The 218104-nt window shown below is 71.7% G+C and carries 216 protein-coding genes and 1 tRNA gene (2 of these 217 cut by a window edge); 108 read left to right on the forward strand and 109 right to left on the reverse strand.

Features of this window, described 5'->3' with window-relative positions; genetic code table 11:
• The 3 genes in view from ACFQS7_RS14165 to ACFQS7_RS14175 are tightly spaced (at most 23 nt apart) and all read right to left on the reverse strand, a layout consistent with a single transcriptional unit that may run on beyond the window.
• Positions 1-107 carry the 5' end (the start) of an ABC transporter permease subunit gene (locus tag ACFQS7_RS14165; protein WP_380067730.1) on the reverse strand. It extends 1696 nt beyond the left edge of the window, so 107 of the gene's 1803 nt are visible here — the first part of the coding sequence; the start codon lies at positions 105-107; the stop codon falls past the left edge of the window.
• A complete protein-coding gene (locus ACFQS7_RS14170) occupies positions 107-964 on the reverse strand; it encodes a branched-chain amino acid ABC transporter permease (RefSeq protein ID WP_380067731.1) in 858 nt (285 codons plus the stop codon). The genes ACFQS7_RS14165 and ACFQS7_RS14170 overlap by 1 nt, the downstream gene beginning before the upstream one ends.
• A 23-nt stretch (positions 965-987) precedes the next feature.
• Positions 988-2187 carry an ABC transporter substrate-binding protein gene (locus tag ACFQS7_RS14175; protein ID WP_380067732.1) on the reverse strand — a complete coding sequence of 400 codons (1200 nt, stop codon included), beginning with the start codon at positions 2185-2187 and terminating at the stop codon, positions 988-990.
• 243 nt (positions 2188-2430) lie between these two features.
• On the opposite strand from ACFQS7_RS14175, the gene ACFQS7_RS14180 reads away from it, so the two are divergent.
• The gene (locus ACFQS7_RS14180) at positions 2431-3681 is read left to right on the forward strand and encodes a PLP-dependent aminotransferase family protein (RefSeq protein ID WP_380067733.1); all 1251 of its coding nucleotides are present in this window, start codon (positions 2431-2433) and stop codon (positions 3679-3681) included.
• 1 nt (position 3682) lies between these two features.
• On the opposite strand, the gene ACFQS7_RS14185 is transcribed toward ACFQS7_RS14180, so the two are convergent.
• On the reverse strand, positions 3683-4120 hold the full coding sequence (locus ACFQS7_RS14185) for a group III truncated hemoglobin (protein WP_380067734.1): 438 nt from the start codon (positions 4118-4120) through the stop codon (positions 3683-3685).
• A gap of 139 nt (positions 4121-4259) precedes the next feature.
• Here ACFQS7_RS14185 and ACFQS7_RS14190 point away from each other — a divergent pair, with 139 nt between their 5' ends.
• Together ACFQS7_RS14190 and ACFQS7_RS14195 are read left to right on the forward strand one after the other, a co-directional pair.
• Positions 4260-5699: an FAD/NAD(P)-binding protein gene (locus ACFQS7_RS14190; RefSeq protein WP_380067735.1), complete on the forward strand. Its 1440-nt coding sequence runs from the start codon at positions 4260-4262 to the stop codon at positions 5697-5699.
• A gap of 111 nt (positions 5700-5810) precedes the next feature.
• A complete protein-coding gene (locus ACFQS7_RS14195) occupies positions 5811-6992 on the forward strand; it encodes a phytanoyl-CoA dioxygenase family protein (RefSeq protein WP_380067736.1) in 1182 nt (393 codons plus the stop codon).
• Between the two features lie 28 nt (positions 6993-7020).
• On the opposite strand, the gene arsJ is transcribed toward ACFQS7_RS14195, so the two are convergent.
• The 6 genes from arsJ to ACFQS7_RS14225 are packed head-to-tail and all read right to left on the reverse strand — an operon-like array spanning position 7021 to position 12814.
• The gene (arsJ, locus tag ACFQS7_RS14200) at positions 7021-8349 is read right to left on the reverse strand and encodes an organoarsenical effux MFS transporter ArsJ (protein ID WP_380067737.1); all 1329 of its coding nucleotides are present in this window, start codon (positions 8347-8349) and stop codon (positions 7021-7023) included.
• A 1-nt stretch (position 8350) separates the two neighbouring features.
• A complete protein-coding gene (locus ACFQS7_RS14205; protein ID WP_380067738.1) occupies positions 8351-9394 on the reverse strand; it encodes an ArsJ-associated glyceraldehyde-3-phosphate dehydrogenase in 1044 nt (347 codons plus the stop codon).
• 2 nt (positions 9395-9396) lie between these two features.
• Positions 9397-10254, reverse strand: a complete 858-nt coding sequence (locus ACFQS7_RS14210) for a metalloregulator ArsR/SmtB family transcription factor (RefSeq protein WP_380067739.1) — start codon at positions 10252-10254, stop codon at positions 9397-9399.
• A 58-nt stretch (positions 10255-10312) separates the two neighbouring features.
• A complete protein-coding gene (locus ACFQS7_RS14215; protein ID WP_380067740.1) occupies positions 10313-11377 on the reverse strand; it encodes an ArsO family NAD(P)H-dependent flavin-containing monooxygenase in 1065 nt (354 codons plus the stop codon).
• The gene (arsB, locus tag ACFQS7_RS14220) at positions 11370-12452 is read right to left on the reverse strand and encodes an ACR3 family arsenite efflux transporter (protein ID WP_380067741.1); all 1083 of its coding nucleotides are present in this window, start codon (positions 12450-12452) and stop codon (positions 11370-11372) included. The genes ACFQS7_RS14215 and arsB overlap by 8 nt, the downstream gene beginning before the upstream one ends.
• Positions 12449-12814, reverse strand: a complete 366-nt coding sequence (locus tag ACFQS7_RS14225; protein ID WP_380067742.1) for an ArsR/SmtB family transcription factor — start codon at positions 12812-12814, stop codon at positions 12449-12451. The genes arsB and ACFQS7_RS14225 overlap by 4 nt, the downstream gene beginning before the upstream one ends.
• Before the next feature lie 54 nt (positions 12815-12868).
• Between ACFQS7_RS14225 and ACFQS7_RS14230 the strand changes: the two genes are divergently transcribed.
• On the forward strand, positions 12869-14071 hold the full coding sequence (locus ACFQS7_RS14230; RefSeq protein WP_380067743.1) for an MFS transporter: 1203 nt from the start codon (positions 12869-12871) through the stop codon (positions 14069-14071).
• A gap of 3 nt (positions 14072-14074) precedes the next feature.
• Here the strand turns inward: ACFQS7_RS14230 and ACFQS7_RS14235 are convergent, their stop codons facing one another.
• The 4 genes from ACFQS7_RS14235 to ACFQS7_RS14250 form a co-directional block, all read right to left on the reverse strand.
• Positions 14075-15481 carry an FAD-dependent oxidoreductase gene (locus tag ACFQS7_RS14235; RefSeq protein WP_380067744.1) on the reverse strand — a complete coding sequence of 469 codons (1407 nt, stop codon included), beginning with the start codon at positions 15479-15481 and terminating at the stop codon, positions 14075-14077.
• Positions 15482-15524: 43 nt separating this feature from the next.
• Positions 15525-15944, reverse strand: a complete 420-nt coding sequence (locus ACFQS7_RS14240; RefSeq protein ID WP_380067745.1) for a PadR family transcriptional regulator — start codon at positions 15942-15944, stop codon at positions 15525-15527.
• A 150-nt stretch (positions 15945-16094) separates the two neighbouring features.
• Positions 16095-16952 (reverse strand): outer membrane protein, encoded by an 858-nt coding sequence (locus tag ACFQS7_RS14245; protein ID WP_380067746.1) that lies wholly within the window; start codon positions 16950-16952, stop codon positions 16095-16097.
• A 394-nt stretch (positions 16953-17346) separates the two neighbouring features.
• The gene (locus tag ACFQS7_RS14250; RefSeq protein ID WP_380067747.1) at positions 17347-18222 is read right to left on the reverse strand and encodes a diacylglycerol/lipid kinase family protein; all 876 of its coding nucleotides are present in this window, start codon (positions 18220-18222) and stop codon (positions 17347-17349) included.
• A gap of 268 nt (positions 18223-18490) precedes the next feature.
• Here ACFQS7_RS14250 and ACFQS7_RS14255 point away from each other — a divergent pair, with 268 nt between their 5' ends.
• The 12 genes from ACFQS7_RS14255 (at position 18491) to ACFQS7_RS14310 (ending at position 29686) form a co-directional block, all read left to right on the forward strand.
• Positions 18491-19300 (forward strand): UDP-2,3-diacylglucosamine diphosphatase, encoded by an 810-nt coding sequence (locus ACFQS7_RS14255; protein ID WP_380067748.1) that lies wholly within the window; start codon positions 18491-18493, stop codon positions 19298-19300.
• 205 nt (positions 19301-19505) lie between these two features.
• Positions 19506-20507 carry a glycosyltransferase family 4 protein gene (locus tag ACFQS7_RS14260; protein WP_380068022.1) on the forward strand — a complete coding sequence of 334 codons (1002 nt, stop codon included), beginning with the start codon at positions 19506-19508 and terminating at the stop codon, positions 20505-20507.
• Between the two features lie 63 nt (positions 20508-20570).
• Positions 20571-21293 carry a lysophospholipid acyltransferase family protein gene (locus tag ACFQS7_RS14265; RefSeq protein ID WP_380067749.1) on the forward strand — a complete coding sequence of 241 codons (723 nt, stop codon included), beginning with the start codon at positions 20571-20573 and terminating at the stop codon, positions 21291-21293.
• Positions 21290-22624 carry a 3-deoxy-D-manno-octulosonic acid transferase gene (locus ACFQS7_RS14270; protein WP_380067750.1) on the forward strand — a complete coding sequence of 445 codons (1335 nt, stop codon included), beginning with the start codon at positions 21290-21292 and terminating at the stop codon, positions 22622-22624. Before ACFQS7_RS14265 ends, ACFQS7_RS14270 begins: the two co-directional genes overlap by 4 nt.
• A 138-nt stretch (positions 22625-22762) precedes the next feature.
• Entirely contained in the window at positions 22763-23752 is a 990-nt protein-coding gene (gene lpxK, locus ACFQS7_RS14275) for a tetraacyldisaccharide 4'-kinase (protein WP_380067751.1), read from the forward strand.
• 10 nt (positions 23753-23762) lie between these two features.
• Entirely contained in the window at positions 23763-24632 is an 870-nt protein-coding gene (locus ACFQS7_RS14280; protein ID WP_380067752.1) for a lysophospholipid acyltransferase family protein, read from the forward strand.
• Positions 24633-24750: 118 nt separating this feature from the next.
• A complete protein-coding gene (locus ACFQS7_RS14285; protein ID WP_380067753.1) occupies positions 24751-25320 on the forward strand; it encodes a TetR/AcrR family transcriptional regulator in 570 nt (189 codons plus the stop codon).
• Entirely contained in the window at positions 25317-25541 is a 225-nt protein-coding gene (locus tag ACFQS7_RS14290; RefSeq protein WP_380067754.1) for a hypothetical protein, read from the forward strand. The genes ACFQS7_RS14285 and ACFQS7_RS14290 overlap by 4 nt, the downstream gene beginning before the upstream one ends.
• Positions 25538-26575, forward strand: a complete 1038-nt coding sequence (locus ACFQS7_RS14295) for an HlyD family efflux transporter periplasmic adaptor subunit (protein ID WP_380067755.1) — start codon at positions 25538-25540, stop codon at positions 26573-26575. Before ACFQS7_RS14290 ends, ACFQS7_RS14295 begins: the two co-directional genes overlap by 4 nt.
• Positions 26572-27855: an ABC transporter permease DevC gene (gene devC / locus ACFQS7_RS14300; protein WP_380067756.1), complete on the forward strand. Its 1284-nt coding sequence runs from the start codon at positions 26572-26574 to the stop codon at positions 27853-27855. The genes ACFQS7_RS14295 and devC overlap by 4 nt, the downstream gene beginning before the upstream one ends.
• The gene (locus ACFQS7_RS14305; RefSeq protein WP_380067757.1) at positions 27855-28583 is read left to right on the forward strand and encodes an ATP-binding cassette domain-containing protein; all 729 of its coding nucleotides are present in this window, start codon (positions 27855-27857) and stop codon (positions 28581-28583) included. Before devC ends, ACFQS7_RS14305 begins: the two co-directional genes overlap by 1 nt.
• An 80-nt stretch (positions 28584-28663) precedes the next feature.
• Positions 28664-29686 carry an amino acid ABC transporter substrate-binding protein gene (locus ACFQS7_RS14310; protein WP_380067758.1) on the forward strand — a complete coding sequence of 341 codons (1023 nt, stop codon included), beginning with the start codon at positions 28664-28666 and terminating at the stop codon, positions 29684-29686.
• Between the two features lie 123 nt (positions 29687-29809).
• On the opposite strand, the gene nikR is transcribed toward ACFQS7_RS14310, so the two are convergent.
• Positions 29810-30268 (reverse strand): nickel-responsive transcriptional regulator NikR, encoded by a 459-nt coding sequence (nikR, locus tag ACFQS7_RS14315; protein WP_380067759.1) that lies wholly within the window; start codon positions 30266-30268, stop codon positions 29810-29812.
• Positions 30269-30377: 109 nt separating this feature from the next.
• On the opposite strand from nikR, the gene ACFQS7_RS14320 reads away from it, so the two are divergent.
• Entirely contained in the window at positions 30378-32387 is a 2010-nt protein-coding gene (locus ACFQS7_RS14320; protein ID WP_380067760.1) for a TonB-dependent receptor, read from the forward strand.
• Positions 32388-32408: 21 nt separating this feature from the next.
• Here the strand turns inward: ACFQS7_RS14320 and ACFQS7_RS14325 are convergent, their stop codons facing one another.
• The 3 genes from ACFQS7_RS14325 to xseA all read right to left on the reverse strand — a co-directional run bounded on the left by ACFQS7_RS14325 (position 32409) and on the right by xseA (position 35606).
• Entirely contained in the window at positions 32409-33173 is a 765-nt protein-coding gene (locus ACFQS7_RS14325) for an SDR family NAD(P)-dependent oxidoreductase (protein ID WP_380067761.1), read from the reverse strand.
• Positions 33174-33225: 52 nt separating this feature from the next.
• Entirely contained in the window at positions 33226-33981 is a 756-nt protein-coding gene (locus ACFQS7_RS14330; RefSeq protein ID WP_380067762.1) for a M23 family metallopeptidase, read from the reverse strand.
• 158 nt (positions 33982-34139) lie between these two features.
• The gene (xseA, locus tag ACFQS7_RS14335) at positions 34140-35606 is read right to left on the reverse strand and encodes an exodeoxyribonuclease VII large subunit (RefSeq protein ID WP_380067763.1); all 1467 of its coding nucleotides are present in this window, start codon (positions 35604-35606) and stop codon (positions 34140-34142) included.
• A 133-nt stretch (positions 35607-35739) separates the two neighbouring features.
• Here xseA and purD point away from each other — a divergent pair, with 133 nt between their 5' ends.
• On the forward strand, positions 35740-37008 hold the full coding sequence (gene purD / locus ACFQS7_RS14340) for a phosphoribosylamine--glycine ligase (RefSeq protein ID WP_380067764.1): 1269 nt from the start codon (positions 35740-35742) through the stop codon (positions 37006-37008).
• Between the two features lie 72 nt (positions 37009-37080).
• Here purD and ACFQS7_RS14345 read toward each other — a convergent pair whose 3' ends face one another.
• Both ACFQS7_RS14345 and ACFQS7_RS14350 read right to left on the reverse strand, forming a co-directional pair.
• Positions 37081-37812, reverse strand: coding sequence for an ABC transporter ATP-binding protein (locus ACFQS7_RS14345; RefSeq protein ID WP_380067765.1), 732 nt, complete (start codon positions 37810-37812; stop codon positions 37081-37083).
• Between the two features lie 4 nt (positions 37813-37816).
• A complete protein-coding gene (locus ACFQS7_RS14350) occupies positions 37817-38692 on the reverse strand; it encodes an ABC transporter permease (protein ID WP_380067766.1) in 876 nt (291 codons plus the stop codon).
• Between the two features lie 323 nt (positions 38693-39015).
• Here ACFQS7_RS14350 and ACFQS7_RS14355 point away from each other — a divergent pair, with 323 nt between their 5' ends.
• The 13 genes from ACFQS7_RS14355 to ACFQS7_RS14415 all read left to right on the forward strand — a co-directional run bounded on the left by ACFQS7_RS14355 (position 39016) and on the right by ACFQS7_RS14415 (position 51470).
• The gene (locus ACFQS7_RS14355; RefSeq protein ID WP_380067767.1) at positions 39016-40437 is read left to right on the forward strand and encodes a transglycosylase SLT domain-containing protein; all 1422 of its coding nucleotides are present in this window, start codon (positions 39016-39018) and stop codon (positions 40435-40437) included.
• A gap of 189 nt (positions 40438-40626) precedes the next feature.
• Positions 40627-40890: a hypothetical protein gene (locus tag ACFQS7_RS14360; protein ID WP_380067768.1), complete on the forward strand. Its 264-nt coding sequence runs from the start codon at positions 40627-40629 to the stop codon at positions 40888-40890.
• Between the two features lie 114 nt (positions 40891-41004).
• Positions 41005-43134, forward strand: coding sequence for an acetate--CoA ligase family protein (locus ACFQS7_RS14365; protein WP_380067769.1), 2130 nt, complete (start codon positions 41005-41007; stop codon positions 43132-43134).
• A 2-nt stretch (positions 43135-43136) separates the two neighbouring features.
• Complete coding sequence (locus ACFQS7_RS14370; protein ID WP_380067770.1) at positions 43137-43994, forward strand: MaoC/PaaZ C-terminal domain-containing protein; 858 nt, start codon at positions 43137-43139, stop codon at positions 43992-43994.
• Positions 43995-44159: 165 nt separating this feature from the next.
• Positions 44160-44732, forward strand: a complete 573-nt coding sequence (locus ACFQS7_RS14375; protein WP_380067771.1) for an exonuclease domain-containing protein — start codon at positions 44160-44162, stop codon at positions 44730-44732.
• A 71-nt stretch (positions 44733-44803) separates the two neighbouring features.
• Positions 44804-45619 carry an isocitrate lyase/phosphoenolpyruvate mutase family protein gene (locus tag ACFQS7_RS14380; protein ID WP_380067772.1) on the forward strand — a complete coding sequence of 272 codons (816 nt, stop codon included), beginning with the start codon at positions 44804-44806 and terminating at the stop codon, positions 45617-45619.
• Positions 45620-45680: 61 nt separating this feature from the next.
• Positions 45681-46376, forward strand: coding sequence for a 3-oxoacid CoA-transferase subunit A (locus ACFQS7_RS14385; RefSeq protein WP_380067773.1), 696 nt, complete (start codon positions 45681-45683; stop codon positions 46374-46376).
• A gap of 15 nt (positions 46377-46391) precedes the next feature.
• A complete protein-coding gene (locus ACFQS7_RS14390) occupies positions 46392-47030 on the forward strand; it encodes a 3-oxoacid CoA-transferase subunit B (RefSeq protein WP_380067774.1) in 639 nt (212 codons plus the stop codon).
• Between the two features lie 82 nt (positions 47031-47112).
• The gene (locus tag ACFQS7_RS14395) at positions 47113-48186 is read left to right on the forward strand and encodes an acyl-CoA dehydrogenase family protein (protein ID WP_380067775.1); all 1074 of its coding nucleotides are present in this window, start codon (positions 47113-47115) and stop codon (positions 48184-48186) included.
• Positions 48183-48959, forward strand: a complete 777-nt coding sequence (locus tag ACFQS7_RS14400; protein ID WP_380067776.1) for an enoyl-CoA hydratase/isomerase family protein — start codon at positions 48183-48185, stop codon at positions 48957-48959. The genes ACFQS7_RS14395 and ACFQS7_RS14400 overlap by 4 nt, the downstream gene beginning before the upstream one ends.
• 1 nt (position 48960) lies before the next feature.
• Entirely contained in the window at positions 48961-50130 is a 1170-nt protein-coding gene (locus ACFQS7_RS14405) for an acyl-CoA dehydrogenase family protein (protein ID WP_380067777.1), read from the forward strand.
• 191 nt (positions 50131-50321) lie between these two features.
• Positions 50322-51128 (forward strand): SDR family NAD(P)-dependent oxidoreductase, encoded by an 807-nt coding sequence (locus tag ACFQS7_RS14410; protein ID WP_380067778.1) that lies wholly within the window; start codon positions 50322-50324, stop codon positions 51126-51128.
• 60 nt (positions 51129-51188) lie between these two features.
• Entirely contained in the window at positions 51189-51470 is a 282-nt protein-coding gene (locus ACFQS7_RS14415; protein ID WP_380067779.1) for a hypothetical protein, read from the forward strand.
• A 44-nt stretch (positions 51471-51514) separates the two neighbouring features.
• On the opposite strand, the gene ACFQS7_RS14420 is transcribed toward ACFQS7_RS14415, so the two are convergent.
• The 3 genes from ACFQS7_RS14420 to ptsP are packed head-to-tail and all read right to left on the reverse strand — an operon-like array spanning position 51515 to position 56693.
• Positions 51515-53215 (reverse strand): PTS fructose transporter subunit IIC, encoded by a 1701-nt coding sequence (locus ACFQS7_RS14420; RefSeq protein ID WP_380067780.1) that lies wholly within the window; start codon positions 53213-53215, stop codon positions 51515-51517.
• 23 nt (positions 53216-53238) lie between these two features.
• A complete protein-coding gene (pfkB, locus tag ACFQS7_RS14425; RefSeq protein ID WP_380067781.1) occupies positions 53239-54180 on the reverse strand; it encodes a 1-phosphofructokinase in 942 nt (313 codons plus the stop codon).
• Positions 54177-56693 carry a phosphoenolpyruvate--protein phosphotransferase gene (gene ptsP, locus ACFQS7_RS14430; protein ID WP_380067782.1) on the reverse strand — a complete coding sequence of 839 codons (2517 nt, stop codon included), beginning with the start codon at positions 56691-56693 and terminating at the stop codon, positions 54177-54179. Before ptsP ends, pfkB begins: the two co-directional genes overlap by 4 nt.
• A 174-nt stretch (positions 56694-56867) precedes the next feature.
• Here ptsP and ACFQS7_RS14435 point away from each other — a divergent pair, with 174 nt between their 5' ends.
• From ACFQS7_RS14435 to ACFQS7_RS14445, 3 genes are read left to right on the forward strand one after another with little or no spacing between them, the layout of a single operon-like run.
• Positions 56868-57866: a LacI family DNA-binding transcriptional regulator gene (locus ACFQS7_RS14435; RefSeq protein ID WP_380067783.1), complete on the forward strand. Its 999-nt coding sequence runs from the start codon at positions 56868-56870 to the stop codon at positions 57864-57866.
• A gap of 60 nt (positions 57867-57926) precedes the next feature.
• Positions 57927-59324: an amidase family protein gene (locus tag ACFQS7_RS14440; protein ID WP_380067784.1), complete on the forward strand. Its 1398-nt coding sequence runs from the start codon at positions 57927-57929 to the stop codon at positions 59322-59324.
• A gap of 20 nt (positions 59325-59344) precedes the next feature.
• On the forward strand, positions 59345-59647 hold the full coding sequence (locus tag ACFQS7_RS14445; protein ID WP_380067785.1) for a hypothetical protein: 303 nt from the start codon (positions 59345-59347) through the stop codon (positions 59645-59647).
• A gap of 146 nt (positions 59648-59793) precedes the next feature.
• Here the strand turns inward: ACFQS7_RS14445 and hemA are convergent, their stop codons facing one another.
• Positions 59794-61023 (reverse strand): 5-aminolevulinate synthase, encoded by a 1230-nt coding sequence (hemA, locus tag ACFQS7_RS14450; RefSeq protein WP_380067786.1) that lies wholly within the window; start codon positions 61021-61023, stop codon positions 59794-59796.
• Between the two features lie 213 nt (positions 61024-61236).
• Here hemA and ACFQS7_RS14455 point away from each other — a divergent pair, with 213 nt between their 5' ends.
• From ACFQS7_RS14455 to ACFQS7_RS14480, 6 genes are all read left to right on the forward strand, one after another.
• The gene (locus tag ACFQS7_RS14455) at positions 61237-61710 is read left to right on the forward strand and encodes an L-2-amino-thiazoline-4-carboxylic acid hydrolase (protein ID WP_380067787.1); all 474 of its coding nucleotides are present in this window, start codon (positions 61237-61239) and stop codon (positions 61708-61710) included.
• Entirely contained in the window at positions 61703-62770 is a 1068-nt protein-coding gene (locus ACFQS7_RS14460) for a DUF6817 domain-containing protein (protein ID WP_380067788.1), read from the forward strand. Before ACFQS7_RS14455 ends, ACFQS7_RS14460 begins: the two co-directional genes overlap by 8 nt.
• A 65-nt stretch (positions 62771-62835) precedes the next feature.
• Complete coding sequence (locus ACFQS7_RS14465; protein WP_380067789.1) at positions 62836-63816, forward strand: Bug family tripartite tricarboxylate transporter substrate binding protein; 981 nt, start codon at positions 62836-62838, stop codon at positions 63814-63816.
• Positions 63816-64799, forward strand: a complete 984-nt coding sequence (locus tag ACFQS7_RS14470; protein WP_380067790.1) for a Bug family tripartite tricarboxylate transporter substrate binding protein — start codon at positions 63816-63818, stop codon at positions 64797-64799. The genes ACFQS7_RS14465 and ACFQS7_RS14470 overlap by 1 nt, the downstream gene beginning before the upstream one ends.
• A 51-nt stretch (positions 64800-64850) precedes the next feature.
• Positions 64851-65765, forward strand: a complete 915-nt coding sequence (locus tag ACFQS7_RS14475; protein WP_380067791.1) for an EamA family transporter — start codon at positions 64851-64853, stop codon at positions 65763-65765.
• A gap of 129 nt (positions 65766-65894) precedes the next feature.
• A complete protein-coding gene (locus ACFQS7_RS14480) occupies positions 65895-69503 on the forward strand; it encodes a choice-of-anchor I family protein (protein ID WP_380067792.1) in 3609 nt (1202 codons plus the stop codon).
• 39 nt (positions 69504-69542) lie between these two features.
• Here the strand turns inward: ACFQS7_RS14480 and ACFQS7_RS14485 are convergent, their stop codons facing one another.
• The 4 genes from ACFQS7_RS14485 to ACFQS7_RS14500 all read right to left on the reverse strand — a co-directional run bounded on the left by ACFQS7_RS14485 (position 69543) and on the right by ACFQS7_RS14500 (position 72274).
• On the reverse strand, positions 69543-70562 hold the full coding sequence (locus ACFQS7_RS14485; protein WP_380067793.1) for an enoyl-CoA hydratase/isomerase family protein: 1020 nt from the start codon (positions 70560-70562) through the stop codon (positions 69543-69545).
• A gap of 84 nt (positions 70563-70646) precedes the next feature.
• A complete protein-coding gene (locus ACFQS7_RS14490) occupies positions 70647-71132 on the reverse strand; it encodes a hypothetical protein (RefSeq protein WP_380067794.1) in 486 nt (161 codons plus the stop codon).
• 342 nt (positions 71133-71474) lie between these two features.
• Positions 71475-71909 (reverse strand): phage holin family protein, encoded by a 435-nt coding sequence (locus tag ACFQS7_RS14495; RefSeq protein ID WP_380067795.1) that lies wholly within the window; start codon positions 71907-71909, stop codon positions 71475-71477.
• 17 nt (positions 71910-71926) lie between these two features.
• Positions 71927-72274, reverse strand: coding sequence for a hypothetical protein (locus ACFQS7_RS14500; protein WP_380067796.1), 348 nt, complete (start codon positions 72272-72274; stop codon positions 71927-71929).
• A gap of 135 nt (positions 72275-72409) precedes the next feature.
• Here ACFQS7_RS14500 and ACFQS7_RS14505 point away from each other — a divergent pair, with 135 nt between their 5' ends.
• The 3 genes from ACFQS7_RS14505 (at position 72410) to ACFQS7_RS14515 (ending at position 75440) form a co-directional block, all read left to right on the forward strand.
• Entirely contained in the window at positions 72410-73480 is a 1071-nt protein-coding gene (locus ACFQS7_RS14505) for an ABC transporter ATP-binding protein (protein WP_380067797.1), read from the forward strand.
• A gap of 65 nt (positions 73481-73545) precedes the next feature.
• Positions 73546-74280, forward strand: a complete 735-nt coding sequence (locus ACFQS7_RS14510; protein WP_380067798.1) for a superoxide dismutase — start codon at positions 73546-73548, stop codon at positions 74278-74280.
• A 65-nt stretch (positions 74281-74345) separates the two neighbouring features.
• Positions 74346-75440 carry an SDR family oxidoreductase gene (locus tag ACFQS7_RS14515; protein ID WP_380067799.1) on the forward strand — a complete coding sequence of 365 codons (1095 nt, stop codon included), beginning with the start codon at positions 74346-74348 and terminating at the stop codon, positions 75438-75440.
• A gap of 37 nt (positions 75441-75477) precedes the next feature.
• Here the strand turns inward: ACFQS7_RS14515 and ACFQS7_RS14520 are convergent, their stop codons facing one another.
• From ACFQS7_RS14520 to corA, 3 genes are read right to left on the reverse strand one after another with little or no spacing between them, the layout of a single operon-like run.
• The gene (locus ACFQS7_RS14520) at positions 75478-76485 is read right to left on the reverse strand and encodes an acetamidase/formamidase family protein (RefSeq protein WP_380067800.1); all 1008 of its coding nucleotides are present in this window, start codon (positions 76483-76485) and stop codon (positions 75478-75480) included.
• A 40-nt stretch (positions 76486-76525) separates the two neighbouring features.
• The gene (locus ACFQS7_RS14525; protein ID WP_380067801.1) at positions 76526-77116 is read right to left on the reverse strand and encodes a hypothetical protein; all 591 of its coding nucleotides are present in this window, start codon (positions 77114-77116) and stop codon (positions 76526-76528) included.
• Between the two features lie 59 nt (positions 77117-77175).
• On the reverse strand, positions 77176-78162 hold the full coding sequence (corA, locus tag ACFQS7_RS14530) for a magnesium/cobalt transporter CorA (RefSeq protein ID WP_380067802.1): 987 nt from the start codon (positions 78160-78162) through the stop codon (positions 77176-77178).
• A gap of 121 nt (positions 78163-78283) precedes the next feature.
• Here corA and ACFQS7_RS14535 point away from each other — a divergent pair, with 121 nt between their 5' ends.
• The 3 genes from ACFQS7_RS14535 to ACFQS7_RS14545 are packed head-to-tail and all read left to right on the forward strand — an operon-like array spanning position 78284 to position 80639.
• The gene (locus tag ACFQS7_RS14535) at positions 78284-79255 is read left to right on the forward strand and encodes a Bug family tripartite tricarboxylate transporter substrate binding protein (protein WP_380067803.1); all 972 of its coding nucleotides are present in this window, start codon (positions 78284-78286) and stop codon (positions 79253-79255) included.
• Entirely contained in the window at positions 79248-79736 is a 489-nt protein-coding gene (locus tag ACFQS7_RS14540; protein ID WP_380067804.1) for a nucleoside deaminase, read from the forward strand. The genes ACFQS7_RS14535 and ACFQS7_RS14540 overlap by 8 nt, the downstream gene beginning before the upstream one ends.
• Positions 79737-79784: 48 nt before the next feature.
• Entirely contained in the window at positions 79785-80639 is an 855-nt protein-coding gene (locus tag ACFQS7_RS14545) for an alpha/beta fold hydrolase (protein WP_380067805.1), read from the forward strand.
• Positions 80640-80776: 137 nt separating this feature from the next.
• Here ACFQS7_RS14545 and uraD read toward each other — a convergent pair whose 3' ends face one another.
• The 5 genes from uraD to ACFQS7_RS14570 all read right to left on the reverse strand — a co-directional run bounded on the left by uraD (position 80777) and on the right by ACFQS7_RS14570 (position 83481).
• Entirely contained in the window at positions 80777-81274 is a 498-nt protein-coding gene (gene uraD / locus ACFQS7_RS14550; protein WP_380067806.1) for a 2-oxo-4-hydroxy-4-carboxy-5-ureidoimidazoline decarboxylase, read from the reverse strand.
• On the reverse strand, positions 81271-81948 hold the full coding sequence (mtnC, locus tag ACFQS7_RS14555) for an acireductone synthase (RefSeq protein ID WP_380067807.1): 678 nt from the start codon (positions 81946-81948) through the stop codon (positions 81271-81273). Before mtnC ends, uraD begins: the two co-directional genes overlap by 4 nt.
• Positions 81945-82481, reverse strand: a complete 537-nt coding sequence (locus tag ACFQS7_RS14560) for an acireductone dioxygenase (protein WP_380067808.1) — start codon at positions 82479-82481, stop codon at positions 81945-81947. Before ACFQS7_RS14560 ends, mtnC begins: the two co-directional genes overlap by 4 nt.
• Before the next feature lies 1 nt (position 82482).
• A complete protein-coding gene (locus tag ACFQS7_RS14565; protein ID WP_380067809.1) occupies positions 82483-83100 on the reverse strand; it encodes a methylthioribulose 1-phosphate dehydratase in 618 nt (205 codons plus the stop codon).
• Positions 83101-83220: 120 nt separating this feature from the next.
• Positions 83221-83481: a twin-arginine translocase TatA/TatE family subunit gene (locus ACFQS7_RS14570; RefSeq protein WP_380067810.1), complete on the reverse strand. Its 261-nt coding sequence runs from the start codon at positions 83479-83481 to the stop codon at positions 83221-83223.
• Between the two features lie 393 nt (positions 83482-83874).
• Between ACFQS7_RS14570 and ACFQS7_RS14575 the strand changes: the two genes are divergently transcribed.
• A complete protein-coding gene (locus ACFQS7_RS14575) occupies positions 83875-84849 on the forward strand; it encodes a TerC family protein (protein WP_380067811.1) in 975 nt (324 codons plus the stop codon).
• A 10-nt stretch (positions 84850-84859) separates the two neighbouring features.
• On the opposite strand, the gene ACFQS7_RS14580 is transcribed toward ACFQS7_RS14575, so the two are convergent.
• From ACFQS7_RS14580 to ACFQS7_RS14605, 6 genes are all read right to left on the reverse strand, one after another.
• Positions 84860-85669 carry a dienelactone hydrolase family protein gene (locus tag ACFQS7_RS14580; RefSeq protein ID WP_380067812.1) on the reverse strand — a complete coding sequence of 270 codons (810 nt, stop codon included), beginning with the start codon at positions 85667-85669 and terminating at the stop codon, positions 84860-84862.
• Positions 85670-85802: 133 nt separating this feature from the next.
• A complete protein-coding gene (locus ACFQS7_RS14585; RefSeq protein ID WP_380067813.1) occupies positions 85803-86774 on the reverse strand; it encodes a Bug family tripartite tricarboxylate transporter substrate binding protein in 972 nt (323 codons plus the stop codon).
• An 89-nt stretch (positions 86775-86863) separates the two neighbouring features.
• The gene (locus ACFQS7_RS14590) at positions 86864-87361 is read right to left on the reverse strand and encodes an OmpA family protein (protein ID WP_380067814.1); all 498 of its coding nucleotides are present in this window, start codon (positions 87359-87361) and stop codon (positions 86864-86866) included.
• A complete protein-coding gene (locus ACFQS7_RS14595) occupies positions 87361-88578 on the reverse strand; it encodes a cupin domain-containing protein (protein ID WP_380067815.1) in 1218 nt (405 codons plus the stop codon). The genes ACFQS7_RS14590 and ACFQS7_RS14595 overlap by 1 nt, the downstream gene beginning before the upstream one ends.
• 178 nt (positions 88579-88756) lie before the next feature.
• Complete coding sequence (locus ACFQS7_RS14600) at positions 88757-89236, reverse strand: fasciclin domain-containing protein (RefSeq protein ID WP_380067816.1); 480 nt, start codon at positions 89234-89236, stop codon at positions 88757-88759.
• Between the two features lie 127 nt (positions 89237-89363).
• Positions 89364-89726, reverse strand: coding sequence for a hypothetical protein (locus tag ACFQS7_RS14605; RefSeq protein ID WP_380067817.1), 363 nt, complete (start codon positions 89724-89726; stop codon positions 89364-89366).
• 516 nt (positions 89727-90242) lie between these two features.
• Between ACFQS7_RS14605 and ACFQS7_RS14610 the strand changes: the two genes are divergently transcribed.
• The 4 genes from ACFQS7_RS14610 (at position 90243) to ACFQS7_RS14625 (ending at position 97125) form a co-directional block, all read left to right on the forward strand.
• On the forward strand, positions 90243-90473 hold the full coding sequence (locus ACFQS7_RS14610) for a hypothetical protein (RefSeq protein WP_380067818.1): 231 nt from the start codon (positions 90243-90245) through the stop codon (positions 90471-90473).
• A 29-nt stretch (positions 90474-90502) separates the two neighbouring features.
• A complete protein-coding gene (locus ACFQS7_RS14615; protein ID WP_380067819.1) occupies positions 90503-95191 on the forward strand; it encodes an NAD-glutamate dehydrogenase in 4689 nt (1562 codons plus the stop codon).
• 183 nt (positions 95192-95374) lie between these two features.
• The gene (locus tag ACFQS7_RS14620; RefSeq protein WP_380067820.1) at positions 95375-95878 is read left to right on the forward strand and encodes a mismatch-specific DNA-glycosylase; all 504 of its coding nucleotides are present in this window, start codon (positions 95375-95377) and stop codon (positions 95876-95878) included.
• Positions 95875-97125, forward strand: coding sequence for an MFS transporter (locus ACFQS7_RS14625; protein WP_380067821.1), 1251 nt, complete (start codon positions 95875-95877; stop codon positions 97123-97125). The genes ACFQS7_RS14620 and ACFQS7_RS14625 overlap by 4 nt, the downstream gene beginning before the upstream one ends.
• Before the next feature lie 147 nt (positions 97126-97272).
• On the opposite strand, the gene ACFQS7_RS14630 is transcribed toward ACFQS7_RS14625, so the two are convergent.
• Positions 97273-97464: a hypothetical protein gene (locus ACFQS7_RS14630; protein ID WP_380067822.1), complete on the reverse strand. Its 192-nt coding sequence runs from the start codon at positions 97462-97464 to the stop codon at positions 97273-97275.
• A 108-nt stretch (positions 97465-97572) separates the two neighbouring features.
• Positions 97573-98271, reverse strand: coding sequence for a CBS domain-containing protein (locus ACFQS7_RS14635; protein WP_380067823.1), 699 nt, complete (start codon positions 98269-98271; stop codon positions 97573-97575).
• 192 nt (positions 98272-98463) lie between these two features.
• On the opposite strand from ACFQS7_RS14635, the gene ACFQS7_RS14640 reads away from it, so the two are divergent.
• From ACFQS7_RS14640 to ACFQS7_RS14650, 3 genes are all read left to right on the forward strand, one after another.
• The gene (locus ACFQS7_RS14640; protein WP_380067824.1) at positions 98464-99447 is read left to right on the forward strand and encodes a TAXI family TRAP transporter solute-binding subunit; all 984 of its coding nucleotides are present in this window, start codon (positions 98464-98466) and stop codon (positions 99445-99447) included.
• Between the two features lie 106 nt (positions 99448-99553).
• The gene (locus tag ACFQS7_RS14645; RefSeq protein WP_380067825.1) at positions 99554-101584 is read left to right on the forward strand and encodes a TRAP transporter permease; all 2031 of its coding nucleotides are present in this window, start codon (positions 99554-99556) and stop codon (positions 101582-101584) included.
• Between the two features lie 208 nt (positions 101585-101792).
• Entirely contained in the window at positions 101793-102395 is a 603-nt protein-coding gene (locus tag ACFQS7_RS14650; RefSeq protein WP_380067826.1) for a YjbF family lipoprotein, read from the forward strand.
• Here ACFQS7_RS14650 and ACFQS7_RS14655 read toward each other — a convergent pair.
• The 3 genes from ACFQS7_RS14655 to ACFQS7_RS14665 form a co-directional block, all read right to left on the reverse strand.
• The gene (locus ACFQS7_RS14655; protein ID WP_380067827.1) at positions 102379-103434 is read right to left on the reverse strand and encodes a glycosyltransferase family 4 protein; all 1056 of its coding nucleotides are present in this window, start codon (positions 103432-103434) and stop codon (positions 102379-102381) included. The two genes, ACFQS7_RS14650 and ACFQS7_RS14655, sit on opposite strands and share 17 nt — an antisense overlap.
• A 39-nt stretch (positions 103435-103473) precedes the next feature.
• Positions 103474-105522, reverse strand: a complete 2049-nt coding sequence (locus ACFQS7_RS14660) for a YjbH domain-containing protein (protein ID WP_380067828.1) — start codon at positions 105520-105522, stop codon at positions 103474-103476.
• A gap of 80 nt (positions 105523-105602) precedes the next feature.
• Positions 105603-106514 (reverse strand): SLBB domain-containing protein, encoded by a 912-nt coding sequence (locus ACFQS7_RS14665; protein WP_380067829.1) that lies wholly within the window; start codon positions 106512-106514, stop codon positions 105603-105605.
• A 101-nt stretch (positions 106515-106615) separates the two neighbouring features.
• Here ACFQS7_RS14665 and ACFQS7_RS14670 point away from each other — a divergent pair, with 101 nt between their 5' ends.
• Entirely contained in the window at positions 106616-107053 is a 438-nt protein-coding gene (locus tag ACFQS7_RS14670) for a hypothetical protein (protein WP_380067830.1), read from the forward strand.
• A gap of 11 nt (positions 107054-107064) precedes the next feature.
• Here the strand turns inward: ACFQS7_RS14670 and ACFQS7_RS14675 are convergent, their stop codons facing one another.
• The 3 genes from ACFQS7_RS14675 to ACFQS7_RS14685 form a co-directional block, all read right to left on the reverse strand.
• Positions 107065-107499, reverse strand: a complete 435-nt coding sequence (locus ACFQS7_RS14675; protein WP_380067831.1) for a hypothetical protein — start codon at positions 107497-107499, stop codon at positions 107065-107067.
• A 123-nt stretch (positions 107500-107622) separates the two neighbouring features.
• Positions 107623-108774: a hypothetical protein gene (locus ACFQS7_RS14680; RefSeq protein WP_380067832.1), complete on the reverse strand. Its 1152-nt coding sequence runs from the start codon at positions 108772-108774 to the stop codon at positions 107623-107625.
• 219 nt (positions 108775-108993) lie between these two features.
• The gene (locus ACFQS7_RS14685; RefSeq protein ID WP_380068023.1) at positions 108994-109950 is read right to left on the reverse strand and encodes an IS1595 family transposase; all 957 of its coding nucleotides are present in this window, start codon (positions 109948-109950) and stop codon (positions 108994-108996) included.
• Positions 109951-110062: 112 nt separating this feature from the next.
• On the opposite strand from ACFQS7_RS14685, the gene ACFQS7_RS14690 reads away from it, so the two are divergent.
• Positions 110063-110323 (forward strand): helix-turn-helix domain-containing protein, encoded by a 261-nt coding sequence (locus ACFQS7_RS14690; RefSeq protein ID WP_380067833.1) that lies wholly within the window; start codon positions 110063-110065, stop codon positions 110321-110323.
• Here the strand turns inward: ACFQS7_RS14690 and ACFQS7_RS14695 are convergent.
• From ACFQS7_RS14695 to ACFQS7_RS14705, 3 genes are all read right to left on the reverse strand, one after another.
• Complete coding sequence (locus ACFQS7_RS14695) at positions 110320-110796, reverse strand: hypothetical protein (RefSeq protein WP_380067834.1); 477 nt, start codon at positions 110794-110796, stop codon at positions 110320-110322. The two genes, ACFQS7_RS14690 and ACFQS7_RS14695, sit on opposite strands and share 4 nt — an antisense overlap.
• Before the next feature lie 12 nt (positions 110797-110808).
• Positions 110809-111405, reverse strand: coding sequence for a hypothetical protein (locus ACFQS7_RS14700; RefSeq protein ID WP_380067835.1), 597 nt, complete (start codon positions 111403-111405; stop codon positions 110809-110811).
• Between the two features lie 260 nt (positions 111406-111665).
• Entirely contained in the window at positions 111666-113516 is a 1851-nt protein-coding gene (locus ACFQS7_RS14705; RefSeq protein WP_380067836.1) for a polysaccharide biosynthesis/export family protein, read from the reverse strand.
• Positions 113517-113723: 207 nt separating this feature from the next.
• Between ACFQS7_RS14705 and ACFQS7_RS14710 the strand changes: the two genes are divergently transcribed.
• The 5 genes from ACFQS7_RS14710 (at position 113724) to ACFQS7_RS14730 (ending at position 118834) form a co-directional block, all read left to right on the forward strand.
• Positions 113724-115370, forward strand: a complete 1647-nt coding sequence (locus tag ACFQS7_RS14710; RefSeq protein WP_380067837.1) for a heparinase II/III family protein — start codon at positions 113724-113726, stop codon at positions 115368-115370.
• A gap of 51 nt (positions 115371-115421) precedes the next feature.
• The gene (locus tag ACFQS7_RS14715; RefSeq protein ID WP_380067838.1) at positions 115422-116315 is read left to right on the forward strand and encodes a hypothetical protein; all 894 of its coding nucleotides are present in this window, start codon (positions 115422-115424) and stop codon (positions 116313-116315) included.
• The gene (locus ACFQS7_RS14720) at positions 116312-117598 is read left to right on the forward strand and encodes an O-antigen ligase family protein (protein ID WP_380067839.1); all 1287 of its coding nucleotides are present in this window, start codon (positions 116312-116314) and stop codon (positions 117596-117598) included. The genes ACFQS7_RS14715 and ACFQS7_RS14720 overlap by 4 nt, the downstream gene beginning before the upstream one ends.
• Positions 117591-118205 carry a sugar transferase gene (locus ACFQS7_RS14725; protein ID WP_380067840.1) on the forward strand — a complete coding sequence of 205 codons (615 nt, stop codon included), beginning with the start codon at positions 117591-117593 and terminating at the stop codon, positions 118203-118205. The genes ACFQS7_RS14720 and ACFQS7_RS14725 overlap by 8 nt, the downstream gene beginning before the upstream one ends.
• Positions 118206-118468: 263 nt before the next feature.
• Positions 118469-118834 (forward strand): hypothetical protein, encoded by a 366-nt coding sequence (locus ACFQS7_RS14730; RefSeq protein WP_380067841.1) that lies wholly within the window; start codon positions 118469-118471, stop codon positions 118832-118834.
• Between the two features lie 54 nt (positions 118835-118888).
• Here the strand turns inward: ACFQS7_RS14730 and ACFQS7_RS14735 are convergent, their stop codons facing one another.
• The 5 genes from ACFQS7_RS14735 to ACFQS7_RS14755 all read right to left on the reverse strand — a co-directional run bounded on the left by ACFQS7_RS14735 (position 118889) and on the right by ACFQS7_RS14755 (position 124251).
• Positions 118889-119527, reverse strand: a complete 639-nt coding sequence (locus ACFQS7_RS14735) for a LysE family translocator (protein ID WP_380067842.1) — start codon at positions 119525-119527, stop codon at positions 118889-118891.
• Positions 119528-119630: 103 nt separating this feature from the next.
• Positions 119631-121076, reverse strand: coding sequence for an AMP-binding protein (locus ACFQS7_RS14740; RefSeq protein WP_380067843.1), 1446 nt, complete (start codon positions 121074-121076; stop codon positions 119631-119633).
• Between the two features lie 159 nt (positions 121077-121235).
• Positions 121236-122480: an acyl-CoA dehydrogenase family protein gene (locus tag ACFQS7_RS14745; RefSeq protein WP_380067844.1), complete on the reverse strand. Its 1245-nt coding sequence runs from the start codon at positions 122478-122480 to the stop codon at positions 121236-121238.
• A 2-nt stretch (positions 122481-122482) separates the two neighbouring features.
• Positions 122483-123217: an alpha/beta fold hydrolase gene (locus ACFQS7_RS14750; RefSeq protein WP_380067845.1), complete on the reverse strand. Its 735-nt coding sequence runs from the start codon at positions 123215-123217 to the stop codon at positions 122483-122485.
• Complete coding sequence (locus ACFQS7_RS14755; protein WP_380067846.1) at positions 123214-124251, reverse strand: 2,5-dihydroxypyridine 5,6-dioxygenase; 1038 nt, start codon at positions 124249-124251, stop codon at positions 123214-123216. The genes ACFQS7_RS14750 and ACFQS7_RS14755 overlap by 4 nt, the downstream gene beginning before the upstream one ends.
• A 143-nt stretch (positions 124252-124394) precedes the next feature.
• Between ACFQS7_RS14755 and ACFQS7_RS14760 the strand changes: the two genes are divergently transcribed.
• The 3 genes from ACFQS7_RS14760 (at position 124395) to ACFQS7_RS14770 (ending at position 126446) form a co-directional block, all read left to right on the forward strand.
• The gene (locus ACFQS7_RS14760; protein WP_380067847.1) at positions 124395-124862 is read left to right on the forward strand and encodes a MarR family winged helix-turn-helix transcriptional regulator; all 468 of its coding nucleotides are present in this window, start codon (positions 124395-124397) and stop codon (positions 124860-124862) included.
• Between the two features lie 173 nt (positions 124863-125035).
• Complete coding sequence (locus tag ACFQS7_RS14765; protein WP_380067848.1) at positions 125036-125797, forward strand: SapC family protein; 762 nt, start codon at positions 125036-125038, stop codon at positions 125795-125797.
• A 286-nt stretch (positions 125798-126083) separates the two neighbouring features.
• Complete coding sequence (locus tag ACFQS7_RS14770) at positions 126084-126446, forward strand: CcdB family protein (protein ID WP_380067849.1); 363 nt, start codon at positions 126084-126086, stop codon at positions 126444-126446.
• Between the two features lie 62 nt (positions 126447-126508).
• Here the strand turns inward: ACFQS7_RS14770 and ACFQS7_RS14775 are convergent, their stop codons facing one another.
• Entirely contained in the window at positions 126509-127672 is a 1164-nt protein-coding gene (locus ACFQS7_RS14775) for a mandelate racemase/muconate lactonizing enzyme family protein (RefSeq protein WP_380067850.1), read from the reverse strand.
• 152 nt (positions 127673-127824) lie between these two features.
• Between ACFQS7_RS14775 and ACFQS7_RS14780 the strand changes: the two genes are divergently transcribed.
• Positions 127825-128739, forward strand: a complete 915-nt coding sequence (locus ACFQS7_RS14780) for a LysR family transcriptional regulator (protein ID WP_380067851.1) — start codon at positions 127825-127827, stop codon at positions 128737-128739.
• A gap of 71 nt (positions 128740-128810) precedes the next feature.
• Here ACFQS7_RS14780 and ACFQS7_RS14785 read toward each other — a convergent pair whose 3' ends face one another.
• Both ACFQS7_RS14785 and ACFQS7_RS14790 read right to left on the reverse strand, forming a co-directional pair.
• The gene (locus ACFQS7_RS14785; protein ID WP_380067852.1) at positions 128811-129587 is read right to left on the reverse strand and encodes a DUF533 domain-containing protein; all 777 of its coding nucleotides are present in this window, start codon (positions 129585-129587) and stop codon (positions 128811-128813) included.
• A 105-nt stretch (positions 129588-129692) separates the two neighbouring features.
• Positions 129693-131051: an LLM class flavin-dependent oxidoreductase gene (locus ACFQS7_RS14790; protein ID WP_380067853.1), complete on the reverse strand. Its 1359-nt coding sequence runs from the start codon at positions 131049-131051 to the stop codon at positions 129693-129695.
• Positions 131052-131184: 133 nt separating this feature from the next.
• Here ACFQS7_RS14790 and ACFQS7_RS14795 point away from each other — a divergent pair, with 133 nt between their 5' ends.
• From ACFQS7_RS14795 to ACFQS7_RS14805, 3 genes are all read left to right on the forward strand, one after another.
• Entirely contained in the window at positions 131185-132156 is a 972-nt protein-coding gene (locus ACFQS7_RS14795; RefSeq protein ID WP_380067854.1) for a Bug family tripartite tricarboxylate transporter substrate binding protein, read from the forward strand.
• Complete coding sequence (locus ACFQS7_RS14800) at positions 132149-133111, forward strand: Bug family tripartite tricarboxylate transporter substrate binding protein (RefSeq protein ID WP_380067855.1); 963 nt, start codon at positions 132149-132151, stop codon at positions 133109-133111. The genes ACFQS7_RS14795 and ACFQS7_RS14800 overlap by 8 nt, the downstream gene beginning before the upstream one ends.
• Positions 133112-133222: 111 nt before the next feature.
• The gene (locus ACFQS7_RS14805) at positions 133223-134395 is read left to right on the forward strand and encodes an MFS transporter (RefSeq protein ID WP_380067856.1); all 1173 of its coding nucleotides are present in this window, start codon (positions 133223-133225) and stop codon (positions 134393-134395) included.
• 41 nt (positions 134396-134436) lie between these two features.
• Here ACFQS7_RS14805 and ACFQS7_RS14810 read toward each other — a convergent pair whose 3' ends face one another.
• Positions 134437-136071 (reverse strand): GMC family oxidoreductase, encoded by a 1635-nt coding sequence (locus ACFQS7_RS14810; RefSeq protein WP_380067857.1) that lies wholly within the window; start codon positions 136069-136071, stop codon positions 134437-134439.
• Between the two features lie 109 nt (positions 136072-136180).
• On the opposite strand from ACFQS7_RS14810, the gene ACFQS7_RS14815 reads away from it, so the two are divergent.
• Complete coding sequence (locus tag ACFQS7_RS14815) at positions 136181-137146, forward strand: Bug family tripartite tricarboxylate transporter substrate binding protein (RefSeq protein ID WP_380067858.1); 966 nt, start codon at positions 136181-136183, stop codon at positions 137144-137146.
• 140 nt (positions 137147-137286) lie between these two features.
• Here the strand turns inward: ACFQS7_RS14815 and ACFQS7_RS14820 are convergent, their stop codons facing one another.
• Entirely contained in the window at positions 137287-138273 is a 987-nt protein-coding gene (locus ACFQS7_RS14820; protein ID WP_380067859.1) for a tripartite tricarboxylate transporter substrate binding protein, read from the reverse strand.
• Positions 138274-138368: 95 nt separating this feature from the next.
• Here ACFQS7_RS14820 and mdoH point away from each other — a divergent pair, with 95 nt between their 5' ends.
• Together mdoH and ACFQS7_RS14830 are read left to right on the forward strand one after the other, a co-directional pair.
• Positions 138369-140045, forward strand: a complete 1677-nt coding sequence (mdoH, locus tag ACFQS7_RS14825; protein WP_380067860.1) for a glucans biosynthesis glucosyltransferase MdoH — start codon at positions 138369-138371, stop codon at positions 140043-140045.
• 126 nt (positions 140046-140171) lie between these two features.
• Positions 140172-141473: a phosphatidylserine/phosphatidylglycerophosphate/cardiolipin synthase family protein gene (locus ACFQS7_RS14830; RefSeq protein WP_380067861.1), complete on the forward strand. Its 1302-nt coding sequence runs from the start codon at positions 140172-140174 to the stop codon at positions 141471-141473.
• On the opposite strand, the gene ACFQS7_RS14835 is transcribed toward ACFQS7_RS14830, so the two are convergent.
• The 4 genes from ACFQS7_RS14835 to ACFQS7_RS14850 all read right to left on the reverse strand — a co-directional run bounded on the left by ACFQS7_RS14835 (position 141457) and on the right by ACFQS7_RS14850 (position 145516).
• A complete protein-coding gene (locus tag ACFQS7_RS14835; RefSeq protein ID WP_380067862.1) occupies positions 141457-142890 on the reverse strand; it encodes a mandelate racemase in 1434 nt (477 codons plus the stop codon). The two genes, ACFQS7_RS14830 and ACFQS7_RS14835, sit on opposite strands and share 17 nt — an antisense overlap.
• Positions 142887-143708, reverse strand: coding sequence for a sugar phosphate isomerase/epimerase family protein (locus ACFQS7_RS14840; protein WP_380067863.1), 822 nt, complete (start codon positions 143706-143708; stop codon positions 142887-142889). Before ACFQS7_RS14840 ends, ACFQS7_RS14835 begins: the two co-directional genes overlap by 4 nt.
• A 223-nt stretch (positions 143709-143931) precedes the next feature.
• Positions 143932-144663 carry an ABC transporter ATP-binding protein gene (locus tag ACFQS7_RS14845; RefSeq protein WP_380067864.1) on the reverse strand — a complete coding sequence of 244 codons (732 nt, stop codon included), beginning with the start codon at positions 144661-144663 and terminating at the stop codon, positions 143932-143934.
• 4 nt (positions 144664-144667) lie between these two features.
• On the reverse strand, positions 144668-145516 hold the full coding sequence (locus ACFQS7_RS14850; RefSeq protein WP_380067865.1) for an ABC transporter permease: 849 nt from the start codon (positions 145514-145516) through the stop codon (positions 144668-144670).
• A gap of 302 nt (positions 145517-145818) precedes the next feature.
• Here ACFQS7_RS14850 and ACFQS7_RS14855 point away from each other — a divergent pair, with 302 nt between their 5' ends.
• Complete coding sequence (locus tag ACFQS7_RS14855; RefSeq protein ID WP_380067866.1) at positions 145819-148869, forward strand: methyltransferase domain-containing protein; 3051 nt, start codon at positions 145819-145821, stop codon at positions 148867-148869.
• Between the two features lie 127 nt (positions 148870-148996).
• Here ACFQS7_RS14855 and hrcA read toward each other — a convergent pair whose 3' ends face one another.
• Positions 148997-150097, reverse strand: a complete 1101-nt coding sequence (hrcA, locus tag ACFQS7_RS14860; protein WP_380067867.1) for a heat-inducible transcriptional repressor HrcA — start codon at positions 150095-150097, stop codon at positions 148997-148999.
• Between the two features lie 87 nt (positions 150098-150184).
• On the opposite strand from hrcA, the gene ACFQS7_RS14865 reads away from it, so the two are divergent.
• Together ACFQS7_RS14865 and ACFQS7_RS14870 are read left to right on the forward strand one after the other, a co-directional pair.
• Positions 150185-150259, forward strand: a tRNA-Gly gene (locus ACFQS7_RS14865).
• Positions 150260-150609: 350 nt separating this feature from the next.
• Positions 150610-151707 (forward strand): hypothetical protein, encoded by a 1098-nt coding sequence (locus tag ACFQS7_RS14870; RefSeq protein ID WP_380067868.1) that lies wholly within the window; start codon positions 150610-150612, stop codon positions 151705-151707.
• A gap of 165 nt (positions 151708-151872) precedes the next feature.
• On the opposite strand, the gene ACFQS7_RS14875 is transcribed toward ACFQS7_RS14870, so the two are convergent.
• Positions 151873-152238, reverse strand: coding sequence for a hypothetical protein (locus ACFQS7_RS14875; RefSeq protein WP_380067869.1), 366 nt, complete (start codon positions 152236-152238; stop codon positions 151873-151875).
• Positions 152239-152975: 737 nt separating this feature from the next.
• On the opposite strand from ACFQS7_RS14875, the gene ACFQS7_RS14880 reads away from it, so the two are divergent.
• Positions 152976-153386: a hypothetical protein gene (locus ACFQS7_RS14880; protein WP_380067870.1), complete on the forward strand. Its 411-nt coding sequence runs from the start codon at positions 152976-152978 to the stop codon at positions 153384-153386.
• A 127-nt stretch (positions 153387-153513) separates the two neighbouring features.
• Positions 153514-153717 (forward strand): cold-shock protein, encoded by a 204-nt coding sequence (locus ACFQS7_RS14885; protein ID WP_380067871.1) that lies wholly within the window; start codon positions 153514-153516, stop codon positions 153715-153717.
• 1259 nt (positions 153718-154976) lie between these two features.
• Here the strand turns inward: ACFQS7_RS14885 and ACFQS7_RS14890 are convergent.
• Entirely contained in the window at positions 154977-155159 is a 183-nt protein-coding gene (locus ACFQS7_RS14890) for a DUF3606 domain-containing protein (RefSeq protein ID WP_380067872.1), read from the reverse strand.
• Positions 155160-155310: 151 nt separating this feature from the next.
• Positions 155311-155538, reverse strand: a complete 228-nt coding sequence (locus ACFQS7_RS14895; protein WP_380067873.1) for a hypothetical protein — start codon at positions 155536-155538, stop codon at positions 155311-155313.
• A 260-nt stretch (positions 155539-155798) separates the two neighbouring features.
• Here ACFQS7_RS14895 and panE point away from each other — a divergent pair, with 260 nt between their 5' ends.
• Positions 155799-156812, forward strand: a complete 1014-nt coding sequence (gene panE, locus ACFQS7_RS14900) for a 2-dehydropantoate 2-reductase (RefSeq protein ID WP_380067874.1) — start codon at positions 155799-155801, stop codon at positions 156810-156812.
• 256 nt (positions 156813-157068) lie between these two features.
• Here panE and ACFQS7_RS14905 read toward each other — a convergent pair whose 3' ends face one another.
• On the reverse strand, positions 157069-157257 hold the full coding sequence (locus tag ACFQS7_RS14905) for a hypothetical protein (RefSeq protein WP_380067875.1): 189 nt from the start codon (positions 157255-157257) through the stop codon (positions 157069-157071).
• Between the two features lie 705 nt (positions 157258-157962).
• On the opposite strand from ACFQS7_RS14905, the gene ACFQS7_RS14910 reads away from it, so the two are divergent.
• Together ACFQS7_RS14910 and ACFQS7_RS14915 are read left to right on the forward strand one after the other, a co-directional pair.
• On the forward strand, positions 157963-158352 hold the full coding sequence (locus ACFQS7_RS14910; protein ID WP_380067876.1) for a hypothetical protein: 390 nt from the start codon (positions 157963-157965) through the stop codon (positions 158350-158352).
• Positions 158353-158567: 215 nt separating this feature from the next.
• Positions 158568-158810, forward strand: a complete 243-nt coding sequence (locus tag ACFQS7_RS14915) for a hypothetical protein (RefSeq protein WP_380067877.1) — start codon at positions 158568-158570, stop codon at positions 158808-158810.
• 749 nt (positions 158811-159559) lie between these two features.
• On the opposite strand, the gene ACFQS7_RS14920 is transcribed toward ACFQS7_RS14915, so the two are convergent.
• The 12 genes from ACFQS7_RS14920 to ACFQS7_RS14975 form a co-directional block, all read right to left on the reverse strand.
• Complete coding sequence (locus ACFQS7_RS14920) at positions 159560-160378, reverse strand: SDR family oxidoreductase (protein ID WP_380067878.1); 819 nt, start codon at positions 160376-160378, stop codon at positions 159560-159562.
• Positions 160379-160768: 390 nt separating this feature from the next.
• Complete coding sequence (locus tag ACFQS7_RS14925) at positions 160769-161077, reverse strand: integrase arm-type DNA-binding domain-containing protein (protein WP_380067879.1); 309 nt, start codon at positions 161075-161077, stop codon at positions 160769-160771.
• 330 nt (positions 161078-161407) lie between these two features.
• Complete coding sequence (locus ACFQS7_RS14930) at positions 161408-161794, reverse strand: winged helix-turn-helix domain-containing protein (RefSeq protein WP_380067880.1); 387 nt, start codon at positions 161792-161794, stop codon at positions 161408-161410.
• Between the two features lie 35 nt (positions 161795-161829).
• Positions 161830-162927 carry a molybdenum ABC transporter ATP-binding protein gene (gene modC / locus ACFQS7_RS14935; protein ID WP_380067881.1) on the reverse strand — a complete coding sequence of 366 codons (1098 nt, stop codon included), beginning with the start codon at positions 162925-162927 and terminating at the stop codon, positions 161830-161832.
• Complete coding sequence (gene modB / locus ACFQS7_RS14940) at positions 162927-163625, reverse strand: molybdate ABC transporter permease subunit (protein WP_380067882.1); 699 nt, start codon at positions 163623-163625, stop codon at positions 162927-162929. Before modB ends, modC begins: the two co-directional genes overlap by 1 nt.
• 152 nt (positions 163626-163777) lie before the next feature.
• Positions 163778-164584, reverse strand: a complete 807-nt coding sequence (gene ccmI / locus ACFQS7_RS14945; protein ID WP_380067883.1) for a c-type cytochrome biogenesis protein CcmI — start codon at positions 164582-164584, stop codon at positions 163778-163780.
• Positions 164581-165096 (reverse strand): cytochrome c-type biogenesis protein, encoded by a 516-nt coding sequence (locus ACFQS7_RS14950; RefSeq protein WP_380067884.1) that lies wholly within the window; start codon positions 165094-165096, stop codon positions 164581-164583. The genes ccmI and ACFQS7_RS14950 overlap by 4 nt, the downstream gene beginning before the upstream one ends.
• Entirely contained in the window at positions 165093-165677 is a 585-nt protein-coding gene (locus ACFQS7_RS14955) for a DsbE family thiol:disulfide interchange protein (protein ID WP_380067885.1), read from the reverse strand. The genes ACFQS7_RS14950 and ACFQS7_RS14955 overlap by 4 nt, the downstream gene beginning before the upstream one ends.
• Positions 165674-167638 carry a heme lyase CcmF/NrfE family subunit gene (locus tag ACFQS7_RS14960; RefSeq protein ID WP_380067886.1) on the reverse strand — a complete coding sequence of 655 codons (1965 nt, stop codon included), beginning with the start codon at positions 167636-167638 and terminating at the stop codon, positions 165674-165676. Before ACFQS7_RS14960 ends, ACFQS7_RS14955 begins: the two co-directional genes overlap by 4 nt.
• On the reverse strand, positions 167635-168156 hold the full coding sequence (ccmE, locus tag ACFQS7_RS14965; protein WP_380067887.1) for a cytochrome c maturation protein CcmE: 522 nt from the start codon (positions 168154-168156) through the stop codon (positions 167635-167637). The genes ACFQS7_RS14960 and ccmE overlap by 4 nt, the downstream gene beginning before the upstream one ends.
• Positions 168153-168308, reverse strand: a complete 156-nt coding sequence (locus ACFQS7_RS14970) for a hypothetical protein (RefSeq protein WP_380067888.1) — start codon at positions 168306-168308, stop codon at positions 168153-168155. Before ACFQS7_RS14970 ends, ccmE begins: the two co-directional genes overlap by 4 nt.
• 25 nt (positions 168309-168333) lie before the next feature.
• Positions 168334-169146, reverse strand: coding sequence for a heme ABC transporter permease (locus ACFQS7_RS14975; protein WP_380067889.1), 813 nt, complete (start codon positions 169144-169146; stop codon positions 168334-168336).
• 108 nt (positions 169147-169254) lie between these two features.
• On the opposite strand from ACFQS7_RS14975, the gene ACFQS7_RS14980 reads away from it, so the two are divergent.
• Genes ACFQS7_RS14980 through ACFQS7_RS14990 form a run of 3 tightly spaced genes read left to right on the forward strand, consistent with a single transcriptional unit; the run spans position 169255 to position 170538 of the window.
• Positions 169255-169671: an EVE domain-containing protein gene (locus ACFQS7_RS14980; RefSeq protein ID WP_380067890.1), complete on the forward strand. Its 417-nt coding sequence runs from the start codon at positions 169255-169257 to the stop codon at positions 169669-169671.
• Positions 169672-169681: 10 nt separating this feature from the next.
• Positions 169682-170176: a GFA family protein gene (locus ACFQS7_RS14985; RefSeq protein ID WP_380067891.1), complete on the forward strand. Its 495-nt coding sequence runs from the start codon at positions 169682-169684 to the stop codon at positions 170174-170176.
• Positions 170176-170538: a Rieske (2Fe-2S) protein gene (locus ACFQS7_RS14990; protein WP_380067892.1), complete on the forward strand. Its 363-nt coding sequence runs from the start codon at positions 170176-170178 to the stop codon at positions 170536-170538. The genes ACFQS7_RS14985 and ACFQS7_RS14990 overlap by 1 nt, the downstream gene beginning before the upstream one ends.
• Before the next feature lies 1 nt (position 170539).
• On the opposite strand, the gene ACFQS7_RS14995 is transcribed toward ACFQS7_RS14990, so the two are convergent.
• Positions 170540-171643 (reverse strand): linear amide C-N hydrolase, encoded by a 1104-nt coding sequence (locus tag ACFQS7_RS14995; protein ID WP_380067893.1) that lies wholly within the window; start codon positions 171641-171643, stop codon positions 170540-170542.
• Positions 171644-171853: 210 nt separating this feature from the next.
• Here ACFQS7_RS14995 and ACFQS7_RS15000 point away from each other — a divergent pair, with 210 nt between their 5' ends.
• The 3 genes from ACFQS7_RS15000 (at position 171854) to ACFQS7_RS15010 (ending at position 175339) form a co-directional block, all read left to right on the forward strand.
• Positions 171854-172207, forward strand: coding sequence for a hypothetical protein (locus ACFQS7_RS15000; protein ID WP_380067894.1), 354 nt, complete (start codon positions 171854-171856; stop codon positions 172205-172207).
• A 200-nt stretch (positions 172208-172407) separates the two neighbouring features.
• Positions 172408-174339 (forward strand): acetate--CoA ligase, encoded by a 1932-nt coding sequence (gene acs, locus ACFQS7_RS15005; RefSeq protein WP_380067895.1) that lies wholly within the window; start codon positions 172408-172410, stop codon positions 174337-174339.
• A 244-nt stretch (positions 174340-174583) separates the two neighbouring features.
• Positions 174584-175339, forward strand: a complete 756-nt coding sequence (locus ACFQS7_RS15010; protein WP_380067896.1) for a Crp/Fnr family transcriptional regulator — start codon at positions 174584-174586, stop codon at positions 175337-175339.
• Positions 175340-175583: 244 nt separating this feature from the next.
• On the opposite strand, the gene ACFQS7_RS15015 is transcribed toward ACFQS7_RS15010, so the two are convergent.
• On the reverse strand, positions 175584-175910 hold the full coding sequence (locus ACFQS7_RS15015; RefSeq protein ID WP_380067897.1) for a DUF1674 domain-containing protein: 327 nt from the start codon (positions 175908-175910) through the stop codon (positions 175584-175586).
• A gap of 100 nt (positions 175911-176010) precedes the next feature.
• Here ACFQS7_RS15015 and htpX point away from each other — a divergent pair, with 100 nt between their 5' ends.
• Together htpX and ACFQS7_RS15025 are read left to right on the forward strand one after the other, a co-directional pair.
• Positions 176011-176934, forward strand: a complete 924-nt coding sequence (gene htpX / locus ACFQS7_RS15020) for a zinc metalloprotease HtpX (RefSeq protein ID WP_380067898.1) — start codon at positions 176011-176013, stop codon at positions 176932-176934.
• Positions 176935-176990: 56 nt separating this feature from the next.
• A complete protein-coding gene (locus ACFQS7_RS15025) occupies positions 176991-177368 on the forward strand; it encodes a c-type cytochrome (RefSeq protein WP_380067899.1) in 378 nt (125 codons plus the stop codon).
• Positions 177369-177519: 151 nt separating this feature from the next.
• Here ACFQS7_RS15025 and ACFQS7_RS15030 read toward each other — a convergent pair whose 3' ends face one another.
• The 4 genes from ACFQS7_RS15030 to ACFQS7_RS15045 form a co-directional block, all read right to left on the reverse strand.
• The gene (locus tag ACFQS7_RS15030) at positions 177520-178398 is read right to left on the reverse strand and encodes a 3-hydroxybutyryl-CoA dehydrogenase (protein ID WP_380067900.1); all 879 of its coding nucleotides are present in this window, start codon (positions 178396-178398) and stop codon (positions 177520-177522) included.
• 76 nt (positions 178399-178474) lie between these two features.
• Positions 178475-179404 carry an electron transfer flavoprotein subunit alpha/FixB family protein gene (locus tag ACFQS7_RS15035; RefSeq protein ID WP_380067901.1) on the reverse strand — a complete coding sequence of 310 codons (930 nt, stop codon included), beginning with the start codon at positions 179402-179404 and terminating at the stop codon, positions 178475-178477.
• Between the two features lie 2 nt (positions 179405-179406).
• Positions 179407-180156: an electron transfer flavoprotein subunit beta/FixA family protein gene (locus ACFQS7_RS15040; protein WP_380067902.1), complete on the reverse strand. Its 750-nt coding sequence runs from the start codon at positions 180154-180156 to the stop codon at positions 179407-179409.
• A gap of 159 nt (positions 180157-180315) precedes the next feature.
• Positions 180316-180510, reverse strand: a complete 195-nt coding sequence (locus ACFQS7_RS15045; protein ID WP_380067903.1) for a twin transmembrane helix small protein — start codon at positions 180508-180510, stop codon at positions 180316-180318.
• 211 nt (positions 180511-180721) lie between these two features.
• On the opposite strand from ACFQS7_RS15045, the gene ACFQS7_RS15050 reads away from it, so the two are divergent.
• Positions 180722-183109: a mechanosensitive ion channel family protein gene (locus tag ACFQS7_RS15050; protein WP_380067904.1), complete on the forward strand. Its 2388-nt coding sequence runs from the start codon at positions 180722-180724 to the stop codon at positions 183107-183109.
• Here the strand turns inward: ACFQS7_RS15050 and ACFQS7_RS15055 are convergent.
• The 4 genes from ACFQS7_RS15055 to ACFQS7_RS15070 all read right to left on the reverse strand — a co-directional run bounded on the left by ACFQS7_RS15055 (position 183027) and on the right by ACFQS7_RS15070 (position 185993).
• Complete coding sequence (locus ACFQS7_RS15055) at positions 183027-183533, reverse strand: BLUF domain-containing protein (RefSeq protein WP_380067905.1); 507 nt, start codon at positions 183531-183533, stop codon at positions 183027-183029. The two genes, ACFQS7_RS15050 and ACFQS7_RS15055, sit on opposite strands and share 83 nt — an antisense overlap.
• Entirely contained in the window at positions 183530-184858 is a 1329-nt protein-coding gene (locus ACFQS7_RS15060; RefSeq protein WP_380067906.1) for a putative bifunctional diguanylate cyclase/phosphodiesterase, read from the reverse strand. The genes ACFQS7_RS15055 and ACFQS7_RS15060 overlap by 4 nt, the downstream gene beginning before the upstream one ends.
• Before the next feature lie 125 nt (positions 184859-184983).
• A complete protein-coding gene (locus ACFQS7_RS15065; protein ID WP_380067907.1) occupies positions 184984-185292 on the reverse strand; it encodes an AzlD family protein in 309 nt (102 codons plus the stop codon).
• Positions 185289-185993, reverse strand: a complete 705-nt coding sequence (locus tag ACFQS7_RS15070; RefSeq protein WP_380067908.1) for an AzlC family ABC transporter permease — start codon at positions 185991-185993, stop codon at positions 185289-185291. The genes ACFQS7_RS15065 and ACFQS7_RS15070 overlap by 4 nt, the downstream gene beginning before the upstream one ends.
• A gap of 102 nt (positions 185994-186095) precedes the next feature.
• Between ACFQS7_RS15070 and ACFQS7_RS15075 the strand changes: the two genes are divergently transcribed.
• On the forward strand, positions 186096-186908 hold the full coding sequence (locus tag ACFQS7_RS15075) for an SDR family NAD(P)-dependent oxidoreductase (protein WP_380067909.1): 813 nt from the start codon (positions 186096-186098) through the stop codon (positions 186906-186908).
• A gap of 75 nt (positions 186909-186983) precedes the next feature.
• On the opposite strand, the gene pheT is transcribed toward ACFQS7_RS15075, so the two are convergent.
• From pheT to rpmI, 4 genes are all read right to left on the reverse strand, one after another.
• A complete protein-coding gene (gene pheT / locus ACFQS7_RS15080) occupies positions 186984-189455 on the reverse strand; it encodes a phenylalanine--tRNA ligase subunit beta (protein WP_380067910.1) in 2472 nt (823 codons plus the stop codon).
• Position 189456: 1 nt separating this feature from the next.
• Positions 189457-190551: a phenylalanine--tRNA ligase subunit alpha gene (gene pheS, locus ACFQS7_RS15085; protein ID WP_380067911.1), complete on the reverse strand. Its 1095-nt coding sequence runs from the start codon at positions 190549-190551 to the stop codon at positions 189457-189459.
• A 112-nt stretch (positions 190552-190663) separates the two neighbouring features.
• Complete coding sequence (gene rplT / locus ACFQS7_RS15090; RefSeq protein WP_380067912.1) at positions 190664-191050, reverse strand: 50S ribosomal protein L20; 387 nt, start codon at positions 191048-191050, stop codon at positions 190664-190666.
• 13 nt (positions 191051-191063) lie between these two features.
• Positions 191064-191270: a 50S ribosomal protein L35 gene (gene rpmI, locus ACFQS7_RS15095; protein WP_380067913.1), complete on the reverse strand. Its 207-nt coding sequence runs from the start codon at positions 191268-191270 to the stop codon at positions 191064-191066.
• Between the two features lie 178 nt (positions 191271-191448).
• Here rpmI and ACFQS7_RS15100 point away from each other — a divergent pair, with 178 nt between their 5' ends.
• The 6 genes from ACFQS7_RS15100 (at position 191449) to ACFQS7_RS15125 (ending at position 198068) form a co-directional block, all read left to right on the forward strand.
• Complete coding sequence (locus ACFQS7_RS15100) at positions 191449-193065, forward strand: helicase HerA-like domain-containing protein (protein ID WP_380067914.1); 1617 nt, start codon at positions 191449-191451, stop codon at positions 193063-193065.
• 110 nt (positions 193066-193175) lie between these two features.
• Positions 193176-194003: a diaminopimelate epimerase gene (gene dapF / locus ACFQS7_RS15105; protein ID WP_380067915.1), complete on the forward strand. Its 828-nt coding sequence runs from the start codon at positions 193176-193178 to the stop codon at positions 194001-194003.
• A 137-nt stretch (positions 194004-194140) separates the two neighbouring features.
• Positions 194141-195400 carry a tRNA (N(6)-L-threonylcarbamoyladenosine(37)-C(2))-methylthiotransferase MtaB gene (gene mtaB, locus ACFQS7_RS15110; RefSeq protein ID WP_380068024.1) on the forward strand — a complete coding sequence of 420 codons (1260 nt, stop codon included), beginning with the start codon at positions 194141-194143 and terminating at the stop codon, positions 195398-195400.
• Positions 195400-196659 carry a signal recognition particle-docking protein FtsY gene (ftsY, locus tag ACFQS7_RS15115; protein WP_380067916.1) on the forward strand — a complete coding sequence of 420 codons (1260 nt, stop codon included), beginning with the start codon at positions 195400-195402 and terminating at the stop codon, positions 196657-196659. Before mtaB ends, ftsY begins: the two co-directional genes overlap by 1 nt.
• 42 nt (positions 196660-196701) lie before the next feature.
• The gene (locus ACFQS7_RS15120; protein WP_380067917.1) at positions 196702-197274 is read left to right on the forward strand and encodes a peroxidase-related enzyme; all 573 of its coding nucleotides are present in this window, start codon (positions 196702-196704) and stop codon (positions 197272-197274) included.
• A complete protein-coding gene (locus tag ACFQS7_RS15125; protein WP_380067918.1) occupies positions 197274-198068 on the forward strand; it encodes a creatininase family protein in 795 nt (264 codons plus the stop codon). The genes ACFQS7_RS15120 and ACFQS7_RS15125 overlap by 1 nt, the downstream gene beginning before the upstream one ends.
• Positions 198069-198162: 94 nt before the next feature.
• Here the strand turns inward: ACFQS7_RS15125 and ACFQS7_RS15130 are convergent, their stop codons facing one another.
• The 6 genes from ACFQS7_RS15130 to tkt all read right to left on the reverse strand — a co-directional run bounded on the left by ACFQS7_RS15130 (position 198163) and on the right by tkt (position 204022).
• Positions 198163-198534 carry a hypothetical protein gene (locus ACFQS7_RS15130; RefSeq protein WP_380067919.1) on the reverse strand — a complete coding sequence of 124 codons (372 nt, stop codon included), beginning with the start codon at positions 198532-198534 and terminating at the stop codon, positions 198163-198165.
• On the reverse strand, positions 198534-199070 hold the full coding sequence (locus tag ACFQS7_RS15135) for an NUDIX domain-containing protein (RefSeq protein WP_380067920.1): 537 nt from the start codon (positions 199068-199070) through the stop codon (positions 198534-198536). Before ACFQS7_RS15135 ends, ACFQS7_RS15130 begins: the two co-directional genes overlap by 1 nt.
• 161 nt (positions 199071-199231) lie before the next feature.
• Positions 199232-199432: a hypothetical protein gene (locus ACFQS7_RS15140; protein WP_380067921.1), complete on the reverse strand. Its 201-nt coding sequence runs from the start codon at positions 199430-199432 to the stop codon at positions 199232-199234.
• A 165-nt stretch (positions 199433-199597) separates the two neighbouring features.
• Entirely contained in the window at positions 199598-200791 is a 1194-nt protein-coding gene (locus tag ACFQS7_RS15145) for a phosphoglycerate kinase (protein ID WP_380067922.1), read from the reverse strand.
• Between the two features lie 143 nt (positions 200792-200934).
• The gene (gene gap / locus ACFQS7_RS15150; RefSeq protein ID WP_380067923.1) at positions 200935-201951 is read right to left on the reverse strand and encodes a type I glyceraldehyde-3-phosphate dehydrogenase; all 1017 of its coding nucleotides are present in this window, start codon (positions 201949-201951) and stop codon (positions 200935-200937) included.
• 40 nt (positions 201952-201991) lie between these two features.
• A complete protein-coding gene (gene tkt / locus ACFQS7_RS15155; RefSeq protein ID WP_380068025.1) occupies positions 201992-204022 on the reverse strand; it encodes a transketolase in 2031 nt (676 codons plus the stop codon).
• Between the two features lie 134 nt (positions 204023-204156).
• Between tkt and ACFQS7_RS15160 the strand changes: the two genes are divergently transcribed.
• Positions 204157-204915 carry a VIT1/CCC1 transporter family protein gene (locus ACFQS7_RS15160; protein WP_380067924.1) on the forward strand — a complete coding sequence of 253 codons (759 nt, stop codon included), beginning with the start codon at positions 204157-204159 and terminating at the stop codon, positions 204913-204915.
• 257 nt (positions 204916-205172) lie between these two features.
• Here the strand turns inward: ACFQS7_RS15160 and fabG are convergent, their stop codons facing one another.
• Together fabG and fabD are read right to left on the reverse strand one after the other, a co-directional pair.
• The gene (gene fabG, locus ACFQS7_RS15165; protein WP_380067925.1) at positions 205173-205922 is read right to left on the reverse strand and encodes a 3-oxoacyl-[acyl-carrier-protein] reductase; all 750 of its coding nucleotides are present in this window, start codon (positions 205920-205922) and stop codon (positions 205173-205175) included.
• Positions 205923-205936: 14 nt separating this feature from the next.
• Positions 205937-206896 carry an ACP S-malonyltransferase gene (gene fabD / locus ACFQS7_RS15170; protein WP_380067926.1) on the reverse strand — a complete coding sequence of 320 codons (960 nt, stop codon included), beginning with the start codon at positions 206894-206896 and terminating at the stop codon, positions 205937-205939.
• A 147-nt stretch (positions 206897-207043) separates the two neighbouring features.
• Between fabD and ACFQS7_RS15175 the strand changes: the two genes are divergently transcribed.
• The 3 genes from ACFQS7_RS15175 (at position 207044) to ACFQS7_RS15185 (ending at position 210291) form a co-directional block, all read left to right on the forward strand.
• The gene (locus ACFQS7_RS15175; protein WP_380067927.1) at positions 207044-207829 is read left to right on the forward strand and encodes a hypothetical protein; all 786 of its coding nucleotides are present in this window, start codon (positions 207044-207046) and stop codon (positions 207827-207829) included.
• Positions 207830-208032: 203 nt separating this feature from the next.
• The gene (locus ACFQS7_RS15180; RefSeq protein ID WP_380067928.1) at positions 208033-209703 is read left to right on the forward strand and encodes an FkbM family methyltransferase; all 1671 of its coding nucleotides are present in this window, start codon (positions 208033-208035) and stop codon (positions 209701-209703) included.
• 177 nt (positions 209704-209880) lie between these two features.
• Positions 209881-210291, forward strand: coding sequence for a response regulator (locus ACFQS7_RS15185; protein WP_380067929.1), 411 nt, complete (start codon positions 209881-209883; stop codon positions 210289-210291).
• Positions 210292-210315: 24 nt separating this feature from the next.
• On the opposite strand, the gene ACFQS7_RS15190 is transcribed toward ACFQS7_RS15185, so the two are convergent.
• Positions 210316-211011, reverse strand: coding sequence for a hypothetical protein (locus ACFQS7_RS15190; protein WP_380067930.1), 696 nt, complete (start codon positions 211009-211011; stop codon positions 210316-210318).
• A 234-nt stretch (positions 211012-211245) separates the two neighbouring features.
• On the opposite strand from ACFQS7_RS15190, the gene rpsF reads away from it, so the two are divergent.
• The 9 genes from rpsF (at position 211246) to ACFQS7_RS15235 (ending at position 216248) form a co-directional block, all read left to right on the forward strand.
• Positions 211246-211716 (forward strand): 30S ribosomal protein S6, encoded by a 471-nt coding sequence (gene rpsF / locus ACFQS7_RS15195; protein WP_380067931.1) that lies wholly within the window; start codon positions 211246-211248, stop codon positions 211714-211716.
• Positions 211717-211722: 6 nt separating this feature from the next.
• A complete protein-coding gene (gene rpsR, locus ACFQS7_RS15200; RefSeq protein ID WP_380067932.1) occupies positions 211723-212007 on the forward strand; it encodes a 30S ribosomal protein S18 in 285 nt (94 codons plus the stop codon).
• A gap of 38 nt (positions 212008-212045) precedes the next feature.
• Complete coding sequence (locus ACFQS7_RS15205) at positions 212046-212984, forward strand: hypothetical protein (RefSeq protein WP_380067933.1); 939 nt, start codon at positions 212046-212048, stop codon at positions 212982-212984.
• 17 nt (positions 212985-213001) lie between these two features.
• On the forward strand, positions 213002-213556 hold the full coding sequence (gene rplI, locus ACFQS7_RS15210) for a 50S ribosomal protein L9 (RefSeq protein ID WP_380067934.1): 555 nt from the start codon (positions 213002-213004) through the stop codon (positions 213554-213556).
• Positions 213557-213656: 100 nt separating this feature from the next.
• Positions 213657-214229, forward strand: a complete 573-nt coding sequence (locus tag ACFQS7_RS15215) for a demethoxyubiquinone hydroxylase family protein (RefSeq protein WP_380067935.1) — start codon at positions 213657-213659, stop codon at positions 214227-214229.
• Positions 214230-214234: 5 nt separating this feature from the next.
• A complete protein-coding gene (locus tag ACFQS7_RS15220) occupies positions 214235-214579 on the forward strand; it encodes a thiol-disulfide oxidoreductase DCC family protein (RefSeq protein ID WP_380067936.1) in 345 nt (114 codons plus the stop codon).
• Positions 214576-215265: an SDR family NAD(P)-dependent oxidoreductase gene (locus ACFQS7_RS15225; protein ID WP_380067937.1), complete on the forward strand. Its 690-nt coding sequence runs from the start codon at positions 214576-214578 to the stop codon at positions 215263-215265. The genes ACFQS7_RS15220 and ACFQS7_RS15225 overlap by 4 nt, the downstream gene beginning before the upstream one ends.
• A gap of 27 nt (positions 215266-215292) precedes the next feature.
• Positions 215293-215682: an RNA polymerase sigma factor region1.1 domain-containing protein gene (locus ACFQS7_RS15230; protein WP_380067938.1), complete on the forward strand. Its 390-nt coding sequence runs from the start codon at positions 215293-215295 to the stop codon at positions 215680-215682.
• 173 nt (positions 215683-215855) lie between these two features.
• Positions 215856-216248 (forward strand): RNA polymerase sigma factor region1.1 domain-containing protein, encoded by a 393-nt coding sequence (locus tag ACFQS7_RS15235; RefSeq protein WP_380067939.1) that lies wholly within the window; start codon positions 215856-215858, stop codon positions 216246-216248.
• A gap of 97 nt (positions 216249-216345) precedes the next feature.
• On the opposite strand, the gene ACFQS7_RS15240 is transcribed toward ACFQS7_RS15235, so the two are convergent.
• Together ACFQS7_RS15240 and acnA are read right to left on the reverse strand one after the other, a co-directional pair.
• Complete coding sequence (locus tag ACFQS7_RS15240; protein WP_380067940.1) at positions 216346-217329, reverse strand: sensor histidine kinase; 984 nt, start codon at positions 217327-217329, stop codon at positions 216346-216348.
• 428 nt (positions 217330-217757) lie between these two features.
• Positions 217758-218104 carry the 3' end of an aconitate hydratase AcnA gene (acnA, locus tag ACFQS7_RS15245; protein WP_380067941.1) on the reverse strand. 2350 nt of this gene lie beyond the right edge of the window, so 347 of the gene's 2697 nt are visible here — the last part of the coding sequence; its start codon lies beyond the right edge, outside the window — the gene reads right to left on this strand; its stop codon occupies positions 217758-217760.

Here is a 218104-nt window from a genome sequence, read left to right on the forward strand (position 1 = left end):
AGCACGGCCAGGCCGAGCAGCGCGGCGAAGGGCCAGAGCGCGGTGAATGGGCTGGCCTTGGGCAGCGCGGCGGCCTGCGGCACCGCCATGTCCTTTGCGAAAGCCATCAGACCCTCCGTGCCGCCGGCGCGCCGAACATGCCCTGCGGCGCGGCGAGCAGCACGATGATGAACAGCGCGAAGACGGCGACCGAGGAGAAGATGCCGCCGACCATGAAGTTGGCCGCCTGCTGGAACAGGCCGAGCAGGATGCCGCCGATCACCGCGCCCCGGTTGTTGCCGAGTCCGCCCAGCGCCACCGGAACAAACCCGTAGAAGTTCAGCAGCGCGCCATTGGCGAAGAAGGCCAGCAGCAGCTGCCCGCCGGCGAAGCCGGCCAGCGCGCCGATGGCGCCGGCCATGGCGTAGCTGGCGATGCGCAGGTTGCGCTCCGGCAGGCCGAGCGCCCGGGCGGCGAAGTTATCCTCGGCGACGGCCAGGAAGGCGCGGCCGACGAGCGTCCGGCGATAGAGAAACTCGAGGCCGATGATGGTCGCGGCGCAGGCCAGGATCGGCAGCCAGTATTTCTCGTCCCAGACTCCCTCGCCGAGCCCGACCAGCCGCGGGAAGGGCTGCGGCTCGGTGCTCCAGAGGATCGCCGCGGTGTGCTGGATCATCAGCGCCAGGGCGAGGGTGGAGAGGACATACAGGTGCTGGTCGAGGCTCTTCAGCACCGGCCGCACCGCGACATATTCGGTGACCACGCCCAGCAGGGCGCAGGCCGCGAGTGTCAGCACCAGGGCCGGCAGCAACGGCAGGCCGAAGCGCAGCATGAACATCGACCCGAAGACGCCGCCGAGCATGCCAAGCTGCCCGGCGGTGAAGCTCATGACGCGGGAGGTCGCGAACATCGTGTTGTAGGTGATGCCGATCAGCGCATAGATCGCGCCGACGGCCAGGCCCGAGGCCAGGATGGAAGCCAGCATCCGCGAATCCCGCGTCCCCTGCCTCAGCCGTAGCCCGGGGCGAGGGCGAAGGTGCCGTTCTTGCCCGAGCTGGCATCGGACATGATCACGTCCTCCACCGGATAGCCGTTGTGCTCCTCCGGCGTGAAGCTGAAATTGCCGTAGTAGCCGGGCCGCGCCTTCAGCTTGTTCCAATAGCCGATGATCGCCTCGTTCGACGTGCTGCCGGTGGCGGCGACCGCCTCGGCGATCATCTCCACCGCATCGACGCCGCAGGCGACCCACCACATCAAGGTGTCGTGCAGCGCCACCTTGCCGGCCATCTTCTGCACCAGCGACTCGGTACGCTCGGGCAGCTTGCCGCTGGCGTCGTAGCTGCAACTGCGGTAGCCGATGCAGTAGACCTTCTTCCAGTTGTCCGGCTTGTCGAGCAGCGAGGCGATCTCGCCCGAGGACAGCGCGGGGTGGCCGATGAAGGGCACGTCCCAGCCCATCTTGGCGCGGGTGTTCAGCAGCCGGGCGATCATGCCGGTGGAGACCGACCAGATCACGATGGCTTCCGCCCCGGCATTGCGGGCGCGCAGCATGTCGGGCGTCATGTCCGGCTGGGTGGCGTCGATATTGGCCTTGTAGACCACCTCGGCGCCGGCCTTCTGGATATTGGCGGCGGAGGCATTGGCGGCGGTCACGCCATAGCCGGTGGTGTCGCCGACCACCGCGACCTTCTTCGCCTTGGCGATGTTCAGCGTATAGCCGCGCACCGCGTCGTCCCACTGGGTGTTGCTGGGCGCGATGCGGAAGGCGTTCGGGTATTTCTTGGTGTCGATCAGGCTGTCCACCACGCAGGGGTGGATGTTCGGCATCTTGCCGCGCGCCATGATGGCGGTGGTCGCCAGGCTCTCGCCGCTGTTGGTCGGGCCCCAGATGGCATGGACCTTGATCTGGCTGATCATCTCCTGCGTCGCGTTCACCGCCTTGGTCGGGTCGCCCTGGGTGTCGCGGGTGATGATCTCCACCTTGCGACCCTTGACGCCGCCGGCGGCATTGATGGCCTCCGCGGCGAAGACCACGCCGCGGTTGAAGCCGATGGCGGGGGCGCTGCTCGGCCCGGTCATGGCGGCGAGCCAGCCGATGCGGATCGGGTCGGTCTGGGCGAGGGCGGGCGTGGCGAGGCCGAGGCCGGAGGCGGCGACGAGGCCGGTGCCGCCGAGCGCAAGGCCCCGGCGGGTGATGAGCATGGACATTGTTGTTCCTCCAGGGGCGGCCCGGTTGCGCCAGGTCCGGCGGATTCTTCGATGGGCGGTCGCTTGGGTCGGTCCAGCCGGGCCGCGGGCGCGGCGGCGGCGTGTTGCGCCCATCCTGCGGCGACAGCGGGGGATGTCAACGTGGCAGGCGCCCTGCATTGCCGCGGCGTCATCGCGGCGGCAGGATAAGGCCCCTCGGGGCGGCCGACGCCCCCAAGCAACGTCCAATGACCAGGAACCGCCATGTCCACCACGATCGGACCCGCCTACGAGCACCTGTTCCGCAAGGGGGTACCCGCGGCGGCGCCGCGCTTCACCGGCTTTCCGAAATACAACTTCATCGGCGGCCACAACGACCCGACCATGCTGCCGGTCGAGGCGTTGGCCGATTGCGCCGCGGCGGCGCTGCGGCGGGAAGGCGCGAGCCTCTCGCTCTACAACCTCGGCCACGGCCCGCTCGGCCATCGCGGCATGCGCGACCTGGTGGTGGACAAGCTGCGGCGCCACCGTGGCATCGAGACGACACGGGAGGAGGTACTGCTGACCTCCGGCTCGCTGCAGGGCCTCGACCTGGTGAACAGCCTGCTGCTGGAGCGCGGCGACACCGTGCTGTTCGAGGAGCTGTCCTATGGCGGCGCCATCTCCCGCGTCCGCACGCTGGGGGTCGAAGCGGTGCCCATGCCGCTGGATGCCGAGGGCATCCGAATGGACGCGCTGTCCGACACGCTGGACGCGCTGAAGGCGCGCGGCGTCATGCCAAAGTATATTTACACCATCCCGACCATCCAGAACCCGACCGGGTCGATCCTGCCGCTGGAACGCCGGGAGCAGCTGCTGAAGCTGGCCCGCGCGCATGGCGTGCCGGTCTTCGAGGACGAATGCTATGCCGACCTGATCTGGGGCGGCCAGGGGATCGGCCATGACGTGCCGCCCGCCCTTTACGCCATGGACCCAGGCCAGGTGATCCATATCGGCAGCTTCTCGAAGACCCTCGCCCCGGCCTTGCGGTCCGCCTACGCCGTCGCGCCCTGGCCGGTACTGGCGCGGCTGGTCGCGCTGAAGACCGATGCCGGCAGCGCCTCGGTCGAGCAGATGCTGGTGGCCGAGTACTTCTCGAAGCATTTCGATAGCCATGTCGCGGCGCTGTCCGGCGTGCTGAAGGACAAGCTGGACGTGATGGTCGAGGCGGTGGAGCGTGAGTTCGGCAGCGCCGCCGAATGCTTCATCCCCAAGGGCGGCATCTTCCTTTGGATCAGGCTCCCGCCCGAGGTCGACGTGCGCAAGCTGGTCAAGCCGGCGGCCGAGCGCGGCATCGCCTTCAACCCCGGGCCGGAATGGGCGGTGGTGCCCGATTCCGCCAGCTCCCTGCTGCGGCTCTGCTTCGCCCTGCCGAGCAAGGACGAGATCCGCGAGGGCGTCGCCGCCTTCGCCAAGGTGTGCTTCGAGCAGACCGGCATCCCGGCGCGGAGCGGCAATATCCGCAACGCGGGCTGAATCAGGCCGGCGCCCGCCGCGCCGGCAAGGGCATCGGGATCAGCCCCAGCTCCAGGCTGCGGGCGATGCGCCGGGCGCGTTCCAGCATGTAGTCGGCGCCTTCGGCCGTCAGCCGGGCCCGCGCCGTTGCCTCGAACAGCGCCAGCCAGCGAGCGAAATGCGCGGGGGTCAGCGCCAGCGGCCGGTGCGCCTGCATCGGCTGGCCATGATACGTGCCGGCCAGCAGCGCGACCGAGCCCCAGAAGCGGGTGAGGGTGGCGATATGCCCCTCCCAGTCCTCGACGCCGGCGAAGGCCGGGCCCAGCAGCGGGTCCTGCCGCGCCGCGCCGTAGAAGGCACGCAGAAATTCCTCGATCCCGGCGGCATCGAGGCCGGTCCGGGCGGTGATCTCCTGGCCGAGCGCCGCCCGGCGTTCGGCGGTTTCCGGGATGGGCTGCAAGCGCGTCGCTCCGATCCCCGGCGGCATGGCGCGGATGCCGGGCGGCGGCAAGGAAGGTTGTGCGACCGGCATGGTCCGGACGGCACTTCGCCGCGGCGGCCGGATGCTGCTAAGCGGCACCCGACGCAGGAGCGTAACCATGCTGGACCAGATCGGAGGCCTCGCGGTGCATGAGGCTCGGGTTGCTCGTGATCTGGAGATGCTGCTGCTGCCGCCGGCCAATTGGACCGCGCCGGTCAGCGGCCCGGGCGGCGAGCCGGTGCTGGACGTGCTGGTGGTCGGCGCCGGGATGTATGGCATCGCCGCCACCGCGGCCCTCACCTTCAAGGGCCTCCGCAACATCCTGATGCTGGACCGCGCCCCGCCCGGCCAGGAAGGCCCCTGGGTGACCACCGCCAGGATGGAGACGCTGCGCTCGCCGAAGCACCTGCCGGGGGTGGCGCTGGGCATCCCCTCGCTGACCTTCCGTGCCTGGTTCGAGGCCCGTTCCGGCGCGGCGGCCTGGGACGCGCTGTACAAGATCGCCAATGCCGACTGGCAGGACTATCTCGGCTGGGTCCGCCGCGTGCTGCGCCTCCCCGCGGCGAACGGGGTGGAACTGCTGCGGGTGGAACCGCGCGGCGGCCTGCTGGCGGCGTTGCTGCGGCAGGACGGCGTGGAGCGCGTGCAACTCACCCGCCGCCTGGTGCTGGCCACCGGCCGCGGCGGCACCGGCGGCTTCAGCCTGCCGCCGGGGATCGATCCCGGCCTGCTGCCCGACCTGGCAGCGCATGGCGGCGAGCCGATAGATTTCGCCGCGCTGGGCGGCCGTACCGTCGCCATCATCGGCGGGGGCCCGACCGCCTGGGACAATGCGGCGACGGCGCTGGAGCAGGGCGCCGCGCGGGTCGAGATGTATGTCCGCCGCGCCGTGCTGCCGCAGGTGAACAAGGGCCGCGGCTCGGCCCATCCGGGCTTCTTCGAGGGCTGGGCGACCCTGCCACCGGCCGAGAAGTGGCGGATCCTCTCCTACATGCACGACCTGCAATCGCCGCCGCCGCACGAATCGATCCACCGTGCGCTGCGGCAGCCGGGCTTCCACATCCGGCTCGGCACGCCGGTGCTGGGCGCCAGGCGGGACGGGGCGCAGGTGCGGCTGGACCTCGGCGGCGGCCAGAGCGCCACGGCCGATCGCCTCATCCTCGGCACCGGCTACGGGATCGACATCGGGCGCATCGCCGAACTCGCGTCCCTGGCGCCGCGCGTCGCCCGCTGGGCCGACCGCTTCACCCCGCCGCCGGGCCAGGAATCCGCGGAGCTAGGCCGCTTCCCCTGGCTGGGCGAGGGGTTCGAGCTGACCGGCCGAGACCCGGCGGACGACCCGGTGCTGTCCCGCATCCACCTGTTCAGCCATGCCGCCTTCGCCAGCCTGGGCGCCATCGCTTCGGACGTGCCCGGCATTTCGGCGGGGGCGGAGCGGCTGGCGCACCGCATGGCCGCCGGCTTCTTCGCCGAGGATATCGATGCCATCCGCGGCCGCCTGGAAGCCTTCGCCGAGCCGGAATTGCAGGGCACGCCCTTCTTCGCCTCGCCCGGCTGATCCGGGCGGCGCCCCCTGTCGCCCCGGTAGCGGAAGTCTGCTTGCGCGCCGCCGGGCTTGTCGGCGACCATGCCGGCAACCCCGGGAGGACCCGGGGAGGGAGTGAGCGCCATGAACGAACTGGCCGCAACGGTGGCAGCCTCGCCAGGCCTGTCCCGCGCCGAGCATGCCGCCGGCATGCAGGCCTACCAAGCCGCGGGCGAAAGCCTGGCGGCCGAGATCGGCAACCGCGGGCCGCTGCGCCTCACCGCCGAGGGCGCGCTGCATCCTGAGATCGAGGCCGCCTATTGGCGGCACGGCTACTACATCTTCGAGGGCGTGATCGATGCCGCCGAGGTCGAGGCGCTGCGGCGGGATGCGCAGGAGATGCTGGCGCGTGCCCCGGTCGGGCCGGATGCCACGGTGGATGCGCAGGGCCGCCCCGCGCTCGGCGTCGATTATGCGCGGCCCGCCTATCGCTTCATCCGCCCGCTCACCGATCCCTATGGCGGCACGCAGATGCTGGGTGGCCGGCACCCGGTGCAGATGGCCCAGCCGAAGCCCGAGGCGGAGGCGCCGGAGTTCGTGGTGCTGATGATGTACGGCATGTGCCAGGCGATGCCCGCCGGGCTGCGGCTCTATGGCCACCCGAAGCTGCTGGCCGCGGCGCAGACCATCAACGGGGCGGATTTCGTCCCCTACAACGATGCCATCTTCGTCAAGCAGCCAGGCCTCGGCGGGTCGGTCGCCTGGCACCAGGATGGCGTGACGCACTGGAACAGCCCGGCCTGGGACGAGGGCATCCACGGCTTCAACTACCAGGTCCAGCTCTACCCGACGACGCCGGGCAACGGCCTTTGGGTGATCCCCGGCTCGCACAAGCTGGGCAAGGCCGACATCAAGGCGATGGTGGCCGCCAATGGCGGCAGCGAACAATTGCCGGGCGCGGTGCCGCTTGTCTGTGCCGCCGGCGACGTGACCATGGTGAACCGCCAGGCGGTGCATGGCTCCTTCGCCAATAGCTCGCCCGACATCCGCATTTCGCTGACCATGGGTTTCCATCGGCGGAACGCGGTGCTGGGGCAGAAGGCCGCGCTGGCGATCGCCGAGACCCATGCGGTCTATGACGAACAGCGGATCTTCGAACGCTCGGCGGTGATCCAGGTGGCGATCGACGCGCGGCACCAGGCGTACCCGCAGGAGCCGGTCTTTCGCTACCAGCCCTTCGCCGGGCGGGAGGACGAATTCCGCTGCACGCCGGAGACGCTCGACCGGGTGATCCGCGACTACAACACCAAGGATCTGGCGATCTGACCGAAGCGGGCCGGGCGCCGAACGGCGCTCAGCCGGCTGCGGCGACCGGCGCGCCGGCATCGGCCCGCAGCGGCAAGGACAGGGTGAAGACCCAGCAGGCCGCCAGCATGGCGGCCGAGCCGAGCAGGCATGCCGGCAGGCCGCCCCAACCATAGAGTAGGCCCGAGAGCAGGATGCCGGCGAACCGCCCCGCCGCATTGGCGGCGTAGTAGAAGCCGACATCCTCCGCCGCCTTCGCCGACCCGGCATAGGCCAGCACCAAGTAGGAATGAACCGAGGAATCGACCGCGAAGGCGAAGCCGAAGACCGCCAGCCCCGCCACCACGACCAGGTCCGGCCGTGCTACCTCCGCCAGCAGGGCGGCGGCCAGCGCCGCCGGCACCAGGGCCAGCAGCAGGGACCAGAGCCGCGCCGCCTGGACCTCGGTGCTCAGCCCATCCGCGCTGCGCCGGACCAGGGCGGGTGCCGCGGCCTGCACCACGCCGTAGCCGATGGTCCAGAGCGCCAGGAAGCCGCCGACCATCGGGAAGCTCCAGCCCGAGGCATAGAGGAAGACCGGCAGGCCGACGACGAACCAGACGTCGCGCGCGCCGAACAGCACCACCCGTGCGGCGGCCAGCAGGTTGATGCCGCGGCTGCGGGCGAAGAACTCCTTCACCGAGCGGGACGCCCTGGCCTTGCCCATCAGCGGCGGCAGCGACAGCACCACGCCGGCCAGGATGCAGCCCAGGACCGCCGCCATGGCCCAGAGCGCGCCGCGGAAGCCAAGGGCTTCCAGCAGCACCCCGCCGAGGAAGAAGCCGAGGCCCTTCATCGCATTCTTGCTGCCGGTGAAGAAGGCGACCCAGCGGAACAGCCGGCCGGAGGCCTCGGCCGGCGTCCGGTCGCCGGTAGGCGAAGCCCGCAGGCGTGCCTCGGCCGCCACGCCGTAGGCGCCGTCGTGGATCAGCTTGATCGCCGACTTGCTGGCGGTCTTGGTCAGGTCCTTGGCGACGCCGCAGGCGCCCTGCGCCGCGACCACCCAAGCGACCGACAGCGCCGCGCCCCAGCCGGGCGACAGCGCCGAGAGCATCAGGAAGCCGCAGATCTGCGCCGTCAGCCCCACCGCCAGCATGCGGGCGATGCCGAAGCGCGTCGCCAGCCAGCCGCCGATCAGGTTGGCGCCGATCCCGGCGGCCTCGTACAACAGGAAGAGGAAGGCCAGGGCGAAGGGCGAATAGCCCAGCCGGAAGAAATGCAGCAGCACCAGCATCCGCAGCGCGCCATCGGTCAGCGTGAAGCCCCAATAGGCCGCGGTGACGATGGCGTAGTCGCGGGTGCCGGACGCGGTGCCGGCGGGGATGGCGCTTCTGCTCATGTCAGATGCCGACCTCCGCCATGTGGCAGGCCAGGTCCACCATGCGGCAGGCATAGCCCATCTCGTTGTCGTACCAGGCATAGACCTTCAGCAGGGTGCCGTCGGTGACCATGGTGGACAGGGCATCGACGATGGCGCTGCGGGTGTCGCGGGCATAATCGGCCGAGACCAGCGGGCGCTCCTCGTAGCCCAGGATGCCGGCCAAAGGTCCTTCGGCCGCGGTACGGAACAGCGCGTTCACTTCCGCCGCCGTGGTTTCCCGCGCCAGTTCGAAGACGCAATCGGTCAGCGAGGCGTTCAGCACCGGCGCGCGCACCGCATGGCCGTTCAGCTTGCCCTTCAGCTCCGGGTAGATCAGCGCGATCGCCGTGGCGCTGCCGGTGGTGGTCGGCTGCAGCGACAGCATGGCGCTGCGTGCCCGGCGCAGGTCCCGGTGCGGCGCGTCGGTGACGACATTGGTGTTGGTCGGGTCGTGGATGGTGGTGATCATGCCATGGCGGATGCCGATGGCCTCCTGCACCACCTTCACCACCGGGGCCAGGCAGTTGGTGGTACACGACGCTGCGGTGACGATCGGATGCCGCGCCGGGTCGTACAGATGGTGGTTCACGCCCACCACGACATTCAGCGCGCCTGGGTCCTTCACCGGCGCCGCGACGACCACCCGCTTCGCGCCGCGCCGCAGATGCCCCTCCAACGCCGCCGGCGTGAGGAACTTGCCGCTGCAGTCCAGCACCACGTCGACGCCGTGATCGCCCCAGGGGATGTCGCCGGGCTGCGCATGTTCCGAGAAGGACAGTCGTCTATCGCCGATCGCCAGGCCGGCACCCTCGACGGCGATGCGGGGGCCACGCCAGCGGCCCTGCACGCTGTCGAATTCCAGCAGGTGGGCGCAGGCCGCGGCGCCGCCCTTGATCTCATTCAAGTGGACGACCTCCAGCCGGTTGCCGCGGCGCGGGTCCTCGGGCTGACGCTCGGCCGCGCCCATCGCGGCGCGCAGCGCCAGCCGACCGATGCGGCCCATGCCGCTGATACCGACCCGCATGCTCAGCGCACCACCGCATGCGGGTCGGCCAGCTCGTCCAGTCGCGCCTTCAGCGCCAGGCGGTCGAGGGAGGCGATGGGCAGGCTGGTGAAGGCTTCCAGCCGCCGGCGCAGCCCGGCATAGACCTCGTTCAGCAGCGTCGCGCGTTCGGCGGGGCTGCCGCCGAACTTGCTCGGGTCCGGCAGCGGCCAAGCGCCGGTGATGGTCGTCGCGCCGAAGTCGGGGCAGACCTGGCCATGCAGCGTGTCGCAAAGGGTGATGACGAAGTCCATGGACGGCGCCTCGGGCCCGGTGAACTCGGCCCACGACTTGGACCGCAGGCCCGAGACGTCGTGGCCCAGCGTCTTCAGCAGCGCCAGCACCTCGGGCAGCGGCCCGGTCGGCGACGGGTCCGAACCCGCCGACCAGGCGGCGAAGCGGCCGGGCGCCAGCTTCTTCAGCAGCGCTTCGGCCATGACCGACCGGGCGGCGTTGTGGGTGCAGAGGAACAGCACGTTGAAGATGGGCGGCTGCATGGTGTCGTTCTCCCGCGTCAGGGTATCCAGCATGCGGCCAAGGTCGCCGCAGCGGGCGGGCTCGCCGCCGCAGCAGGCCTCGGCCAGGAAGCCGAGCAGCGCGCGCAACCGCGCGAACCGCACCGCATAGATCATGCTGCGGCCCTGCCGCGTGGCGGCGACCAGCCCCGCCTGGTCGAGGGCGCGCAAATGGAAGGACAGCGTCGAGGCCGGCACGTCCAGCCGCGCGGCGATCTCGCCCGCCGCCAGGCCGCTCGGCCCGGCATCCAGCAGGGCGCGCAGCAGGTCGAGCCGGGTGGCCTGCCCGAGGGCGGCGAAGGCGAAGGCGGCATCATCCGATTCCATGTTTCCAATTTAGTCGAAACATGCCGGCGTTGGATGACACTTGCATGACCCTTTCAGGTCAGCCGAGCGCCTGGACCACCTGCTGCACCGCATTCCGCGCCGCCCGGGTGATACCCGCCAGGGTCGCCGAGGCCGCGCCGGTCCAGTCGCCATAGCCCAGCAGCCAGAGCCGCGGCTCGGCCAGGGCGCGTCCGGCCGGCCCGACCGCCACCCGGCCATCCGGCTGCACCAGGCCGAGCGGCGTCAGATGCCCGAGCGCCGGGCGGAAGCCGGTGCACCAGAGGATCGCATCCGCGGCGATGCGGGTGCCATCGGCCCAGACCGCGGCATCGGCCTCCAGCCGGGCGAAGGGGCGCAGGCTGCCGAGAGCGCCGCGGGCCCGGGCCTCCCGCACCGGCGCCACCGCGACGACGTCGCCGAGGCCGCCCTCAACCGGCGGCGGCGGGCGGCCCTCGCGTTCGGCCTGCCAGCGGGCCGTGGCGCGTTCGAACAGGACGCGGCCATCGACCTCGTCCGGCAGGAAGACCGGCGCGCGTTCCGTCACCCAGGTGGCGCGGGCAGCGGCACGGGAAACCTCGGCCAGGATCTGCGCTCCGGAATTGCCGCCGCCCACCACCAGGACCCGCAGCCCGGCGAAATCCTCCGGCCGGCGATAGGCGGCCGAATGAACCTGTATTCCGGCGAAGGCGTCGCGGCCGGGGACGTCGGGGACGAAGGGATGCGCCCAGGTGCCGGTGGCGCTGATCACCGCGCGGGCGGTCCAGGCGCTGCCACCGGCGGCCTCGACCCGCAGGGCAGCGCCGGCGCCGCCAATCGCGGCGACCCGCACCGGCCGGCGCACCGGCAAGGCGTAGCGCGCCTCGTAGGCCGTCAGGTAGGCGATGACGGCATCGCGCGGCGGATAGCCGCCATCGGGCGGGACAGGCATCGGCCAGCCGGGCAGGGAGCTCCACTGCGCCGGGGAGAACAGCGTCAGCGAGTCCCAGGCATGCCGCCAGGCGCCGCCCGGCGCCTCCCCGGCATCGAGGATGGCGAAGGAGAGCCCGCTGCGGCGCAGGAAGTAGCCGGCGGCGAGGCCGGCCTGCCCGCCGCCCACCACGACGGCGTCGAGCGGTTCAGCCACGCGCCGGCACCGTCTCTGCCAAGGCCGTGTCGCCGGGGAACCAGGCGCGGCCCAGCCGCAGCGCCACGCCGACCAGCAGGATCAGCACCGGAACCTCCACAAGCGGTCCGATCACCGTGGCGAAGGCGACGGGGGACGCCAGGCCGAAGGCGGCGATGGCCACCGCGATCGCCAGCTCGAAATTGTTGGACGCGGCGGTGAAGGCGATCGCGGTGGTGCGCGGGTAGTCGGCGCGGATCCAGCGGCCCATGGCGAAGGAGACCAGGAACATCACCAGGAAGTAGATCGCCAGCGGCAGGGCGATACGCAGCGCGTCCATCGGCAGCCGCAGCACCTCGCCGCCCTTCAGGGTGAACATCGCCACGATGGTCAGCAGCAGCGCGACCAGGGTGACCGGCGCGATGCGCGGCAGGAAGCGTTCGGTGTACCAGGCCTCCCCGTGGCGGGCGGTCAGCATCCGCCGGCTGAGGAAGCCGGCGGCGAAGGGCAGGCCGAGATAGAGCAGCACGGCGCCGGCGATGGTGCCGAAGGGCACCTGCACCACGCGCCCCTCCAGCCCCACCAGCGGCGGCAGCACCGACAGGAAGAACCAGGCATAGGCGCCGAAGAAGACCAGCTGGAAGATGCTGTTGAAGGCGACCAAGCCGGCGACGTATTGCGCATCCCCACGCGCCAGGTGGTTCCAGACCAGCACCATGGCGATGCAGCGGGCCAGGCCGATCAGGATCAGCCCGGTCATGTAGTCCGGCCGGTCGGACAGGAAGGCCACCGCCAGGCCGAACATCAGCACCGGTCCGATCACCCAGTTCTGCACCAGCGACAGCAGCAGCACGCGGCGGTCCTTGAACACCGCCGGCAGCGCCTCGTAGCGGACCCGCGCCAGCGGTGGATACATCATCAGGATCAGCCCGACGGCGATCGGCAGGTTGGTGCCGTTGACGGACATGGCGTCGAGCGCCGCCGGCAATCCCGGCACCAGGCTGCCGAGCGCGATGCCCAACCCCATCGCGGCGAAGATCCAGAGCGTCAGCCCGCGATCGAGCAGGGACAGTCGGCGGGGTTCGGCTTCGGTCATGCATCATCTCCGGTGGTGGTGGGGCCGCAGCAGGCGAGCGGCAGGGCGGCGTCGAGCAGCGGGGCGCAGGCACCGGGGCGGCTGCCGCAGCAATCCTCCACCAGGAAGGCGACCAGGGCGCGGATGCCGCCCAGTTCGACGCCGTAGAAGACTTGGCGGCTTTCCCGTCGGGACTGGACCAGCCCGGCCCGGGTCAGAATCGCCAGATGGGTGGACATGGTATTGGGCGGCGTCCCCAGCCGGCGGGCGATCTCGCCGGCTGGCAGCCCCGCGGACCCCTGCTGCAGCAGCAGGCGGAAGGCGCGCAGGCGGGTGTCCTGGGCCAGGGCGGCGAAGGCTTCGACGGCAGTGATCTCGTCCATGATTCGAGACTACTCGAATCGCCGATTCCGGCAAGCCGCGGTTAGCCTCGTGTCATGTCCGGGACGACCCGTTTCGCCGCCGCCATCGTCGCCGCGCAGGTGCTGGCGCAGATCGGCGCCTTCACCCTGCCGGCGCTGCTGCCCGGCTATATCGACCGCTGGTCGCTGACCGCGACCGAGGCCGGCTGGCTGATCGGCGCCTTCTTCGCCGCCTATGTCGTCGCGGTGCCGGTGCTGGTCGCGCTGACCGACCGCCTCCCGGCGCGGCGGGTCTACGTGTTCGGCACCGGGCTGACTGCGATGTCGCATCTCGGCTTCGCGCTGCTGGCGGATGGGTTCTGGGGTGCGCTGGCGCTGCGCGCCATGGCCGGCATCGGCTGGGCCGGCTGCTACATGCCCGGGCTGAAGGCGATCGCCGACCAGCTGGAAGGACATGCCCAGTCCCGCGCGGTGACCTGGCATGCCGCCGGGGTCGGCATCGCCGGCGCGGCCTCCTTCGCCGTGGCGGGCGGGCTCGATGCGCTTGCCGGCCCCGGCGCGGCCTTCCTGTTCGGCGGCCTGGCCGCCCTGGCCGCCGCCGCGATCGGCGCCGCGGTCATGCCGGCAGAGCCGCCGCCGCGGCCCGCCGACGCCCCGCCCCCGGGGGCGCTGCTCGATTTCCGCCCGGTCCTCCGCAACCGCGCCGCCATGGCCTGGATCGTTGGCTATACCGTCCATACCTGGGAGCTGGCGGCACTGCGGGCCTGGGCGGTCACCTTCCTCGCCGCCACCATCGCCCGGCACGGCGCGCCGTCCTGGCTGCCCGGGCCGACTGCCATCTTCACCGCCGCCGGGCTGGCCGGGATCGTGGTGTCGATCACCGGCAACGAGACGGCGCAGCGCTTCGGCCGGGCGCGGGTGGTGGCGGCGGCGATGGGCCTGGCGGCGGGGATGTCGCTGCTCGCCGGCTGGTCGGGGTTGGTCTCGGCGCCGCTCGCCGCGCTCTGCGTCATCGCCTGGAATGCCGCGATCTACCTCGACAGTTCGGCGCTGACCGCGGGCACCGTGCAGGCGGCGGCACCGGGTCGGCGCGGCGCCACGATGGGGCTGCACAGCATGTGCGGCTATGCCGGCGGCTTCCTCGGGCCGCTCGGCGTCGGCATCGCGCTCGACCTGGCCGGGCCGGAGGGGCTCGGCTGGGCGCTCGGCTTCGGCCACCTGGCCGGGGTCACGCTGCTGGGCCTGGCGGTGCTGCGGCGGCTGGGCCGGCCGCACTGAGCCTCAGCCGCAGCAGCCCTTCGGCGCGGCGACGGGCGCGGCGGCGGCAGGGCCGCAGCAGGATGCGGCCGCCGCCAGCGCCGGCTGCGGTGCGCCGCAACCGGCGGCCACGGGTGGCGCCGCCGGCGCGCAGCAGGCGCCGGCGGGGGCTGCCGCATCGGTGACGCAGACGCCGGTCTCCGGCAGGTCGAGATGCACCTCCCGCGCCGCCGCCCAGTCGCCGGCCAGCGCCGCGGCGATGCTGCGCACCTGCTCATAGCCGGTCGCCAGCAGGAAGGTGGGCGCACGGCCGTAGCTCTTCATCCCGGCGATGTAGAAACCCGCTTCCGGGTGGCGCAGCTCGGCCTCGCCATGTGGGCGGACGGTGCCGCAGCTATGCAGGTTGGGGTCGATCAGCGGTGCCAGGGCCGGCGTCGTCTCCACCGCCGCATCGAGCCCGAGGCGGATCTCCCGCAGGTAGGACAGGTCGGGGCGGAAGCCGGCGGCGACGACGATGCGGTCGGCCTGCACCGTGGTCATGCGCTCGCCCTGCCGGCCGGTGACCGCCAGCGCGCCGCCCGCATCGGCAATGCGGTCGATCAGGAAGGGCGCCAGGGCGGTGACGGCGCCGCTTTCGACCAGCGACTGCGCCCGGGCGCCGAGCGAGCCGCGCTCGGCCAGCGCGTCGCGTGCGCCGCCGCCGAAATTCACCGCCCCCAGCGGCCGGCGGAAGGCCCAGAGGATGCGGGTGCCGGGCGCATCCTTGGCCAGCGCGACCAGGTCGAGCACGGCGTTCATGGCGGAATGCCCGGCGCCGACCACCAGCGTGGTCGCCCCGGCATAGGTCCCGCGCGCCGTGCCGAGCACGTCCGGGATGCCATAGGCGATGCGGTCGGCCTGCGCCGCCTCGCCCGGGGCCGGCATGCCATGTGCACCGGCCGGGTTCGGCGCCTGCCAGGTGCCGGCGCAGTCGATGACGGCGGCGGCCGCGATCGCCTCGATGCCGCCATCGGCGGTCGTCACGTGCAGCACGAAGGGCGCGGCGTCGCGCCCCCGGCTCTCTTGCAACCGGCCATGGTCGCGGCGGGCGATGCCGATGACCCGCCCGCCGGTGCGGATGCGGCCGCGCAGCGCCGCGGTGGCGGCCAAGGGCGCCAGGTAGCGCGTCACCAGCTCGGCGCCGGTCGGGTAGGCCTCGGCCTCGGGTGCCGCCCAGCCCTCGGCTTCCAGCAGGCTGCGGGCGGCGGCGTCGATGTCGTAGCGCCAGGGCGAGAACATCCGGACATGGCCCCATTCGCGCACCGCGGCGGCGACTTCGGGCCCGGCTTCCAGCACCAGAGGCTGCAGCCCGCGGGTCAACAGATGGGCGGCGGCGGCGAGGCCGACCGGGCCGGCGCCGATGATGGCGACGGGCAGGTTGGATGCGGTCATGGCGTGGCTTCCTGGCGCGGGGAGGGGGTGAAGGCGGGGCGCATCAGCAGCAGTCCCCGTGGGGGCTTGCCGCGTCGGCCGCGGCAAAGGCGCGGCCGGTGTCCTGCAGCGCCGCAGTGGCCTCCATCCAGGCATCGAGCGCGACGCGGAAGGCCGCCCGCCCGGCCTCGGTCAGCGCATAGACCCGGCGCTGGCGGCCCTGGACCACCTCCTCGGCCACGGTGACGAAGCCGCCGGCCTCGAATTCCCGCAGCACGGGGTAGATGGTGCCTTCGGTGGGGGAACAGCAGCCGCGCGTGGTGTGGTCCACCGCCCGGGCGACCTCGTAGCCATGCATCGGCCCGTCGTGCAGGACGCGCAGGATGAAGAACTTGGACAGCCCCATCTTGATGGTGCCGGCCCAGTAGTCACGGGCGGCATAGTCCACGCGGGGCGGGATGCGGGCGAGAGCCGGGATCGACATGAGAGCCGAAGCTATACCTTGATGGTCGATGCATCAAGGCCCATCCCGTGCCCGGCCACGCTGCGAGGATCATGGTGACCGGGAGGCGCCACGCCGCCGTCGCACCCCTGGCGCCCACGCCCTGGGACGCCAGCGTGCCGGTCCGGTTGCCTAATCGACCCCGACGGCGCCCGGCCCCGGACCGCGGAAGGCATAGCGCAGCCCCACCAGCAGGGCGTGGTTGCGGTTGGTGGTGTCGACCCGCGCGTCGCGGAAACCGGCACGGCCGAATCTGGCGCCGTGTTCCACCTGCTGGTCCAGCACCGCGAAGTAGCGATACTCGGACGTCAGCGACAGGCCGCGGGCGATGCCGGACAGGTCCCATGCCAGCCCGAGGATCGCCTGATAGGCGAAGCGCCCGTCGACGCCATAGGTCATCGACCCGTCATTGCCGCTGCGCGCCGTGATCCGGTCGTAGGACGACCAGGCATAGCCGCCGCCCAGCCCGGCATAGGGCGTCACCGGCACCCCGACCCGCCAGCCCAGCCGGTGGAAGTCGTAGAAGGCATTCGCCATGACGGCATGGGTGCTGGCCTCGCCCGACAGCGTCGGATGTGCCGGGTAGCCTGCGACCGAAACCGCATCGACGTCGCTGCTGCGGTAGCCGAATTCGACCTCGGCGCGCAGCCCGTTGCCGAAACCCCAGCCGAGGCTGCCGACCGCCACTGGGCCGGCCCCGGCGAAGCCCAGCTTGCCGGTCGTGCCGAGCCCCATGGCGCGGGCGGTGTCGGCGCCGGCGCCCTGCAAGGTCAGGTCCGCATCCTGCCGCCAGTTCGCCCCGGCGGCGGCGGCGATATAGAAGCCGCTGGTCGGGGCGGTGCCGAGCCGGACGCCATCGGTCCGCGCCGCACCGGTTCCGGCTGCGATGATCGTAGCGTCGTCGGTCTGGCCGTTGGCCGCACCGGTTGCCGCCATCAGGCTCAGGCTGCCCAGAAACCCGACATGCAGCACGGTCTTCGTGAAGGTCATTCGTTCGTCCGCGTGATGGTCGCGCGGAGAGAACGGCTCGCTCCGCTGCGGACGACCCTATAAAAGCGATCCAGCTGCCGCCCTTCACGTGTATCTGTAACGATCGATACTCAGCCGATCGTTATTTATGTAGGATATTTACGTCACAATAAATGCTGGAATAAACAATAGGTACTATTTATACTTTTGTTATTCTATTTAAGGTTGATGGCCATCTTCAACGCCGTGCTGTTGCGGGGCGTAGCCCGGTCGATGGGGCGCACGCCCTCGCCATGCGGGGCGGCCACGGCACTGCCATGCGTCCGGTGGCGTGCGCCAGCGCCGCCGCACCCACGGCCCCGAACGCCGTGCCCCGAACCTGGCCTGATTCCGGCACATTCTACGTCCCGGCGTCTCAGGCGGCCGGCAGCATGACCGCCAAGGGCCCGGGCGCGTCCTCTACTACCACCGGCAGCAGCCCCGCGGGGTCGCCATCCGCCTGGATCGGCACGGCCGCACCGCGCAGTTCCACCCGCCGCGCCCAGCGCAGCTCCACCCCCGGCAGCCGCGGCAGCAGGTCGAGCGGCAGCGCCGCCCCGTACAGCGCCGCCCGCAGCGGCCCCGCGCTGCGAAACAGCGCCACCTGGAAGCCCGCCTCGCCCGGCCGCGCCGCCGGCGCCAGCAAGTGCCGCCCGGCATAGAGCCGGCCTTTGGAGACGATGGCGCTCGTCACCTCCAGCGTCTCCTCATCCAGCACCGCGGCGAAGCGCGGGAAGCGGTAGCGCCCAAGCTCCCGCAGCCCCTGCAGCACATAGGCGCCGCGGCCGAGCCGCCGCTTGAGCCGGAGGTCGAGCCGCGCCACCACCTGCGCGTCGAAGCCGGCGCCGAGCATCTGCACGAAAAGCCGCGCGGTGCCGTCGCCGAAGCGGGCCAGGCCGGGCCGCAGCAGCACCGTGCGGCCCTGCGCCAGCACCGCGGCCGCGGCTTCCGGCTGCGGCGGCAGGCCGAGTTCCCAGGCCAGCACGTTGGCGGTGCCGAAGGGCAGGATGCCGAGCCGCGCCGCCGACCCGGCGAGGCCTGCCGCCACCTCGGCGATCGTCCCGTCGCCGCCGGCGGCGACCACGAGCGGCACGCCATCCCCCGCGGCCTGTCGTGCCAGCAGCGTCGCATGGCCGGGGTGCAGGGTCTCCGCCACGCGGGCGACGACGCCGGCCTCGGCCAGCGTGCCGAGCGCGCGGGCCAGCCGGCGGCGGCGACGCGCCCCGGCGGCGGGGTTGAAGACGATGAGCATGCGCTTCCTGGCCATTCGGGGAACAGGCCCGGCGACGAGTCGCCCACCGGGACAGAACGTGACCTAACTGGGTAACGACCGAGACAGGGGCAGGACATTTGCGTGGCAGCCGCATGACAATTGCTGCCGGAACGGCGGAGCCGAGGCGGCGTCACGCAAGATTCACGACGCAGCCCGTCACCCTGCGTTACTGGCACCGCATGCGCCGGCCAGCGAATCGCCATGGTTTTCCGGCCGCGGCGAGGCCGGAGTCCGAAGGTCAGCGACGATGCAGAGCACGGATCAGAAGCGCCGTTACCGCACGATCTTCCTGTCGGACGTGCATCTCGGCACCCGCGGCTGCCGGGCGGATTTCCTGCTCGACTTCCTCCGCCGGACGGACTGCGAGCAGCTTTTCCTGGTCGGCGACATCATCGACGGCTGGCGGTTGCGCAAGTCCTGGTACTGGAGCCGCGAATTCGACGAGGTGCTGCGCGAGATCCTCGCCATGGCGCGGCGCGGCGTCGGGGTCACCTACATCCCCGGCAACCACGACGAGATGTTCCGCGACTGGCTGGGCCTGGGCTTCGAGGTCGCCGGGGTGCGGATGGCGCGCGACGCGGTGCACGAGGGCGCCGATGGCCGCCGCTACCTGGTGATCCACGGCGACGAGTTCGACGGCGTCATCCGCTATGCCAAGGTGCTCGCCCATCTCGGCGACTGGGCCTATGACTGGGCGCTGACGGTGAACCGCGTCTTCAACAGCGCCCGGCGCCGGCTCGGCTACCCGTACTGGTCGCTATCGCAATGGCTGAAGCGCCAGGTGAAGGGCGCGGTGAAGGCCATCGACCGCTTCGAGGTCGCGCTGGCCGGCGAGGCCCGCCGCCGCGGCCTGGACGGCGTGATCTGCGGCCATATCCACCATGCCGAGATGCGCATGGTGCAGGGCGTGCTCTACATGAACGACGGCGACTGGGTGGAAAGCTGCACCGCGCTGGTGGAGCACGCCGATGGCCGGTTCGAACTGGTCGACTGGGCGGCGGAGAACCGGCTGTCCTTCTGGACCCGGCTGGAACGGCCTGCCGTGGCGGCGGCCTGAATTCGTGCGGCGGGGCGCCCGCCGGTGCCGGCGGGTTGGGCCGCGTCCCGGTGCGTCCGCCGCCTATCCTTCAGGCGGATCCGATGTCCTCAACTTGTTCTGAGCGGGCTGCGGCCCGGGAGATTCGATGGTCCTCGACCTGGATGCCGTGCCGGCTGACCCGATCCTCGACGGCGCGGTCACGGTGCTGCCGGATACCGACATGCTGCGGCTGCTGATCGTCACCGATGCCTGGGTTCCGCAGGTGAACGGCGTGGTGCGCACCCTGGCCACCGTCGCCGGGCGGCTGCGGGCGTTGGGCGACACGATCGAGGTGATCGGCCCCGATCGCTTCCGCACCCTGCCGATGCCCGGCTACCCGGAAATCCGCCTGGCGTTGCGGCCGGCCCGCGCGCTGCGGGCGATGGTCGATGCCTACCGGCCGAGCGCGGTGCATATCGCCACCGAAGGCCCCCTGGGGCTGGCGATGCGGGCGCTCTGCCTGAAGCGGTGCTGGCCCTTCACCACCAGCTTCCACACCAAATTCCCGGAATACCTGCAGGCCCGCACCGGCCTGCCGCCGCGCTTCGCCTGGGCCTGGCTGCGCCGCTTCCATGAGGCCGGCCGCGGCACCTTCGCGGCCACCCCCTCGCTGCGGGCCGAATTGGCCGCGCGGGGCTTCACCAGGATCCGCCCCTGGACCCGCGGCGTCGACCTCGATCAGTTCCGCCTCGAACCGCGCGAAGACTGGGCCGGCCTGCCGCGCCCGGTCTTCCTCTATGCCGGCCGCGTCGCGGTCGAGAAGAACATCGAGGCCTTCCTGGCGCTCGACCTGCCGGGATCGAAGGTGGTGGTGGGCGACGGGCCGCAGCGGGCGGCCCTCGCCCGGCGCTTCCCCGCGGCGCATTTCGCCGGCTGGAAGCAGGGCGCCGACCTGGCGCGCTGCTATGCCGGCGCCGATGTCTCGGTCTTCCCGTCGCGGACCGACACCTTCGGCCTGGTGATCCTGGAGGCGATGGCCTGCGGCACCCCGGTCGCGGCCTTCCCGGTCACCGGGCCGCTGGACGTCATCCCTGGCTCCGGTGCCGGGGTGGTGGATGCCGACCTGCGCCGTGCGGCGCTGGCGGCCCTGGCCTGCGACCGGGCGGCGGCGCGGCGGCATGCCGAGCGCTATTCCTGGGAGGCCTGCGCCGCCAGCTTCCGCCGCCAGCTCGTGCCGATCGGCTAGCCGCCGCCTGTTCCCGCGCGCCCGGGCATGCTACCCGGCGCTCCTCGATATGCGCGCGCATCCATGTTCCGGCGGCTGATCCGCTCCGCCGCCGCCCAGGCGGCCTTCGCCTGGGCGCTTGGCCTGTACCTGGCCTGCGTCTACCGCACCACGCGCTGGACTCTGCTGGGCGAGGCGCCGCTGCGCGCCGCCTTCCAGGGTCCGGACGGTGTCCCGCGCAGCGTCATCGCCGCCTTCTGGCACGAGCGCCTGCCGATGATGCCGATGCTGTGGCGGCAGGCCCGCGCCCGGCTGCCGGAGATGGCCGGGATGCGGGCGCATGTCCTGGTCTCCCGCCACCGCGACGGCCGCTTCATCGGCGAGGTGGTGCGCCGCTTCGACCTCGACATGGTGCATGCCTCGACCAGCCGGGGCGGCGCTACGGGGATGCGGGTGCTGCTGCGCATGCTGGCGCAGGGCGACATGGTGGCGATCACCCCGGACGGGCCGCGCGGGCCGCGCCGGGTCGCCGCCCCCGGCGTGGCGCAGCTTGCCGCCGTCTCCGGCCTGCCGGTGCTGCCCTGCGCCGCCCGCACCACGCACGCGCGCGTCCTGCCGAGCTGGGACCGCATGGTGCTGCCGCTGCCCTTCGGCCGCGGGGTGATGGTGGTGCGGCCGGCGGTGCCGGTCGACCGCGCCGATCCGCTGGCCGCCATCCCCGCCATCGAGGCCGGGCTGACCGCCGCCTGCGAGGCCGCCGATGCCTGGGTCGCGGCACCCGCTGCCGCCCGCGCCGGGATGTCATGAGCGCCGGCCTCGCCCTCTGGCGGCTGGCCGCCGGCGCCGCGGCGCCGCTGCTGCCGCTGCATCTCCGCCGGCGGGCGCGTTTCGGCAAGGAGATCGCCGCCCGGCTGGGAGAACGCCGCGGCGAGGGGGCCGCCCGGCCGCCCGGGCGGGTGCTCTGGCTGCATGCCGCCAGCGTCGGCGAGACGCTCTCGGTCATCCCGCTGCTGGAGGCATTGGCGACCCGCGCCCCCGACCTGACCCTGCTGGTCACCACCGGCACCGTCACCGCCGCCGGGGTGCTGGCGCAGCGGCTGCCGGGCGGGCTCGGCGGCCGGCTGCTGCACCGTTTCGTGCCGCTGGACGTGCCGCGCTGGGTGACGCGCTTCCTCGATGGCTGGCGGCCGGATTGCGCGGTGCTGGTGGAATCCGAGCTCTGGCCGAACCTGATCGCCGCCGTGACGGCGCGCGGTGTGCCGCTGGCGCTGGTGAATGCCCGCTTCAGCGCCCGCTCCGCCCGGCGCTGGCGGCTGCTGGCGCCGGGGCTTGGCCGGCGGCTGCTGGGCGCCTTCCGGCTGGTCACGGCACAATCCGCGGCGGATGCCGAACGGCTGCGCGCCCTGGGGGCGGCCGAGGTGCTGACGCCGGGCAACCTGAAGGACGCCGCGCCGCCCTTGCCCGCCGATGTCGCCGCGCTGACGGCGCTGCGCGGGGCGATCGGCGACCGGCCGGTCCTCCTCGCCGCCAGTACCCAGCCGGGGGAGGAGGCGATCATCGCCGCCGCCCATCGGCTGTTGGCCATCGGGCATCCCGGACTGCTGACCATCATCGTGCCGCGCCATCCGGAACGCGGCGCCGCAATTGCCGTCGACATGGCGCCGCTGCCGGTGGCCCGCCGTGCGGCAGGCGCCCTGCCGGGGCCGGAGACCGCGATTTATCTGGCGGACACGCTGGGCGAGCTCGGCCTGTTCTATCGGCTGGCCAGGGTCTGCCTGGTCGGCGGCTCGCTGGTGCCGCATGGCGGGCAGAACCCGCGCGAGCCGGCCCGGCTCGGCTGCCCCATCCTGCTCGGCCCGCATACCCACAATTTCGAGGAGCCGGTCGCCCGGCTGCTGGCCGCCGGCGGCGCCACCCGGACCGCCGCCGATCCGGTGGCGCTGGCGGCTGCGGCCGGGGGCGTGCTATCGAATCCTAACCGCGGACGAGCCATGGCGAATGCCGCCGCCGCGGCCCTTGCGGCGGAGGCCGGGTTGCCGGACCGCCTCGCAGGTTTGCTGATCGGGCTTCTCCCCGGCGCCGGGCCAGGGGACGGACCCATGGATGGAGCCACGCCGCCCGCGACGGGGCCGGCCTGAGGCCGGGCCGGCCAACCCTGCCGGGTCGGGTGCGTTGAGCAGCGGATCCAGGCTGGGGATCGACGCGGCCCGTGCCGGTGGGGCAGCGAACACCTTCGGGGTGGATGACGGGATGAACCAAGGATTGGTCGAAGCCTGATGCGTGCTCCCGAATTCTGGACCGGCGACGGCGGAGGGCTGTTCCCGTTTCTCCTGGCCCCGGCCGCCGCGATCTATGCCGCCGTCACCGCGCGGCGCATGCGGCGGCAGGGCTGGACCGCGCCGGTCCCGGTGATCTGCTGCGGCAATGCCACCGCCGGCGGCTCGGGCAAGACCACGGTCGCGCTCGACCTCGGCCAGCGGCTGGCCAACCGCGGCGTCGGCATCCATTTCCTGTTGCGTGGCTATGGCGGGACCCTGAAGGGTCCGGCGCGGGTCGACCCGCAGGTGCATGACAGCGAGGCGGTGGGCGACGAGGCGCTGCTGCTGGCGGCCGAGCGCCCGGCCTGGATTTCCGGCGACCGCGCCGCCGGCGCCCGCGCCATGGTCGCCGGCGGGGCGCAATGCATCGTCATGGATGACGGGCTGCAGAACCCGACGCTGGAGAAGGACCTTTCGCTGCTGATCATCGACGGCAGCTACGGCTTCGGCAACGGCCGGATCATCCCCGCCGGGCCGCTGCGGGAGATGCCGGAGGCCGCCGCCGCCCGCTGCCGCGCCGCGGTCCTGATCGGGGAGGACGAGTGCGGCGCCCTTGCCCGGCTGCCGTCCCGCCTGCCGGTCCTGCGGGCCAGGCTGGCGCCGGGGCCGGAGGCGGAATTGCTGGCGGGTCAGCCGGTCTATGCCTTCTGCGGCATCGGCAACCCACGCAAATTCTTCGCCACCTTGCAGGAGGCCGGGGCGGTGCTGGCCGGGCGGATGCCCTTCGCCGACCATTATCCCTTCGACGAGGGCGACATGCGTGACCTGCTGGCCGAGGCCGAGCGGCTGCGCGCCATCCCGGTCACCACGCGCAAGGACTTCGTCCGCATCCCGGCCGCCTTCCGCAGCCGCGTCACCGTGGTGACGGTGAAGCTGGTCTGGGACGACCCGGCGGGGATCGAGGGGCTGCTCGACCCCTTGGCGCAGCGGGTGCCCATCCCGGCGTGAAAGCCTGGGCGTGAGACGCCTGCAATTCGCCGTCGAGACGCTGGTGGTCCGCGCGGTGCTGGCCCTGGCGCGCTGGCTGGGGCCGGTCCGGGCTTCGGATGCGGGCGGCGCGCTGGGCCGCTGGCTGGGGCCGCTGCTGCCGGTCTCCCGCATCGCCCGGGCCAACCTGGCGCTGGCCCTGCCGGAACGGGACGCCGCGGCGCGCGCCCTTATCCTGCGCGGCATGTGGGACAATCTCGGCCGCACGGTGGGCGAGCTGCCGCATCTGCCGGCCATGCGGTGGGAGATCGTCGGTGTCGAGCATTTGGCGCCGCTCGCTGCCGACGGCGGGCCGGCCATCCTGGTCTCCGGCCATCTCGGCAACTGGGAGGTTCTGCCGCCGGCGCTGGAGCGCCTCGGCATCCGCATGGGCAGCGTCTACCGCGCCGCGGACAACCCGGCGGTGGACGCGCTGGTGAACGGGTTGCGCGCCCGGGCGGTGGCGGGCAAGGCGCTGCCCTTGTTCCCGAAAGGCGCGCAGGGCGCGCGGGCGGCACTGAAATTTCTGTCCCAGGGTGGCGTGCTCGGCCTCCTCGCCGACCAGAAGCTGAACGACGGAATCGCCGTGCCGCTGCTCGGCGCACCCGCGATGACCGCGCCGGCCCCGGCGCAGCTGGCGCTGCGCTTCCGCTGCCCGGTCATCCCCGGCCGGGTGCAAAGGCTCGGCCCCTGCCGCTTCCGGCTGATGGTGGACCCGCCGCTGGCGCTGCCCGTGGGCGAGGACCGCCAGGCGGCGATCCGCGCCCTGACCCTGGCGATCAACGACCGGATTTCGGCCTGGATCCGCGAGCGGCCGGAGGAATGGCTCTGGCTGCACCGGCGCTGGCCGAAGGACGTCTGACGCGGCGGGACCGGCCGGCAGCGGCGCGGGCCGCCCCCGTGGCAGGATGCCGGGGATGTCACTTGAGGTATACCGGCTGGACGGTTGACCTACCGTCCAGCCGGTATAGTAGATGCTCATGTCCGATGTCGCCGTGACCCTCGACGCCCGCACCCGCATCCTCGATTCCGCCGAGGTGATCGTCCGCACCCGCGGCGTCGGCGGCCTGACGCTCGATGCCGCGGCGAAGCAGGCCGGCGTCTCGAAGGGCGGGCTGCTCTATCACTTCGCCTCGAAGGAAGCGCTGATCACCGGGCTGCTCGGCCGCATGGCCGAATGGATGCGACTGGATTTCGAGGCCTGCGTCGCCAGCCAGCCGGCGGGCCCCGGCCAGGTCGCCCGCGCCATGCTGGCCTGGGCCTTCGAGCTGACGCCGGAAGCGACCAACGAGCGCTGCGACCGCGCCGCCGCGGTCTTCCTTGCCGCCTTCCACCATGACCCGGCGCTGCTCGGCCCGATCCGCGCGGTGATCGCCCGGATGCGGGAGGCGGTGGCAGCGGACGGCCTGCCCGAGGGCCACGGCCACGCCATCATGGCGGCCGGCGACGGCATGTTCATGGCCCGGATCTTCGGCCTCTACACGCCCACGGAGCCGGAGCGCCACGCCATGCATGCTGCCCTCTCGCGTCTGTTGGAGCCTGTGACATGAGGCTGTTCTCCGCCTTGGCCGGTGCTGCCCTGGTGCTGCTGCTCGCCGGCGCCGCCGCGGCCACGACGCAGGTGTCGCCGGAAGCGCCCGGGCTGCTCGGCGCCATCGCCCAGTTCTTCGCCTGCGGCGATCCGGAGGAAGCGGCCCTGCTGGCGCGCGACCTGCTGGACGAGGCGGAATTCGCCAGCCTGCTCGGCGCCCAGGCCGAGGCCGGTCCATGAGCCGGAAAGGGCTGCTGCTGGCGGTCCTGGTCCTGGCCGGCCTCGGCGCCGGTGGCTGGGTCTGGCTGCGCGACGGCAACGGCGACCACGTCCCGGTGCCGGTCGCCGCCGCGGCCGCGCCGATCGGCGTCGGCGCGCTGGGCCGGGTCGAGCCGGCGTCCCGCATCCGCAAGCTGAACCAGCCCGGCGGCTTCAACGTCGCTCGGCTCGATCGGCTGCTGGTCGCCGAGGGCGACGTGGTGGAGGCTGGCCATGTCCTGGCGGTGCTGGCCGATGCCGCGCAGAAGGATGCCGCCGCCGCCCAGGCCGAGGCCGCCGCGCGGCAATCCCGCGCCGTCCTGGCCCGGATTCGTGCCGCCGGCCGGCCGGAGGAGATCGACGCCCAGCGCGCCCGGATCCAGGCATTGCAGGCCGGCGAGGCCAGCGCGCGGCGCGAGGCCGAGCGGGCCGAGGCGCTGCTGCCCTCCGGCGCCGGCAACATCGCCACCGCCGAGCGCAACCGCTTCGCCGCCAGCCGCACCGCGGCCGAACGCGCCGAGGCCGAGGCCGACTTGGTCCGGCTGCTTCGCCCGCGCCCCGAGGACATCGCCGTGGCCGAGGCCGAGTTGGCCGGCGCCGAGGCCGCTGCTGCCCGCGCCCGCGCCGATGCCGGGCTGTCGCGCATCACCGCCCCCATCGCCGGGACCGTGCTGAAGATCTACGCCAGGCCGGGCGACCAGGTGGGGTCGGACGGCGTGCTCGACCTGGCCGACCTGACCCGGCTCGACATCGTCGCCGATGTCTTCGAGACCGACGTGTCGCGGCTGCGCGAGGGCGCACCAGCCGAGGTGGTGGTCCCCGGCGAGCCGCAGCGCTACGCCGCGACCCTGCGGGAGATCGGCTGGATGGTCCGCCGCACCACCCAGGCCGGCACCGACCCGGTCGCCGCCGTCGATGCCCGCACCGTCGAGGTCCGCTTGGCACTCGGCGATGAAGGCCGCGCGGCGCTGCAGCGGCGCACCAACATGCAGGTCCAGGTGGCGATCCGGCCATGAACGTCCAGGCGCGCGAGGCGCCGGCCCCGGACTACCTGCCCTGGGCGCCGGAGCTGACCGGCGATGCAGGACCGCCGCCGCCCGAGGCCCGATCCCGCGCGCCGCGCAGCACGCCAGGGGCGGCGCTGTACCTGCCGCTGCGCCTCGCCTGGCGGCAGCTCCGGGCGGAGAAGGCCAAGCTGGCGTCCGCCATCGCCGGCGTCATGTTCGCCTGCGTGCTGGTCTTCATGCAGCTTGGGTTCCGATCGGCGCTGTTCGACAGCGCGACGGCGCTGCTGGCCAGCTTCCGCGCCGACATCTTCCTGATGCACCCGATGACGCTGGTCAGCTTCAAGCCGGAGATGCTGTCGCGGGTACGCGCCAGCCAGGCGCTGGCATTGCCCGAGGTGCAGGCGGCGGTCCCCGTCTACCTGGCGCAGGCGACCTGGCGGAACCCCGAGAACGGCACGCGCCGCGCGGTGCAGCTGGTCGGCTTCGACGTCGAGGCGGGGGTGATGGACTTCCCCGGCCTCGCCCCGCTGATCGAGACGCTGAAGCGGCCGGACACCATGGCCTTCGACCTGCGCTCGCGGCCCGAATTCGGCGCCGTGCCGAAGCTGCTGGCGGAGCGCGGGCCCTTCGAGGTGCAGGTCGGCAACCGGCAGATGGAGGTGGTCGGGCTGATCCAGATCGGGCCGTCCTTCGGCGCCGACGGCAACGTGGTGATGTCGGAGACCAATTTCCGCCGCCTGGTCAAGGAAAGGCTGGTCAGCCAGGTCGACCTCGTGGCGATCCGGTTGGTCCCCGGCGCCGACCGCGAGGCGGCGGTCGTCCGGCTGCGCCAGCTGCTGCCGCCCGACGTCGCCGTGCTGCGCGGCCCCGACCTGGTGAAGCACGAGCGCGACTATTGGGAGGAAGCGACGCCGATCGGCTTCATCTTCATGTTCGGCAGCATCATGGGGCTGATCGTCGGCATGGTGATCGTCTACCAGATCCTGTTCAGCGACATCGCCAGCCACCTGAAGGAATACGCCACGCTGAAGGCGATGGGCTATTCCAACTTCTATCTCGGCCGCGCGGTGCTCTCGGCCGCCTTCATCCTGGCGCTGCTGGGCTTCCTGCCGGGCTTCGCGCTGGCCACCTTCCTGTACGACGTGGTGGGGAAGAGCACCTTCCTGCCGCTGGCGATGGACGCATCGCGGGCGCTGGCGGTGTTCGGGATGATCTTCACCATGTGCGGCATCGCCGGGCTGCTGGCGATGCGCAAGCTGCGCGACGCCAACCCGGCGGACATGTTCTGATGGACATGCAGGCGACCCTTGGGCGGCCTGCCCCGGTCGAGATCCGCGGCCTGACCTATGCCTATGGCGAGGGCGAGCTGCGCCGCCCGGTGCTGCGCGACGTCGACCTCTCGGTCCGGCCCGGCGAGATCGTGCTGCTCACGGGCCCGTCCGGCAGCGGCAAGACCACGCTGCTGACCCTGGTCGGCGCGCTGCGGGCGATGCAGGAGGGCTCCTGCCGCGTGCTGGGGCAGGAGCTGATGGGGGCGAGCGAAGGCCAGCGGGTGGCGCTGCGGCAGCGGATCGGCTTCATCTTCCAGCAGCACAACCTGCTCGGCTTCCTCACCGCGCAGCAGAACGTCGCCATGGCGCTCGAGCTCGACCCGCGGACGACGGAGGCGGTGCGGCTGGAACGCGCCACGGCGATGCTGGCGGCCGTCGGCCTCGGCGATCGCGGCGCCAGCCGGCCGGACCAGCTCTCCGGCGGGCAGCGGCAGCGCGTGGCGGTGGCCCGGGCGCTTGCCGGCGAGCCCGGGTTGATCCTGGCGGACGAGCCGACCGCGGCGCTCGACCGGCAATCCGGCGGCGAGGTGGTGCGGCTGCTGCGCGACCTGGCGCGGCGGCGCGGGGTGCCGATCCTGCTGGTGACGCACGATCCGCGCATCCTCGACCTCGCCGACCGCATCGTCTCGATGGAGGATGGGCGGATCGTGCCCACGAAACAGGCAATGGATGCACCGGCGCCCTGATCCATTGCCGCCCGGTCGTTGACAGCCCGATCCGGCGCCAGCCACCATCCGGCGAGGTAAGACAGGGCAGGACCATATCCATGCTGGGACGAGGCTTCATCGCCGCGGCGACGCTCGCTTGCGCGCTGATCACCACCACCACCGCCTCGGCGCAGCAGACGCTGGAGGCGATCAAGGCGCGCGGCCAGCTGGTCTGCGGCATCGGCACCGGCGTCGCCGGCTTCGGCCTGCCGGACAGCAAGGGCGTCTGGCAGGGGATGGACGTGGACCTGTGCCGCGGCCTCGCCACCGCCATCTTCAACGACCCGAACAAGGTGCGCTTCGCGCCGCTGTCCTCCTCCACCCGCTTCACCGCGCTCGGCGCCGGCGAGGTGGACGTGCTGTTCCGCACCTCCACGCAGACCATGCTGCGCGACGTGACGCTGGGGCTGCGGCATGTGACCACGTACTTCTACGACGGCCACGGCTTCATCGTGAAGAAGGACAGCGTCGCCAAGGTGTCGGAGATGCGCGACGCCACCATCTGCCTGGTGCAGGGCACGACGAACGAGCAGGTGACGGCGGACCACTTCCGCAGCATCAACACCCCCTTCAAGCCGGTGCTGTACGAGCGCACCGACCAGGCGACCGCGGCGCTGCAGGCCGGCCGCTGCGACAGCTTCGGCACCGATGCCTCGCAGCTTGCCGGGGTGAAGTCGACCATGGCCAACCCGAAGGACTGGGTGATCCTGCCCGAGCGCTTCAGCAAGGAGCCCTACGGCGCCTATATCCGCCGCGACGACCAGCAATGGTTCGACGTGATCCGCTGGTACACCACCGCGCTGATCGAGGCGGAGGAGCAGGGCATTACCCGCGCCAATGCCGAGGAGATGCGCAAGACCAGCGTGAACCCCAATACCCGCCGCCTGCTGGGCGTGACGCCGGAGTTGGGCGAATCGCTCAAGCTCGACCGCAACTGGGCCTACAATGCGGTGAAGGCGATGGGGAATTACGGCGAGATCTATGACCGCTCCTTCGGGCCGGACACGCAGATCGACCTGGCGCGCGGGCCGAACAAGCTGTGGACCCAGGGCGGGCTGATCTACGCGCTGCCGATGCGGTAGCCTGAATTTCCTGGCGGGTCCGGCACCCGCCGCGCGGCGGGCGCCAACCCAGGAAAATGGATGAGGGGTTGGACGCATGCGTCCAACGGGAAAGAATATCGTCTCCCCCAACCTGCCATCTTTTCAGGCATGGGTATGCGGGTGCACATGCGGCCCCGCCCCATGGTCGTGCCGGCTTTCCTCGAAGCGCGCCGGTACCATATGCAGCGCATGATGGCGCACCCCGGTCTCGCTGGTGACCGCCTCGGCGAAGCGCCGCACCGCGCCGGAGTCTCCGCGCAATACCGACACCTCCAGGCAGGTCGCATGGTCCAGGTGCACGTGCAGGCTGGCGATGCCGAGGTCGTGGTGCGCGTGGTGCGCCCCGGTCAGCCGCCGCGCCAGGTCGCGCGCCGCATGGTCGTAGACATAGCTCAGGGTCGCCACGCAGGGTGCCGCCTCGGCGAGCGAGGCGGCCCGGTTGGTCTCCGCCCGCAGCAGGTCGCGGATCGCCTCTGACCGGCTGGCATAGCCCCGGGTGGCGACCAGGGTGTCGACGATGCCGAGCAGGTCCTCATCGATGCTGATGGTAATGCGCTCCATGCTCCCGCTCCCCGGCTGGCCGCAGTCTGCCCGGCGGATTGCCTGGCCGTCCATGTCCGTGTGAAGATTTGCCTCAATGGTATGAGGGGCTATCCAGGTGCGGCTTCGGATGGGATTGGCCGCCGCATTGCTGGGCGGCGGCGCGGTGGCGCAGGTAGCGGAATTGCCGCCGATGCTGGTGACCGCCGAGGGCGAGCGCCCCGCCGCGGCCAGCGAGATCGCGGTGCCGCGCGCCGAGCTGCTCGCCCGGCCGATCGCCCGCACCGCCGAGGCGCTCGAGGCGGCGCCGGGCCTGATCGTCACCCAGCACAGCGGCGAGGGGAAGGCGAACCAGTACTTCCTGCGCGGCTTCAACCTCGACCACGGCACCGACCTGGCGATCACGGTCGATGGCATGCCGGTCAACATGCGCACCCATGCGCATGGCCAGGGCTATGCCGACCTGAATTTCCTGATCCCCGAACTGCTCGGCGGGATGCGGGTGCGGAAGGGTCCCTACTACGCCGATGACGGCGACTTCGCCACCGCCGGCGCGCTGCGGCTGGACCTGGTCGATGCGCTGGATCCCTTCGTGCAGGGCACGGTCGGCAGCTTCGGCTATTGGCGCGGCCTCGCCGCCGGGTCGAAGGCGCTGGGGCAGGGCACGCTGCTGGCGGCCGGCGAGGTGGCGACCTACCAGGGCCCCTGGCGCAGCGGCGACGACCTGCTCCGGCTGAACGGCGTGCTGCGCTACCGCCAGGGCACCGCGCTGGACGGCTTCACCCTGACCGCCATGGGCTATGCCGGGCGCTGGGATGCGACCGACCAGGTGCCGGCGCGCGGCGTCTCCGCCGGGATCGTCGACCGCTTCGGCGCGATCGATCCGACCGATGGCGGCCGGGCGCGGCGGGCCAGCCTGTCCGGCCGCTACGCCACCACCGGCGACTGGGGCACCACGCGGGTCTCGGCCTATGCCATCCGCTCGACGCTCGACCTCTACAACAACTTCACCTACTTCCTCGACGACCCCGCCCGCGGCGACCAGTTCCGCCAGACGGACCGCCGCTGGGTGCTGGGCGGGGAGGCGGTGCAGAGCCTCCCCTGGGAAGCGCTCGGCCGTCCGGCGGAGACGCGCTTCGGCATCCAGACCCGGCACGACGACATCCGCGTCGGCCTGTCCCGCACCCAGGCGCGTACGCCGCTGTCCACGGTGCGGGAGGATGCGGTGCGGCAGGACAGCGTCGGCGTCTTCACCGACACCACCCTCCGCCCGAAGGACCGGCTGCGGCTGACCGGCGGGGTGCGGGCCGACTGGATGGGCGGCCGGGTGCGCAGCGACACGCCAGCGAATTCCGGCTACGCCGGGGAATGGATCGCCAGCCCGAAGGCCGGCGTGGCGCTCGGGCCGTGGTGGGCGACGGAATTCTTCCTCAACGCCGGCAGCGGCTTCCACAGCAACGACCTGCGCGGCGCCACCATCCGGGTGGAACCCGCGGACCGGCTGACGCCCACCGCCCGCGTGCCGCTGCTGGTGCGGGCCAGGGGGGCGGAGATCGGCGTCGCCACGCGGGCGGTGCCGGGGCTGGACAGCCGGGTGGCCGCCTTCGTGCTCGACCTGGGCTCGGAGATCCTGTTCCTCGGCGATGCCGGGACGACCGAGCCGAGCCGGGCCAGCCGGCGCACCGGCATCGAATGGACCAACCGCTGGCAGGCGACGCCGGCCCTGGCGCTCGACCTCGACGTGGCGGCGACGCGGGCTCGCTTCACCGAATCCGACCCGGCCGGCAGCCACATACCCGGCGCGCCCAACCTGGTGCTGGCCGCGGGGGCAAGCTGGGACGAGGGGCCGGGCTGGTTTGGCGCGGCGCGGCTGCGGGTCTTCGGGCCGCGGCCGCTGACCGAGGACGGGCAGGAGCGGTCGCGCACCACGGCATTGGTGAATGCCCGGGCCGGCTACCGGCTGGAGAACGGCGTCACGTTGCGGCTGGACGCCTTCAACCTGTTCAACACGAAGGCCAGCCAGATCGATTATTGGTACGCCTCCCGCCTGCCGGGCGAGCCAGCGGCGGGGGTGGAGGACCGGCATTTCCACCCGGTAGAGCCGCTGGCGGTGCGCTTCACCGTGGCGGCGGCGCTGTAGCGGACGGCCGGCGACCCGCCGTCAGATCGACCCGCCATCCACCACGAAGGTCTGTGCCGTCACCATCCGGCTGTCGTCGGCGGCCAGCCACAGCACCATCCGCGCGATGTCGGGCGGGTACAGCTTTTCCTTCAGGCATTGCCGCTCCAGGGCCGACGCCACCGCCTCCGGCGTTGCCCAGAGCGTCTCCTGGCGTTCGGTGAAGATCCAGCCGGGGACGACGACGTTGCAGCGGATGCCGGACGGCCCGAGGTCTCGCGCCAGGCCGCGCGCCAGCCCATGCACCGCCGCCTTGGCCGTGGTGTAGGCCGGCATGCCACCCTGCGCCTTCATCCAGGACACGCTGCCGAAGCAGATGATGGAGCCCTGGCCCGCATCCCTCATCATCGGCGCGACCGCCTGGGCGCAGAAGAACTGGTGGCGCAGGTTGGTGTGCATGCGCTCGTCCCAGTATTCCGGTTCCACCGTTTCCCTGCCATGCCGGTCGTCGCGCGCGGCGTTGTTGATCAGCACGGTGACGGGGCCGAGTTGCGCGGCGACATTGGCCACATCGGCACGCAGGGCCGCGACGTCGCGCAGGTCGCAATGCCGGAACAACGCGCCGGTCCGCGCCGCCACCTGCTGGCCGCCGAAATCGTCGAAGTCGAGGAAGGCGACGCGGGATCCCTGCGCCGCAAATTGCGCCACCAACTCGGCGCCGATGCCGCTTGCACCCCCGGTCACCAGCACCACGCGATCCTTGAGACTCGGGTAGCGGGCGAACCGCCCGGCATCGGTGGTGGACATGGGATTCCTCCGCAAAGGGCGCCCGAGGTTAAGCTGCGCAGGTGCCGGAAGTTCAGCCTTGCGTCGCGGGCAGGGCGCCGGCCGGGTCCACCGCGGTGGCGAACCAGTTCATGGCGAAATGCAGGTGCGGCCCGGTGACTCGGCCGGTGGCTCCCGACAGGCCGATGCGCTGGCCAGCCGCCAACTGGTCGCCTTCCGCCACCTCCAGCCGCGACATGTGCGCATAAAGCGTCTGCACGCCGAAGCCGTGGTCGAGCACCACGGTGCCGCCGGTGAAGTAGAGGTCCATCGCCAGCAGCACCCGCCCGGCGGCGGCGGCACGCAGCGGCGTGCCAACCGGCACCGCGACGTCGAGCCCGAGATGCGGCGCCCGGGCCTCCCCGTTCAGGATGCGCTGGCTGCCATAGACGCCGCTGATCCGCCCGGTGGCCGGCCAGACGAAGCCGGCGGCGAAGTGCGGCTCGGCGCTATCGGTCTTGCGGAGGGCGGCCAGGCGGTCGCGCTCGCGGATGATGCGCGCCATGGTTTCGGGCGGCGGAGTGACCATGGCGCCGGGCAGGCCCTGCAGCCGCTGCACCTGCCATTCGCGCCTGGCCACGGCCAGCCGCTGCCGCTGCGGCTGGCCGCCGGGCGGGGTGACGGTCAGCACCGCCTCCGGCCCATGGTCGCGGCCGAAGCCGAGGGCATATTCGCCGCCCGGCCCGACCCGCAGCGCGCGGCCGTCGAGGGCGAGGCGGGTGCCGGGGGCAACGCGGCCGACCACGAGCGAGCCCTGGGCATGGTCTGCGGCGCGGGCCGAAGCAGGCAACAGCAGCAGGCCGAGCAGCGAGCGCCGCGGAAGGCCGGGGGGAAGTATTCCCCCGGACCGCCATCCATTTCTCTGAGTCTTGCTGCCATTGGCAGCCGACACGGAAGAATAGATGGGGGCATCCGGGGATGCTTCCCCCCATTCTTTCTTGTCTCCGTTCACAGCAGCGCCCCCTGCTTGGGCTCCGCCTTCCGCTTCGGCTTCGCCCCGTCCGCCACGGCGCCCACGGGACCATCGGCGAAGGTCAGCGTCAGCCTGCCGCCCGCCGGCACCGCCGCCGCCGTCGTCAGCGGCGCGCCTTCGGCATCCGCCACCAGGGAGAAGCCGCGCGCCAGCACGGCCTGGTAGGAGACGCCTTCCAGCCGCGCCACCAGCCCTTCCAGCCGCGCCCGCTTCTCCCGTACCAGCGCTGCCACCGGCGTGGCCGAGAAGCGCGCGAGCGCCGGCGCCGCCTCGGCCCGGGCCACCGCCCGGTGCAGCGCCGCGGTCCGCCGCGTATCCAGCAGGCCGAGTGCCGCGCGGCGCGCAGCCATGCCCTCGCGCGGATGCGGCAGGCGAGGGGCGATGCGGGACAGCAGGCCGCGCTTGCGATCGACCAGCCCGGGCAGGGCGACGGCCAAGCGCTCGCCGCGGTCCTCCAACCGCTGCCGCAGGGCGCCGAGGATGCCGGGCAGGTCGGGCAGGCCGCGCTCCGCCATCAGCAACCGGCGCCGGGCGCGGTCGAGCAACGACTGCCCGGCCTGCAGCAGCCGCGCCGCGGTCTGCGAAAGGTCGGCCAGCAGGTCGGCCCGGGCCGGGATCGCCATCTCGGCTGCGGCGGTGGGCGTGGGCGCGCGGCGGTCGGAGGCGAAGTCGATCAGCGTCGTGTCGGTCTCATGGCCCACCGCGCTGATCAGCGGGACGGGCGACTCGGCGGCGGCGCGGACCACGATCTCCTCGTTGAAGGCCATCAGATCCTCGAGGCTGCCGCCGCCGCGGGCCACGATGATGACGTCGGGGCGCGGGACGGGACCGCCCAACGGCAGTGCGCCGAGGCCGCGAATCGCCGCGGCGATCTGCTCCGCCGCGCCGGCGCCCTGGACCGCGACGGGCCAGAGGATCAGCCGGCGCGGGAAGCGGCGCAGGATGGTGGTGCGGATGTCCTGGATGACCGCGCCGCGCTCGCTGGTCACCACGCCGATCACCCGCGGCAGCATCGGCAGCGGGCGCTTGCGCTCGGGCGCGAAGAGCCCTTCCTCCAGCAGCCGCTTCCGCAGCGTCTCGATCCGCGCCAGCAAGGCGCCCTCGCCGGCGTATTCCAGCCGGTCGATGACTAACTGGTACTCGGACCGGTCCCCATAGGTGGTGACCTTGCCGGTGGCGAGGACCTCGACGCCTTCCTCGGGCTTCAGGCCGAGCCGGGGCACGGTCGCCTTCCAGATCACCGCCTTCAGTTTGGCGTTCTCGTCCTTCAGGGCGAGATAGATATGGCCGGAGGGGTAGCGCCGGAGCTCGGTGATCTCGCCGCGCACCCGGACCCGGCCGAAGGCGCCTTCCAGCGTGCGCTTGATGGCGCCGGAAAGCTCCGAGACGGCGAATTCCGGGATGTTCGGGGCGGCCTTGGCGACCGGCGGCGTGGTGTCCATGGCGGCAGGATATGCTACGGGGCCGCGGCCGGGGAGGCCGTTCCCGGCATGTTTCAGCAAGCGGTCCGATGACCGGAGGGCGCAGATGTGCCCGGAGGTCCGAATCGGCCCGCCCGGAGGAAGGCGCGATCCCATGAAGGTCCTCGTGGTCGGTGGTGGCGGGCGGGAGCACGCGCTGTGCTGGGCGCTGTCCGGCTCCTCGATGCTGACCAGGCTTTGGTGCGCCCCGGGCAATGCCGGCATCGCCGAAGTGGCCGACTGCGTCGCGATCGGCGCCGAGGACATCCCCGGTCTGGTCGCCTTCGCCACGGAAAAGGCCGTGGACCTGGTGGTGGTGGGGCCGGAAGCGCCGCTGACCCTGGGCCTCGCCGATGCCTGCGTCGCGGCCGGGCTGCGCTGCTTCGGGCCGTCCGCCGCCGCGGCGCGGCTGGAAGGCAGCAAGACCTTCACCAAGCAGGTCGCCGACGCCGCCGGCGTGCCGACCGCCGCCTGGGCCCGCTTCACCGACCCCGTTGCGGCCCGCGCCCATATCCGCACCCAGGGCGCCCCGATCGTGGTCAAGGCGGATGGCTTGGCCGCCGGCAAGGGCGTGGTGGTGGCGGCAACGCTGGAGCAGGCCGAGGCCGCCATCGCCGACATCATGGAGGACCGCGTGCATGGCGCCGCAGGCGCCGCCGTGGTGATCGAGGAATGCCTGGTCGGCCAGGAGGTCTCCTTCTTCGCCCTCTGCGACGGCGACGCGGCCCTGGCGCTGGGCGCGGCGCAGGACCACAAGCGGGTCGGCGACGGCGATACCGGGCCGAACACCGGGGGCATGGGCGCCTATTCCCCGCCTCCCGTCTTCACCCCGGCGCTGCACGACCAGGTCATGACCGAGGTCATCCGCCCGACGCTGGCCGAGATGGCCCGCCGCGGCACGCCCTTCCGCGGCGTGCTCTTCGCCGGATTGATGATCACCGCGACCGGGCCGAAGCTGATCGAGTTCAACGTTCGATTCGGCGACCCGGAGTGTCAGGCGCTGATGCTGCGGCTGCGATCCGACCTGCTGGCGGCGCTGCTGGCCGCCTGCGACGGGGAACTGGCCGATTTCGACCTGCGCTGGGACCCGCGGCCGAGCCTCGTGGTGGTGATGGCGGCGAATGGCTATCCGGGCGCCTATGCCAAGGGGACGGAGATCCGCGGCCTCGACCGCGCCGCGGCGGTGCCCGGCGTGCAGGTCTTCCATGCCGGCACGGTGCGGCGGGCGGATGGCGGGGTGCTGGCCAATGGCGGCCGGGTGCTGGGCATCGCCGCGACCGCGGCGACGGTGCAGGCGGCGCGCGACGCAGCCTATGCCGCAGTGGATGCGATCGACTGGCCGGAAGGCTTCTGCCGGCGCGATATCGCGCATCTGGCGCTGTAGGACGGATCGCCGGAGGGCAGGCTTGGCTCAGGGCCAGGATCTGCCCCGAAAACAATACGCTGGAGCGGGATGTCAGGCCGGCTCCAGCACCTCCTCCACCGGCCCGTCGGCGACGATCCGCCCGGCTTCCAGACGGATCGCCCGGGTGCACCACTCGCGCACGATGGCCATGTCGTGCGTCGCCAGCACCAGGATCTCGGCATCGCTGACCAGCTTGGCCAGCTTCTCCCGTGCCTTGGCCATGAAGGCGGCGTCGCCGGCCAGGAACCACTCGTCCATCAGCAGCACCTCGGGCTCCATGACGGTGGCCATGGCGAAGGACAGCCGCACCTGCATCCCGGCCGAGTAGGTCCGCACCGGGACATCGAGGAATTCGTTGAGGCCGGAGAAGGCGCCGACCGCGTCCGCCATGGCTTCGCTCGCGGCCTCCGACAGGCCGCGGAACAGGCCGCGCAGGACGATGTTCTCCCGCCCGGTCGATTCCTGGTCCATCCCGGCGGAGGGGTCGATCAGCGCGCCTACGAGGCCGGCGACCTCGAGCCGTCCGCCGACCGGTTCGTAGACCCCGGCCAGCGTCCGCAGCAGCGTGGTCTTGCCGGCGCCGTTGCTGCCGACCAGCGCCACGCGCTCGCCGCGGCCGATCCGGAAGGACAGGTCGCGCAGCGCCGCGACGACGACGCGGTGCGAGGCGTCTTCCCGCATGCGCAGCGGCGACTTGGCGAGGATACGCTTCTTCAGCGATCTCGCGCCCATGTGATAGAGCGGGAACTCGATGGTCAGGCCCTGGGCCAGGATGTGGGGCATGGCGCTAGACCCAGAAGGCGATGCGGCCGCGGAAGCGGATGAAGAAGGCCAGCGCCACCCCTGCCACCAGCAGCGTGTAGAGGCTGGCGGAGAGCCAGACCAGGGCCGGCACGCCGCCCTCGACCAGCGGGCCGCGCACCGTCTCCATCAGCACGTAGAAGGGGTTCAGCGGCAGCCAGACCGCCTTGTCGCCCAGCAGTTCGGGCTTCCACAGCACCGGCGACATGAAGAAGGCGAGCTGCATCAGGCTGGCGACGATCGGCCCGATGTCGCGGAACCGGGCACAGAGCATGCCGAGGAAGAGCGCGATGAAGAAGGCGTTCACCGCGACCAGCGCCAGGCCGGGGAGAACGAGCAGGACCTCGAGGCCCGGCAGGGTGCCGCAGGCGGCGAAGACCAGGAAGACCAGCGGCAGGCTGTGCGCGGTGATCAGCGCGTTGCGGAAGACGCAGCGCAGGACATGGACGGAGAACGGCAGCGGCACCTGGCGGATGATGCCCTCGGCGCTGGTCAGGCTGATGCAGGCGTCGGTGACGGTCTGCGAGATCATGTTCCAGACGATCAGGCTGACCGCGATGAAGGGCAGGTAGCCGGCCAGTTCCATCTTGAAGAGCGAGGAGTAGAGCAGGCCGAGGCCGACCACCATGACGGCGGTCGACAGGGTGAGCCAGAAGGGGCCGAGGACGGAGCCGCGGTAGCGGTTGCGGATGTCGAGCCGGGCCAGGGCGGCGGGCAGCCGCCAGCGGCGCAGCCCGGTCGCCAGGTCCTCCAGCGCCGCGGCGCGGCGGCGCGGCTGCGCCGCGTCGCTGACGTACAGCGGCGCCGCCCCAAGGGGCGCGGCTCGGGACGCAGCCTGGCGGGGCAGGGTCGAATCCAGCATGCGGCTGGCTATAGAGGGGCCCCCGGGCATGCCGAAAACAAATAGCGGACAGCAGTCGATCCGGTTGCAGGGATGATCGCCGGCATGGTTGCAGCGTCGCCGTGCGCCGAGGACACAGGCAAGACTTTGCCGCAGCAAAGTATTGCGATGCAGACTCGGTCTTGCCGAGCCCGGTCGGAAGCGTGTAGGGCTGGCACTTCATGGACGTAGGACGTCCGCCTGGTCTTCGGGGCAGCCTGGAGGCACGCATCGTGGGGACGGTGCGGGTCTCGGGGGGGCAGGCTTCGGAACCCGGTCTTCATAGACCCGACGGAGCCAAGGGGATGTCCCAGGGGAAGCGGACCACTTGCGAGACCGGCCGGACGGCGCGGGGCATCGTTGCCCGCGTCGGGCGGCCTGCCCTCGCGCTGTCGGTTCTCGCGTTGCTGGCGGCCTGCGGGCAGTCCAGCCAGACGCCCGCCACCAAGCAGGCCGCGGCGGTGCACGGCCATTACAACCGCCCGAGCAGCTACGACCCGCCGGGACCCGCACGCGATCCCTGGGGGCCCTATATCCGCGATGCGTCGCGCCGCTTCGACGTGCCGGAGCGCTGGCTCCGCGAGGTCATGCGCCAGGAATCGGGCGGCCGGGTCGGCGCCACCAGCCCGGTCGGCGCGATGGGCCTGATGCAGGTCATGCCCGGCACCTACCGCGAACTGCGCAGCCGCTACGGCTTCGGCAGCGATCCCTACCACCCCTATGACAGCATCATGGCTGGCGCCGCCTATATCCGGGAGATGTACGACCTCTACGGGTCGCCGGCATTCCTGGCCGCGTACAATGCCGGGCCGCGACGGCTGGAGGATTACCTCTGGAACAGCCGGGGGCTGCCGGCCGAGACGCGCAACTACGTCGCCCGGATCGGCCCCAACATCGTCGCCCACCACCCGTCGAAGCGCGCGGCGCCGGAGATCTATGCCGCTGCGGAAATCCCGCTGAGCATCCCGGCCGGGCCGCGGCGGATGGACAGCGCCACCATGCTGGCGCTGAAGGAACAGCGCGACATGCAGCAGCCCGGCATCACGCCGACGGTGCTGGCCGGCCCGGTGGTGCGGATGGACCCGATCCCCGATGGCAGCACGGACCAGCCGGTCCAGGTCGCCTCGTTGGGTCCGGTCGTGCGGATGGATCCGATCCCGGACGGCAGCACGTCCGTGGCCCCGCGTGGCGAGGTGATCCGGATGGATCCGATCCCGAACCCGCCGATGCCGGAGCCAGCGGCGCGCCCGCGCGGCGCGGACCCGGAGCCTGCCGCCCTGCCGCGGCCGCGCCCCACCACGCCGGCCGCGACACGCGTAGCACCCGCGCCGCGTACCCAACTCGCCGCGGCGCCGGCGCCGATGCGGCCGACGGCCGTGCTGCAATCCGGCCCGGCCCGTGGCTTCGGTCTGCTCGGTACGGCCCAGGCCTCCACCCTGCCGACCTCGGCCATGCGGCCGGCCGTTGCCCGCGGCCCGGCAATCCCGGCCGGCGGCTGGGCGGTGCAGGTCGGTGCCTTCGCCAACCAGTCGCAGGCGCGGGATGCGGCCGCGGCGGCGCAGGACGCCGCCGGGGGCCGCACCGCAGTACAGCCGGTCGCCGCCGGCCGCGCCACGCTGTACCGCGCCCGGGTCACCGGACTGTCCCAGCCGGCGGCCCAGGCCGCCTGCGATCGGCTGAAGCGCAAGGGCGCCTGCATCGTGCTGTCGCCCGACTCCCAGGGCTGACGCGCAGCGCCGTCGGAAGTGGCCCCGGGCGCGATCCCGGGGCGTCGCGGCGCTTGCGGCTTCCCCACAAAAGATGCCACGCAGTCGTGCTTCCTGCCGGATCCGGCAGGGGCTGGACCGCGTGTATCCAGGTCGGGACCAGCCCGGGCGGGACACGCCTGAAGCTGCAGGTCGATCGGAGGAGCACGCATGTCAGACGCCATACCGGAGTCCGGCCCCGCCGGCTTGAGGAACCCCCCCGCCCGCCGCCCTATCGCGCTGGCGTCGACCCGGCTCGTGGTCAGCGGTACGGGCGAGAATGACGACGAGACCGAGGAAGAGGACGACTTCGAGGACGAGGAGGACGAGGATCTGCTCGACGAGGACGAGGACCTCGACGAGGATGATGACGACGAGGACCTCGACGAGGATGATGACGACGAGGACCTCGACGAGGAGGAGGAGGAGGACTGAGCCCGCCGCGCCGCTGCGGTTGATCGCGCCGGATCGAAGGCCGGCTCCCCCCTTGCTGTCGCGCTGCGCCTCGCTCAGGCTGCGGCGCGAAAGACCAAGCCTGGGGAGAAGTCCATGACTGCCGATGCCGCGCCGGCCAATGCCGGATTCGCGTCGCTCGATGCGCTGGTGCGGCCACGCTCCGTGGCCGTCATCGGTGCCTCCGACGAGCCTGCGCGGATCGGCGGACGGCCGATCGCCTACATGAAGGAACGGGGTTTCCAGGGCGAGATCTGGCCGGTCAACCCGAAGCGGGCGACGGTGCAGGGGCTGACCGCCTACGCCTCGGTCGAGGCGCTGCCGGCCGCCCCCGACGTCGCCATCATCGCCGTCCCGGCCGAGCACGCCATCCCGACGCTCGATTCGCTGGGCAAGAAGGGCTGCCGCGCGGTCATCGTCTTCTCCGCCGGCTTCGCCGAGATGGACGCCGCCGGCGCTGAGGCGCAGGACCGGCTGACCGCAGTGGCCAGGCGCCACGGCATCAGGCTGCTGGGGCCGAACTGCCTCGGCGTCTTCAACGACAGCATCCGCTTCTACGGCACCTTCACCGCCAGCTTCGAGAAGGGCTGGCCGGTGCCGGGGCGGATCGGCGTGGCCTCGCAGTCCGGCGCCTATGGCACGCATCTGTTCGCCGCGGCCCTCGATCGCGGATTGGGCATGCAGGTCTGCATCACCACGGGCAACGAGGCCGAGGTGGCACTCGGCGACGTGCTGGGCTGGATGGCGCAGGCGCCGGAGGTCGACGTGATCTGCGCCTATGCCGAGGGCATCCGCGAGAGCACCCAGTTCATCGCCGCGCTCGACCTGGCGCGGCGCAACCGCAAGCCGGTGGTGATGATGAAGGTCGGCCGCAGCATGCTGGGCGGCGCTGCGGCGAAGTCGCACACCGCTTCCATCGCCGGCGATGATGCGGTGACCCAGGCGGTGCTGGACGAATTCGGCGTGGTGCGGGCGCGGACGACCGAGGAGATGCTCGACATCGCCTATGCCGCCTCGCGCCGCATCTATCCGGCGCGCAATACCCTGGGTGTGCTCACCGTGTCGGGCGGCGCCGGTGTGCTGATCTCGGACGCCGCCGAGGCCGCGGGCCTGGCCATGCCGCCGATGCCGGAGGCAGCGCAGGAGAAGCTGCGCGGCCTGGTGCCCTTCTGCGCCCCGCGCAACCCCATCGACTGCACCGCGCAGGTCACCAACAACCTGCCGCTGATCACCGAATTCGCCGAGAGCGTGGCGACCGACGGCGGCTATACTTCGATCCTGTCCTTCTGGTCGCAGACCGCGGCGGGGCGCAGCGTCGGCCCCAGCCTGCACCAGCAGATGCGGGCGATCCGCGCGGCGCATCCGGACCGGCTGTGGGTGATGTCCATGCTGGCGCCGAACAAGACCGCGGAATACGAGGCCGACGGCTGGGTCTGCTTCGAGGACCCGTCCCGCGCGGTGACCGCCATCGCCGCCATGGGGCAGTACGGCGCGTCCTTCGCCAAGGCCGGGGAGCCGCGCGCCGCGGTGCCGCTGCCGCAGGTGACGCTGCCGGCGACGACGCCCTCCGAGGCGGTGGCCAAGGCGCTGCTGGCCGAGGCCGGCGTGCCGGCTGTGCCGGAACATGCGTGTTCCGACAGCGAGGCGGCGGTCGCTGCTGCCGAGCAGATCGGCTACCCGGTCGTGCTCAAGATCCTGTCGCCCGACATCCTGCACAAAAGTGAGATCGGCGGCGTGCTGCTGGATGTCGCCAATGCCGACCAGGTACGGCACGGCGTCGCCACGCTGCTGGACCGTGCCAGGCACCACGCGCCCAATGCGCGGCTCGAGGGCGTGCTGGTGGCCAAGCAGATCAAGGGCGCGGTCGAGATGGCGCTCGGCGTCTTCCGCGACCCGGTCTTCGGGCCGGTGGCGATGGTCGGCCTGGGCGGCATCTTCGTCGAGGTGCTGAAGGATGTCTCCTTTCGCCGCTGCCCGTTCGATACGACGGAGGCCGAGCGGATGATCCGTTCGCTGAGGGGCTTCCCACTGCTGGATGGCGCGCGGGGCCGGCCGAAAGCCGATGTGCCGGCGCTGGCCAAGACGCTCTCGGCGCTGTCCGCCTTCGCCATCGCGGCCGGGCCGCGGCTGGCGGGCGTCGATGTCAATCCGCTGCTGGTGCTGCCGGAAGGGCAGGGGTGCTTTGCCGCGGATGCGGTGATCGAACTGGAAGGGGAGAGCCACTGACGATGGCCATCAATTACGACCACCTGATGAACTACCCGATCCCCGAGGTGCGGCAGACGCTGCGCTGGCAGGATGTTGCGCTGTACAATTTCTCGGTCGGGCTCGGCCAGGACCCGATGGACGAGCAGCAGCTCGACTTCCTGTACGAGCCGCGGCTGAAGGTCGTGCCCTCGATGCCGGTGGTGCTCGGCTCGCCCGGCTTCTGGTCGCGCAACCCGGATACCGGCATCGTCTGGCAGCAGATCCTGCACGGCGAGCAGGGCCTGGTGCTGCATGCGCCGCTGCCGACCGAGGGCGAAGTCGTCGGTCGGTCCCGCACCACCGGCCTCGTCGATCGCGGCGAGGGCAAGGGCGCGCTGATGTACTCGGAACGCGAGATCCGCGACGCGAAGACCGGCACGCTGCTGGCGACCGCCACCTCGACCAGCTTCCTGCGCGGCAACGGCGGCTTCGGCGGCCCGACCGGCCCGGTGAAGCAGCCGCATCCGGAACCCGACCGCGCGCCCGACGTAACGCTGGACCTGGCGACGCGGCCGGAACAGGCGCTGGTCTACCGGCTCAACAGCGACCTCAACCCGCTGCATATCGATCCTGCGGTGGCGAAGCAGGCCGGCTTCCCGCGCCCGATCCTGCACGGGCTCTGCACCTTCGGCACCATCTGCCACGCGCTGCTGCGGGAGATGTGCGGCTACGACACCGCCCGCTTCGGCCGGATGGACCTGCGCTTCTCCTCACCGGTCTACCCGGGCGAGACGATCCGCACCGAGATCTGGAAGGAAAGCGGCGGCGCCGCCTTCCGGGCGCGGGTGGTGGAGCGCGACAAGGTGGTGGTGAGCAACGGGCTGTTCCGCTACGCGTAAGGCAAGGCCGGGGAGAAGGTATTCTCCCCGGACCCCTCATCTGTTTTTCTGAGTTGGCGCCTGCCGCGCGGCGGGTGCCAGACTCGCAAGAAGGAAGGGTAGGGTTTGGGGAGGGAATACCTTTCCCTCCCCAAGCTTCCTGCCTGACGGAAACCGAAGCGCAGCATGTGGACAGCCGGACCCATCACCGTCTTCGATACCGAGACCACCGGCGCCGCCACGGGTGACCGGGTCGTCTCGCTCGGCGCGGTGCGGCTGGATGCGGCGCTCGAGCCGGAGGCGACGCTGCACCTCGCCTTCGCCCCCGGCATCCGCTGCCATTGGGGCGCCATCCGGGTGCATGGCATGACCGATGCCTTCCTCGCTTTGCATCCGCCCTTCGCCGCGCATGCCGCCGAGGTCGCCGATTTCTTCGGCGGCCATGCCGCCGCCGCGCACAACATGCCCTTCGACCGCCGCATGCTGGGCGGCGAATTCGAACGCCTCGGCCTGCCCGCCCCCTGGGGCGCGGCGCATTGCACCCTGCAGCTCTGGCGCCGGGCGCATCCCGGCGAGCGGGCCGGCCTGGCGCACGCCGCCGCCGCCTGCGGCCTGGGGCGGGAGACGGCGCTGCACGGCGCGCTGGAGGATGCCTGGCTGGCGGCCAACCTGCTGCGGGTGCTGCACGACCTGCCGCCGGTGCCGATGCGGCTGCACGGCATCAGCAACACGCCGCAGGGGGTGGAGGTCGCCGCCTGACCCACCGCTTCGCCCACGGGCGAAGACTCCAGGCGGCCGGTACGGCAGGATGGCTGGCCGAGGAGGACGCCATGACCGCCAACCAACGCGCCGAAGCATTCGCCGCCCTGCACCGGGCCGGCTGCTTCCTGCTGCCGAATGCCTGGGATGCCGGCAGCGCCCGGCTGCTGGCCTCGCTGGGCCCGGTCGCGCTCGCCACCACCTCGGCCGGTGCCGCCTGGACCTTCGGCCGGCGCGACAGCGCGTTGAGCAAGGCCGAGGCGCTGGCGAATGCGCGTGCGATTTTGGCCGAGACCACGCTGCCGGTCTCGGCCGATCTCGAGGACGGCTACGGCCCATCGCCCGAGGATTGCGCCGCCACGGTGCGCGCCGCGGGTGCGGCGGGCCTGGCCGGCTGCACCATCGAGGACACCACGCGCGATCCCGCCGCGCCGATCCACGACTTCGAGGCGGCGGTCGGCCGCATCCGCGCCGCGGTGGCGGCGGCACGCGCGCTTGGCCGGCCCTTCGTGCTGACCGCGCGGGCGGAGAATTTCCTGCACGGCCGGCCCGACCTCGACGACACCATCAGGCGCCTCACGGCCTTCGCCGAGGCCGGGGCGGATTGCCTCTACGCACCTGCGCTGCCCGACCTCGACGCCATCCGCGCCGTGGTCGCGGCCGTCGCGCCGAAGCCGGTGAACGTGCTGATCGGCCCGCGCGCCGGGCTGGTGCCGCTGGCGGTGCTGGCCGAGGCCGGGGTGCGCCGGGTCAGCCTCGGCGGGGCGCTGGCCCGGGCCGCCTATGGTCCCATGCTGGACCTGGGCCGGGCGCTGCTGGATGGCGACCTGCCGCGCCTGGCCGCGGTGCCGGCGCATGGCCTGGTGAACGGGCTGATGCGGTCCTGATCGGGGGCTGGACCCGCGGGGCGGCCCGGTTTACCTCAAGGGCCGGTCCGGGAGGGTACGGATGATCAACAAGATCGTGCAGTCGGTGGCGGATGCCCTGGCTGGGGTGAAGGACGGCTCCACCGTGCTGATCGGCGGCTTCGGCTCGGTCGGCCAGCCCGACGTGCTGATCGAGGGGCTGATCGAGCAGGGCGCCACCGGCCTGACCGCGGTGCTGAACAATGCCGGCGTCGGCCGCGTCGGCGTGGCGCGACTGATGGAGCTCGGCCGGGTCCGCAAGATCGTCTGCTCCTTCCCGCGCTCCTCGGATCCGGTGGTGTTCGAGACGCTGTACCGCGAGGGCCGGATCGAGCTGGAGATCGTGCCGCAGGGCACCCTGGCCGAGCGCATCCGTGCCGCCGGCGCCGGCATCCCCGCCTTCTACACCGCGACCGCTGCCGGCACGAAGCTCGAGCAGGGCAAGGAGAACCGCGAGTTCGAGGGCAGGCGCTACGTCATGGAGCGCGCCCTGCCCGGCGACGTCGCGCTGATCGAGGCCTGGGAGGCGGATCGCTGGGGCAACCTCGTCTACCGGGGGTCCGGCGCCAACTTCAACCCGGTGATGGCGATGGCGGCCGAGCTGACCATCGCCCAGGTGCAGCATGTCCGTGAGCTCGGCGAGCTGCACCCGCACATGATCATGACGCCGGGCGTCTACGTGAACCGCGTGGTCCAGGTGGATCGCGGCGGCGACTGGCTGACCCCCGAGGCGAGCTGAGAGGAGCGCGCGCACATGCCCTTCACCCGCGACCAGATGGCCGCCCGCCTCGCCGACGACGTGCCGGAGGGCTGGTGCGTCAACCTCGGCATCGGCATCCCCACCATGGTGGCGAACCACGTGCCCCCGACGCGGGAGGTGATCTTCCAGTCGGAGAACGGCGTCATCGGCATGGGCCCGGCCCCGGCCAAGGGGCATGAGGACCCCTGGCTGATCAATGCCGGCAAGCAGCTGATCACCCTGGCCAAGGGTGCGTCCTTCGTGGGGCACGCCGACAGCTTCGCAATGATCCGCGGCGGGCATATCGACCTCTGCGTGCTCGGCGCCTTCGAGGTCGCGGAGAACGGCGACCTGGCGAATTGGGCGACGTCGGAGAACGACACCGCACCCGCGGTCGGCGGCGCGATGGACCTGGCAGCCGGGGCCAAGCGGCTCTGGGTGATCATGGAGCACACCACCAAGGACGGCCGTTCGAAGCTGGTGGAACGCTGCGGCTACCCGTTGACCGGCCTGGCCTGCGTGCGCCGTGTCTACACCAACCTGGCGGTGCTCGACGTGGTGCCGGAGAAGGGCTTCGTCGTGGTCGACCTGGCACCGGGTGTAACGCTGGACGAGTTGAAGGCGAAGACCGCCGCCCCCCTCCACACCAACTGAAACCCCTGGTTTCCAAGGGCCTTTCGGCCTTTGGTGGGGAGTGCAGAGGGGCGAAGCCCCTTTGCCTAGGGAGCAACGCCGCATGAGCGCCGCCGAACAGGACGAACGCGCCGAATCGATCCGCATGATCCGCGACAGCGCCGCCGCCGTCGCGCCGCCGGGTGGCGACTTGAAGCGCATCCGCGACCTGCGTTTCCAAGATCCCGGCTTCGATCCCGGGCTGTTCCGCCAGCTCGGCGAGATGGGCTGGATCGGGTTGCGGGTGCCCGAGGCGCTGGGCGGCGCCGGGCTTGGCCTGGGCGAGATGTGCGCGCTGGCCGAGGAGCTGGGCCGCGCGCTGGTACCGGAGCCGCTGATCCCCGCGTCGTTGTCCGCGCAGGTGCTGGCCGCGGCCGACGGCCATGGCGCGCTGCCGAAGCTGCTGGCCGGCGAGGCGCTTGTGCTGACCGCCTGGCAGGAACGGCCGGACACGCTGGAACTTCCCGGCACGCCGGACGCGCCGCGGCGCTTCCTGCCGATGGCGGCGGGCGCCGCTGGCTTCCTCGTGCCAGTGCGGGAGGGCGGCCGGCTGTCGCTGTACGAGATCCCCGCCGCACGCTGCGCACCGGAGATCGAGCGCACCCAGGATGGCGGCAATGTCGGCACGATCGTGCCCAACCTCGCCGACGGCACGAAGCTGGCCGAGGACATCGGCCCGGCGCTGGCGGAGGCGCTGGACGAGGCGGCGTTGGTCACCGCCGCCTACCTGCTTGGCGGGATGGAGCGGGCCTTCGGCATGACGCTCGACTACCTGCGCACCCGGCAGCAATTCGGGAAGATCATCGGCACCTTCCAGGCGCTGCAGCACCGCGCGGCGAACCTGAAGATGCAGGTGGCGCTGACCCGGGCCAGCATCGAGGCCGCGGCGGCGACGCTGGATGACGGCGCCACCGGCGATGCGCGCCGCGCCGCCGTGTCGCGCGCCAAGGCCCGCGCGGCGGAGGCCAGCCTGCTGGTGCAGCGCGAATGCATCCAACTGCATGGCGGCATCGGCTATACCGACCAGTACGATGTCGGCCTGTTCCTGCGGAAGGCCATGGTGATGGCCAACCAGTATGGCAGCGCCACCCTGCATCGCCGCCGCTTCATGGCCACCAGTCCGGAGGTCGAGGAATGAGCGACGTCTCGAGCATGCGGCTGATCGAGGAGCGCGACGGCGCGGTCCTCATCCTCACCATCGACCAGCCGGCGCGGCGCAACGCGCTGGCCATGCCGATCCGTACCGCGATGATCGCGGCGCTGGAAAAGGCGCAGGCGGACAAGGGCGTGCGTGCGGTGGTCGTCACCGGCGCGGGCGGCCATTTCTGCTCGGGCGGCGACATCTCCGGCATGGATGTCGACAGTGCCTTGGCGGGCCGTGAGCGGATGCGGCTGTCGCATCAGCTCATCCGCCTCATGGTGATGGGAAGCCTGCCGGTGGTCGCCGCGGTCGAGGGCTTCTGCGTCGGTGCCGGCCTGTCGCTTGCCTGCGCCAGCGACACCGTGGTGGCATCCGAGGACGCGCGCTTCGCCGCCGGCTTCGGCAAGATCGGGCTGATGGCCGATCTCGGCCTGCCGCACACGCTGCCGATGCGCGTCGGCCAGGGCAGGGCGCGGCAGATCCTGTTCTATCATGGGCAGATGAGCGCGCCGGAGGCCGAGCGTATCGGCATCGTCGATCAGGTGGTGCCGAAGGGCCATGCGCTGGCCACCGCGCTCGAGAAGGCGCGCTTCATCGCCGAGCAGGCACCCGCGCCGATGGCCCTGACCAAGCAGATGCTGGGGGAGGGGCTGGACCGGGCGCTGGAGCAGGAGCGCCACTTCCAGTCGACGCTGTTCCTGACGGAAGACTTCAAGGAAGGCCGGGCCGCCTTCCTTGCGAAGCGTACGCCTGCCTTCAAGGGGAATTGAGATGGACGCCATCCGCATCCCGCCGCCGGCCGAGCTCGACGGCCTCGATGACGAACAGTTCCGCCATGTCGTGCGCGCCTTCCTGCATGCGAACTACCCGGAGGCGTTGCGCAACCCGCCGAAGCGTCTGCATTGGTCCGAGAACAAGCCCTGGTACATGACCCTGGCCGAGCGCGGCTGGCTCTGCCCCGGCTGGCCCAAGGAATACGGCGGGCTTGGCCTCTCGCCGGGCAAGCAGATCATCCTGACCGAGGAATACGAGCGCCATGGCGTGGCGCGGACCAACGACCACGGTATCGTCATGCTTGGCCCGCTGGTGATCAAGTACGGGACGGACGCCCAGAAGCAGCGGTTCCTGCCGAAGATCCTGACCGGCGAGCATATCTGGTGCCAGGGCTATTCCGAACCCAATGCCGGCTCCGACCTCGCCGCGCTGCGGACGGAAGCCGTGCTGGACGGCGACCACTATGTCGTCAACGGCCAGAAGATCTGGACCACGCTGGCAATGGACGCCAACTGGATTTTTCTTCTGGTCCGCACCGACAAGAATGCGAAGAAGCAGGAGGGCATCTCCTTCCTCCTGGTCGACATGAACACACCCGGCATCACCGTGCGGCCGATCATCAACCTCGAGATGCATGACGAGTTCTGCGAGACCTTCTTCGACAATGTCCGCGTGCCGAAGGAGAACTTGGTCGGCCAGCTCAACAAGGGCTGGGACATGGCCAAGGCGCTGCTCGGCTTCGAACGCATCTTCCTCGGCTCCCCGCGGCAATCCGGCTACGCGCTGTCGCGGCTGAAGATCCTGGCGGAGCGCATGGGCGCTTCGGAGGATGCGCAGTTCCAGGACAGCTACGCCAGGCTGCGGCTCGAGTTCGAGGACCTGAAGGCGCTGTACGGCACCTATGTCGAGAAGCTGAAGCGCGGCCAGTCGCTCGGCCCCGATGTCTCGATGCTGAAGATCCTGCAGACCGAGCTGTTCCAGAAGATCACCGACACGATGCTGGAGATCGCCGGCGAGAATGCCGGGCTGCTGGAGCCGATGGAGGGCAACCGCGACCTCAATATCGGCGGGCTCTACATCCAGGCCCGGCCGGCGACGATCTATGGCGGCAGCAACGAGATCCAGCGCAACATCCTGAGCAAGAACGTGCTGGACCTGCCGGGCTGAGGCGTGGCCGGTGCGTCTTGCCGCGCCCGCCCCGCCGGTCGGCCCTGCCGATGGTGCGGGACCGGTTCGCGGCGCCGTCGAGGGAGCCGCGCGACAGGGGCCGGAATCGCTGGTGCCTTTGATGCGGCGGGAGTCGGCGCGCTGGACGCAGGCGATCCAGCGCCAGGACTGAGCGGACGGGAGCGACGGGCATGAGCAAGGGCAGGGGACGCTTCGCAGGCCAAGTGGCGGTGGTGGCGGGAGGCGCCTCGGGCATCGGCCTGGCCATCCTGAGCGCGCTGCACCATGAAGGTGCCAGCATCGTCTGCGGCGACATCAGCCAGGACCGGCTGGACCGCGTCGCCGCGGAATTCGGTGCGCGCGTCGCCACCACGCGCTGCGACGTGACGCAGGAGGCCGAGGTCACGGCGATGATGGCCCTGGCCGTCGGCCGGTTCGGTGCGCTCGACTGCGCCTTCAACGTAGCGGGGGCCTCGCGGCCCGGCCATATCGTCGACCTGGCCGAAGCCGACTGGGATTTCACCGTCGATCTCTGCCTGAAGGGCGTCTTCCTCGGGATGAAGCACGCGGCGCGGCACATGCTGGGGCGCGGCGGCGCCATCGTGAACATCGCCTCGCTCAATGCCCATGTGCCGATGCATGGCGGCGCCGCCTATGCCTCGGCCAAGGCGGGGGTCGAGATGCTGACGAAGAATGGCGCGCTGGAGATGACGCCGGACGGCGTCCGGGTGAACGCCATCCTGCCCGGCCTGGTCGAGACGCCGCTGACCAAGCGCCATTTCGACAACCCCGCCGCCCACGCCGCCTTCCTCGAGCGTATCCCGATGGGCCGCGCGGCGCAGCCCGAGGACATCGCCGGCCCGGCGCTGTTCCTGGCGAGCGAGGAGGCCCGCTACGTCTCCGGTGCCAGCCTGCTGGTCGACGGTGCCTGGGCCGTCACCGGCTATCCCGACATGCGCCCCTTCCGCCCTGCCCCGGGGTGGCCCCGCAAGGGCTGAGGGAACGCAGCCGGGCCCGGCCGCGTCTAGTCTTCCTGTCCCAGGGAAGAAAAGAACGCCATGCCGAAACAGATCAGCGGTGAGTTCGACGTGCGGCGCGAGGCCGAGCTTGCGGTCGAGCGGCTCGTGCAGGAGTACAAGATCGACCGCGCGGCCATCCAGGTGGTGGCGGCGGGCGACGACAACAGCGCCGGCACCGTACCGTCCGGCGCCGACCGCGACCGGGAGACGGGTGATCCCGAAGAAAGCGCGACGAATGGCCGGATCCGCGTCTCGGTGACCGTGGACGACGCGATGGCGGACAAGGCGCAGGAAGCCCTGCGCCAGGCGCACGGCACCTAGACCCAGCCCTTCCGCGGTGGGGAAATCCTCCCCACCGCCCCGCGCTAGGCGAGTGCCGCCGGCCGCTTGACCACCCGCAGCGCCGCCGCCGTCACCGCTGTCCCCGCCAGCAGCGCCACGACGTAGCCCGCAAGATGCGACACCGCATTCGGAATAGGCAGCACGAAGACGCCGCCATGCGGCACGTGCAGCTCGGCGCCGACTCCCATGGAGATGGCGCCCGCCACCGCCGAGCCCAGCACCAGCGCCGGGATCACCCGCAGCGGGTCCTTGGCGGCGAAGGGGATGGCGCCTTCCGAGATGAAGGCGAGGCCGAGCACGCCGGCCGCCGGTGCCGCTTCCCGTTCCTCCGCGGTGAAGCGGTCGCGGAACAGGAAGGCGGCCAGGGCCAGGCCCAGCGGCGGAGTCATGCCGGCGACCATTGCGGCGGCCATCGGGCTGTAGACCTGGCTGGCGAGCAGGCCGGTGGAGAAGGCATAGGCCGCCTTGTTTACCGGCCCGCCCATGTCGAAGGCCATCATCCCGCCGATGATCAGGCCGAGCGCGATGGCGCTGCTGCCCTGCATGCCGCGGAGGAATTCGGTCATCGCGGTCAGCGCCGCCGCCACCGGCCCGCCGGCGACGTAGATCAGCGCCAGCCCGGTGATCAGCGCACCGAGCACCGGCAGGATCAGCACCGGCTTCAGCCCCTCCAGCGTGCGCGGCAGGCGGAGTGCGCGGTTGAGCCAAGCGACGCTGTAGCCGGCGATGAAGCCGGCGACGATGCCGCCGAGGAAGCCGGCATTCAGCTGCGCGGCGATCATGCCGCCGATCATCCCGGGCGCGATGCCCGGCCGGTCGGCGATGGAATAGGCGATGTAACCCGCCAGCGCCGGCACCATCAGAGCCAGCGCGGCCTTGCCGCCGATCTGGAACAGCGCCCCGGCCAGGGTGTCGCGATGCGCGTCGTCATAGGCGTAGATGCCGCCGAGCGCGAAGGAGAGGGCGATCAGCAGCCCGCCCGCCACGGTGAAGGGCAGCATGTAGGAGACGCCGGTCATCAGGTGCTTGTAGGGGCCGCTGAGCTGTTTTTTCCCCGTGGCAGGTGCTGCGGCCTGCGCCGCGCCGCCCTGCACTTGCGCCTCGGCGAAGGCGCGGGCGACCAGCGCCTGGCCGCCGTTGATCGCCGGCTTGGTGCCGGAGAGGAAGACCCGCTTCGCCCCGAAACGCGACAGGTCGACCTGCGTATCGGCGGCGATCAGCACCAGGTCGGCGGCGGCGATTTCCTCCGGCGTCAGCGCATTCTGCGCGCCGACCGAGCCCTGGGTCTCGACGCGGATCGCATGGCCCAGCGCCTTGGCCGCCTGTTCCAGCCCCTCCGCCGCCATGAAGGTATGGGCGATGCCGGTGGGGCAGGAGGTGATGGCGACGATGCGCTTCGCGTCGCTCGCGGCCGGCGCCTCGGCCAATGCCTCGGGTATCGCGCGGGCGAGGACGCCGGCGGCATCGGCCAGCACCTCCTCGATCCTGGCGCGCACGGCATGCAGCGCGTCGTGCCCCGCCGGCGGCTGCGCCGCCTCGCCCACCAGCAGCAGGGCATCGGCATCCGGGAGGGCTGGCAGCGGCGACAGCACGCCGCGCGCCGTCCGCACCTCCACCGCCAGCGCCCGGCTGGCGCGCCGCGCCGCCTGGCGCAGCGCCTCCGCCGCAAGCATGGCCCGCACCGGGCTGTCGCCCGCCTCGACCACCGCGATCACGCCCGACATCTGGTTTCTCCTCCGGTCCTGGTTCAGGCGAGCGGTTCGACGTGGATCGTGGCGGCGATCGCCTCCACCGCGGCGCGGCCAGGCAGCCGGGCGCCGGCCTCCTGCAGCTTGGCCGCCGAGAAGGCAGCGGCGCGGCGCGCCAGCGCCTCTAGCGGCACTCCCTCGCCAAGTCCGGCGGCGATGCCCGCCACCATGGCATCGCCGGCCCCGACGCTGCTGCCCACCGCGATGCTCGGCGGGTGCACCCGCACCGCGGCATCGGCGGCGACGAAGAGCGCGCCCTCGGCACCGAGCGAGACGGCGACCAGGGCGATGCCGCGCGCCACCAGCGCCCGCGCCGCGGCCAGCAGCGCGGCCTGGTCGGGCAGCGGCCGGCCGATCCAGCCTTCCAGCTCGAAGCGGTTCGGCTTGATCGCGTGCGGCAGCACGGGCGCGGCCAGCACCGCGGACAGCGCCGCGCCGCTGGCATCCACCACGACGCGGGCGCCCTGCTCGGAGAGCAGCGCCACCAGTTCGGCATAGGTCTCGGCCGGCAGGCCGGGCGGCAGGCTGCCGGCCAGCACCGCGATGCTGCCCGGCCGGATCGCCGCGTGCAGCGCCGCCAACGCCGCATCCAGGGCTTCGGCGCCGGGGGCGGTGCCGGGCAGGTTGATGTCGGTGGTGTCGCCGCGGCCGAGGTCGAGCAGCTTGATGTTGGTCCGCGTCTCGCCGGGGATGCGGATGCAGCGGTCGTCGATGCCGCGCGCAAAGAACAGTGCGTTGAAGGGCGCGTCGTTGGCCTCGCCGAGCAGGCCGGTGACGATGGGCGCGGCGCCCCAGTCGGCCAGGCAGGCGGCGACGTTGATGCCCTTGCCGCCGGCATGCCGCAGCGCGCCGCGCGCCAGGTTCACCGCGCCGGGGCGGAGCTCGTCCAGCTCGACCGTCTGGTCGATCGCCGGGTTGAGCGAGAGGGTGACGAACATCATGCGGCCACCTGCGCGTCGGGTCGTGTCACCAGCTCCGCCTCCAGCGCGCGGACCGCTTCGGCGGTGCCGCAGGCCAGGGCGCGGGCCGCCAGGTTGCGCAGCGCGGAGTGCGTCGCGCCGCGCAGCACCGCCTTCACGGCCGGGATGTCGCGCGGGGTCATGGACAGTTCCGCCACGCCGAGCCCCGCCAGCAGCGCCGCGCCGAAGCCCTCGCCCGCCAGCCCGCCGCAGACGCCGACCCAACGGCCGTGCCGCGTGGCAGCCTCCGCCGTCTGGGCGATCAGGCGCAGCACGGCCGGGTGCAGGCTGTCCGCCTCGGCGGCGAAGTCGGGGTTCTGCCGGTCGATCGCCAGCACGTATTGCGTCAGGTCGTTGGTGCCGATCGAGAAGAAATCGACGTGCTTCGCCAGCGCATCGGCCTGCACCGCGGCCGCCGGCACCTCGACCATGATGCCGACGGGGACGGCGGGGGCGCCGAGCTCGGCGCGGATCCGTTCGCAGGCGGCGCGCAGCGCGATCACCTCGGGCACCGAGGTCACCATCGGGAACATGATCGACAGCGGCCCGCCGGCCGCGGCGGCGCGGTAGAGCGCGCGGAGCTGCGGGTCCAGCAGGTCCGGCCGGCGCAGCAGCAGCCGGGCGCCGCGGACGCCGAGGAAGGGGTTGGCCTCGACCGGCAGCCGCAGATGCGGCACCTGCTTGTCGCCGCCGATATCGAGCGCGCGGACGATCAGCGGCCGGCCGCCGAGTGCCTCGATCATGCCGCGGTAGACGGCGTATTGCGCCTCCTCGTCCGGCGTCTCGCCGCGCTCGAGGAACAGGAATTCCGTGCGCATCAGCCCGACCCCCTCGGCACCCTGGGCGAGGGCGAAGGCGGCCTGGTCCGGCAGGTTGATGTTGGCGGATATCTCGATGCGGTGGCCGTCGCGGGTGGTGGCGGGCTCGGCCCGCAGCGCCGCCTCGCGCGCCCGCTGCTCCTGCTGCGCGGCGATCCAGGCGCGGGCGGATGCGAGGTCCGACTCGGCGGGGGCCAGGTGCAGCCGCCCGGCGCCGCCATCGAGCACCGCTTCCGTCCCCGGCGCCAGGTCCAGCAGCCCGCGTCCGCCGGCGACCAGCGCCGGGATGCCGAGGGTGCGGGCCAGGATGGCGGTGTGCGAGGTCGGCCCGCCGGTCGCCGTCGCCAGCCCGACCACCTTGGCGGCATCGAGCCCGGCGGTGTCGGAGGGCGAGAGGTCGTCGGCCACCAGGATCACCGGACCGTCCGGCAGGTCGGCCAGCGACCCGCCGACCAGCGAGGCGTCGATCTGCCCCAGCACCCGCCGGCCCACGTCGCGCAGGTCGGCGGCACGCCCGGCCAGCACCGGGTTGCCGAGCGCCGCAAGCGAGCCCGCCACCCGCTCCACCGCCTGGTGCCAGGACCAGGCGAGGCCATGGCCCTCCACCATCAGCTGGCAGGTGAGGGTGATGAGGTCGGGGTCGTCCAGCAGCCCGGCATGGGCGCGGAAGATGGCGGCCTCGCCGGCGCCGAGGCGGCGGGCGGTGGCGTCCTCCAGCGCCCGGAGCTGGGCGTGGGTGGCGCGGATGGCGTCTTCCAGCCGGGCGCCGCCTTCCCCCAGCGGCAGCGGGGTGTCGGGGATGGCCGCCTCGGAATCGGCCAGCACATGGACGCGGCCGATGGCCAGGCCGGGGCTGGCTCCGATCCCGGCCAGCGCGGCCAGCCGCCCGGCCGGCTCCCAGCCACGGGCCGGCGCCACGGCACGCTGCGCCGCCAGCGCGGCATCGGCCTTCTCCTGCGCCGAGAGAGCGGTGATGACGGCGCGCAGCCTGGCCAGGGCGGCGGCGGCGTCGCGTCCCTCGGCCGAGACGGTGATGCGGTCGCCGGCGCGGAGGCCGAGTTGCAGCAGGCCGACCAGCGCCGCCGCATCCGCCGCCTGGTCGCTGCTGCGGACCTGGATGCGACAGCCGGTCGCGCGAGCGGCCTCGACCCAGCGGGTGGCGGGGCGGGCATGCAGGCCGGCAGGGTAATCCACCACCCAATCGAAGGCCTCGGCGAGGTCGTTGGCCGGCGCGGCGGCGGGCGGCGCGGCCGGTTCGGCGCCGAGCGCGGCGATGATCGTCTCGGCATCCGGCGTGGTGAACAGCGCCTGCAGGCTGCCGGGGTCGTTCAGCAGCCGGGTCAGCCGGCGGAGGATGGCAATGTGCTCGTCGGAGGCGGCGGCGATGCCGATGATGAGATGCGCGACCTGGCCGGGATTCCACTCGATCCCGCCCGGCACCTGCAGGATGGCGAGGCCGTTGCGGCGGACCAGGCCGCGGTCCTCGCCCATGCCGTGCGGGATGGCGACGCCATGGCCGAGATAGGTGTTCGCCGCCTGTTCCCGCCGCAACATGCTGGCGGCATAGCCGGGCTCGACGCAGCCGGCGGCGGCGAGAAGCTGGCCGGCCTCGGCGATCGCCGCCGCCTTGTCGCGCGGCGTCGCGTCCAGCCGCACGAGTTCGCGTGCGATGGGCATGGGCGAGGCGGCTTGGGCCATGGGACGTTCCTGCTTGGCTTGATTACGGTCAATGAAAACGTTCTCACTACCAATGTCAAAAAAAAATTCGTTATACTAAGCCTGCTTCACCGTTGAAGCGGCGGGGTCCCGGAGGCAGACTGGGGCCAGGATGATGAAACCGATCCCAGCGGCATGACCACCAGCATCAAGGACGTTGCCCGCGCCGCCGGCGTTTCCCCGGCGACCGTCTCCCGCGCCCTCGGCAAGGGGCCTGTCAGCGAGGCGCTGCGGGGCCAGGTGCTGGAGGCGGTGCGCGTCACTGGCTACCGCCCCAACCTCGCCGCCCGAAGGCTGCGCTCGCAGGACAGCAACACGATCGGGCTGATCGTCGCCGATATCGGCAACCCCTTCTTCACCGGGGTGGCCAGGGCGGTCGAGGAAGCGGCCTACCAGGCCGGGCTGCGCGTCATCCTCTGCAACACCGACGAAGATGCGGCGCGGGAGGCAATCTACTTGCGGCTGATGCAGGAAGAACGCGTCACCGGCCTGATCCTGGCCCCCACCCGCACCACCGCGGACTGCCTGGCGACCCAGCCGCTGGAGCTGCCGACCGTGCTGATCGACCGTGCCGGCCCGCCCGGGCGGTTCGACTCCGTGCTGCTGGACAACGCGGCCGCCAGCGTCGCGCTGGTCGATCACCTGATGGCGCAGGGCCACCGCCGCATCGCCGGGCTGTTCGGCCAGACCAGCTTCACCGGCGTCGAGCGCGCCGCCGGCTACCGCGCCGCCATGGCCCGGCACGGCCTGCCGGCGCGGGAGCGCTTCGTGCTGCCGCAGGTCGAGGCGGCCGAGGCCGGCTTCGCCGCGCTGCTGGCCGAAGGCCCGGCGCCGGAGGCCGTCATGGTCAGCAATTCCCTGCTGCTGATGGGCCTGCTGCGGGCGGTGCGCGGCGCCGGCCTGCGCATCCCCGACGACATCGCCCTGGCCGGCTTCGACAACGAACCCTGGACCGGCCTTGTCGAGCCGGGGCTGACGGTGATCGAGCAGCCGCTGGCGGAGATCGGCCGTACCGCCATGGCCCTGCTGTTCGAGCGGCTGCGGGCGCCCGCCGCCCCGGTGCGCAAGGTGATGCTGAGCGGGCGCTGCGTGGTGCGCGGCTCGACCGCGGCGCGGGCGCTGGTGACGGCCTGACGCATTGACCCTGGGCGGTGCACGCCCGACCATCCGGCCCAAGCAACCGGGACACCCCTCATGACCGATCTCTGGCGCCTTCCGGCCACGGAACTCGCAGCCCTGGTCCGCGACCGGCAGGTCTCCGCGACCGAGGCGACCCGCTCCGCCCTCGCCCGCCTGGATGCGGTGAACCCCAGGCTCAACGCCGTCATCCAGCACGATCCCGCCCAGGCCCTGGCCAGCGCCGCTTCAGTCGATGCGGCGCTGGCTCGCGGCGAGGCGCCCGGGCCGCTGGCCGGGGTGCCGATCACGGTGAAGGTCAATGTTGACCAGCAGGGCTGGGCCACCACCAACGGCCTGACCCTGCAGAAGGACCTGGTGGCGCAGCAGGACAGCCCGGTGGTGGCCAACCTGAGGAAGGCTGGGGCCGTCATCCTCGGCCGGACCAATACCCCGGCCTTCTCGCTGCGCTGGTTCACCCGCAACCTGCTGCATGGCGCGACGAAGAACCCGCGCGATCCATCCATCACGCCGGGCGGCTCTTCGGGCGGGGCCGCGGCCTGCGTTGCCGCCGGCATCGGTGCCTTGGCGCATGGCACGGATATCGGCGGCTCGGTGCGCTACCCGGCCTATGCCTGCGGCATCCATGGCCTGCGCCCGACCATGGGCCGCATCCCGGCCTGGAACGCGACGGGGCCGGACCGCGGGATCGGCGCGCAATTGATGGCCGTGTCGGGCCCGCTGGCGCGGACCGTTGGCGACCTGCGCCTGGCGCTCGGCGCGATGAGCCAGCCGGATGCGCGCGATCCCTGGTGGGTGCCGGCGCCGCTGGAAGGCCCCGCCTTCCCGAAGCGCGCCGCGCTCTGCGTCGCGCCCGACGGCATGCCGGTGGCGCCCGAGATCGCCGCCGCGTTGCGTGACGCCGCCCGGCGCCTGCGCACCGCCGGCTGGGAGGTGGAGGAACTGCCCAACCTGCCGCCGCTGCGGGAAAGCGCCGATATCCAGCTGCTGCTCTGGCTGGCCGAGAGCCGCCGCGCCGGCACCGCCGCCTACGAGAGGGAGGGGGACCCGGATGCCCTGGCGATCTTCGGCTACATGGAACGGCTCTGCGCCGCGCCCTCGCTGTTCGACTTCCAGGACGCGCTGCAGAAGCGGGTCGGGCTACTGCGGCAGTGGCTGCTGTTCCTGGAAGGCTTCCCCGTGGTGATCCTGCCGGTCTCCGGCGCGCTGCCCTACCGCGACCATGCGGATGTCGAGAGCTTCGAGGGGTTCCGCCGGATGATGGCGGAGCAATTGCCGCAGCTCGGCCTGCCGGTGCTGGGCCTGCCCGGGCTGACGGTGAGCACCGGCCTGGTCGGCACCATCCCCGTGGGCGTGCAACTGATCGGCGGGCGCTACCGGGAGGACGTGCTGCTGGCCGCCGGCGCGGCGATCGAGGCTGGCGGCGTGCCGACGGCGCCGATCGACCCGGCATGAGGCCGCTGCCTGCTTTGGCCATGCTGACGCTGCTGGCCGCCTGCGGTGGTGACCGCGGCTGCCCGGCGGTGCTGGCCAATGCCTCCGGCCAGGCGCTGGAGCAGTTCTATGTGGCGCGCCCGGGAAACGAGGGCTGGGGGGCCGACCTGCTGCCGGGCCGCGAATTGCCACCGGGCGCCAGCCTGCCCTTCCGCTTCCCGGCGGAGGGGAATTATGGGCTGCGCGCGGTCTGGACCAATGGCCGCGCGGTGGAGATGCGGGGGGTCGAGGCCTGCCGTACCACGCGCGTCACGCTGCGGGATGGCAGCATGCAGGCGGAGTAAAGAAGGCAAGGCCAGGGAGGAAGTATCCTCCCTGGCCTCTCCTCTATGTTTGTGGGTTGGCACCTGCCGCGCGGCGAGTGCCCGACTCACGAAAAGGAAGGGTGGGGTTCGGGGAGGGAATACTTTTCCTTCCCCGACCTTGCTTGCTACTCGGCCGCCTGCCGCATCACCTGCCTCGGCAGCACCGCCTGCAGCGCGGCGATCAGCTCGGCGATCATCGCATCGGTATGGAAGGGCGTCGCACACAACCGCAGCCGCTCCGTCCCGCGCGGCACGGTCGGGTAGTTGATCGGCGTGGCATAGAGGTCGTGCTCCGCCAGCAGCCGGCGGGCCACCTGACGGCAGAGCTCGGCCTCGCCGACGAAGACCGGGACGATATGGCTGGGGGCGGCGATGCGCGGCAGGCCGACGGCATCGAGCGCCGATTTCAGCGCCGCGGCACGTTCCGCCAGCTTCTCGCGCCGGGCCGGGTCCTGCTTCAGGCTGCGCACGCTGGCCAGTGCCGCGCCGGCGACCGCGGGCGGCAGGGCAGTGGTGAAGATCAGCCCGCCGGCGACGCTGCGGATGAAGTCGACCAGCTCGGCATCGCCGGCGACATAGCCGCCCAGCACGCCGAAACCCTTGGCCAGCGTGCCCTCGATCAGGTCGACCCGGGCCGCGACCCCGTCGCGCTCCGAGATCCCGCCGCCGGTGGCGCCATAGAGGCCGACCGCATGGACCTCGTCCAGGTAGGTCATGGCGCCGTATCTGTCGGCCAGGTCGCAGATCGCGCCGATCGGGGCGATGTCGCCGTCCATCGAATAGACGCTCTCGAAGGCGATCAGCTTCGGCGCATCCGCCGGGGCCGCGGCCAGCTTGGCTTCCAGGTCCGCCAGGTCGTTGTGCTGCCAGATGACCCGTCTGGCATCCTTCGCCCCGCGCATGCCGGCAATCATCGAGGCGTGGTTCTTGGCATCGGAGAAGACGATGAAGCCGGGCAGGGCTTCCAGCACCGCCGAGATCGCCGCGGCATTGGCGATGTAGCCGGACCCGAACAGCAGCGCGCCCGACTTGGCGTGCAGCGAGGCCAATTCGGCCTCCAGCGCCGCATGCAGCGGCGAGGTGCCGGAGATGTTGCGGGTGCCGCCGGCGCCGGCGCCGTGCTGCGCGATCGCCGCGGTGGCCGCTTCCAGCACCGCCGGGTGGTTGCCCATGCCGAGATAATCGTTCGACGACCAGACCGTGACCTCCCGCACCCCCTCTGGCGCATGCCAGCGATAGGTGGGGAAGCGGCCCGCCAGTTTTTCCAGATGGGCGAATTCCCGGTAGCGGCCCTCCCGGCGCATGGCGCCGATCGTGTCGCGGCAATGGGCAAGCAGGGTCGCACGGGTTTGCATGGCGGGGCGCTTTAGCACTGTCCGGGCAGCATATGTCGTCATGTTCCGCAAAAACCCAATGAAGCGACCGCAACCCTGGGCCGCGGTGGCGAAGATCCTCAGCCTAGCGGAAGGCCATGGCCGCGCTGTGCGCCATGATGCAGGTCAAGCCGGCCGGCGTTCCCCCGGGGCCGCGCCGGGGATAGCCTCGAGCCGACCGGGAAGGGGACCCCCATGGATATCGGCATCCTGCAACAGCGGCGGATCGAGGCCGCCTTCGCCAAGGGCATCTTCGCGGAACTGGCCGCCGAATTGGGCGAGGAGCGCGCTCGGGCTCTCCTGACCCGTGCCGTGGTGAAGCTGGCGAAGCAGGCTGCCGGCGCCATGGCGGCCGCGGCGCCGGCCGGGCCCAGCCTCGACCATTTCGAGGCCATCCAGGAAGCCTGGACCCGCGACGATGCCCTCCGCATCGAGCCGGTGGCGCGCGACGCGACCCGCTTCGACTTCAACGTCACCCGCTGCCGCTATGCCGAGATGTACCGCGAGATGGGGCTGGAAGGGCTCGGCGCGGTGCTGTCCTGCAACCGCGACGGCGCCTTCTGCGAGGGCTACGACCCGCGCCTCAAGCTCACCCGCACCCAGACCCTGATGGGCGGGGCGACCCATTGCGACTTCCGCTACCGGATGGAGGAGACGCCCGATGCCTGAGCGGCTGCACCCCAAGCTGCGCCCGTTGCTGGCCGACGACTGGGCCCGGGTGGACCCCGAGCTGCCCGCGCTGCTGGAGATGCTTTTTGCCCGGAGCGCCGGGGAGGATTGGCACAAGGCCGGCACCTTCAAGGACCACCTGCTGGGTGTCTGCCGCACCCTGACCTTGTGGGACCAGCCGCGCGAGGTGCGGCTGCTCGGCCTGTTCCACAGCGTCTATTCCAACGAATACGTCGACCTGAAGCTGTTCGACGCCGCCGGCAACCGGGCCGAGCTGAGCGCGGCGCTGGGGCCGGAGGCGGAGCGGCTGATCCACACCTTCTGCGTCATGCCCCGGACGCTCTTCACCCAGCGCCTGCTGGCCGAGGAGGACCTGCCAGAGGAAGGCATGGTGCTTGAACGCGCCGGCGCCCCCGACATCATCCTCTCCGCCCGCGACGTCGCGGTCTTCGCCATCGCCACGATCGCCGACATCGCCGAGCAATGGCATTCCTGGCAGGACGAGGTGTTTGCCGGCTTCCCCTATCAGAAGCCGCGGCCCCTGCGGGAGAATTGGGCGGCCTCGCTCTGGCCCGGCCCGCTGAAGCCGACCGCGACGGCATTGTCCATGCTGTCCCGCCTCGGCCGCGTGCTGTCCGACCTGCCGGAGGAATGGGGCCTGCCGACACCCCCGGTCTTCGCCCGCTGCACCGCGGTGCTGGACCCGGAGGACGAGATGGCCGCGGTCGCGCTCTACTGGCAGGCGGTGACGCGGGGGCTGCCGATGGCCGGGCTCGGCCCGACCCACCGGGCGCTGACCGCCTGCATCCGCCACAACCCCTACGTGGCCGAGCCGCGGCTGATGCTGGCGCAGCTTGCCCTGACCGCCGGCGACTGGGCGATGGCCGAGGACCATGCCCGCGCCGGGCTGGACCTGCTGCAGGATTGGGGCGTGGCCTGGGACAAGCGCATCGCCTGGTCCGGCTGGGTGGCCTGGGCGCGGATCCTGCTGCAGTCGGCCGAGGCGAAGCGCTGGCCGGAGAATTTGGGCGGGCTGAACGGGCTCGGCCTGGTGGGGTGACCTTTTCCCGGACAGCCATCCGCGCCATCTTGTGCGGAACGAAAAGCCTGCCCGGGGAAATGCCAATGTTGAGCCTGACGCGCCGCACCGCGCTCGTCCTGCCGTTCGCCACGCCGCTGGTGGCGCGGGCGCAGGACTGGAAGCCCACCCAGACCATCCGCATCGTCGTCCCCGCCGCGCCCGGCGGCACCGCCGATATCAGCGCCCGGCTGCTCGCGCCCTTCCTGCAGCAGCATTACGGCCAGAGCTGCGTGGTGGAGAACCGCTCCGGCGCCGGCGGCGTGATCGGCACCGCCGAGGTCGTGCGCGCCGCCCCCGATGGCCTGACCCTGCTGCTCGGCAATATTGGGCCGCAGGCGATCGGCCTCTCGCTCTACCGCAGCCTGCCCTACCCGAAGGACGCCCTGTTGCCGGTCGCCGGCACCCTGCGCGGGCCGAACGTGCTGGTGGTGCATCCCTCGGTCCCCGCCAGCACGGTGCCGGAGTTGGTGGCGCACCTGAAGAAGAACCCCGGCAAGCTCAGCTTCGGCTCGCCCGGCGTCGGCCAGAGCCCGCATCTCACCGGCGTCTGGTTCAACCAGGCCACGGGCACGGAGGCGATCCACGTGCCCTTCCGCGGCGCCGGCCCGGCGATGATGGAACTGGTCGCCGGCAACATCCAGTACATGTGGGACAACCTGACCAGCGGCATCAGCCAGATACGCGGCGGCCGGGTGCGGGCACTCGCGGTCTCCTCCGCCGACCGCAACCCGCGGCTGCCCGACGTGCCGGCGGCGCGGGAGACGATGCCGGAACTCGCCAGGTTCGACGTCAACACCTGGTTCGGCATCTTCCTGCCGGCGGCGACGCCGCGGCCGATCGCCGAAAGCCTCAACGCCGCGATGAAGGCCTGGCAGGAGACCGAGGAGGTGAAGGCCCGCTGGCGCGAGATGGGCGGCGTCTCGCTGTACGGCAGCACCACGGAATTCGCCGCCTTCGTCGCCAACGAGGCCGAGAAATGGGGCGAGGTCATCCGCAAGGAGGGCCTCCAGCTGGAGGTCGGTTGATGGTTGGTTTCCCGCGTCGCGCGGCGCTCGCCGCGCCTGCGCTGCTGCTCGCCGCCCCGGCCCGCGCGCAATCCTGGCGCCCGGGCCAGCAGGTCCGCATCATCGTCCCCGCCGCGGCCGGCGGCACCACGGATGTCATGGGCCGGCTCTGCGCCCAGCATCTGCAGGCGCGCTGGGGCACGCCGCTGGTGGTGGAGAACCGCACCGGCGCCGGCGGCACCATCGGCACGCTGGAGGCGGTGCGGGCGAAGCCGGACGGGCTGACCCTGCTGTCCGGCAATATCGGGCCGCAGGCGATCGCCTATTCGCTGTTCCGCAACCTGCCCTACAACGCCGGGCAGATCACCCCGATCGCCGGGCAGATCCGCGGCCCCAACGTGCTGGTGGTGAACGCCAACACCCCGGTCCGCAGCATGGCCGAATTCGCCGCCTGGCTGCGCGCCAGCCCGGGCAGGATCAGCTATGCCTCGACCGGCGTCGGGCAGTCGACCCACCTGACCCCGGTCTGGCTGCTGCAGCTGCTGCAAGTGGAGGCGATCCACGTCCCCTTCCGCGGCTCCGCCCCGGCGCAGATCGAGATGCTGGCCGGCAATGTCGGCTTCCTGATCGACAACCTCACCGGCGTCATCGAGCATGTCCGCAGCGGCCGCCTGCGGGCGCTCGCGGTCACCGGCGCCGAGCGCAATGCCGAGCTGCCCGACGTGCCCGCTGCGCGCGAGACGCTGCCCGAACTCGCACGGTTCGAGGTGAATACCTGGTTCGGCCTGTTCGGCCCGGCCGGCCTGCCGCCGGAGATCGTCCGCACGGTCAACGCCGAGATCAACGCGCTGCTCGACCTGCCCGAGACCAGGCAGCGCTTCGCCCAGCTCGGCGGCGTGCCGCTGCGCCTCTCGCCCGAGGAATTCGCCGCCTGGGTGCGGGCGGAGACCGAGAAATGGCGGGCGGTGATCCGGAAGGAGGGCTTGCAGCTCGACGCCGGCTGAGGCGCGCCGCGCGGTTGACGCGACGGAGGCGGCACCGCAGCCTGGGTACGGATGATTCTCTCGCCCCTCTGGCTGCCGGTGACCCTGGCGGCCGCGCTCTTCCAGACCTGGCGAACGGCCATGCAGCAGAAGCTGCGCGGCCAGCTTTCCGTCAATGCCGCGGCGGTGGTGCGCTACCTGTACGGCGTGCCGGTCGGGGCGCTGATCCTCGGGCTTTACCTGGCGCTGTTCGGCGGCACCTTGCCGGCGCTGAACTGGTCCTTCCTGGCGCTGGCCGCGGCCGGCGGGCTGGGCCAGATTCTCGGCACCAACCTGCTGATCATGGCCTTCGGCCACCGAGGCTTCGCCGTCGGCACGGCCTATGCCAAGACCGAGGCAGTGCAGGGCGCCATCCTGGCGCTGGTGCTGCTGGGCGAGCGCATCTCGGCGCTGGCCTGGGTCGGCATCGCGGTCGGCGTCGGCGGGGTGCTGTGGCTTTCGCTGGCCGGCAAGGCGCGCAACCTGGGAGAAGTGCTGCGGGCCACGGTGCAGCCGGCGGCGCTCTGTGGCCTGTCCGCCGGTTTCTTCTTCGCGCTGACCAGCGTGCTGGTGAAGGCGGCAAATCAGGCGCTGCCCGGCGATGACCCGATCCTGCGCGCGCTGGTCACGCTGGTGGTGGCGAATATCCTGCAGACCCTGATGCAGGGCGGCTGGCTGCTGGCGCGGGAGCCGGCACAGTTGCGCGCCGTGTTCGCCACCTGGCGCACCAGCGCCCAGGTCGGCGCGCTCTCGGCCTGCGGCTCGGCCTGCTGGTTCACCGCCTTCGCGCTCGCCCCGGTCGCGCTGGTGCGGGCGGTAGGGCAGGTAGAGATCATCTTCACCCTGCTGTTCAGCCGCTTCTACCTGAAGGAGAAACCCACCGCTGCCGAGATCATCGGTGTCTGCGTCGTGGTGGCGGGCGTGGTGCTGGTGCTGGTCGGACGCTGAATCCGCGACCCCGTATGGTCGCGATCTGATGAAGCCCTGTCCATGTTCTCTTCATAAATCCAAGCAGGAAGGTATGCCAATGGCGCACTACCCCGGGCTCCGCCACACGCGGAAGCACCGGAGACAACGATGTCGGACAGCCTGTCGAATGCCGCGCCGCGGTTCACCATCGGCCATACCGCCGCAAACGGCAGCCTGGCGCGCGGCGCCGAGGTCGCGGCCTTCGACAGCCGTACGGGCCTGGTCTTCATCGCCGCGCCGGCCGGCATCGACGTTGTCGACCCCTCGACCGGCCTGATCATCGGGACCATCGACACCGCCGGCTACGGAAGGGTCAACAGCATCGCCGCCCGGGACGGCGTGCTCGCTATCGCCGCCGAGGCGGTGCCGAAGACCGATCCGGGCATTGTCGCGGTGCTCGACATCGCCTGGCAGGACGGACATTTCGTGTCGCAGGAGCGCTTGACCGCCGGCGTCGGCGCGCAGCCAGACCAGATCGCCTTCGATGCCGGCGGCTCGCGGTTGCTGACCGCGAACGAGGGCGAGCCCGACAGCTACCTCGCCGACGGCATCGACCCCGAAGGCTCAGTCAGCATCATCGACGTCGCCACCGGCACGGTGCGCACCGCCGGCTTCGGCAGCTTCAACGCGCTCGACCGCGACCATGACGGAGTCAACGACCTTGTCGAGCAGGGCGTGCGGATCTTCGGGCCCGGTGCCACCGTGGCGCAGGATCTCGAGCCGGAATACATAGCGGTCGACCCGAACGACCCGAACACCGCCTATGTCACGCTGCAGGAAGCCAATGCCATCGGCGTGCTGGACATCGACGGCGGCCATGTCACGAAGATCATACCGCTCGGGTCCAAGGATCACGCGCTGCCCGGCGAGGCGATCTCCGCCTCCGACACCGACGATGCCTTCCTGCCGCAGAACTTTCCGGTCCGCGGGCTCTATCTGCCGGATGCGATCGCCGCGGTCGATATCGGCGGCACGACCTACCTCATCACCGCGAACGAGGGCGATGCCCGCGCCGACTGGCCCGGCTTCAACGAGGAAGCGCGGGTGTCCGACCTGCGCCTCGACCCGGTGGCCTTCCCGGATGCCGCCGCCCTGCAGGCCGATGACGCGCTCGGCCGGCTGACGGTGACCACCACGCTCGGAGATCGCGATGGCGACGGCGATTACGAGGCGCCCTATGCCTTCGGCGGCCGCAGCTTCAGCGTCTGGACCACCGACGGCACGCTGGTCTTCGACAGCGGCACCAGCCTGGACGAGATCATCGCCACGACGCAGCCGGCGAACTACGACGAGAACCGCGACGACAACAAGGGCGTGGAGCCCGAGGGCCTGGCGGTCGGCACGCTCGACGGCGAGACCTACCTGTTCGTCGGGCTGGAGCGCGCCAACGGCACCGCCGCCTTCCGGATCGATGGGCCGACCGCCTTCACCTATGCCGGGTTCCTCGGCGCTGAGGGCGATGTCGGGCCGGAGGTGATCGGCTTCGTGCCCGCCGCCGCCTCGCCGACCAGGGAGGCGCTGCTGGTCGCGCCGAACGAGACGAGTGCCACCACCAGCATCTTCGGCCTCGGCCAGGGCGCCGGCGACGATGGCGATGCCGGTGGCGGCAGCTTCACCCTGCAGATCCTGCATGCCTCCGATTTCGAGGCGGGCGCTGAGGCGGTGCTGCGGGCGGGGAACTTCGCCGCCATCGTCGACGTGCTGGAGGACCGCGCCGCCAACAGCCTGACGCTCTCCTCGGGCGACAATTTCATCCCCGGCCCCTTCACCGCGGCCGGCACCGATGTGAGCGTGCGGGACGAGCTGATCGCCTTCTACGAGCAGAGCCTCGCGCTGCCGGCCGGCAGCCTGGCCGGCTTCGCCAGTCCGCCGAATTTCAACCAGGTCGACGTCGCGGTGCTGAACGCCATCGGCGTGCGGGCGAGCGCGATCGGCAACCACGAATTCGACCTCGGCCCGAATGCGCTGGGCCTCGCGCTCGACTTCACCGCGGCCGCCGGCGCGGCGCCGGCCCTGTCCGGCGTGACCAGCATCGGCGCGCAGTTTCCCTATTTGGCGGCCAACCTCGATTTCAGTGGGGAGCCGACGCTGGCATCGCTGTTCACGCCCGAGCTAAGCGATGCGGCGCGCTACGCCACCACCGCCGAGGACCTCGCTTCCGCCGCCGCGATCGCCGCCGAGCGCGACGACCGGCAGATCGCGCCCTGGTCCACGGTGCAGGTGAACGGCGAGACCATCGGCCTGCTCGGTGCCACCACGCAGGTGCTGGAAGGCATCTCCACGGTCGGCGGCGTGCAGGTCACCGGGCCGGACGAGAACGACATGGCGCAGCTCGCCGCCACCCTGCAGCCCTATGTCGACCAGATGACCGCGCAGGGGATCGACAAGATCATCCTCCGGTCGCACCTGCAGCAGTACGCCTTCGAGCTCGAGCTGGCGACGCGGCTGTCGGGCGTGGACGTCATCCTCGGCGGCGGCAGCAACGGGGTGTTCGCCGACGCGACCGACGTGCTGGAGGACGGCGACACCGCCGACGAGGCCTATCCGGTGTTCCGCACCGGGGCGGATGGAAAGCCTGTCGCGGTGGTGAACACCGACGGCAACTACGCCTATGTCGGCCGGCTCGTCGTCACCTTCGACGCGGAGGGTGCCATCCTTCCCGACAGCGTCGATCCCGCGGTCTCCGGCGCCTACGTCACCACCGATGCCGGCGTCGATGCGGTCGCCGGCGACGGTGACGGCGTGCTCTCCCAGGCTGAGCGGGACGTCCTCCTCGCCGACGGCACCCGCGGCGGCGAGGTCAAGCAGCTGACCGACGCGGTCGGCGCGGTGATCGAGGCGAAGTCGGGCAACGTCTTCGGCTTCAGCGACGTGTTCCTGGAAGGCCGCCGCAACGAGGTGCGCTCGGAGGAGACCAACCTCGGCAACCTCACCGCGGATGCCAACCTTCTCGCGGCGCAGGCATACCAGGCTGCGAACGACGGGCTGGAAGCCCTGCCCGTGCTCATCAGCGTCAAGAACGGCGGCGGCATCCGCGCCGAGATCGGCGCCGTGCAGGGCCAGCCGGTGCCGGAGGAACTTCCGCCGCAGCCGGGCGGCGCGGTGAGCCAGCTCGACATCGAGAATTCCCTGCGCTTCAACAACGAGCTGTCGCTCGTCACCCTCGATGCGCAGAACCTGCTCACCCTGGTGGAGAACGCACTGCGCGGCGTGGCCCCCGGCGCCACGCCGGGCGGCTTTCCGCAGGTCGGCGGCCTGGCCTTCAGCTTTGATCCCGCCCGTCCGGCCGGCGACCGGGTGGTGAGCCTGGCGGTGGTCGACGGCGCGGGCGAGGTGGTCGACACGGTGGCCTCGGGCGGCGCGCTGGTCGGCGATGCCGGCCGCGACTTCCGCGTCGTCACGCTGAACTTCCTTGCCGGCGGCGGCGACAACTACCTCGGCACGACCGACACCGTCACCGGCAACGAGGTGACGGTCGAGGACCGGGTGGATCTGGTCCGCGCCGCGGCGCCGCGCACGGGGATGGCCGACTTCGCCGCCGATTATTCCGAACAGGACGCCCTGGCCGAATACCTGGCCGAGCGCTTTGCCACGCCGGATGCCGGCTATGCCCTGGCCGATGCCGGCCCCGAACTCGATCTGCGGATCCAGAACCTGGCCTTCCGGGCGGATACCGTGCTGGCCGCGGCGGCGCCTCCTGCGGATTGGTGCTTTTGAACCGGTCCGGCCCGCGCAGACCCGCGGGCCGGCTCGACCCTATCCGGCGAACAGCGCCTCGACCGCCGCCGGGTCCACCGCCTCGATGCTGGACGGGGTCCAGGACGGCTTGCCGTCCTTGTCCACCAGCACGCTGCGGACGCCCTCGCGGAAGTCCGGGTGGTCGTTCACCACGCTGCGGCCGAGTGCCAGCTCCATCTCCAGACACTCGTCGAGCGTCGCGCCGGCACCGCGGCGGATGAGCTCGAGCGACACGCAAAGCGAGGTCGGCGACATCCGTCGCAGGATCGCGGTCTGCTCGCGCGCCCAATCGGTGTCCTCGGCGTCGAGCGCCGCCAGGATCGCCGGCATGCTGTCCAGTCCGAAGCAGCGGTCGATGGCGGCGCGGTGCGGCGCGAAGGCAGCCTCGGGCGCCGGCTCGGCGAAGCGGTCCAGCACCGCGATGTCGCCCTCCAGCAGGGCCGTGCGCAAGGCGGGCAGCTTCGCCTTCGTGACATAGTGGGTGGCAAGGCCGGCGTGCACCGCATCGCCGCCGCGCAGCCGCGTGCCGGTCAGCGCCAGCCAGGTGCCGATCGCGCCGGGCAGCCTCGGCAGGACGTAGGAGGTGCCGACATCGGGGAAGAGCGCGATCGCCGTCTCCGGCATCGCCAGCATGGCGGATTCGCTGACCACGATCGGTGCGCCATGCACCGAAAGCCCGATGCCGCCGCCCATGCAGAAGCCGTCGATCAGCGACACCCAGGGCTTGCCGAAGGTGGCGATCCCGCGGTTGACGGCATACTCCTCGGCGAAGAACGCCTCGATCGCCGCGGCGTCGCCGGCGATCGCCAGGTCCCGGATGCGGCGGACATCGCCGCCGGCGCAAAAGGCCTTGCCGCCGGCGCCTTCGAGCACCACCAAACGCACCGCTGCATCGCCCTTCCAGGCATCGATCGCCGCCTGGAAGTCGCGGATCATGGCGAGGTCGAGGGCGTTGAGCGTCTTCGGCCGGTTCATCAACAGCGTGCCGGCGGCACCTTCGCGGCGCGCCAGCACGGTCGGTTCAATCGTCTCGCTCACACCGCGCTCCTTCGGGGGCAATCCAGAGCGCGCCGGGTAGCGCCTCGGCAGGTTGCAGGCAACCCGCCGACGCCGTCATCCCGGTCAGTAGAAGTTATAGTCACCCTGACCCAAGGCATTGCCGTTCATCGATTTCACGAAGATCTCGTAATCCTGGCCCGTCGCGGCGCTGTGGATCACGTAGTACTGCAGCTTCTCCGGACCGGTGATGTATCCCCGGGTGATGGCGAAGGCCTGCGCCGCATCGGAGCGCGCCACGTCGAGCGTCAGGGTCGAGCCGGCGCCGAAGCCGGTGAAGCTCAGGAAGTCGTTGTCGCCGGCCAGATACATGCCGGCGCCGCTGAAGTCGTAGATGAAATCCTGCGCGGCGGAGCCGAGTGCGGCGTCGAAGTCGCTCAGCTTGAAGCCGAAGGTGTCGTTGCCGGCACCGCCGTAGAGGTAGTCGACGCCCTGGCCGCCATGCAGCTTGTCGTTCCCGGTGGTGCCGCTGATGCGGTCGCTGCCGCTGGTGCCGATGATCGCGCCGAAGGCGTTCGGGGCGGTGGCGACACCATTCACGTAGGCGTCCATTTTTTGTATCTCTTTCCAACTAAATGAGCATCATTGCTCACGAGAAAGAGAAATAACTTCAGGTTGATTGTTCATCAATAATCAAAAATATCGAAATAGCTATGATTTTGAGATTTTGTCTCGAATTCGGATCAAAATCCGTCTTGGCGCTGGAAAAGCCAGCCTTCCCAGCAAATTATCACGAAATAGTGAATTATCCGCGTGGATGTATATAATTTCGGAGTGAAATGATCAGGAACGCATGCACACTGCTTGCCGGATAGGCCACGGTCCGCAGGGCATGATGAAAAGGGCACGTCGGCCTGGGCCTTGCCCGCGTCCCGTCGCCATCGGTGGCGCGCCTTAGCGGCGCGCCACCAGCCCGACAATCGCGGCGGTCAGCGCCGCGCCGATCAGTCCCTTCTTGGCCGATTGGCTGCGCAGCAGCGGCAGGACCATCGCCGCTCGCGCCGTGGTGTCGCCCACCTGACGCAGCGCATCGTCCCGCACCCGCGTCGCCTCGACCGAGATCGGGTCTTCCGCGTGCCGCACCGCCAGCCACCCGAGCAAGGCGACAAGCACCAGGTCGACGCTGGCAACCATCAGGGCCGCCACCATTGGGTCACGCCCGCGTGCCAACCAGATCAAAGCCGCGACATGCAGCATGACCAGAAGCATCAGGAAGAAGATGGCCGCGGCCGCGCCGAGGCCTGCCTGGATGGCATAACCCCGGCCGGTCCGCTTCCAGCGCAGCGCCTCCGCCTGGGCAGCCAGGCGGAGCAGGCTGAACATCCGCATGCGCTACGCCTCCCGGCTTAGTGGCGGTCGCGCGGATAGACGTAGGTGTTGCCGCCCATCAACCGCCCGATCAGGTAACCGGCCGCCGCGGCGATCGCGACCGCGGTCAGCGGGCGTTCCCGCACCGTGTCGGAGATCGCGTCGGCCTGGTCCTCGATGGTCTCGCGGGCACGGTTGGCGTAGTCGGAGACCTGATCCGCGGCGCCGGCCAGCGCCGGGGTGACCCGCTCCTCCATCAGCCGCTCGACCTGAGCGCGCAGCTTGGCGAGTTCGTCCTTGGCATCCTCGCCGACCTTGGTCGCCGAGGCCTCGGCCTGGTTCTTGATGTTGCGGGCGTCGTTGGTGAAATCATTGGCGGCGCTCATGGCGTGCTCCTTCCGCTGGGGTAACTTGCCGACGGAACGCCGCCGCGCGGCCAGGGGTTCCACGCGACGTGGTCCCACCTTGCACGCACACGGCGCCGGGTGCGAAGCCTGCCACGCCATATCCGGGGGAGTCGCATGGACGCGCCGCTGCTGCGCTTCGAGGCCGTGCGCAAGCCGGCGCTCGGCCTGCTCGGCATCGACCTGGTGGTGCCGCGCGGTGGCTGCACGGTGCTGCTCGGCCCGCCGGGCGCCGGCCAGGAGGGCGTCTTGCGCCTGCTGGCCGGACTGGCCTCGCCCGATGCCGGCCGCGTGCTGCTGGACGGCGCCGAGCTGGACCGCCAGCCGGCCGGCTGGCGCGGCTTCGGCCTGTTCCAGCCAATGAACGGCATGCCCGCGAGTCGCACGGTCGAGCGCCTGGTGACCGAACCCGTGCTGGCCCTGCCTGCCTCGCAGCGTGCTGCGCATGTCGCCCGCGCCCTGACCCAGTTGGGGCTGGACGGGCAGGAGGCGGCTCGGCTCGGCGATCTCGGGCCCGTGCCGCGGCGGCGCCTGGCGTTGGCCCGGGCGCTGGCACCGCAGCCCGCGGTGCTGCTGCTGGACGAACCGCTGGAGGGGCTGGACCACGCCACCCGGGCCCGGCTGGCGCTGGACTGGCGGGCGCTGTTCCGCCGCATCGGCCTGACCGTGGTGCTGGCGACGCGAGAGCCGGCCGAGGCCATGCTGCTGGCCGACCACCTCGTGGTGCTGGAAGCCGGCGAGGTGGTGCAGCAGGGCACGCCGCAGCAGGTCTACGACGATCCCGCCACCGGCTTCGTCGCCGGCCTGCTGGGGGAGAACAACCGGCTGCCCGGCACGGTGACGGCTTTGGAGGACGAGGAGTGCCGGGTGCGGCTCGATTGCGGGCCGGAGCTCTGGGCGCGCCGTGCCGATGCCGCCGGCCCGGGCAGCCGCTGCATCGTGGCGATCCGGCCGGAACGCGTGGCGGTGGCGGCGATGAGCGCCGAGGAGATGGGCGAGGGCGCGTTGGCGGCGGCGCTGCGCGACGTGATCTTCCTCGGCGACCATGTGCGGTTGCTGCTGGAACTCGGCCGTGGCGGCGTGCTGGTGGCGAAGCGCCCGGCCGGCAGCCGGATGCCGCGGATCGGCGGGCCGGCGAGCGTCGCCTGGGACCCCTATGCGGCCTTCGCCTTCCGCGCCTTGCGATAGCCGGATGGCCTTGGTAGCGCCGCTGCCCAACCCAATTGCACCGCAACAACCCTGGGAGACCGCCGATGTCGCTATCCGCCAGCCGCCGTGGCCTGCTGCTCGGCGGCGCCGCGCTGCTTGCCGCAGCCCCGCGCCGCGTCTTCGCCCAAGGCCCGGCGCCGGCCGCGCCGACCGGTCCCTTCACCCTGCCGCCGCTGCCCTATGCGCTGGAGGCGAACGAGGCGGCAATCGACGCCCGCACCATGCAGATCCACCACGACCTGCACCACGCAGCCTATGTGAACAACCTGAACGCCGCGGTGAAGGACCACTCGGCGCTGCACGCCCTGCCGATCGAGGAGATGCTGGCGAAGCTGCCCGAGCTGCCCGAGGGCATCCGCAACGCGGTCCGCAACAACGGCGGTGGCCATGCCAACCACACGATGTTCTGGGGCGTGATGGGCGGCAAGGGTGGCCAGCCGACGGGTGCGCTGCTGGCGGCGATCGACCGCGACCTGGGCGGCATCGATGCCTTCCGCGCCGCGGTCGAGCGGGCCGGGAACACCCAATTCGGCTCCGGCTGGGCCTTCGTGACCGTCACGAAGGACGGCAAGCTGGCCATCGTGCAGAAGCCCAACCAGGACACGCCGCTGATGGACGGCGGCCGGGTGCTGCTCGGCAACGACGTCTGGGAGCACGCCTACTACCTGCGCTACCAGAACCGCCGCGCCGAATACACCAGGGCGTGGTGGAACGTGGTGAACTGGGATGCGGTGGCGCAGCGTTACGCGGCGGCGATGGCGGGGACCCTGAAGGTCTAAGGCAGGGGAACCGGCGCGGGGGGTGTCGGTTGAGGCCGCACCCCCCGAAAGCTTGAGGTATCCCCATGCCGCAAATCCGGCTGAAGCCGCTGTCGCAACAGACCATCGTCATCACCGGCGCGAGTTCCGGCATCGGCCTCGCCACCGCGCGGCGTGCCGCCCGCGCCGGCGCCCGCGTCTTCCTGATCTCCCGCAACGAGGCTGCGCTGCGCACCATCGCCGAGGAATTGCGCGGCCGCGGTGCCCAGGCGGATTTCGCGGTGGCCGATGTCGGCGATCAAAAGGCGCTGGAAGCGGCGGCGGAGAAGGCCAGCCAGACCTTCGGCGGCATCGATTCCTGGGTGAACGACGCGGGCACCAGCATCTACGGCACGCTGGAGCAGACCCCGGTCGAGGACCAGAAGCGGCTGTTCGACACCAACTACTGGGGCCTCGTGCATGGCTCGTTGATCGCGGCAAAGGCCCTGCGCGGCCGCGGCGGCGCCATCGTCAACATCGGCAGCGTGCTGTCGGACCGGGCGATGATCCTGCAGGGCACCTATTCGGCCACCAAGCATGCGGTGCGCGCCTTCACCGAGGCGCTGCGGATGGAACTGGAGCGCGACGGCCGGCCGATCAGCGTGACGCTGATCAAGCCCTCCGGCATCGAGACCGGCTTCCAGGACCATGCGCGCAACCTGCTGGACAGCCCCGGCGTGCGGGTGCCGCCGCCGGCCTACGAACCCGACCTGGTGGCGCGCGCCATCCTGCATGCCTGCGAGCACCGCAAGCGGGAGATCGTCGTTGGCTTCGGCGGCCATGCGATCTCGCTGCTGGGCGCGGCTTTCCCGCGCGCCACCGACCTGCTGATGGAGACGATCGGCTACCCGGCGCAGGTCAGCGACAAGCGGCCGAAGCCGGAGCGCGCCGACAACCTCTACCAGCCGCGCGAGGACGGCACGGAGAAGAGTCTGACGCGGCCGGTCTCGCCGGTACGCAAGACCAGCCTGTTCCTGGAAGCGCAGCTGCATCCCGCCTTGACGGCGACGGTGCTGGCGGGGCTCGGCGCGCTGGTGCTGGGCCTCGGCGCGGCGCGGCGGGCGGGTGCCGGACGGATGGTCGTGCCGGCGGCGCGGCACCTGGTGCGCGACGCGCGGCGGCAGGTCCGGCGCTTCGTCTGACCTAAGCGGGGGCGGCTGATGCCGCCCCCTTTGCGCCTCAGAACAGCAGGCCCTTGCGCAGCATGCCGTGCACGCCCTTTTCGCCGTTCACCGTCTGCGTCACGTGGAAGTCCACTGCCAGACTGCAGATCTGGTAGGCATCGGCGGCCGAGAGGTTGGAACGCGAGACGATGAAGGCGATCATCTCGCGCAGTGCCGTCTTCATGGCGACGTCGAGATCCTCGTGCATGCCCATGCTGATATAGTGGGTCTTCGTCTCGGCGCGCGGGTATTTCAGGATCGGATCGCGGGCGCCGCCGCCCTTCTCCAGGGACAGGCGGAAGTGGCCGGTCAGGCACATCTCGAGCGCGTTGATGCAGACCTCGCCGTCGCCCTGCACGCCATGGCCGTCGCCGGCCGAGAAATTCGCGCCGGGGACGAAGACCGGCAGGAACAGCGTGGCGCCCTCGCCGCATTCCTTGTTGTCGAGGTTGCCGCCATGCGCGCGCGGCTCCTTCGTGCTGATCGTTCCCCATTCCGGCGGCGGCGCCACGCCCATGACGCCGAAGAAGGGCGCCATCGGGATGGTCACGCCCGGGCCGACCGGCACCTTGCAGGTCATCGCCGCGCGGTCCACCGGGATGTGCAGCACGCGGTGGTAGGGGAAGTCCTCCGGCAGGGTGCCGACCAGCGGGCGGAAGGCGCAGAAGCCCCAATCGGCGCCGAGCTCGATCTTCTCGATGTCCACCCGCAGCACGTCGCCCGGCTCGGCGCCCTTCACCGCCACGGGGCCGGTCAGGATATGCGGGCCCATCCGCGGCACGCCGGCGGCCTGGATGGCGGCGAGCTTCTCCGGGACCTGCAGCCCGCTGCCGGCGGGGGGCATGACCTCCTTCGCGCCGGAGACGCATTCAAGGATGACCAGGTCGCCGGGGTCGACCTCCTTGACCGGGGCAAAGGCGGCATCGAAGGCGCCCCAGCGGATATTCGGGATGGTCGGTTCGATATGATGCGTGGCCGGCATGCTGGTCCCCGGGATGATCGTGGCGGTCGGATTGCCCCGCATGGATGCAAGCTGGAGGCCGGGCTGGCAAGCGGCGCCGCGCCTAGTCCAGCCCCAGCGCCCGCCGCAGCACCGCCTGGTCGGCCGGGCAGAGGCGCGACAGCCGGGCGTATTCCTCTGGGCTGTCGATCGCCGCATGGCCGGCATCGCGGGCGGCCCGCATTGCCGCCAGCGCCGGCTCGATCGCCTGTCGCAGCCCGGCCTGCAGCTGCGCCACCGCCGCCGCCGCGTCCGGCCCGTGCCCCTCGGCCCGCGGCGCCCAGGCCTCGGCCGCCCGGCGCATCGCCGTGGCGGCCCGGCGCAGCGTCGCCTGGTTGAGCGCGGTATGCCGCCGCTCATGCGCCTCCACCGCTCGCCAGAGGCAACCGCCGCGCGGGACCTCGCGGGCGATGCGGATGCCGTGCTCGGTCTGCGCCAAGCGCAGGTCGATGCGCGCCGGCCGGGCGCAGGTGCCACCCGGCGTTTCCCGCCAGCGCGTGTCGATCTCGCTGCCCCATTCGACGCGGGATGCGGTGAGCCCGAGATGGTGCAGCCGCGCCGCCTGCGGCAGGCCGCTTGCCGCCTGCAGCGCCGCGGTGCCATCGATGGCCGAAAGGGTGGGCATCGGGTCGGTGACCGCCAGCGTCACCCGCACCGTACCCGCCGGGCAGCCTGCCGCCTGGACCGGTCCCGCCAGCAGCGACGTGAGGACGGCTAGAGCCAGCCCTTGCGGCGGAAATAAACAATGGGCAGCACGGCGGAGACGACCATGAGGCCGAGCGCCATCGGATAACCGAGATCCCATTGCAGCTCCGGCATCCTGGCGAAGTTCATCCCGTAGATGCTGGCGATCAAAGTCGGCGGCATCAGCGCCACGCTGGCGACGGTGAAGGTCTTGATGATCGCGTTCTGCTCGACATTGATGATGCCGAGCACGGCGTCTAGCAGGAAATTCGCCTTGCCGTTGAGGAAATTTGCGTGCTCGACCAGCGAACGCACGTCGCGCACCAGCGACTTGATCAGGGTCTGGTTCTCCTTCCGCACGGCGATCGCCTTCTCGGCGGTCACGAAGGTCAGGATGCGCGACAGGCCGAGCAACGTCTCGGTCGCCCGCGTCGTCACCTCCCCCACCTGGCCGAGCGTGATCAGCGCGTCCTTCAGGTCGGCATCCTTGCGGGTCGCCTTGACCTTGGCCTTGGCGGTGCGGAAGGCGGCCTGGCTGGCGCGGTCCATGTCGGCGGCGATGCGTTCGAGTATATCGGCCAGCCGGTCGACGATCTGCTCGAACAGATGCAGCATCACCCCGTCCGAGGTGCCCAGCATCATCGTCGGCGTCCGCTGGCAGCGGGCGCTGAACACGGCAAAGGCCTTGGGCGTCGCATAGCGTACGGTGATCAGCGCGGTGGTGCCCAGCACGAAGGTGATGGCGGTCGAGCCCAGCTCGCCGCCCTCCACGCCATAGAGGAATGGCGCGGTGAGGAACAGCACGTCGCCTTCCTTGTAGATGCGGGAGGAGCTTTCGATCTCCTGCATCTCTTCCCGCGTCGGGATCTCCAGTCCCAGGGCGTCCTGAACCTGGGTCTCCTCCTCCTGCGTCGGGGTCAGCAGGTCGATCCAGACCGCGCGCCGCAGGGAGGCCGCATCCTGCGGACCCTCGCGCACCAGCAGATGGCCGTTCTCGACGGTGTAGGTGGTCAGCATCTGGGTGCTCCCGGCCGCTCGGGTCGCGGCTGTCTAGCCTTAGCCGGCTAGCGAGTCACCCCTTGGCCCGCCGCTTGCTTTTCCCGGCCCGACCCAGGCGTTCTCGGGAAAGGCAACCATCATGCGCCGTCTGCTGCAGCTTTTCGGGGCAGTCGCCTGCCTTGCCCTCGGGCAGCCGGCCTGGGCCGTCGATCCCTGGCCGACCAAGCCGGTCCGCATCGTCGTGGTCTTCCCGCCCGGCGGGTCGTCCGACATCGTCGCCCGCGTCCTGGCCGAGGCGCTCGGGCCGAAGCTCGGCCAGCGGGTGGTGGTGGACAACAAGCCGGGCGCCGGCGGCACCTTGGCGGCGCTGCATGTCGCCCAGCAGCCGGCCGACGGCTACACCCTGATGCTGAGCAACACGGCGCCGATCGTCACCTCGCCGCCGCTCTATTCCAAGCCGGGCTACGACCCGCAGGCCTCCTTCACCCATATCGCCTATCTCGGCGCCACCCCGATGGTGGTGGTGACCAACCTCTCGGTCCCGGCGCAGGACCTCAAGGGGCTGATGGGCTGGCTGCGCGCCCAGTCGCAGCCGGTCACCTTCGGCACCTCGGGGGCCGGCTCGGTCGGCCATGTGGTCGGCACGATGTTCACCGCGCAGACCGGTATCCCGCTGAACCACGCGCCCTATCGCGGCTCGCAGCCGATGCAGGCCGATCTGCTCGGCGGGTCGATCCTGCTGTCCTTCGACACGCTCCCGGAGAATGTCGAGAACATCAAGGCCGGGCGGCTGCGTGCCCATGCGGTGACCGCGACCGCGCGGGCGGCCAGCGTGCCGGATGTCCCGACGGCCACCGAGGCCGGGTTGCCCGGGCTGCTGGCGCAGAACTGGCTCGGCCTCTCCGCCCCGGCCAACCTACCGGCGCCGATCGTCGCGCGGCTGCATGCGGAGGTCGCCGCGGCGATGCGGACCCAGGCGATGCAGGACCGGATGGCCGGCGTCGGCATCGTCCCCGGCAGCATGACCCAGCCGGAATTCGCCCGTTTCGTCGGCGAGCAGATCGACACGGTGGGCGGCATGGTGAAGTCCATGGGTATCAGGAATGACTGACGACGACTTCCTCCGCCGCGCCATCGCGCTTTCGGCCCAGGCCGCGGCGACCCCGGGCAGCGAGCCCTTCGGCGCGCTGGTGGTCAAGGACGGCCAGGTGGTGGGGGAGGGGTTCAACCGCTCCCGCGCCCGGCTCGACCCCACCTCGCATGGCGAGACCGAGGCGATCCGCGACGCCTGCGCCAATCTCGGCACGCTCGACCTCGGCGGCTGCGCGCTGTTCTCCTCCTGCGAGCCCTGCGCGCTTTGCGTCGCGGCCATGGAGATCGCGGGCATCGCGCGCGTGGTCTATGCGGCGTCGCTGGCCGACAGCGCGGTGGCGCTCGCCGCCGTGCCGCGGGAGAAGCGTCGCGGCGGCGACGTGGCGGCGCTGCGGCGGGAGGCCGGCGCGCCGATCGGCCAGGGCCGCATCCCCGCCCGCCAGGCGCTGGTGGCGGAAGCCGTCACGGTGCTGGAGGCCTGGGCCAAGGCACCGGGTTGATCGCGGCGAGTGCTGGTGCTGTCCTTCCTGCCCAGGGAGGATGCCGGCATGGACATGCGGAAGCTGCAGACGGGGCCGGGCCTGGTCTTCGACGTCTCGGTCGCCGGCGACCCGGCGGCGCCACTGGTGCTGCTGCTGCACGGCTTTGCCGTCTCCCGCCATCTGTACGACGCGCAGGTGCCGGCGCTGGGCGCGGCCGGCTACTTCGCCGCGGCGCCGAACCAGCGCGGCTATTCGCCGGGCGCGCGGCCGGACCCGAAGGATGTGGCGCAATACGACATCGAGCGGCTGATCCAGGACGTGCTGGACCTGGCTGATGCGCTGGGCGGGGCGGGCTGCCGCTTCCATCTGGTCGGGCATGACTGGGGCGGGAGCCTGTCCTGGGAGATCGCGGCGCATTGGCCGGCCCGCATCGCGTCCCTGACCATGCTGTCCCGGCCGCATCCCGGCGCCTTCGCTCGCGCGCTCGCCGAGGACCCGGAGCAGCCGACGCGCTCGCGCCACCACAAGGCCTTCCTCGAGCCCGACGCGGTGCCGAAGCTGCTGGCCGACGACGCCGCCTGGCTGCGGGTGCGGCACAGGGCGCAGGGCATTCCCGCGGCGCAGACCGAGAAGCACCTGGCGGTTCTCGGCAACGTCCCGGCACTGGAGGCGGCGCTGGCCTGGTACCGCGCCCGCGGCACGGTGCACCGGCCGATCCCGAAGATCAGGGTGCCGACGCTGTTCATCTGGGGCGATAGCGACGACACGGTGGGACGGATGGCGGCCGAGGGCACGGCGGATTTCATCGCGGCCTCCTACCGCTTCGTCGAATTGCCGGGCGTCGGCCACTATGCGGCGGACCAGGTGCCGGAGCGGGTGAACGCGCTGCTGCTGGAGCACCTAGCGGCGCATCCGGTGTGAAAGGTTGGGGCGGGAGAAGTATTCCCTCCCCAGACCCCGCCCTTTCCTTTTGTGGGTCGGGACTGGCCGTGCGGCAGGTGCCAGCCCACAAAAACAGAGGTGGGGCCTGGGGAGGATACTTCCTCCCCAGCCTTGCTTCACTCCTGCGCCGTCGTCCCGAACCGGTCGTGCAGCCGCAGCAGCAGGATCCGGCCGATCTGGCGCACCGCCTCGGCCCGCTCGGCTTCCGGCGTATTGCCCAGCCTTGCGGTGAACGCGGCCAGGATCTCGGCGGCGCTGCGGTCGCGCACCGCCATGATGAAGGGGATGCCGAAGCGGGCGCGGTAGTCGGCGTTCATCGCCAGGAAGCGGGCCCGCGCCGCCGCATCCAGCGCATCCAGCCCGGCCGAGCCCTGTTCCCTCGCGCTGTCCGCGGTGACCGCGCCCGTCTCCAGCAGCTTGCCGGCGAGGTCGGGATGGCCGTCGAGGAACATGGTCAGCGCCTCGTCCCGCAGCCCGTGCAGCACCGCGGCGAAGGACGCATGCAACGCCTCGGCCGAGCCGCAATCGGGGCCGAGCGCCCAGACCGCCTCGACCAGGTCGGGCCGGTTCTCGAAGACACTGCCGAAGCGGGCGAGGAAGTCGTTGCGCGTCATGCCGCCGGCAGCCCGAAGGCCTCGGCGACGGTGGGGAAGTCGGTGGCCTCCGGGTGCCGGCCGGAGCCGACCGTGCCATCCGCCGCGCGCACCAATTGGCAGGTGGCCAGCCCGGCCGCGGCAGCGGCGTCCAGTTCCTCCGCCACGTCGGAGAGGAACAGGATCTCGCGGGGTGGCAGGCCGAGCTTGGCAGCGATCGCCGCATAGCTCGGTGCCTCCCGCTTGGCGCCGACCCGGGTGTCGAAGAAGCCGGCGAAGAGCGGCACCAGGTCGCCGGCGGCGGAATGCCCGAACAGGTCGCGCTGCGCCTCGACCGAGCCGGAGGAATAGACGGCGAGCGTCACCCCGGCCGCGGCCCAGGCGCGCAGGCAGTCCGCCACATCCGGCCAGAGATGCCCCTTGAGCTGCCCGTCGGCGTAGCCCTGCCGCCAGATCAGCCCCTGCAGCGCCTTCAGCGGCGTCGCCTTGGCATCCGCCGCCATCCAGCCGCGCAAGGTCGCGGCGGCGTCGTCGCCCGGCACCTCCGCCAGGATCGCCGCCACCGCGGGGTCCCGCGCATGGGCCGCGAGGAATCCGTCCAGCGCCGCGGCGGCGAAGGGAAACAGCCGGTCCTTGACGAAGGCGATGCTGGTGGTGGTGCCTTCGATATCCAGCAGGACCGCCTTGGGCGTCACGCCGCGACCGGGAAGCGCGTCGCCATGTCGGTACCCGTGAAATGCGCCACCCAGCCGGACTGGTCGGTGAAGACCCGCAGCGCGGTGAAGCGCGGCTGCTCGCCGGCGTCGAACCAGTGGCGGGTATTGGCCGGCACGCTGATCAGGTCGCCCTGCACGCAATGCGCGTCCCAGACCTTGCCGTCGACATGCATGACGAAGTCGCCGGCGCCGCGGACGAAGAAGCGGACCTCGTCCTCGGTGTGGATGTGCTCGTTGAGGAATTTCTCCCGCATGGCCGCGGCCTGCGGGTGGTCGGGCGTCAGGCTGATGACATCGGCGCTGCCCGCGCCGGTCTCGCCCATCAGCCTGTCGAGGTACGGGCGGTAGGCCGCCAGCACCTGCTCGTTGGTCGCATCCTCGGGGACGGCGACGCCTTCCCAACGCTCGAAGCGCACGCCGATCTTCCCGAGCGCGCCGGCGATCTCCGCGGCATCCTCGGTGGTCAGCACGGGGCGGCCGCTCTCGGCCTCCCAAACGGTCAGTCGGCTCATCTCAGGCGGCCCTCCTTGCCTCAAGCTCGCAGGCGAGCATGAATTCCAGCGCCTCCAGCCGCAGCAGCGCGATTGGCATGTCGGCGCCCCAGACATAGATGCCGTGGCCCCGGATCAGGTAGCCCGGCGGGGTCTCCCCATCGGCATCCCAGCGAGTTTCCACCGCGCGCTGCAAGCGGGGAATGTCCTGGTCGTTGTCGAAGACCGGCAGCGTGATCGCCGCGTCATGCGTCGGCAGGCCGGGAAACGCCTTCAGGAGTTCATATCCGGCCAGCGGGATGGCGTCGCCCCCCGCCCGCGACAGCATGGTGACCGCCACCGAATGGCCGTGCAGCACCGCGCCGGCCGCGGGGAAGCGGCGATAGATCCCGCAATGCAGCCCGGTCTCGGCCGAGGGCCGGTCGCCGGCGCGCAAGGGCTGGCCATCCAGCCCCACCCGGATCACCCCATCGGCGCCGAGGAAGCCCTTGTGGCCGCCGGACCGGGTGATCGCCACTGCGCCATCGGCCAGGCGGACGGAGAGATTGCCCGCCGTCGCCGGCACCCAGCCGAAGCGGTCCATCCGCCGCCCGGCGGCGATGATCGCCGCGGTCGCGGCGGCGAAGGCCTCGTCGGACATCCTGCCATCCAGCACGCGAAGCAGGCGCCCCCGCGCACGGGAAGCGCCCTGGCCTCGCCCATAGGTCAAAATTCGGGCCGGCGCGGCGGGGCTTGGCCCGGCCGCGTCCGGCGCGCGGCCTCAGGCGGCCGGGCGGCTCGTCGTGGTGGCGGCGGGCTCGGCCTGGCCCGCGGGGCCGCCGATGCTGCCGGCCGGCTTGGTCGCGGCCGGCGGTGCGCTCTCGGCGAGCGAGGCGTCGGGCTCGTCCTCCTTCATGTTCTTCTTGAAGGATTTGATGCCGGTGGCGAGGTCACCCATGAGGTTGCTGATCTTGCCGCTGCCGAAAAGCAGCAGGACGACCAGCAGCACGATGAGCCAATGCCAGATGCTGAAGGAACCCATGTGACGCCCCGATAACCTTGTCTGTTGTCGCCTCCCGCGCCGTCCGGTCCGATGCCCGAGGTCCGTTAGCGGGAGGCGGCCACGCCCTGCCCCGGTCGGCGACCGCGGCCATGCCGCGTGCTCCCCTGGGCCCTGCCTTGGCTCCCGCGCGGACACTAGTGCGCCACCCCGGACGGCGCAAACCGTCAGATGGGCCGGCGACGGCGACGGGACAACGGGCTTGAAACCGGATTCGCGTCTCCCCACCTCGTTGCCCGTCCGGGCCCCTCTGGCGGCGCCGCGGTCCCAGTCTGGGCCGGGCGCAGCGATGTCGGACACGCGCAACGTCGCGCGTCCGGGTCCGTGGCTGCCGATGCGCATGCTGCCTCCCGCCGCGCCAGGGAGGACCATGCGATGGAACCCACCTTCTGGTTCTGGGCCATCTTCAATGCCGCCGTGCTCGGCCTGCTGCTGCTCGACCTCGGGCTGTTCGCCGCGAAGGATGCCAATGGCGACCCGGCCCCGGTGCCGGTGCGCACCGCCCTGCTGAAATCCGCCGCCTACGTGGTGCTGGCGCTCGGCTTCTTCGCCTTCCTCTGGACCTCCTACGGGCCGGAGGAAGGGCGGCAGGCGCGGGCGCTCGAATTCCTCACCGGCTATGTCATCGAGTGGTCGCTCTCGGTCGACAACATCTTCGTCTTCGTCCTGATCTTCGCCCGCTTCGGCGTGCCGCCGGCCTACCAGCACCGGGTGCTGCTCTGGGGCATCCTCGGCGCGCTGGTGATGCGGGCGGCGATGATCCTGCTCGGCACCGCCCTGATGCGGGAATTCGACTGGATCATGGTGGTCTTCGGCCTGTTCCTGGTCTGGAGCGGCTGGAAGATGCTGCGCTCGGTCGGCGCCGAGGCGGGCGACCCGCGCGACGGCGCCGTGCTGCGCCTGCTGGAACGCCGGCTGCCGGTGACCGACGGCTTCCGCGGCAAGGCCTTCGCCGTGCGCGAGGGCGGCCGCTGGATGCTGACGCCGCTGGCCCTGGTGCTGATCATGGTCGAGCTGACCGACCTGGTCTTCGCCCTGGACAGCATCCCGGCGATCTTCGCGGTCACCGACGACCCCTTCATCGTCTATACCGCCAACGTCTTCGCCATCCTCGGCCTGCGGGCGATGTACTTCGCGCTCTCCGGCGTCATCCACCGCTTCCGCTACCTGAAGCATGGGCTGTCGATCGTGCTGATGATCGTCGGCGCCAAGATGCTGGCCAACTACGTGGCGGGCGGCAAGGCGGTGCCGGTGGAATATGCCCTGGCCCTGACCGCGGCGGTGATCGGCGGCTCGATCGCGCTCAGCCTGTGGAAGACCCGGGGCGAGGCGCGGCCGGCGGCGGGCTGACCGGGACGGCCTACCGTGGCGCGGCGAGGGCGGCGGCGAAGAAGGCCGCGATCTCGCGCCGCGCCAGCCGCGCCCGCAGCGCATCGAAGCGCAGCGGGTCGAAGCCGGCATCGCCCGTTGCCCAGGCGACCGCCGGCCAAAGGTCGAAGCCGTAGCCGAGCGAATCATAGCCGTGCAGCGTCACCGGGTCCCGCCCCGGCGCGCCGGACGGGAGATAGAGCCGGGCGCAGCCGCCGGGCATGTCCCCCGCCCCGCCGCCATGCGGGATGATCAGCAGCAGCGGCGCCCCGCTGGTCGGGGCGCCGGCCAGGCGGTCCCGCCGCAGCGCCGCGCTGGCGCAGGTCGGGTAGAGCGCGGCATGCGCGGCGAAGCGCGGCCCGGCCCGGTCCGCTTGGGCTGCCAGCAGCGCCGCTTCCCCACCCGTCCCGAAGCCCAGCACCCCGACCGGCCGGGGCTGCCCTTCGCCGGTCGAAAGCTGCCGCAGCAGCGCGAGCAGCCCCGGCAGCAGCGCCGGGGCCGCCTCCGCCGGGTCAGGGGGGCGTGGCCGCAGCCGGTCGCCGAGCTCGATCCCCTCGGCCGCGGGCAGGTCGATCGCCAGGACCGCGAGGCCCTGCGCCAGCAGCGCCTCGGCATGGAAGCCCACCCTGGCATCGCGGCCGAGATGGTCCGGCAGGATCACCACCACCGGCCTGCCCGCGGCCGCCCAGGCCGGCTGCAGCGGCACCGGCGGTGGCTGCTCGGGCAGCAGCGGCAGGTCGCCCGCCGCGGCCGGGAGGGCGAGGGCCAGGAGCGCGACCAGGGCAAGCCGGGGCGGCGGCACGCGGGGATGCCTCCATCGCGCGGGAGCGCGGCGGCGGCATCATGGATCGGGGCGTGGCCGCAGCGGGGTTACCAGTGGCGTAAGGCAACGGCATTCCGTGCAATGTGACCGGATCGGTTTCGTATTGCCGGCGTCAGGCCTCCGCCTTGATCCCCAGCCGGGCGATCAGCCCGCTCCAGCGCGCGGTCTCGGCCGCGACGAAGCGGGTCGCCTCGGCCGGGCCGCTCGCCACCACCTCGAAGCCGCCGGCGTCCAGCACCGCTCGGACCTGCGGCTCGGCCAGCGCCCTGGCCGCTTCCTCGGCCAGTCGGGCGATGCGATCGGCCGGCATCGAGGCCGGGGCGATCAGCGCGTTCCAGGCATAGCTGGCGGCATCGGGGAAGCCGGCCTCGGCCAGGGTAGGGACCTCGGGCGCCTGCGGGATGCGGCGTTCCGCGGTGACCGCCAGCGCCCGCACCCGGGCTTCGCGCACCTGCGGCAGGATGGCGGCGGAGGCGACGATCATCGCTTCGATCCGCCCCGCCACCAGGTCCAGCGTGGCCTGCGGGAAGCCGCGATAGGGGACGTGCACCATGTCGAGCCCGGCCCGCGCCATCAGGTCCGCCATCGCCAAGTGCCCGCCCGAACCGGCGCCGACCGAGCCGAAGGACAGCTTCCCCGGATTGGCCCGGGCATGCGCGACGAAGCCGGCCAGGTCGCGCGCCGGGACGTCCGGATGCACCACCAGGATCTGCGCCGCCCGCACCAGCAGGGAGGCGACGGCGATGTCCCGCGCCGGGTCGTAGGGCAGATCGGGGTACAGCGCCTTCGCCGTGCTGAGCGGCCCGTTGATGGTCAGGCCGACGACATGGCCGTCGGTCGCGGCGGCCACCAGCCCGGTGCCGATATTGCCGCCGGCGCCAGCCCGGTTCTCCACCACGCAGGGCTGGCCGAAGGCGCGGCTGAGATGCGCCGCCACCGCCCGGCCGGTGGTGTCCGGGGTGGAGCCGGGCGGGAAGGGCACGATGAAGCGCAGCGGCCGGTCCGGCCAGGCCGCCTGAGCCGAGGCCCGACCAGCGAGGAGCAAAGCGGGGGTGGCGAGCAGCGAGCGGCGGGCGATGGTCATGGCGGGCGTCCTGTGGCGGGCCCCGGCGGGCGGCGGCATTGCCCTGGCGTCATGGCCGGGCCGGGCGCCGGCGGCAAGCCGTCCCGCCGTCAGGGCTTCGCCGCGGGCGTCTCGACCGGGGCGCGGGGCGGCAGCGGCAGCGTCGCCGGGAAGGGTGGCTCGGCGCCCGCCCCGGCCGGCAGCAGCACCACCGTCACGCTGCGCTCCGCCGGCACCGCGCCGCGGGCGAAGGCCGAGCGGCGCGCCTCGGCGCGGATCCGGTCGCGCTCGATGCCGAGCTTGGCCAGCGCCGCCGCCACCGCCCCGGCCCGCTTCGCCGCGAGCTGCAGGCCGGCCTGGGCGCCGCCCTCCTGCGGTCCGGCATGGCCGAGGACGCACAGGTTGCGCCCCGGCTCGCGCCTGGCCCGGTCCGCCGCGGCGGCCAGGTTGGTGCGGGCGGCCTCGCCCGGCGTCGCGGCGTCGCGGGCGAAGGGGATGGCGAAGGCGTCGTCCTCCAGCTGCTCGGCGCCGATGCAGGTGAAGGGGCGTGGCTGCGCCAGGGCGGCGTTCGGCAGGAACGCCGCCAGCAGGAGGAGTGCCGGGACCATCACGCCGCGGCCAGCAGGCCGGCCTCCCGCAGCCGGGCCAGGAGCGCCGGCGCGTCCACCGCCGGGTGGGCGGCGCGCAATTCGGGCTCCGCCACATCCGGGCGGGCCAGGATCCAGCTGGCCGCCTCGGCCTCCGGCGGCGCCAGGGGCAGCGTCCCGCCAGCGGTCTTCAGCACCCAGTCGGTGCCGCGCCGCACCGGCTTCGCGCCGGGCGAGAGCACCTTCCAGGCCGGCGCCTCGGCATCCCCGGCCGGCGATGCGGCACCCAGCCCGCGCGCCGCCAGGAGGTCGTGGCCACCCCGCGTGAAATGGTAGTCGGCGACGAAGCGTTCCAGCACCTCCATCACCTTGGGGTCGCGGCAGAGCTCGGCCAGCCGCTGGCCGAGCTGGCCGGCCCGGGTGGTAAGGGCGAATTTGGCCGCCGCCGAGCCGTCCTGCCGCGGCAGCGGCTTGCGGAATTCGGCGTCGTACAGCGCCCGTTCGTGCAGGATGTTCAGCAGGTCCATCCCCAGCGGCGCATGCAGGCCGAAGGCGACATGGACCGAGGCCGGGGCCTCCGCCAGCGCGTCGTGGTACCAGCCGCGCGGCAGGTACAGCAGGTCGCCGGGCAACAGCCGCACCTTCTCCCGCAGCCGGCCCTTGGCCTGTTCGTGCTGCGCCTGGCCGGGGGTGCGGAAGACCGGGTTGGCGATCGGCCAGTCGGCGCGGCCTTCCCAGACGTTCCAGGTCTTCTCGCCCTCGACCTGCACCGCCCAGACGTCGTGGGTGTCGTAATGCGCCGGGAAGGCCTTGTGGCTCTGCCAGGATATGTAGACGTTGCCCTGCGCCTTGCCGAGCCCGGCGCCCTCCAGCGCCTCGCTGACCGCGACCAGGCCGGGGGTCAGGCTGTCGACGTCGTTCAGTACCACGCTCGCGCCGCGCGCCACCCAGTCCCGCACGCGGGCAGCGACCGGCTGCAGCACCGCGGCATTGTCGCGGCTGGTGGCGCGGGTGCAGTACTGCTCGGGCGGCACCGGCGTGCCGTCCATCACCAGCTGCAGCGACTGGCCGGACCAGATATGCGTCATGTCCAGCAGCCGGTTGATCTGCCGCCAGGACAGCACATGGGCGAATTTCGCCAGCCCCCCCCTGACATGCAGCGGCTTGCGGTCGTGGTACTCGGCGAAGAACCGCTCGGGAGTCAGCGGGGCCAGCAGTTCGGCGAAGGTCATGCTCATGGAAGGAAACCTAGCCGATCCGGTGGCCGCAGGTCATGCGCCCATGCGCTTCGGGCGGGCCGATCCCGTCGGACATCGCAGACCGATGCCCCGGCGCCACGCAGCGGAACGCCGCCCGGCATCCGCCGGACGGTTCTCACCGCGCCAAGCCGCCCGCCATGGGTCGGGCGGCCTGCGCTCAGCGCATGCCGATCGGGTGGTCGACCTTGTGGATGATCCCGTTGTCGGCGCGGATATTCATTTGTACGACCCTGCCATGGTTGTCGATCGTGCCGGCGCCCATGCCGGTCGCCTCGACCTCGATGGTCGAGCCGGCGAGGGTCTTGGCGGTCGCCGTGGTGTGCTCGGTGCCGAAGATGGCGGTCCGCTCACCCGGCAGGACATGGCCGAGGACGAAGGCACGGAGACGCTCCTGGTTGCCATCGAGGCCGCGCATCTGCGACGGCCCGACCATGTCGAAGGCCCCGTTGGTCGGCGCCAGCACCGTGATCGTCTGCGGCCCGGCGAACTGGCTGGCGACGCCTGACTTGTCGACGAGGCCGATGAAGGTGGTGAGATTGGGGTCGGCCCGCATCGTCTCGAGCACGTCGGCCGCCTGCGCGACGCCGGCGAAGCCGAGACCCAGCATGCCCAGCATGAGCAGTTTGCATGACCGCATGATGTTTTCCTCCGCCCTTGGATGGCCGAGCCAGATCAGGGGGTCGGACGATGGCGGACTTTGGCAATCAATATCGGAAATCGGTCGAATGCCGTCGGTTCACACAGGCCACGGCGCCGGTGCTGCCTTAAGGGGGCGGTCCCTGGGTTTCGAACCGCGTCCATTTCCGCGCCGGCGGCTTCGGGAAGAGCTGTTCGAGCACCTCGAGCGCCGCGCTCACCAGGGCCTGCCGCTCGGCGGCACGCCCGTCGATGCGTTGCGGCGTGGCGGTCGCCACATCCCGTAGCAGGGACATCTCCCGCGTTCCGGGGCGGAGCCGCGCCGGGCTCATCGGCTGCTGGCCCGGCACCAGCAAGGCGGAGCGCGCCGCCTCCCGCGCCGCGGCCAAGGCGAGGCTGGGTGCGCGCTGGTCGAGCGCGACGCGCATCACCTCCATCCCGGCGGCGATCCGGTCCTCTAGGCTGTCCTGGTAGGCGACGCGGCGGTTCATGCGATTCCATCCTTCCTGGAATGGTTGCGCTGTACCCGCCTGTCCGCCGGCCTGCCGTCCGCTTCCGTACCGAGTCCCGTGGCTGGCGGCAGGCCGCCGGCTCAGCCGAACAGCCGCGCATACTCGCGCCGCCTCCGCGCCTCCCTGCCGCCCGCGCCGGGTGCGTCAGCAAGCGATTGATCGGATATGGGTATGAGACGAGACAGGGTCGCTACGAAAACGTACGCCCGCACAGCGTTGTTGCACTGGAGACCCTTGGTGGGGCGGTATTCGCAGCGCGGTGCGCTGCCGCATCACCTCGCAGCCCACCCCGGCATTGGCTCCTCACCTGCAGGTTGTTTTGATGGCATAGGCGAGAAGATGTCGGCCGTTGCGGATCGGGGCCATTGCGGACGAGGCGCTGCTCGACTTCCCCCTGCAGGGCGGCGGCAGCGGGGTGGATAGGGCGCGGGCGCTGCACGGGCGCTGCACGGGCGCTGGGGCGTGCCCTCGATCTTCGCCGGCCGCCAGCGATAAGTGGCGCGGCAGACGCGCGACGTCTCCCACGGCCGCATCCAGGAGCCCTGTGCGGTCGAGACCACGCTGCGCAGCGTCGAGGCGGGGTGCGCGGTGATGGGCAGCACCCCGGCCGCCAGCCCGCCGCAGGGGTTCGACATCTTCACCACCGGCGGGCGATCCTGGCGGGCGCACGCCTGCAACGGTCGTGGTGCCGCCGGGTTGTCCCCGGGCCGCACCCTCCCGACCTAGGCAGGGCGACGCCTGAGGAGACGCCAGCCATGCCGGACTCAACCACGCCGGACCGGACGCCGGTGGGCGACACCGTGCGCCGGGAACTGCTCCGCACCGCGGCGGAAGCGATGGCCCGGCTGGCGCCCGACCTGCCGCCGGCGGCGCTGCGCCTGCTGCACCGGCTGCATGAAGGGGTGCCGACCGCCGAGCTGGCCGGCATCCCGGCGGAGGCGGTGGCCGGCGCCGCGGCCAGCCTCTTCGCCCTGGCCGAGACGCGGCCGCCAGGCACGGCCCGCGTCCGGGTGCTGCCGCCCGGCCCGGGCCCCGGCCAGGCCGGCGGGCCGCATGCGGTGGCCGAACTGGTCACCGACGACATGCCCTTCCTGGTGGACAGCGCGCTCGGCGCGCTCGCCCGGCAGGGGCGGGTGGTGAAGCGGCTGCTCCACCCGGTGGTGCCGGTGCGGCGCGATGCGGCAGGCCGGCTGCTGGCGCTGGACGAGGCCGGCGGCGATCCCGAAAGCCTGATGCGCATCACCCTCGGCGCCCAGCCGGCGGCGATGCTGCCGGGCCAGGCCGGCACCGCGCCGGACGACTGGACCGGGCTGGAGGCGGCGCTGGCCAAGGCGCTGGCCGATGTCCGCCTGGCGGTCGGAGATTTCGACGCCATGGCGGCGGCGCTGCGCCAGGCCGGGGAGGAACTGGCGGCGGCGCCCCCGGGCAGCGAGCCCGGCGGCATCGCCTTCCTGCGCTGGATGGCCGAGGAGAATTTCGTCCTGCTCGGCCACCGCCGGCTGGCGCTGACGCCGGCGGGCGAGGTCTCGGTCGTCGCCAGCGAGAATCTCGGCCTGCTGCGCGATGCCTCTCTGCCGGTCTTCGACGTGCTGCGCGACCCGGCCCAGCTGCCGACGGTGGTGCGGGCGGCGCTGGCCGAGCCGGTGCCGGTCAGCGTCGCCAAGGCCAACATGCGCAGCACGGTGCACCGGCCGCAGCATGCCGACGTGGTGGCGACCCGCATCTGGGGACCGGATGGGCGGGTCGTCGGCGGGCGGCTGTTCCTCGGCCTGTTTGCCGCCGCCGCCTACAACCGCAACCCACGCAGCATCCCGATGCTGGCCGAGAAGGTCGGCCGCATCCTGACCGCGGCCGGGCTGGACCCGGAAGGGCATGACGGCCGCGCGCTGCGCAACATCCTCGACACCTGGCCGCGCGACGAGCTGTTCCAGGCGCCGGAGGCGGCGATCCTCGAGGCCGCGCGGCGGGCGCTGGACCTGCAGATCCGCCCGCGGCCGGCGCTCGTCCTGCGGCCCGATCCTTTCGGGCGCTTCGTATCCGCCATCGTCTGGCTGCCGCGCGACACCTTCGACACGCGGCTGCGCGAGCGGGTGGGGGCCATGCTGGCGCGGGCCTTCGCCGGGCGGCTGAGCGCCTTCACCATCGCCATGGGCGACTCACCCCTGGCCCGGATCCACTACATCATCGGCACCGAGCCGGGCGGGGTGCCCCAGGTGGATGGTGCGGCGCTGGAGGCGGCGATCGCCCAGGCCGCCCGCAGCTTTCCCGACCGGCTGGCCGAGGCGCTGGCGGCCGAGCGCGGCGAGGGTGGTGCGGCGACTGCGCTCGCCCGCTGGCGCGACGCCTTCCCCGCCGCCTACCGGGAGAGTGCGACGGGCGCCCAGGGCGTCGCCGACCTGGCCCTGGCGGAACGCGCCCTGGCGGATGGCAAGCCCGCCGCCGCGCTCGACCGGCCGCCGGGCGCCGCCGGCCTGGTGCTGCGGCTGGCGAGCCCCGGCGGGCCGCTGCCGCTCGCCGATGCGCTGCCGCTGTTCGAAAGCCTCGACCTTCGGGCGATCGAGGAGGTGCCGCACCGGCTGGTGGCGGCCGATGGCGCCACGGTGGTGCTGCACGTCTTCACCCTGGCCCCGGCCGCCCCCGTCGAGCCGGCGCGCTTCCCGATGCTGCTGGCCGCGCTCGGCGCGCTGCTGGACGGGCAGGCGGAGGCGGACGGCTTCAACCGGCTGGTGCTGCGGGCCGGGCTGGACTGGCGTGAATGCTGGTTGCTGCGGGCGATGTACCGGTGGCTGAAGCAGGTCGGCTTCGGCTTCTCCCAGCCGGCGGTGGAGGCGGCGCTGGCCGCCCAGCCGCGCGCGGCGCGGCTGCTGCTCGACCTGTTCCATGCCCGCTTCGACCCCGGCGCCACGGCCGACGACACGGCGCTGGTGGCGGATTGGGCGGCGCTGCTGGACGCGGTGCAGAACCCCGACGAGGACCGCATCCTGTCGCGCCTGCGCACGCTGCTGGATGCCGTGCTGCGAACCAACTACCACCAGGACAAGCCCTGGCTGTCGCTGAAGATCGACAGCGCCGCGGCCGGCGAGATGCCGAGCCCGCGGCCCTGGCGGGAGATCTTCGTCCATTCGCCGCGCATGGAGGGCACCCATCTGCGCGCCGGCCCGGTGGCGCGCGGCGGCATCCGCTGGTCCGACCGGCGGGAGGACTACCGCACCGAGATCCTCGGCCTGATGAAGGCGCAGCGGGTCAAGAATGTCGTCATCGTGCCGACCGGCGCGAAGGGCGGCTTCATCCTCAAGCGCATCCCGGAGGGGCGGGAGGCCTTCATGGCCGAGGGCATCGAATGCTACCGCACCCTGGTGCGCGGCATGCTCGACATCACCGACAACCTGGTGGACGGCGAACTGGTGCCGCCGCCGCAGGTGGTGCGGCGCGATGCCGACGACCCCTACCTGGTCGTCGCCGCCGACAAGGGGACGGCCACCTTCTCCGACATCGCCAACGGGCTCGCCGCCGAGTACGGCTTCTGGCTGGACGATGCCTTCGCCAGCGGCGGGTCGGCCGGCTACGACCACAAGGGCATGGGCATCACCGCGCGCGGCGCCTGGGTGATGATCGCCCGCCACTTCGCCGAGATGGGCCACGACATCTTCGCGCAGGACTTCACCTGCGCCGGGGTCGGCGACATGTCGGGCGACGTCTTCGGCAACGGGCTGCTGATCAGCCGGCACACCAAGCTGGTCGCCGCCTTCGACCACCGGCACATCTTCCTCGACCCCGCGCCCGACCCGGCCATCAGCCATGCCGAACGCGCCCGGCTGTTCGCCCTGCCGCGGTCCTCATGGGCCGACTACGACACCACGAAGATCAGCGCCGGCGGCGGCGTCTTCCCGCGCACGCTGAAGACCATCCCGCTGTCGCCGGAGGTGCAGGCGCTGCTCGGCATCGCGGCCGAGCGGATCGAGCCGGCGCTGCTGATGCAGGCGATCCTCAAGGCCAAGGTGGACCTGCTCTATTTCGGCGGCATCGGCACCTATGTGAAATCCTCCGCCGAGTCGCAGGCGGAGGCCGGCGACCGTGCCAACGATGCGCTCCGCGTCGATGGCGACGCGCTGCGGGCGAAGGTGGTCGGCGAAGGCGCCAACCTCGCGGTGACCCAGGCCGGGCGGGTGGACTATGCGCTGACCGGCGGCCGCATCAACACCGACGCGCTGGACAATGCCGCGGGCGTCTCCACCAGCGACCACGAGGTGAACATCAAGATCCTGCTGGCCGATGCCGAGGCCGCCGGCCGGCTCACCCGCATCCAGCGCGACGCGCTGCTGGTCGAGATGACCGAGGAGGTCGGCCGGCTCGTCCTCCGCGACAACCACCAGCAGCACTTGGCGGTGACGCTGGAGGAACGCGCCGGCGCCGCGGCCCTGCCGGCCCAGGCCATGCTGATGCAGCGGCTGGAATCGGCCGGGGTGCTGGACCGCGCGGTCGCCGGCCTGCCGGATGCGGCGACGCTCCGCGCCCGCATCGCCGCCGGCGACGCGCTGACGCGCCCGGCGATCTGCGCGTTGTTGCCCTTGGCCAAGCTCTGGCTGCTGGAGGCGGTCGAGGCCTCCACCCTGCCGGACGACCCCGCCTTCGCGCCGGTGCTTGCAGCCTATTTCCCGCAGGCTTTGCAGGCCCGCTTCCCCGACCTGATCGCCCGCCACCGGCTGCGGCGGGACCTGGTGGCGACCGCCATCGCCAACGAGGTCGCCAACCGGCTCGGCTGCGCCGGCCTCGCGCGGCTGGCGGCCGAGGCCGGCCCCGCCGCCGCGGCGCGCGCCGCCTGGCTGGCCGGCGAAGGCTTCGGCCTGCCCGCGGCGGCGGATGCGACCGATGCCGCACCGGCCCCGGTCAAGCTGCGGCTGGACGTCCTGCTGGCGCTGCGCCGGCTGCAGGAGGAGGCGGCCCAAGGCCTGCTCGGTACCGAGGGGCAGATCGATGCGGTGCTCGGGACGCTGCGCCCCGGCCTTGCCGCGCTGGCCGCGGCGACGACCGAGGACCCCGCCGCGGCCGCCTGGCGCGATGCCGGGGTGCCCGAAGATCCTGCCACGCTGGCCGCCGCCGCGCCTCGCTTGGCCGCCGGGCCCACGGTGCTGCGCATCGCCGCCGAGACCGGCACCTCCGCCGTGGCGGCCGCGGCCGCCTGGGCCGAGGTCGGCGGCGCCTTCCGCATCGAGGCGCTGCGCCAAGCCGCCGCCACGGCGCCCGCCCCCGGCGCCTTCGGCCCGCGCGCCAGGGCGGCGCTGCTGGAGGATCTTGGCGCGGCGCAGGCGCGGCTGGCGGTCGCCCGGCTGCGCGGCCAGGCGCTGGACGCCGCGGCGGTGGCGCAGCTGGCGCAGGAGGCCGCGGCGGCCGGCGACCTTGCGGCGATCGGCGTCGCGGCGCGGGCGCTGCAGGCGATGGCGTGAGGGGGAAGGCCAGGGAGGACGTATCCTTGTTTGGACCCGCCTCTATTCTTGTGGCTTGGCACCTGCCGCGTGGCGGCTGCCAAGCCCAGAAAAAAGGAAGGGTGGGGCTTGGGGAGGGAATACTTTTTCCTCCCCAACTCTGCCTGCCTTGACCCGGGCCCCGGCCGCCGCCCTGATCCCCGGATGACCACTGCCGAGATCCTGCCCGACCTGCTGCGCCCCGGCCTCCGCCTGCTGCTCTGTGGCAGTGCGCCCGGGCGGGTCTCGGCGCTGCGCGGCGCGCCCTATGCCGGGCCGGGCAACAAGTTCTGGGACATCCTGCACGCCGCGGGCCTGACGCCGCGCCGCTTCGCGCCTGAGGAGTATGCGCGCCTCGACGCGCTGGATATCGGCCTGACCAATCTCTGCACCACCGCCGCCGGTGCCGATGCGGTGATCCCGGCGGCGGCCTTCGACGCCGCGGCGCTGGCCGCCAAGCTGCGGCGCCACCGCCCCGCTTTGGTCGGCTTCGTCGGCAAGAACCCGGCGGCGCGCTTCCTCGGCGTGAAGGCGCCGCCATACGGCCCGGTGCCCGGCCCGGCGGACCTGCCGCCGATATGCGTGCTGCCCTCAACCTCGGGCCTCGCCTGCCGCAGCTGGGACCCGGCGCCGTGGCACGCGCTGGCGGCGCGGGTGGCGGCGGCATGACCCGCCGCGCCTGGGCCTGGGCCCTCTATGACTGGGCGAACAGCGCCTTCCCCGCCATCGTCTCCACCTTCGTGATCGCCACCTATTTCGCCCGCGGCATCGCGCCCGACCCTGCGACGGGCCAGGCGCAATGGGGCTGGATGCAGACCCTGGCCGGGCTCGGCATCGCCATCCTGTCGCCGCTGCTGGGGGCGGTGGCGGATGCGGGCGGCAGGCGCCGGCGGATGCTCGGCACCTGCACCGCGGTGATGGTGCTGGCGACGGCCGGCATCTGGTTCGCCACGCCGGCGCCGGGCTCGACCCTCTGGCTCCTGGCCTGCGTCGGCCTGGCGACCATGGCCTTCGAGCTCGGCACGGTGTTCTACAATTCGCTGCTGCCGCAGGTGGCGGGGCCGCGGGAGATCGGCCGCGTCTCCGGCCTCGCCTGGGGGCTCGGCTATGCCGGCGGGCTGGTCTGCCTCGGGCTCGCCTTGCTGCTGCTGGTGCGGCCCGATCCGGCGCTGTTCGGGCTCGACCGCGGGGCTGCCGAGCATGTCCGGGCGACCGCGCTGCTGACCGCCGCCTGGGTCGCCGCCTTCGCCTGGCCGGTGCTGCTGGCGCTGCCCGACCCGCCCGGCACGCGCCCGGCCTGGGGGACGGCGATGCAACGCGGCCTGGCCGAGGTCGCCGGCCTGCTGCGGCGCCTGCCGCGCAACCCGCAGCTGGCGCGCTTCCTGGTGGCGCGGCTGTTCTACACCGACGGTCTGAACACGCTCTTCGCCTTCGGCGCCATCTATGCCGCCGGGGTCTTCGGCATGGGCTTCGAGGAGATCCTGCTGTTCGGCATCGCGTTGAATCTGACCGCCGGGCTGGGCGCCGCCGGCTTCGGCTTGGTGGAGGACCGCTTAGGCTCGAAGCGTATGGTGATGGTTGCACTGGCGGCGCTGGTGCTGCTGGGCTCCGGGTTGCTGGTGGCGCAGGACAAGGCGCAGTTCTGGGCGCTGGCCCTGGCGCTGGGCATCTTCATCGGCCCCTCCCAGGCGGCAAGCCGGACGTTGATGGCCCGGCTCGCCCCGCCGGGCGAGGTCGCGGCGCATTTCGGCCTGTTCGCGCTGAGCGGACGGGTGACCGGCTTCCTCGGCCCGGCGGTGCTGGCGGCGGTCACGACGGCGACCGGCAGCCAGCGGGCCGGGATGGCGACGGTGGTGGTGTTCCTGGCCGTGGGGGCCGCGGTGCTGGCGGGGGTGCGGGAGCCGGCGCGGGGGTAGGAGGCAGATCGCGGAAGGGGGGCATTGCCCGGACGCGTGAAGCGGCCCCTGGAGACAGAGAGCGACAGCGGCGCCGCCTTCGCTTTCGAACGCGAACCGCTGCCGCGCGTCGGTCGGTGGGTGCCTGCGCCAGCGCCGCGCGGCGGTCTATGCCGGCACCCGCTCGAACAGCGCCTGCCGGTCGCGCAAGGCATCGAACCGCATGGCATCGATCGGCGGCAGCGTGTCCCCTTCCTCGACGATGTCGGGCACCGCCTGCCATTGCCCATGCGTCGCGCCGCGGCAGAGGATGGCGAGGCCGATATCGCCCCGCTCCCGCGCCGCGCGCCCGGCTGTCATCCAGCCAGACCGCCTGCACTCAGGGCAGGGCGGCCATTCGCCCCGGGAGCCGGTACTCGGCCAGCGCCTGCGCCATGGCGGAGGCAGCCGGCCAGCGTCCAGCCCGGCCTACATGCCGGCGTAGAGGTAGCTCGGCATCGGCTGGGTGGCGTCCACCACGCCCTTCACCCCCGGCACCTGCTCGGCCAGCACCTTCAGCCCGCGCTTCACCTGCTCGGTCCGCATGAAGCCGTGGTACTCGACCACCCCGTCCTTCACCTCGACCAGGGTGTAGAAGGTGTCGGCCCAGGGCTCCTTCCGCATCGCCGCCATTACCGCCTGGCGGATGCGGTCGTCGGACAGGTCGCCCGATGCCGCGGGCGGCGAGACCAGCGCCCGCAGCAGGTCGGCCCGCGACACGAGGCCGCGCAGCCTGCCGTCCTCCAGCACTAGCACGCGGCGGATGCCCTTCTCCTCCATCAGGTGCGCGATATGGGTGGCGGTATCCGCCGGGGTCACGGCGACGATGCTCTCGGTCATGATCTCGGCCGCGGTGCTGCCATGGGTGCGGGCATAGCGTTCCGCCTGCTCGCCAGGATCGGCGAAGAGCGATTTCAGCCAGCCCTGGGGGCGGTCCTCCTCCCCCGCCAGGCGGCGGATCAGGTCGGCCTCGGTCACCACGCCGAGCACCGCGCCGGCCGAATCGAGCACCGGCACGGCGGAGATGCCGCGTTCGGCCAGCAATCGGGCCACCGCGACCACCGGGGTCTCCGGCGGCACGGTCACGACATCCGGGGTCATCAGGTCGCGGGCGGTCAGCTGGGACATGACATCCTCCTTCGAACAGAGGCCGCCAGACTGCGCCGGTCGATGCGCCTCGACCTTGAGGCAGCGCAACAGCCCGTGCACGGCATCAAGCCCGGCGGCGGTCCGGGCACCCGGCCGGGCGCGGGGCTATCGCCAAACCTTCCGCGTGTCTATGTGTGCGGCAATTGCACAGAAAACCGGGAGAAACATACCATGATCGGATTGTCCCGCCGCGGCCTGCTCGCCGCCGCCGGCCTTGCCGTGCCCAGCCTTGGCGCGCCCCGCTTGGCGCGTGCCCAGGGCACCCAGCTCGCCATCGCCACCGGCACCACGGGCGGCGTCTACTACCCCCTCGGCGGCGCGCTCGCGAATGTCCTTTCCCGCACCATCCCCGGCATGAGCGCGACGGTCGAGGTCACCGGCGGGTCGGTCGCCAACAACCAGCTGCTTGGCGCCGGCCGGGTCGGCCTGATCTTCAGCCAGGTCGATGCCAGCGTCGACGCGGTGCGCGGCGAGGACCGCTTCCGTGGCCGCCCGGTGAAGGTCCGCGCCATCGCCGTGCTCTACACCAACCGCATGCAGGTGGTGACCACCGTGGCCAGCGGGATCAAGACCATGGCCGACCTGAAGGGCAAGCGCATCTCCGCCGGCGCGCCCGGCTCGGCGACCGAGACCATGGCCTTCCGGCTGATCGAGGCGGCCGGGATCGACCGCGACAAGGACTTCCGCGCCCGTGAGCGCCTGTCGCCGGCCGAAAGCACCAACGCCATCAAGGACGGCAAGCTCGACGCCTATTTCTTCGTCTCCGGCGTGCCGACCAGCGCGGTCACCGACCTCGGCGCCTCCCCCGGCATCACCCTGCGGCTGGTCGACCACGACGAGTTCGTCCCGAAGATCGTCGAGAAGCACGGGCCGGTCTATTTCCCCGAGATCATTCCCGCCGGCACCTATCCCGGCCAGGCCACGGACAACCGGCAGATGTCGGTCGCCAACATCCTGGCCGTGCAGGACACGATGCCGGACGCGCTGGTGACGCAGATCCTCGAGACCACCTGGAAAAGCCGCGCCGACCTGGCCCAGGTGCACGCGGAAGGCCGCAACTTCACGCTCGACAAGCAGAAGACCGCGGCCGCCGGCGTGCCCTGGCATCCGGCGGCGGAGGCGTTCTGGAAGGCCCAAGGGGCGACGCTGGCCTGAGACCGCAGGGGGACGCCGTCCCCCTGCACCCCCTGCCAAAGGCCGAAGGGCCTCTGGACACCGTGAGTCTGCCGGGGTCAGTGCCCCGTGATCGCGTGAGAGTTCCATGAGTCACAGCAGCCTGCCGCCCGAGGTGCCCGAGGGCGCGCTGGACGAGGATATCGCCGCCCGCGTCGAACGGCTGATCGAGGAGGAGGAGGGCGCGCAGAACCGCTTCGGCGGCTGGCTCGGCGTGGTCGGCACCGGGGCGGCGCTGGCCATGGCGCTGTTCCACCTGTGGGCGGCCTACGACATCGTCCCCACCACGGTGCTGCGCTTCGTCCATGTCGGCTTCGCCATGGTGCTCGGCTTCCTGCTGTTCCCCGTCATGCGCCGCTACCGCCACCGGCTGATGCCCTGGGACGTGCTGCTGATCTCGGCCGCGCTCTATGTCACCTGGTACCTGCTGGTCGGCGGCGACCGGATCGGCACCGAGCCGCTGATCGACCGCTACGTCTTCCCCGAGGCGCAGGATCTCGTCGTCGGCTGGATGCTGATCCTGCTGATCCTGGAAGTCACCCGCCGCGCCACCGGCTGGGTCATGCCGGTCGTGGCAGGGTTGTTCCTGCTGTACGGCTTCTTCGGCAATGTCCTGCCGGCACCCTGGAAACACCAGGGCTACGATTCCGAGCGGCTGATCCCGCACCTCACCATCACGCTCGACGGCATCTTCGGCACCGCGGTCGATGTCTCGGCCAGCCTGATCATCCTGTTCACCATCTACGGCGCCATCCTGCAGCTTTCGGGCGCGGGGAAGTTCTTCGTCGACTTCTCCTTCGCCGCCACCGGGGGCAAGGCGACCTCCGCCGGGCGCACCGTCGTGCTGTCCTCCTTCCTGCTCGGCGGGCCATCGGGCTCGGGCGTCGCCACCACCGTCACGCTGGGCACCGTCGCCTGGCCGATGATGCGCCGGGTCGGCTACCGGCCGGACGATGCCGGCGGGCTGCTCGCCGCCGGCGGGCTGGGCGCCATCATCTCGCCGCCGGTGCTGGGGGCGGCCGCCTTCCTGATCGCCGAGTACCTCAAGATCGGCTACCTTGAGGTGCTGCGCATGGCCGCCGTGCCGACCGTGCTCTACTACGCCTCCCTGCTGTTCATGGTGGAGCTCGACCAGCGCCGCATCGGCGCCGCGCATGCCGCCGCCGGGACCGAGCGCGCCACCCTGGTCACCGAGGGCGCCTGGGCGCTGACCAAGAAGTACGGCTTCCACTTCTCCTCGTTGCTGGCGATCGTGGTCTTCATGGTGCTCGGCTATTCGCCCACCATGTCGGTGCTCTACGCCATGGCGGTGGCGGTGGTGCTGTCCTTCCTGCGGCGGGATAGCGCGCTCTGGCCGCGCCGGCTGGTGGATGCGCTGGCCGGCGGCGCGGTGCAGGCGGTCGGCATCGCGGCGACCTGCGCCTGCGCCGGCATCATCGTCGGTGTCATCACGCTGACCGGGCTGGGCCTGAAATTCTCCGAGATCGCCATCCAGGCGGCCGGCGGCAACCTGGTGATCACCGCGCTCTACACCGCGCTGATCGTCTGGATCGTCGGCCTGGCGGTGCCGGTCACCGCCAGCTATATCATCTGCGCGGTGGTGGCCGCGCCCGCGCTGATCAAGCTCGGCGTGCCGGACTACGCGGCGCACATGTTCGTCTTCTACTATGCGGTGCTGTCCGAGGTTTCGCCGCCCACCGCGCTGTCGCCCTTCGCCGCGGCGGCGATCACCGGCGCCGGGCCCTACCGCACCACCTTGCAGGCCTGGAAATACACCCTGCCGGCCTTTGTGCTGCCCTTCGTCTTCGTCACCGACCCCGATGGCATCGCCCTGCTGCTGGCGACCAAGGCGGGGATGGGCTGGGGCGACGTGGCCTGGCAGATCGCCCTCGCCGCCGGTGGCCTGGCGGCGCTGGCCGCCGCCTGCCAGGGCTTCGCCCGCCGCGCGCTGGCGGGGTGGGAGCGCATCGGCCTGGTCCTGGCCGGTCTGCTGATGATCTTCCCGGCGCTGGCCGAGGTGGTCTTCGGCAGCGCCCTGCCGGCGCCGCACTGGATCGGCATCGCGCTCGGCGCCGGGTTGCTGGCGCTGCAGTGGCGGGGTGTGGAGAGGCTGGCCTGATTGACGGACGGTTTGGGAGGCAAAGGTATTCCCTCCCCAAACCCCACCCTTCCTTCTTGTGGGCTTGGCACCTGCCGCGCGTCGCATCCCAGACCTACGGAAATAGAGGAGGGTCCAGGCAGGATACTTCCTCCCCGGCCGTTCTTTTGCTTTCCTAACAACGATTCGGCGCAAGATTTCCGCCCCACCGTTTCGCTATGCTGCCGGTATGCGCCGAGTCGCCCTCCTGCTTGCTCTATGCCTTGGCGGCTGCGGCGACACGCTGTGGTCGGGGGTGCTGCCCGGCCCCGCCGCACCCGGCCAGGACATCGCGCCCGCCGGCCCCGCGCTGCGGCTGACGCTCCGTGGCCGCCCCGCCTATGCCGCCCTGGTGCAGGAGACGGGGGAGCGCCGGCTCTGGCGCACCGCCAGCAACCAGGTTGTGGAAACCGATGGCGGCCGGGTGGTGGCGACCGCCGGGCTGGGGGAGATGTTGGCCGCCACCCGCTTCGACGGGCCCGACCCGCTCACGACCCCGGCGGCGCTGCTGGACCGCCCGGCGGTCGCCCGCCGCATGGTCGACCTGATGCGCGCCGACCGCGCCGCCGAGGGCATGCGCTTCGGCGTCCAGGTCGAGTGCCGGCTGCGGGCGAAGCCGACCGAGGACGCGGCTGTGCTGCTGGTCGAGGAGACCTGCCGCGCCGCGGGCGCCGGCCGCTTCACCAACCGCTTCTGGGTGGCGGCCGAGGGCGGCGCGGTGCTGCAGGCCAGCCAGTGGATCGGCCCTGGGGTGCCGATGCTGACGGTGGAATTCCTCAGCCCCGCCAGCTGAGCCCGGCGCGGCGGACCTGCAGCGCGACCACCGCCAGCCACGCCAGCTGCACCGCCAGCGCCGGCAGCACGATCAGCGGCTTCCAGTTCGGCGCCAGCTTCAGGAAGACCAGGGCCAGCCCGGCATGGAAGACGGCGAAGCCCCAATGCGTCGCCGCCACCGCGCCGGTCCCCATGCCGGCCCGCTGCGCCATCTGGTACAGGTGCGTCCGGTGCGGCGCGCCGACCCGGTCGCCCATCGCGGCGCGCCGCAGCAGCGTGAAGCCGGCGTCGAACAGCAGCCCGAAGACCAGCAGCGGCACGATCAGGAAGCTGAGCTGGTTGACGTCGAACCGGCTGGCCGCGACGGCGAGGACCGCCAGCATGAAGCCGGCGAACTGGCTGCCGACGTCGCCCATGAAGATCCGCGCCGGGTGCAGGTTGAAGGGCAGGAAGCCGGCGAAGCCCGCGGTCAGGAACAGCGCCGCGGCATAGACGAAGCCGCCGCCCTGCAGGGCCGAGATCGCGCAGAGCGTGGCGCAGGCAATCAGCAGCACGCCGCCGACCAGCCCGTCCAGCCCGTCCATGAAGTTGACCGCGTTGGTGCAGCCGAGGATCCAGAACACCGTCAGCAGCGGGCCGACGAAGCCCAGCTCGACCGGCCCGACATAGGGGAAGGCGAGCCGGGTGATGGTCAGCCCGCTGGCCAGCGCGACCAGCGCCGCGGCAAGCTGCGCGCCGAAGCGCAGGCGGGCCGACAGGCTGCGCATGTCATCCACCAGCGCCACGCCGGCGATGGCGATGGCGGCGAGGATCACGCCGATGAACTGGCGTTCCGCGATGCGGGCGGAATCGGCGACCTGGTACAGCACCAGCATCCCGGCCATGAAGGCCAGCACCGCGCCGACCCCGCCGCCGCGCGGCGTCGGCCGGACATGCGCGCTGCGGCCGTTGGGATGGTCGAGGATCGGCCAGGCGATCATCGCCCGCACCGCGGCGGCCGAGAGCAAGGCGAGGCCGAGGGCGAAGACCAGGTGCTGGAGGAGGGCGGCGGAGCTCATTGCGGGCGGGGTGTGGCGGAAGGCGGCGCGGGGGGCAAGCTACCGCAGGAACCCCATGTAGCCGCGCGCCAGGGCCTCGGCCCGGCCCTCCCGCGTCACGTCCCACAGCGGGTTGTCGGCGATCAGCCGCTGGCCGCCGTCGCGCACCACCGGGCGGATCACCGCCCCGGCCCGCGCCGTGGTCTCCGGCCCCAGCAATTGCAGGGGGATGCGCAGATAGATGCCCTTGTCGAAGCTGCCCTCGCCGAACTTGCCGTAGGGCACGTCGGTGAAGGTGGCGAAGGCGCCGACCTCGATGCCGCTGTCGAAGCGGCGGCCGAGCTCGATCGTGCCGCCCCAGTCGCCGGCCAGGTACCGCCCGGCCCGCAGCACGGTGTACAGCCCCCAGACCGGCAGGTCGGCATAGAGCGAGGCATGCCCGGTCGTCACCGTGTAGCCCAACGCCGCGAAACGCTGTCGGTACTCCCGCTGGGCCACCCAGGCGAGGTCGAGGCCGAGCGCCACCGGCCGGTCCATCGGCCGCCACAGCACCTCCCCCTGCACGCCCTGGTACATCGGCTCCAGCAGCCCCCCCGTCACCCGGGCGAACCAGTCCGGCGCCAGGGTCCAGATCCGCTCGCCGTACAGGGTCGGGATCGCCGTCCTGCCCTCCCGCGCATAGCGGGCCAGGTCGCTGCGGACATGCGGCAGCTGGCTGTCGGAGGGCTTGCCGTCCTCGAGGTTCCCCGCCAGCGCCTGGGCGACGCTGCCGGCCAGCGCGAAGCCCCCGCCCAGCCCGTAGCGGGCGCCGGCCGCCAGCCCGGCCTGCCAGCGCACCGCGGTGCCGGGCTCGCCGAGCTGCAGGGCCAGCCGCGGCTCCACCGCCCAGGCGAGGCCGGGTGCCGCGAGGTCCATGGCGGGCGCGGTCGCCGGCAGCAGGGTCGCGCTCGCCAGCACCTCCTCGGCGCTGCCCGCGCCGGCGGCCGCGGCCTCCATCGCCTCCCGCAGCAGCACCAGCCGGGCGATGGGCGCGCCGGCGCGGTGCCAGGCGATGGCGATCCGCTCCACCTCGGGCGGCAGATGCGGCTGCGCGGCGCGGGCCGCCCGGCCGGCGGCCTGGGCCAGGGTGGGGAAGCGCCCGCCCTCAATGGCGATCCGCGCCTCCGCCCCCGCGACCTCGACGCCGAGCGGTCGGAAGCCCGCGGCCCGCAGCGCCGGGGCGATGGCCGCCTCGGCCCCCAGCGCCGGCCGCGGCGCCATGGCGGGCGGCCGCGGCCGCGGCACCTCCGGCGGCCGCGCCGGGTCCATGCGCAGGGACAGCCGGACCAGCACATCGGTGCCGTGCACGAAATGCACCCCGGCATCCAGCCAGGAATTCGGCTGCCATTGCAGGCCGAGGTTGAGCCGCGAGCGTGCCTCCCCGCGCAATCCGTTGGTCTTCGCCGGGTAGCCGCCACGCTCGTCGCGCAGCGCGTCGCCCGACCATTCGACCTTGGCGCGCAGCCCCTCGACCTCGCCGAACAAGGTGGGCAGGCTCCACTCCACCCCGCCGAAGACGGCCACCTCCTCGCCGTGGAACCAGCTGCCGGTGTTGAGCCTGCCGCCCTGGCCCACATCGCGCGGCCGCGTCTTGTACCGCCCCGAGAGCGCCCCGAGCGGGTTGGGCAGGTCCGCCCCGGTCCCCAGCCGCCCCCAGCCCATGCCGAGGCTGACATCCAGCGGCCCGAAGCGCTTCGACGCCACCAGGTACTCCCCGCCATAGATCCCGGTGCCGATCGCGTCCTGCAGCCCGAATGCGAGCGCCGGCCGCCATGGCCCTTCCTCCCAGAGCCGGAATTTCAGGTCGAAGGCGCGGTCGTTGGTGGTGCCGTGGCCGGTGGTGCCATTCAGCCTATCGGTCAGCCGGAAGGTGGTCTCGAGGAAGGGCAGCGCCTGGAAGCCGAGGAACCAGAATTGCCGCTGGTGCCGCAGCGCCGCCCCGGCCTCCAGCGTGCCGTCCGGCCGGAACCGCGCATTGCGCATCTCGACCAGCCCGGCCCCGCCGAAATCGGCCCCCGTCGCCGGCACCTCCTGCGCCGCGGCCGGGGCGGCAAGGGCGAGGCATGCCAACAGCCACCCGGGTCGGGGCCCGGGGGGCGGCCCGCTCCCCGGTCGGGGGCCAGGGGGCGACGCCCCCTGGGTGTCTCGCCTCACTTCCCACTCGACCGCACGATGACCGCCAGCGCCGCGGAGGACAGCGCCACCCGCGACAGCACCTGGGTCACGTCGCGCAGGAAGCCCCAGGTCTCGTAGGGCGAGGGGTCCTGCGGCACCACCACCGTGCTGCCCGGCGGGATCGGCGGCCCGCCAGATTGCCAGGCGCCCAAGCCGGCCGGCGTGGATTGCCCGTTCGGCAGCACCACGAAGCCGCGCCCGCCATCGGCAAAGCGCTGCTCCCCGCCCGAGGCCCGCACGTAGTCCCCGGCCTTCCAGCCGGTGGCGAATTGCAGGCTGCCGGGATTCAGCACCGCGCCGACCACCGTCACCTCGTTCGGCCGCTTCGGCATCGCCACCAGGTCGCCCGGCTCCATCAGCACATCCAGGTCCGGGCGGCCGGCGAGCACCACCGGATTGGCCTCCACCACCATCCGCCCGGCGGCCCGCGCGTTGCGCAGCGACCCGGCCAGCGCCTGGCCGGCCTGGATCGCGCCCGACAGGTCGGTCGAGCCGCGCATGCCCGCCACCGCCTGGCCGGCGGCGACCTGCATCAGCCCCTGTTCGAGCTCCCGCGCGGTGCGGGCGAAACCCTCCTGCTGGCGCTGCCGCACGCTTTCCCGGCTGAAGACGGCGCCATAGGGATAGGCCTGCGGCGTCAGCCCGCCGGCCCGGGCGATCACCTCCGACAGCCGCTCGCCGCGGCGGATGTCGTAGACGCCCGGCCGGACGAACTCGCCCATCAGCGTCACCGGCCCGCTGTCGCGGTCGCCGAAGCCGCGCGGCAGCCGCACCGCGTCGCGCGGGGAAAGCCGCACCGCGGCGAAGTTGCGCGAGCGCAGGTCCAGCAGGGTGCGGGCCAGCGGCAGGGTGGCCGTCTGCTCCGCCGGCTCCCGTGCCAGTTCCACGGTCGAGAGGTCCGGCCTTATGTAGCAGACACACCAAAACCACTGATGTAAGTTATATTCAATGATAGTAAGATGGCCGCCCAACCTGAACGGAGGCGCCCATGAACGAGTTCGTCCTGCCCGGCTTGGTGCAGCGCCGCGCAATGTTGGCGGGCGAGTTGGAGGCCACGCGCGCTCGGCTCGACCAGCTATATGCCGACCTGGCCGCCGTTGATGCCGTGATCCGGCAGTTGGACCCGACCTATGCGGTGGACGACATACAGGTGAAGCGCGTCCGGTCGCCGATGCTAGGCGTGACCACGGACATGAGCCGGGCAGTGCTGGACATGCTGCGCTCTGCGCCCGAGCCGATGACGATTCCGGCCATGGTCGATCAGGTGATCGCCGATCGGGCATTGGACCCGACGAGCAACGCCGTCCGCAAGTCTGTAGTGTGCAGCGTTGGGCGTGCTATTCGGCACCAGCGTGATCGCGGGGTGATACGCCAGAGCGGGCGAAATGGCCGGTCCCGGCTGTGGGAAGTGCGGAGCGATCCGTGACGCGAGAGGGCTCAAACGCCCAACTTCTCAAAGCGACGCGACAACTCCAAACGCGCCAGCGCGAGTTCGGTGGCGAGCTTCCAGAATTCTTTCATTGCCAGCGTAGTTTCAGCGCGCGGTATTTCACGGTTTAAAGCTTCAAGTGCTTTTTCGTAAGACTTTGTTTGTTCGTTGATGCCGCCGGGCAATATGCGCGCCGCATCTTCCAATAGTTGGCGTTGTTTAATTAAGTTTTCCATAAGTTCACGACGGGCCGAATTTTTATCTTTAGCTTCTTCCAAAACGGCGGTTGTGTAGCGCATCATTAAAGCGTCAAGTTTTGCTGCTTCATTACGAAAAGCATCAATGGATTTCTCGACACGTTTTTCTTGGTCGCGAGTACCTTCGAAATAGCCATTTACTATGGCCGTTACGGCAACGGTTACAGGAACGTTCAGCAGGGTCACAATGGCGGTTACACAAGCGGCCTGATGCGTGCGGGCAAAGGCCCAAGCACTGCGTATTTTCCCAAAAAACCTGTCGCCTATGCTTGTCACCCTCGCTCCAGTAGGTTCATCTTGCTGATCCTATCACCGAGGCGATCGCCGAGCGCGGCCAGTGCCTTGCATTTGTGGATTTTGAGCCAGTCGCTTCGCACGTTCGCAAAAGCTTTTCCACAAATCGAATCCCATCAAGCTTACGACGGTTCGAACCCTCTCGTCTATCTCGACGGCGCAAGGGTCGTCGGACGCTCTCTCACTCGTGTTAACCACTTTAATGTCTTGCGGCCTTGGCTGTTCCGCCCCCTCGGCACTAACCATCAAAGCGAAAAGCGCTGTAAACACGAGCGGAAGCGCGCTGGCAGATTTGAGATGAAATGCCCCTGGCGAGTGTACATTGATGCCAAGCGACATGGCGAAATCGCTTGTTAGTTGAACATCAAGAACCTCACTGAGCGTTTCAAACCGACGACGGCCATGCTCTGCTGAATAGGAGAGAACCGTGACCGCCTTGATCAACAAGCTTAGGTCGAGGTTGTCGTCGCCTGTGAAGTCGGGGCCAGACGTCAGAAGTCGAGCGGCCTGCGCTTCACCAAAGCGGTATGTTCCATAAGTCTCATCAAATATCTGAGGATAAAAATTCCGACCAAGCAATGTAAATGGATTGGGGCGTCTTAGTACATCTGACAATTCACGAGACAGATCGACCTCATTTACTACAGGAAACCAACGTACCGGTCTTGCTGGGATTGGTTCTGACCCATAAAAATCGGGTGCTGTCGCTACAGTGCGTATCTCTGGCTCGTCAAGGAACTCACCCACCAAAATCTGCCGGCTGGGAATGCGATCGGGAACAACTACAAGATCGTTCTTTTGAGCCGACCTAAAGAGGGCAATCAAGGCTGCTCTGTCGCTGAGAGCTTTTTTTGGTAGGGTTTGTTCGAAATACGAAACCGGATTGCGCGGCGGCTCGACTGGCAGTTCCTTCCCCAATCTGTTCGCCTTAACCATTGCTGCAACCCAATCGCGCCGGGCTAAGCCAGCCAGCACGATCGCGTCTGTAAGAAGCTTATCCTCGAAGTAGAAGTCGTTAGGTAATACAAGCCCCGGAAAATCTAAAAAAACTACCTGGTTGTTTTTGAATTCTTGAAGAAACCTGTAAGTTTTTCCGGGAAACAGGCGCCAAATCTTCTTGTTCGGCGGGATTACGGCGGTTCGCAAATCAATCTGTGTTTCCGGCATGATTGGCCTTCGTTCGACACTCGATCATTCCATGCAGCCGATAGTTTGTCGGCAACACCGACGCCAATCGTCGCGTCATGGGTTTCTCAGTAGGGGGAGATGCGGGTGGGGGATGGTGCTTATCCGAGTTCTCGGTTTGTGACAAACTCGCAAAACTAGAATGCTGGCTTCGACTCCTCGACAGGCGCCGCGTGCCGCACCTGCTGCCTGATGATGAGGTCAGTCCCGTTGCCAGTACCCCGCCCACATCCGTGACACGGGATGCCTAAGCGCCGCAGCCGTCACCAACCCATGCAGCGCTCCATTCGGACGTCGCCGTGTGTCCTCGCGCCATGCCATCTCGACCGCATAGGCGGAGAGGTACTTCCCGCTAATCCGATGATGCTGGCCCCACTCGGCGCGACGCAACCGGGAAAAATAGCTCTCCGCCTGATTGGTGCATGCGCCATCGAGGCTGAACGCCACCGAGTGGTTGATCCGTTTCGTGTCGTAATAGGCGTGCAGCAAGTCCCAGCCGGCCGCTTCGTCCGCATGAACGGTCGTGCCAGGCTGCACGACAGCGCGGATCATCGGGACGGCATCGGCCTCGCGCGGCACGACGAACGGGAAGGTCTTGCCGCCACGCTCGCGTACCACCACGACCGACTGGCGCTTGCCTGACTGGTTCTCGACCTTCCGCCGGTCCTTCCGGTCCTTGGCCTCGTTCTCCTGCCGGACGTGGCCGCCGACATAGGCCCCATCGACCTCAACGACCCCGGACAGGTCGCCCTTGATGTGTTCGGCGCTGATTGCCTCACGGAGCTTGTGGGCCAGGACGAACGCCGTCTTGTACTGGACGTCGAGGTCCCGACCGAGTTGGAGGGCAGAGATGCCCTTCACCGCGTTCACGAAGATAGCGATAGCGGCCAGGTAGTCGCGGATCGGCAGCTTCCGGCTGGCGAAGATGGTCCCGCTGGTGACGCTGAACTGGTGGCTGCACGCCTTGCACTTCCAGATGCGCCGAGCCGTGTAAGAGTAGACCGCGGTGCAGCCGCAACGCGGGCAGAACGCCTCGCCGCCGTTGTCGGCAAACCGGATCGCAACGAATGCCCCATGCGCTTGATCGTCGCTCATCCGCATGATGCCGGTCAGGCTCAACGTGCGGGCGGGGGCAGAAAGGAGAAAATGCTGAGCCACCGGGCGACGCCTCAACGATATTCGTTGATGTCGTTTATATCCGCGCATTCCGCTGGCGTCCACCATTTGCGATGACCTTGCCTTTTGGCGTTGATCCCGTTAGCGTGAATCCATGAGCGATCCGACAATTTCGCCCGAACAGTGTCGAGCCGCCCGTGGGTGGCTGGATTGGACGCAGGAAGCGTTGGCCGAGCGGGCCAAGGTGTCCCTCAGCACCGTTCGGGATTTCGAGAAGGGCAAGCGCAAGCCCATCGCCAACAACCTCGCAGCCATGCGTGAGGCGTTGGAGAGCGGCGGGGTTACGCTGACCTATGACGACGCGGGCAAACCGGCTGGCATCACACGAGGCGACGCCAGCAGGTCAACCGACTAGAAGCCGAAGTCGGCCTGGTTGTCGTTCGCGTGCCATCGGCGCACCGGCGGCAACAGCGGGATCGGATAGGCCACAGGAAACAGCTTTCCGCGTAGGATCACATTTACCGTGCTTGGGTGGAGGCCGATTTCGTCAGCCGCTTGGGCCTGCGTCCAACCCATGATCCCGCAAGCCCAAAGCACATGGCAGGCTTCCCGGAACGTTGTGCGCTTCCTGCGCTGCGGGCCATAGACGTAGGCGCCCTGGTAAAGGGAGACCGCTCGGCGCCGTGGGGTTCGCCAAATCGGCGCGTTGACTTTCTGATATGCAGGCACGCGGATTTCTCCTGATAAGGACAAAAATCCAGCTTGCTGACCACGAATTGGCGTGCGATTCTGCGCATGCCTATGGAGGGCGTGGGCTGCAAGCTGGTTAGCCAAGCTTCGGTTCTCTTGCTGGGTCGGGATGTCTGCGGTCGCCACAACCGCCGGCATTCCCGAGCCAGTTTACCTGTTTCGTCGCGGGTGATTGACACCCCACTCTGCATTTGTGGCCTCTCCTTTCTCTGCGGAAGAAAGATGCTCCGCTTCCGACTTTTGGTCGTGGTGGGAGATCGGAAACCAAAGACGCCCAGCGTTCCGAACCAGCCCGTCCTCAGTTTTGAGGCGATAAAGGCTAGTGGTGACATTGCCAGGCGAAATATCGAAACCGAATTTGGTTTTGATGTAAGACACAATCTCTGGTCGAGGAAGTCCCGCAGGGTTTGCGGCGACTGCTTCCAGCACCATCGTTTTTTGCGAAGGCAGTTCTGGCTCACTCAGCAAGGATCGCTGTGGGAAAGACTGGGATGAACTTGGATGAGATGGCGGTTTATTGTCTTCGTTGCTCGCTGGGTGACTTGAACTAGCGAGCCGCACAGCAACGCGTTCGAAGCGATCCAAATCAGCCAGTTCGGCGTCCAGCGCGTTGATCTTTTCGGCGTACAAGGCCCGAACGGCCTCAATCTGCCTTTCAAGCTCGCGCTCCAGTTCGTCACGAGCACGCGTCAGCGTGTCTCGCTCTTGCCCAATCCGCCCTGACGTGAACGTCGCCGACCACTCCATGGCTTACTGAATAACACCGGGGTTTCTGCACAACAACAGCGGCGAGCATTCACGCATTGTTCCAATTTCGCGAGTTGTTGCAGTTTCGTGGCGTTGTTCGGGTGGTCCCGATGGCATCGGAAGCGTCCGATGGTTTGCTGTGGGACGGCGAAGAAATCTGACGTAGGAGCAGCCTGTGCAGTTTGTTGGCGCGTTATGCGTTTGTCCGAATCAGCGTTAGCCAACGATTTTAATGCATATCAGTGATTTTGGTGTGCTTGCTACATAAGACCGGAGAGGTCGGCGGTGTCCGTCGCCCCGCCGGCGGCGGCCAGCACCGAATCCAGCCCGGTGTCGTTCAGGACGGGATAGAGGCCGGGCAGCCGCACCTCCCCGGTCAGCAGCACGCTCTGGTCGAGCAGGAAGGGCAACAGGGTCGGGTAGTCGAGGAAGAGCTGCGGGCAGGGCAGCCGGCCGTAATCCGGGAAGCCCGCGGCGCGGGCATGGGCGAAGCGCTGGCGGGAGGCCTGGGCGGCCACGGTCAGCTGGGTCAGCGCCGGGCAATCGGCCGCGGGCGCGCCGGGCGGGGCCGGCGCCGCGGCCGGCGGCGCACCCGGCATCCCGGCCGCCGCAGCGAAGGCCTGCGCCACCACCGGCGCCGCGACGGGGTCCGGCGCATCGCCGCGCAGCGCCTGCTGCACGCCCGGGCTGGCCAGGAAGAGCACGTCCGGCAGGCCGAGCAGGACGACCTCGTCGCCCTCCGCCAGCGGCAGGTCGGCCTGCCCCTGCAGCACCCGCCCGAGGTCGAAGGGCAGGAATTGCCTCGTCCGGGTCCGCGCATCGGTCCGCCAGACCAGGCCGAGCCGCGGATAGGGGTCCGCCCGCACCAACCGCGGGTCGGCCAGCAGCCCGCGCAGGGTCCGTGCCCGGCCGCCGGCGGCGCGCAGCACCGGCGTCACCACATGGCCGGCCAGCCGCAGGTCCTGTGCCATGACGTCGGAGCCCGGCTCCACCCGCAGCGCGTCGCCGCGGCGCAGCACGTCGCGCGGGCCGATCTCGCGCAAGGCGCGGCGGCCCTCGCCATCCGTCCCGTGCAGCAGGAAGCGGTTGCCGCCCGGCCGCAGCGGGTCGCCGGCCAGGCGGAGCAGCGCGGCGAGCGGCGCCTGGGCGGCGCCGGCCGGCAGCTCGTAGATGCCCGGCCGCGTCACCTCGCCGCCGATCGCCACCGCGCCGCCCAGCGGCGGGACCAGGATGCGCTCGCCCTCGCGCAGCCGCAGGTCGGGCGCCGTGCCCTCCCCGGCGATGACGGGGTAGAGGTCGATGGTCCGCCGCGCGCCGCCGCCCTCGACCCGGATGGCGCGGAGCGAGCCGGTCCGCCGCACCCCGCCGGCGGCGACCAGCGCATCCAGCACCGAGGCCATCGAGGTCAGCGGCTGCAGCCCGGGCCGCGCCACCTCCCCGCCGACGAAGACCGCGATCTGCCGCACCTGGCCGATCGATACGAAGACCTCCGACCCGCCCAGCTCCCGCGCCGCCCGCGCTTCCAGGTCGGCCCGCAGCTCCCGCAGGGTCCGCCCGGCGGCCGGGACCGGGGCCAGGTCGGGGACCAGCAGCATCCCGTCCCGGCCGATCCGCAGGCTCAGCGTCTGCCGGCTGCGGCCGCGGAAGGCCAGCACCACCTCGTCGTCGCGGCCCAGCAGGTAGTCGTCCGGCAGGGCGCCGAAGCCGATCCCGGCGGGCTGGCCGGCGGGCTGGCCGCGCAGGCTGTCATAGCCGAACTGCCGCAACGGGGCGGGGGTGCAGGGCGCCGGCTGGCAGGCGGGCGTTGCGCCGCGGGCGGCGAAGAAGGCCTCGGCCGGGGAGGCCGGCTCCGCCGGCAGCGGCGCCGGCGCGGCGGCCGGCGGCGGCGGGGGCGCATAGGCCGGGGCCGGCGCCGGCACCGGGCGGCCGGCGCCGGCATCGAGGATGCGCTGCAGGATGTCCTGCTGCGCACCCTGCGGCAGGCTCGGCAGCGGCAGGCCGCCCGGCAGGGTCGAGGGCAGCGCCGGCGGCGAGAGGTAGGCCCCGGTCTGTGCCCTCACCGGCAGGGCGAGCAGCACCGCCAGCAGCGCCGCCAGCGTGCGATGCGTCACGGAAAGGCCGGCGCGGCGGGGCAAGGGGGACGGTCCTCTCGCGGGGTGGCGGAGCGGCAAGTATTGCTTGCAACGAAACTAGCCGAATCTCACCCTGCGCGTGCAATGATTCGAATGTTTAGTATCCCTAGGCGAATAGACGTTGCGCTGCGCCTGGGGATGCGGCCGGTGCTGCTGGTGCTCTGGCATCATGGGCCGGGGCGGTGGATGGCCCGACTCCGGCTGCGCGGCGCGGCGCGGCCGCCGGGACCCTTCCTGCCGGCGGGGGGGCCGGCGGCGCCCGCGGTACCGGCCCCGCACCGGGCCGCCGTGCTGGCCTGCGCCGCGGCGGTGGCGCCGCCCGACTGGCACGGGCCGTTCGCGGCGGGGGCATGGGCGCTCGACCTCGACCTCTTTGCCCCCGGCGACGTCCGCCCGGTCTGGGAGCGCAACCGCTGGGCCGAGCTGCCGCTGCTGGCCCAGGCGGCGCGGCTCGACCCTGTGGCCGGCCACCTCGCACGGGCCGAGGCGCTGCTGGCCGACTGGACGGCGCGCAACCCCGCCTTCCGCGGCCCGAACTGGGCCCGCGGGCAGGAGGCGGCGCTGCGTGCCCTGCATCTCGGCCTGGCCCTGGCCCTGCTGGGGGCCGATCATGCGCCGCCCTCCGGCGCCCGCGCCCTGCTGGCGCTGCACGGCAGGCGGATCGCCGCGACCCCGGCCTATGCGCTGGCGCAGGACAACAACCACACCGTCTCCGAGGCCGCCGGGCTGCTGGCCTGCGGGCTGCTGCTGGGCGACGGGCGCTGGACGTCGCAAGGCGCCGTACGGCTTGAGGCGGCGCTGGGCCGGCTGGTGGCCCCCGACGGGTCCTTCGCCCAGGTCTCGACCGGCTACCACCGGCTGCTGCTCGACGTGCTGGCGGTGACCGAGTGGCTGCGCCGCCGGCTGGGCGGGCCGTCATTGGTCGCCATCGACCGCGCCGCGGCAGCGACAGGCTGGCTGCACCGGCTGGTGGAGCCCGCGACCGGCGCCCTGCCGCGGCTCGGCCACCAGGACGGCTCGGCCTTCGCCGACCTGGCGCTGGCCGGGCCGGACGACGCACGGCCGAGCCTGGAACGCGCCGCCCGGCTGTTCTGCGGCGCCTCCGCGGGCGTCGCCACGGAGCCGGGCTGCGCCTGGCTCGGCCTGCCCGCCGGCCCGGCGCTGCCGGCGCCGCCCGCCGCCTGGGCCGGCGACGGACTGCGCGGCTGGCACGTCGCCGGTGCCCGCGGCCTCCTGCGCACCGGCCCGCTGCGCTTCCGCCCCGGCCAGGCCGACCTGCTGCACATGGAGCTTTGGGACGGGCCGCTCGCCCTGCTGCGGGACGGCGGCAGCGGCGCCTACAACCCGGCGCCGGACGCCGCCTGGTGGCACCCCCATTTCAGCGGCACCGCCGCCCACAATTGCATCGCCTTCGACGGTGAGGACCAGATGCCGCGGGTCGGCCGCTTCCTCTTCTCCCGCTGGCCAGCGATGGGCGCGCTGCCGGATGGCGCCTGGCTGCTGGATTGGCGCGGCCGGCGGCAGGCGCGCCGCATCCGCGCCAAGGACCGGACCTGGGTGGTCGAGGACCGCATCGCCGGCCCCTTCCGCCAAGCCGTGCTGCGCTGGCGCCTTGCCCCGGGTTCCTGGCACGCCCTGCCGGATGGCGCGGCGGGCCCGGCCGCGACGCTGCGCGTCAGCGCCGATGCGCCCTTCGCCTGCACCCTGGAGCAGGGCTGGGAGAGCCCCGCCTATGGCGAGGTCCGGCCGCTGCCCGTGCTGGTTGTGCGAGTCCAGCCGCCCGTCACGAATCTCACAACTGTGATCGCGCTGCCAACCTCAACCCTGGATTGAATACGCACCGGTTGTGTACAGATCGGAATCGCAAGATCCACAGGGGGGCCCATGCCGCTCGACCTGCTGCTGCAGGCACTCTGGACCCGGCGCTGGCGCGTCGCCCTGGCGACGCTGCTGGTCTATGCCGCCCTGGCCGGCATCCTGTTCCAGATGCCGCGGCGGCATGTCGCCCAGGCGGTGGTCGCGCCGGCCGAGACCACCAGCATCGCCACCTCCACCCTGCTCTCCCCCGTGCCGCTGTTCGGGGCCGGGCTGCTGGATGACCGTCCCACGGGCAACTTCGCCGTCTACCTGGACGCGCTGCGCTCGCCGGAGGCCGCGGCGATGCTGGCGCGCGACACCGGGCTGCTGGCGCATCTGGCCGAACGCCGCGCCGCGCCGCCCCTCGGCTGGCTGCGCCGGCAACTCGGCCTGCGCATGGAAGCCGACCTCGACGATGCGCAGGACTGGCTCGACCGGAACTTCGCCGCCACCCAGAACATCGCCACCGTCACCGTCACGCTGACCCTGGCGCATGCCGACCGCGCCGCGGCGCTGGATGCGCTGCGGCGGCTGCATGCATTGGCCGAGGCCAAGGTGCGGGCCGACCTCGGCGACCTCGCCCGGCGGCGGATCGCGGCGATCGAGGCCCGGCTGGCGGTCGAGCGCGACGTCTACCTGCGCAACGCGCTCTATGACCTGCTTGGCCAGCAGCAGCGCGGCGCGCTGGTGGTCGCGGCGGACGAGGCGGTGGCCGCCCGGCTGGTCTCGGCGCCGATGGTCGAGCAGCGGCCCTCCCTGCCGAACCGGCCGTTGCTGCTGCTGCTGCTGCTGGCGTTCGCCGCGCCGCTCGTGGTCCTGGCGGCGACCATGGCCCTGGTGCTGGTCCGCGCCGCGGCCATGGCTCGGCCGGCCCCGCTGCCGCATGGCCTTGCGCTGCCGCCGCTGGGGGCGGCGGAGTGACCGGCGCGGCCGGGCGGCGGGGCGCGATCCCGGCGGGGCGGCCGGATGCCGCGCTGCTCGCGGCCGGCACCGGGCTGCTGGCCGCTTCGCTGCAATTCGCCGGCGCGCTGAAGTCCTTGCCGGGCGTCGCCGTCCTGCCCATCGACCTCACCGTGCTGGCCGCGCTGCTGCTCCTGCCCTCGCTCGGCCTGCTGCTGCTGGTGCGGGACTGGGCGATCGCGCCGGTGGTCGCCGGGCCGCTGCTGGCCGCGGCCTTGCTGCTGGCCTGGCTGGTGCTGGCCGGCGGCTGGACCGCCTCCCGCCTCGTCGGGGCGGAGAAGTTGCCGCAATTGATGCTGCTGGCGCCGGAGATGCTGCTGGCCGGGCTGCTGGTCGGCGCCGACGCGCCGAGCCTGCGGCGGCTGTCCGCCACGGTTGTCGCGATCGGCCTGCTGGTCGGCGCGGCAACCGCCTGGGGGCTGGCGAGCGGCAACGTCGTGCTCGGCGGCGCGGTCGGGCAGGACCCGGCGAAGCTGCGGGTGCAGTACCAGCTGGCCGGCCTTGCCATCGCCTGCGCCGCGGGCCTCGCGGCGCTGCGGGTGGTCGAGCGCCGTGGCTGGCGCCGGCTGGGCTGGGCCGTGGCGACCCTGGCGCTGGGGGCTGCGGTGCTGCTGCCGGGTGGGCGGGCGGCGCTGCTTGGCCTGGGCCTGGGCGTCGCCGGGGCGCCGGCGGCGCTGCTCTGGTTGTCCGGCCGGCGCGGCGCGGCGCTCGGCTGGGTGGCGCTGGTCGGTGCGGCGGGGCTGGGCGGGCTGGCGGCGCTGGTCGCCCTGCCGGGGATTGATCTCGGGCTGCGGACCCTGGAACGGCTGCTCGGCGACCCGGCCAGCGCCACCCCGGCCCGCCTGATCCTGTGGGGGGAGGCGTTGCGCTGGGCGGGCGAGGCGGCGCCCTGGGGGCTGGGAACCGGCGGCTTCACCCTGGCCGCGGGCAGCGGCGACGGCCGCGCGCTGCACCCGCACAACCATGCGCTCGAGGCGCTGGCGGAAGCCGGGCTGCCCGGCCTGGCGCTGTGGCTGGCGGCCTTCGGCGGCGGGGTGGCGCTGGCGATCCGCCAGGCGCCGCGCGTGGCGCCCGGGCGGGCGGCGCGGATCGCCGCGCTGACCCTGCCCCTGGGGCTGACGGCGATGGTCTCGACCGATCTCGGCAACCGGATGGTCTGGTTCGGGCTCGGCCTGCTGCTGTCGCTGGCGGTGGAGGCGCGGTCGCGCGTCCTGCCGCAGGCGGGCGGGCAACGCAATGTATGAACGCTGGGGCAAGCGGGTCTTCGACATCATCGGTGCGGCGTTCCTGCTGCTGGCCGGTGCGCCGCTGCTGGGGCTGGCGGCGCTCGGCGTGCTGCTGGCGCTCGGGCGGCCGGTGCTGTTCCGGCAGCGGCGGGCGGGGCGGGACGGCGTGGCCTTCACCCTGCTGAAGCTGCGCAGCCTGGCCGCGGGGCCGGGGCCGGACGCGGCGCGGCTCGGCCGCTTCGGGCGCTGGCTGCGGGCCAGTGCGATCGACGAACTGCCGCAACTGGTCAACGTCCTCCGCGGCGAGATGAGCCTGGTCGGGCCGCGGCCGCTGCTGCCGGACTACGCCGCGCGCTTCACCCCGGCGCAGGCGGTGCGGCTGCGGGTGCGGCCGGGGCTCTGTGGCCTGGCGCAGGCGGCGGGGCGCAACGCGGTGCCGTGGCAGCGGCGCCTCGCGCTGGATGCGCGCTATGCCGGCGCGGCGCCGCGCCTGCGCGGCGACCTGGCGATCCTGGCGCGCTGCGCCGGGGTGCTGCTGCGCGGGCAGGGGGTCACGGCGCCGGGGCATGCGACGATGCCGGAATTCCACCCAGGCGTTGAGCAACGGGTCGCCGGAATGAAGTAAAAGGAAGGCCGGGGGAGAAGGTATTCTCCCCCGAGGTCCCTCACTTATTTTCGTGGGTTGGCACGTGCCGTGCGGCAGCACCGAGCCCACGAGGAACGAAGGCCAGGAAAATCTGCATACTCGGGTGCGGAATACTTTTGCTTCCCCGGCTTTCTCTTGCCGTGGGATTTGAAGAGGTTGAACCTCACATTCCCGCCCAATCGGCTTCAACGTCCTTGAGGCGGCGCCGAGGCCCCCGGCACGAAAGCGGCACAAGACGCAGCTTGCAGCCGAAACGGCTTGACTTTTTGCAGGAAAAAATACTTAAATTCTCCGGCGGCCATCCCGGCCGGCGGAGCCGAAGCATGATCATCCGCGTATCCCCGCAATGGCAGGTGACGATCCCCAAATCGCTGCGCGCGCGGCTGGGCAAGCCGCGGCAGATGGAGGCGCGGATCGACCGCGCATCGCTGGTGCTGACGCCGATCCTGATGGATTCGGTGGAATCCGCAGAACGCTCGCTGCGGCCCGAGGGCATCACCGCGGAGGTGCTGGTGCTGGCGATGGACCTGGTCGCGGCACGCCGCCGGAAGCAGGCGGCGGCGGCCTCGGCGGCGGCCGCGACGGTCAAGCCGCAGGATGCGGTTTGACTATAATCCTATAATGCGCACGTGGTGCGGGTGCAAGGAGAATCCTCCCGGCCGTCAACCGGCCGGGCGCTTCGCCAGGGCGAGGCCGATGCCCAGCGCGACCATCGCGCCGCCCGAGGCCTGCCGCAGGCGGCGGATCAGATTGGGGCGCGTCGCGGCGCCGTCCCGCATGCCGCTCGCCGCGAAGGCCACCGCGATGTCGGCAAGGGTGTTCAGCACCACCGAGACGGCGCCGAGCAGGACGAATTGCAGCGCGACATGGCCCGCGGCGGGGTCGAGGAATTGCGGGACGAAGGCGAGGAAGAAGGCGGCCGTCTTGGGGTTCAGCGCCTCGACCAGCACGCCTTCGCGGAAGGCCCGCCGCAGCCCGACCGCGGGTGCGGCGGGGCCACCGTCGAGGACCGCCGATGCGTCCCGGACGGTGCGAAGGCCGAGCCAGACCAGGTAGGCGGCGCCGGCCAGCTTCAGGGCGGTGAACAGGTCCGCGCTGGCGAGCACGAGGGCGGAGACGCCCAGGCTGCCGGCCAGGACATGGACCAGCCCGCCCAGGCCGGTGCCGAGGCTGGAGGCGACGCCTTCCGCCCGGCCGCCGGCCAGGGTCCGCGCCGCGACATAAAAGAGCCCCGGTCCGGGCGTGACCGCGAGCAGCAAGGCCGCGGCGAGGTAGAGAAGGAATTGGGTCAGGTCCACCATGCCTGGGCGTCTAGAGGATTTGTCGCCCGCCGCTCATGCCGGCCCGGAGGTGTCCAGCGGCCTTTCGGCCGATAATGGGGGGCCGGGGGGCAAACCACCTGGCCTAGCCGGCGGCCAAGGCCCGCAGCGCCTCCAGCCGTACCTTCCCCAGCGCGGTCCGCGGCAGCGCCGCCACCGCCACCACCGCGCGTGGCTGCTTGAAGCGGGCGATCTGCCCCTCGAAGTGCCGCAGCACCGCCGCCGCCTCGAAGCCCGGCCCGGGGACCACCACGGCCACCGGCACCTCCCCCCAGCGCGGGTCGGGCCGGCCGCAGACCGCGCCTTCCAGCACGCCGGGCGCGGTGCGGAGGATGCGTTCCACCTCGGCCGGGTAGATGTTCTCGCCGCCCGAGATGATCAGGTGCTTCAGCCGGTCGGTGAACCAGAACCGCCCGGCCGCGTCCTGCCGGCCGACGTCGCCGGAGGCGAACCAGCCGTCGCGGAAGGCCGCGGCGGTCTCGGCCGGGGCGTTCCAGTAGCCGCGCGCGACATGCGGGCCGCGCAGCTGGATCTCGCCGGGGGTGCCGGGCGGCACCTCGTGCCCCGCGGCATCCACTAGGCGCGCCTCGGCGTGCAGCGCCGCCCGGCCGAGACTGCCGGGTGCGGCCAGCGCCTCCGCCCTGGTCTGGACGATGGCGATGGGGCCGGTCTCGGTCGCGCCATAGACCTGCTGCACCGGGATGCCGCGGGCGTGGAAGGCCCGGATCAGGTCCAGCGGCACCTCGGACGACCCGGCGCCGACGGCGCGGAGGGAGGAGAGGTCGGCCGCCTCCCAGCCGGGATGCGCGACGAGCGCCTGCATCACCGCCGGGACCAGCAGGGTCACTGTGGGCCGGTGGGTGGCGATGGCGGCGAAGGTGGCGGCGGCATCGAAGCGCGGCAGCAGCACCACCTCGGCGCCCGCCAGCAGGGCCGGGGTGGTCTGGATGTTCAGCCCGCCGACATGGAACATCGGCAGCATGGTCAGCACCCGGTCGGCGGCGGTGAGCGCGAAGGCATGCCGGGCGTTCAGCGCGTTGCAGCAGAGGGCACGCTGGTCGAGCACCGCGCCCTTGGGCCTTCCGGTGGTGCCGGAGGTATAGACCAGCAGGACCGGGTCACCCGGCGAGCCGGCCGCGGGCGGGGCGGTGGCGGGGACGGGATCGGCCTCGGCATCCAGCAGGGCGCAGCCGGGCGGGGCGGCGGCCCCCGCTGCGGCCGCCATCTCCCGCGTCGCGGCGAGCAGGCGGGCGCCGCTGTCCTCGAGGATGAAGCGCAATTCGGGTGCGGCCAGGCGCCAGTTGAGCGGCACCAGGATGGCGCCGAGCCGGGCGCAGGCGAAGAGCAGCACGAGCTGCGCCGGGTGGTTCTGGCCGAGGAAGCCGAGCCGGTCGCCGTGGCCGAGGCCGCGCGCGGCGAGCATCGCGGCGGCGGCGAGGATGCGGTCGTGCAGCGCGGCGTAGGTGAGGGTGCCGCCCGGGCCGGAGAGTGCGACGGCGGCTGGCGGGTGGGCCTCGATCCAGCGATGCATCAGGGCAGGGATGCAAGCTTGGGGAGGGAAGAGTGTTCCCTCCCCAGGCCCCACCCTTCCTTTCTGCGGGTTGGCGCCTGCCGCGCGTCGGGTCCCGACTCCCAGGAATAGATGAGGGGGTCTGGGGGAGAATACTTTCTCCCCCAGCCTTCGCTTCCCTCATTCATCCGTCTCGCCCTTCTCGTACAGCGCCTCGCGCCCGATGCGGTCGATGCAGAGCTCCGCGGTCCAGGGCAGCATCAGCGCGCCGCAGCGGGCGTCGCGATACAGCCGTTCCAGCGGCAGGGATTTCAGCATGGACTGGCCGCCGCAGGTGCGGACCGCCTTCGCGGCCAGCGCCGCGGCATTCTCCATCACCGTGTGCTGCGCCGCCCAGGCGCGCAGCAATTGTTCCTTCGAGGGATCGGGCCGGGCATCGGTGATGGCCTGGAACCAGAGCGCCTTGGTCTGTTCCAGCATCACCCGCATCTCGGCCACCGCGACCTGCTTGGTCGGGTACATCCGGCGCTTCACCGGCGGGGTGCCGGGCCATTCGCCGCGCAGGTATCGCACGGTGAAGTCGTAGGCCGCCTGGGCGATGCCCATATAGGCGGGCGACAGGGTCATGAACATGTGCGGCCAGCGCGTCGCCGCCTGGAAGTAGAGGCCGGCCGGCATCAGCGCCGCGTCCTCCTCGACGAAGACGTCGCGGAAGACCAGGTTGCGGGAGACGGTGCCGCGCATGCCGAGCGGATCCCACTCGCCCTCCACCGTGACGCCGGCCGCCTCGCGCGGCACCGCGAGGTACAGCGTGTCGCGGCGCGACAGCCGTTCGGCGTCGTCCTTCACCTCGGTGCAGAGCACGCCGTAGTGGTCGGCATGGCCGGCGAGGCTGGCGAAGATCTTCCGGCCGCTGACCAGGTAGCCGCCGGGCACGCGCCGCGCCGTGGTGCCGAAGGGCACGCCGCCGGCGGCCGCCGCGCCGCCCTCGGAGAAGGGCTGCGCATAGATCGCGCCGTCCCGCAGGATGCGGTCGTAGTGGCGCCGGCGGCGGCGGCGATGCTCGGCGCGGGTCTCGGCCGGCATCTCCAGGTCCTCGGTCAGCGCGCCGGTCCAGAGCGTGGAGCAGACATGCATGTTCCAGGTCAGCGCCGTCGCGCCGCAGTAGCGCCCCATCTCGGCCGCGGTCAGGCAATAGGCGCGGAAATCGGCGCCGCGCCCGCCCTCGTCGGCGGGGATGCAGATGCCGAGCAGCCCGTTGCCATGCATGTCGCGGTAGTTGTCGGTCGGGAAGCTCGCCTCCCGGTCCCAGCGGGGGGCGCGGGGGGCCAGCACCGCCTGGCCGAACGCCCGGGCCTCGGCGGAGAGCGCGGCTTCCTGCGCGGTCAGCCGGAAGGCGTCCGGGTCGAAGATCGGGGCGTCCATGCTCAGCCTTCCGGCAGGCCGCGGAGGAAGCCGGCGACCGCGGCGTTGAAGCCCGTGGTGTCCTCCAGGTGTGCGAGGTGCCCGCAGCCGGGCAGCACCGCCAGCCGGGCGCCGGGGATGGCGTCCCGCATGCGCTCCATGGTCCGCGGCGGCGCCAGCGCATCGGCCTCGCCGGCGACCAGCAAAGTGGGGGCGGCGAGGCGGCCGAGGTCGTCGCGCCGGTTGAAGGTGGTCAGGCAGCGGACGGCGGCGCGGTAGGCGGCCTCGGGCGCCGATGCCATGGCGGCCACCGCCAGGTCCACCAGGGCGGCGGGGGTGCCGGGTCGGAGCATGGGGCGGATGCTGGACTCGGCCAGCGCCGGCATGTTCTGCCCGGTCTCCAGCGGCGCCAGGCGCTCGGCCAGGAAGGCCTTGGCGAAGGCGGGATCGCGGCCGCCGAAGGCCGGGGTGGTGGCATAGAGCACCAGGCCGCGGACCCGGCCGGGGAAGCGCAGCGCGAAATCCAGCGCCAGCATGCCGCCGATCGAATGGCCGACCAGGTCGACGCGCGACAGGCCCTCGGCGTCGAGGTGCAGGCGCAGGAGATCGGCCCAGGCGGCGAAGCTGGTCTCGGCCGGCATGGGCGTGCCGGCGAAGCCGGGCAGCGGCCAGTCGATCACCGGGGCGGGGGCGAGGGCCGGCAGCACCGGCGCCCAGCTGGCGCCACCGATGCCGTGGAGCAGGAGGATGGGGGTCATGGCACCAGGCTTCCTTCGATCACCACCGGCCGGCCGTCGAGCGCGATGGTGCAGTTGCGGACGGGGATGTCGAAATGCCCCTCGGTGAAACGGCCGGCGAATTCGTTGGCGCCGGTCGAGAACAGGAAATTGCCGGCGAAGGCGCGGAGCTCGGTGCCGTTGGTGTCGCGGCGGTCGTACATCGCCAGGGCCTCGTAGCGCGCCCGGGGATTCATCCCCCAGCCGACATGGGAGACCGCATAGGCCGCCCGGTCGCCCCAGGCGGCGAGGTAGCGGCGCATCAATTCGGCATCCGTCCCATCGCCGTCGATCGCAACGATATGGTCGTCCCGCAAGGTCAGCCGGACAGAACGTTCCAGATAGCGTTTGAAAGTGAGGTTCGCGTCGCCCGCATCCAGCACCAGGGTGCCGTCCACGCTGCCGGCCCGCGGGAAGGCAACGACCACCCCGCCGGGCCAGTGTGCGACGGTGCCCGGCCGGTCGGTCCAGCCCCAGACCCCGGCGGTCACCGCACCCTCGAGCGAAACCGTGAGATCGGTCCCGGCAACCGAGACGACGGTCATCCGTTTCGCCGCCCGGGCCAGCTTCACCGCGGCCTTCACCGGGGCCGCGTCCTCCAGCCGGGGGACCAACCGCGCGAGGGCTTCCGGGTGTTCGTTCGAGACCATCAGCACCCGGCTGCCGGCCGCCAAGATGCCCGCCAATTCGGGCGCGTGCAGCAGGCCCTCCACGGTGAGGTCGAGGATGAGGGGCGTCGCGTGCAGCGCGGCGAGCGCCGCCGGATGGCCCTGCAGGGCGCGCGAGGCGCCGGTCGAGCGGACCGGCACCGGGGCAGTCGGCGGCGGGGTCGGCAGCACCAGGCGGAACGGCCGGCAATTCAGCCGCAGCGCGGCCAATTCCGCGAGATCGAGGTTCACCGCACGGGACTGGGTCTCCGCCAGGAGACAGACGGGCAGCCCTGGGGCGGCGCCGCAGAGCCGCAGCACGGCCTCGAAGGCCTCGATCCAGGGTGCCTCGATACGGTCGGTCAGCATGCGGTCGTCCCTCCCTCAAAGCCTAGCATCGGCGGCATTTCCATGAAAACGCATTCATCGCTTACGCGGACTATTTTGAAAGCATTTATGTCGGGACAGGCCTATTATGTCGCAGATCGCAACGTAGTCGGATCGACAACGAAATGTCTCAGCCGAGCCCCGCCCCGCCTGCCAACCGTTTCGTCGACGATTACCTGCTCTACCTGCTTGCCCGTGCCTCCCACCTGATTTCGGCCGAGTTCCATGAGCAGTTGCGTCGTCGCGGCATCAGCGTGCCGGTCTGGCGGGTCCTGGCCAGCCTGGTGGGCAGCACGGGGGAGACCGTGACCGGCCTGGCGGAGACCTGCCTGCTGCAGCAGCCGACCATGACCAAGCTGCTGGACCGCATGGTACGCGACGGCCTGGTGAAGAGAACCCAGGATACGCGGGACCGCAGGGTGGTCCGCGTGGCCTTGACGACACGCGGCGAAGTGATGGCAGCGGATCTGGTCCAGGCGGCCAAGCTGCATGAGGCGGAGATACTGGCCCGCCATCCGGAGGCCGAGACGATGGCGATCAAATCCCTGCTGCGCGCGATCGTGAGCCGCCAGACCCGCCCACGCCGCGGCTGAAGGCGGCACGGCGATGCCTCCTCCGCACCGGCTGGGGCGGATCGTCCTGATCCTGTTAACTGTCTCGGCCGTCGTCCAGGTGATCCTGCTGGTCCTGCGCTGACTGCCTCCCGGCCGGCGCCTTGCACCCCTGGCCAGCCAAACGTAAGGGCGCCGGGAAGGAGCCAGCCCACATGCCCGAGAAGACGCCCGTCGCCAATGGCGCTGCCGCCCCCGGCCCCGTGCTGCCGCCGCTCTATCGTTCGCTCGACCCGCTGACGCCGGAGCGCCACGCGAAGCTGCGCGTCCGCGACGCCGGCTTCGGCTTCGCCGCGCAGGCCAGCGCCATCCCGCTGGTGGCCGAGGAATTCGCCGTCGCCGCGCGTACCCTGCCGATCGTCTTCGGCGCCCAGGCGCCGCATCTGCCGGTGGCGCTCTGCGGACTGGCGTCCGGCAGCAACCTGTACGTGACCGAAGGCGGCGGCTGGAAGCCGGGGGCCTATGTCCCGGCCTATCTCCGGCGGGTGCCCTTCTTCCTGGTGCGCAGCGCGCCGGCCTCCGACCAGCTCGTGCTGTGCATCGACAGCCACGCGCCGCAGGTCAGCGAGACCGAGGGCGCGCCGCTGTTCGACGCCGAAGGCAAGGCGACGCCGCAGCTCGACCGGGCGCTGGCCTTCACCCGGTCGGTCGAGGAAGGGATGCTGCGCACCCGCGGCATCACCGAAAGGCTGAACCAGCTCGGCCTGCTGAAGCCGGCGGTGGTGCAGTTCCCGCACCATGGCAAGCCGCTGCGGGTGGACGGGTTCTTCGCGGTGGATCGCCCGGCGCTGGCCGCGCTGCCGGCCGAGCAGTTCATCGAGCTGCGCGACAAGGGCTGGCTGGAGCCGATCTATGCCCACCTGCTATCGATCGGCGGGCTGCCGGAACTGGCGAAGGACCTGGCCACGCCGGCGTGACGCGGCGGCCCGACCGGGCCAGCCTCGGGGCGATCGCCCATGCCGCCGCGGGCGCGGTGACGGCGAACCACGTCCACCGGATGCCCGGGCTGGCCGAGACGCAGCTGCCGCTGGCGGCGGAAGCCGAACGCCTCGGCCTGGACGCCGGCGCGATCGCCGACCAGGCGGGGCGCACCGCGATCGGGGCGGAGACGGCGCGACGCCGGGCAGAGGAGAGCCGCGCGGCGATCGAGGCCTGGAACCGGCAGGACAACGGCACGCCGCTCGCCGGATACCGCATGGTCCGATGCCGCACTGCGACGACTACCCGGGCGGGGCGTCGGCGACCTGCCTGCTCAATGTCCAGCCGGACCAGCTGGACCGGTTGCCGATGCGGGGCGTCGTGCCGCTCGCCGTCCCGGCCGCCGCCCTGCCGGAACTCCGCGACCTGACGCAAATGCTGGTGGTGGAGGGCCAGGACCTCGTCCTGCTGACGCCGCTGCTGGCGGCGGCGCCGCGCAAGCGGCCGGGCAAGCCGCGCGCCCGGGCGGACGAGATCACCCGGGCGCTGGACCTCCTGCCGACGGGCTGCCGAGGCGACGCGCGATTGCCGGCCGCGGCCGGGCCGGCTCCAGCGGATTGCGTTCATGAACGAAGGCGGCTCCGCTGAAGCGCCTTGTTTTCAGCGCAGCTTGAAGTGTCCACGCCCGCCCGCGATCCGCTCCGACCGCGCTAGGCCGACAATTCGCGCATCACCTTGCTCAGGTCGGCCTTGCCCTCGAAGCCGATGCCCGGCAGCTCGGGCATCACCACGTGCCCGTCCTCCACCCGCACGCCGTCGGGGAAGCCGCCATAGGGCTGGAACAGGTCGGGATAGCTCTCGTTGCCGCCGAGCCCGAGCCCGGCCGCGATCATCAGCGACATCTGGTGCCCGCCATGCGGGATGCAGCGCGACGGCGACCAGCCGAACTGGCGCAGCACCTCCAGCGTGCGCAGGTACTCGACCAGCCCGTAGGACAGCGCGCAGTCGAACTGCAGCCAGTCCCGGTCCGGCCGCATGCCGCCGTAGCGCAGCAGGTTGCGCGCGTCCTGGTGGGAGAAGAGGTTCTCGCCGGTCGCCATCGGGCCGGGGTAGAATTCGGACAGCGCGGCCTGCAGGGCGTAGTCCAGCGGGTCGCCCACCTCCTCGTACCAGAACAGCGGAAAGGTGTGCAGCATCTTCGCGTAGGCGATGCCGGTCTCGAGGTCGAAGCGGCCGTTGGCGTCCACCGCGAGCCGCGCCCGGCTGCCGATCTCGGCCAGCACCGCCTCGATCCGGGCGGCGTCCTCGGCGATCGAGGCGCCGCCGATCTTCATCTTCACCACGGTGTAGCCGCGGTCGAGGTAGCTCCGCATCTCGGCCCGCAGCGCGTCGTTGCCCTTGCCGGGGTAGTAGTAGCCGCCGGCGGCATAGACGAAGACGCGGGGGTTGGCCGCGCGCCCGTGGCGCTCGGCCAGCAGGCGGAACAGCGGCTTGCCCTCGATCTTCGCCACCGCGTCCCAGACCGCCATGTCGACCGTGCCGACGGCGACCGAGCGCTCGCCGTGCCCGCCGGGCTTCTCGTTGGTCATCATCGCCGCCCAGACCTTGGCCGGGTCGATGTTGTCGCGCGCGTCGTCGAGCAGGGTCTTCGGGTCGGCTTCGAGCACGCGGTCGCGGAAGCGCTCGCGGATCAGCCCGCCCTGGCCGTAGCGGCCGTTGGAGTTGAAGCCGTAGCCGATGACGGGCCTGCCGTCGCGCACCACGTCGGTGACCACGGCCACCAGGCTCGTCGTCATCTTGCTGAAGTCGATGTAGGCATTGCGGATGGGCGAGGCGATCGGCTTGGTGACCTCGCGGATGTCGACGATGCGCATTCGGCATACCCTTCGTGCTGTGGCGTGGGTTCGATCGACCCCGCTGGCGTCTCCAGGGCCGCTTTCCCGCGGCCTGTCCGCCAGATACGGTCGCCATCCGGCGGGAATCCAATGCCAAGAGTCACCTTCGCCATGCAGGATCGGCATCGACCATGGAGCTGAACTGGCTGGAGGATTTCCTGGCGCTCGCCGAGCACCGGAATTTCTCCCGGGCGGCGGAGGCACGGCATGTCACCCAGCCCGCCTTCAGCCGCCGCATCCGGGCGCTGGAGGACTGGGTCGGCACGCCGCTGGCCATCCGCGCGCCGCAGGGCCTGGTGCTGAACGCCGCCGGCGAGGTCCTGCGCGAGCAGGCAGCGGGCCTGGTGCGCGACCTGCACCAGATGCGGCGGGCCGCGCTGAAGGCGGCCGGGCGCCAGGGCGCCGCGCTGACCATCGCCGCGACCCACGCGCTGTCCTTCACCTTCTTCCCCGGCTGGATCCGCGCCTTCGCCCCGCTGGAGACGCTCGGCACGCTGAACTTGGTATCCGACACCATGGCGGCCTGCGAGCGGATCCTGCGCGCGGGCGACGCCGATTTCCTGCTCTGCCACCTCCGCCCGGAGGTGCCGGTGGGCCTGCCGCCCGAGGCCTTCGCCAGCCGGGTGGTCGGCACCGACCGGCTGGTGCCGGTCTCCGCCCCCGACGCCGCGGGCGCGGCCCGCTGGGCGCTGCCAGGCACGCCGGCGGCACCGGTGCGGCTGCTGGCCTATAGCGGGGCTTCGGGGCTCGGCCGCATCCTGGAGGCAAATTGGCGCGCGGGCGGCGAGGCCATGTCGCTCGATCCGGTCTTCACCTCGCCGCTCGCGGCCGCGCTGCAGACCATGGCGCGCCAGGGCCAGGGCATCGCGTGGTTGCCGCGCACCATGGCGGCGGACGATCTCGCGGCGGGCCGGCTGGTCGAGGCCGGCCCAGGCCGCTGGGTGGTCGAGGTGGAGATCCGGCTGTTCCGCCCGCGGCGGCGGCAGTCCGATGCGGCCGAGGCCTTCTGGACGACGATGTGCGGGCAGCCGCCGGCAGCAAGCTGAGCGCCGCGGCCGGTGCGGCCTGGCTGCCGGATCGGGCGGCGCCGCCGGCCTTCAGGGGCAGGCCGGGAGGCTCACCCCGCCAGCTTCTGCCGGATATGCGCCACCGCCTCGGCCGGCAGCTTCAGCGCCGCGGCCAGCCGCGCCAGGTAGTCGCGCTCCGCCTGGCTGTCGACGGTGATCGCCAGCAGCGACGCCGCGTAGATCTCCGCCGCCTCCTGCGGATCGCGGGCTTCCGCCGCCAGGCCGGCGACATCGACCGGCCGGCTCATCTCCTGCAGCACCATCCGCCGCGCCTCGTCGGTCTCGCCCGCCTCGGTCAGGCGGCCGGTGATGCGCTGCATCTCCTCGCCGTCGATATGGCCATCCGCCTTGGCCGCCTGGATCATCGCCCGCAGCAGCAGCATGGCCTTCTGCTGCAGCCGGCCGGCATCGGGCTCGGCCGGCGGCGGCGGCGCGGCGCCCTGCTGCTGCTGCAGGGCCGCATAGGCCAAGCTGCCCAGCAACGCGAGCATCCCGCCGCCGACCGCGCCGCGCCCGCCGCCGAGCAGCGCGCCGGCGATGGCGCCCAGCCCGCCGAGCGCCGCCGGGTTGTTGGCCCGGGTTTCCTCGACCGGGGCCTGGGCGGCGCGCTTGGCCATCTCCGTCACCGAGCCGAACATCTCGCCGAAGCCACGCCCGCCGGCGCCGCCCTGGTTGAACAGCCCGCTCAGCATCCCGGCCAGCCCGCCGCCGGCCTGGTCGAGCGGCCCGCCGGTGCCGCGCTGCACGGCGTTGTGCAGGCGGTCCTGCGCCGCCGGCGCGCCCCCCTGCTGGAGCAGCGACCCGAGCAGCTTCACGGCGTCGATCATGGCTGGTCCCTTCCGATAACCGCCCTTCCCTGCGGGAAAGCCGGGCCGGAGGACAGGCGGAAGGCGGAAAGCCGCCGCGAACGTGAAGTGTGTTTCGCCCCGCCTCTACTCCGCGGCCATACGCGGCTGCCAATCCCCGCGCGTCGCGCGTGCCAGGCCGAGATGGTCGCGCAGCGTGCGGCCGGCATACTCCTTCCGGAACAGGCCGCGCCGCTGCAGTTCCGGCACCACGTGCCGGACGAAATCGGCATAGCTGCCGGGGATGACGCAGGCGCCGATGACGAAGCCGTCGCAGGCGCCGCCCGCGAACCATTCCTCCAGCTTGTCGGCGACCTGCTTCGGCCCGCCGACCATGTTCATCGGCGGCTTGCCGCGGCCGCTGCCGACCATGAAGTCGCGCACCGTCGGGTTCCGCTTGCCGGTGTTCTTCACCACCCGGTCGCGGATCGCCTGCAGGCCCTGGATGCCGGCCATCTCGGCATCGGTGAAGGGCTCGTCCATCCCCTTGGTGGCGAAGTCGAAATTCAGCGCCTCCGACAGCAGCGACAGCGCGTCGATCTCGAGCGGCAGGCTGGCGATCAGCGCCGCCTTGTCCTCCGCCTCCGTCTGCGTCGCGGCGCAGATCGGGTAGGCCAGCGTCGCCACCTTCACCGCATCCGGGTCGCGCCCCTCGGCTGCGATCATCCGCTTGAACTCGTCGTACTCGACCTTGCCGGAGGCGACGTCGTGGTAGGCGACGAAGACCAGTTCGGCCCAGCGGGCGGAGAATCGCTTGCCGCGGCCGCTGCTGCCGGCCTGGATCATCACCGGCCGGCCTTGCCGGCTGCGCGGCACGGTGAAGGGGCCGCGGGAGTGCAGGAACTTCCCCTTGTAGTCGAGCCGGTGGACCTTGTTTCCGTCGCCGAAACGGCCGGTGGACTTGTCGACGATCAGCGCGTCGTCCTCCCAGGCATCCCAGTGGCCGAGCACGACCTCGACGAATTCGTCGGCGCGGTCATAGCGCGCGTCATGCGCCATCATCTCGGAATGACCCATGTTGGCGGCCTCGCCGTCGTTGAGCGAGGTCACCACATTCCAGGCGGCGCGGCCCTCGCTCATCAGATCCAGCGTCTGGAAGACGCGGGCGACGTGGTAGGGCTCGAAATAGGTGGTCGAGGCGGTGGAGCCGAGGCCGAGCCGGGAGGTCACCGCGCCCATCATGGTCAGCGTGACGATCGGGTCGAGCTTCACGCAGCGGATGCCGTGCTCGATGGTGTGGACATGGTCGGCGCCGAAGCGGTCCGGCATCGACAGCCGATCGTCGAAGAAGCCGAGGTCGAATTTCCCGGCCTCGAGGATCCGCGCGATCTCCTGGAAGTAGTCGGCCGAGAGGAAATCGGTGCGGCTGTCCGGGTGGCGCCAGGACGACGCCAGGGTGGTGCAGTTCTGCGCCTGCAGGAAGCCGACCAGGTGCATCTGTCGCATGGATGTTTCCCCTTGATCCCTTTGCCGCGAAGCTTCCGCCCCGTCCCCCCCTGCGTCAACGCTGGCCCTCGGCGCCGCTGGTGCTAGCATCCGCCGACCGGCGCAGAGACGCCGGCCCCGGGAAGGAGACGTGATGCAGATCCGGAGACGCGCGGTGCTGGGCGCCGCCATGCTCGCAGCCCCGATCATCGCCCGTGCCCAAGGCACCTGGCCGGACAAGCCGATCCGCTTCGTCATCGGCGGCTCGGCCGGCGGCGTCTCCGACATCCTGGTCCGCATCCTGGAGAACCGGCTGCGGGAGAAGCTCGGCCAGCCCCTGGTGCTGGACCCGCGGCCCGGCGCCGGCGGCATGGTGGGGGCGGAGACCGTGGCGCGCTCGCCCGGCGATGGGTACAATTTCTACATCAACCATATCGCCTCGCACGGCATCGGGCCGAGCCTCTACAAGCGGCTCGCCTTCGACCCGCTGAAGGACCTGCCGGGCGTGGCGCGCATCGCCTCGATGCCCAACGTGCTGATCGTCAAGGGCGACAGCCCGCACCGGACGGTCGCCGACCTCGTCGCCTTCATCCGCGCCAATCCGGAGAAGGCGACCTTCTCCTCGGCCGGCACCGGCACCTCCTCCCACCTCTCGGGCGTGCTGTTCGGGCTGCGGATCGGCGTCGAGACCACGCATGTGCCCTATCGCGGCACCGCGCCCAGCATGGCCGCGGTGCTGAACGGGGAGGTGCTGTTTGCCATCGACAACGCCCCGGCGTCGCGCCAGCAGGTGCTGGCCGGGATGCTGCGGGCACTCGCCGTCAGCACCGCGGAGCGCGCCTCCACCATGCCCGAACTGCCGAGCCTCGAGGAACAGGGCGTCAAGGATTTCGACGTCGCCTCCTGGTACGGCATCGTCGCGCCCGCGGCGACGCCGCGCCCCATCGTCGAGCGCCTGGGCGCGGAGCTGGTGGCGGCCCTGGGCGACCCCGGCCTGGCGCAGCGCTACCGCGACTTCGGCGCCGAGCCCAAGCCGCTCGGCCCGGATGCGTTCAACGCCTTCATGCGCGACGAGGTGGCGAAATGGGCGCCGATCGTGCGTGCCTCGGGCGCCTCGGTTGACTAGCCGGCGGGCGCTGCTGGCGCTTCCCGCGCTGGCCACCCCGGCGCGGGCGCAGCAGGCCTGGCCGGACAAGCCGCTGCGCTTCATCGTCAGCGCCCAGGTCGGCGGCGTGTCCGACATCCTGGTCCGCATCTTCGAGAGCCGGCTGCGGGAACGCCTGGGCCAGCCGCTGTACGTGGAACCGCGGCCGGGCGGCGGCGGGCTGATCGCCGCCGAGGCGGCGATGCGCGCCAACGACGCGCACAGCTTCACCGTGAACCACATCGCCTCACACGGGATCGGGCCTTCGCTCTACCGCAACCGCGGCGGGTTCGACCCGCTGCGCGACATGCCGGGCGTCTGCCGGGTCTGCGCCATGCCGAACGTGCTGATCGTCCGCAGCGAGTTGGCCGTCCACAGCGTCGCCGACCTGGTGGCGTATATCCGCGCCAATCCGGGCCAGGCGAATTTCAGCTCGGCCGGGTCGGGGACCTCGTCGCACCTCTCGGGCATATTGTTCGGCCGGATCATGGGCGTGGAGGTGACGCACGTACCCTATCGCGGCACCGCGCCCTCGATGCTGGCGGTGCTGAACGGGGAGGTGCTGTTCAACATCGACAACGCCCCGACCTCCCGCCCGCATGTGCAATCCGGCGCGCTGCGGGCGATCGGCGTCAGCACGGCGCGGCGGGCCAAGGCGATGCCGGGACTGCCGACCCTGGCGGAGCAGGGGGTGACGGGCTTCGACGTGGCCTCCTGGTACGGCTTCGCCGCGCCTGCCGCGACGCCGGCGCCGGTGGTGGCGAAGCTGGCGGGCGTGCTGCTGGACGCGGTGGCCGACCCCGGCATCGTCGCCCGGCTGGCCGAGATCGGCGCCGAGCCCTGGCCCTTGGGCACCGCCGAGTACAACGCCTTCATGCGGGCGGAGGTGGCGCGCTGGGCGCCGGTGGTGGCGGCTTCCGGCGCCACGGTGGATTAGGCAAGGTCGGGGAGGAAAACGTATTCCCTCCCCGAAGCCCCACCCGTCCTTCTTCTGCGTCTGGCACCTGCCGCGCGCCGGGTGCGGACGCCGCCTGACGAGGATCAGCCTTTGACGACAGGACCGGGCAAGCGGGCGAATCTTGCCCTCATCGTGCTGGCGCAGGTGCTGGCCCTGGCGCTGTGGTTCTCCGGCACCGCCGCCGGCCCGGCCATGGCGCGGGAGGCGCCGCTGCCCCCCGGCTTCCTCGCCTGGCTGACCGGCGGGGTGCAGCTGGGCTTCGTGCTGGGGACGCTGGCCAGCGCCGCGCTCGCGCTGCCCGACCGGCTCGACCCGCGCCGGCTGATCGCTGCGGCGTCGCTGCTGGGGGCGGCGGCGAATGCGCTGGTCCTGGCGCTGCCGGTGGGCAGCGCCGGCGTCATCCTGCTGCGCGGCGCGACCGGCCTGGCGCTGGCCTGCATCTACCCGGTCGGGATGAAGCTGGCGACCGGCTGGGCGACCAAGGCCGATGCCGGGCTGGTGGTGGGGATGCTGGTGGGCGGGCTGACGCTCGGCTCGGCCGCGCCGCACCTGGTGAATGCCTTCGGCGGCGTGGATTGGCGGGTGACGGTCGGCACGGCCTCGGCCGCGGCGGTGCTGGCGGCGGGGCTGATCCTGGCGACGCGGCTGGGCCCGGCGCATGCGCCGGCGCCGCCCTTCCGGCCGGGTCTCGCCCTGATGCTGTTCCGCACGCGGGGGACGCGGCTGGCGACGCTGGGGTACCTGGGGCACATGTGGGAGCTCTATGCCATGTGGGCCTGGATCGGCGCCTACCTGGCGGCGAGCTTCGCCGCGGCCGGCACCACGGGCAGCCCGGCGCTGGCGACCTTCGCGGTGATGGCGGCCGGCGCCGTGGGGTGCGTCGCCGGCGGGCGGATCGCCGACCGCATCGGCAAGGCGCGGCTGACGATCTGGGCCATGGCGATCAGCGGCGGCTGCTGCCTGCTGGCGGGGGCGGCCTTCGGCGCGAGCCCGTGGGTGACGGTTCTGCTGTGCCTGGTCTGGGGGGCGGCGGTGGTCGCCGATTCGGCGCAGTTCTCGGCGAGCGTGGCGGAGGCGGCGCCGCCGGGGCTCGCGGGGACGATGCTGACGGTGCAGACCAGCCTGGGCTTCGCGCTGACCCTGCCGGCGATCCATCTGCTGCCGGTGGTGGCAGACAGGGTCGGGTGGGGGGCGGCCTTCGCGGTGCTGGCGGTGGGGCCGGCGCTGGGGTGCCTGGCGATGGGGCGGTTGGTGGTCAGATAAGAAAAACTGGGGAGGAAAAGACAGTCCCTCCCCAGCCTTCGCTACGCCGCCACGGCCGCCCCCGCCCGACCACTCGCCTTCACCATCTCCGCCGCCCGCTCCGCCGTCATCAGCACCGCCGGATGGATGTTCGACGACGGCACCAGCGGAAACACCGAGGCATCGACCACCCGCAGCCCCTCCACCCCGCGCACCCGCAGCTCCGTATCCACCACCGCGCGGTCGTCGGCGCCCATGCGATTGGTCCCGCAGGGGTGGTAGACCGTGGTGCCCGAGGTCCGCAGGTATTCGAGGAAGTCGTCATCCGTCTGCGTCGCCGGCCCGGGCGAGAGTTCCTCCACCACCAGGTCGCTGAAGGGCCGCGTCGTGGCGATCCGCCGCGCCAGCTTGGCCGCTTCCAGCATCACCCGCACGTCGGTCGGCGCGGTGATGTAGTTGGCCTGGATGCGCGGCTTGTCCTCGACCCGCGGGCTGCGCAGCGACAGCTCGCCGCGGCTGTCCGGCCGGCACTGGCAGAAATTGAAGGTGAAGCCTGGGTGCTTCGCCAGCCGGCTGGCCGAGATCCCCTGGTTCTGCGTGTCCAGGCTGAAATTGACGAACTGGTACTGCACCTCGGCCTCCTCGGACCCCGGCAGCACGCGGGCGAAGAGGCTGGCCTCCGACGCGCCGATCGTCATGTGCCCGCGCCGCCGCAGCGCCCAGTCGAGCCCCATCCTCGCGGTCTTCAGCGGGTTCGCCATGCTCTCGTTCAAGGTGTCGGCCGGCTTGGTGCGGAAGGCGAAGCGGACCATGAAGTGGTCCTGCAGGTTCTTCCCCACCTCCGGCGCATGCACCCGGCTCTCGATGCCCATGGACTGCAAGGCCGAGCCGTCGCCGATGCCCGACAGCATCAGCAGCTTCGGGCTCTCGATCGCACCCGCGGAAAGCAACACCTCGCGCCGCGCGGTCCAGGTCTCCTCCGTCCCGTCGGCCTTCCGCACCACCACGCCGGTGCAGCGCGTCCCCGCGAAGGTCAGCCGCAGGGCGAGCCGCTCGGTCTCGACCCGCAGGTTCGGCCGCTTCATCGCCGGCCGCAGGTAGCCCACCGCCGGGCTCCAGCGGCGGCCCTTGTGGACGTTGAGCTGGTTGGGCGCGACGCCCTCGAACCACTCGCCGTTGTTGTCGCGGTTGCGGGCGAAGCCGAGGCTCTCGCAGGCCGCGACGAAGGCCTGGCAGCCGATGGTGGGCGCCGGGACTTCCGCGATCTGCATCGGCCCGTCCTTGCCGCGGTACTCGCTCCCCTCGCCGTGGAAGGTTTCCAGCTTGCGGAAGGCCGGCAGGCAATCGTCATAGGCCCAGCCGCGTGCGCCCGACTGCGCCCAGCGGTCGTAGTCGCGCGGCGATCCCCGCAGGAAGACCAGCCCGTTGACGCTGCCCGAGCCGCCGACCACCCGGCCGCGCGGCCAGTAGACGCTGCGGCCATGCAGTTCCGGCTCGGCCTCGGTCTGGTAGTTCCAGTCGAATTTGCGCGTTACATACAGCCGCGCGAAGCCCATCGGGATATGGATCCAGGGGTTGGTGTCCCAGGGCCCGGCTTCCAGCACGGCGACGTTGACGCTGGCATCCTCCGACAGCCGCGCGGCCAGCACGCAGCCGGCCGAGCCGCCGCCGATGATGACATAGTCCGCTTCCGGCATGGCCGTGTTTCCCCCTTCGTGTTGCGGGCATCAGGCCATGCGCCGGCAGGCGGGGCAAGGCGGCACGCGGCTTGCGAGGCCAGGGCGAACCCTGCCGGGACTCCCGCCCATGCGCCGCTCGCTGCTGCTGCTTGCCGCTTCCCTCGCCATCGCCGGCCCGGCTTTCGCGCAACCTGCCTGGCCGACCCGCCCGGTGACCATCCTGGTGGCCTACGTGCCGGGCGGGCCATCCGATGCGCTGGCCCGCGCCCTGGGGGCGGCGCTGTCGCCGGCGATCGGCCAGCCGGTGGTGGTGGAGAACCGCCCCGGCGCCAATGGCGCGGTCGCCGCGGGCCTTGCCGCCCGCGCCGCGCCGGACGGCCACACCCTGATGGTCGGCGCCAGCTCGATCCTCACCATCAACCCGGCCATGATGCGCAACCCGCCCTATGACCCGCAGCGCGACTTCTCGCTGCTCACCCTCGCCATCACCGCGCCGAACGTGCTGGTGGCGCACCCGTCCTTCCCGCCGCGCACGGTCCCCGAATTGGTCGCCTGGCTGAAGGCCAATCCCGGCCGCGCCAGCTACGGCAGCAGCGGCATCGGCTCGACCGAGCATCTGGGGCTCGAGCTCTTCGCCCAGCGCACCGGCACGGAGCTGACCCACGTGCCCTATCCCGGCGGCGGCGCCGCGGTGCAGGACCTGGTCGCGGGCAACATCCAGCTTTCGTTCCTCAATATCGCCACCGTCGCGGCGCAGGTGCAGGCCGGCACGCTGCGGGCGATCGCCACCGGCGGCCTGACGCGCCACCCGATGCTGCCGGATGTCCCCACCATCGACGAGAGCGGCCTGCCCGGCTTCGAGGGCGGCTCCTGGCACGGCATCATCGCCCCGCGCGGCCTGCCGGAGCCACTGGCCGAGACCATCCACGCCGCCTTGGTCACGGCGCTGCGCGAGAAGGAGACGGAGGCACGGCTGACCCGCATCGGCTTCGCCGTCGCCGCCACCAGCCGCGCCGATTTCGCCACGCAGCTGGACAAGGAGCTGACCGCCTGGCGCGGCGTGGTGCGGACCGCGGGCATCACCCCGCAGTAGTCATGCCGATGCCCGCATCGCGTGACCTGCGGTGGGCGAAGCCCGCCGCGTCCGCGGCGAGCCCAGGCCGCAGCCGCGGCCGCCCGGCGCGTGAGGGCACGGCAGGGCATGCCGACGGTCATCGAAAATGACCGTCGGCGTCACCCCCGCCAGGGCCGCACCTTCCACAGCTCCTGCAGCTGCGCATCCACCCGCGCCGCCTCGGCCTTGTAGGCGGCGCCGATCAGCGGCCGCATCGGCATGAACTGCCGCGCCATCTCCGCCTTGAAGGCCGGGTCGGCCAGCGCCTCGCGGAAGGCGCCCTCCAGCCGCGCGGCGATGGCCGGCGGCAGGCTTGGCGGGGCGATGATGCCGCGCTGGGCGGAGGCCACGACCTCGTAGCCCAGCTCGCGGAAGGTCGGCAGGTCGGGCAGGTCGGCCGCCCGCCTGGCCGCGGCGATCGCCAGGCCGCGCAGCTTGCCCTCGCGCGACAGGGTGACCAGCTCCGTCGTGTTGCCGACGCCGGCGGCGATATGCCCGCCGAGCAGTTGCGGGATCAGCGGCGCGGAACCGGCGAAGGGCACGTGGGTCAGTGGCGGCAGTTTCGCCGCGGCCTCGAATTCCAGCATCAGGATATGGTCGTCGCTGCCGATGCCGGTGGTGCCGTAGTCGATGCTGCCGGGTTTCGCCTTCGCCTGCGCCACCAGGTCGGCCAGCGAGCGGATCGGGCTTTCCGTCCGCACATAGATGCAGTTCGGGTCCTCGACGATATTGGCGAGGAAGCTGAATTCCAGCGGCCGATAGCGCGTCGGCCGCTCCAGCGGGATGCCACTATGCGCCGGCATGGTGGTGGCGCCCAGCGTGTAGCCATCCGCCGCGGCGTTGAAGACCGCCTCCAGCCCGATCTGCCCGGCGGCGCCGGGGCGGTTGGTGACCACGGTGCGCATGCCGGGGATGCGCTCGGCCACCGCCGGCATGACCAGCCGGGCGAGGATGTCGACGCCGCCGCCGGGCGGGTAGGGGACGATGATCTCGACCGGCTTGTCGTTCGGCCAGGCGGCCTGCGGGGCCGGTTGCGCCCGCGGGCGCGACGGGGCGACGGCCGGCGTGGCAAGTGCTGCGGCCAGCAGCAGGCGGCGCTGGATCATTCGGTCCTCCCTGGTTTTCGGCATCAGGCCATGCCGGGGCGGCCGGGGGCAAGGCGCTGCGCAATTCCGCCATGCTGGGCCTGGAGACTGGCGGGGTGACCGACCTTCCCCTCGCGCTGCGCCGCCTGACCTTCGCCCTGCTCGTCCTTTCGCTCACCGCCCTGCTGCTCTGGCTGGCGGTGCGGGTGCTGGCACCGGGCGGTTGGACCCCGTGGGAGATGCTGACCCTGGCCTGCTTCGCCGGCACCGCGCCCTGGACCGCGCTGTGTGCCGCCAATGCGCTGGTCGGCGGCGTCATCCTGCTGCGCGCGCCAAGCCCGCCGGCGGCCGTGCTGCCGGCCCTGCGGCGGGCCCGCCCGGGCGCGCCGGCGCTGCGCACCGCCATCGCCGTCTGCATCCGCGCCGAGGAGATGGGCACGGTGCTGCCGCCGCTGGCCCGGCTGCTGGACGGGCTGGAGGCGGCGGGGGCCACCGACCGCTTCATCCTCTGGTTCCTGTCCGACACCGCCGACCCCGCCGCCGCGGCGGCCGAGGAAGGGGCGATCGCCGCGTTCCGGCGCGGCGGCATCGCGGTGCGCTACCGCCGGCGGGTCGAGAATATCGGCTTCAAGGCCGGCAACGTCATGGACTTCCTCGACCGCCACGCCGGCGATGCCGAACTCATGCTCTGCCTCGACGCCGACAGCGAGATGACGGCGCCGGCGGTGCTGCGCCTGATCGCCTGCATGGAGGCCGACCCGCAGCTGGCGATCCTGCAGCAGCTGATCGTCGGCCGCCCGGCGACGGCCGCCTTCCCGCGGCTGTTCCAGTTCGGCATGCGGGCCGGGATGCGCGCCTGGGCCACCGGGCAGGCCTGGTGGCAGGGCCCGGAAGGCCCATACTGGGGGCACAACGCCGTCATCCGCATCGAGCCCTTCCGCCGCCACTGCCGGCTGGAGCCGCTGCCCGACGGCAGCCCGATCCTGAGCCACGACCAGGTGGAGGCCGTGCGGCTGCATGCCGCCGGCTGGAAGGTCTGCTGCCTGCCGGTCGAGGAAGGCAGCATGGAGGGCAACCCGCCCGCCTTGCCGGAATTCATGGCGCGCGACCTGCGCTGGGCGGCGGGCAACATGCAGTACTGGGACCTGCTCTGGCTGCCGGGGCAGACCTGGATGGGCCGCTGGCAGCTGGTGCAGGCGATCCTGCTCTTCCTCGGCGCGCCGCTGTGGTGCGGCGTGCTGGCCTTCGCCGCGCTGAACGCGGCGACCGGGGGCGGCGGCGCGACGCCGGACGGCTGGCTGCTGGCCTGGATGCTGGCGACCTGGGCGATGCTGCATGCGCCGAAGCTCGTGGGCTATGCCGAGGTGCTGCTGCAGCCCCGGCTCGCCGCGCGCTATGGCGGGCGCCGCGCCTTCCTGCGTGGTGCCGCGGCGGAGCTGGGCTTCACCACGCTGCTCGACCCCATCAGCACCGTCAACAAGGCGCTCTTCCTGCTGGCGCTGCCCTTCGGCGGACGGCGTTCGGGCTGGGCGCCGCAGAACCGGGCGGACCGCGGCGTCGGCTGGGGCGATGCGGCGCGGCTGCTCTGGCCGCATACGCTGTTCGGGCTGGCGGTGTTCGGGCTGCTGGCGGCGGCGGGTGCGGCCGCCTGGGCGCTGCCCTGGGCGGGCGGGCTGCTGCTGGCGATCCCCTTCTGCGTGCTGACCTCCGCTCCGGCGGTCTCGGCCGTGCTGCGCGACCGCCGCCTGGCGGCGACGCCGGAGGAATTGGCGCCGGCCGCGGCCCGTGCCTAGCGCGCACCGCGGAGGGCTGGGCGAGGGCCGGGGCGAGCCTGCCGGATCGCCATGCCTCTCCCTGCTCGCGCGCTCCTGACCCGAAACGGCCGCCGCCGGTCGCCCGGCACCGGCGTTGCCGCCGCCATGGATCATACCGGAACGACGCGGCGTAACGTCCTGGCCATGGCGGCGGGCCTGCCGGCCCTGGCCGCCTGCGCCAACATCCCCGTGCTGCCGGACGGGCCGGCGGACCCGATGGAGCGCCTCGCCCTGCTGACCGAGGCGCTGGACGGCGCGCCGCTCTACCCCGGCAACAAGGTGGATGTGCTGGATGGCGGTGGCGCCGCCTTTGCTGCGCTGTTCCGCGACCTGCGTGCGGCGCGCGACCACATCCACCTGGAATACTTCATCCTGCAGGATGTCAGCGTGCCCGGTACCGCGGGCCAGAGCCTGTTCGACCTGCTGGAGGCGAAGCTGCGGGAGGGCGTCGCCGTCACGCTGATCCACGATGCCTTCGGGTCCGCCGGCACCCCGGCCGCCGCCTTCGAACGGCTGCGGGCGGCCGGTGCCCGGACCCTGGCCTTCAACCCGCTCGACCCGATCTCAGCGAAGGCCGGCTGGGCGCCGAACGACCGCGACCACCGCAAGATCATGGTGGTCGATGGCCGCATCGGCATGACCGGCGGCGTCAACCTCGACCGCGTCTACGAGAATTCCTGCGAGGTCGCCGCGGCGGCGGAGCAGGGCCCGGCGGAGGCCTGCTGGCGCGACGCCGCGCTGCGGATCGAGGGTCCGGCGGTGGCCGGGCTGCAGAAGCTCTTCCTTGAGACCTGGGAGAAGCAGCGCGGCCCGCCGCTGCCGACGCGAGACTGGTTTCCCAAGCTTGAACCGCGCGGCCCGGCGCGGGTCCGCATCCTCGGCAGCGTGCCGGGGGAGAAGCGGCCGCGCTTCTACGTCACGCTGCTGACCGCGATCGCCGCGGCGCGGCAGCGGCTCTGGCTCACGACCGGCTATTTCGTGCCGACTTGGCAGCAGCGCCACGCGCTGCGGCAGGCGGCGCGGCGCGGCGTGCAGGTGCGGCTGCTGCTGCCGAGCATCAGCGATTCCGGGGATGCGCTGGCGGCGCAGCGCGCCGCCTACGACGACATGCTGGAAGCCGGGATCGAGATCCGCGAGGTGCAGGGCGCCGTGCTGCACGCCAAGCTGGTGGTGGTGGACGGCGTCTGGTCGGCGGTCGGGTCGTCCAATTTCGACCGCCGCAGCGTCGCCTGGAACAACGAGGTGGATGCGATCGTGCTCGGCGCCGACACCGCCGCGCGGCTGGAGGCGCTGCTGGCGCGCGACTGGGAGCGGGCGAAGCCGGTGACGCTGGAGGCATGGGAGCGGCGTGGGCTCGGCCAGCGCATCCGCGAGCAGACCTCCCGGCTGATCATCGACCTGCTGTAGCCGGCCAGGCCGCGCGCGGCATCGGCTCCATCGCGGCATGATCGGGCTCCTCCGCCGCGCCGAGCCCCGGCACCGCGAGCGAGCCGAGTTCCAGCACGCCGTGCAGGATCCGCAGCCGCGGCCCGCGCGGCGTGTCGGCATAGAGGTCCGGATGCGCCTCAAGGAAGCGCACCGCCTCGGCCTTCGGGCGGCCCGCGAAGCCGTCGATGAAGTGGTGGCCGTTGCGCTCGACATGGCCGAGGCCGAGCAGCGCGACCAGCGCCAGGTCCTGCTGCACGCAGACCCCGGCCAGCGTGGTCAGGTCCTCGCCCGAGAGGAAATACTGGCCGCCCGCCGCATTCCAGGCGCGGCAGCGCGCCATGTTGATCAGGCTGCGCCAGACGCCCTTGCAGGATTTGCTCGACACGCCGGCATAGCCCAGCGCCTTCGCCTGCACGAAGGCGTCGAGCGCGCCGTCGCTCTCGTCGATGATGACCGGCCGCGAAGCGGCCAGCGCGGCCATGCCGGTCTCGAGCGCGCGGGCCCGCTTCACCGGCTGCTCGATGTAGAGGATCGAGGCGCAGAGTTGGGCGAGGCGCGGCTCCGCCTGCATCGCCGCCCAGAGCGCCGCGGCGCCTTCCGCATCGGCATACTGTTCGTTGCCGTCGAGCGAGGCGTGGTAGCCGTGCTGCCGGTCGAGCACCGCGGCGATGCGGCAGAGCCGCTCGATGTCGGCCGGCACGTCGCCGGCGACCTTCAGCTTCCAGTAGCGATGGCCGTAGGTGGTCGCGACCTCCTCCAGCGTCTCCGGCAGGCCGTCCCCGACCCGCACCGCCTGGTCGGCGGCGGTGATGGGGTCGACCAGGCCGACGGTGTGCCGCGCATGGATGCGCCGGGCCGGGACCTGCGCCGCCAGCATGCCGGCGAAATCGAAGCCGGGCAGGTCGGGCACCACCGCATGTGGCGCCATGCCGCCGATATTCGCCCGCATCCCGGCGAGGAAGGACACGCCGTGCAGCTTCAGCAGCGCGTCCAGCGCGGCGCGGTCGACCAGGGCGCGGCCGTAGCTCGCCACCAGCGGGTTCAGCGCCTCCCGCCCGCAGGCGGCGACGTGGTCGGCATAGCCGTCGGCGAAATGGCCGAAGCCGGTGTTCATGCCGGCGGCCAGGGCAGCGTCACCCGCCAGTTCCAGGGAGCGGCGCAATTGGTGCTCGTTGTCGGCGTCGGACAGGGCCGGGTCCTTGTCGAACCACTTGGCGGCCAGGCTTTCCGCGGCGACGCCCCAGCCTTCCCGCCCGCGCTCGTCGCGGATCCGGAGGCGCAGCACCGCCTGCCGCCCCTGCGTGACGGTGATGACGCCGAAGCGGAAGGGCAGGCGCAGCGCGAAGGGCCATTCGCGCCGCTCGATGGCGGTGACGGCGAAGCGCGGCGCGGTCATGCCGCGTGCTCCATGACGCCGCGCAGGTAGCCGGCGGCGAAGGCGGCGCTGCCCGGCCCGTCGGGGACATACTCGAACGGCTCGACGCCGCACCAGCCGGCGTAGCCGTGCCGCGCCAGCGCGGCGAGAATGGGCGCGAAGCGGTCCTCGCCCTGGCCGGGGGCACGGCGGTTGCGGTCGTTCAGGTGGATGTGGTGCAGCGCGCCGCCGGGCAGGAAGCGGTCCAGCACCGCGTCCACCGGCGCGGCCTCGCCCTGGCCCGCGGCGCAGGTGTCCAGCATGGTGCGCAGGCCTGGGTTGCCGATGCGGTCGACGATCGCCACCGCCTCCGCCACCGTCGTCGCCCAGTTGGTCTCGCGCGGGGAGAGCGGCTCCAGGCAGTACGTGACCCCGGCGGCGGCGGCCCAGTCGCCGGCCCGGGCCAGCGCTTCCTCGGCCCGGCGGGCGTCGTCCGGCCCCGCCACCTGGCGCTGCTGCGGCGAGCCATGCACCAGGTAGGTCCCGCCGAGATCGGCGCAGAGCCCGACCAGCCGCTGCATCACGTCCAGCGTCCGTGCCCGCACCGCCGGGTCGGCGCTGGTGATGGACAGGCCGCGGGGCGCCACCAGCAGCCAGTGCAGGCCGGTGATGGCGATGCCCTCCTCGGCCGCGGCGGCGCGCAGCCGCTGCCGCCAGGTCGTGCCCAGCAGGTGCGGCGCCTCGGCGTCCAGGGTGAAGGGGGCCACTTCCAGCCCGGCATAGCCGAGCCCGGCGGCCAGCGCGCATTGCTGCGAGAACAGCATCCCGCGCAGGACCTCGTTGCACAGCGTCAGGCGCATTGGCGTTTCCCCATCCGGTTGGGGATTACCATTCTTGGGCGGCGGGCGCAGCCTTGTGCGTGGCGCAAGGCAAGGAAGGTCGGGGAGGGAAAAGTACTCCCCCCAAACCCCCCCCTTCCTTCTTGTGGGCTTGGCACCCGCCGCGCGGCGGGTGCCGACTCCGAGAGATAGAGGAGGGCATGGGGGGGATACTTCCTCCCCAGCCTTGCTTGCTGCCCGCGCCTCAGAACCCCGCCAGCACCTCGGCCACCGGCCCGTCGGCGACGATCCGCCCGGCTTCCAGGCGGATCGCCCTTGTGCACCACTCGCGCACGATGGCCATGTCGTGCGTCGCCAGCACCAGGATGTCGGCCTCGCCGACCAGGCGGGCCAGGCGTTCCCGCGCCTTGGCCATGAAGGCGGCGTCGCCGGCCAGGAACCACTCGTCCATCAGCAGGATCTCCGGCTCCATCGCCGTCGCCATGGCGAAGGACAGCCGCACCTGCATCCCGGCCGAGTAGGTCCGCACCGGCGCGTCGAGGAATTCATTGAGGCCGGAGAAGGCGCCGACCGCGTCGGCCACCTGTTCGCTGTCGGCCTGCGACATGCCGCGAAACAGGCCGCGCAGGACGATGTTCTCCCGCCCGGTGGAGGAAGGGTCCATGCCTGCCGCAGGATCGATCAGCGACCCCACGAGGCCGGCGACCTCGAGCCGTCCGCCGACCGGCTCGTAGACCCCGGCCAGCGTCCGCAGCAGCGTGGTCTTGCCGGCGCCGTTGCTGCCGACCAGCGCCACGCGCTCGCCGCGGCCGATCCGGAAGGACAGGTCGCGCAGCGCCGCGACGACGACGCGGTGCGAGGCGTCTTCCCGCATGCGCAGCGGCGACTTGGCGAGGATACGCTTCTTCAGCGATCTCGCGCCCATGTGATAGAGCGGGAACTCGATGGTCAGGCCCTGGGCCAGGATGTGGGGCATGGCGCTAGACCCAGAAGGCGATGCGGCCGCGGAAGCGGATGAAGAAGGCCAGCGCCACCCCTGCCACCAGCAGCGTGTAGAGGCTGGCGGAGAGCCAGACCAGGGCCGGCACGCCGCCCTCGACCAGCGGGCCGCGCACCGTCTCCATCAGCACGTAGAAGGGGTTCAGCGGCAGCCAGACCGCCTTGTCGCCCAGCAGTTCGGGCTTCCACAGCACCGGCGACATGAAGAAGGCGAGCTGCATCAGGCTGGCGACGATCGGCCCGATGTCGCGGAACCGGGCACAGAGCATGCCGAGGAAGAGCGCGATGAAGAAGGCGTTCACCGCGACCAGCGCCAGGCCGGGGAGAACGAGCAGGACCTCGAGGCCCGGCAGGGTGCCGCAGGCGGCGAAGACCAGGAAGACCAGCGGCAGGCTGTGCGCGGTGATCAGCGCGTTGCGGAAGACGCAGCGCAGGACATGGACGGAGAACGGCAGCGGCACCTGGCGGATGATGCCCTCGGCGCTGGTCAGGCTGATGCAGGCGTCGGTGACGGTCTGCGAGATCATGTTCCAGACGATCAGGCTGACCGCGATGAAGGGCAGGTAGCCGGCCAGTTCCATCTTGAAGAGCGAGGAGTAGAGCAGGCCGAGGCCGACCACCATGACGGCGGTCGACAGGGTGAGCCAGAAGGGGCCGAGGACGGAGCCGCGGTAGCGGTTGCGGATGTCGAGCCGGGCCAGGGCGGCGGGCAGCCGCCAGCGGCGCAGCCCGGTCGCCAGGTCCTCCAGCGCCGCGGCGCGGCGGCGCGGCTGCGCCGCGTCGCTGACGTACAGCGGCGTGGCAGGGCGGGGCAGGGTCTCGTCCAGCATCGGCCCGCCTATAGACCGCAGCCCGGCATCCTACCAGCGGTGGGAATCCTTCGGCGATCAGGACTATGCCGGGCGGGGCGGAGGTATTATTCCGCTTTGCGTCCGGGCATGCCGCCGGCGTCGCACGGCCGGTCCATGACCGCCGGCCGGGCCCGGTGCCGTCGGCCCCAGGCAGGCTTTCCGGGCCTCCAGGCGAGACCCGCACCCGAATCCGGAGTACCGATCCCTTGTCCTCCCGTCCTGGTCGCGAAATCCTGGTCCACGAAGCAGCCCGGTCGGCCCTGCCCTTCACCGGCGAGAGGATGACCTCGGCGATCGCCGGCCAGGTGGCGGTCGAGCATCATCATCGCTACCTCCTGGCCCGGGAGCATTGCCGCGGCCGCGACGTGCTCGACGTCGCGGCGGGTGAGGGCTACGGCACGGCGCTGCTGTCCCAGGTCGCCCGCTCCGCCATCGGCGTCGAGATCGACCCCGCCGCCGTCGCCGCCGCGGCGCGCGAATTCGACCGGCCCGGGCTGCGCTACCTCGTCGGCGATGCGCGGGCCATCCCGCTGGCGGACGCCACGGTCGACGTCGTCGTCTCCTTCGAGACGCTGGAGCATTTCGACGGCCAGGACCGCTTTCTCGACGAATGCCGGCGGGTGCTGCGGCCGGGCGGCCTGCTGATCATCAGCACGCCGGACCGCGACGTCTATTCGCGCCCCGGCACGCCGCCCAACCCCTTCCACGTGCGCGAACTGGACCGGCCGGAATTCGAGGCCATGCTGCGCGCCCGTTTCGCCAACATCGCGGTGGCGGCGCAGCGCCCGATGATCGGCTCGGCCATCGTCGGCGAGGGCAGACTGGCACCGCGGGTCTTCGACACCCTGCCGGGCGACCGCTTCGCCGCCGCCGACGTGCTGCCCGACGCGCCCTACCTGATCGCCTTCGCCTCCGACGCCGCATTGCCGCCGCCGGCCGCCAGCCTGCTGGTGCTGCGCGACGACCTCGACACCGACCCGGCGGCGCGGCGGGAGGCGGAGGCGCGGGCGGCCGGGCTGGACAGGCGCCTTGCCGAGGCGGAACGCCGGGCGGCCGCGTCGGATGCAAGCCTCGCCGAGGCGGAAGCGCGCGCCGCGCAGTCCGAACTGCGGCTCATCGCCTTCGAATCGAGCGAGGTCGGCCGTGCCTTGCGGCGCCTGCGCATCGTCGTGGATCGCTGGCCGCGGACCGCCCGCCTGCTCCGTCGTGGCGTGATGCTGGCATGGTGGGCGCTGCGCGGGCAGTTGCCGATGCGCCTCGCCGCCTGGCGGCGCGCCCGGCGGCTGCGGCAGGACGTGGCGGGCGGCGCCTTCCAGGCGGTCATCCGCGACGAACTCAACCTGCCGGACCCGGCGGCGCGGCGGCCGCTGCCGGCGCCCGGTGCCATCCGCCTGCCCGCCGCCGGCGAGGCGCCGCTCGTCTCCATCCTGATCCCGACCTACGGCCAAGTGGACTACACCCTGCGCTGCCTGGCCTCGATCGCCGCGGCGCCGCCGCGCGCCGGCATCGAGGTGATCGTCGCCGAGGATGCCTCCGGCGACCCGGGCCTTGCCCGGCTGCGCGAGGTGCCGGGCATCGTGCTGCGGGAGAATCCGGAGAACCTCGGCTTCCTGCGGTCCTGCAACGCCGCCGCCGAAGCCGCGCGCGGGCGCTTCCTGCTGTTCCTGAACAACGACACCGAGGTGCTGCCGGGGGCGATCGACGCGCTGGCCGACCTCGCCCTGGCGCGGCCGGACGCCGGGCTGGTCGGGGCCCGGCTGGTCTATCCCGACGGCCGGCTGCAGGAGGCCGGGGGCATCGTCTGGCAGGATGCCTCGGCCTGGAATTACGGCCGCTTCCAGGATCCGCGCCGTCCCGAATTCAACTACGTGCGGGAGGTGGACTACTGTTCCGGCGCGGCCATCCTGGTCCGCCGCGACGTCTTCGAACAATTGGGCGGCTTCGACGAGGCCTTCGTCCCGGCCTATTACGAGGACACCGACCTGGCCTTCCGCATCCGCGCGGTCGGCCTGCGGACGCTCTACCAACCGGCGGCCGTGGTGGTGCACCATGAGGGCGTCTCGCACGGCACCGACACGGAAAGCGGCATCAAGGCGCACCAGGTCGCCAATGCGGCGGTGATGGCGGACCGCTGGCGCGGCGTGCTGCAGGCCGGCCACTACCCGAACGGCGAGCAGGTGATGCGGGCGCGCGACCGGGCGCATGGCCGCCCGGTCGTGCTGGTCATCGACGACAAGGTGCTGGAGCCCGACCGCGATGCCGGGTCGCGCAGCACCTTCGAGCATGTCCGCGCCCTGCTGCGGGAAGGCTGGGTGGTGAAATTCTGGCCCGACAATGGCGCTGCCCCTTCCGGCTACACCGCGGCGTTGCAGCAGATGGGGGTCGAGGTGCTGCACGGCCCCTGGAGCGGCCGCTTCGCCGACTGGATCGGCGTGCATGGCGGGATGATCGACCATGTCCTGCTGAACCGCCCGCACCTCGGTGCCACCTACCTGCCGCTGATCCGTGCGGCCTGCCGGGCGCGGGTGGTGTTCTACGGCCACGACCTGCATTTCGCCCGGCTGCGGCGGGAGGCCGCGGTGACCGGCTCGGCGCTCTCGGCCGCCAGCGCCGAGAGCATGCTGCAGGTCGAGACGCATCTCTGGCGCAGTTGCGACACCGTGCTCTATCCGTCCGAGGAGGAGGCGGCGGAGGTGCGGCGCCTGTCGCCGCGGGCGAACGTGCGTGCCGTGACGCCCTATTGCTTCGATGCCTTCCCGCGTCCGGCGGCGGTGCCGGCAGCGACGGGTGGCATCCTCTTCGTCGCCGGCTTCGCGCATCCGCCCAACGTCGATGCTGCGGCCTGGCTGGTGCGGGAGATCCTGCCGCTGGTCCGCGCCGAACTGCCGCAGGCGCGGCTGACCCTGGCGGGATCGCACCCGACCTCGGAGGTGCTGGCGCTGCGCGGCGCCGGGATCGAGGTGACCGGGGCGATCAGCGCCGAGGACCTCGCCGCCCGCTATGCCGCGGCGCGGCTGGCGGTGGTGCCGCTGCGCTTCGGCGCCGGGGTGAAGCTGAAGGTGGTGGAGGCGCTGCAGCAGGGCCTGCCGCTGGTGACGACGCCGGTCGGTGCCCAGGGCCTGCCCGACCTGGCGCAGATCCTGCCGGTGACCGGGGACGCGGCGGCCTTCGCCGCGGCGGCGGTCCGCCTGCTGCGGGACGACGCCGCCTGGATGGCGCAGTCGGCGGCGCAGTCGGCCTACGCGGAGTCGATGTTCTCGCGCGAGGCTTTGCGGGAGAGTTTGCTGGGCGCCTTCGGCGTGGTGCCGGCGAAGACGAGCCTGGCGGCTTGAAGGCAAGGTCGGGAAGGGAGGAGTATTCCCTCCCCGACCTTGCCTGAGCCGGGACCGGCCGCGCGTCAGGTGCCACCCGACAGGAATGGATGCGCGGCCGGGGAGAAGACCTTCTCCCTGGCCTTGCCTACCCGAGCAGCCGCCCGATCACCCGCGCGGTATAGTCCACCACCGGGATCACCCGGCCGTAGTTGATCCGCATCGGCCCGATCACGCCGATGGCGCCGACGATGCGTTCCTGCCCGTTGCGGAAGGGCGCCACCACCATCGACAGGCCAGCGGTGTTGAACAGGCCGCTCTCGGCGCCGATGAAGATCTGCACGCCCTCGCCGCGCTGGGCGAGCTCCAGCAGCTTCAGCACCGTCTCCTGCGCCTCCAGCCGCTCGAACAGCGCCTGGATCTCGTGCACCTGGGCGAGCTGGTCGAGGTTTTCCAGCAGCCTGGCCTGGCCGCGGACGATTAGGCTGCCGCCGCCGCCGCCGGCCCAGGTGGCGAGGCCGGCTTCCACCACCTGGCTGGTCAGCGCATCGAGCGCGGTGCGGTTTGCGGTGATCTCCTCATCCACCTTGGTCCTCGCGTCTTCCAGGCTGCGGCCGGCGAGGCGGGAATTCAGGTAGTTGCTGGCCTGCGCCATCGAGGACGGCGGCAGTCCGGCGGGGACCTCGATCACCCGGTTCTCGACCTGACCGTCCTCGGTCACCAGCACCACCAGGGCGCGGCCGGGGCCGAGGGCGACGAATTCCAGGTGGCGGATGCGCCCCTCGCTCTTCGGCGCGACCACCAGGCCGGCGGCGCCGGCCAGGCCTGAGAGCATCTGCCCGGCCTCCGCCAGGGTTTCCTGCATGGAGCGGCCGGAGGCGGCGCAGCGAGCGCTGATCGCTTCCCGCTCGCTCTCGCCCAGGTCGCCGAATTCCAGCAACCCGTCGACGAAGAGCCTGAGGCCGCGGTCGGTCGGCAGGCGGCCGGCCGAGGTGTGCGGGGCGTAGAGGAACCCGGCCTCCTCGAGGTCGGCCATGACGTTGCGGATGGAGGCGGGCGAGAGGCCGAGGGGGAGGCGGCGCGAGAGGGTGCGGGAGCCGACCGGCTCCCCGGTCTGCACGTAGACCTCGACCAGTTCGCGGAGGATCGCAGCGCTTCGGGTGTCGAGCCCCGCGAAGGAGGCCCCGGTCGCGCCGGCCAGCGCTTTCGGTAAGGGCATCATCGGGCGGGTCGGATCCAGTCTGGACACGTATGGAAGGCTAGGGAGGGGGGGGCGGGGCGTCAACCGGCCGCCTTGCCGAAGCCGGGCAGGTGCGACTATAACGCGGATCAGGCCGCGGGCGTAGTTCAGAGGTAGAACGTCAGCTTCCCAAGCTGAATGTCGGGGGTTCGATTCCCCCCGCCCGCTCCAGCCGCCTCAACCAACTGTGCCGGATCGCTCGGCTAGGTCGGAGTCCACTTTATCAGGTGGGGCCCGGCCGGGGACCAATCAGGCTTGCTGGCCGGCTGCGTATCGGCCCAGTCGAATGGGCTTTCCCTTGGGAGTCCGCCGGCCGAACGACGGGCTGGCCTCGTCACGCAGGCGCTGCTGCACGGCTGGCCAGGACAGCTTGCCCGCGGAATCCCCCCCGAGATCACTTCGCCAATCAAACCTGTAAGGAGGAGGACTTATGGGGGAGAATTCCTTCTTCCGCATGCGCGTCCGTCGGATTCGGCGCATACTGCCCTTCCAGGCATCCCGGCATCGCAACCGTCCAGCCGATGACCGGCCGGGACCATGGCAACATGGAAGGGCGATCGCCGCTCTCATTTCATCCCCAGGCTGTATCGCTGGCCGCGGTCCATAGGAAGCCGAAGGACCTGCCGGCTCTGCCCCAGGGCACCTTCCATCGACAGCGCAAACAGGCGAGGGTCGGTGAGAACGTGGTGCTCCACACCCTCTCGACCGCGATGGATAACCTGATTTCGTCAATGCCGCTTTTGGCCCGGCGCAGCCTGCTGGCACTGCTGCCGGGGCTGGAGAGTATTGGCCCCGCGACCGCGGCGCCGCAGTGCCCGGTGCACGTCTCAGCCATGCCGCCGGAATTCCCCGGCAGCGCCCATGCCGTGTTTGGCTTTGGCGTCGCAGGAGTGCATGCCGCGAAGGCTGCGGCGGCAGCGTGCTCCGCCCTTCGGAGCCACGAGGACCCCGGGTGGCTGACAGAGCTGGGCGGCATGCTATCCGGCCCTGACGTCGCCGAGACCGTCCTGGCCGCCCGCTGGTCATTCAGCGTCCTGTGCTGCGATGCCTCGGACGATCGTGCGACGGCCCAGGCCAGTGCCGCAGCCCGCAACCTCAGCAGCCGCGGTCACATGGCCATTCTGCTCGTGGTTGGGCCGTCGTCGGCACCTCTGGCTTCCTGCATGGGGGCGAGGCATGGAAGATACCAACCCGCCCGGCTGCTCCTGCCGGTACCTGACGATCGAGACAGCCTCGTCCCCGTCTTGGCCGTTTCGGCGGCAACCCTGCTGTCGTCGATCGTCTGCCGGGGGCTGGTATCGTTGGATGCGACCGACATCTGGTCGGCGATCGGCGGCCCTCGTCCTTGCCTCGCCATCCATGCCGCGGCCAACCGGGGACAGCAGCCGGCAGACTTTGGCCAATCCGTCGTCTTGGCCGCCTGCGCGGCAGGCATGCGGGGGCCTTCCGTGCGCCGCCTTGCGATCAACGTCCTGATGCCGCCGGCATGGCGGCTCCACGAGCTTGATGCAGTCGCCACCACCATCGCCAAGGCTTTCGACAACGCCGATGTTGCGGTCTTGCCGGCGATCCACGACCCAGCCGCCGACACCGCGTCTGTGCTGCTCGTTGGCTCGTAGCTGTCGCGCCGGGAACCCCAGCATGCCCGCAGGGTACGGGACATGGCGGGCACCGGCTGGCCTGCCAGCCGCGGTTGAGCGGCGCGAGAGCTTGGTGTGGCTGCCGATGGTTGGACCCTTGGCGCAGCAGCGCTGCCGAAGCGACAGCGGCAGGCGACGAAGCTTCTAATTCCGCAGCAGTGCCTTCAGGGTCCACGTATTGCCACGTGGCACCGTGCGATCGAGACCGGAGGCGGGCCCGACCCGAACTTCGACATCCGGATCATAGCTGCCGGGGGCTGCCACCACGGTCAGGCGGATGTTCGGACCGACCAGGGTACAAGGGCCGGCGACGATGCGCTGAATGGTCGCACGATCCTGGTCATCCAGCGCGCGACGCAATTCTGCGATCTGGCCTTGGGTTGCACACAGGGCCGTACCCTGCGTGGTGAAGATGGGCCGCTGGAAGTTCACCTCCTGCTGCGCGACCGCTGCCAGAGGCGCCATGCCCAGGAGCGACGCCGCAGCCATCAGATGCACGCTCTGCCGCATGATCGCCTCGATTGTGTCTATCTATGGGCGTAACACCAAGGCTTCGGCGACGTGGGTCAAAATCCGTACGAAGGCCGGATTGATCCATGACAAGGCGCGTTGGCTGGTTGGGGACCTCCCCCGCCGCCACGGTGACCTGCGTTCCGGTCAAGCGGCCGTCCTGTCCATGGAATCGGCGTAGCGGTGGTGGTGATGCACGACGCCGGCCCTACCCCAACCCAATTCCTGCCGGACGAGGGTGAGGTTGCCGCCTGAGCGATCGATAGTGCGCGCCGGCCTATCGGATGATGATCGGTCGCGCGCCAGTGAAGACAGGCATCCGGGGCAATGGAGAAATGCAGCACAGCGAATTCGCCATGGGCCGGGCTTTCACCGGCGGTCATGCCCTTTGGCGTTGCGCGGATGCTGGCCGACGTACCGTGATTGCCATTCGGCTCGACGCGGCCGAGATCGCGCTCGTGATGGGCGGGAAGGAGACGCCAGGTCGTGTCGATTCTCGACGCGACCGAGTGGCTTCAATGGCCCGCCCTACGCTTTGGCCGAGACGATGTTCGGCGAATAGGGTGTCCTTGCCCTTCATCCAGTTGCGGAGGAGGAGGTGATGGGCTGGCGGGCAGCGCCTGAATGAGGCTGATGGCCTGCCAGAGTCGATGCGGCCATGGAGATGAACGAGGATGGGCTTGCCGGCTGACTGTCCCGCCCTCGTCAGTGCCCGGACAGCGAAGCGCGAACGGGACATGGCCAACGATCTCGTGTCTCAACGGTCGACGGCATCAAACGCCAGCGGCCACAACCCTTGCAGCCGGAATGCCCACGTGCTGCGATCGGCCATGGCAAACACCCCGACTTCCGACGCTCTCCTAGACCGTGACCTCATCGCTCTACTCGATCGCGCGCTGGCGATGGTGGCGGACCACCTGACGCCCGAGCAGCGCGCCGATCTGTGGCAGCGGTCCGAGAAGATGGGACTCAGCGACAGCATCGCGCGACAATGCTCGCCCGAACTGCAGCGCGTCCTCTTGAGCGAGCGTCCACGTGCCAACCCGGACGGTGGGCAGGTGGGACAGGCAGCCGTCGAGCCTCAACCCAGCGAGGGCGTGATCGTCGAGGAAGGCTCGGGCAGAATTTCGAGCATCCCCACCAGCTAGGGTACAAATATTCCCGCCGGCCAGGATAGGTCGACTGCGGGCTACTCGGCCGATATGCTTCCTGCCGTGCGCCGCCGAAGGTCGGCAGCGGTGGGCCAGCATTGGCCCAACAGGGAGCGAACGTCGCATGGCTACCGGCAGCGTGAAATGGTTCAACGCCGACAAGGGCTTCGGCTTCATCCAGCCTGAGGGCGGCGGCAAGGACGTGTTCGTCCATATCACTGCCGTGCAGGCGGCGGGGCTGAATGGGTTGAACGACGGGCAGCGGGTCAGCTTCGAGGTCGTGAAGGAGCGCGGCAAGGAGGCTGCGGCGAACCTCAAGCTGGCCTGAGGGCGGCAGTGCCTACCCGACGCAGCGAACCGATGAAAATCGTCGCGCGTCGGCCGGGCATGGTCGTTCTTGTGACCACGGCCGCGCGCTCTCAACTTGCGCTTGTTGCACACTATTAGGCTCGATAGAAGATCGAGCGCGGTGTCTGGCGATCAGGTCATGGCCGGCGCAAGGCCTTTTTGTCCGATGCCCGGCTTCTAGCCAACACGCGTCGTGTGCAGGTTGGGCAGACCGACCAGGCTGGGAGCCAGCCTTCATGACCCGCTGTCGCGTTCGCGGCTGCGAGTCCTTTGCTTTCGAGCCGTCAATGGACCGGCTTGATTGCAGCTTCGCCACGGCACAGGCGAGACACGACATGGACCTCGCGCGGGAACGGTTCGACGCAACGGCAGCATATGGCTGTGCCTTCGTCCCGGCGGATGCCGCGCAGGTCGCCCGATTGTCGATGCAGCGCCGCATTTTCACGCGGATGGACAGTCGTCCGTGGCAACTCGGGACGCAGGCGGCTCCCGTGAGACAGGCGCCACGCTGGCGCTGTTGATCGGTCTCCTCTCGGGAATGAGATATTAGGCCGCGGGACACGCTTCAGCAGGTCGCTGCGGCCGATGCGGCAGCCGCGAGGGAGACGGACAGGGAGCGCGGTACGGATGGCGCGCGGTGGGTCCGCTGCCGCCGAACGACGACCGGGCCAGGACACCGGCGCGAGGCGCCGCCAACAGGGCCACCCTTCGCCGCTGGCATTCTCCAGCGTGACTGGAAGCCCTGCGGGCGTCGGCAGTGCCACCGCCTGCGTTATCGACCGCGGATCGGTGTTTCGGGCCGGCGTAGGATGCTGGGCACCGCGGGAGGAGAGCATGACGCTGGACGCTGGCTTCTTCGGGCGACGATCGCGTCCTCGCCATCCGGGACCACCTTGTGCCGCTGGTCCGCCCGAGCGGCAGCCAGGAAGTTCAGCGCGGTGCCGGGCGGCCGATTTCGCTCCAGGTCGGTCTCTGGAGCATCATCCACCGGACCCCCTTCAACGAGCTCACCGGCGGTGAGGCATCATCGCCAGGGTACCGGCACGCTCTCGAGCGGCAACAGGCGGCGCCGAGCCTGCCCTACGGCCTGGAGGCGTCGCACGACGGGAACTGGGTGCCCGGCATCCTTTGGTCGGATGACGGTACATGGGAGATGTCCCACTTTCATCGTGGCCCTTGGGGTACGATGCCCTCAGGCTGTGATGCCAGGGCCACCCTGTCCGCTTAGCTGGGCAAATCTCAGCCACCCTTTCCCAGTGCCCTGGCGACGTCGACCGCAGATGTACCGACCTCGGCGACAGCGGCTTTCAGGCGCTCCGGCGTAACCTTCCACTTGTTGCACCACCCCACGATTTCGGGTGCCTTGCTGATATCGACCTGGGCTCGTTCCCAGGATGTCGGCTTCCGCGGTGGCGCATCCATTTATCAGCATCCCGATTTGGCTTTTCATCGTCGGCCAGCGAACAATCTATCATCGCCGGACGTTTGGTGCGGGCCTGAGACGGTGAGGCGGCAACGCATCCGCGTGTGCTCGGTCGCTGCACGTCGCTACGTTACCGCCTGCCACACGCCGCTACTGACCGACTGACAGTCGCTTGCCCTGGCCCACCATCTGCACGCTGGGGGACTGCCCTTGACCGGCGGCAAGGGCCAGAAGGTCGGACGGCAGCGGCTCGATGAGCACTCCCCCGAATGCCTGACGCAGCGCGTGACGCAGCCAAGCGTCGAGCGGAGCGCCGTCCGCTTCGGCTGCTGCCTGTTCCATCCTGCGCATCGTGAACACCTCAAGCTTGTTGGCCACGAATGAGCCGCCGGCCGCGGCAGACATCCGTCCATTCGTTGCTGCAAGATCGGCGCGGCCGGTGCCGCATGGGGCACATGGATTGAAGCCGATCCGAGCATATCTCGTCGCCTGACAAACCGATGAAGAGGGGCGGCATCCCATGACATTCCCGAAATGGGAGAGGCGGGCGGCTGCTTCCATTTCGAATACGCCATCACGGGAGCAGAGGTCGCGCTGCGGGCGCTTCGTCAGGGCACCGCGGTTAGCCGTTCCGCGCCATGGCGGTGAGCGCCCGTTCAGGCATAGGCTCCCCGGCACGCGGTACCGACGTTTCGGACATCGAGGAGAATGTCATGCGGGTTCTGGTGGTCGGTGCGGGCGCCCTGGGCGGCTATTTCGGCGGCAGGCTGGTCGAGGCTGGACGCGACGTGACATTCCTGGTCCGGCCGCGCCGCGCCGAGCAGATCGCGCGCCTGGGACTGCACATCGACAGCCTGCACGGCGATGCCGACCTCAAGCCCCGCACGGTCCAGGCAGGCGGTCTGGACGGCGCCTATGATCTCATCCTGCTTGCGGTGAAGGCATATTCGCTCGATGCCGCGATGGACGACATCAATCCCGCGGTTGGGGCCGGGACCACCATACTCCCGGTTCTGAACGGCATGCGGCATCTCGATCTGCTCGCCGCCCGCTTCGGTGCGGAACGCGTGCTCGGCGGCGTGGCGCAGATACCCGCCACCCTCGGCCCAGAAGGCCAGATCGTCCATCGCATGGGACCGGACCACCAACTCATCTTCGGCGAGGTCCAGGGCGGCATTTCCACCCGCGTCGATGGCATCCTGTCGGTCTTCAGCGGGGCCAACTTCCTGCCGCGGGCCAGCAGCGAGATCGTCCAGGAGATGTGGGAGAAGTGGGTCGGTCTCGCCACCTTGGCAGGCGCAACATGCATGATGCGCGGGAGCGTCGGCGACATCCTCGCTGCCCCCGGTGGCCGCGATGCGCTGCTGGCGCTGTTCGCCGAATGCCGTGCGGTGGCGGCGAAATCCGGCCATGAGCCGCGTCCTTCGGCCATCGCGGCTGTCACCGGCTTTCTCACGAAGGAGGGCTCGCCGCTGACCGCCTCCATGCTGCGCGATATCGAGCGGCGCGGCGCGGCCGAGGGCGAGCATGTCCTGGGCGACATGGTGGAGCGGGCCGCGACGCTGGGCATCGATGCGCCGCTGCTGCGGCTGGCGCGGTGTCATGCCGGCACCTATGAAGCGCGGCGCAGACGAGAGGCCGCGGCAGGCTAGGCCGCAGCGCGGGTCACCCGCCTGACTGGCCGAACCCCGCCAGCCAGACCTGTCTCGCCTCGCTCCACAGATCGGCCGTGGCGCCTTCGCGGCCGGTGAGGAAGACGCGTCTCTGCCACCCACGGGCAAGCATCGTCGTGCGGGGGGGCGGGGGCTTGCAATCGGGATGGGACGGACCCGGGCAGGTTTGCTCGGCGCTGGCGGCGGCGCCTTCGCTCATCGGCCCGTCCCGCACCCGTCACCCGACAAAACCGGCCTACCGAGCGTCGATGTCGGCAAGGTCCAGCACAAGGCGTTCCGCCTCAAACGTCTCGGCGAGGGAGGTCAAGGTCTCCAGCCGATCGCCAGCCGGCGTGTCGCGATCGGGCTCCGACGCGACCAGGCGGCGGATTTCGCCGAGGGCATGTCGGTATTCGGCTTCGGTCACGACCTGAGCGACCAGCATGGCGGTCCATCCATGGAGAAAACAGGGGGTTGCAGGTCGATCTTCCACTATAAGTAGAAAATATACACGTTGATTTCGCAATGCAGCAGCGCTGCCATGCCCGGTGTGTCTTCCACGCATCATCGCGCGAAACCGGAGCGCCCATGGATGCTGAGTAGGTAGCAGGCGCGGGACGCTTGGCCGGCAAGGTCGCCATCGTGACCGGCGCGGGTGGCGGCCGGAGGGCGTGGGCAACGGCGGCGCTCCCGCCATCCTGTTTGCGCGGGAAGGCGCCAAGGTCGTCCTGGTAAGCCGCCGGCGCAACCGGCAGAGGAACGTGCTGAACGGATTCGAGTCGAGGGGGCCGAGGCCGAGCCGGTGGGTGATGGGGATGATGCTGCCGATCGATGGCGGTTGCCTGGCGATCCGGCAGTGGCCGTGCTGCGGCATGCGGATGTCCGCGCATCCGGTCGCCGAGAGCGTCGCCCAGGACCTCAGCCGAGGGCGCCGTCCCGCCTGCGATCAGGCGGCGGCATCGTCGGAGAGGTGTCACGTCCTTCTCACGGGCCTTCGTCGTAGCACCGTCTGCGACAACACAACCCACAGGCAATTTATCAGCATCGAAATTAATCGTGGATAATACTGCCTGCGCGCGAAAGCCGGCGGCCTCCCCCCAAGGACTACGGCTCTCGGTTTGGACAACCCCCAGTCCGGAAATCTCCCGCTATGCCCCTCGATGCCTTTCCCCTTCCGGGGCCCCGCAACCGAAATTCTCCATCCGCACTGCCGAGCCTCGATCAAGCTGAACGTGACGCGTCTGTCCATTTCGTGCCGCTGCTGCGGCAACAGTTGGCGAGCCAGCCGGCGACGAACGGCGCCATGATCCTGATGGTCAAGATGGCTGCAGACTTGAAGGGCGCCTCTGTTCGGCTCGTCCGCTCCGGAGACAAAGAGGACGCGATGGCCCCCGATGAGACGGCACTGGCCTGGGTGCTCCACGGGGTCCCACGATCGGAGGCACGTCGACATGCCTTGGCCATCCGCCTGGCCTCAGCGGCAGCGGTGTCGTGGCGGCAGCACTGCCAGATACAGCGCCTTGGGTTCCTGAATGCGTGATTGGCTTCGTTCGCCTGAAACAACCGGAGGCGGCGAACTACCGCGTCCAATCCTCGCGCAGTCCAGCCATGCACGTCGTCCAGAAGCAGCCAGAGCGGCATCGATTGCCGACGTCCAAGTCACAACGCTTGCCCTGGCCACCTCGGTTTTGTTGACCAGCACGACGCCTGGGGAGCAGCATTCCATGCCCCAAGAAAGGGGTAGGGAGATGGATGATGACACCGTCCGAGCGCGAACGGGTGAAATCCGCATTGCTGACCTATATCGGGCAGCAACACATAACCTCCCGTGACCTTGCCGCTCGAATGAAAGACGATGGCAAGAAGGTCGATCCGAAAACGCTACACCGCTTCCTCGACCGCCACCTGCTGATCGACGATTCAGTGATGGAGGTCTACCGCGCATTCGTCGACCAGCCCGGCTCGGCAGAAATCGAAGCCGGCAAAACCCATCCCTAATCGCGCTCTGGCGGTCGGGTGGAGAAACTTGCGGACGACATCATCGGCTCCGCCATGCCAGCCGACCCCTACGCCACGTCCGATCGATCCCAGCCATCCGGCCAGGGCCGCGCTTGATGCGGGCTGGACATGCCTCGGAGAAGTGGAGAGGTCCCGATGACGCAAGGCGACATCCAGGAAGCAGCAGCGCCGGTTCACGAAGGCATTTGAGGCGAGGCAGTTCATCCGGTTCGAACGACTGGCCGAACCCAGCGGGCGATCACGGGGTCGGGCTTTCGATGCTGGTGCGTCGGCTCGACCGCAGCCGGGATCACGTGGCGGAAGCGCCTGTCGGATCGACAGCGGCGGAGCTGAAGCGGCTGCGGCGGGAGAACGGGATCCTCCGCCACGCGCGGGACATCCTGACGCGCGCCACCGCTCTTGCGCCAGGAGGGAAAAGGCGACGAGCTTCAGGCTCGTTGACGCGGCGAAGAAGGGTTCCTCGTGCACCGCCAGTGCCATGTCCCTGGCGTCCCTCAAGGCGGCGACTTCGCCAGGAAGCGACGCCCGGCCTGCCGCCGCCTGCACGAGGACAGGCGCACCGCCTGCGAGACGCGCACCGACGCCACGGCCGCCATCGGCCGCCCCATCGATGGCGTCTCCAACCCCATCCGCCGTCATCGCGCGCGCGACCTCGCAAGCTCCGCACGGTTCGGGAAGATGGCTCTTACCTGCCCCGATGCCTCTCCACCAAAGCAGGGCAAGTCCACTCACGTGCCCCGCTGGAATTCCATCGGGAAGTCGGCCGAGGCGAGCGATGCGCCGCCATCGACGTAAAGGGTCTGGCCGGTGATGAACCCCGCCTGTTCGGAGCACAGCAGGGCCACGGCGTCGCCCACATCGGCCGGTGTCGTAAGGCGCCCCATGGGGACCCAGCCGGCTCCGGCCCAACCGCGCAGCGCTTCCAGCACCGCGGAAGGCAATGTGCTGAACACGCTATCGTCGGTCGCGCCGGGGCTGACCGCATTCGCCGTGATGCCGCGGCCGGCGAGGTCCCAGGCAAGGTAACGCAGCAGCGCTTCCATCGCCGCCTTGGCCGGTCCCATCGCCGCCCAGGACCGCCAGCTTCCCGTCTTTCCGCCGGGTGCATAGGTGACGGCGATGATCCGCCCACCGTGGCCCATCATTCCGACCGCCTCGCGGGCGCCGAGCAGCAGGGCAGTCGCCTGGGAGTCCATCGCAGCCCGCCAGTGCTCGGCCGTCAGGTCGAAAACCGGCTGGTAGAAGTGCTGCACATCCGGCCGGGCGTTGGCGACGAAGATGTCGAGGGAGCCAAAGGCTGCTCGCATCTCCGCGAACATTCGTGAAATATCCTCGGGTTTCGTCACATCGGCCTGGATCAGGACGGGCTCGGCGCCGCGCTCGCGCAGCAGCCGGGCGGTCTCCTCGGCAGCCTCCCTGTTCTTCTGGTAATGGACGCCGAGCCGCATGACGCCGCATCCTGCGATTTTCAGCGCGATGCCGCGTCCTATCCCGCGCGAGCTGCCGGTGATCAGAGCAGTCCGGGCTTTCACCTCGATACCCGCCATCAGACGCTTCCTCATTTTGGGCCTGCGCGCCTTCAATGAATGGCGTTCGACCAGCGCTACCCTAAGCCGCACCGCACCACCGGTTCACGCAGGAATAATGCCCGGCGGCGTACGCGCCTGGGTTGGATTCTGCGGTTCGCCTCGGCATAGGGCAGGAACGAGGACCCCGGGGTGTAGATGAAGACCGCGACGCCGGGTTTGGTCCGCGTCACCCGGCTGATCGTGCTGGTCCATGTCGCGCGGGTGACGCCGCGCAATGGCGTGGCGCCGAGGCCGGACAGGAATGCACCCGGACCGCACAAGGTACAGGCACGCCATAGCGGGGTAACCATGCGCGTTCGGCAGCACCGGCCCGCACCGCCTGCCAGTTCGCCACTGCCGGCTCGACGGTCAGCGCCACGGCCGCAGCCCTACGAGCCTCCCCCGCCGCTCGACCAAGGGATCGCGGCCCTGTTGAATGGTCGCAAGCGCGACGAGTGCAGGACGACCGGCATCGGCCGCCCGCAGGACCCGGTGATCCCCGACCTTCGCCGTGGCCCGCTTGCCATCCGCTGTGCGGGCGCGGTCCACCCAGACGGCGCGACCAGGACCGCGCAGTCGCAGCACCAGCCCCACCACCTTGGTGTCCCAGACCTCGACATGCTTGCCGGGATCGGCCCGCAACCGGCCAATGAGAGATCCGGTGACGGCAGCCCGCATGTGCTGAACTCCATCCCATAAGGTCGCGCCGATGCCGCGACCCCGCGGCAGGCTAGGGAATGCAAAGGGGAATCCATCGCGCCCATGTCGCGCCGTCGATCAGGCCCCGGTCGCGCTCGAACACCACCCCATTCTCGCCAACCAGGGCGAACCAGCCGGCCGTTCCCAGGCCGGATGTCAAGGGTTCGATTCGCCCCCCCCTCCAACGCTTTTCCCGGGCCTTCCATCTGTCGCTGCAAATCGGCTCCCGCCGCGTGGCGGATGCCAGATCCACGGAACACGATGGAGGAGTTCGGGGAGGAAACGCCTTCCTCCCCAATCGTCCTTCCCCTAGGAGCCCCTGGCCCGCCGCGCCAAGGCCAGCAGCCGCGGCTCGGCCGCGCGCTGCGCCGCCCGCTCGATCGCCCGGTAGTCCGCAACCAGGTTGCGCCCCGCATCGGTCAGCACCGCGCCGCCGCCGCGAGAGCCGCCCGCACTGCCCTGCACCGCCGGGGTCCCGAGCAGCCGGTTGGTCGCATCTACCAGATCCCAGGCGCGCTTGTAGCTCATCCCGATGGCGCGGCCGGCCGCCGAGATCGAGCCCTCGCGGTCGATCGCCTCCAGCAGCGCGATCTTGCCGGGGCCAATGCGGCCCTGCGCCAGGTCGATGCGCAGGCTCAGCACGCCGTCCCCGGCTTCGGGACCCGGAGTGGCGGATCTTGGCGTGGCGGGCTTCATCGGCGGGGAATCTAGCATCGCGGCACCGCGCCGTGTCACCCGCCGGCCGGTCCGGCGCGGTCGAAGGTGACTGCCTTCACCACCGCCCAGACCGCCATCCCCGGCACAAGGCCGAGCCGCGCCACGCTGTCGCGGGTGACGCGCGCGAGCAGCTCGCTCTCCCCCAGCCGCAGCCGCAGGAACAGCTCGTGCGGCGAGGCCGCCTCGCCGATGCCGGCCAGCACCGCCGGCAGCACGTTCTGGGTCGAGAGCTGCCGCGGCTCGGCGGTCGCCACCGCGACGTCCCGCGCCCGCAGCCGCACCCGCGCCGTGGTGCCGGGCGGCTCGTCCCGCAACGGCACCCACAGCGTGCCGCCGGCGAAGCCCAGCCGGGTCAGCCCGCGCGCCGCATCATGCGCCACCACCGTGCAGGGCAGCAGCGCGCCGGCATCCCGCCGGCCGGCCAGCGGCAGGTCGGTGCGCAGCGACAGCGCCTCCACCGTGCCCTCCGCCGCGACGCGGCCGGCCTGCAGCAGCACCAGCCGGTCGGCCAGGGCATCGACCTCGTCGAGGGCATGGGTGACGTAGAGGATCGGCAGGCCGGCGGCGGTGCGCAGCCGGGCGAGGAAGGGCAGCACCTCGGCCCGCCGCTCGGCATCGAGCGCGGCCAGCGGCTCGTCCATCAGCAGCAGCAGCGGCCGGGCCAGCAGGGCGCGGCCAAGCGCCACCCGCTGCCGCTCGCCGCCTGAAAGCTTCCCCGGCCGCCGCGCCATCAGGTGGCCGATTCCAAGCAGAGCCACCACCTCCTCGATCCCCGGCCCGGCGGCGTCCGGCGGTGCGCGGCGGAGGCCGTAGCGCAGGTTGGCCTCGACGCTGAAATGCGGGAACAGCCGCGCATCCTGGAACACCACCGCGCAGCGGCGGCGCTCCGGCGGGACGAAGACGCCGCGCGCGGTGTCGAGCAGCACCTGGCCGCGCAGCGCGACCCGGCCGGCCTGCGGCCGCAGCAGCCCGGCGACCACGGCCAGCACGGTGGACTTGCCGCAGCCGGAGGGGCCGAACAGCGCCGTCACCCCTGCCTCGGGCATGGCGAAGGCGATGTCGAGCGCGAAGCCGTCGCGGCCGAAGCGGTGGCGCAGCGCGACCTCGAGCATCAGCCGCGGCCCAGCAGCAGGTGCATCCGCCGGGCGATGAACTCCGCCAGCAGCAGGCCGCCGATCGCCAGGCCGAAGGAGAGGATGGCCAGCCGCGCCGCCATCGCCTCGCCGCCCGGGGTCTGCGTCGCGCTGTAGATCGCCAGCGGCAGGGTCTGGGTCTCGCCCGGGATGTTCGAGGCGAAGGTGATGACCGCGCCGAATTCGCCGAGGCCCGCGGCGAAGGCGGTGACCGCGCCGGCCAGGATGCCGGGCGCCATCAGCGGCAGGGTGACGGTGAGGAATCGGTCCAGCCGGCCGGCGCCCAGCGTCCGCGCCGCGGCCTCCAGCCCGGGATCGACGCCTTCCAGCCCCAGCCGCACGGAACGCACGATCAGCGGGAAGGACATCACCGCGGTGGCCAGGGCCGCGCCGCCGGTGCTGAAGACCAGGCGGATGCCGAACCAGTCGTGCAGCGGCGCGCCGATAGGCCCGCGCACGCCGAACAGCAGGAGCAGCAGCCAGCCGGTGACCACGGGGGGGACCACCAGCGGCAGGTGCACCAGCGCGTCCAGCAGCGACCGGCCGGGGAAGCGGCCGCGCGCCAGCAGCAGGGCGACGCCGATGGCGGGCAGCAGGGAGACGGCGACCGAGCGCAGCGCCACGTCGAGGCTGAGCCGGACCGCCTGCCATTCCTCCGCCGTCAGGCCCGTGTCCATGTCGTCCCCATGCAGCAAGGTTGGGGAGGGAAAAGTATTCCCTCCCCAAGCCCCACCCTTCCTTTTTGTGGGTTGGCACCTGCCGCGACGCGAGTGCCGGCTCAGAGAAATAGGGGTGGGTCCAGGGAGGATGCTTCCTCCCTGGCCTCTCCTTACGGCAGCTCACCCATCCGCCGCTCCACCATCGCCCGCCACGGCGCCTCCGCCGGCGCATCGGCGATCAGCGCCTGCCACGCCGCCCGGGCGCCGTCGTTGCGGCCGGCCTTGGCCTCGGCCAGGCCGGTGAGGAAGCGCAGGCCGATATGCCGCGGCGCCTGCGGCAGGGCGGCGGCGAGCAGCCTGCTGGCTTCCTCCGTCCGGTCCTCCTCCAGCAGCACCTGGGCGAGCTGCGCGGTCAGCTCCGCGTCGAACTTGCCGATCAGCGCGCGGCGATAGGCATCCGCCGCGGCGGGCAGGTTGCCGCGGCTGCGCTCGGCATTGGCCAGCAGCGCCCAGCCGTCGCGCGCCTGGTCGCTGTTCGGCGGCAGCTGCGCCAGCCTGGCGCGCAGCGTGCCGATCACCTCCTCGTCCCGCCCGGCTGCCTGCTGCCGCACGGCGAAGGTGGCCGAGGGCATCTCCGGGATGCCGGCGGGGAGATAGAGGCCGATCGCCAGCGCCGGCACCGCGATGAGCGCGCCGACCAGCACCCAGCGGCTGCGGCTGCCGCTCGCCGTACCGGTCTCGGCGGGGGCGGCCAGCAGCCGGCGCTGCACCTCGAGCGTCGCCGCGCGATGCGCCGCCTCGTCCAGCCGACCGGCCGTCCTCTCGCGTTCCAGCTCCGCCATCTGGGCGTGGTAGAGCGCCAGGTCGGCCTCCCGCCGGCCGCGGGTGCGGGCGGGGGCGACGATGTTGGCGGCGAGCGGCAGCAGCGCCGCCACGGCCAGCAGGCCGAGCAGCGGCCAGAAGGGAAACCAGCTCACGTCCCGCTGCCGTCCTCGATCGATCGCAGCCGCGCGCGCTCCGCAGCGGAGAGGTCAGGCGGCGCCGCCGTCGGCGCGCGGCGGCGCCGCATCGCCACGATCATCGCCAGGCCGAGGCCGAGCGCGATCACCGGCGTGCCCCACAGCAGATAGGTTTCCGGCTTCACCGGCGGCCGCAGCAGGACGAAGTCGCCGTAGCGGTCGTGCAGGTAGCCGAGGATGTCGCCGTTGCTGCGGCCGGCGGTGACCTGCTCGCGGACGATGCGGCGGAGGTCGCGGGCAAGCTCGGCGTCGCTGTCCTCGATCGACTGGTTCTGGCAGACCATGCAGCGCAGCTCGCGGCCGATCTCGCGGGCGCGTTCCTCCTGCACCGGGTCGCGCAGCATCTCGGCCGGGTCGGTGACGGCGGCGAGCGCGCCGCAGGCGAGCATCGCAGCGCCCGCCAGGGCGCCCAGCCCGGCACGCAGGGTTGGTGTGGCGGCTGCGTGCAGGGCTGCAAGCAAGCTTTTCATGCGTACCGCTTCAGCAAGGGCAGCAATTCCTGCGCCAGGGTGTCCTCGGTCAGCGGCCCGGCCCAGCGCCAGCGGATGACGCCCGTCTTGTCGATCAGGTAGGTCTCCGGCACGCCGTAGAGGCCCCAGTCGATGGCGACGCGCCCGGGCAGGTCGGTGCCGAGCCTGGCATAGGGCGTGCCGTGCTTCTTCAGGAAGGCCAGCGCATCGGCCGGCTTGTCCTTGTAGGCCACGCCGAGGACCGGGACGCCCTGCTTCGCCAGCTTCATGAGCTGCGGATGCTCGATCACGCAGGGCACGCACCAGGAGGCGAAGAAGTTGACCAGCACCGGGCCGGCGCCGCCGCGCAGGTTGGCCGAGGACAAAGCAGGGCGGTCGGCCCCTTCCAGCGGCGCCAGGGTGAAGTCGGGCGCCGGCTTGCCGATGAGCGCCGAGGGCACGCCCTTCGGGTCGTAGCTGCCCGTGCTCATGCCGCGCAGCATGGCGTAGAAGCCCGCCCCCGCGGCGGCCGCGGCGGCCAGCGGCGCCAGCAGCAGCAGCCGGCGGCGGGACGGCCGCGGCGGGAGGCTGGCTTCGCTCATGCCCGCGCCCCGGCCTTGATCGCCTTGGCGGAGGGCGCGGAAACCCGCATCCGCCGGTCGCTCAGCGACAGCCCGCCGCCCAGCGCCATCAGCCCGCCACCGAGCCAGATCCAGGGCGCCAGCGGGTTGTGGTGCAGCCGGATGATGGCGCCGCCGTCGCGTTCCTCGCCCAGCACGGCGTAAAGATCGGAGATCCATGTGGTGTGGATCGCCGCCTCGCTGGTGGTCATGCGGTTGACCGCAAAATTGCGCTTGTCGGGTTCCAGCACGGTGACCAGCCGGTCGCCGCTCCGGACTTCGAGCGTCGCGCGCCGGGCGGTCCAGTTCGGACCGGGGACGGTGCGGATGCCGGTCAGCCGGTAGTCCAGCCCGGCCAGGGTCATCGATTCGCCCGGCTTCAGCAGCGCGAGCTTGTCGGTCGCCAGCCCCATCCCCGCCAGGCCGAGGATCATCACCCCCATCCCGGCATGCGCCAGCGCCCCGCCCCAGGCGGCGCGCGGCAGGCCGCGGGCGCGCGACCAGGCCGCCTTGGGCCGGCTGAACAGCGCGATGCGGTCGGCGACATCGGCCAGCGCCGCGCCGATCGCCCAGAGCGCCGCGGCGAAGCCGACCGCCGGGCCGATCCGCCAGCCCTCCAGCGCCAGACACAGCAGGAAGGCGCCGAGGCCGAGCAGCGCCGCCCACCACAGCCGTTGCAGCGCCGGGAACAGCCGCGCCCGCTTCCAGGGCAGCATCGGCCCGAAGCCCATGGCGCCGATCAAGGGTGCCGCCAGCGGCAGGGTCGCGGTGTTGAAGAAGGGCGGCCCGACCGAGATCTTCTCCTTCAGGATCAGGTCGGCGAACATCGGGTAGAGCGTGCCGACCAGCACCACCGCGGCGATCGAGCACAGCAGCAGGTTGTTCAGCACCAGCGCGCCCTCGCGCGACAGCGGGGCGAAGATGCCCGTCGGCGTCAGCGCCGCGGCGCGCCAGGCAAACAGCAGGAAGCCGCCGCCGATGAAGATGCCGAGCAAGGCGAGGATGAAGACCCCGCGCTCCGGGTCGTTGGCGAAGGCATGGACGCTGGTCAGCACGCCCGAGCGCACCAGGAAGGTGCCGAGTAGGGACATCCCGAAGGCCAGCAGGGCGAGGAAGACGGTCCAGGTCTTCAGCGCCTCCCGCTTCTCCACCACGATGGCGGAATGCAGCAGGGCGCAGCCGGCCAGCCAGGGCAGGAGCGAGGCGTTCTCCACCGGGTCCCAGAACCAGTAGCCGCCCCAGCCGAGCTCGTAATAGGCCCACCAGGAGCCCAGCGCGATGCCAAGGGTCAGGAACGACCAGGCCGCCAGCGCCCAGGGGCGCACCCAGCGGCCCCAGGCGGCATCGACCCGGCCCTCGATCAGCGCGGCGATGGCGAAGGCGTAGGTGACGGCGAACCCGACATAGCCGAGGTAGAGCAGCGGCGGATGGAAGGCGAGGCCGGGGTCCTGCAGGATCGGGTTCAGCCCCTGGCCATCCGCCGGCGGCGGCCAGACCCGGTCGAAGGGGTTCGACGTCGCCAGGATGAAGCCGAGGAAGCCGACCAGGATCAGCGCCAGGACCGCCAGGACGCGGGCCTGCAGGGCGGAGGGCAGGTTGGCGCCGAACCCCGCCACCGCGCCGCCGCACAGCGCCAGGATCAGCACCCAGAGCACCATCGAGCCCTCATGGCTCGCCCAGGTGCCGCTGATCTTGTAGAGCCAGGGCTTGGCCGAATGGCTGTTCTGCACGACGTTGGCCACCGTGGTGTCGTTCACCAGGAAGGACCAGACGAGGCAGCCGAAGGCGGCGGCGACCGCGATCAGCGTGCCGGCGGCCAACGGCGCGGTGGCGGCCATCAGCCGCGGCTCCGCCCGTTGCGCGCCGACCAGGCCGAAGCCGACCTGGGCGACGGCAAGGGCCAGCGCCAGGGCCAGTGCGAAATGGCCGAGTTCGGCGATCATGACCCGCTCCGTCCCGTCGCCGGCTTGTGCGGCTCAAGCGTGTTCCAGGTGGAGGCCGGCGGCGCGGCGCCCTCCTTCGGGTTCCAGTGGCCGGTCTTCTTCAGCGCGTCGGCGACCTCGGGCGGCATGTAGGTCTCGTCGTGCCGGGCCAGCACCTCGCTCGCGCGGAAGATGCCGTCGGGGCCGAGCTTGCCCAGCGTGACCACGCCCTGGCCCTCGCGGAACAGGTCGGGCAGCACGCCGGCATAGGCGACGGTCACCGCATTCGGCCCGTCCGTCACCTTGAAGCGCACGTCGGGCTTGCCGTCCCCGGCCATCTCCCGGGTCACGCTGCCGGCCTCGACCAGCCCGCCGAGGCGGAAGGCGCGGCCCGGCGGCGGGGCTTCCCGCGCCAGGTCGGAGGGCGAGCGGAAGAAGACCAGGTTGTCCTGGAAGGCGGTGAGGGTGAGCGCGGTGGCGCTGCCGAGCCCGAGCCCGCACAGCAGCAGCACCCAGAGCCGCCTACGCTTCTTGGTCATGTCCGGTCCTGCATCCGTCGGGCGCGGGGGTCGAGCGCATCGAGCCGCCGCCGCGCCGCACCGAGCCGCGCCATGGTGGCGACGGCCAGCGCCGCGAAGCCGCCGAGCACCAGCCCGTAGCTGATGGTCACATGGGCCCAGTGCGCGGTCATTCCAGGTGATCCTTGGCCATCGAAGTCAGCCCTCCGCACCCTGCAGGACGCTGCGGCCATCGGGTGGCAGCTCCGCCCGCCGCGCCGCGGCGAGTTGCAGGGCGCGGATCCGCCGCTCCATCACCGCCGCCCGGGTCCGCGCCAGCACCAGCGCCGCGAAGGCCAGGGTGAAGCCCAGCGCGCAGACCAGCAGCGGATAGAGGATATCGACATGCATCGAGGGTGCGTCGAGCTTGGTCACGCTGGCCGGCTGGTGCAGCGTGTTCCACCATTCGACGCTGAACTTCACCACCGGCAGGTTCACCGCGCCGATCAGCGCCAGGATCGCCCCCATCCGCGCGCCGCGCTCGGCATCGTCGAAGGCGCGGACCAGCGCGGCATGGCCGAGCCAGAGGAAGAACAGCACCAGCACGCTGGTCAGCCGCGCATCCCAGACCCACCAGGTGCCCCACATCGGCTTGCCCCAGAGGCTGCCGGTGGCCAGGCACAGCGCGGTGACCGCGGCGCCGATGGGCGAGAGCTCGCGGCAGGCGAGATCCGCCAGCGGGTGGCGCCAGACCAGCGAGAGGATCGAGCCGATGGCGAGGCCGAGATAGCCGCCCATCGCCAGCCAGGCCATCGGCACGTGGATATAGAGGATGCGGACCGTCTCGCCCTGCTGCCAGTCGGCCGGGGAATACCAGAGGCCCCAGGGCAGGCCGATGGCCAGGACCAGCAGCGCGGCCCCGGTCAGCCAGGGCTGCACCCGGCCGGCCAGGCGCAGGAAGCGGCCGGGATTGGCGAATCGGTGCAGGCTGCGCCCGCCTGCCGCGGCAGGGACGGCCAGGTTCGGTCCCACGGGACGTGTTTCGGCGGTTTCCACCCGCACAGCCTAGGGCCAGATCGTCGCGGATTGAAGCGCCCACCGCCGCGGTTACTCTGCGCAACGGATGGCGGGACGGAAGCGATGGCGCATTGGCTGGTGAAGAGCGAACCGGACGCATTCTCCTGGGACCAGCAGGTGCAGAATGGCACCGAGCCCTGGACCGGGGTGCGCAATGCCCTCGCCTCGAACAACCTCAAGGCGATGAAGCGGGGCGACCGGGCCTTCTTCTACCATTCCAATATCGGCCGCGAGATCGTCGGCGTGGTCGAGGTGGCGCGCGAGGCCTACCCCGACCCGACCGACGAGACCGGCCGCTGGGTCTGCGTCGACCTGAAGGCATTGGGGCCGCTGCCCAAGCCGGTCACCCTCGCCGCGATCAAGGCGGACCCGGATTTCGCCGATCTCGCCTTGGTGCGGATGTCGCGCCTGTCCGTGATGCCGGTGAGCGATGCGCATTGGGCCAGCCTGTGCAAGCTGGGCGGCTGGAAACGGAAATAGGACCCCTGGGATGCGGCTGGACGGTTCCTGCCACTGCGGCGCGGTGAAGTTCCGGGTCGAGAGCCCGCATCCCTATCCCTACCAGCGCTGCTATTGTTCCATCTGCCGCAAGACCCAGGGCGGTGGCGGCTACGCCATCAACCTCGGCGCGGACAACGCATCCCTGCGGGTCACCGGCCGGCAGCACATCGCCGTCTACCACGCCCGGCTGAAGGAGCCCGGCGATGCCCGCGCCCACCGCTCCCCGGCCGAGCGGCATTTCTGCAGCCGCTGCGGCAGCGGGCTGTGGCTGTACGACGACCGTTGGCCTGAGCTGATCCACCCCTTCGCCTCGGCGATCGACACGGCCTTGCCACTGGCGCCGGAATCCACCCACATCATGCTGGAGTTCAAGCCGCCCTGGGTGGCGCTGGAGGCCGGTCCCAGGGACCGCCGGCACGACGGCTATCCGGAGGAGAGCATCGCCGAGTGGCACGAACGACTGGGACTGGCCGAGGGGACGTGATGCAGCAGGTGACCGAGGCCGAGGATCGCATCCTCTGCCGGCTGGAGGATATCCCGGAAGGCGCGGCGAAGGGCTTCCCCGGGCCCCCCGGCAGCTTCGTCGGGCTGTTCGCGGTCCGCAAGGACGGCCGGGTGCATGTCTACGTCAATGCCTGCCCGCATATCGGCCTGCCGCTGGAGCCATTGCCCGACCGGTTCCTCGATACCAGGAAGCAGGTGATCATCTGCTCGGCGCATGGCGCCCGCTTCCGGATCGAGGACGGCGTCTGCGTCACCGGCCCCTGCATCGGCGAGGCGCTGGAGGCGGTGCCGGTGCGGCTGGTGGACGGCCAGGTGGTGGTGCCGGCGACGGCGGGGCTGTAGCTCAGCCCGGCTTGTGCCCCTCGGCGCCGAGGAAGGCGAAGGGCGCAGCGGGCACGAAGCGGGCCGAGACCTCCCCCGCATAGACCTCCCCGCCCGCCATTGGCAGCTTCCGTGCCACGGCGCCCGGCTTCAGGTCCAAGGCCGCCAGCCGCACCCAGAAGACGTTCGGCCGCACCGCGGAATCGAAGCCGTAGACCAGGTTCTTCTGGTCGGCGACGGTCCGCCAGATGGTGGAGGCGATGTTCGGCCTGTCCGGCGTGGTGATGCCAAGCGGCACGCCGACCGAGCGCATGACGCCGAGCACCGAGGCCAGCGCCTGCAGGCCGAAGGCCTGCCCCGGCACGCTGGCGATGTAGCCCGGCGCCGCCACCTTCGGGATGGCATCCAGCAGGAAGGAGGCCCGGGCGAAGCGGTCCGCCGCGCGGTTGGTGCCGGGCAGGAAGGCCATCCCGCCGACATCCTGCCAGTAGCGGTTCACCGCCAGCTGCTGGTCGTAGCTGGGCGAGTTGGTCATCACGGTGAAGTCGCGGCCGTGATGGATGACCAGCCTGCCGTCGATGTACTCGAGGATGGCGGAATCGCCCGAGGCATCGGAGAGCGAAAGGTGCAGCGTCGCCGGCTTGCCGTTCGGCAGGTTGGGGGAGGCGATTCGGAAGGGCTCCGGCCGCAGCGCCGCCACCGCCTCGGCCACCGTGGCGAAGCTGTCCAGCACGTATTGCGCCCAGAGGGTGATCGACAGGCGCGGCTTGCCCGGCGCCGGCGCGCCGTAGTCGGATTCCGCCAGATACAGCAGGTTGGCCACCAGCCCGCGCTCGTTCATGCCGTCGGCGGTGCCGATGTTGTAGCTGGCGGCGATGACGCTGCCGTAGCGCGCGGTCCAGCGCGGGCTGTCCGGCCCCGCCGCACCGTCCCGGGCCATGCCGGCGGGGAAGGCCCAGAGGTCGGTCGCCATGTCCTCCATCCAGTCCATCGACCGGCCGGTGACGACCGTCTCCTCCGACCCGCGATAGAGCACGCGGGTGCAGGCGAGGGCGGGGGCCGCGGCCAGGCCGCCGGCCGTGGCGAGGGCGGCGCCGAGCAGGCGGCGGCGGCTGGGGCTTGGCATGGCGCGGTCCTTCCGGCAGTCCTGGCGCAGCCTGGGCCGTCCGCCCGCAAGATGCAACGACCGCGGTTCGTGGCGGCCCGCCATCATCGCCCCGGCGCCGCCGCGATCGGCCCGAAAAGACCCCGAAGCCGCCGCGCGGTCGACAAGGCCGGCGGCCAGTCTTCCTCCTGCGCCCAGCCGATCCGGGCGCCGCCCCACAGGAGGCACATCATGCACACCGCCAGCATCCGCCGCAGCCTGCTTGCCGCCACCCTGCTCCTCGCCACCGCGCCGGCCTTTGCCCAGGGGGTGGGCGCACCAGGGGCGGGCGCCGGGACCCCCGCCGCGACCGCGGGCAGCGCCGGCAAGCCTGCCCCGGATGCCGCCACTCCGGCGCCGCGCCCGCTCGCGGCGACGCCGGCCAATCCGGGCGGCACCACCCACGCCGCGACACCCCCGGCCGCGACCGCGCCGCAGGTCCCGCCCGCCACCCATGCAGGCAGCGCGACACCCGCGAAGCCGGGTGCCTCTGCCGCGGCGAAGCCCGCGCCGGCCGGCGGCAGCGCCCCCGTCCGCACCAACTGAGGTCGCGACGACCCGGGCGGGGGGCCGCTTCCCCGCCCGAACCCATGCCGCCCGGCGGGACTGCCCCGCCGGGCCCAAGCGCACGGTTTGCAAGGCGTTTTACGAGCGATTTGCAGACCTAATTTCGTCGCATTGACGTAGCGCAAGGCGCCGTGCCCTATCTCCCGGCAGTCGAAAAGCGACCCAAGGGGGAGGCCCAGATGTCCGACGAACTGATCGCCGTGAAGCCGGAGATCGCAGCCAAGGCGCGCGTCACCGCTGCCCAGCACCACGCCATGACCGAGGCCGCGACCAGCGATCCGGCCGCCTTCTGGGCCAAGGAAGCCGAGCGCGTCGCCTGGATGACGCCGCCGACCAGGATCAAGGACGTGGACTTCACCGGTCCCGTGACGATCAAGTGGTTCGAGGATGGCGTGCTCAATGCCTCCGTCTCCTGCCTCGACCGGCACCTGGCGACCAAGGGCGACCAAGTGGCGATCATCTGGGAAGGCGACGACCCCAACAGCGACGCCCGCGTCACCTTCCGCGAGCTGCACGAGCAGGTCTGCCGGCTGACCAACGCGCTGCGCGGCCTCGGCGTGCAGAAGGGCGACCGGGTCTGCATCTACCTGCCGATGATCGTCGAGGCCGCGGTGGCGATGCTGGCCTGCGCCCGGGTCGGCGCCATCCATTCCATCGTCTTCGGCGGCTTCTCGCCGGACAGCCTGTCCTCCCGCATCCAGGACAGCGAGTGCAAGGTCCTGATCACCGCGGATGAAGGCCGCCGCGGCGGCCGGAAGGTCGCGCTGAAGACCAATGCGGACGAGGCGCTGAAGGTCTGCCCGTCGATCACCGCGGTCATCGTGGTGAAGAACACCGGGGGCGCCGTGCCGATGCAGGACGGCCGCGACCACGACTATGCCACGCTGCTGGCGGCCCAGGCGCCGACCGCCGACCCCGAGCCGATGTCGGCCGAGGACCCGCTGTTCATCCTCTATACCTCGGGGTCGACCGGCAAGCCGAAGGGCGTGCTGCACACCACCGGCGGCTACATGGTCTGGGCCAGCTACACGCATGAGCTGGTCTTCGACTACCGCCCCGGCGAGGTCTACTGGTGCACGGCGGATGTGGGCTGGGTGACCGGCCACACCTATATCGTCTACGGCCCGCTGGCCAACGGCGCGACCACCCTGATGTTCGAGGGCGTGCCGAACTACCCGTCCGTCTCCCGCTTCTGGGAGGTGGTGGACAAGCACCAGGTGAACATCTTCTACACCGCGCCGACCGCCATCCGGTCCCTGATGCGGGAGGGCGAGGCACCGGTGCGGAAGACCAGCCGCAAGTCGCTGCGGGTGCTGGGCTCGGTCGGCGAGCCGATCAACCCGGAAGCCTGGCTCTGGTACTACCGCGTGGTCGGCGACGAACGCTGCCCGATCGTCGACACCTGGTGGCAGACCGAGACGGGCGGCATCCTGATCTCGCCGCTGCCGGGCGCCGTCGCGCAGAAGCCGGGCTCGGCCACCCTGCCGCTGCCGGGCGTGCTGCCGGCGCTGGTCGATGCCGAGGGCAGGATCCTCGACGGCGCCACCGAGGGCAACCTGGTGCTGCTGGACAGCTGGCCGGGCCAGATGCGGACCATCTACGGCGACCACGAACGCTTCGCGCAGACCTACTTCTCGACCTATCCGGGCATGTACTTCACCGGTGACGGCGCGCGGCGGGATGCGGACGGCTACTACTGGATCACCGGCCGGGTGGACGACGTCATCAACGTCTCCGGCCACCGCATGGGCACCGCCGAGATCGAGAGCGCGCTGGTCGCCCACCCGAAGGTCGCCGAGGCGGCCGTCGTGGGCATGCCGCACGACCTCAAGGGCCAGGGCATCTACTGCTACGTCACGCTGAAGACCGGCGAGGAGCCGACCGAGGCGCTGCGCAAGGAGCTGGTGGCCTGGGTGCGGAAGGAGATCGGCCCGATCGCCTCCCCGGATGCCATCCAGTGGGCGCCCGGCCTGCCGAAGACCCGGTCCGGCAAGATCATGCGCCGCATCCTGCGCAAGATCGCCGCGAACGAGACCGAGGGGCTGGGCGACACCTCGACGCTTGCCGATCCGGCAGTAGTCGAGGAGCTGATCGAGAACCGGGTCGGCTGATCCGCCACCCCGCCCTCGCCGCATGGCGTGGGCGGGGTCGGCACGGCGCCCGGCATCCACGTGCCAGGCGTGCATACCGCGAAGGCCGGGCCACCGCGGCGGGAATTACAGCGCCGCGCCTTCGGACGGGACGGCGCAATGGGCACAATGCCCACTTATTTCAATCCTCTTTCGTTCGACCCCGTTGACGCCAGAATGGTTCCCTGTAGGCCGTTGTCACCGGGACTGATCGGGAGGGTCGCTGATGCGGGGGAGCGAAGACGGCCCGTGGCGTGAGGGCACACCGACAGCGGGAGCAGCCGGCGGCAACCATGTCCTGGATGCCCTGGCCGCAGCCGATGCCGCGATCATCCTGCCTGCTCTCGAGTCGGTGCCGCTGCAGACCGGACAGATCCTCGGCCGGACCGGCGAGGCGATGCCCTGGGTGTTCTTCCCCAAAGGCGCGGCCGTCATCGCCCTGGTGGCGTTGGACCATGACGGGCGGACTGCGGAAGCGGTTTCCATCGGCGCCGACGGGCTGATCGGTCAGGAACTCACGGAACTTCCCGGCTTCGGCCATCTGCAGGTGCAGATGCCGGGCACCGCCTGGCGGCTCGAAGTCGGGGTCCTTGCGGCGCGGACGGCGGAGAGCCCGGCGCTGCGGGCGCTGCTCGCGCTGCAGGGCAGGGCGCTGCTGGTGCGGACGCTGCAGGCCGCGGTCTGCGCCGCGCTGCATCCGGTGGAGGCCCGGGCCAGCCGTTGGCTCCTCACCGCACAGGACCGCACCGGCCAGCCCGACCTGCCGGTGACCCAGGAAGTGCTCGCCGAGATGCTCGGCGTCCGCCGCACCACGGTGACCCGGGTGATCGCCCAGCTCTCCGACAAGGGGCTCATCCGCCACCGCCGCAGCCGGGTGACGGTGATCGACCGGATGGGGCTGGAACAGGCCGCCTGCGGCTGCCATGCGGCGCTGCTGCAGCGGCTGCACCATGTCGCCCCGGCGCTGTACGCCGCCGAGTGATGCGGGCTGGTTCCAGGTTCTGAACGAAATGCGAACATTCGGCCGAACGCAGTCAGAGCCGACCCTGCCGAATCAGCGGCTTGGCCCGAGTCGCGCGAACGAATCGCTGACGCCGGCGGGCCCGGCGCGCACCGCCGATCGACACAATCCCTGGTGGGCCGCCCGAACCGGGAACCACAAGCTCGTTCCCGCTCCGGTCCCGTTGCGACTCGGGGGCTGTTGCGAGCCGCGCCCGAGTCGCGGTTCAGAAATCGCTGACCCGGCCCTTGCGCTCCCAGTCGCCGTAACGGGTCGGCTCCGGTCCGGCCGGGCCGCCGACCTCGGGCGGCAAGGGCCGCATCCGCACCGGCGCATCGCTCGGCGGGTCGCCGGCCGGGGTCGGGCCGGGATCGCCGGGCAGCGGCACGTCCGGCCCGGTCGGCTCCTCCACCGGGGCCTCCGGCAGGTCGGGGCCTGGCGGCGGCGGCGGGCTGGGCGGCACCGGGCTCGGCGGCATGTCGGGCGAGATCGGCACCTGGGCCTGGAAGGCAGCGGGAACGGCGCTTGCCGCCCCTTGTCGGGTCTGGGTCATGATCATCATCTGGGGTCCCGGGGCGGTTTCGCGCTACCCCCAACGCCGGCTTCGGCGCGCGGCTGCGCGGAAATTCCGCCGATCGGGGAAAGGACGGGACATGGCAGGCTATTTCCGCACGGCGATCCTGCTCGCGGGCCTCACCGCGCTGTTCATCGGCATCGGCTGGGCGCTGGGCGGCCAGCAGGGGATGGTGATGGCTTTCCTGGTCGCCTGCGGCACCAATCTCTGGGCCTGGTGGAACAGCGACCGGGTGGTGCTGTCGATGCACAATGCCCAGCCGATCACCCCGTCCGAGGCGCCGCGCCTGTTTGCCATGGTGGAGCAACTGGCCCGCCGCGCCGGGCTGCCGATGCCGGCGCTGTACGTGATCCACGAGGACCAGCCGAACGCCTTCGCCACCGGGCGCAACCCGGCGAATGCCGCGGTGGCGGTGAACACCGGCCTGCTCGACCTCATGAGCGAGGAGGAGGTGGCGGGCGTGGTCGCGCACGAGCTGGCGCACATCAAGCACCGCGACACGCTGCTGATGACCATCACAGCGACCCTGGCGGGGGCGATCGGCATGCTGGCGCAGTTCGGCTTCCTGTTCGGCGGCCGGTCGGAAGACGGCCGGCGCAACCCCTTCGGCCCGATCGGCGCCATCCTGCTGATGGTGGTCGGGCCGATCGCCGCCATGCTGGTGCAGATGGCGATCAGCCGCTCCCGTGAATACGAGGCCGACCGGCTGGGCGCCGAGATCAGCGGCGACCCGCGCGGCTTGGCCAGCGGCCTGGCGAAGCTGGAGCGCCTGAAGCAGGGCATCGTCAACCCGACCGCCGAGGCCCATCCGGCCAGCGCCCATATGTTCATCGTCAACCCGCTGTCCGGGCTGCGGCTGGACGGCCTGTTCACCACCCACCCGCCGACCGAGGAGCGCATCCGCCGGCTGCTGGCCATGGCCCCGCCGGCGCCCGTGGCGGGCGGGCCGTGGGGGGCGGCCCCCACCCGGTTGCGCAGCGGGGTGCGCAACCCCTGGGGTTGACGGATCGCGGAGGCGCTCTCATTCGAAGCGCGAGCCCCAACGGCCGGAGACGCAGCATGAACCGCATCGCCCCCTATGTGCTTGCCATGGCGCTTGGCGCCGCCCTTCCCGCGGCCGCCCAGGATGCCGAGGCCGGCAAGCGGGTCTTCAACCAGTGCCGCGCCTGCCACAGCATCGAGGCGGGCGGGAAGAACGGCGTCGGTCCCAACCTGCACGCCGTGGTCGGCCGCAAGGCAGGCACGGCCGAGGGCTTCCGCTATTCGGCGAGCCTGAAGGAGAAGGCGGCGGGGGGCCTGGCCTGGGACGAGGCGACGCTGCGCGCCTACATCGCCAACCCCAAGGCGGTGGTTCCGGCCGGGTCGATGTCCTATCCCGGGCTGAAGAACGAGCAGCAGTTGAACGACCTGCTGGCCTTCCTGAAGGCGCAGGGCTGACAGGCAGGAAGGAAGGCCGTGGAGGGAAAAGTGTTACCTGCCCAAACCCCTCCCTTCCTTTTTGTAGGTCCGGCACCTGCCGCGCGGCAGGTGCCGACTCCCGGAAACAGATGAAGGGGGTCCGGGGGAGAATACCTTCTCCCCCGGCCTGCTACCGCGTCGGCGTCGGCGGCGTGGTGGCGTAGTCGTAGAACCCCTTGCCCGACTTCCGCCCGAGCCAGCCGGCCTCGACATACTTGGCCAGCAGCGGGCAGGGCCGGTATTTCGGGTCGCCCAGGCCCTCGTGCAGCACCTTCAGCACGGAATAGAGCGTGTCCAGCCCGACGAAGTCGGAGAGTTCCAGCGGCCCCATCGGGTGGTTGGCGCCGAGCTTCATGCCCTCGTCGATCGACCGCACGTCGCCGACGCCCTCCATCAGCGCGAAGATCGCCTCGTTCAGCATGGGGCAGAGGATGCGGTTGACGACGAAGCCGGGATAGTCGGCGGCCGCCACCACGGTCTTGCCCATCGCCTCGGCCAGCGACGTGACCGCGGCCGCAGTGGCGTCGTCGGTCGCCAGGCCGCGGATGACCTCGACCAGCTTCATCATCGGCACCGGGTTGAAGAAGTGCATGCCGATGAACCGGCCCGGCCGGTCGGTCGCGGCACCCAGGCGGGTGATCGGGATCGAGGAGGTGTTGGAGGCGATCATCGCCGCCGGCTTCAGCGTCGGGCAGAGACTGGCGAAGATCTTCTTCTTGATCTCCTCGTTCTCGGTCGCCGCCTCGATCACCAGGTCGGCCTCGGCGAAGAGCGCGAAGTCGGTGCCGGTGGTGATGCGGGCCAGTGCCGCTTCCTTGGCGCCGTCGGGGATGTTGCCGCGGGTGGTCTGGCGTTCGAGGTTCTTGGTGATGGTGCCGAGCGCCTTCTCCAGCGCCGCCGGGTTGACATCGACCAGCGCCACCGGGATGCCGGCCAGCGCCGCCACATGCGCGATGCCGTTGCCCATCAGGCCGGCGCCGATGACGCCGAGCTTCTCCACGTTTGCCATCACCTGTCCCCATTCATGAAAAAGGCCGCCGGGCGCCTTGTAGCGCCCGGCGGCCCGTTTCGGCAGCCTTGCCGATCTACCTCTTGCCGAGCTCGGACTGGAATTCCGGCATCACCTTGAACAGGTCGCCGACCAGGCCGTAGTCGGCCACCTGGAAGATCGGCGCCTCCTCGTCCTTGTTGATGGCGACGATGACCTTGCTGTCCTTCATGCCGGCCAGGTGCTGGATGGCGCCGGAGATGCCGACCGCGATGTAGAGGTCGGGGGCGACGATCTTGCCGGTCTGGCCGACCTGGTGGTCGTTCGGCGCATAGCCGGCATCGACCGCGGCGCGGCTGGCGCCCACGGCGGCGCCGAGCAGGTCGGCGACGCTCTCGATGATGTGGAAATTCTCGGAGCTGCCCATGGCGCGGCCGCCCGAGACGACGATCTTCGCCGCGGTCAGCTCGGGGCGCTCGGACTTGACGATCTCGGCGCCGAGGAAGGTGGACAGGCCGGGGTCTTCGGCGGTCGCCACCGGCTCGATCGCCGCGCTGCCGCCGGACGCCGCCACCGGGTCGAAGCTGGCGGCGCGGACGGTGATGACCTTCTTCGCGTCGGCCGACTTCACCGTCGCCAGCGCGTTGCCGGCATAGATCGGCCGGACGAAGGTGTCGGCATCGACCACGCCGGCGATGTCGGACAGCACCTGCACGTCGAGCAATGCCGCGACGCGCGGCATGACGTTCTTGCCGGCGGCCGAGGCCGGCGCCAGCAGGTGCGAATAGGCCGGCGCCATGCCGACCAGCAACGCCGCGGTCGGCTCCGCCAGGCCATGGGCGTAGAGCTCGGCGTCGGAGTGCAGCACCTTGGCGACGCCGGCGATCTGCGTCGCGGCCTGGGCCACGGCCTGCGGGCCGAGCACCAGCGCATGCACCTCACCCAGCGTCTGCGCGGCGGCGATGGCGCTGCGGGTCGGCTGGGCGACCGTCGCGCCGTCGTGGTCGACGAGAACGAGAACCGCCATGCTCAGATCACCTTCGCTTCGTTGCGCAGCTTGTCCACCAGCTCGGCGACCGAGCCGACCTTCTTGCCGGCCTGGCGCTTCGGCGGCTCCTCGACCTTCAGCACGGTCAGCCGCGGCGTCACGTCGACGCCGAGATCTGCCGGCTTCACCGTCTCGATCGGCTTCTTCCGCGCCTTCATGATGTTCGGCAGCGAGGCATAGCGCGGCTCGTTCAGCCGCAGGTCGGTCGTCACGATCGCCGGCAGCTTGAGCTGCAGGCGCTCGAGCCCGCCATCGACCTCGCGCGTCACCGTCAGTCCGCCGTCGGCGGCCTCGACCTTCGACGCATAGGTGCCCTGCGGCCAGCCCATCAGCGCCGCCAGCATCTGGCCGGTGGCGTTCATGTCGTCATCGATCGCCTGCTTGCCGAGGATGACGAGATCCGGGCTTTCCTTGGCGATGACCGCCTTCAGCAGCTTGGCCACCGCGAGCGGTTCCAGCACGCCATCATGCTCGATCAGGATGCCGCGGTCGGCGCCCATGGCGAGCGCGGTGCGCAGCTGTTCCTGGCAGGCCGTGGGGCCGGCGGAGACCGCGATGATCTCGGTCGCGGCGCCTTTTTCCTTCAGGCGCACCGCTTCCTCGACCGCGATCTCGTCGAAGGGGTTCATCGACATCTTGACGTTGGCGGTCTCGACGCCCGTGCCGTCCGCCTTGACGCGGACCTTCACGTTGTAGTCGACCACCCGCTTGACCGGGACGAGGAGTTTCATCGACTCTGCCGTTTCCTGCGCAGTTGTTGCTGGGCCCCGGGGCCCGCTGCGAGGCCCGGGTCGTTGCTAAGGCACGGGGTGCGACCGCCCCGGGCAAACCGACCGCAAAATAGGGCGGCGCGGCTTGGGCTGTCAAAACGCCGCCTGGGCGCAGGTGTTTCAGTGCCGCATCACCAGCAGCAGCAGGGCGAAGAGCACCAGCGTGACGCCCTGCAGCACCACCCGCCAGCGCATCAGGAGGTTCGACCTTTCGGCATTCCCCTCCGATTTGGCGAGGCCCAGCATGCCGGTGAGCATCACGCCGAGCGTGGCCAGCATCGACACGCCGACCAGGATGGTGAGGATGGTCTTCATCACGTCCATCTAGCCGCCCGGGACGAAACCGCAATGCCGGCGGCCGCCGCGAACCGGGCCTGGGCGCCAACGCGGTGTTGAACCTGGCGGCGGCGGGGCCGGCAAGCCGTTCAGCGGTCGAATCTTCGGCGGCGTCCCGCCCCGCCCGGATCGCACCGGCGGCAACGCCGTGCTTGACCGGCGGGGCCGCAATGGAGTTGCTGCGCTGCACATGAACATCCTCAGCCTCACCCCCCTGCTGCGCCGCCTGGTGCTTTGCCTGCTCCTCCTCGCCGCCGCCCTGCCGGCCATGGCGCAGCCCGCGCACGGGCTGAGCCAGGCCGATCTCGACCGGGTGACCGCCCTGCTGCGGGACGGCCCCAAGCGCGCCGAGTTCCTCCGCACGCTGGAAGCCCTGGCGGCGGCCAGCCGGGTGCACCACCCCGCGGCCGACCCCGGCAAGCCGCCCGAGGCCGCCGTGCCGCGGCCGCAGACCGCGCCGGCTGCCGAGGGCGCCGAGACGGCGCCGCCGCCTGCCGCCGTCCCCGCCGCGCCGCCGGCGGCGCCCGCCCCTGCCGAGGCCGCCCCGGCCAAGCCCGAGGCCGACCCGCTGATCGCGCCCAATACGCTGGGCGCCCAGCTGCTGTCCGGCCTGTCCGACCGGGTCGGAGGAATCTCGGACTCGTTGCTGGTCTCGATTCGCTCGATCGCCGACCTGCCGGCGCTGTGGTCGGCCACCGCCAACCTGCTGCGCGACCCGGTCGCGCAGACCCGGCTGACCGACGCCGCCTGGAAGCTGCTGCTGCTGCTCGGGCTCGGGCTACTGGCCGAGGCGGTGCTGGTGCGGGCCGTCGCCCGGCCGCGACGCAAGCTGGACGCCGCGGCGCCGCCGCCGAACGGTACGCCCTGGACCTGGTTGAAGCGGGTGCCGCTGGTGCTCGGCCGGCTGCTGCTGGACCTGCTGCCGATCGCCGGCTTCGGCCTGGCGGTCTACGGGCTGTTCGGCCTGCTGCAGCCGCTGCCGACCACCCGGCTGGTCGGGCTGATGACGGCGAATGCCTACATGGCGGCGCGGACGGCCTTCGCGCTGGCCCGCATGCTGCTCTCGCCGGCCTCCAACCACCTGCGGTTGATCCCCTGCTCGGACGCCTCGGCGCGCACCGGCACGCGCTGGCTGCGCCGGCTGATGCTGGTGGGCGTCGGCGGCTATACCCTGGCCGAGGCCGGGTTGCTGCTCGGCCTGCCCTGGTCGGCCTATGACGCCATCCTGAACCTCACCCTGCTGGTGATCTCCCTGCTGCTGGCCCGCATCGTGCTGCAGCAGCGGGCGGCGGTGGCCGATTTCCTCCGGGCCGACCCGCTGCCGGCCGGCGAGGCGGCGACCGGCACCCGCCTGATGTTCCGTGCCGCGCGCGACCGGATGGCCGAGATCTGGCACGTCGTGGTCATCCTCTGGCTGGTCGCCTCCTGGGTCATCTGGGCGCTGGCGGTGGAGGACGGCATCCGCCACCTGCTGGTCGGCACGCTGCTGACCGTGATCATCGTCGGCGGCGCCAAGGCGCTGGACGAGGGCATCGTCTGGGCGCTGGACCGGGTGCTCAATCCGGGGCCGGACATGGCCAAGCGCTTCCCCGGCCTAGCGGCGCGGGCGGCGCAATACGTGCCGATGCTGAAAAGCGTCGTCTCCGCGGTGCTCGGCGCCGGCGCGGTGGTGCTGCTGCTGGAGACCTGGGGGCTCGACAGCCTCGACTGGTTCGGCCAGGGCACGCTGGGGCGGCGGCTAGTCGACACGCTGGTCTCCATCGCTTCCACCCTGGTGATCGCGCTGGTGGTCTGGGAGGTGGCGAATTCCGCCATCCAGCGCCGGCTGACCCGCATTTCCCGCGATGCCCAGGCGGCCCGCAGCGCGCGCGTCCGCACCCTGCTGCCGATGCTGCGCACCGTGCTGGGCGCGGTCATCACCGTGGTGGTCGTGCTGAACGCGCTGGCCCAGCTCGGGCTGAACGTGGCGCCGCTGCTGGCGGGCGCCGGCGTGGTGGGCCTGGCCATCGGCTTCGGCTCGCAGACCCTGGTGCGGGACGTCATCACCGGCATCTTCCTGCTGCTGGAGGACGCGGTCGCGGTCGGCGACGTGGTGACGCTCGGCGGGCTGACCGGTGTGGTGGAGAACCTGTCGATCCGCTCGATCAAGCTGCGGGCGACCGATGGCAGCGTGCATATCGTCCCGTTCAGCGCGGTGACGACGGTGACCAACCAGACCCGCGACTTCGCCTTCGCGGTGCTGGACGTGACAGTGGCCTATACCGAGGACACCGACCACGTGGTCCAGGCGCTGAAGGATATCGGCGCCGAGATCCGCGCCGAGGCCAAGTGGAAGCCGCTGATCCGCGACGACATCGATGTCTGGGGCGTCGACAAGCTGGCCGACAACGGCGTGACCATCCGTGCCCGGGTGAAGACCGAGCCGTCGTCCCGTTGGCCGGTGGTGCGGGAGTTCAACCGCCGCATCAAGATGCAATTCGCCGAGAAGGGCATCATCATCCCCCGGCCGCAGCCGATGGTGATGGTGGAACGCGCCCCGGACCGTTCGCCCGACCCGGATGCCGCCCAGGCGGCATAGTGGCGGATGACCGGGCGGGGACCGGGTGCCCCGCCATCCGTCGCAGCGCCGCCTGCAGCAGGCCGAGGATGTCCGGCGCCGGGCCGAGCGCCGCGACCTGCAGGTCCGGCTGCCGCCCGGCGAAGGCCATCGACCAGCCGTCGAAGTCGCGCTGCCCGACGGGGCCGGCTTCCAGCACCGCCACCCCGGCATGGCGCGGGTCGCATTGGATGCGCTCGAAGGTCTGCTCCACCGCCGCGACCGGGCCTTCCAGCACCTGTACGAAGCCGTCCGCGCCGAACAGCAGCGCGCCGGTGATGTCTTGCGCCGCGTTGCTGCGCCGCGCTGACTCCAGGATGCGCGGGATCTCGACCGGTACCCGCGCCGGATCGATTATGCTGCGGCTGGCATAGGCCAGCCGGAACAGGGCCACGGGTTCGCTCATGCCGCCTCTCCCACCCCGCGGTCGCCGAAGCGGCGGATAACCGCCGGCAGGTCGCCGGCCGGCATCGGCCGGCCGAGCCAGTAGCCCTGCGCCTCGGTGCAGCCCTCGGCGCGGATGCGTTCAAGCTGCGCCGCGGTCTCGATGCCCTCGGCCGTGGTGCGCATCCCGAGGCTGGCGCCGAGCGCGGCGACGGCCCGCACCACCGCGGCATCGTCGGCGAAGCTGCGGTCGATCTTGACCCGGTCGAAGGGGAAGCTGCGCAATTGGGTGAGCGATGAATAGCCGGTGCCGAAATCGTCGAGCGAGATGCGCACCCCCATCGCCTTCAGTGCCTGCAGCTGGCCCATGGTGCCCCAGCCGCCATCCTCCAGCAGGGCGCTTTCGGTGATCTCCAGCTCCAGCCGGTCCCCCGGCAGGGCGGCGGCGGCCAGCGCCTCCCGCACCGTCTCCACCAGCCGGCCGTCCTGGAACTGCTGGGGTGCGACGTTCACCGCGACGCAGAGCGGCGCCGGCCAGCCTGCCGCCTCGGCGGCAGCGGTGCGCAGCACCCAGGCGCCGATGCCGCCGATCAGCCCGATCTCCTCGGCCAGCGGGATGAATGCGCCGGGCGGGACCAGGCCGATCCCCGGCCGGTGCCAGCGCAGCAGGGCCTCGAACCCCGAGAGGCTTTGCGTGCCGAGGTCGAGCTGCGGCTGGTAGTGCAGGGCGAATTCGCCGCGCGGGAGGGCGGCGCGCAGGCCGAGTTCGAGCGCCCGGCGGGCTTCGGCGCGGGCCTGCAATTCGGGGGCGAAGAAGCTGAAGCGGCCGCGGCCCTGGCCCTTCGACTGGTACAAAGCCAGGTCGGCGCGGGACAGCAGCGTGTCCGGGTCGGTGCCATCCCCGGGCGCCAGGGCGACGCCGATGCTGGCGCCGACCATGGCGACCTGGCCGCGGACGACATAGGGGCGGGCGAGGAGCTCGACCAGCCGCGCGGCGACGGCGGCCACCGCCTCCCGCCCATCGGGGCGGCCGAGCAGGACGGCGAATTCGTCGCCGCCCAGCCGCGCCGCGGTGTCCCCCGGCCGCAGCGCCGAGCGCAGCCGCCGCCCGGCCGCCTGCAGCAGCACATCGCCGGCCGGATGGCCGAGCGCGTCGTTCACCGCCTTGAAGCGGTCGAGGTCGATCAGCAGCACGCCGGGGCCGTCGGCGTCCGGCGCGGCCAGGGCGGCGGCGAGCCTTTCGCGGAATTGCCGGCGGTCGGCCAGGCCGGTCAGCGGGTCGGCCGCGCTGCGCGCCGGGCACTCGGCACAAAGCTCGTCCCGCCGCGCCGTGTTGCTGTCCGCCACGCCTGCCTCCGCCTGCCAGGGGAGGCAGGATGGGGCGGAAAGGTGGAGATCGGGTGAAGGCGGCCAGGGACCGCGCGGGCCGATTCAGCCCGCCGCGCCTGCGGCGCTTCGGCCATCTGGCCGCGTCATTCGATGCCGGCGAAGCGCAGCAGCGCCAGGGTGCCGACCCCGGCCAGGATGGACAGCGCCAGCTTGCGGAGGCGCGCCTGCACCAGCAGCACCACCGCGCCGGCGGCGAAGGTCGCCCAGCCGGCGTGCAGGAAGGCCGGCGCCAGGAAGGCGACGAAGATGCAGCCCGGCAGGTGCTGCAGCATGGCCTGCACGAAGGGCGGCGGCCGGGTGACCCGCAGCACCGCATAGCCGCCGGCGCGGCACAGGTAGCTGGCCAGCGCCATGCCGATTATGGCGGCGAGGACGTCCCAGCGCAGGCTCATGCGCGGGCCTTTCCATCGCGCCAGGCACCGAAGCCGGCACCCGCGAAGGCCCCCGCCAGCACCGGCCAGGGCGCGTCGAGCCCAAGCCCCTGCACCATCAGCGCCACCGCGCCCGCCAGGATCCAGGGCTGCAATTCCGACCGGCCGCGCCAGAGCTGCACCAGCAGGGCGAGCACCGCGGCGGAGGAGGCGAAGAAGACCGGATGCCCCGCCGGCAGCCGCAGCGCCGCGCCGAAGACATGGCCGATGGCGACCATCGCCATCCAGTTCAGCCACATCCCGAAGCCGGCGCCGAACAGGTAGCCGGCATCGCGCCGCCCGGCGCGCAGCTCGGCGATGGCCAGGGCAAAGGAATTGTCCACCAGCAGCATCAGCGTGCCCCAGCGCCGGATGCCCTGCGTGCGGTCCAGCACCGGGGCCAGCGCCGCGCCCATCGGCGCCATGCGCAGGTTGATCACCAGGCAGGCGAGCGTGGCGGCCAGGATCGGCGCCGGATCGGCCCAGAGCTGCAGGGCCACGAGCTGGCTGGTGCCGGCGAAGACCAGGCCGCTCATCAGCAGGGTCTCGGCGAGCGACAGGCCGACGCCGTCGGAGGTCATCCCCACCACCAGGCCGAAGGGCGACAGGCCGAGGGTGATGGCCAGCGCCGCGCGCAACCCGCGTCGCACGCCCTGCCGGGTGAAGCCGCCCCGCTCGTCCAAATGCCCGCACTCCTTCGCCGGTCCGTCCTAGCAGCGCCGCGCCCCCTTGACCCCTGCGATTGCGGCGCGGCTTGCTGGCGTGCGACGCATCCGTCTGGGGGAATGAACATGCTCGATCTGACCGGCAAGGTCGCCTTCGTCGCCGGCGCGGGGTCGGTCGGCGAGGGCTGGGGCAACGGCAAGGCAACTGCCGTGCTGCTCGCCCGCCAGGGTGCCAGGGTCTATGGCGTGGACCTGAACCCGGCCGCCGTCGCCGAGACCGCGGCGATCATCGAATCGGAAGGCAATGCCTGCGCCACCCGCACCGTCAACATGACGGTGGCGGCCGAGGTCGCCGCGGCGGTGGAGGATTGCCTGGCCCGGTTCGGCCGCATCGACATCCTGGTCAACAATGTCGGCGGCTCCGCCCCCGGCGACCCGGTGACGATGAGCGAGGAGGTCTGGGACGCCCAGATGGACCACAACCTCAAGACCGCCTTCCTGGGGTGCAAATACGTGTTGCCGGTGATGGAGCGGCAGGGCGCCGGCGCGGTGGTGAACCTGTCTTCCGTCGCCTGCCTGAGCCACCAGGTGGATGGCCGGACCAACGTGGCCTATGCGGCGTCGAAGGCCGGCGTCATCGCCTTCACCCGCAGCACGGCGATCGCCTTCGTCAGGAAGGGCATCCGGGTGAATTGCGTCGTGCCGGGGACGATGCACACGCCGCTGGTGGAACACCGCCTGGCCAAGCAGATGGGCGTCAACGACGCCGCGGCGCTGGTGGCCAAGCGCCATGCCAGCGTGCCGATCGGGCGGATGGGCGATGCCTGGGACATCGCCCATGCGGTGCTGTTCTTCGTCTCGGACGAGGCGAAGTACATCACGGCGACGCATCTGGTGGTGGATGGCGGGCTGACCGCGGCGCGGCCGGGATGAAGCGGCCTCCCGCCCGAACCTGCAAGCCCACAAGGATAGAAGGGGGTGCGGGGGGATACTTCCCCCCGCTGCTCGCTACGCCCGCAGCGAAGCTCCCGTCGCCTTGGTGACGGCGGCGACGATCTTCTCCGCCACCGCCTCGATCTGCGCATCGGTCGGCGTCGCCTCGCGCGGCTGCAGCGTCACCTGCACGCCGAGGCTGACCTTGCCCGCCGGCAGCTTGTCGCCGGCATAGCGGTCGAACAGCGCGACGTCCGCGACCAACGCCTTGTCGGCGCCGCGCGCGGCGCGCAGCACCGCCTCGGCGGTCACGCCCTCGTCCACCAGGAAGGCGAAGTCGCGTCGCAGCGGCTGGAAGGCGGGCAGGTCGGGCGCGCCCTTCTTCCGCCGCTTGGGTTCGGGGATGGCGTCGAGGAAGACCTCGAACCCCACCGCCGGGCCGGAGAGGTCGAGCGCGGCGCGGACCTTCGGGTGGATCTCGCCGAAGGTCGCCAGCACCACCTTGGGCCCCTGCCGCAGCACGCCGCTGCGGCCCGGATGGTAGAAGCCGGGCGCGTCCGGCGTGACCGTCACGGCCGCCATCGGCACGCCGAGCGCGGCCAGCACCGCCAGCGCATCGCCCTTGGCATCCATCGCATCCACGGCGCGCGAGGCCTCCGCCCAATGCCGCGGCGTGTGCCCGGCGCGGACGCCGGCGGCGACCTGAAGCTGGCCGGCGGGGGAGGGGTCGCGGTAGGCGGCACCCAACTCCGACAGCGCCACGTCCGGCCAGCCGCGCGCGGCGTTGCGGCTGGCGGCCAGCAGCAGGCTGGCGACCGGCGTCGGGCGCATCTGGTCGAGATCGGCGGCGATCGGGTTGACCAGCCTGAGGGCGTCAGGGGTCTCGCCGAACAGCGCCGCCGATTTCCGTTCGAGGAAGCCGAAGCTGACGCAATCCAGCATGCCGCGCGCCACCAGCACGCGCCGCGCCAGCCCGGCGCGCACCTGCTTCGGCGTCAGCGCCGGCGGCGGGACGATTCCCGCCACGGGCAGCGAGACGGCGGGAATGGTGTCGAGGCCGCGGATGCGCAGCACCTCCTCCACCAGGTCGGCCTCGGGCTCGACCGCGGCGCAGCCCTCGGCAGCGGCGCGGGCGCGCTCGGCCGGGATGGACGGGTCCTGGTCCAGCGAACCGCGTGCCGCGATGTCGTTGCGCCAGGACGGCACCGCGACCGTGACGCTCGCCGCATCGCGCGCCTGCATCGTGAAGCCGAGGCGCTCGAGGATCCCAACCGCCTCGTCGGGCGGCACCTCGGCGCCGCCGAGGCCGGCCAGCCGCGCGAAGCGCAGCGTCGCGTCGCGCTGCCAGGCCGGCGGCGTGCCGGCGGCGGAGATCTCGCTCGCCTCGCCGCCGCACAGCTCCTGGATCAGCGAAGTCGCCAGGTCGAGGGCGAGCGCCGGCAGCGCCTGATCGACGCCGCGCTCGAACCTTGCGCGGGCATCGGTGCGCACGTCATGCCGCCGGCCGGACAACGCGATGCGGACAGGGTCGAAGATCGCGCATTCGATGAAGACCTCGGTGGTGCCCTCGTCGCAGCCGGAATGCGCGCCGCCGATGATGCCGCCCAGCGCCTCCGGGCCAGTGGCATCGGCGATGATGCCGTCCTCGGGCGTCAGCGCGTAGGTCTTGCCGTTCAGCGCGGCCAGGCTCTCGCCGTCCCGCGCCATGCGCATGGTCAGCGTGGTGCCCTGCACCTTGGCCACGTCGAAGACATGCAGCGGCCGGCCGAGGCCATAGGTGAACAGGTTGGTCACGTCGACCAGCGTGTTGATCGGACGCAGACCGATCGCCACCAGCCAGTCGCGGATCCAGGCGGGGGAGGCGCCGTTCCTCACGCCGCGCACGGCGCGGCCCAGCACGTAGTCGCAGGCGCGCGGGTCGGCGATCTCCCAGCGCAGCGGCGCGGGATAGGTGGTGGCGAACGTCGGCGGCACCAGCGGCTTCAGCCGGCCGAGGCCGGCCGCGGCCAGGTCGCGCGCCACGCCATGGACCGAGAGCGCGTCGCCGCGGTTCGGCGTGACGCTGATCTCGATCACCGGGTCGTCCATGCCCGCATACTTGACGTAGCTCTCGCCGAGCGGCGCGTCCTCGGGCAGGTCGACGATGCCGCTGTGATCGTCACCGAGGCCCATCTCGCGCGCCGAGAGCATCATCGCCTCCGACTTCACGCCGCGGATTTCGCCCAGCTTCAGCGTGATGCCGGTGCCCGGGATGAAGGCGCCGGGCAGCGCCAGCACGCCCTTCATGCCGGCCCGCGCATTCGGCGCGCCGCAGACCACCGAGAGCAGGCGGCCGTCGCCCGGGTCGACCTTCAGCGCCCGCAGCCGGTCGGCATTCGGGTGCTGCTCGGCCGAGACGACATGGGCGATGCGGAAGGCGGCGAGCGAGGCGCCGCGGTCCTCGACGCCCTCGACCTCGAGCCCGATGCGGTTGAGCAGCGCGAGGATCTCGGCCAGCGGCGCGTCGGTTTCCAGGTGCGCCTTGAGCCAGGAGAGGGGGAATTTCATCTCAGATACCCTCCGCCAGGGATGGCGGGGCGAGCGGGTCGGTCGCCCAGTGGCGCAGCCAGCGGACGTCGCTTTCGTAGAAGGGGCGCAGGTCGGGCATGCCGTGTTTCAGCATGGTGATGCGCTCGATCCCCATGCCGAAGGCGAAGCCCTGCCATTCCCGCGGGTCGATGCCGCAATTGGCCAGCACGCGCGGATGGACCATGCCGGAGCCGAGGATCTCCAGCCAGTCGCCGCCCTTGCCGAGCTCGCCGGTCTTCCGGTTCCAGCCGATGTCGACTTCCATCGAAGGCTCGGTGAAGGGGAAGTAGCTGGCGCGGAAGCGCACCGGCAGGTCGGATATGCCGAAGAAGGCGCGCAGGAAGTCGATCAGGCAGCCCTTCAGGTGGCCGAGGGTGATGCCGCGGTCGATCACCAGGCCCTCGACCTGGTGGAACATCGGGCTGTGCGTTGCGTCGTGGTCGGCGCGCCAGGTGCGGCCGGGGACGATGACGCGGATCGGCGGCGCCTGGGTCAGCATGGTGCGCGCCTGCACCGGGGAGGTATGCGTCCGCAGCACCGGCCGCCGGCCATCGGCGCCGGCGGGCAGGTAGAAGGTGTCGTGATCCTGCCGGGCCGGGTGGTGGTCCGGGATATTGAGCGCGGAGAAGTTCAGCCAGTCGCTCTCGATGTCCGGGCCCTCGGCCACCGCGAAGCCCTGCGCGCCGAACAGCGCGACCAGCTCCTCCATGGTCCGGCTGATCGGGTGGATGCCGCCGTCCCCGCCCGGCGCATGCGCCCGCGGCGGCAGGGTGACGTCCATCCGCTCAGCCCGCAACCGGGCCTCGAGCGCGGCTTCCTCCAGCGCGCCGCGGCGGGCCTCGATCAGCCCTTCCAGCCGGCCTTTCAGGCGGTTCAGGGCAGCGCCGCGCTCCTTGCGCTGCTCGGCGGGGACGGTCCCGAGCCCCTTCAGCAGCCCGGTCAGCGTGCCGCTTTTTCCCAGCGTGCCGACGCGCACCGCGTCCCAGGCGCGCAGGTCGGCGGCGGCGGCGAGCTGTGCCGCGGTCTCGGCCTCGAGGGCGGCGAATTCCCCGCCCGGCATGCTGGTCTCGCTCATTCTCTCCGGTCCCGGATGGACAAAAGGCCGCACCCTGGTGGGAGCGGCCCTTTGCGCAGCAACAGCCCCCGAAGGGGAGGGTGTCAGGCGGCCTGGACGGCCGGCCTTTGCCTTACGCGGCCTTCGCCGCGGGGGCGTGACGGTCCGGACGCGCAGCGCGGGCCTTCTCGACCAGCGCCGCGAAGCTCGCCGGGTCGTCGAAGGCGATCGCCGCCATCACCTTGCGGTCGATGTCGATGTTCGCCGCCTTGATGCCGGCGATGAAGTGGGAATAGGGCATCCCGTGCTCGCGGCAGGCGGCGTTGATCCGCTGGATCCACAGGCCGCGGAAGTCACGCTTCTTGTTGCGGCGGTCGCGATAGGCGTATTGCAGCGCCTTCTCGACCCGCTGCAGTGCGGGACGGAAATTCGTGGACGACCGACCCACATAGCCCTTGGCGAGCTTGAGGATCTTCTTGTGACGGGCGTGGGCGGTAACGCCGCGCTTCACACGTGCCATGGCGCGCTACTCCTTACCGAACCAGGCCGTAGGGAGCCCACTGCATCACAGTGAGGCCGTCCTGGTGGCGCAGCACCTGCGTGCCGGTGTTCTGCCGCTTCACCTTGGTGGAACGGGCGGAGAGGCAGTGGCGCTTCTTGCCGGGGCCGGCGAGCACCTTGCCGGTGGCGGTAACCTTGAAGCGCTTCTTCACAGAAGACTTCGTCTTCATCTTGGGCATTTGGGACCTCCTCGGTCGGGAAGGCGCCCACCCCGGATGGGGGGACGCGGGACGCGGCCGGGCATGCCCACACAGGCACCGGCGCGCGGAGAGGGGCGGCGTATAGCCATGCGGCGGCCGGGATGCAAGCGGCACCCGTCGGTCGTATATGCTCCGTCGCGGCAGCACGGGGGCGGGCATGGCGGACAACATCCTGATCGGGCGGGGCGACAAGCCCTGCGAACTCCTCCTCTCCCGCGCCAACCGGCACGGGCTGGTGGCCGGCGCCACCGGCACCGGCAAGACCGTGACCCTGCAATCGCTGGCCGAAGGCTTCTCCCGCGCCGGGGTCCCGGTCTTCTGCGCCGACATCAAGGGCGACCTCTCCGGCATCGCCGCCGCGGGAAAGCCCAACCCGAAGCTGGAGAAGCGCGCCCACGAGCTCGGCGTCGCGGATTTCGCCTACGAGGCCTCCCCGGTGGTGTTCTGGGACGTCTTCGGCCAGCAGGGCCACCCGCTGCGGGCCACGGTGGCCGAGATGGGGCCGCTGCTGCTGTCCCGCATGCTCGAGCTGAACGACACCCAGGAGGGCGTGCTCAACATCGCCTTCAAGCTGGCCGACGACGACGGGCTGCTGCTGCTCGACTTCAAGGACCTGCGCGCCATCCTCGGCCATGTGGCGGAACGGGCGGCGGAGCTGCGCGACCATTACGGCCAAGTGAGCAAGACCACCATCGGCACCATCCAGCGCCGCCTGCTGGTGCTGGAACAGGCGGGCGGGGAGCAGTTCTTCGGGGAGCCCGCCCTCGCCCTGCAGCACCTGATGCTGGTGACGCCCGACGGCCGCGGCGCGGTCAACGTGCTGGCCGCCGACAAGCTGATCCACAGCCCGCGGCTCTACGCCACCTTCCTGCTCTGGCTGCTGTCGGAGCTGTTCGAGGAACTGCCCGAGGTCGGCGACCTGGACAAGCCCAAGCTGGTCTTCTTCTTCGACGAGGCGCACCTGCTGTTCCGCGACGCGCCCCGCGCCCTGACCGACAAGGTCGAGCAGGTGGTCCGGCTGATCCGATCCAAGGGGGTGGGGATCTATTTCGTCACCCAGAACCCGCTGGATTTGCCGGGGACGGTGCTGGGCCAGCTCGGCAACCGTGTGCAGCACGCGCTGCGGGCCTATACCCCGGCCGAGCAGAAGGCGGTGCGTGCCGCGGCCGAGACCTTCCGCCCAAACCCCAGGCTGAAGGTCGAGGACGCCATCACCCACCTGGCGGTGGGGGAAGCGCTGGTCTCCACCCTGCAGGCCGATGGCTCGCCCAGCATGGTGGAGCAGGCCCGCATCGTCCCGCCGCGCGGCCGGATCGGACCTGTCACGCCCGAAGAGCGGAAGGCGCTGATGGCGAAGAGCCCGCTGGCCGGCCACTACGATACCGCGGTGGACCGCGAGAGCGCCTATGAGCGGCTGGTCGGCCGCACCCATGCCGCGCCCGCCTCCGGCCCCTGGGGCACCGCGCCCGCCACGCCGGCGCCGGTCCGCAGCGACAATCCCTGGGGCGGCGCCGTGCTGCCGCCCCGCCCCCTGCCGGACTCGCCGCCGCCGCGCAGCCCCCGCATCCCGCAGACCTCCCGCCAGGCGCCGCCGGCCCAGGGCGGCGGCTGGGGGGACGTGCTGGGCAGCGTGCTGACCGGGTCGGGCGGCAAGCGGGAGGGCGCGCTGGAATCCATGGCGAAATCCGCCGCCCGCAGCGTCGGCAGTTCCATGGGCCGGCAGATCGGCAATGCGGTGCTGCGCGGGGTGCTGGGGTCGATGCTGAAGCGGTAGCGGCGGCAAGCCGGTTCCTGCCGGATGCGGCACCGGCCGGGCGCGCCACCCACCCATGCGCCGGGGCAGGCTTGGATTGCCGTCCCCGCCGGGGCATATCTGCGCCCGACATGATCCCCTTCCGCAAGATGCACGGCCTGGGCAACGACTTCGTCGTGCTGGATGCCCGCGACGCCGCGCTGCCCATCAGCCCCGCCCGGGCCGCCGCCATCGCGGACCGGCGCTTCGGGGTCGGCTGCGACCAGTTCATCCTGCTGGAACCCGGCACCGGCGGCGCCGACGTCTTCATGCGCATCCGCAACCCGGATGGCTCCGAGGCCGGGGCCTGCGGCAATGCGACGCGCTGCATCGCCTCCTTGGTCGCGACTGAGACCGGTGCCGGGCGCGTGGTGGTCCGCACCATCGCCGGCGACCTGCCGGTGGAACGCTTGGCCGGGGGGCTCTGGCGGGCGGATATGGGCCCGGCCCTGCTCGGCTGGGCCGATGTCCCGCTGGCCCGCGCGATGGACACGCTGCACCTGCCGCTGGCCGCGCCCGGCGTCGCCGACCCGGCGGCCTGTTCCATGGGCAACCCGCACGCGACCTTCTTCGTGCCGGCGCTGGAGGCGCTGGACCTCGCCACGATCGGCCCGGCGCTGGAACACGACGCGATCTTCCCCGACCGCGCCAATATCGGCTTCGTCCAGGTGCTGGCGCCGGACCATCTCCGCCTGGCGGTCTGGGAACGCGGCGCCGGGCTGACGCTCGCCTGCGGGTCGGGGGCCTGCGCCGCGCTGGTCAATGCCGCGCGCCGCGGCCTGGCGGCGCGGCGCGCCACCGTCACCCTGCCGGGCGGCGACCTGGTGATCGAATGGCGCGGGGACGGGCATGTGCTGATGACCGGCCCGGTCGCCACCGCCTTCACCGGCGAACTCGACCTCGAAGGCTATCCTGCGTGACGGCGCCCGATCGCAGCGCGCCGGAGGCGCCGAGCGTGAATCGGTCGCCCGACGCTGCCGATCGCGGCGCGCCGGAGGCGCAGAGCGTGAATCGGTCGCCCGACGATGCCGATCGCGGCGCGCCGGAGGCGCGGAGCGTGGATCGGTCGCCCGACGCCATCGAGGTCCTGACCTTCGGCTGCCGGCTCAACACCTACGAGTCCGAGGGCATGCGCGCGCTGGCGGCGCAGGCCGGCCATGCCGCTGGCACCATCCTGGTCAATACCTGCGCCGTCACCGCCGAGGCCGAGCGCCACGCCCGCAAGGCGATCCGCGGCGCCATTCGCGACAACCCGGCAGCCCGCATCATCGTCACCGGCTGCGCCGCGCAGATTGCTCCCGACCGCTGGGCCGCCCTGCCGGGCGTCGCCCGCGTGATCGGCAATGCCGACAAGCTGAAACCGGAAAGCTGGGCGCTCGACGCCCCGCCGGCACCGGTCACCGACATCATGGCGGCGACGGAGACGGCGGCGCACCTCGTCACCGATTTCGCCGGCCGGGCGCGCGCCTTCGTCCAGGTGCAGCAGGGCTGCGACCATCGCTGCACCTTCTGCGTCATTCCCTTCGGCCGCGGCCCGTCGCGCAGCGTCCCCATCGGCGCCATCGTCGCGCAGGTGCGGCTGCTGGTGGCGCGCGGCTACCGCGAGGTGGTGCTGAGCGGAGTCGACATCACCAGCTACGGCCCCGACCTGCCAGGCGCCCCGAGCCTCGGCCAGATGGTCCGGCGGCTGCTGGCGCTGGTGCCGGAATTGCCGCGGCTGCGGCTCTCCTCGCTCGACCCGGTCGAGGTGGATGACGATCTCTGGCGGCTGATCGAGGGTGAGCCGCGGCTGCTGCCGCATCTGCACCTGTCCCTGCAGCACGGCGCCGACCTGATCCTGAAGCGGATGAAGCGCCGCCACAGCCGCGCCGATGCCCTGGCCTTCGCGCGGCGCGCCCGCGCGCTGCGGCCCGACCTGGTCTTCGGCGCCGACCTGATCGCCGGGTTCCCGACCGAGACCGAGGCGCAATTCCAGGCGACGCTCGACCTGGTGGACGAGATGGAACTCAGCTTCCTGCATGTCTTTCCCTATTCCGAGCGGCCGGGCACGCCGGCTGCCCGGATGCCGCAGCTGCCGCTGCCGCTGCGCCGGGCGCGCGCCGCGCGGCTGCGCGCGGTGGGCCAGGCCGCCGCCGCGCGCTTCTACGCCGCCCGGCTGGGCCAGGAGGAACAGGTGCTGTTCGAGCGCAACAACCGTGGCCACACCGCGCATTTCGCCCCGATCCGCCTGACCGGCGGCAGCGCCGAGCCGGGCGAGCTGCGGCGGGTGCGCGTCACTGGCGCCACGCCGGACGGCCTGCTGGTGGAGGCCGCCTGATGGCGCTGCGCGATTGGGTCAGCCGGCTGCGCGGCCGCACGCCGGACCCGGCCGAGGCGCCGCCGACCCCGCCGCCCGGCCAGCCGCCGGTGCCGGCCCCGCCGGAGGGGATGCCGACGCCGCCGCCCGTGGCCGCGCCCGACATCCCCGTCCCGCCGCTGCCGCCCGAGCCGCCGCCCTTCACCGCGCCCGCGCGGCAGGAGCCCGACCTCGCTGCCGAACCACGCCCGCAGGACGACGCGGCCGCGCTGCGCGAGGCCGAGGCCGCCGCGGAGCCGGCGCCTGCCGCGCCGGCACAGCCCGTCGCCCTCTCGCCCGCCGAGGAGCCGCCCGCCCCCGCGGGCGGCTGGTTCTCCCGCCTCCGGGCCGGGCTGTCGCGCTCCACCGCCAAGCTGACCGACAGCGTCACCTCGCTGTTCAAGAAACGCCGGCTCGACGAGGAAGCGCTGGAGGAGCTGGAGGAGACGCTGATCACCGCCGATCTCGGCGTCGCCGCCTCCCGCCGCATCGTCGAGGGCTTCCGCAAGACCCGTTTCGGCAAGGAGGTCACCGACGAAGAGGTGAAGACGACGCTGGCCGAGGAGATCGCCGCGATCCTCGGCCCCGTCGCGCAGCCGATGCCGGTCGAGGTCGGCCACGCGCCGCACGTGGTGCTGGTGGTCGGCGTCAACGGCACCGGCAAGACCACCACCATCGCCAAGCTCGGCCAGCAGTACCGCGAGCAGGGCCTGGCCTGCGCCTTCGTCGCCGGCGACACCTTCCGCGCCGCCGCGGTCGAGCAGTTGCAGATCTGGGGCGAGCGCACCGGCGCCCGCGTGCATGTCCCGGCGAAGCAGGGCGCCGATGCCGCGGGCCTGGCCTTCGATGCGCTGAAGGCGGCGCGGGAGGACGGCACCCAGGTGCTGCTGGTGGATACCGCCGGCCGGCTGCACAACAAGACGGCGCTGATGGAGGAGTTGCGCAAGGTCGTCCGCATCATCCGCCGGGTGGACGAGACCGCGCCGCATTCCGTGCTGCTGGTGCTGGACGCCACCACCGGCCAGAACGCCATCCAGCAATGCAAGGTCTTCGGCGAGATGGTGGACGTCACCGGCCTTGCCGTCACCAAGCTGGACGGCAGCGCCAAGGGCGGCGTGGTGGTGGCGCTGGCGCAGGAATTCGGCCTGCCGGTGCACTTCGTCGGCGTCGGCGAGAAGGCGGCCGACCTGCGGCCTTTCGAGGCACGGGATTTCGCCCGCGGCCTGATGGGGCTGGACTGACACGCCGGGGCGCGTAGGGTCCGGCCCGGAGGAGACCCCGCCATGACCGCCGCCCCCGTCAGCCGCTACCCCGTCCCCAGCCTGTCCGACATGCCCGAGGACATCCGCGCCCGGATCGAGAAGGTCCAGGAGAAGTCGGGCTTCATCCCCAACGTCTTCCTGATGCTCGCCTACCGGCCGGAGGAATTCCGCGCCTTCATGGCCTACCACGACACGCTGATGGACAAGCCCGGCGGGCTGACCAAGGCGGAGCGCGAGATGATCGTGGTCGCCGTGTCGTCCTACAACCAGTGCCAGTATTGCGTCGTCGCGCATGGCGCGATCCTGCGCATCCGCGCCAAGAACCCGCAGATCGCCGACCAGATCGCCGCCAATTTCCGCAAGGCCGACGTCACGCCGAAGCAGAAGGCGATGCTGGAATTCGCCCTCAAGATCACCCGCGAGGCCAATGTGGTGGACGAAGCCGACAGCGCCGCGCTGCGCGAGCTCGGCTTCGCCGACGACGACATCTGGGACATCGCGGCGATCAGCGCCTTCTTCGGCATGTCGAACCGCATGGCCAACTTCACCGCGTTGCGGCCGAACGCCGAATTCTACGCGATGGGGCGCGGCTGATGCCGGAGATCCGCTGGGAACGCATGACGGCGCCGGAGCTCAAGGCGCTGGCGGCGCGGGACGCGCTGGTGGTGCTGCCGATCGGCAGCCTGGAACAGCATGGGCCGCATCTGCCGGTCTGGACCGACAGCCTCTGCGCGCATGAGATCGCGCTGCGCGGCGCCGCCGCGGCCGACCTGCCGGTGGCCGTCCTGCCGCCGATGTGGATGGGCCTGTCCGAGCACCACCTGCCCTTCGGCGGCACCATCACGCTCGACCACGCCACCTTCCATGCGGTGCTACGCTGCGTGGTGCGGTCGCTGGTGGCCGACGGGTTCAGGAAATTGCTGATCGTCAACGGCCATGGCGGCAACATCGACCCGCTGGCGGTCAGCACGCGCGAGCTGGCGGTGGAATTCGGCATTCCCGTCGTCGTCACCACCTGGCCCAACCTGGCGCCGGCGGCGATCGGCAAGATCCTGACGACGCAGCCCGGCATCCAGCACGCGTGCGAGGGCGAGACGGCGCTGTGGCTGGCGCTGGATGCCGCGCAGGTCCGGCAGGACAAGCTCGCCGAGACGATCTCGAACCCGCCGCCCAACCCGCCGGCCGGCTTCGTGCGTTTCTTCTCCTTCGAGGAGCGGGCGCCGCGCACCGGCGTCCGCGGCGACCCGCGCGCCGCGACGGCCGAGAAGGGCGAGGCGATCCTCGCCGCCGTGACCACGGCGCTCGCCGCCGCCATGGCCGACCCGCTGCTGTGGAGCACGCCCGACGACGTCTGGTCGCCCGGCCGGGCGCAGCGCGGCCCGGCCTGAGTTGAGGCACCCGCCACATGGCGGGTGCCGACCCGGAGAAAGAGACGAGGGGTCTGGGGAGGATACTTTCTCCCCGGCCTTCCTTCCTGTCAGCTCAGTAGGAGAAGGGCACCTTCAGCCGCGCCCCCGGGGCAGGCTTGAACAGCTTGTCCTCCAGCACGTCCGGGGCGCCCTGTTCGGCATGGCCGCGGCCCGGCAGGTTGCGGTTGATGATGCTGGGATTGATCCGCGCGCGGTCCTGCTCGACCACCCGCGGGCCTTCCTTGCTCCGGTCGGGCACCGGCGCGACGCTGGAATTCGCCGCCTGGCCGGATTTCAGCGAAGGCGGCACGGCCGGCAGCTTGGGCAGGTCCAGCGGCGGCGGCTTCCGCCCCCCCTTGCCGGGTTGTGGCGATGCGGACTGCGCCTGGGCGAGCGCCGGAACCGCCGCGATCAGCAGCAGGATCAGCCACCCGCGCCGCCGCATCAAAGCCCCGGCGGCAAGGTGCCGCGCGAATCATCGGCCGGGTTCGTCGCCGGGGCGCCGAGCGGCCGCCCCTGCATCGCCCGCCATTGCCGCAGCGACCAGTGCACCGAGGGGAAGGCCAACCGGTCCCAGGGGATCTCGTCCCAGTCGAACAAGCGCACCTCCAGGCTTTCCGGCCCGGCCTCGAAGCCCGGCTCGGCCAGGCCGGCGCGGAAGATGACCTGCACCTGGCCGATCCGGGCGATGGAATAGATCGCCAGCACGCCTTCGATGGCGATGCGGGCGCGGGCTTCCTCCCAGGCTTCGCGCCGGGCGCCTTCCTCCACCGTCTCGGCCAGTTCCATGTAGCCGGCCGGCAGGGTCCAGAAGCCGTGCCGCGGCTCGATCGCCCGGCGGCAGAGCAGGATGCGGCCCTCCACCGAGACCACGCTGCCGACGATGATCTTGGGATTCTCGTAGGCGACGAAGCCGCAATCCCGGCAGGTCAGCCGCTCCCGGTCGTCGCCGGTTGGTACGGTGCGGATGAAGTCGGGCATGGGCCGACGATGCGCGGCGGCGTGGGGGCACGCAAGGGGTGCGCCGGGGCGGCAACGGCATGGCCGAGGAGCGTGACCGGGTCGGGGAGACGGTGGTCTTCCGTTGGATGCGTGCGTCCAACCCCCCATCCATTCTTCCGAGTCTGGTACTGGCCGGGTCGTTAGACCCGGAGGTCCAGCAGCGACCCGCGCGGCAGCGGCTGGCTCGGCTGCGCCGGCACCGCGCCCAAGGGGCGCTGCGGCGCGGTGCCGCCGTCCCGTGCCTGCAGCGGCGCGGCGGGCGGCACGCCGCGGACCGGCTGGGCATCGCCCGGCCGGCCGATGGCCGGGGTGAAGGCGCTGAGCGAGTTGGTCGAGATCATGCGCAGGATGGTAGCGCCGAGGTCCGAATCGACGGTTAAGGCCACCCGCCGCGACGGGGGACGGAAACCGCTGGCCGGGACGGCGGGGGCGATGCGCATGGCACCGTCCTACGCCGTCCGGCGGTTAACCTTCCAGTAACCGCCGGTTGTTGCGCGGGCCGGTGATCAGGCCTGCAGCGCGGCCACCCCCGGCAGGGTCTTGCCTTCCAGCCATTCGAGGAAGGCGCCGCCGGCGGCCGAGACATAGGTCATCCGCTCCACCACCCCGGCATGCTTCAGCGCGGAGACGGTGTCGCCGCCGCCGCCGATCGACTTGAGGCCGGCCGACTGCGTCAGCGCCGCCACCGACTGGGCGATGGCCACCGTCGCGGTGTCGAAGGGCGCGATCTCGAAGGCGCCGAGCGGGCCGTTCCAGACCAGGGTCGAGGCCTGGCGCAGCCGGGATTCGATCGCCGCCACCGTGTCCGGCCCGACATCGAGCGCCATCATGTCGGCCGGCACCGCGTCGATCGACACGGTGCGGCTCGGCGCATTGGCGGCGAAGGTGGCGGAGACGACCAGGTCGATCGGCAGCAGGATCTCGCAGCGGTTGGCCTTCGCTTCCTCCAGCATCTTCAGCGCGGTCGCGTGCATCTCGGCTTCCTGCAGCGACTTGCCCATGGCGTGGCCTTGCGCCGCGAGGAAGGTGTTGGCCATGGCGCCGCCGATCACCAGCACGTCCACCTTGCCCGACAGGTTGCCGATCAGGTCGAGCTTGGTGCTGACCTTGGCGCCGCCGACGATGGCGACCACCGGCCGCGACGGGTTGCCGAGCGCCGCGTCGAGCGCCTCCAGCTCGGCCTGCATCAGCCTTCCGGCATAGGCCGGGATCAGGTGCGCCACGCCCTCGGTGCTGGCATGCGCGCGGTGGGCGGCGGAGAAGGCGTCGTTGACGAAGACATCGGCCAGCCGGGCCATGCCGCGGGCCAGCTCGGGGTCGTTCTTCTCCTCGCCGGCGTGGAAGCGGGTGTTCTCCAACAATATCACGTCGCCGTCGCGCATGGCCGCGGCGGCGGCCTCGGCATCCGGGCCGATGCAGTCGTCCACGAAGCCGACCGGCTTGCCCAGCGCCTCGGCCAGGGCCGCGGCCATCGGCGCCAGCGACATCTCCGGCACCCGGCGGCCCTTGGGCCGGTCGAAATGGCTGCAGACGATGACGCGGCCGCCCTTGTCGGCGATCTCCTGGATGGTCGGCGTCAGCCGCTCGATCCGGGTGCGGTCGGTGATGACGCCGTCCTTGACCGGCAGGTTCAGGTCGGCGCGCAGCAGCACGCGCTTGCCCTTGGGGTCGAGGCTGTCGAGGGTGCGGAACTTGGCCATCGGGAAATCCTTCGGAGCGGGTCGTCGCAGGCCGAACGCCGGAACGAGGCGATCGGCACTGCGGTCACTCGGAAAGGCGCCCGACGCGACGGCGCCCCCCGACCTTCGGGGGAGGGTCGGGTGGGCGCCTGAGGGGCAGGGGCTTAGAGGCTGCCGAAGAGCGCGGCGGTGTCGCTCATGCGGTTGGAGAAGCCCCACTCGTTGTCGTACCAGGTCATCACCCGCGCCATGGCGCCGTCGACGACGGCGGTCTGCGTCGCATCGAAGGTGCTGCTGTGCGGGTCGTGGTTGAAGTCGATGCTGACCAGCGGCGCGGTGTTGTAGGCGAGGATGCCCTTCAGCTCGCCTTCCGCTGCCTTCTTCATCGCAGCGTTGATGTCCTCCTTCGTCACGCCTTCCTTCTTCAGGTTGACGTCGAGGGAGACGAGCGAGACGTTCGGCGTCGGGATGCGGATGGCGGTGCCGTCCAGCTTGCCCTTCAGCTCCGGCAGCACGAGGCCGACGGCCTTCGCGGCGCCGGTGCTGGTCGGGATGGCGGAGACCGCCGCCGCGCGGGCGCGGTGCAGGTCCTTGTGCAGCGTGTCGACGGTGTTCTGGTCACCCGTATAGGCGTGGATGGTGACCATGTAGCCGCGCAGGATGCCGAAATTGTCGTGCAGCACCTTGGCCACCGGGGCCAGGCAGTTGGTGGTGCAGGAGGCATTGGAGATGACGGTCATCTCCTTGGTCAGCGTCTTCTCGTTGACGCCGTAGACGATGGTCGCATCGGCGTTGTCGCCCGGGGCGGAGATCACCACCTTGCGGGCGCCGGCGGCGATGAGCGCCGAGGCCTTCTCCTTGCTGGTGAAGATGCCGGTGCATTCCATCGCCACGTCGACGCCCTGGAAGGGCACCTTGGTCGGGTCGCGCTCGGCGCTGACCACGATCGGCGCATAGGTGCGGCCATTGGCGGTGATGATGATCTTGTTGCCGTCGACCGCGACCTCGCCGGGGAAACGGCCATGGACGCTGTCGTAGCGGAACAGGTGGGCATTGGCCTCGACGCTGCCGAGGTCGTTGATCGCGACGCATTCGACATCGGTGCGGTTGCTCTCGATCATCGCGCGCAGCACCAGGCGACCGATGCGCCCGAACCCGTTGATGGCGACCTTCACGGCCATGGTGGTGTTCCTTCTTCCCGTCGTCCGATTTTACGCAAGTTCAGCCCAGGCGCTTCTTCACCGCCGCGACAACCGCCTCAGGCGTGATGCCGAAATGCTTGAACAAATCCTCGGCCGGGGCCGAGGCGCCGAAGCCGCCCATGCCGACGAAGAGGCCGTCCGGCCCCAGCCAGCGGTCCCAGCCGAAGCCGACCGCGGCCTCGATCCCGACCCGCAGCGCCTCGCCCAGCACCTGGTCGCGGTAGCTGGCGTCCTGCAGCGCGAACAACTCCCACGACGGCAGCGAGACGACGGCGGTGGCGATGCCCTCCGCTTCCAGCGCCGCACGGGCGGCGATCGCCAGCCCGACCTCGGACCCGGTGGCGATCAGCGTGGCGCGGCGGGGCCCGGAGGCTTCCTCGACCACATAGCCGCCGCGGGCGCAGCGGTTCTCGCCGGCATCCGAGCGGAAGGTCGCCAGGTTCTGCCGCGACAACGCCAGCACCGTGGGCCCGTCCGCGCGCTTCACCGCCAGCTCCCAGCACTCGGCGGTCTCCATCGCATCGCCCGGACGGAAGACCACCAGGTTGGGGATGCAGCGGAGGCCGGCGAGCGTCTCGACCGGCTGGTGGGTCGGCCCGTCCTCGCCCAGGCCGATGCTGTCATGCGTCAGCACATGGATGACCCGCTGGCGCATCAGCGCCGCCAGCCGGATCGCCGGCCGCATGTAGTCGGCGAAGACCAGGAAGGTGCCGGAATAGGGGATGACGCCGCCATGCAGCGCCATGCCGTTCATGGCCGAGGCCATGCCGTGTTCCCGCACGCCCCAATGGATGTAGCGCCCGGCGAAATTGCCGCGCACGACCGAAGGGATGCCCTTCACGTTGGTATTGTTCGACCCGGTCAGGTCGGCCGAGCCGCCGACCATCTCCGGCACCGCCGGCACCAGCGCCTCCAGCGCCTTCTGCGAGGAGACGCGGGTGGCCAGCTTCGGCTTGCCCTCGCCGATCGTGGCGCGGAGTGCTGCCAGCGGCTCGTGCCAGGCCTCGGGCAGGCGGCCGGCCATGGCGCGCTCGAACTCCGCCTGCATCGGGTGCTTGGCGAGGCGCTTCAGCCAGGCGCGGCGGGTGCCGCTGCCACGGCGGCCGGCCAGCTCCCAACGCTCGCGGATGCCGTCCGGCACCTCGAAGGGCGGGTGGTTCCAGCCCATGGCGCTTTTCGCCGCCGCCGCTTCCTTCTCGCCCAGCGGGCTGCCGTGGCTGCCCGCGGTGCCGGCCTTGGTCGGGGCCGAGAAGCCGATGATGGTGCGGCAGGCGATCAGGGTCGGGCGACGGCTACGGCTGGCCCAGGCCAGCGCCGCATCCACCTCGGCCGCGTCGTGGCCATCGACCCGCCGCACCGCCCAGCCATAGGCGGCGAAGCGCTTCAGCGTGTCGTCGGTGAAGGACAGGCTGGTGTCGCCGTCGATGGTGATGCTGTTGTCGTCGTAGAGGACGCAAAGCTTCTCCAGCTGCAGGTGGCCGGCGAGCGAGGCCGCCTCGTGGCTGATGCCCTCCTGCAGGCAGCCATCGCCGCAGATCACCCAGGTGCGGTGGTCGACCAGCGACTTGCCGAAGCGGGCGGCCAGGATGCGCTCCGCCAGCGCCATGCCGACAGCGTTGGCGATGCCCTGGCCGAGCGGGCCGGTGGTGGTCTCGATCCCCGGATGCTCGCCGAATTCCGGGTGGCCGGCGGCCGGCGAATGCAGCTGGCGGAAGCGCTGCAGCTCCTCGATCCCCATGCCGGCATGGCCGGTCAGGTGCAGCAGCGCATAGAGCAGCATCGAGCCGTGCCCGGCCGAGAGCACGAAGCGGTCGCGGTCGGCCCAGCGCGGGTCGGCGGCGTCGAATTTCAGGTACTTGGTGAACAGCGTGGTGGCGGCATCGGCCATGCCCATGGGCATGCCGGGATGGCCGGACTTGGCCTTCTCCACCGCATCGATCGCCAGCGCCCGGATCGCATCCGCCATCCGCCGCTCATCGGTCGCCGGCCGGGCCAGGATGGCGGCCTGGGCCTCGAGGGCGGGGTTGGGGGCGTCGGGGCTCGGGGCGATGCTGGCCAAGGCTGAGGTCTCCGAATTGCCGCGCCCTATACGTCCACGGGCCTTTTTGGGCAACCGCGTGACAGGCCGGCCCCGGGCGCGACCGGATGGCGACAGGCTGCTGCGGTGCGGTATAGCATCGGTCCATGGACATCCCCGCCCTTGGGCCAGCGCCTGCTCCCTACCGCGAAGGCCTGCCGCCACAGCCCCCCGGGCCGCCGGACGGCGAGCAGCATTTCACCGGTTCCGAGACCGTGCGCGACCTGGTCATCGGCATGGCCGATGGCCTCACCGTGCCCTTCGCCCTCGCCGCCGGCCTGTCGGGTGCGGTCGCCGCCAACCCGCTGATCGTCACCGCCGGCATGGCCGAGATCGCCGCCGGCTGCGTCGCCATGGGCCTCGGCGGCTACCTCGCGGCGCGGACCGACGCCGAGCACTACCAGGCCGAGCGGAAGCGCGAGGAGGCCGAGACCCACACCTACCCCGAGCGGGAGAAATGGGAGGTCTCGGCCATCCTTCACCGCTACGGGCTGCGCGGGGAGACGCTGAGCCGGGCGACCGAGGCGATCGCCGCCGACCGCCGGCGGTGGGTGGACTTCATGATGCGGTTCGAGCTGGAATTGTCCGAACCCGCGGCGGACCGCGCGCTGCGCTCGGCGGCGACGATCGGCGGGGCCTACCTCATCGGCGGCATGATTCCGCTCTCGCCCTATATCCTGCTGGACGGGGTGGGGGAGGCGCTGGTGGTCTCCTCCCTCATGACCGGCGTGGCGCTGTTCGGCTTCGGCTGGCTGAAGGCGCGGGCGACCGGCCTGCCGGCGCTGCGCGGGGCGACCCAGACCCTGGCGATCGGCGGGCTGGCGGCGATGGTGGCCTATGTGGTGGCGAAGCTGGTGGGGGGGTGAAGCGGTTCAATCCGGCTCAAGCCGCTTCAACCCAATTGAGCCCGGAATCGACCCACGGGCAATTCCTGCCGCGATCCGAGGCACTTGCGGCGAAGGCACTTCAGCAATTCAGCGAATAAACCGGGCCTGCCCGGAATCGCGCCTTCGGACAAAGGCCGGATCGCGCGGAACCTGGCAGTCGGCGCAGCGATGGCCTTGACTATATTCCTATAGCCGCAGCAGGCCGGAATTGCAACGACGGCGGCCCGCGGCGGCGATCAGATCATCGCCATCCCGCCGTTCACATGGATGGTCTGGCCGGTCACCCAGCCGGCCTCGGCGCTGGCCAGGTAGACCACGGCGCCGGCGATATCCTCGGGCGTGCCCATCCGCGCGGTCGGGATGCGCGCCAGCAGCGCGGTGCGCTGCGCCTCGCCCAGCGCGTCGGTCATCGCGGTCTTGACGAAGCCCGGGGCGACCACGTTCGCCGTCACGCCGCGGGTCGCCACCTCCTGCGCCAGCGACTTGCTCATGCCGATCAGCCCGGCCTTGGCTGCGGCGTAGTTGGCCTGGCCGGCATTGCCGGTGACCCCGACGATCGAGGCGATCGAGACGATCCGGCCATGCCGCCGCTTCATCATCCCGCGCAGCGCGGAGCGCGCCAGGCGGAAGGGCGCGGTCAGGTCCACTTCCAGCACCGCCGCCCAGTCGGCATCGCCCATGCGCAGGGCCAGCATGTCGCGGGTGAAGCCGGCATTGTTCACCAGGATGTCGAGCCCGCCGAGCGCGCCCTCCACCTGCTCGACCAGCGCCGCCGGCGCCGCCGGGTCGGCCAGGTCGGCCGGCGCGACCAGCACTTCTGCTCCCCCCTTGGCGCCCAGCTCGGCCGCCAGCGCCTCCAGCTCCGCCGCGCGGCGGCCGGTGATGGCGACCGAGGCACCCTGGGCGTGCAGCGCGCGGGCGACCGCGGCGCCGATCCCCCCCGTGGCACCGGTGACGAGGGCAACCTTGCCATCGAGACGGAACATGGCGCGGTCTCCTCTCAGAGCGTCTTCAGGAAGGCTTCGATATCGGCCGGGTTGCCGATCGCGCTCGCCGTCGCCTCGGGCGCGTTGCGCTTCATCAGCCCGGTCAGGACCTTGCCGGCGCCCAATTCCACGAAGCGGTCGCAGCCCATCGCCGCCATCGCCGCGATGCAGTCGCGCCAGCGCACCGTGCCGGTCACCTGGCTGACGAGCAATTCGCGGATCTCGGCCGGGTCGGTCGCCTTGGCGGCCGAGACATTGGCCACCACCGGCACCACCGGGGCAGCGATCGTGGCGCGCTCCAGCGCCTCGGCCATCGCCTCGGCCGCCGGGGCCATCAGCGAGCAATGGAAGGGCGCCGAGACCGGCAGGGGCATCGCCCGCTTGATGCCCATGCCGGGCGCCGCGGCCACCGCGCGGTCGATCGCCGCCTTGGACCCGGAGATCACCACCTGGCCGCCGCCGTTGTCGTTGGCGATCTCCGCGACCTCGGCCGCGCCGGTCTCCGGGTCGGTGCGGGCCGCGGCGCAGAGCGCCTCGGCCTGCGCCAGGTCGGCGCCGAGGAGTGCCGCCATGGCGCCGACGCCCGCCGGGGTCGCCCGCTGCATCGCCTCGCCGCGCAGCCGCAGCAGGCGGGCGGCGGTCGGCAGGTCGAAGGCCCGCGCCGCGGTCAGCGCCGAATACTCGCCGAGCGAATGGCCGGCGACCAGCGCCACGCGGGCCGCCAGGTCGAAGCCGCCTTCCGTCTCGAGCACCCGCAGCACCGCCAGCGAATGCGCCATCAGCGCCGGCTGGGCATTGGCGGTCAGGGTCAGCTCCTCGGCCGGGCCCTCGAACATCAGGGCCGAGAGCTTCTGCTTCAGCGCCTCGTCCACCTCCTGGAAGACCTCGCGGGCGGCGGGGAAGGCGGCGGCGAGGTCGCGGCCCATGCCGGGGGCCTGGCTGCCCTGGCCGGGGAAGACGAAGGCGAGCGCCATGGCGGGTTTTTCCTTGGGGGCGGGGCCGTGTGTGATGGGCGGGCGGGGTAAAGGGCGGTCACCCCACTGTCAACTTTGCCGCCGGTCTTCACCGGGCGGAAGGGGATGCCGCGGCAGGCTGCCCCCGGCGTGACGGGAGGCGGGGACATGGTCGGGATCGTGGCGGATGGGCAGGTGCCGGTGCTGATCCCGGCCTTCAACAACCCGACCTATGTGGCCGGCATGGTCGGCCAGTTGCTGCGCTTCCCCGAACTGCGGCCGGTGGTGCTGGACAACGGCTCGGCATACCCGCCCAGCTTCGACCTCTATCGGCGCTGGGCGGCGGAGGGGCTGGCGCCGGCCCGCGTGCTGGTGGTGCCGCTGGGGCGCAACCTGGGGCCGCGTGCGGTCTGGCACGATGCGGACTTCCTGCGCGCCCTGCCGCGGCATTTCTGCCTGACCGACCCCGACCTGGCGCTGAACCCGAAGCTGCCGGCGGACTTCCCCGCGGTGCTGCGGCGGGTCGCCGAGACCTTTCGGGTCGGCAAGGTGGGCTTCGCGCTCAGCCTCGATGACCGCGACCTGATGCAGGACCAGCCCTTCCGCCATGCCGATGGCTGGAAGCGGATCTGGGACTCGGAAGCGGTGCACTGGCAGGACCCGGTGACGATGCCGGGCCTCGCCGCGCCGCTGTTCCGTGCCGATATCGACACCACCTTCGCGCTGTACGACCGCGCCTGGTTCGACCCGCTGCGGCCCTTCCCCGGCATCCGCATCGGCGGCGACTTCGCCTCGCGGCACCTGCCCTGGTACCGCGACACCGGCCTGCCGGCGGAGGAGGAGGCCTTCTACCGGCGGGCGGCGGAGTATTCCTACTATATGGGCGACCGGCCGGCGGTGCAGCTGCGGGCGCTGTTCGCGCGGCAGGATGGGCGGGCGGGCATCGCGGCCTGAGGCAAGGCCGGGGAGGAAGCATGCTCCCCGGCCCCTCCTCCATCGCTGTGGGTCGGCGCCTCCCGCGCGGTGGGTGCCAACCCGGGAAAAGGCAGGGTGGGGTTTGGGGGAGGGAATACTTTCCCCTCCCCAATCTTCCTTCCCTTAACCTCACTTTCACCCCGCCCCCCCAGGCTGCGCCGGCAGCCAGAAGGGGCCGTGCCATGCGGGAATCCACCGAAGTCAGCCGGCCGCCCCGCCTGGCCGTCCTGCAGCTGCATGGCCTCGACCATTTCCTGCCGGACCTGCTCGCCGGCCTCGCCGCCACCGGCGCCGTCGAGCTCCGCCGCTTCACCGTCACCGGGCCGGAGGTATTGGCCGAGGCGCTGGCCTGGACCGACGACCCGGTGCAGGACGCCGTCTGGTTCGAATTCTGCTGGCCGCCCTTCCCGGACCTGATCGGCGTCACCGATTTCGGCGGCCGCCGCGTCGTCGTCCGCATCCACCGGATCGAGGCCTACGAGACCCCGCATGTCGCCCGCTGCGACTGGGCCAGGGTGGACGACGTCATCGTCGTCAGCGAGGACATGGCCCGCCTGGTGCTGCTGGCGGCCCCGCTGCTGGAACGCACGACGCGGCTGCACGTGGTCCACAACGGCCTCGACCTCGCCCGCTTCGCGCCCGCCGCCGGCGCGCCCGACCCGTTCCGCATCGGCTGGTGCGGCAGCATGATCGCCCGCAAGAACCCCACTTTGGCACTGGAGATCCTCGCCCGGCTGCTGGAGGAGGATGCCCGCTGGCGGCTGCACATCGTCGCCACGCCGGGCGACCGCATGGTGCAGGATGCGGTGCTGCGGCTGGTGCCGCGCATGGGGCTGGGCGGCGCGGTGCGGTTCGACGGCGCGCTGCCGGCGGCCGAGATGCCCGGCTGGCACGCGCGCAACGCCGCCCTGCTTTCCACCAGCCTGCATGAGAGCTTCGGCTATGCCATCGCCGAGGCCGCCGCCATGGGCTGCGACCTGGCCGTGCTGGACCATCGGGGGGCGGAGGAATTCTGGCCCGAGGAGACCCGCTTCGGCACGGTGGACCAGGCGGTGACCCTGCTGTGCAATGCCCGGCCGGGCCGCTGGCGCGGCCTGGTCGAGGCCCGCTTCGGCCTCGCCGCCCAGGTCGCCGGCGTGCTGGCCGTGCTGCGCGACCGCACCCCGCCCGGGCCGCGCGAACGCCTGGTGCCGCTGGCGCATGGCGCCTGGCGGGGCCGCTTCCCGCTGCGCAACCCGGCCGACCACATCCAGCACGGCCTGCTGGCGACCGGCGCCTTCTACGAGGCCGAGATGCTGGAGGACCTGCGCCGCCGGCTGCGGCCGGGCGGGCTCTTCGTCGATATCGGCGCCAATATCGGCAACCATGCGCTGTTCGCCGCCGGTGCCTGCGGCGCCCGCGTCCTGGCCTTCGAGCCATCGCCGGCGCTGGCCGACCACTGCGCCGCGACGCTCGCGGCGAACGGGCTGGCCGGGCGGCTCGACCTTCGCCGGCAGGGCCTCGGCGCCGCCCCGGGCACCGCCACGCTGTGTCCCGGCCCCGGCCACAATGCCGGCCGGACGCGGCTGGAGACCGGCGCGGGGGAGGTGCCGGTGGCGCGGCTCGACGACGTGCTGGCCGAGGCGCCGGACGCCATCAAGATCGATGTCGAGGGGATGGAACCCGCGGTGCTCGAAGGCGCGCTTGGCGTGCTCGCCCGCCACCGGCCGGCGATCTATGTCGAGACACTGGATGCCACGGCCTTCGCCGCGGTGGAGGGCATCCTCCGCCCGCTCGGCTACCGGGCGGAGGCGCGGTTCAACCGCGACCCCACCTGGCTTTTCCTGGCAGGAGCGGCGGTGGCGGGTCCCTGAGGCCAAGGGTCGGCCGGCCGGGAGACCATGCGGCTATTGCAATGCTCTTCGCTGAATGGTAGCAGACGTTTACTGAGAACAACCATAACGGGTAACTTCTTGGTGGCTGCCCGTTTCCATCGGTGAAAAGGCCAAAGCATCGCCGCAGGATGTCGGGGATTGGGGGGCGCGTGCAGCATGGCCGTTTTGCTCGTTGAGGACGATGTCGCTATCCGGCTGACCCTGGTCGAGCATATGGAAGACCAGGGATTGCAAGTCTTCGATGCCGCGGACGCCGAAGCCGCGCTTTCCATCCTGCAGGCGCCACCGGCCTGTATTTCGGTCCTCGTGACCGACCTGAATCTCGGGCCCGGCGACAACGGCCTGATACTGGCGGCGAAGGCAAGACGACAGATCCCGGGCCTGCGCATCATCTATGCAACGGGCAATCCGGGGATGCTGCACGGTCGTATCGTCCGGCCTTGGGAGCGCATCTTCTTCAAGCCTTTTGACGCGTTTCATCTGGTGAGGGAGGTCCGGGCGCTCGACCATGCCCTGCTCGACCTCGGCAGCGCCGCAGTCGAGCAGGACATCGCTGGCGATTGCTGACCCGCGGCGCTTGGCCGGCCAGCCCTAATTCTGTTCCTTGTCCTTGCCGATCAGCGCCGCGGCCGCCGGCCCGGCGATCGCCGGCAGCCCGGCGCCCGGTCGCGGCGCAGGCGGGGCGGGGACCAGCACGGGGGGGCCGGGCGGGGCCGGCACCATGAGCTGCAGCACGGCCGCGGCCGGGTCCTCCGGCGCGGCCGGAGCCGGCCCGGGCTCGGGCTTCTCCGCGGGCGGGGCGGTCTTCGGCGCCGGGCGCGGACCCGTCGCCACCGTGTAGTCCGGCACCACCCGCGCCTGGGTGCCGGTGATCACCAGCACCTTCTGGCCGACCGCCAGCGGCACGGTGTCCTTCTGGGTGACCGAGAGCAGATCCTCCTTCTCGGTCCGCACCACGTATTCGAAGGCCGGGGTATCGACCGCGACGGATTCCGTCGCCTTGCCGATCAGCCCGCCGACCAGCGCGCCGCCGACCCCGCCCAGTGCCTGGCCGATGCCGCCGCCCGGGGTCTGGGCGCCGAGCACGCCGCCGGCCGCCGCCCCGGCCGCGGCGCCCGTGCTGCCCTCGGCGCTGATCTGCACCTTGCGCACGCCCACCACCACGCCCTGCTCCACCTTGTTCGCCTGCTGCACGGCGCGGGTGGCATAGGTATCGGGGGAGTAGCGCTCGGTGCAGGCCGACAGGGCAAGGGCAAGGGCGAAGGCAAGCGGGGCGAGGCGGTGCAATGCATGGTCCTTCGGCCGTGGATGGGATGCGCGTCTCTAGGGGAAGCGGCGGCGCCGTGTCACCCATAAGGTGAAGGGACCGCAGAGCATCGATCCACTCTTGCCCCCGGCGCCCCATCCGTGGTTTATGCGCCGCTTCCCTGCCGCCCGCGATGGCATCGCGCGCGGCTATGCCCCTTTGCGTGTGTCGGCATCCCGCCGCCGCCCCGGGGCTGAGCAGCCATAGGGGGATCCATGCCACTGTACGAAAGCGTGTTCATCGCACGCAACGACGTCACGCAGGCCCAGGTCGACGCCGTCGCCGACCAGGTCGCCGGCATCCTCACCGAGCAGGGTGGCGAAGTCAAAAAGCGCGAGTATTGGGGTCTCCGCGGCCTCGCCTACCGCATCAAGAAGAACCGCAAGGGGCACTACATGCTCCTTGGGATCGACGCGACGCCGGCGGCGATGCAGGAAGTCGAGCGCCAGCTTGGCCTGAACGAGGACGTGCTCCGCGTGCTGACGCTCCGCGTCGAGGCGATCGACGAGGCGCCGTCGGCCATCCTGTCCCGCCGGGGCGAGGAGCGCGACCGTGACCGCGGCTTCCGCGGCCCGCGCCCGCCCGGGCGTTTCACCAGCGGCCGCCGCGACCGCGGCGACGAGCGCGAGGAATTCCGCGCCCGCCCGCGCGACGAAGTCGACCCCGCCACCGGCGGCGAGGAGTAAGCCAGCATGTCCGACCAGACCTCCCCCGACATGAGCCCGGCCGGCCGCCGTCCCGCGGTCGGCGCCCGCCGCCCCTTCTACCGCCGCCGCAAGTCCTGCCCCTTCTCCGGCCCGAACGCGCCGAAGATCGACTACAAGGACGTGCGCCTGCTGTCCCGCTTCCTGTCGGAGCGCGGCAAGATCGTGCCGAGCCGCATCACCGCGGTCAGCGCCAAGAAGCAGCGCGAGCTGGCGAATGCCATCAAGCGCGCCCGTTTCCTGGCCCTGCTGCCCTACGTCATCAACGACTAGGCTGACGGGCAGCGGCGGGAACGCCAGGACGACGGAGCATGGGTGCGGTGAGCGCGCTGCGGCCTAACGGCCAGGGCAAGTGGCAAGGACTTCTCGGCGACCCCGGCCTGCTGGCCGGGGTGGCGGCGGGACTTGTCTCCACCGTGCTGGCGCTCTGGGCGATGCGCGGCCTGCCGCTCGGCACCGGGCTGTTCTGGCTGGCCAGCTTCCCGCTCTTCGCCGCGGGGCTCGGCTTCGGCGCCGCTGCCGCGGTGGTGGCCGGACTGCTGGCCACGCTGCTGATTGCCGGGGTCCAGGGCGGCTTCGCGGCGATGACCTACCTGGTGCTCTTCGGGGTGCCGGCGCCGCTGCTGGTGGCGACGGCGCTGCGCCAGGGCGGGGTGACCCTGTCGCTGCCGCTGGCGCTGCTCGGGCTCTGGCCGCTGCTGGTGCTGCTGGTGACCGCGGCCTTCCTGGCGGATGACGGCGGGCTGGAGGCGACGATGCGGGACGCCATGGCGGCCTCGCTCACCCGGCTCGGCATCCCGGCGCCGGAGGAGTTCGTCGCCGCGCTGGTGCGGGTGAAGGCCGGGGCGATCGGCTTCTGGGCCGCGGTGTCCCTGCTGGCCAATGCGGTGGCGGCGGTGGGCTTCCTGGCCAAGCGCAACCTGCTGGCGGTGCCGCGCCCGGACTGGGCCGCGGTGCGGCTGCCGGGCTGGTATCCGCTGCTGCCGGCCATGGCGCTCGGGCTGTTCCTGGCGATGCCGGCCGAGAGCGACATCCTGGCGCTGTCGGCGCTGCTGCTGCTGCTGGTGCCGCTGTTCCTGCAGGGCCTGGCCGGCGTGCACACCCGGCTGCGCGGCCGCAAGGGAAGGCGGCCGATGCTGGCCGGCTTCTACCTGCTGCTGGTGCTGTTCCTCCAGGTGATCGGCCCGGGCCTCGTTGCCCTCGGCCTCTACGACCAATTCCTGCGGCGCCCGGCGCCGCGCCAAAGCTAAGACAAGGTGCCACGCCCATGATCGAACTCATCCTGATGCAGCGCGTCGAGAAGCTTGGCCAGATGGGCGAGCTGGTGAAGGTGCGCCCGGGCTATGCCCGGAACTTCCTGCTCCCCAAGGGCCGCGCCATCCGCGCCAATGCCGCCAACCTGAAGCGCTTCGAGACCGACCGCGCCCAGCTCGAGGCGCAGAACCTCAAGCGCCGCGAGGAAGCCGAGCGCATCGGTGAGCGCGTGGCGGGCCTGACCGTCACCATCATCCGCCAGGCCGGCGAGTCGGGCAGCCTCTACGGCTCCGTCTCGGCCCGCGACATCGCCGACGGCTGCAAGGAAGGCGGCCTGACCGTCAACCGCAACCAGGTCCTGCTGGAGCAGCCGATCAAGCTGCTCGGCCTCACCCAGGTGCGCGTCGAGCTGCACCCCGAGGTCCACATCAACGTGGCCGTCAACGTCGCCCGCTCCGTCGAGGAGGCCGAGCGCCAGGCCCGTGGCGAGGAGATCGTCCGCGAGGAGGAGCCGAGCCTCGAGGACGAGCTGCGCGCCGAGATCGGCGCCGCGATGGACGACCGCTGAGCGGGGCGTCCCGCTTCGCCGCACGGCAGCAAGGGGCCCCGATGGGGCCCCTTCGCAATTCGGGGCTTGCCTGAATCGGCGCACGGCCCAACTCCGTGCCATGAACGTCATGACTGCCTCCGCCGACCCGCGGATCGACATCGCGCCGCTGCTGGCGCGCATCGCCGGCCTGCTCGGCGACCTGCGATCCGACCATGCCGGGGAGACCGGCGCGGTGATGATCTATCGCGGCATCCTGGCCGGTTCCGCCGACCCGGCGATCCGCGCCTTCGCCACCGAACACCTGGCGACCGAGGCCGGGCACCTGCGGCTGCTGGAGGCGATGCTGGCGCCGGGCCAGCGCAGCATCCTGCTGCCGATCTGGCGGGTGGCCGGGTTCCTCACCGGCTGGCTGCCGGCCATCGCCGGCCCGCGCGCCGTCTACGCCACGATCGAGGCGGTGGAGACCTTCGTCGACCACCACTACGAGGAACAGATCGTCAAGCTGGGCCGGACCGGCGAGGAAGGCGCGCTGCGCCGCCTGCTGGAGACCTGCCAGGGCGAGGAGGTGCATCACCGCGACGAGGCGGCGGCGGCGCTCGGCACCGCGCCGCGCGGGGCGCTGCTGCGCGCCTGGGCCTTCGTGGTCGGCTCGGGCAGCGCCGCGGCGGTGGCCGCGGCGCGACGGATATGACCCGCATGGCCGAGCCGGACGCTCCGCTCACCGTTTTTTACGACGGCGCCTGCCCGGTTTGCTCGCGCGAGGTCGCGCTCTACCGCGACCGGATCGGCGCCGCCGGGCTCGACTGGGTCGATGTCTCCCGCACCGCGCCGCAGGGTCTCGACCAGGCCGCGGCGCTGGCCCGCATCCATGCCAGGCTGCCGGACGGCAGGCTGGTCTCGGGTGCGGCCGCCTTCGCCGCGATCTGGCGGCGGGTGCCGGGCCTGCGTTGGCTCGGCCGGCTGGTCGGCTGGGCGCCGGTGGCGCCGTTGGCGGAACTCGGCTACCGCGGCTTCCTGCGGGTGCGGCGGCTGTGGCGGTGAGCGGCTCGGCCCTGGTCCTCGGCGCCGCGGGCGGCATCGGCGCGGCGCTGGTCGCGGCGCTGGAGGCGGAGGGACGCTGGCGCCGGGTGATCGGCCTGTCGCGCCGCAGCGACCCGGCGGTGGACATCACCGAGGAGGCCAGCATCGCCGCCGCCGCCGCCTGGCTGGCCGCCGAGGCGCCCGACCTGGCGCTGGTGATCGTCGCCACCGGCTTCCTGCACGACGGGCGCTTCCAGCCGGAGAAGGCGATGCGCCAGCTCGACCCGGCGCATCTGGAGAAGTCCTTCGCGGTGAACGCGATCGGCCCGGCCCTGGCGATGAAGCACCTGCTGCCGCGGTTGCGGCGGGACGGCCCGGCAGTCTTCGCCAGCCTCTCGGCCCGGGTCGGCAGCATCGGCGACAACCGCCTGGGCGGCTGGTGGAGCTACCGGGCGTCGAAGGCTGCGCTGAACCAGATCATCCGCACCGCCGCGGTCGAGCTGAAGCGGGCCAATCCGGGTGCGGCGGTCGTCGCCATCCATCCGGGGACGGTGGATAGCGGCCTGTCCTCGCCTTTCTCCAAGGCGGGGCTGGAGGTGCAGGCGCCGGCCGAGGCCGCACGGCGCATCCTGGACGTGCTGGCGGGGCTCGGCCCGGCACAGTCGGGCGGCTTCTTCGACCATATGGGCGCGCCGGTTGCCTGGTAGGCCGGCCGCGACGGAGGCGGGACGCAGATGACCGATACTCCCTTCGGGCCCTGGGTGCGGCGGATCGAGGCCCTGGCCGCCGAGGGCCGCGCGCGCGGCTGGGTGACCCGGGCCGAGGTCAGGGCGGCGCTCGGCAACCCGGCCGCCCCCGCCGCGCTGGTCGAGGAATGGCTGGCGGCGCTGCAGGCCCAGGGCATCCGGGTCACCGAGGCGCCGCAGCCTCCCCTGCTCGACAGCATGACCGAGGCGGTGAAGCGCCTCATCGAACGCGGCAAGGCGCGCGGCTACGTCACCTATGACGAGGTGAACGCGGCGCTGCCGCAGGACCAGGCGTCCACGGAACTGATCGAGGACACGCTGGCCACCCTGAGCGAGATCGGCATCGCCGTTGTCGAGGCCGAGGGCAAGGACGACTGACCGGTCCCGGCGCGGCCTCGACCGGGCGGGCGCCACGGTCCCCGCCGGCCATCGGCGTTGCGGTCGCCCCCGCCGCAGCCGGCAGGCACCGGCCCGTGCGGCCCGGCGGCGTCTTCGCCCCACAAGCGCCAGCCATGGCGTGCTAGGCTCGATTCGATGGCGGAGGGAACAGCATGGACGGCAATGCCTTCGCGCCCTGGGTGACGGCGATCGAGGCGCTGGTGCGCCAGGGCAAGGCGCGCGGCTGGGTGACGCTGGACGAGGTGACGGCGGCCCTCGCCGCGCCGGAGGTCTCCGGCGAGCTGGTCGATGACCTGCTGGAGGCGCTGGGCGAGCTGGAGATCGAGGTCGCCGACGAGTCGGAGGCGCCGGTGCTGCGCGGCCGCTTCCCCGACCGGCTGGCCCGCGCCATCGGCCGGCTCGTCCGCTGGGGGCAGGAGCGGGGCTATGTCACCCGGGCCGAGTTGCTCGATGCCATGCCGCCCGGCGAGGTGGCCGAGGCGGTGTTCGACCAGACGGTCGCCGCGCTGCTGGGAATGGGGATCCGGGTGGTGGAGGTGGGGTAGGACAGCCAGGCCGTGGCGGAGGTGTCCTCCCCAGGCCCCATTGCCTTCCTCGGGCGTCGAGCCCTGCCGCGTGGCGGTGACCAGCCTTCCCGGCGCTTCACGCCGTGAGCCGGTCCCGCTGCATCCGCAGCGTGACGATCACGCCTTCCGGCGACCAGTCCACCTCGATGCCGCCGCCGAACTGGTGCACCATGCCGCGGCGGATCAGGTCGCTGCCGAAGCCCGCCGGCGCCGAGGGCGCCACCACCGGCGGCCCGCCACGCTCGGTCCAGACCAGCACCACCTCCGCCTCGGTGAGTGTGGGGCAGGACAGGTCCAGCGTGCCGCGCTCCACCGACAGCGCGCCGTATTTCAGCGAGTTGGTCGCCAGCTCGTGCACCACCAGGGCCAAGGTGGTGGCCGCCGCCTCGCCCATGTCCAGCTTCGGCACCGAGATCCGGATGCGTCCGGCGGTGCCGTCGGTCTCGTCGTAGGCTTGCAGCAGGACGCTCAGCAGGTCGCCGAGCAGCGCCGAGGTGCCCGGCTTGCCCGGCCCTGGCCGGGCCAGCTCATGCGCCCGGCCCAGCGCGCCCAGCCGCCGTGTCAGGTCGCGCGCCATCTCCTCCGCCGTGCCGGCGGAGCGGGAGGTGATGCGGGCGAGCTGGGAGGCGACGAGCAGCAGGTTCTTGACCCGGTGGCTCATCTCCCCGGCCAGCAGCTCGTGCGCCTCCTCGGCCTGCTTCCGCCCCGTGACGTCGAGGAAGATGCCGCGCATGATGCTGTGCTTGATGTCCGCGTCGCTGCCCTGGCCGCGGGTCGAGATCCAGCGGACGTCGTCGCCGGACAGGATGCGGAAATCCATCTCGTAGGGGCCGACGATGGCACGCGTGGCGGCGAAGCCCGCCCGCACCCGGTCGAGGTCGCGTGGGTGGATCTTGGCCGACAGGTCGTTGAAGGTGATGCGGGCCTCGTCGTCCACGCCCCATAGCGCGCGAGCACGCGGGTCCATGGTGATGGCGTCGGTCTCGACGTTCCAGGACCACAGGCCGACACCGGCGGCATCGATCGCGGCACGCAGATTCTTGAGATCCCAATCGGGCACTGGCGGAACTCCGGGGCCAGGATCGGGGATTTCCCGTGCCGGGGGCGCGCCGTGCAAGCAAGCGGGAGTGCCGCTTCCCGGATCAAGGATCCTGCGGGCAACGCACCGGGCAAGGCGGGGTCTTCCCACGCGGCCTGGAAATGGGTCTAGCCGATGCCGAGCCCCACGACCAGCGCGCGCCACCCGCGGCAATCTCCTCCGCTGCGGCATGGCCGATGACGCCGCCGATCCGGGGCACGGGTGTCCGGCACTCGGATCTGCAGCGGGCGCGGGCCGGCCTGGTCGCGGCGCACCGGGCCAGGGTGGTCCGGCCGGTCGATGGGGCACCTCCAGATAAGGTGTGACCATGCGGCGCCCCGGCTTCAAGCACCCCGAATTGCGAAGGGGCCCTTGCGGGCCCCTTGCTTCCGTCCGGTCAGGCGCCCGGTTCAGGCCGCCTTGGCCATCCCGCGCAGCACGTAGTGCAGGATGCCGCCGTTCTTGTAGTACTCGACCTCGTCCGCCGTATCGATGCGGCTCATCACCTGGGCCTTGTCCACCGTGCCGTCGGCGCGGCGGATGACCAGGTCCAGAGTCTGCCGCGGCTTCAGGTCCTCGAGGCCGAGGATGTCGATCTGCTCGTCGCCCTTGATGTTCAGCGACTTGCGGTCCTGCCCGTTCATGAAGACCAGCGGCAGGACGCCCATGCCGACCAGGTTCGAGCGGTGGATGCGCTCGAAGCTCTCGGCGATGACGGCCTTGACGCCGAGCAGGAAGGTGCCCTTGGCCGCCCAGT

The sequence above is a fragment of the Dankookia sp. GCM10030260 genome, assembly GCF_042666655.1.
Classification (GTDB): Bacteria; Pseudomonadota; Alphaproteobacteria; order Acetobacterales; family Acetobacteraceae; genus Paracraurococcus.

Bases quoted from the DNA above. Each gene is read 5' to 3' on its own strand.
- ACFQS7_RS15205 (WP_380067933.1), top strand. From the start codon at position 212,046: ATGGGTGCGGTGAGCGCGCTGCGGCCTAACGGCCAGGGCAAGTGGCAA.
- modC (WP_380067881.1), bottom strand. From the start codon at position 162,927: ATGCTCGAGGTCGCGCTGCGCCACCGCTTCGGCCGCGACGGCTTCGCG.
- ACFQS7_RS14365 (WP_380067769.1), top strand. From the start codon at position 41,005: ATGACTGCCGATGCCGCGCCGGCCAATGCCGGATTCGCGTCGCTCGAT.
- ACFQS7_RS14985 (WP_380067891.1), top strand. From the start codon at position 169,682: ATGCGGCTGGACGGTTCCTGCCACTGCGGCGCGGTGAAGTTCCGGGTC.
- gap (WP_380067923.1), bottom strand. From the start codon at position 201,951: ATGGCCGTGAAGGTCGCCATCAACGGGTTCGGGCGCATCGGTCGCCTG.
- pheT (WP_380067910.1), bottom strand. From the start codon at position 189,455: ATGAAATTCCCCCTCTCCTGGCTCAAGGCGCACCTGGAAACCGACGCG.
- ACFQS7_RS15130 (WP_380067919.1), bottom strand. From the start codon at position 198,534: ATGCGGCGGCGCGGGTGGCTGATCCTGCTGCTGATCGCGGCGGTTCCG.
- ACFQS7_RS14905 (WP_380067875.1), bottom strand. From the start codon at position 157,257: ATGCTGGTCGCTCAGGTCGTGACCGAAGCCGAATACCGACATGCCCTC.
- ACFQS7_RS14755 (WP_380067846.1), bottom strand. From the start codon at position 124,251: ATGCTGACCGACCGTATCGAGGCACCCTGGATCGAGGCCTTCGAGGCC.
- ACFQS7_RS14950 (WP_380067884.1), bottom strand. From the start codon at position 165,096: ATGAAAAGCTTGCTTGCAGCCCTGCACGCAGCCGCCACACCAACCCTG.
- ACFQS7_RS14595 (WP_380067815.1), bottom strand. From the start codon at position 88,578: ATGAGCATGACCTTCGCCGAACTGCTGGCCCCGCTGACTCCCGAGCGG.
- rplT (WP_380067912.1), bottom strand. From the start codon at position 191,050: ATGGCACGTGTGAAGCGCGGCGTTACCGCCCACGCCCGTCACAAGAAG.
- rpsF (WP_380067931.1), top strand. From the start codon at position 211,246: ATGCCACTGTACGAAAGCGTGTTCATCGCACGCAACGACGTCACGCAG.
- ACFQS7_RS14790 (WP_380067853.1), bottom strand. From the start codon at position 131,051: ATGCGACAGATGCACCTGGTCGGCTTCCTGCAGGCGCAGAACTGCACC.
- dapF (WP_380067915.1), top strand. From the start codon at position 193,176: ATGATCCCCTTCCGCAAGATGCACGGCCTGGGCAACGACTTCGTCGTG.
- ACFQS7_RS14585 (WP_380067813.1), bottom strand. From the start codon at position 86,774: ATGACCATCGCCCGCCGCTCGCTGCTCGCCACCCCCGCTTTGCTCCTC.
- ACFQS7_RS14345 (WP_380067765.1), bottom strand. From the start codon at position 37,812: ATGCCCCACATCCTGGCCCAGGGCCTGACCATCGAGTTCCCGCTCTAT.
- ACFQS7_RS14785 (WP_380067852.1), bottom strand. From the start codon at position 129,587: ATGATCGACGCCGTGAAGCTGCTCGGGTCGCTGCTCCAGCAGGGGGGC.
- panE (WP_380067874.1), top strand. From the start codon at position 155,799: ATGGCGGTGAGCGCCCGTTCAGGCATAGGCTCCCCGGCACGCGGTACC.
- pfkB (WP_380067781.1), bottom strand. From the start codon at position 54,180: ATGATGTTCGTCACCCTCTCGCTCAACCCGGCGATCGACCAGACGGTC.
- ACFQS7_RS14915 (WP_380067877.1), top strand. From the start codon at position 158,568: ATGACACCGTCCGAGCGCGAACGGGTGAAATCCGCATTGCTGACCTAT.
- ACFQS7_RS14910 (WP_380067876.1), top strand. From the start codon at position 157,963: ATGCCCCTCGATGCCTTTCCCCTTCCGGGGCCCCGCAACCGAAATTCT.
- ACFQS7_RS14250 (WP_380067747.1), bottom strand. From the start codon at position 18,222: ATGCTCATCGTCTTCAACCCCGCCGCCGGGGCGCGTCGCCGCCGCCGG.
- ACFQS7_RS14470 (WP_380067790.1), top strand. From the start codon at position 63,816: ATGGTTGGTTTCCCGCGTCGCGCGGCGCTCGCCGCGCCTGCGCTGCTG.
- ACFQS7_RS14265 (WP_380067749.1), top strand. From the start codon at position 20,571: ATGTTCCGGCGGCTGATCCGCTCCGCCGCCGCCCAGGCGGCCTTCGCC.
- ACFQS7_RS14745 (WP_380067844.1), bottom strand. From the start codon at position 122,480: ATGGACGCCCCGATCTTCGACCCGGACGCCTTCCGGCTGACCGCGCAG.
- ACFQS7_RS14435 (WP_380067783.1), top strand. From the start codon at position 56,868: ATGACCACCAGCATCAAGGACGTTGCCCGCGCCGCCGGCGTTTCCCCG.
- ACFQS7_RS14395 (WP_380067775.1), top strand. From the start codon at position 47,113: ATGAGCGCCGCCGAACAGGACGAACGCGCCGAATCGATCCGCATGATC.
- ACFQS7_RS14180 (WP_380067733.1), top strand. From the start codon at position 2,431: ATGTCCACCACGATCGGACCCGCCTACGAGCACCTGTTCCGCAAGGGG.
- ACFQS7_RS14650 (WP_380067826.1), top strand. From the start codon at position 101,793: ATGCGCCGAGTCGCCCTCCTGCTTGCTCTATGCCTTGGCGGCTGCGGC.
- ACFQS7_RS14475 (WP_380067791.1), top strand. From the start codon at position 64,851: ATGATTCTCTCGCCCCTCTGGCTGCCGGTGACCCTGGCGGCCGCGCTC.
- ACFQS7_RS14640 (WP_380067824.1), top strand. From the start codon at position 98,464: ATGATCGGATTGTCCCGCCGCGGCCTGCTCGCCGCCGCCGGCCTTGCC.
- ACFQS7_RS14750 (WP_380067845.1), bottom strand. From the start codon at position 123,217: ATGACCCCCATCCTCCTGCTCCACGGCATCGGTGGCGCCAGCTGGGCG.
- ACFQS7_RS15050 (WP_380067904.1), top strand. From the start codon at position 180,722: ATGAACATCCTCAGCCTCACCCCCCTGCTGCGCCGCCTGGTGCTTTGC.
- ACFQS7_RS14310 (WP_380067758.1), top strand. From the start codon at position 28,664: ATGCTGGGACGAGGCTTCATCGCCGCGGCGACGCTCGCTTGCGCGCTG.
- ACFQS7_RS15230 (WP_380067938.1), top strand. From the start codon at position 215,293: ATGACCGATACTCCCTTCGGGCCCTGGGTGCGGCGGATCGAGGCCCTG.
- ACFQS7_RS14520 (WP_380067800.1), bottom strand. From the start codon at position 76,485: ATGCGGGGCAATCCGACCGCCACGATCATCCCGGGGACCAGCATGCCG.
- rpmI (WP_380067913.1), bottom strand. From the start codon at position 191,270: ATGCCCAAGATGAAGACGAAGTCTTCTGTGAAGAAGCGCTTCAAGGTT.
- ACFQS7_RS14500 (WP_380067796.1), bottom strand. From the start codon at position 72,274: ATGAGCGCCGCCAATGATTTCACCAACGACGCCCGCAACATCAAGAAC.
- ACFQS7_RS14560 (WP_380067808.1), bottom strand. From the start codon at position 82,481: ATGAGCCGACTGACCGTTTGGGAGGCCGAGAGCGGCCGCCCCGTGCTG.
- ACFQS7_RS14570 (WP_380067810.1), bottom strand. From the start codon at position 83,481: ATGGGTTCCTTCAGCATCTGGCATTGGCTCATCGTGCTGCTGGTCGTC.
- ACFQS7_RS14925 (WP_380067879.1), bottom strand. From the start codon at position 161,077: ATGCGGGCTGCCGTCACCGGATCTCTCATTGGCCGGTTGCGGGCCGAT.
- arsB (WP_380067741.1), bottom strand. From the start codon at position 12,452: ATGACCGAAGCCGAACCCCGCCGACTGTCCCTGCTCGATCGCGGGCTG.
- ACFQS7_RS14460 (WP_380067788.1), top strand. From the start codon at position 61,703: ATGCCTGAGCGGCTGCACCCCAAGCTGCGCCCGTTGCTGGCCGACGAC.
- ACFQS7_RS14230 (WP_380067743.1), top strand. From the start codon at position 12,869: ATGTCCGGGACGACCCGTTTCGCCGCCGCCATCGTCGCCGCGCAGGTG.
- ACFQS7_RS14715 (WP_380067838.1), top strand. From the start codon at position 115,422: ATGCCGCTCGACCTGCTGCTGCAGGCACTCTGGACCCGGCGCTGGCGC.
- ACFQS7_RS15140 (WP_380067921.1), bottom strand. From the start codon at position 199,432: ATGATCTCGACCAACTCGCTCAGCGCCTTCACCCCGGCCATCGGCCGG.
- ACFQS7_RS15100 (WP_380067914.1), top strand. From the start codon at position 191,449: ATGGCGGACAACATCCTGATCGGGCGGGGCGACAAGCCCTGCGAACTC.
- ACFQS7_RS14505 (WP_380067797.1), top strand. From the start codon at position 72,410: ATGGACGCGCCGCTGCTGCGCTTCGAGGCCGTGCGCAAGCCGGCGCTC.
- ACFQS7_RS14845 (WP_380067864.1), bottom strand. From the start codon at position 144,663: ATGCCCCACATCCTGGCCCAGGGCCTGACCATCGAGTTCCCGCTCTAT.
- ACFQS7_RS14375 (WP_380067771.1), top strand. From the start codon at position 44,160: ATGTGGACAGCCGGACCCATCACCGTCTTCGATACCGAGACCACCGGC.
- ACFQS7_RS14645 (WP_380067825.1), top strand. From the start codon at position 99,554: ATGAGTCACAGCAGCCTGCCGCCCGAGGTGCCCGAGGGCGCGCTGGAC.
- ACFQS7_RS15235 (WP_380067939.1), top strand. From the start codon at position 215,856: ATGGACGGCAATGCCTTCGCGCCCTGGGTGACGGCGATCGAGGCGCTG.
- ACFQS7_RS14225 (WP_380067742.1), bottom strand. From the start codon at position 12,814: ATGGACGAGATCACTGCCGTCGAAGCCTTCGCCGCCCTGGCCCAGGAC.
- hemA (WP_380067786.1), bottom strand. From the start codon at position 61,023: ATGCAAACCCGTGCGACCCTGCTTGCCCATTGCCGCGACACGATCGGC.
- ACFQS7_RS14710 (WP_380067837.1), top strand. From the start codon at position 113,724: ATGGCCCGACTCCGGCTGCGCGGCGCGGCGCGGCCGCCGGGACCCTTC.
- ACFQS7_RS14795 (WP_380067854.1), top strand. From the start codon at position 131,185: ATGCAGATCCGGAGACGCGCGGTGCTGGGCGCCGCCATGCTCGCAGCC.
- devC (WP_380067756.1), top strand. From the start codon at position 26,572: ATGAACGTCCAGGCGCGCGAGGCGCCGGCCCCGGACTACCTGCCCTGG.
- ACFQS7_RS14680 (WP_380067832.1), bottom strand. From the start codon at position 108,774: ATGCCGGAAACACAGATTGATTTGCGAACCGCCGTAATCCCGCCGAAC.
- ACFQS7_RS15010 (WP_380067896.1), top strand. From the start codon at position 174,584: ATGCGGGGGAGCGAAGACGGCCCGTGGCGTGAGGGCACACCGACAGCG.
- lpxK (WP_380067751.1), top strand. From the start codon at position 22,763: ATGCGTGCTCCCGAATTCTGGACCGGCGACGGCGGAGGGCTGTTCCCG.
- ACFQS7_RS14700 (WP_380067835.1), bottom strand. From the start codon at position 111,405: ATGGAGTGGTCGGCGACGTTCACGTCAGGGCGGATTGGGCAAGAGCGA.
- ACFQS7_RS14210 (WP_380067739.1), bottom strand. From the start codon at position 10,254: ATGGAATCGGATGATGCCGCCTTCGCCTTCGCCGCCCTCGGGCAGGCC.
- acs (WP_380067895.1), top strand. From the start codon at position 172,408: ATGTCCGACGAACTGATCGCCGTGAAGCCGGAGATCGCAGCCAAGGCG.
- ACFQS7_RS14350 (WP_380067766.1), bottom strand. From the start codon at position 38,692: ATGCTGGATTCGACCCTGCCCCGCCAGGCTGCGTCCCGAGCCGCGCCC.
- corA (WP_380067802.1), bottom strand. From the start codon at position 78,162: ATGCTGACCACCTACACCGTCGAGAACGGCCATCTGCTGGTGCGCGAG.
- ACFQS7_RS14175 (WP_380067732.1), bottom strand. From the start codon at position 2,187: ATGTCCATGCTCATCACCCGCCGGGGCCTTGCGCTCGGCGGCACCGGC.
- ACFQS7_RS14995 (WP_380067893.1), bottom strand. From the start codon at position 171,643: ATGCCAAGCCCCAGCCGCCGCCGCCTGCTCGGCGCCGCCCTCGCCACG.
- ACFQS7_RS14480 (WP_380067792.1), top strand. From the start codon at position 65,895: ATGTCGGACAGCCTGTCGAATGCCGCGCCGCGGTTCACCATCGGCCAT.
- ACFQS7_RS14820 (WP_380067859.1), bottom strand. From the start codon at position 138,273: ATGATCCAGCGCCGCCTGCTGCTGGCCGCAGCACTTGCCACGCCGGCC.
- rplI (WP_380067934.1), top strand. From the start codon at position 213,002: ATGATCGAACTCATCCTGATGCAGCGCGTCGAGAAGCTTGGCCAGATG.
- ACFQS7_RS15180 (WP_380067928.1), top strand. From the start codon at position 208,033: ATGCGGGAATCCACCGAAGTCAGCCGGCCGCCCCGCCTGGCCGTCCTG.
- ACFQS7_RS14240 (WP_380067745.1), bottom strand. From the start codon at position 15,944: ATGTCGATCCCGGCTCTCGCCCGCATCCCGCCCCGCGTGGACTATGCC.
- ACFQS7_RS14810 (WP_380067857.1), bottom strand. From the start codon at position 136,071: ATGCCGGAAGCGGACTATGTCATCATCGGCGGCGGCTCGGCCGGCTGC.
- ACFQS7_RS14255 (WP_380067748.1), top strand. From the start codon at position 18,491: ATGCAGAGCACGGATCAGAAGCGCCGTTACCGCACGATCTTCCTGTCG.
- ACFQS7_RS14455 (WP_380067787.1), top strand. From the start codon at position 61,237: ATGGATATCGGCATCCTGCAACAGCGGCGGATCGAGGCCGCCTTCGCC.
- ACFQS7_RS14305 (WP_380067757.1), top strand. From the start codon at position 27,855: ATGGACATGCAGGCGACCCTTGGGCGGCCTGCCCCGGTCGAGATCCGC.
- ACFQS7_RS14775 (WP_380067850.1), bottom strand. From the start codon at position 127,672: ATGCGCATCGTCGACATCCGCGAGGTCACCAAGCCGATCGCCTCGCCC.
- ACFQS7_RS14780 (WP_380067851.1), top strand. From the start codon at position 127,825: ATGGAGCTGAACTGGCTGGAGGATTTCCTGGCGCTCGCCGAGCACCGG.
- ACFQS7_RS14565 (WP_380067809.1), bottom strand. From the start codon at position 83,100: ATGTCCGACGAGGCCTTCGCCGCCGCGACCGCGGCGATCATCGCCGCC.
- ACFQS7_RS14510 (WP_380067798.1), top strand. From the start codon at position 73,546: ATGTCGCTATCCGCCAGCCGCCGTGGCCTGCTGCTCGGCGGCGCCGCG.
- ACFQS7_RS14405 (WP_380067777.1), top strand. From the start codon at position 48,961: ATGGACGCCATCCGCATCCCGCCGCCGGCCGAGCTCGACGGCCTCGAT.
- ACFQS7_RS14370 (WP_380067770.1), top strand. From the start codon at position 43,137: ATGGCCATCAATTACGACCACCTGATGAACTACCCGATCCCCGAGGTG.
- ACFQS7_RS14290 (WP_380067754.1), top strand. From the start codon at position 25,317: ATGAGGCTGTTCTCCGCCTTGGCCGGTGCTGCCCTGGTGCTGCTGCTC.
- ACFQS7_RS14970 (WP_380067888.1), bottom strand. From the start codon at position 168,308: ATGACCGCGCACTGGGCCCATGTGACCATCAGCTACGGGCTGGTGCTC.
- ACFQS7_RS14850 (WP_380067865.1), bottom strand. From the start codon at position 145,516: ATGCTGGACGAGACCCTGCCCCGCCCTGCCACGCCGCTGTACGTCAGC.
- ACFQS7_RS14235 (WP_380067744.1), bottom strand. From the start codon at position 15,481: ATGACCGCATCCAACCTGCCCGTCGCCATCATCGGCGCCGGCCCGGTC.
- ACFQS7_RS14535 (WP_380067803.1), top strand. From the start codon at position 78,284: ATGCGCCGTCTGCTGCAGCTTTTCGGGGCAGTCGCCTGCCTTGCCCTC.
- ACFQS7_RS14765 (WP_380067848.1), top strand. From the start codon at position 125,036: ATGCCCGAGAAGACGCCCGTCGCCAATGGCGCTGCCGCCCCCGGCCCC.
- ACFQS7_RS15055 (WP_380067905.1), bottom strand. From the start codon at position 183,533: ATGAGCGAACCCGTGGCCCTGTTCCGGCTGGCCTATGCCAGCCGCAGC.
- ACFQS7_RS14655 (WP_380067827.1), bottom strand. From the start codon at position 103,434: ATGAGCTCCGCCGCCCTCCTCCAGCACCTGGTCTTCGCCCTCGGCCTC.
- ACFQS7_RS14600 (WP_380067816.1), bottom strand. From the start codon at position 89,236: ATGCGGTCATGCAAACTGCTCATGCTGGGCATGCTGGGTCTCGGCTTC.
- ACFQS7_RS14545 (WP_380067805.1), top strand. From the start codon at position 79,785: ATGGACATGCGGAAGCTGCAGACGGGGCCGGGCCTGGTCTTCGACGTC.
- ACFQS7_RS14245 (WP_380067746.1), bottom strand. From the start codon at position 16,952: ATGACCTTCACGAAGACCGTGCTGCATGTCGGGTTTCTGGGCAGCCTG.
- ACFQS7_RS14830 (WP_380067861.1), top strand. From the start codon at position 140,172: ATGGATCATACCGGAACGACGCGGCGTAACGTCCTGGCCATGGCGGCG.
- ACFQS7_RS14195 (WP_380067736.1), top strand. From the start codon at position 5,811: ATGAACGAACTGGCCGCAACGGTGGCAGCCTCGCCAGGCCTGTCCCGC.
- ACFQS7_RS15135 (WP_380067920.1), bottom strand. From the start codon at position 199,070: ATGCCCGACTTCATCCGCACCGTACCAACCGGCGACGACCGGGAGCGG.
- ptsP (WP_380067782.1), bottom strand. From the start codon at position 56,693: ATGCCCATCGCACGCGAACTCGTGCGGCTGGACGCGACGCCGCGCGAC.
- ACFQS7_RS15065 (WP_380067907.1), bottom strand. From the start codon at position 185,292: ATGAGCCTGCGCTGGGACGTCCTCGCCGCCATAATCGGCATGGCGCTG.
- ACFQS7_RS14735 (WP_380067842.1), bottom strand. From the start codon at position 119,527: ATGGTGGACCTGACCCAATTCCTTCTCTACCTCGCCGCGGCCTTGCTG.
- nikR (WP_380067759.1), bottom strand. From the start codon at position 30,268: ATGGAGCGCATTACCATCAGCATCGATGAGGACCTGCTCGGCATCGTC.
- ACFQS7_RS15015 (WP_380067897.1), bottom strand. From the start codon at position 175,910: ATGACCCAGACCCGACAAGGGGCGGCAAGCGCCGTTCCCGCTGCCTTC.
- ACFQS7_RS14690 (WP_380067833.1), top strand. From the start codon at position 110,063: ATGAGCGATCCGACAATTTCGCCCGAACAGTGTCGAGCCGCCCGTGGG.
- ACFQS7_RS15145 (WP_380067922.1), bottom strand. From the start codon at position 200,791: ATGGCCAAGTTCCGCACCCTCGACAGCCTCGACCCCAAGGGCAAGCGC.
- ACFQS7_RS14380 (WP_380067772.1), top strand. From the start codon at position 44,804: ATGACCGCCAACCAACGCGCCGAAGCATTCGCCGCCCTGCACCGGGCC.
- ACFQS7_RS14840 (WP_380067863.1), bottom strand. From the start codon at position 143,708: ATGCGCCTGACGCTGTGCAACGAGGTCCTGCGCGGGATGCTGTTCTCG.
- xseA (WP_380067763.1), bottom strand. From the start codon at position 35,606: ATGGACACCACGCCGCCGGTCGCCAAGGCCGCCCCGAACATCCCGGAA.
- ACFQS7_RS14695 (WP_380067834.1), bottom strand. From the start codon at position 110,796: ATGCCGGCGGTTGTGGCGACCGCAGACATCCCGACCCAGCAAGAGAAC.
- ACFQS7_RS14540 (WP_380067804.1), top strand. From the start codon at position 79,248: ATGACTGACGACGACTTCCTCCGCCGCGCCATCGCGCTTTCGGCCCAG.
- ACFQS7_RS14495 (WP_380067795.1), bottom strand. From the start codon at position 71,909: ATGCGGATGTTCAGCCTGCTCCGCCTGGCTGCCCAGGCGGAGGCGCTG.
- ACFQS7_RS14420 (WP_380067780.1), bottom strand. From the start codon at position 53,215: ATGTCGGGCGTGATCGCGGTGGTCGAGGCGGGCGACAGCCCGGTGCGG.
- ACFQS7_RS14415 (WP_380067779.1), top strand. From the start codon at position 51,189: ATGCCGAAACAGATCAGCGGTGAGTTCGACGTGCGGCGCGAGGCCGAG.
- ACFQS7_RS14760 (WP_380067847.1), top strand. From the start codon at position 124,395: ATGTCTCAGCCGAGCCCCGCCCCGCCTGCCAACCGTTTCGTCGACGAT.
- ACFQS7_RS14445 (WP_380067785.1), top strand. From the start codon at position 59,345: ATGCTGACGCTGCTGGCCGCCTGCGGTGGTGACCGCGGCTGCCCGGCG.
- fabG (WP_380067925.1), bottom strand. From the start codon at position 205,922: ATGTTCCGTCTCGATGGCAAGGTTGCCCTCGTCACCGGTGCCACGGGG.
- ACFQS7_RS14815 (WP_380067858.1), top strand. From the start codon at position 136,181: ATGCGCCGCTCGCTGCTGCTGCTTGCCGCTTCCCTCGCCATCGCCGGC.
- ACFQS7_RS14955 (WP_380067885.1), bottom strand. From the start codon at position 165,677: ATGAGCGAAGCCAGCCTCCCGCCGCGGCCGTCCCGCCGCCGGCTGCTG.
- ACFQS7_RS14885 (WP_380067871.1), top strand. From the start codon at position 153,514: ATGGCTACCGGCAGCGTGAAATGGTTCAACGCCGACAAGGGCTTCGGC.
- ACFQS7_RS14390 (WP_380067774.1), top strand. From the start codon at position 46,392: ATGCCCTTCACCCGCGACCAGATGGCCGCCCGCCTCGCCGACGACGTG.
- uraD (WP_380067806.1), bottom strand. From the start codon at position 81,274: ATGACGCGCAACGACTTCCTCGCCCGCTTCGGCAGTGTCTTCGAGAAC.
- ACFQS7_RS14515 (WP_380067799.1), top strand. From the start codon at position 74,346: ATGCCGCAAATCCGGCTGAAGCCGCTGTCGCAACAGACCATCGTCATC.
- ACFQS7_RS14385 (WP_380067773.1), top strand. From the start codon at position 45,681: ATGATCAACAAGATCGTGCAGTCGGTGGCGGATGCCCTGGCTGGGGTG.
- ACFQS7_RS14980 (WP_380067890.1), top strand. From the start codon at position 169,255: ATGGCGCATTGGCTGGTGAAGAGCGAACCGGACGCATTCTCCTGGGAC.
- ACFQS7_RS14920 (WP_380067878.1), bottom strand. From the start codon at position 160,378: ATGGCGGGTATCGAGGTGAAAGCCCGGACTGCTCTGATCACCGGCAGC.
- ACFQS7_RS15045 (WP_380067903.1), bottom strand. From the start codon at position 180,510: ATGAAGACCATCCTCACCATCCTGGTCGGCGTGTCGATGCTGGCCACG.
- rpsR (WP_380067932.1), top strand. From the start codon at position 211,723: ATGTCCGACCAGACCTCCCCCGACATGAGCCCGGCCGGCCGCCGTCCC.
- ACFQS7_RS14835 (WP_380067862.1), bottom strand. From the start codon at position 142,890: ATGACCGCGCCGCGCTTCGCCGTCACCGCCATCGAGCGGCGCGAATGG.
- ACFQS7_RS14360 (WP_380067768.1), top strand. From the start codon at position 40,627: ATGTCAGACGCCATACCGGAGTCCGGCCCCGCCGGCTTGAGGAACCCC.
- ACFQS7_RS14990 (WP_380067892.1), top strand. From the start codon at position 170,176: ATGCAGCAGGTGACCGAGGCCGAGGATCGCATCCTCTGCCGGCTGGAG.
- pheS (WP_380067911.1), bottom strand. From the start codon at position 190,551: ATGAGCGAGACCAGCATGCCGGGCGGGGAATTCGCCGCCCTCGAGGCC.
- ACFQS7_RS15000 (WP_380067894.1), top strand. From the start codon at position 171,854: ATGCACACCGCCAGCATCCGCCGCAGCCTGCTTGCCGCCACCCTGCTC.
- ACFQS7_RS14465 (WP_380067789.1), top strand. From the start codon at position 62,836: ATGTTGAGCCTGACGCGCCGCACCGCGCTCGTCCTGCCGTTCGCCACG.
- ACFQS7_RS15125 (WP_380067918.1), top strand. From the start codon at position 197,274: ATGCCGGAGATCCGCTGGGAACGCATGACGGCGCCGGAGCTCAAGGCG.
- ccmE (WP_380067887.1), bottom strand. From the start codon at position 168,156: ATGACCAAGAAGCGTAGGCGGCTCTGGGTGCTGCTGCTGTGCGGGCTC.
- ACFQS7_RS14170 (WP_380067731.1), bottom strand. From the start codon at position 964: ATGCTGGCTTCCATCCTGGCCTCGGGCCTGGCCGTCGGCGCGATCTAT.
- arsJ (WP_380067737.1), bottom strand. From the start codon at position 8,349: ATGAGCAGAAGCGCCATCCCCGCCGGCACCGCGTCCGGCACCCGCGAC.
- ACFQS7_RS14190 (WP_380067735.1), top strand. From the start codon at position 4,260: ATGCTGGACCAGATCGGAGGCCTCGCGGTGCATGAGGCTCGGGTTGCT.
- ACFQS7_RS14355 (WP_380067767.1), top strand. From the start codon at position 39,016: ATGTCCCAGGGGAAGCGGACCACTTGCGAGACCGGCCGGACGGCGCGG.
- ACFQS7_RS15220 (WP_380067936.1), top strand. From the start codon at position 214,235: ATGGCCGAGCCGGACGCTCCGCTCACCGTTTTTTACGACGGCGCCTGC.
- ACFQS7_RS14270 (WP_380067750.1), top strand. From the start codon at position 21,290: ATGAGCGCCGGCCTCGCCCTCTGGCGGCTGGCCGCCGGCGCCGCGGCG.
- purD (WP_380067764.1), top strand. From the start codon at position 35,740: ATGAAGGTCCTCGTGGTCGGTGGTGGCGGGCGGGAGCACGCGCTGTGC.
- ACFQS7_RS14615 (WP_380067819.1), top strand. From the start codon at position 90,503: ATGCCGGACTCAACCACGCCGGACCGGACGCCGGTGGGCGACACCGTG.
- ACFQS7_RS14575 (WP_380067811.1), top strand. From the start codon at position 83,875: ATGGAACCCACCTTCTGGTTCTGGGCCATCTTCAATGCCGCCGTGCTC.
- ACFQS7_RS15185 (WP_380067929.1), top strand. From the start codon at position 209,881: ATGGCCGTTTTGCTCGTTGAGGACGATGTCGCTATCCGGCTGACCCTG.
- ACFQS7_RS14635 (WP_380067823.1), bottom strand. From the start codon at position 98,271: ATGTCCCAGCTGACCGCCCGCGACCTGATGACCCCGGATGTCGTGACC.
- ACFQS7_RS14960 (WP_380067886.1), bottom strand. From the start codon at position 167,638: ATGATCGCCGAACTCGGCCATTTCGCACTGGCCCTGGCGCTGGCCCTT.
- ACFQS7_RS14295 (WP_380067755.1), top strand. From the start codon at position 25,538: ATGAGCCGGAAAGGGCTGCTGCTGGCGGTCCTGGTCCTGGCCGGCCTC.
- ACFQS7_RS15215 (WP_380067935.1), top strand. From the start codon at position 213,657: ATGAACGTCATGACTGCCTCCGCCGACCCGCGGATCGACATCGCGCCG.
- ACFQS7_RS14325 (WP_380067761.1), bottom strand. From the start codon at position 33,173: ATGTCCACCACCGATGCCGGGCGGTTCGCCCGCTACCCGAGTCTCAAG.
- ACFQS7_RS14625 (WP_380067821.1), top strand. From the start codon at position 95,875: ATGACCCGCCGCGCCTGGGCCTGGGCCCTCTATGACTGGGCGAACAGC.
- ACFQS7_RS14490 (WP_380067794.1), bottom strand. From the start codon at position 71,132: ATGGACGCCTACGTGAATGGTGTCGCCACCGCCCCGAACGCCTTCGGC.
- ACFQS7_RS15040 (WP_380067902.1), bottom strand. From the start codon at position 180,156: ATGAAACTCCTCGTCCCGGTCAAGCGGGTGGTCGACTACAACGTGAAG.
- ACFQS7_RS15175 (WP_380067927.1), top strand. From the start codon at position 207,044: ATGGTCGGGATCGTGGCGGATGGGCAGGTGCCGGTGCTGATCCCGGCC.
- ACFQS7_RS14285 (WP_380067753.1), top strand. From the start codon at position 24,751: ATGTCCGATGTCGCCGTGACCCTCGACGCCCGCACCCGCATCCTCGAT.
- ACFQS7_RS14880 (WP_380067870.1), top strand. From the start codon at position 152,976: ATGGCCAACGATCTCGTGTCTCAACGGTCGACGGCATCAAACGCCAGC.
- ACFQS7_RS14205 (WP_380067738.1), bottom strand. From the start codon at position 9,394: ATGCGGGTCGGTATCAGCGGCATGGGCCGCATCGGTCGGCTGGCGCTG.
- ACFQS7_RS14770 (WP_380067849.1), top strand. From the start codon at position 126,084: ATGCCGCACTGCGACGACTACCCGGGCGGGGCGTCGGCGACCTGCCTG.
- ACFQS7_RS15025 (WP_380067899.1), top strand. From the start codon at position 176,991: ATGAACCGCATCGCCCCCTATGTGCTTGCCATGGCGCTTGGCGCCGCC.
- ACFQS7_RS14725 (WP_380067840.1), top strand. From the start codon at position 117,591: ATGTATGAACGCTGGGGCAAGCGGGTCTTCGACATCATCGGTGCGGCG.
- ACFQS7_RS14875 (WP_380067869.1), bottom strand. From the start codon at position 152,238: ATGCGGCAGAGCGTGCATCTGATGGCTGCGGCGTCGCTCCTGGGCATG.
- ACFQS7_RS14670 (WP_380067830.1), top strand. From the start codon at position 106,616: ATGAACGAGTTCGTCCTGCCCGGCTTGGTGCAGCGCCGCGCAATGTTG.
- ACFQS7_RS15075 (WP_380067909.1), top strand. From the start codon at position 186,096: ATGAACATGCTCGATCTGACCGGCAAGGTCGCCTTCGTCGCCGGCGCG.
- ACFQS7_RS15030 (WP_380067900.1), bottom strand. From the start codon at position 178,398: ATGGCAAACGTGGAGAAGCTCGGCGTCATCGGCGCCGGCCTGATGGGC.
- ACFQS7_RS14590 (WP_380067814.1), bottom strand. From the start codon at position 87,361: ATGGTCCCGGCACTCCTCCTGCTGGCGGCGTTCCTGCCGAACGCCGCC.
- ACFQS7_RS14870 (WP_380067868.1), top strand. From the start codon at position 150,610: ATGACCGGCCGGGACCATGGCAACATGGAAGGGCGATCGCCGCTCTCA.
- ACFQS7_RS14740 (WP_380067843.1), bottom strand. From the start codon at position 121,076: ATGCATCGCTGGATCGAGGCCCACCCGCCAGCCGCCGTCGCACTCTCC.
- ACFQS7_RS15035 (WP_380067901.1), bottom strand. From the start codon at position 179,404: ATGGCGGTTCTCGTTCTCGTCGACCACGACGGCGCGACGGTCGCCCAG.
- ACFQS7_RS14400 (WP_380067776.1), top strand. From the start codon at position 48,183: ATGAGCGACGTCTCGAGCATGCGGCTGATCGAGGAGCGCGACGGCGCG.
- modB (WP_380067882.1), bottom strand. From the start codon at position 163,625: ATGGACACGGGCCTGACGGCGGAGGAATGGCAGGCGGTCCGGCTCAGC.
- ACFQS7_RS14630 (WP_380067822.1), bottom strand. From the start codon at position 97,464: ATGACAGCCGGGCGCGCGGCGCGGGAGCGGGGCGATATCGGCCTCGCC.
- htpX (WP_380067898.1), top strand. From the start codon at position 176,011: ATGGCAGGCTATTTCCGCACGGCGATCCTGCTCGCGGGCCTCACCGCG.
- ACFQS7_RS14440 (WP_380067784.1), top strand. From the start codon at position 57,927: ATGACCGATCTCTGGCGCCTTCCGGCCACGGAACTCGCAGCCCTGGTC.
- ACFQS7_RS14620 (WP_380067820.1), top strand. From the start codon at position 95,375: ATGACCACTGCCGAGATCCTGCCCGACCTGCTGCGCCCCGGCCTCCGC.
- ftsY (WP_380067916.1), top strand. From the start codon at position 195,400: ATGGCGCTGCGCGATTGGGTCAGCCGGCTGCGCGGCCGCACGCCGGAC.
- ACFQS7_RS14410 (WP_380067778.1), top strand. From the start codon at position 50,322: ATGAGCAAGGGCAGGGGACGCTTCGCAGGCCAAGTGGCGGTGGTGGCG.
- fabD (WP_380067926.1), bottom strand. From the start codon at position 206,896: ATGGCGCTCGCCTTCGTCTTCCCCGGCCAGGGCAGCCAGGCCCCCGGC.
- ACFQS7_RS14855 (WP_380067866.1), top strand. From the start codon at position 145,819: ATGACCTCGGCGATCGCCGGCCAGGTGGCGGTCGAGCATCATCATCGC.
- ACFQS7_RS14930 (WP_380067880.1), bottom strand. From the start codon at position 161,794: ATGAAGCCCGCCACGCCAAGATCCGCCACTCCGGGTCCCGAAGCCGGG.
- ACFQS7_RS14320 (WP_380067760.1), top strand. From the start codon at position 30,378: ATGGGATTGGCCGCCGCATTGCTGGGCGGCGGCGCGGTGGCGCAGGTA.
- ACFQS7_RS14605 (WP_380067817.1), bottom strand. From the start codon at position 89,726: ATGAACCGCCGCGTCGCCTACCAGGACAGCCTAGAGGACCGGATCGCC.
- ACFQS7_RS14890 (WP_380067872.1), bottom strand. From the start codon at position 155,159: ATGGATGCGCCACCGCGGAAGCCGACATCCTGGGAACGAGCCCAGGTC.
- ACFQS7_RS15120 (WP_380067917.1), top strand. From the start codon at position 196,702: ATGACCGCCGCCCCCGTCAGCCGCTACCCCGTCCCCAGCCTGTCCGAC.
- ACFQS7_RS15160 (WP_380067924.1), top strand. From the start codon at position 204,157: ATGGACATCCCCGCCCTTGGGCCAGCGCCTGCTCCCTACCGCGAAGGC.